Consider the following 230,686-nt stretch of genomic DNA (forward strand, 5'->3'; position numbering starts at 1 on the left):
TTGGTATTGAAATGAATGGTGACGGGCGTATCGTGAGAAACGCCATCCGATTCAGGGAAATCGTCGGTATGCCCGAAAGCAACAATATGGCGCGATTGCAGCTGTGCTTCAATCACTGTGGCCGGAACAAAATCTTCGGTGTTCACTTCAGATTTTTCCATCCGGTTATCATCGTCGCCTGCAGTGTTCTTCGTTTTTTCGACAGGCACCACGGTGTTGAGGAAGAGATGCAGATCTTCTTCCTGCACCATCAGCCGTTCTTTGGTGAAAGCCCAGTCCTGCATCCATATCACTGTATTCTCCGGCAGGAAATCGAAGAGGGAGATCTTCTCTGCCGAATCGAATTGCGTATCTACATTGGGGATGATGGTAACCTGCAGCAATTTCCTTTCGCTGAGCTGTGTTTCGGGATCGAAAATGCGGATGGAATCCACTTCGTTTCCGAAGAGCTCAACACGATAGGGTTTATCGTTCCCGAAAGAATAGATATCGAGGATACCGCCGCGCAATGCGAATTGTCCGGGTTCGTACACGAAATCGGTTCTGTCGAAACCATATCCTACGAGCTGATCCATCAATCCCTGCAGATCGAGGGTATCTCCTGATTTTATATAGATGATGTTTCCGCTGAGTGTTCCCGGCAGCACTACTTTCTCGAACAATGCTTCGGGGTGAGTGATCAGCATGCCGGCCCTGCCCTGAGACTGAGCGGCGAAGCGGGTGAGCGCTTCGGTACGCAGCATCACGTGCGAGGGATTGAGCAACCTGAAGTTCTTGCGGTTCTTGAATGAAGAAGGAAAGAAATACAGATTGAGTGCATTGGTCAGGTTCTCGAGCGAGTTGTGGAGGTAAGCCGCTTTTTCGGCATCCTCACAAACCACGAGGTGATTGAGCTGACTGCATGATGGATTCTGAAAGATGGTGCTGATAACGAAGCTGGCAGCACTGCCACGGAGATTTTCGGCATAGATCCGTTGAGGACGGGCAAAAGAGAGCTTGTCCGCCAATTGAAAAAGGCGGGGGTCATTTTTGAACGAATCTAGCAACGTCTGCAAATTCATAGCGCGGGTGCAAAGGTACGAAAAGGAGCAGGAAGTGCAAAGCGTGGGAAGAACAGCGCCGGGCTGTTTGTTGTCCGGATGCATAAAACGCAGGCTATTCGCGGCATTCAGGCAGGCGGCACCCTGTAAAAGATTTGGAGCAGGCTGCTATCGGCAATGCCCGAACAAATTGGTATATTTAGAAAAACGATTCTATGGTGCAACCCTGGCGAACCGGTAAAGTCATCCGCATTGTTGATGAAACCAATAGTACCAGGCGCTTCTGGATCGAAGTGCCGGAACTGACATCTTTCGATTTTGTACCCGGACAATTTGTAACGCTGGATCTTCCCATTCACGAAAAGCCCAATAAGCGCTGGCGCTCCTACTCCATTGCCAGCTGGCCCGATGGCAGCAATGTATTTGAATTGCTGATCGTGCTGCTCGAAGGCGGCGCAGGTACCACCTGGATCTTCAACGAAGTGGTGGTGGGAACTGAGCTTATATTCCGGGGACCGCAGGGCGTGTTTGTACTGCCCGAACCAATCGACCGGGATGTGTTTTTTATCTGTACCGGAACCGGTATCGCACCTTTCCGCGCGATGAGCCATCACATAAAACTGCACCAGACTGCACATCATAATTTATACCTGCTGTTCGGATGCCGCAAATTCGGCGATACCCTTTACGAACAGGAAATGCGAAGCCTGGAGAGAGATCTTCCCTCCTTCAAATACCTCCCTACTTTTTCGAGGGAAGAACCGGGTAATGGACATTATACCGGGTATGTGCATACGATATACGAAGAGATCTGCAATAAAAACAGAACTCCCAGTACAGAGAACATTGGAGAAATGGCGGTGAAACCAGCTTACTTTTACCTGTGCGGTTGGAAGAATATGATCGATGAAGCTAAACAGAGAATCTTGCAGTTAGGGTACGACAAGAAGTCTATTCACCAGGAATTGTATGGATAGCATACAGCGAATCTCACTGAGGAGGTCGCCAGATCAGTAATTCTTTCTTGTAAAGGTTGAGCCGCTATCTGCTACGGCTGAAAGGCGTTTGGGGGTGTAAGGTCGCCGGACTGTTAACCCTAGCGGGCTACATTCTTATCATCTTTTTGAGATGTCATCGGAATTACCGGAATTGAATCGATTTTCGACTTTTTTTCCAATTGAGCTTTTTCTCTCTGAAGGTTCAGAATTTCAGCATGATTGGATACCATCTCTGACTCAAGTGAAGCGACCTTTCTTTTAGATTTAGCGAGTTCAGCGCTTCTGATCATAAAACCGATCAGAAACGACACAACGAGAGCTCCGCCTAACAGAAATAAGTTCACAGGGATTGTAATTAACATTATCATATGTCAATGCTATTTAGCGAATGAACAATTTGTTCAGACTACTAACCAAATAAAAGTATACGAGCTTAACCAGGAATCCAAATGGTTCCTCAAAGGATGAATTAGGTTAATGTTGCTGTGTCGGTCGGGCAGAGTGAGGACTGTCAGGTGGTGTTATTGCAACGATAGGCGACTCAAATGTAGTTATAATATTTGTTTTTCTACTAATTCTTTGATTTTATTTATGTGGATGCGCTCCTGTTGCATGGTATCTCTGTACCGTATTGTAACAGTTTGATCTTCTTTCGTTTGATGATCAACGGTAACGCAAAACGGTGTTCCGATCGCATCCTGCCTGCGGTAACGCTTACCAATAGCGTCTTTTTCTTCGTAGAAACATTTGAAAGAGGTCTTGCACTCGTCCATGATCTGGCGGGCAATCTCAGGCAAACCGTCTTTTTTGGTCAACGGAAGAATGGCCAGTTTGATGGGGGCCAGTTTGGGGATGAACTTCAGTACCACACGGCTGTCCGGCTTTTCGGGGGTGCTCAGGTCCTGCTCTTCGTAAGCATTGCTGAGTACCATCAATACGGTACGGTCGAGGCCGATGGACGTTTCGATCACGTAAGGGATATAGTTCTGATTGATCTCAGGATCAAAGTATTGCATTTTCTTTTTGCTGAACTCCTGGTGGCGGCTGAGGTCATAATCCGTGCGGGAGTGGATACCTTCCACTTCTTTGAATCCGATAGGGAAATCGAACTCGATATCGCAGGCAGCATCAGCATAGTGAGCCAGTTTCACGTGATCGTGGAAACGGTATTTGTCGGCAGGGATACCGAGCGTCATATGCCATTTCATACGGGCTTCTTTCCAGTATTCGTACCATTCTTTCTGTGAGCCGGGGCGTATGAAGAACTGCATTTCCATCTGCTCGAATTCGCGCATACGGAAAATAAACTGGCGGGCAACGATCTCGTTACGGAAAGCTTTTCCGATCTGAGCGATACCGAAGGGGATCTTCATCCTGCCGGTTTTCTGCACATTCAGGAAGTTCACGAAAATACCCTGCGCCGTTTCCGGGCGCAGATAGATTTCGCTGGCGTCTTCGGCAACGCTTCCGAGCTGGGTGGAGAACATGAGGTTGAACTGACGAACATCTGTCCAGTTAACGGTTCCGCTCACACCGCACTTTATTTTGTTGTCTTCAATGAGTTTTTTAAGACCGTCGAAGTCATTGGCTGCCAGCAGCTGATCCATAGAGGCAATAAGGGCATCGCCTTCAGCTTTTTTGCCGGCTTTTTCCAGCTCATCCACATAACCTTCGATGAGGTGATCAACCCTGTAGCGCTTCTTGCTGTCTTTGTTGTCGATCATGGGATCGGAGAAATTGTCCACGTGACCGGAAGCCTTCCAGGTGGTAGGATGCATAAATATGGCCGCATCGATACCAACAATGTTTTCATGCAACTGGGTCATGCTTTTCCACCAGTAGTCTTTGATATTCTTCTTCAGTTCGCTACCCCACTGGCCGTAGTCGTATACAGCACTTAAACCATCATAGATTTCGCTGGATTGAAAAATAAATCCGTACTCCTTACAATGTGAAATGATTGCCTGAAAACGATTATTGTCTGTTGCCATAGCCGGCAAAGATAATATTTTGCCGCTTTTGTGGTACTTGCATTTTCCATCTTCCGGAACTAAATTTGAAATCAAATCCCGAACCTATGAATAAACCGACGGCTGCGGCCATCCTCACTATTCTTGTTTCCATCTATTTTATTGTAAGCGGATTGCTGAAAATGAGCCGCCATGCGAGCGGGAGCTTCCTGCACAGCTGGGGTATCATATTGCTGCTGGTAGGTGTGGCCGGTACCGTGTGGAAAGTAGCGGAGATCACTAAAAAGTAAAAAACAAATCAGCGGGAAGCCGCATCAGTGCAGCTTCTCATTATTCTTATGACGGTCCGCATCGCGGATATTCTTCTTTTCGAAATTCTTTTCCAATGCTTCTGTAAGATTCACGCCGGTTTGATTGGCCATGCAGATCAGTACCCATAACACATCGGCCATTTCGTCGGCCAGCTCTTTTTGCTTGTCGGATTCCTTGAAACTCTGATCGCCATACTTGCGGGCCATGATGCGCGCCAGCTCTCCCACCTCTTCTGTTAGAATGGCCATATTGGTGAGTTCGCTGAAATATCGAACACCCACCGTTCTGATCCAATGATCCACTTTTTCCTGCGCCTGTTGCAATGTGATCTCCATAGAATTTGATTATTCTTTATTCTTTGAATCGATGATAATGGTAACCGGACCGTCGTTCAGCAATGCCACTTTCATATCGGCTCCGAACTCGCCGGTCTGGATAGGCTTGCCCAGTTCTTTTTCAATCTGTCCAATCAGTTTTTCGTACATCGGAATGGCTACCGGTGGTTTGCTTGCTTTGATATAGGAAGGCCGGTTTCCTTTTTTTGTATTGGCATGAAGCGTGAACTGACTCACCAGCAGCAGGTCGCCGCCATCGTCTTTGAGACTAACATTCATCACACCTGCTTCGTCGTTGAAAATACGGAGTTGCACCATCTTTGTTGCCAGCCATTCTATATCCTCGTCGGTATCTGCATCTTCGATACCAACAAGTACCAGCAAGCCTTTACCAATAGCACTCTTTACCTGATTGTTGATCGTTACAGAAGCTTCTGTAACCCTTTGGATCACTACCCGCATAGCCGTTATAAAATTTTATCTTTATGCAATGAAGATAGAGGTTTCAAAAGAAATGCAATTCAAAACCGCCCGCAGCGGAGGAAAAGGCGGGCAGAACGTGAACAAAGTGGAAACAATGGTTGAAGGATATTTCCACATTGCAAATTCAGCAATACTGAACGGGGAACAAAAAGCGTTATTAGCTGCGAAACTGGCTTCCAAAATAAATTCGGAAGGATTTTTGCAAGTAAAAAGCCAGGTCTACCGGACGCAGCTCGGCAACAAAGCGGAAGTGATCAGAAAAACCAATGCACTGATTGAACAGGCATTGAAGAAAGAGAAAAAACGAGTAGCAACCAAACCTTCTGCAGGTTCCAAAGCCAAAAGACTCGACACCAAGAAAAAGGCGGGGCAGCAGAAGCAGAGCAGACAAAAGATCCGGCGAGACGATCTTTAACCCTAAACCCAATCTATGAACCAGTTGCATTTCTCTGTTCAACGCATTGCATACCTCCTTGTTTGTACCCTCCTGTTTGCAGCCTGCCAGAAAGAAGCAAATAATAAAGTTGAAGGCCTGGAAACCAATATGACACTGCATTTCACACCTGTTGTGAAATACGACTCAGTACGCATGTACTTCGATACGGTCAGTTATGAAAATGCCTTCCAGGAACGATTTACAGTAAAGAATTTCAAGTTCTATATTCGGTCTATCAGATTATCCAATGCAGAAACCGGAGATGCTTTTCAGACATCCGCTGAAAAATATTTTCTGGTTAATTTCAAAGACACGCCAACGGCTGAAGTAAAATTCGGCGTACTACCGTCTAAGTATAACCGACTTTCTTTCATCATCGGTGTAGACAGTGCAACTACAGTAAGTGCTACTAAAGCAGAAGCCCTCGATCCCGGCAAGGGGATGTTCTGGAATGATGATGCGGGCTATATCTTCGCCAAACTCGAAGGCACTTCTCCTTCTTCCACGGCATCGGGCAAAACCTTCGCCTACAATATCGGCGGATTCAAATCTTCAGTTGATGCCAATAAAGAAATACAACTGCTCTTCCCTTATGGCAAGCAGGTGACTATGGATGCCAATAAAAGCACCACCATCGAGATCACGGCAGACGTGTACGACTGGTTCAGGAACCCGCACGACATAAAGATTTCCCAAACCCCAACCTGCAATACACCGGGTGTACTGGCAGCTGCGGTAGCCGAGAACTACTCCAAAATGTTTACGATAATGTCCGTGAAAAATAATTGAAAGGCGTGAGCATTAGCAAGTGAGCAGAGGAACGATAAGTTAGTTTGCTGATCAGTAATTCAGCAGGCTTTTCAGCTGACCTTCTTTGTTGTAGGCGAGTTCGAATTTTTCGTCGCCTGCTTTTGGTTCTACGTAGATATTGATGCGAACCGGATCTTCACCACCGTCGTAGCCCGGTGCATTGATGAGTACTTCTTTTACTTCAAGCCCTGGTCTTCTGATCTCTTTGGCAAGTTTGAAAATGCTCGCTTTGATGAGATCGGGGATCATTTGCAGATCCTGCAGGGTTTTGAGCGAGAAAAGTACCGTGGAATTTCCGCCGGTTTTCAGCGGCGTCACCGCCAATTCCGTCCAGTCGCCTTTTTTTAATTGCCTGACTACCAGGCTGTCAGTTGCTTTCTGTACTACTCCGGTGGCGGTTAGAATAAATCCTGAGCTATCGTCGTAACGCATATGGATAGCGGAGTAGCTGCCTTCATTCCCAAACTGTTCTTCCAGCTGATACACGATAGCCCTGATCCCCTCCTTCGATTCGTAACTGCGGGTTTCGGTGGTACGGCATCCTGAAAATGAAACAAGTAAGAGCAGACAGAGAAAAGACCCTGACGCGAACAATTTAATCATCCCTTCGTTTAAGATTTGCGAATTTTGTTTATTAGAGGCATTGGATCCAGGTGAAATTTCGATTTTTCAGGAAGGATAAAGTTCTGGATGTGGTGTTAAGAATAGTTGCAGATAGCAGAATGAATAGGAAAAATCTGTGCCAAAGTACTTGATATGGACAGTTATCCTGGCCAGCCTGTGAAAAATCTTTCATTCTGTTGATCCTGATCAATTGCCTTCTAAAAAAACGTTCAGAAAAAAGTAAGAAATCTTCTTCTAAAATTACACAAGATCGATATAAATGAAAATCGGAATCATTGGAGCCGGCAGTGTAGGCAAAGTACTTGCGAAAGGATGGATCGACGTCGGCCACTCAGTTAAGATCAGCAGCCGCGACCCTCACAGTGAAAGCCTCTTTGTCTGGAAAGAACAGATGGGATCCGAATGCCATACAGGAAGTTTCGAAGAAGCAGCAGCTTTTGGAGACGTGATTATTCTGGCAGTCAATTGGTCGGGCATCGAAGCTGTGCTGCAAAAAATCGGACAAACAGCTCTCCATAATAAAGTAGTGATAGACCTTTCCAACGCAGTTGAATTCAGCGAAACACCGCAGCTTGCACTCAAAGGCATATCGGCCGGAGAGCTGATACAGCAATGGTTACCGGAGAGCCGTGTAGTGAAAACACTCAATATGGTTGGCTCTTCTTCCATGGTTCATCCACACTACGACGAAGGCATTCCCGCCATGTTCCTTTGCGGAAATGATGAAGAAGCCAAACAGATCGTGGAAGGGCTATTGCAACAGATCGGCTGGAAAACCATTCTCGATATTGGTGATATTACCCGAAGCGGGTTGTTAGAATCACTCATGCTTACCTGCCTCATCAGCGAAATAAAACAGCAATGTTTCGGTGCTGCGTTTGCGTTACTTCGCAAATGACCGTTGCAAGGCCTTTGTAACCGGGTAGCTCAGTGTAATCTGGCATCAGGAGCAGTCTTGTATTTACGGCTGAAGTACAATAATGAAAACAAAGTACCGGCAATGCCTATCACCGAAAATATCATCACACTGTTAGGATAAAATTGAGACCAGGTTAGTTTTATCTGGAATATTTCTTTGCTCAGCATTACGAACGAGCTTCCGAGATAACCCCACGCATCTGCGAGGTAGATGAGAAAACCTACATTGCCGGCGATCCGGAAAGTAGCAATCAGCCTTTCGAAAAAGATGCAGTTGAAAGGAATATAGCCCATGTACAGCCCAAGGCCTGCGAGCTGCATCCATAGCGCTCCGCTGATCTTTCCGCTGAGGAATAGAAATGATGAAATGCCCGCCAGCACAAAACCTGCAATAATTACAAAGTGAATCAACCGGAAAGCGCGCATATTGTTGCGCACCAGCATCAGCAATCCGAGTATAGCCAGTACGCATACAGATGTGATGGTCTCCGTTTGTGTGAAGATGGCCGGTTTGCTTCCATACCCCAGTTCGGACCATAGATTGGCCATAAAGTTGTCGCGCAGATCGCGCATGATGGTGAGAAAAAGATAAGTGATCACAATGGCAAATACACCCCACCCGAACTGATGCAGGAATTTTCTTCTGGCTTCTTTCGACATGGGAAGGCGAACCGTTCTTTCCTGAATATCCTGTGCATCGGGAGCGGGTATGCGTTCGAGCAGATACATGAATGCAACGAGTGGAATTAAGAAAACCAATCCGGTTGCAAAAGCGATCCACTGCTCTGGTACCTGCCAGCTATCGCGCAACCAGATTGCCACAGAGCGGGTGAATCCTCCCGCAAAAACAAAACTCACGGCCATGCTTGCACCAATTAGATCGGTGGCTCTTCTTCCTTCCACATAACTGAATACGATGCCCCACATGAAGCCCAGCATAAATCCGTTTACGAAGAGGCAGAGCATTCCCCATGGAGCAGGGATTATTCCAAAGATGAGCAGTGAAAACCAGGAGATGCCAATCAGCAGTGCACTGGTTTTCCATCTGGATTTTCTTTTCAGCTCTGAGATGAATCGGATGCCATAGAACTTGCTGAGCATGTATCCGATAACCTGACTGATGATGAGCAGTACCTGATACCGGATACCCCAGAAACTCAAACCTTCAAAACTGGCTACAGTAAAGGGTTTCCGGTAAGCGAACACAGATGTATAAGCAAGGAAGGCCACGATGGCGGCATAGATAGCGGTGAGCAGCTGCTTCCGTGTAAAAGCAGTGTTTGTTTCGGTTAAGGTTGACAAGCTATTCAGATTAGTGATTGCAATTCCTGCAGGTTATGAATGATGTAGTCCGCGCCGTATTGCTGCAATTGTTCCTTGGTGCATGCTCCTGTGGTGATGCCCACTACGAGTCCGCATCCTGCATTCTTTCCTTCCTGTACATCGGCAGCTGTATCGCCTATTTTGATTACGTCTCTGCTGTTTTGAATGCCGAGTGTAGACATCAGGGAGTGGATCATATGAGGAGCAGGTCTTCCTTCGGCTACTTCATCGCTGCTGATCACAGCATGAATATGCGGGTGATTGATCCAATCTAGCCGGAAGAGAATTGTGTCGGCGATCCTCCTGGTGAAACCCGTGTTGAGCGCCACTTTCATGCCCTGCTCGTGCAGCCGCAGAAAAAGGTTTTCAGCATCGGTGAGTGGTTCGAGCAGATCGTTGTGCTCATAGAAGCGGATCATCAGTTCGGTGAAATGTTCGTGGATATCCGATACCAGCTGTTCATCAACGGGCGTTCCACCTGCTTTGAGCAGGGAACGTATGGCGTCGATCTTTCTGTATCCCATCACACGGTTGAGGGCATCGTTGTCTGGTTTGGGAATACCATAGTCGATAAAGGCTTCGATAAAGGCATCGGCCACATTCCCCTGATCACGGATAGTAGTGCCTGCCATATCGAAAACTACAAGTTTTGTTGAGGGCATACACAGCAATTAACGGTGAACGTTCAGTAAGATAAGATTTTGCCCTGATATGTGAATCAATCACCAGGCGCCGGAGGGAATAAAAAAGGGCGAAACCTGGAAAAGCTTCGCCGTCAACATTAAGAAACTGCTACGATTGCTCTTGATTTGCCTATAAAAATTTTTACGTTGTTCGTGTGATTGGGCCTGCAATATCCGCACAGATCGGCAAATAAAAGCTGTCCGAAAGTTTGTTATCAATTAATTAATAGACCCCAAAACCTGTTGCGACATTAAATGAACAGATGTAGAAAATTCACCACATCAAAACATACGGTTGTTCTTTACCGATAGTTCGCAGCAGTTAATATTCCCTTCACAATAACTACACAATTACTTAACCATTCGTTTACCATTAGATCAGGCAGCAGTTGGAATTTTGCAAAACCGCTCTCGCATGGATAAACGATCTGTTGATGTAGTAGTGATTTCAGATGTGCATCTCGGCACATACGGGTGCAGGGCCAAAGAATTGGTGGCCTATCTGAAAAGCATCACACCAAACATCCTTATTCTCAATGGGGATATTATCGATTGCTGGCAATTCTCCAAACGTTACTTCCCTTCTTCGCATATGGCCGTGATAAAAGAAGTGCTGAACATGATGATGCAGGGCACGAGGGTTTTTTACATCACCGGCAATCACGATGAGCAAATGCGCCGCTATACCGACTTTCAGCTCAGCAACTTTACACTCACAGATAAACTGGTACTGGAGATCGACAATAAGATGACCTGGATCTTCCACGGTGATGTATTCGATAATACCACCAAAGGCGGAGCAAAGATCATCGCCAAACTCGGCAGCAATGGTTACGCCATGCTGATTCTCTTCAACCGCTTTGTGAACAAATTGCTCAAAGCAATAGGCCGAGAGAAACTATCCATCTCCAAAAAAGTGATGGAAGAAGTGAACAAGGCCGTTACCAAGATCAACGATTTTGAAACCATCGCAGCAGAGCTGGCCATCGATAAAAAATATGATTATGTGATTTGCGGACATATCCACCAGCCACAGAAGCGTGTAGTGAAAACCGAAAAAGGCGAAGTGGTGTATCTGAATTCCGGCGATTGGGTGGAACATCTCACCGCACTGGAATATCAGCAGGGAGAATGGAAAATCTTCGAGTACGACGAAGGCAAGTTCCAGCACATGCCTGCACAGGAGACCAAAATGCCGCTGAACGTACTCACAGACGAAATAAGTTTTTACATCAACTCACTGGCCATATAGCCACACATATAAAAACACAGCATGAAAATATTGTATTCAATACAGGCTACGGGAAACGGACATATCAGCCGGGCCATGGAACTGCTGCCATATCTCGAAAAATTCGGAACAGTAGATATTTTTCTGAGCGGAGCCAACAGCACACTCCCGCTCGATGCTCCCATCAAATACCGCAGTGAAGGGCTCAGCCTCTTCTACACCTGCAAGGGAAGCCTGAATTACAGAAAGATCATGAGCAACGTTTCGCCCTTCCGCATCATGAAAGAAGTGCGCGACCTGCCTGTTGAAAAATACGATCTGGTGCTGAACGATTTTGAATGCATCACCTCACTCGCCTGCGCAAAGAAAAAAGTTCCTTCCGTGAACTTCGGTCACCAGGCAAGTTTTATGAGCGATAAAACACCCCGCCCCGATAAGCCGAACAAGATCGGCGAATGGATTTTGCAGAACTATGCGAAAGCATCCCAGTATATCGGCCTGCACTTCGAGTGCTACGACGATTTCATTTTCTCACCCGTGATCAAAGAAGAGATACTGAAAGCAGAGGTGGTGAATAAGGGACATATCACCGTTTATCTTCCTTCGTACTGCGACAATCAGCTGAGGGGTTACCTCACTCCGCTGAAAGACCATCGTTTTGAAGTGTTCTCCAAAGAAGTGAAGGAAGTAAAAACCGAAGGCCATATCACTTTCATACCGGTAGGCAAGCAGGCCTTCAATGAGAGCCTCATCAGCTGCCACGGCATTGTATGCGGAGCGGGATTTGAAACGCCGGCAGAAGCTATCCACCTGAAAAAGAAGATGATTGCCATTCCGATCAAGGGGCAATACGAGCAGCTCTGCAATGCGGCGGCGCTGAAGAAGATCGGCATCCGTACACCGGATAAGCTCGACGACGACTTTACAGATACCTTCAACAACTGGGTGAACGACGAAAATACACCTGGCGTGAATTACAAATATTCAACGGAAGCGATAGTGAATATGCTGATGTATCGCTGCACAAATCTCCGATACGAACTCGATGTTCTTTATCCGGACCTGATTTTTAATTAACGGTAATTGATTTCTTTTCCTGCGATTTTTTTTGGATTGAGTGGGTCTTCGGCAACGGAGGCCCTTTCTCTTTTTAGTACGTATGCTTAAAACTGCTTTTCATCTGCTGATAATCCCATTTCGTCTGTAGACTATTCAACTGGCATAAAAAAAAGAGCCGTCACGATAGAAATCGAACGGCGTTAGTCACATGAGAGGAAACCTCTCACTTAAGAAAAATGTATAATGATTTGTAGAAATTTGAGTTCGCTTACAACACAGCAGCCTTGATAAGGTTCAATAGATGCAAGAAATCCAAAAAGTTCATAATAGCAGCAACAGAAATTACCTGCACCAAAAGTACATCCTAAATTTTCAAATAGCTTCACTACCTCTGAGATAATGATAAATGGCAAAATCGCCATGTTGTACGCTACCATACATGGATCAACTGAAATCTTTAATCGCTGCACGCCTTCACATTAAAATTTGATAAAAACCAGCCCCAGCAAGGGTTTCAAAAATACCCAACTACCTTGATTCCACGACGAAATGCACCTAATTGCTCATGAACAACCTGTTTTTTGCTAAATACACAGAATAAAATATTTTTTATGAAAAGCAAAAGGGAGGCTGTCTTTTCAGATAGCCTCCCTCTGCGGATAAGGAGTTGTGTTATTGCTGTAGTTGTGTGTTATTTGAAAGAAGTCCAACCCTGATACCAGGTAGACTCAGCACCTGTAGGAGCAACTGCACCTCTGTAGGTTACTACATCGAAACCTGTTGCAATTTTAGCATCAGTGAAATCAGCAGCACCGGCAGCGATCAATGGAGATCCTGTCTGAGGAGTGAAGTTGGGAGCGAGATAGTTGAAAGGTGCACCCAGCTGCAGCTCTTCGTTGGTAGCGAGGATAGCGTTGCCCTTGGCAGCTTCGTTGAACCAGGTGGTCATTGCAGCGAGTCCCCAGTCAACACCTGTTGCATTCTTGGCATAAGCCAGCGGAAGTGCGCAACCGGAAATAGTTACGTTTTTGATCACCAGTTTATTGGCAGTGATGTTTGCACTGGTAGGGTTACCCTTTGAGTCGTCGATCAACAGACCTGTAGGCCATCCGGCGATTACAGAGTTGAAGATAGAGATAGAAGAGTTACGGCGGATCTGTGCACCAGCCAGGAAGAGGCTGTTACCAACGTTGTTGGTTTTAGCACGGGGTCCGAGAACGGTCATGTTGCTGTAAGTAGCTCCGGTTTGCGGAGTGAGCAGTGTACCGTTAGCGTCGTTATCGCTTTCGAAACCTTCTACTTTAGAAACGTCGGCGCGGGTAGAGTCTCTCAGTACGATACCGAACTGAACTTTTCCGCTGTATCCGTTATCTGTATCGAAATCATCATCGAGTGTTTTGTAAGCAACGATGTGTTTCAGGTTTACATTTCCACCGAAGCACTCGATAGCGTCGTCGAGCGCATAAGAGATCTGTACGTATTCGATGGTAGTTCCTTTACCTACTGCACCGAGGGTAAGGCTGTTCAGCTCCTTATCGGGAAGGAAGGCGAAACCAGCGTACTCGATACGTACATATTTAATGATACCGGAGTTGTCGTTATCGTTAGGAGTGTCTTCACCACCGTAGAGGCCATACCCCTGAGCGTTGTTCACGTTACCTTCAATTTCACCGATACCTTGTTTACCGTTGAAAGATGAGTTGGTAGAAGCTTTACCCAACACTACGATACCACCCCAGTCACCAGCTCTTCTGTTTGCTTCTACTGCCTGAGAAGTAAATACAATAGGCTTGTCTGCAGTTCCTTCAGCATTGATCTTGGCGCCTCTGGTAATAACGAGTGTTCCTTTAGTTGCCAGTTCGCCATAAACAGTGATACCTGGCTTAACAGTGAAGGTAGCTCCGTTGGTTACATACACCACGTTGCGGAGGATGTATTTCTTGGAAGGATCGTCCAGTGTTTTGTCTGCAGTGATGGTACCTTCAATGATCACTTCATTGCCATTGTTGTTACCGCCACCATTGTTGTTGTTTCCGTTGCCATCTCCGTCCACTTCAATCTTGCGGCAGCTGGTTGCTACCATCGCAGTAAGAACGGCCAGCATTAATAAAGACTTTTTCATTATCGCGTCATTTAGAATTTTAGTATGTATTAAACCGGTTGAGAGAGTTTAGAAATTGTATCCGAAGGTTACGCTCACGTTTGTTCCGTAGTTACGTTTGATCGCCAGCGCATCCAGTTTTGAATTGGCTTTGTATCCATCTGTTTTTCCATCGAGGTTGTGATAGTAGATGGCACGCTGGTTAATGATATCGGTAACGTTGAGTCTAACTTCACCTTTCTTGTGCAGCACTTTCTTGGCAATCTGCAGATCGAGCAGTGGTCTTGGAGCTTCCCAGATTTCTGGTGTTTGCTCGTTACCCACATAAAGAATACGGCGGCCGATCTGGTTGAAGAGAAGTGTTGTGCTGAAGCCGGATTTTTCGATATCGTACTGAAGAGAAAAGTTCAGTACATATGGAGACTGGCCTTGCAGCGGACGGTCCAGCTGAGAACCTGCTTCGCCAATCACACGGCTGTGGATGTAGGCCAGGTTACTCTGAATGGTGAAGTTTTCAAAACCGCGGATGAAATCGAGTTTCTTTCTGAACTCCAGCTCAGCTCCGTAGTTGGTAGCTCTCTGTGCATTGATGAAGTTGAAAGAGCTGCTGCTTCCCGCACCTGTCTGATTGTACATCTGTTCGATCGGATCTTCGAATCTCTTATAGAAAGCGCCCAGTGTGAATACTTCTCCGGAACGTGGATAGATTTCGTAACGCAGATCGAGGTTGGTTACCTTGGTACGTTTCAGAGCAGGGTTACCTACAACGCTTGCACCCAGTTCAAAATCATAGAATGCAAAGTTGCTCAACTCACGAAACTCTGGTCTCACCACTGTCTGAGAAGCAGAAACACGGAGGTTGGTTTTGCTGTTCAGTTTCGCAGTTGCGTTGAACGCAGGCAGGAAGTCTGTAACTCTTGAGTGTACGTGACGTCTGTCGCTCTTTTTGAGACTTCCTACTACCTGATCGAAATCTTCTACTCTCGCACCCCATACGATACGCAGCCAGTCGTTGAACTGATTGTCGAACTGCAGATATCCGGCATTGAGAATAGAGTTGGCGATATAACGGAAGTTAGATTCGCTGTACTCGTCGAAATAGAAACCTTTTCCTCCGAAATTCTCAGAGTTGAAAATTTTGTCGGCAGGCAGGTATTTCAGGTCTTCATTTGAGTTGGCGGGAAGTGTGATGGAGAATGGTCTGGCATTATACAGACGATCTTTCACCTGGAAGAGATAACCACCTTTGATGGTCTGATTATTCCCGAACATTTTGAAAGCTGTGCTCCAGTCGCCACCGGCACTGTATAAATAGTCGCTCAGGTTAGAGTAGAAGATACTTCCTGATTTCTGTGATTTAGGCTCAGAGATTACAGCTTTATATCTTCCGTCGAGCTTTTCGTCGTTGTACTGAAGTCTGCGTTGTTTGGGAATATACTGATCAAGAATAGTGAAGCTTCCGTACCATTTCAGCCTTGAAGAAATCGAGCTGAAGATATGGTCGCCGGCCAGCTGTGTATTGAACAGGCTGTTCGATTTGAAGCTGAGCTCTGTTGCTCTGATTGGAGTACCATGGGGATTGAGTGGATTCACTTCATAATCATATCCCGTTCTGTTGGTAGTGTAATCAGTAGCATTGATGTTGAAGATATTCTTAACAGAGATCTTGTGATTGCTGTTGAGCTGCACTGCGAAATTCGCCATTGCACCCCACAGTACTTCTCTGCTGTATTTAACGTTGTTATACTGGTAGCTGCTGTCTACTTTCTTCAGTGAACTGTTCTCGTTCTCTTTGAAGATAGCATAGAGGTTGTTGTCGTATGCCAGACGTTTGGCGTTGTTGGCATAAGTAAGAGCGAAAATACCACCCACTTTTTTGTTGAAGAGTGTAGTATTGAAACCACCACTTGCCTGAAGCGACATATTCAAAGGAGCAGAACCTTTGGTGTTGAACCAGTCACCACCAAACTTCTTTCCCCATTCCATCTGCTGTTCGGGATTGAGAACAGGATATTTGAAAGCATTCTTTCCGGGGATACCGGCAGGCAGCGCTCTTGCACCATCGTCGATTCCGAGGAAATCGAGACCACCACCTTTATAAGTGTAGAAGTCTTTTCCGATAGTTTGAGAGTTGAAGCCGGTACCTACCTGAATGTTGAAGAAATTCTGTGCAGGGATATCGCGGGTGTTGATCTGAATGAGACCACCAGCCCACTCACCGCTCATCTCAGGAACGAAGGCTTTATTGATAACGATGTTATCAATCATAGAAGAAGGGAAGATATCGAAAGAGAAAGTCTTTCTGTCTGGCTCGGTACTGGAGAGCTGAACACCGTTCAGCATCGCCATATTGTAACGGTCGCTCAGACCACGAACCACCAGGTACTTGCCTTCGATGATGCTGGTACCGGGAATACGTTTCAGCACCTCACCGGTATTCTTATCTGGTGAACGGCGGATAGATTCCGCAGAGATCACCGAAGCAACCGTATTGGTGTTCTTCTGAAACTGGATGATGGATGCTGTGGTTTCACGACGCGCAGAATTGCGGTTAGCCGTTACAGTTACAGCACCGAGATCTTTACCGGCTTTCTCCAATGTAAAACTCAGCTCGGCCACCTGACCTGCTGTTACTTCTACATCATCGATAGTTTTTGGGGCGTAACCAATTGCAGAAAGCGTCAATTGGTATTTCTTTCCTGCAGAAAGAGAGAGAGTGAAAAGGCCATCCACATCTGTAGTGGTACCTCCCTGTGCTCCGGTGATCTTTACCGATACTCCGGCCAGGGGCTCATTCTTGTTGTTCAGTACTTTGCCGGTAACTTTTCCGGTTTGGGCATAGGTAACAAAAGCGAGGCTAATCAAAGCAATTAAAAGAAGGAACTTTTTGCTCACAACAGTCTTTTTAATGTGCGGCAAAAGTATCTGCGACCTATTATCCGTATGTTACCAACACATTACCGAATTGTTAACTGCATAACTAAATGGCCTGTATGTTACGGGAATGTTACGCCAGTGTTTCGGCAACGTTACCAGATAATAAAAAATCTTTATCAGAAGCGGAATTGGAGGCGACAGGTGAATACATCGTCCGGGAGATCTTCGGTGTACCCTTTTAGTGATGTGCTTTCGTTGGTAACACGATCGTACCACAAAAACAGTTTCAGATTCTGATTAATGTATCGCACATATCCGAAACCGAGCGTACTGTATTTGATGTCGGCGGGTGTGAATTGCGTTCCTTCTTTACCAATATTTTTTCCGCTCACCGAAGTGTTGGGATCATACCAATCGTATTTTACTACCAGCTGATTGGAGGTATTTACTATATGTTGAAGAAAGCAGATGAATGCTCCGCTGAACTTGCGGATATAGAATGGTTCATTCGGAAGTGTACCCGGTGTTTCAGTGCTGTTCTTTGTGCCGGTTTGTTTTCCGAACCAGTATTCGCCGCGGAGTTCGGTATTTCCCCATCCTGTTTTGTATTTCCATTGCATGTCGGCGCCGCCATATTCACGCGGTGTGCGGCTGTCGACGTTATCTTCTGAAGAATCCACGAGGAATTGTTTCCCCGCCGCGCCGTCTCCCATCTTATATATGTATTTGGTGGGATTGGCCAATCCACCCCGCAACATGCTCACTCCTCCGGAGAGGGTAAGTTTTTTGGTAAGCGGATAAGGCTTCAGTCCGATATGTGCAATGATATCTTTATAACTGTCATATTCTGCAGGTCCGGTCAGCCCTTGTCCGTTAAAGGCGCCGATATCTATTTTAAGGTATCGCAGCGGATGATTCTTTTCGCGTGGCTCAAACGAAACCATGGCGCCGAGATCGCGTTCCGTTCTCATGAGTATTTGGCTCATTCTTCCACGTTCGGGCGCTTCGCGGTCCGATGATGATAAGTTGATCTCATATCCGAATGGTCTGGCGAACATCCCACCGGTGACCATGAACATTTGCCATTTGTTCTCGAATACGCGTCCCCAGAGATCACGGATATTAACGCCGCGTTCCGTTCCGTCGAACTGAATGGCGAACTGAACGGTGGGCTGATCCATTTCATTGAAGTGCATATAATCGAAACGAACGCGGCCGCGGCGGAGCATGAACCGGTTATTCGATTTAGGGGAAAAATCCCCCCCGCTATACCCTTTTGCGCCTTTTTCACTGGCAAACTGGTATTGCGGCTGCATGTAACCGCCAATGCGGATATGGTCGAAACGTTTGAACATGGAAAGCATGCCGCGCCCCATATCCTTTGTAGTGTCAATCATATCCATAAGAAATTGAGCCTCAGACTTTTGAGCCAGAAACAGGATCACTATAAAAACAGCTGTTTTGGGGGTGCATAACAATTTCTTCATAAAACGATAACATTGGTCGCAAAGGTAAGTACCCTGAATAAGCGCTTTGTTAAGAAATTATTACCAATTAATGGCTACTTAATACGCGAGGTAATAGTTCTATTTTTGCCGCAAATAATAGACTCAATGGGCCTGAATTCCATCATGAAGATCTTTATGCCAAAGGATAAGATTTTCTATTCTTTGTTTGAGCAGGTAGCACATACCGTAGCCAAAATGGGTAAGCTGATGAAGGAAGTGGTTACCGAACCCGACTTCGACAAGCGCGCCGCCATCATTGCACAGATAGAAGATCTGGAACACGTGAACGACGATTTCACTCACAAGATCTTTACCGAACTCGGCCGTAACTTCATCACTCCATTCGACCGTGAGGATATCCACTATCTCGCTACTGCACTGGATGATATCGCCGATTATATCTTCTCTTCTGCGAAGAAGATCAATTTCTACAAAGTGAACCCCAACGATCAGGGCATCCAGAAAATGGCTGATCTTATCGAGCAGGGATCCGAGCAGATCAAGAATGCTGTGATAGAGCTGCGCAACATGAAAAATATGCGCCGCATCACCGATGCACTGGTAAAGGTGAACAGCATCGAAAACCAGGCTGATGATATTTTTGATATGAGTATCGACCGTTTGTTTGAAACAGAACCTGATGCAAAGGAAGTGATCAAGAAGAGAGAGATCTATCAGGTACTGGAGATTGTAACTGATAAATGTGAAGATGCAGCTAACGTGATCGAATCTATTATCATTAAATACGCATAACCTGAGCCAATATGACTTTTCTGGTTATAATTATCGTACTGGCTCTGGCATTTGACTACATCAATGGTTTCCATGATGCGGCCAACTCCATTGCTACCATTGTATCTACCAAGGTACTCACCCCATTTCAGGCTGTGATCTGGGCGGCGGTCTTCAACTTCGCTGCCTTTTTTATTGCCAAATACTGGATCGGTGAATTCAAGATCGGCAACTCGTTTGCCAAGAGTATCAATGAACAGTTCATTACACTTCCCGTAATTTTCTCGGCGCTGGTGGCCGCCATCAGCTGGAACCTCCTTACCTGGTGGTTCGGTATCCCCTCTTCTTCTTCCCACACTTTGCTGGGAGGCTTTATGGGAGCGGCTTTGGCGCACGTTGGTCATTTCAGGGCCGAAGGTGTGAGTGTGATCAACTATGGTGTGGTGGTTCCTATCTTTCTGTTCATCTTCGGAGCGCCGCTGATTGGTATGATCATATCGCTGATCATTACGCTGATTATTGTCAATATCTGCCGGCGGGCAAATCCTTATAAAGCAGACAGCTGGTTCAGAAGATTGCAGCTGGTATCTTCTGCCCTTTTCTCCCTCGGTCACGGAAGCAACGACGCTCAGAAAGTACTGGGTCTGATTGCTGCTGCCATGATCGCAACAGGTCAGATCAAAAGCGTCAGTGAGGTGCCCGACTGGGTGCCGCTAGCCTGCTTTTCGGCCATTGCCCTCGGTACCATGAGTGGTGGCTGGAAGATCGTAAAAACCATGGGAAGCCGCATCACCAAAGTAACGCCGCTCGAAGGGGTTGCTGCTGAAACAGCCGGTGCCATCACCTTGTTTTTGACAGAGCACCTCCGCATTCCGGTAAGTACCACGCATACCATTACCGGTGCCATCATTGGTGTGGGCGCTACCAAACGTCTGTCTGCAGTACGTTGGGGTGTTACCATCAACCTGCTCTGGGCATGGATTCTCACCATTCCGGTGAGCGCTGTGCTGGCTGCTGTAGTATATTATATCGTTCGACTTTTCGTATAAGATTTCAGGGCGGCCGGCAGGCCGATTCTGCGAGTGAGGACTTTTTCACATCCAATATAGAAGTGAAGAAGTCCTCACTTTTTATTTTCTCCCTCGAACTCTGGCGCTTTCTTATTATTTTGAGCACTCAATCAGTCAATTGAATATTCATATAAACTGAATTATCAGATGAAAGGAATCATACTGGCTGGTGGATCGGGAACAAGACTTCACCCTATCACCTACGCCATCAGCAAGCAGATCATGCCTATTTACGATAAGCCCATGATCTACTATCCGCTGTCTACCCTTATGCTTGCAGGCATCAGGGAAATACTGATCATTTCCACGCCATACGATCTCCCTCAGTTCAGAAGATTACTGGGTGATGGAAAGCAATGGGGATTGCAATTCTCTTATGCAGAACAGGCAGTTCCGAACGGACTGGCACAGGCATTTGTAATTGGCGCAGATTTCATCGGAAACGATGATGTGGCGCTGGTTCTGGGCGATAATATCTTCTACGGCGCAGGCCTTGGAGAGCAACTTTCCAAAAACACCAAACCAGATGGCGGCATCGTGTACGCTTACCATGTAAGCGATCCCGAACGCTATGGAGTGGTGGAATTCGATAAAGACAAGAAAGCCATCTCCATCGAAGAAAAGCCGCTGAATCCAAAAAGTTCCTACGCGGTACCCGGCCTCTATTTCTACGATAATGAAGTGGTTGCCATTTCCAAAGCACTGGAACCCAGCCCGCGCGGAGAATATGAAATTACAGATGTAAATAAGGAATACCTTCGCAGAGGAAAGCTGAAAGTATCGATACTCGACAGAGGCACAGCCTGGCTCGATACCGGCACTTTCGATTCGCTGATGCAGGCCTCCCAGTTTGTTCAGGTAATCGAACAACGCCAGGGCATCAAAATTGCGTGTCTCGAAGAGATCGCTTTCAGAAAAGGGTTCATCAGCAAAGAACAGCTCGAAGCAATGGCACAGCCCTTGCTGAAAAGCGGATACGGCCAGTATCTCATGAACGTATTAAAAGAACAATAACACCATTACTATTCACTACCAATGAGCAAGATACTCGTAACAGGCGGTTGTGGTTATATCGGCTCTCACACAATCGTAGACCTGGTTGAAAATGGCTTTGATGTAATTTCAGTAGACAACAACTCAAGATCTACTCCCCGCATTCTCGAAGGCATTGAAAAAATAACCGGTAAAAAGATAAAGAATTACAAAGTTGATCTCTGCAACTTTGACGACACATTCGCCATTTTTCAGGAGAACAGCGATATCACCGGCATCATCCATTTTGCTGCCTACAAAGCTGTTGGCGAATCGGTGGAACAACCATTGATGTACTTCGAGAACAACCTCGTATCGCTGATCAATCTGCTGAAATGCGTGCAGGAGTTCAACATCCCATATTTCGTATTCTCTTCATCCTGTACGGTGTACGGAAACCCGGACACCATCCCGGTTACAGAGCTTACGCCTCCCAAACCTGCAGAGTCTCCATACGGATATACCAAGCAGATGGGAGAGCAGATCATCAACGAATTCAGCAAGGCTGCGCAAGCGCAGTGTGTGCTTCTCCGTTATTTCAATCCGGTTGGAGCACATCCTTCGATCCTCATCGGAGAACTGCCCATCGGAAAGCCGGCCAATCTGGTGCCTGCCATTACGCAGACAGCCATCGGCAAACTGCCGCAGATGACTGTTCACGGAACGGATTATGATACCCGCGATGGAAGTTGCGTTCGCGACTTCATTCACGTGAGTGATATTGCACATGCACATACCCTCAGCATCAAATACCTGATGGAAGGCAATAACCAAAAGCGTTGCGAAGTATTCAACCTCGGAACCGGCAATGGAGTAACCGTTCTGGAAGCCATCAAAACTTTCGAGAAAGTGAGCGGAGTGAAGCTGAACTATAGTATCGGTCCACGCCGCCCCGGTGACGTAATTGCCATCTATGCCAACAACGATTTCGCCCGCAACTCACTCGGCTGGGAAATCAAATACGGCCTGGAAGACATGATGTCTACCGCCTGGAAGTGGGAACAGCGGCTGAAGCTCGACGAAAAATTCTATCAGAGCAAGCCCGTTGACCTGAATTAGACATAGTTTCCTTTACTTTGCAACATCCAAATTCACATCATGCTTAAAGATATTCAGTCCACAGGTAAAAAAGATACGCGCAGCGGTTTTGGCGATGGCATTGTTGAAGCAGCACGTAAAAATTCAAATGTAGTAGCACTCACAGCTGATCTGGCCGGTTCACTGAAACTGAACCAGTTCATGAAAGAGTTTCCTGAGCGTTTTGTTCAGGTAGGTATTGCAGAAGCCAATATGATGGGCATCGCAGCCGGTCTCACCATCGGTGGCAAGATCCCTTTCACCACTACATTTGCCAACTTTTCTACCGGCCGTGTGTACGACCAGATCCGTCAGAGCATCGCCTATTCCGGCAAGAACGTAAAGATCTGCGCATCCCACGCAGGCCTTACACTCGGAGAGGATGGCGCTACGCACCAGATTCTGGAAGATATCGGCATGATGAAAATGCTGCCCGGCATGACCGTGATTGTTCCCTGCGACTACAACCAGACCAAGCTCGCCACTATGGCCGTAGCTGAATATCAAGGTCCGGTTTACCTCCGCTTCGGACGTCCGTCGTGGCCTATCTTCACCGATCCCAATCAACCATTCGTGATCGGAAAAGCACAGCAGTTCTCCGAAGGAACCGATGTTTCTATTTTCGCCTGCGGCCACATGGTGTGGAAAGCAATCGAAGCAGGAAAGATCCTCGAAGAAAAAGGCATCAGTGTTGAACTGATCAATATCCACACCATCAAACCACTCGATACAGAAGCAGTGCTCAACTCCATCCGCAAAACCAAATGCGCAGTTACAGTGGAAGAGCACAATATTCTCGGTGGTCTGGGCGACAGCATTGCACAGGTTGCAGGCCGTAACTTCCCTGTTCCTATCGAATACGTTGGCACCAACGATACTTTCGGCGAAAGCGGAACACCAGATGAACTGCTGGTGAAATATGGTCTCGACACGCCAAACATCGTGGCGGCAGTTGAGAAAGTGATCAAGAGAAAGTAAGCGTAAACATCTTTACACCATATTAAGAAGCTATCCCCTCAACCGGGATAGCTTTTTTGTTTTGGGGACCATCCATACAACAGCATGTATGCCAATCTGTTCCGATTTCAGCCACTCATTAAACCAATCACCGTATCTTTAATCTAAGTGCAATTAGTAACGCCCATAAATAGCTAACCTATGGCGGCAACCACTCAGGATAGTGAGCTGCTTACCCTGTTCCGTAACCCAACAACCAGGGAAAGCGCCTTCACTGCCATCATCAAAAAATACCAGGAGCGGCTGTACTGGCATATCAGGCGCATGGTAGTTGATCATGAAGATGCCAACGATGTATTGCAGAACGTATTCATCAAAGTATGGAACGGCCTCGACAATTTCCGGGAAGATGCGCAGCTCTTCACCTGGCTCTATCGCATTGCCACCAATGAATGCCTTACTTTTCTCGAACAACAGAAAAAAAGGCAATCAGTATCTTTCAACGATGTGGAAGCAAGTCTCGAAAACAAAATCAGAGCAGATAAACATTTCGACGCCAATAAACTGGAGTGGAAACTGCAGGTTGCCATTCAGCAACTTCCGGAAAAACAGAAACTGGTTTTCTCGCTCCGTTACTACGATGAAATGCCTTACGAAGAAATGAGCCGCGTGCTCGAAACATCAGAGGGCGCATTGAAAGCCTCCTATCATCACGCAGTGAAGAAAGTGGAGGATTACATACTCAACCATTAAACTTATCTTAACAAATAAGGTCTATTGAGTGATCATGGAAAGCAGCAACAACATATTGAAGGAATTGCAGGAACTGAGTCCGGTACTGGCTTCCAGCTATCCCGTGCCACTGCCTTACACCATCCCCGAAGGATATTTTGAGCAGCTCGCATCTGCCATTCTGTTCATCGCAAAAGACAATGATCTGTCTGCTGATGAAGAACTGGATCAGCTGTCGCCACTCCTCAAAAGCATTTCAAAAACACCTCCTTACCATTTACCTGAAGGATATTTTTCCGAACTCCCCGAAAACACTGTAGCAGAAACAAAAGCAGTAGCATTCGTACAGGAAGAACTCGACGATTTTTCGCCGCTGCTCAATCCGTTGAAAAACGCTGCCGTTTACGAAGTGCCCGCAGGATATTTTGAACAACTCCCTGCCACCATTTTGCATAAAGTAAGAGCAGAAGCATCCACTGCCAAAGTAGTTCAACTGCCTTTGCTGAAAAGAATCCGCAAATATGCTGCAGCCGCAGCAGTAGCGCTGGTGCTGCTTTCGGGCGGATGGTGGTTTCTGAGTTCCGATTCCGGTTCATCTACCGTATCATCCACAGGCATTGAAAAAGTATCTGATGATGAACTGGTACATTTTCTGGAAGATCAGGTGATCGCTCCTGAAAGCAACAACAACAGCGTGGCAGCAACCAGCATCGATGCATCATCGGTACAGGATCTGTTCTCTGAAGTAAGCGATGAAGAACTGCAACAGTACTACGACAAAAACAGCAGTCTCATCAAAGTGATTTCCAACTAAGCAACAAAGATCATGAAGCAAATATTATCGATACTCACTTTATTATTGTTCCTCTCTGCCGCTGCCTTTGCGCAGGACAGTGCCAAAAAGAAAACCGATAAAATGCGCGAGCCCGGCCAACGGGTAGAAGCGTTGAAGATCGCATTCATCACACGCAAACTCGATCTCAGCACTGAAGAGGCACAGAAGTTCTGGCCCATCTACAACAAGTACTCGGCAGAATTGCGCAAAGTGCGCCAGGATGCACGCCTGAATAAAGAAGCAGAAATCGAAACAGAAGAGAAAGTATTGAACATCCGGAAAAGATACAATATCGAATTCACTAAAGCATTGCCTGCAGATAAAGTGAATGCCTTCTTCAAAGCAGAAAAAGAATTCGGAACCATGCTCCAGAAAGAACTGATGGAAAGGAAACAAAGAAAGATGGAGAAGTTTCAGGAGGCAAACTGATCAGCAAATTAATTCGTGTTTACATAGATTAGCTATCAAGGCTGCACCAGGGTTACGGTGCGGCCTTTTTGCTTATTGCCCTGCTGAAAGTTTAAAGTTGTTTGGAATGTTGTGTAACGACTGCCCGAAAGAAGAAAGATGAGAAAAACTTCGGGGGTGCCCAGTCGCTCGCGAACTAAAATCTATAAACTGGATTTGATACATCGTGATAGAACAGAAAGGTCCACTTCGCGGCCTCTCCTTCTTCCCACCATTTCTTACGCAGCTCCATCGCTTTCTTGCCATCATAATCGTACTTCGCCACAAACTTGCTCTTCATCTGATTGAGCTGCGGTGCATCATCTGCTCCGTAGAAAACTGTTTCGCCTCCATCTACAATTCGGAATACCTGATGCACTGGACTATGCGCCCCTGTGATCTCATATTTTATGTATCCGTCCAGCACGCCATCTCCATCGAGCCAATGCACATTAGGAGCATCGCGCAAACATTCGAGTTCTTCTGTGAGATAAGAAGGAAAGCCTTTCTCGAATGCGAATTCAAATTCTTTGCGCTGAATATAATATTTCGCTTGCGGGAAGCTGAGTGTTTTGTTTCCGGATGCATCGGTGTAACTAACGCCACCTGCATGGTCTTTGTGCAAATGAGACATCAGCACTTTAGTGATCTCAGAAGGATTAATGCCGTTATCCATAAGCAGGCGATGCAGTTGCAGTGTGCCATCAGGTTCGCGGAAACCGAGGCCGGTATCGAGCAGCAGCACATCTTCAGAAGTGATCACCACAAAGGGTTGCACTTCTACCAGCAGGCTGCCTGTGGGCCTCGACTGCAGGTCGTCTTTATTGAGATCGAAAGGAACGAATAATTTGGAGCTATCTATTGTAAATGCGCCTTCACTGAGCGGAATAACTTTCATACACACAAAATTTATATTACCTCAATACCATCTGCCGGTCTGCGTCCAGTCTGATGAGAATGAACAGCATAATCGAGAACGAAAGTAAGGAAGTACCACCATAACTGATCAATGGCAGCGGGATACCAATCACCGGCGCCAGACCGATGGTCATGCACAGGTTGATAGCGATATGGAAAAAGAATACTGATGCTACCCCATACGCATAACAGCGGCTGAATACACTTCGTTGCCGCTCGGCAATATTCACAATCCTGAGCAATAAGAATAGATAGATGCCCAGTACCAATGCAGAACCGGCAAAGCCGAAGCCTTCGCCGATGGTACAGAAGATAAAGTCCGTTCGTTGTTCGGGCACAAAATCGAAACGTGTTTGCGTTCCTTTGAGGAAGCCCTTACCGATAACCCCACCGCTACCGATGGCGATCTTGCTCTGACGAACGTTATAGTCTGTATCTTTTTTCTTTACGGGTGTTGGATCTTCATCACCCTCTACTGTATTCAATGCAGCATACGGGTTCTCTTTACCGATGAGTGAGAAGATACGTTCTACCTGGTGTTTCGCCAGCACTTTGGTGAAGAGGAAAGGAACCACAAATCGCTGCACACCCACACATCCTACCCAGATCAGCACTATGCCGATGAGCACACCTCTGCGTCTGCGGATCTGTTTGCGCAACAGATAGATGGCACCTGCTGCAATGGCCGTGAGTATGATGGCGAGAATATCTTTATCGAGTACCAGCGTGGCTACCACCAGCACTGCGAGCGAGAAACCAACGATCAGATAAATGGGAGGAAGACCTTCCCGGAACATCACCAGAAAGAAGGAGAAGAACACCAATGCCAGACCGGTTTCTTTCTGTGCAATGGAGATCAATGCAGGCACTACCACCAGCGCTGCTGCAATGAGCTGAGAACGCGGCTTGCTGAAATCTGTTTCCACGCGCGACAAATACTTCGCCAGCGCCATGTTCACAAACACTTTCATCAATTCGGCCGGTTGCAGGTTGAAGCCTCCGATACGTATAATCGATTCCGTTCCTTTTACTGCCGTGTGCAAAGGGAATACCAGCAACAATAGCAACATCCCCACCGCATACCATATATTGGCCGTTGCAGTAAAGAATTTGCTGTCTGTAAGCAGGATGAACAATCCCAGCACCAGCGACACTATGAAGAAATAGAATTGTTTGCTGTAGTCTGTTTTGAATGCAAGAAAGGTTTGCACCACATTGTCGCCGTCGCGATAGGTTACGGAGAAAATACTCAGCAGCCCGATGGCTACCAGCAGCAGGTACAACCAGATCATCACCCAGTCCACACCTTTCGATATTGCAGGATTTCGTTGACTCATCTCCGTTATGCGTTGAAAGGTTTGTTGAATAATCTGGGGTCAGGAAGTACAAATGCTACGCGGCGTGCCGGCGCTTTTTCTTTCGATCTGGGGAATGACGGCTTAATCGGATTCATCTTCTGGAACTTGCGGATCATGGAACTATCCTTATATCTTTCATACCAGCCGGTAGCACGTGCTGAATCTTCGATGTATTGCAGGTACTTCAGATAGGAAGGCATCAGGCTCGAATTGCCGATCCTGTCTGCTTCTTTCCTGCGGTCTGCAGAAAGGCTGTCTTTCAGGTAACGTTCCATCATCAGACCGGCGATCGGAGCCGCCCAGGTATTACCAAAACCAGAATTCTCAACCACTACTGCCAGTGCGATCGTTGGATTTTCACGGGGAGCGAAACAAACGAATACCGAGTTGTTCTCCAGTTTGATTCTTCTCCCCTGAATGATGCGGTATTTTTCGGCAGTACCGGTTTTACCACAAATATCGATGCCGGGAATTTTTGCTTTTGAAGCAGATCCGTCTACCACCTGCTGCATGCCAGTCATAATAGCTTCATACGCTTCGCTGGAAATATTGGTGAGCACTTCGTGCTTCTTTTTGTATTTGGTGAGTATCGTGTCTGCACTGGTTTCGCCATCGATCTTCTCTACAAAGTGTGGTTCGTAGTAGTAACCTTTGTTGGCGATGATGCACATGGCGTTGGCCATTTGCAGAGGAGTGGTCTGCATCATATCCTGACCGATACCGAGTGTGAGATTGGTACAGCTGTTCCAGGCTCCGCGATACACCTGATTGTAACGGGAAGAATCGGGGATCAGCCCGGGTACCTCGCTCACCAGATCAACGCCGGTGCGTGCACCAAGACCGAAGGCATTCATGTATCCCTTCCATTTTTCATATCCTTTCTTTACACTGCCATATCGGTTATTGTCTACTGTTAGTCGATAGATGTGTACGAAGTAAGAGTTACAGGAGTTGGCAATGGCCAGTCGCAGGTTTGCTGCGTGACCAGGGTTGCTGTGCGTACAGGCAGGTTTGCCGTGACCACAACCGAAATATCTTCCCCCGCATGGATAACCGAAACTGGGGGTGATCACGCCTTCGTTGAGCGCCACCAGTCCACCCAATGGTTTGAAAGTAGAGCCCGGCTCATAGTTACCCTGAATAGCGCGGTTCAGCAACGGGCCTGCCACATCGAGCACCAGCTGACCATAGTTCTTTTGTTTGTTGGAACCGGTAAGACTGTTGGGATCGTAGGTTGGTCCGGATGCCATGGCCAGGATACCACCATTCTTTGGATTGATGGCCACAATGGCGCCCACTTTGTTGTTGATGAGTTTTTCCGCCAGCTGTTGCAGATCGATATCGATATGTGTGCGAAGGTTTCTTCCTGCAACGGCAGCTGTATCGAATGATCCGTTCTCATAGCTTCCTACGAGCCGGTTCTTATTGTCTTTAATAAGGTACTCCACACCACGTTGTCCCATCAGCACTTTTTCGTAGAACGCTTCCATACCGCTTCTTCCCACATAATCGCCCATGCGGTAGTAACCGCCGGAACGTTTGATGATATTGGAATCGGCTTCGCCGATATAGCCCATGATATGAGCCGCGGCATTGTAAGGATATACGCGAACCGGTCTTTCGATGAGTGCAAAGCCGGGGAATTTCCAGATGTTTTCGTCGAGACGTGCATGCAGTTCGGGCGTAAGCAGATCCTGAAAGATAGACGGACGATAAGGTCCGTTCTTCATTCTTGCTTCCACCATGCGTTTGCGGAATTCAACGGTATCGATGCCGAGGATATCGCAGAGGCCGAAAGTATCTGTCTTGCGGCTTTCATTGGGCGTTACCACCAGATCGAACATGATGGTATTGTTGAGGATGGCCCTTCCCTTTCGATCGTAGATGATTCCACGATCAGGATACTTCACTTTAGGGAATACGGCATTGCTCATAGCCAATTGCTTGTATTGCCTTGACAATATCTGCAGGTTGAATAACTGTACGATAATGATGAGGAATACACCAACGAAGATGAGCCGGATAATATTACTGCGCGACTGGTTAAATAGAGCCATAGGATTGGCAAATCAATATTCAAAATTAAGAAGCAACCTGAATGTATCCAGACAATTAACAATTCTATGTTATACAGAATTGGTTCTGAATTTTTCTTTTCTGAAAAACAGCAGTTCGGTGATCATGATCAGCAACAGGCTCACGCCGGTTGTTGCCACAACTTTACCGAGCAGGAACACGAACGATTTTACATCGAGCCATTCCAGCAATACCAGGTAAAAGTTATGAATAAAAGTGAGGATCAGTACATAGGTAGCGTAAGGCGCCCATCCCATGCTGGTTCCTGAAGGTGACTTGTAACTTTTGTCGGCACCTTCCTGAGGAATAAGAATATTGATGAGGAAGGGACGAAGGTATCCGATAAGGGTACATGCAGCAGCATGCAGCCCCGGTGTTTTAGTGAAGAAGTCGAGCGTAAGGCCCAGCAGGAACGAAACGAAAGTAACCCCTACTCTCGGCATATTGAATGGCAGCCAGAGAATGTAGAGGAAGTAGAGGTAAGGCACCACAAAGCGATGCAATGGCGGTATCTGAAACAGTACGTATACCTGTATCAGGATAAACAGCACAAAGCGGATGATATTTCTGACGAGATCACTCATTGGTTCTTTTTTACTGCCTCTTCTAATTTCTTTTGTTCCTCGGCCTGCAGATTTTCTACCACCATGGAATGCTCAACACTGCTGAAGTTGGTGGCAGTTTTGAGTTTGAGCACGTAGAAGTTGCTGGATTTATCGTCCACAATTTCGGTGACCGTGCCGATGAGGATGCCCGGCGGGAAGTAAGTTCCGTACTGGCTTGTAACGATGCTGTCTCCCTTGGTGATGGGTACACTCTTGGGGAGATTTTTCATGATAACGGCGTCGGAGCTTTTGCCATCCCAGTACACTTGTCCGGTTTCGCCACTCTTTTTCACCCGGCCGCTTACGCTGCTCTGCAGGTGAAGGAGGCTCATGACTACGGAGTAGTTTTCGCTGGCATTTACAACCACACCCATTACGCCATCGGGACTGATCACCCCCATATCTTTCCGCACACCCTGGTTGGTACCACGGTGAATGCTGAAGTAGTTGTTGGGGAATACCAGAAAGCGGTTTACCACTTTGGCATCGCGGTACAGGTATTTGCGACGGATGCCGGTAGTATCGTAAGGGATGGAGTCGGTTTTGAGAACAGCGGATGTATCGGCCACTTCAAAATCTTCTTTGAGCATGTTGCGGAGTCTTTCGTTCTCCTTAGCCAGGCTCTCATTGGTTTTTTTGAGGTGGAAGTAGTATTCGATGTTATTGTAACGCTTGCTTACTTTACCTGTTATTTCATTGGCTACCCCCATAAAGGCTGCTTCATGGAACTGATTGTAATGAAACAGCATGTAGAGCGCAGCGATCTGCATCACCAGGAAGAAAAAGAAATTGAAGAATTTTCTGATGAAGACAAAAATGTTACGCAATGGAGGTAAGTTTTAAATTCTATCGCATTACAAATGGATAATGCTCGTAATTTTTCAGAGCAAGTCCGGTACCACGCACAACGCTTTTCAGCGGATCGTCTGCCACATGAACGGGCAGTTTGATCTTTTGGCTGAGGCGTTTATCGAGACCACGGAGCAGGGCACCACCGCCGGTGAGGTACAGACCTCTGCGGTAAATGTCGGCCGCGAGCTCAGGCGGAGTCATCTCCAGCGCTTTGAGAATGGCTTCTTCGATCTTGAAGATGCTTTTATCGAGCGCTTCGGCAATTTCCTGATAGCTCACCATGATCTGTTTGGGAATACCGGTAACGAGGTCGCGCCCGTTTACGGGGATATCATCTGGTGGGTTGTCGAGGTCTTTCATGGCAGCGCCGATATTGATCTTGATCTGCTCGGCTGTACGCTCACCAATGAGAAGGCTATGGTAGCGGCGAAGGGCTTCCATGATATCAGCAGTGAATTCGTCGCCAGCGATACGGATGCTCTGATCGCATACGATACCTGCCAGTGCAATTACTGTGATACCGGTGGTACCGCCACCTATGTCGATGATCATGTTACCTACTGGTTCTTCTACATCAATCCCGATACCGAGTGCTGCAGCCATGGGCTCGTGCAGCAGGTATACTTCTTTGGCTCCCGCCTGCTCCGCACTGTCGCGAACAGCGCGTTTTTCTACTTCCGTGATGCTGCTTGGAATGCAGATCATCATTCTCCAGCTTGGAGGGAAGAGAGGCTTTTTAGGATAGACCATCTTGATCATTTCACGGAGCATCAGCTCGGCCGCGTTGAAGTCCGCGATCACACCGTCTTTTAACGGACGGATGGTACGGATGCTTTCGTGCGTTTTTTCGTGCATCATCAGGGCTCTTTTCCCTACCGCCAACACATTCTTCGGATTATTCCGGTCAAGCGCCACAATACTTGGTTCATTCACCACTACCTCGTCGTTATGTATAATCAGGGTATTAGCGGTACCCAGGTCAATCGCGATCTCTTGGGTGAAAAAGTTAAATAAGCCCATTGTAGAAGGTCAGATTTTTGGATTGATAGTAATGCCTGCAAAATTGATGCAAATAATCGATAATAACAAAGTGTAATCACTGTGAAACAGTGATCCTGACAGTATTTTTTTCACAAGTGTGGATACATCTTCAACCTTATTCAACCTTTTGTTCGGTTTGTTGATCCGGATGATCTTCCTGTACCGGTTTTTCAGTATCCCTACGCTTGCACTAACGCCGCCAAATACTGTAAATTGTATTTTGAAAAGTATTTCATTTTTCTGACAAATGCGATACTATTTCGGGCGAAAAACAAACAATCATGAAAAAACTATTTCCTGTTCTTTTCGTATCTGCTTTTTCTTTCCTGACGGCATTTTCCCAGGAAAAAAAAGTTCCCTACGGCAACAATCCTGCCAACGGCAAATTTTATGAAATCCGTGGCGTAAAAATGTATGCCGAAACCTACGGCAGCGGTGCGCCGTTGCTCATCATTCACGGCAACGGTGGTTCTATTAAAGATTTCAGCAATCAGATCCCTTATTTCGCAAAAAAGTATAAAGTGATCCTCGCCGATGGCCGCTCTCACGGCAAAACCAAAGATGCCGGCGATTCTCTCACCTATGAGATGATGACAGACGATCTCGCCGCCCTGCTTTCGGCCATGGGCGTGGATTCTGCCAATGTGATCGGCTGGAGCGACGGTGGCATCAACGGCCTCCTGCTCGCCATCAGGCATCCCGAAAAAGTTAAGAAACTTGCTATCACCGGAGCCAATCTATGGCCCGACTCCACCGCAGTGGTTCCGGGAGTGGTGAACATGGTACAATCCATGTACGCTCAAATCATTCCTGAGAAGAACAAAAATGAAGCGAATAAGGTTGGCTTCAAACTGGTACGACTGATGGTAGAACAACCTCATATCTCATTGGAACAACTCAAAACCATTCAGGCCCCTACACTCGTGATCGGTGGCGATCACGATGTGATTCTCGAAGAACATACCATGCAGATCTATAAAGCCCTTCCGAAGGCATATCTGTGGATTCTGCCGAACTCAGGCCATGCTACACCAATGGTGTATAAAGATGAGTTCAATGCGGTAGTAGGAAGATTTCTGAAAGAGCCGTACAAAACGTATACTATAGAGCAGCGGTTTTATTAAAGACTGCTCTTTTCATCCAGCAAAAGTTGCATCAATTCATGAAGGGGAATGGCAGTAATGTCGTTCCCCATTGAAAACCTGTCCTGGCCTGAATACACCACAAATTTTCTGTCTGCTTTGATATCTTCACAACCGATATGAAACCCTTTGGAAACTACTGGGACCGTTTTCCGTTTCACTTCAATAGCCCACTTTTCTTTACCTCCAAATTCAAGTATCAGATCGATTTCAGCGCCACCAGGCGAACGGTAAAAAAATGGATGACACCAGACCGGTAATACTGAAAATATGTTTTCAATTACAAAGGTTTCCCAACTTGTACCTACTACAGGGTGTCCGAGCAACTCATTGTAATTTTTGATATTGAGTAAGGCATGCGTTATTCCGCTATCCCGGATATAAATTTTAGGAGCTCTCACCAAACGTTTGCCAATATTGGAAAACCAGGGTTCAAGCCTTCTTATCAGCAGGAGATCTACCATCAGATCGAGGTAACGATGAACAGTTGGGCTCGAAACTTCAAGGTTTCTGGCAAGCTGTGAAGAGTTTAGAATTCCGCCCTGATTATGTGCAAGCATTGTCCATAATCTTTCAAGTGTTCTTGCAGGAATGCGAGGCCCTAATTGGGGAATGTCTCTTTCGAGATAGGTTTTGATAAAATCGAGGCGCCATGCAAGACTGTTTTCATCTGAATCTGCCAAAAGACTTTCAGGAAATCCACCCCGTACCCAAAGTGAATTCAGTTTTTCTTCACTGTTATTTGCGTACTCCAGCACATCGATAGGAAATAACTCCGAATAAGCTATTCGTCCTGCTAAAGATTCTCCAGATTGTCTTAACAACACCATCGATGCTGAACCAAGAAATAAGAAATGCCCCGATTTATTGCCCTTCCTTCTTTCCTTATCGATGATGCCGCGTAAAGGAGCAAATATTTCAGGAGTTCGCTGAACTTCATCAAGAATAATCAGCTTGTCGCGGTTCTCTTCGTGAAATGCTTCAATGTTACTGACTTTTTGCAGATCCAGTCTGTTTTCCAGATCGAGATAAATAGCGGGAATTTTCTCTCCGATGTCGAGTGCAAGTGTAGTTTTTCCAACCTGGCGGGGGCCAGTTAGTGCCATGGCAGGTGAACGCCTTAATACGCTTAATATTCTGGCTTCTAATCTTCGCCTTATCATCTCGACAAATTTAACACAAGATATTAAATCTGTCGAGATGATACGTATTTTAGTCGACAATTTTAACATGAAATATTAAATTTGTCGACCTCTTTCTTACTTCTGCACAAACCCCAGTCTCTCTTCCATCTCGGTGCTCAGCACCGGCAATCTTCTTCTTTCGATCAGGAAACTGGTAAGCTTTGCGATCTCTGCAAACACATAATGTTTATCGAGCGCGCCTTTCAGGTATTCTTTACCTGTGCTTCCTCCGGTGCCGATGCGGGTTCCGATGATCCGGTGCACCATGCTCATGTGGCGGTAGCGCCAGATGCTCATCTGTTCGTCCACTTCGAGCAGGTTGTTCAGCAACTGGAATGGCAGCTGCATGATAGGATATCCGCGATACAACATCATGAACAATGCAGCACGGCTCGCACGCGGGCTAAGCTGACGTTCACCTCCCGCTGCTGCATCGAGAAACACCGTATCGAAGTAAGTACGGTTGGCATTCTCTGCTTCAGCAAGGCTGCCCGAATAGATCTGGCGATAGTCTGCCCAGAACTGATGCAGGCCTGTATCTCCGGCCGGTGCGCCGAGTGAGTGATAATTCTTCCAAAGTGATTCCTCTTCAAAGAATGGCATTCTTTCGAGCCATCCGTTGAGCAGTTGAAGCAGGCTTTTTTTCGCCTCTGCTCTTTTGATGATGTCGATCTGCTCCTGACGGAGTTGGGAAATATAATACTGTTGACCGAAGCGATGCTCATAACGCAGTCCCAGTCTGGCTTCCAGCTCTTTGAACTGCCAGCTCTGGAAACCCGATGCAGGGCGAAGCATATCGCGGAAATCGAGGAAATCCATCGGCGTCATCGTTTCCATGATATCGATCTGCTGCACCAGCACTTTGAGAATGCTCACCACCCTGTTCAGGCGGTGCACTACGGTTTGCAGCGCAGGTGAATTGTCGTTCACCGGCTTCTCCATGATGGTTGCCACAGAATCCACTTCAAACAACAGTTGTTTGAACCAGAGTTCGTAGGTCTGGTGGATGATGATGAACAGCATTTCATCGTGTGCAGGCTGACTGAGCTTTTCGCTTTCGGGGAACTGGGCATTGAGAATTTTGTCCAGCTCCAGATAATCGTTGTAGTGTACTTCTTTCATATAGCAATGCGTTTATCAGAACTCGTAACCAATATCTTTCCGGTAGTAGATGCCTTCGTAACTGATATTTTCCAGTGCCTTTCTGGATTTGCTCACTGCATCCTGAACAGAAGTTCCGTAGGAGGTAACGCAGAGTACGCGTCCGCCGGCAGTTACTACCTGTCCGTTTTTGATGCCGGTGCCGGCATGGAAAAGCAGGCTGTCCGAAGGCAATTGTGTATCGAGACCGGAAATGGGAATGTCTTTGTTGTAAGAGCCGGGATATCCTCCGCTTACTGCCATAACGGTGCAGGCTACGCGTGGATCCTGATCAACCTGCAGTTGCAGCAGGGTGCCGTTATCGGCCGCCAGCAACAGTTCTACGAGGTCGGCATCGAGGCGGGGCATCACTACTTCTGTTTCGGGATCGCCCATGCGGCAGTTGTATTCGATCACAAAAGGATCGTTGCCCACTTTGATGAGACCGAAGAATACGAAACCTGTATAATCGAATTTCTCCTGCTCCAGTCCTTTGATGGTTGGGCGGATAATCTGTTCTTCCACTTTCTGCATGAAGCTGGCATCTGCAAACGGCACGGGGCTTACAGCGCCCATCCCGCCTGTGTTGAGGCCGGTATCGCCTTCGCCGATGCGCTTGTAATCTTTCGCTTCGGGGAGTATCACGTAGCTCTTGCCATCGGTGAGAGCAAACACGCTAAGCTCGATGCCGCTGAGGAAGGCTTCCACCACTACTTTTTTGCTGGCATCGCCGAACTTGCTTTGCTTGATCATCTGCTCAAACTCTGCAATCGCTTCTGCAGTATTGTCGAGGATCAGTACGCCTTTGCCGGCAGCCAGTCCGTCTGCTTTGAGAACAACAGGCAGTGCATGCTGCTTCAGGTACTCCACTCCTTCTTCATAATTCGATGCATCGAACTCACGATAAGCTGCTGTTGGAATATTGTGACGCTCCATGAACTGCTTGGCGAAGGCCTTGCTGCCTTCGAGCTGAGCAGCATATTGTGAAGGTCCGATGACCACTACCTGCTGAAGGTTTTCATCCTTTCTGAAAAAGTCGGTGATGCCTTTCACAAGTGGTTCTTCGGGACCTACCACTACCAGCCCTACGGCATTAGTGAGCACGAAATCTTTAATAGCCGGAAAATCAGTGGGGGACAGGGCCACATTGGTGCCAACACTGGCAGTACCCGCATTACCGGGAGCAATAAATAACTGATCACAATGTGTACTCTGAACCAATTTCCAGGCGAGAGCATGTTCACGGCCGCCAGAACCAAGTAGTAGAATATTCATAATATTTAAGCGCGCTTTTAAGCCGCTGCGAAATTCGGAATTTCACCTTGATTAGGCGAATTTTAATTGAGGAATGCGGGCCCGGTGGTGATTTTTTCACTATTTTACGCCGCTAAATACAGATCGGACATAGTCGGAGGGCGGATTGCAGCGGGATCGTGTATCCCAAAACACGTATGGCCTTATTCATTTTTTACCCCCTCCAGATTGATGAACCGGTCTATAACGATTGCAGAACCCAAAAACCATTATATGAGTCAACCCGCTGCGGGAAAACATCCCAAAGGGCTGTTCGTCCTTTTTTTTACGGAGATGTGGGAACGTTTTAGTTATTATGGAATGCGCGCCTTGCTTGTACTCTATGTAGTAAATGCATTGGGGCAAAGTGACAAATACGCTAATGACGATGTTTACGGAAGTTATACAGGCCTTGCTTTCTTAACTCCTTTATTGGGTGGATATTTTGCCGACAGACTCTGGGGCAACCGTCGCTCCATTATAGTAGGTGGCTTTATGATAGCCGCAGGGCAGATGCTGATGTTCTTCAGTGCATCGGTGTATAGCCAGGTTGCTTTTTCTACCACCATTATGTGGGCAGGTCTGCTCGTAATTGCATTGGGTACCGGCTTCTTAAAACCCAATGTTTCCAGTCTGGTAGGTGCTTTATATACAAAGGATGATAAAAGACTCGACTCTGCCTATACCATATTCTATATGGGCATCAACCTCGGCGCCTTCATTGGACCGTTGATCTGTGGCGGATTTGGCGAGTTGTACGACTCCAAAAAACAAGCCATTCCTGAAGCATTCAAATGGGGCTACTTCGCAGCGGCCGTAGCAATGGTGTTGGGCACGTTCGGATTTATCTGGCTCAAGAATAAATATGTAGTGGATCCTCAAGGTAACAGTATCGGTATCCTGCCCAATAAAAATGTTATCAAGGAAGAAGGACAGAAAACTGAATCGACCAAATCCTCGCTCACCGCAGTAGGTATTTGGGGTGCTATCGGTCTGGCCATGTTCTTCGTATTCCGATACGTGGGTGGTCTCGATTTTATCGGCTGCTTCATTTTCAGTGTGGCGATCGCAGTATCAGGAATCATCCTTTTCGATCAGTCGCTAACTCCATCTGAAAGAGGAAGAGTGATCGTTATCTTCATTTCTGCCTTCTTTGTAATCTTCTTCTGGGCTGCATTTGAGCAGGCGGGATCATCGCTCACACTCTTTGCTCAAAGAAACACCGACCGTGCATATCAGGTGCACACTTCGCTGGGTACAGCAATCCTGTTCATTCTGGCTATTTCAGTTGTTCTTTATTACTTCCTGCAAAGGATGATGGAAATTCCTTCAGAACTGAAAAAACTCTTCGCTGGTTTGGCTATCGGTGCAGTGATCATAGCTATATATTATTATGTAAAGGGAACTCCTTATGATCTTGAAGAGATCCCTGCCAGCTGGTTCAACAGCGTGAACTCCATGTGGCTGATCCTCTGCGCACCATTCCTCAGTTATTTATGGCAGTTCCTTGGAAAGAAAGGGCTTGAACCTTCTTCTCCCAAGAAACAGGCTATCGGTCTTTTGTTGCTGGCAGCCGGTTACCTGCTGATCGCTTATGGCGTGAAAGATGTTATCGGAACTGTAAGCATGATGTGGCTGCTTGGTTTATATTTCCTGCACACCGTAGGTGAGCTTTGCTTGTCGCCAATTGGATTATCATTGGTGAACAAACTGGCCCCTGCCCGTTTCACTTCCATTCTCATGGGAGTATGGTTCCTCAGCAATGCCGTTGCCAACAAGTTCGGTGGCAAACTCGGTGGACTGATCCCCAGTCAGGGACCAACTCAATTCCTCGGCTATCAAATCAACAATCTATACGATTTCTTTATGCTGTTCGTAGTGATCAGTGCTATCGCTGCGGCGCTTCTCTTCTCCATTTCTTACTGGATGGAAAAGAGAATGGGTACAGTGAAATAGGGAAATAAAACCAATTGTCTAATTTATGTCAGAACAAAAGTTTCAACCTTTCGTACCGGCCGACATGAAGATGAAGGAGTTCACCGTAAAGTCGGTGCTCACCGGCGCCATCTTCGGTATCATTTTCGGCGCGGCTACGGTGTACCTGGCGCTGAAAGCGGGTTTGACCGTATCGGCGTCTATTCCCATCTCAGTAATGGCTATCACACTGAGCCGCTTGTTTCTCAAGACTACCATTTTGGAGAACAATATTATCCAAACTACCGGCAGTGCCGGTGAGAGCATCGCAGCAGGTGTGGTATTTACGCTGCCCGGATTCCTCTTTCTGAGTGATCCAAGCAGTGCGGATTATTTCAACTATTTCACTATCCTCACGCTCGCAATTCTTGGTGGATTCCTCGGAACAATGATGATGATTCCATTGAGAAGACCACTGATCGTTAAAGAGCATGGCAACCTCCCTTATCCGGAAGGAACAGCCTGTGCCTCTGTATTGAAAGCCGGTGAGAAAGGTGGAGACTTTGCAAAGACAGCTTTCCTTGGTCTGGGTGTTGCGATCGTGTATGCATTCTTCCAGAAGATTCTGCACCTGATTGCAGAAACGCCTTATTTCATGACCAAACAGGCGAACAAATATTTCCCTTCTGCCAAATTGAGCGGAGAGATCACTCCGGAATACCTTGGTGTTGGTTATATTGTAGGTCCTAAAATTGGTGGCGTACTCGTAGCCGGCTCTGTACTTTGCTGGTTCGTGTTCATTCCGCTGCTGGCATCGTTGGTTGATCCAACTGCTATCGCAATGCAATTGAATAAGATCGGTTACCTGAAAGATATTGCAGTAGCAGGTGGTGCAGGTAACTGGGATCCTGTAAATAAAACTTTCGGAGACTTCTCTCAGGCTATCTATCTCGCATATGTTCGTCAGATCGGTGCGGGCGCTGTGGCTGCAGGTGGTTTCATCATGCTGATCAAAACTATCCCAACTATCATCTCTTCTTTCAAAGGCAGCCTCGGTTCTTTGAAAGGCGGACAATCCACTGAAGCAGTTGAGCGTACCGATAAAGACCTTTCCATGAAAGTGGTAGGCTTTGGTGTGCTTGGACTGATTGCACTGATCACAATACTGAATGTTATTCCGGGCGACGGCTTCCTGAGCAAACTCATGATCGGCATTCTTGTGGTGATCTTTGGTGCATTCTTCGTAACCGTTTCGAGCCGTATCGTAGGTTTGATCGGGTCTTCGAATAACCCGATCAGTGGTATGACCATCGCAACTATCATGGGTACCTGTCTGGTATTCATTGCAGTTGGCTGGACTGGTAAAGTGTATGAGCCAATGGCACTGGTGGTAGGTGGATTGATCTGTATTGCAGCAGCAAATGCAGGTAACACATCACAGGATCTGAAGACCGGTTATATCGTGGGAGCTACGCCCAAGTATCAGCAGTTATCGCTGTTCGTGGGAGCTATCGTTTCTTCCATTGTGATTGGTCTTACCGTTAAAGTACTCGATACGCCTACTCCTGAAATGATTGCAGAAGGTATTCCTCACGCAATCGGCAGCGCTACTCTTCCTGCTCCGCAGGGAACGCTGATGGCTACGCTGATCAAAGGTATCCTTGGTGGTAAACTCGATTGGCAGTTTGTACTCGTAGGTGTATTCATTGCCATCTTCATTGAGCTTTGCGGAATCAAAGCCCTGTCTTTCGCAATCGGAATTTATCTTCCACTGGCTACCACGCTGCCTATCTTCATCGGAGGTGTTATCCGTGGTATCGTAGACAGACAGAAGAAGAAAAAAGGTGATCTCATCGAAGGAGCTGAAGAAGATCTCCAGAAAGGAAATCTCTTTGCTACAGGTCTGGTGGCAGGTGGCGCCATTGCGGGCGTTATCGTAGCCTTCCTTTCTGCGAATACAGGTATACGTGATGGCCTTAAACGCGTGAGTGTTGAACATGGCCTCACAGAAGCCATGGGCGAAACAGGATATTACCTGTTAGGCGCTGGTTTCTTTGCGTTGATGGGATATATCCTCTACAGAGTAGGCATGAAGAAAACAGTAACGCTGTAATCATCGTTACAGTTGAGCGATATAAAAAAAGAGTGCCGAAATTCCGGCACTCTTTTTTTTACATACAGCGATCATTCGGTTAGAGAATATCCCAGCCAGTCCAGCCCAGTGCATCTCTGAAATAGATGTGCACCAGATTGGAAGTAGCGCCTTTGGCTACAATATTGAACTGATCGATGCCTCTTGGAGCGATGTATGGAGCAGAAGTGATCACTCCTCCTCTGTCTTCCCAGGTTCCCCAATATGAAGAGGCGTTGAATCCTCTATGCGCCATTGTATTGGACGGCGTTTTAGCAACAACATGCATATTGCCGCCATTGGTGCCTTTTGCAATAGCATAAGGTCTTGAATCGATAGTGCCGCCAAGATCTTCCCAGCCATTGCTCCATCCGTTCGCATCGGTATACCATTTGTGAATGAGATTGTTGCTGGTTCCTTTTGCGAAGATGTTCATCTGGCTGTCATTTACACCTCTTACAATTACGCTTGGAGCAGAGGTGAGGTTTCCGCCGAGATCATCCCATGCAGTAACCCATCCTGTAGCATCGGTATACCATTTATGTACCAGGTTGTTGCTGGCGCCTACAGCGTATACATGTATTTTGCTCCAGTTAGGACCTCTTGTTACAGCAAATGGCTCAGAGGTGATATTGCCACCGAGGTTATCCCATGAAGCTGACCAGCCATTGGCATCGGAATACCATTTGTGTACCAGATTGCCGTTAGGGCCTTTGGCAAAAATGTTCATCACGCTGTTGTTGGTGCCTCTTCTTACTGCGTGTGGAGCAGACGTGATATTTCCGCCATGGTCTTCCCATGCACTCCAGCCAATGCCGTCTTTGAAGTGAATATGCACCAGGTTGTTGCTGGTTCCTTTTGCGAAAACACTGATCGATTCTCCAGAGCCGCCTCTGTAGATGGCATGCGGATCAGATGTGAGATTGCCACCAAGATCTTCCCATGCGCCCCATCCATTGTTGGTAATGTAGGCACGGTGCATCAGATGGTTGTTGGCTCCGCGGGCAAAAACATCGAGATTGTTCAGATTACGAACAAGCAGCATTGGATTACCGATAATAGAATCAGCTGTAAAAGTTCCGGCCAATGAAGCAGCTACTGCATTGTTTTCTGTGACTTCGGGAAGGGCCGTTTTTTTACAGGCAAAAAGCACACTGCTGAGCACAAGTGACGCGATGATTTTCAGATGCGTTTTTCGTTTCATAAAGAAAGGGTTTTAAAAAATGGAAATAGAATACCTGATAGCCAGATGATGATCTGGCCCACTGATTGGTTCTTATGCCTGTTGCAATAACACAGCCTATCCATTGCTGGAAGCAACAGGAAAAAAGTTGACTATAATTTTAATGTAAACAACAATTTGCCGGCACGGCAAATGATCATTAGTTCAGATGAGTTGCATAGCAATTTACAAAAGTTCTTTATTGAAAATTATCCGACACAATTTTTTAATGAAGGAATTAATTGAATAATCAATATTTGAAAAAAAATGAATAGAGGGTATTTATTTCGAATGTATTTATTATTCGTATGTCTCTAATAGTTAGCTTGAATATTGCGCAGTTCAATGGTTTCCTGTGTACAGATAATTTACTTTATAATTCAATACTGCCAACGAAGCACATATCTGCCATCCTCCTTCAAAACTCAATCCAGTGAATAGTTTAATGTCCACTGCTACGTATTTCATGAGCTGAAGCACTTCCATTTCATGAAAAGATAAATACACAGACCGCATGCATAATTGATCTGACAGATATGAAGCGATAACTGATTTTTTTCGGAAAACCGAAACTCAAAAGGAGGATATTACCAATTGAATTTTCATTTCGCATTAAAAGCAGTTGCACTTATGAAATATATGAACTTTAGTTGTTGCCCATAAAGGTGATAGCCAATGCCAGAATCTCGCAGGTTTCGTAGTCTGCAATAGCGCTTTTGTAGAGTTGTTGTTTTGTTTAACAGTGCCTTGAACAATCGTATAACGCTGTTGCTTTATTTTGCTGCGGCTACTCTATGACGAACACCAAAGTATAGGCACGAAAACTTTTACGCCTGATCGCAAACCCGCTCCTTGAAAAAAAATAAGCAGAACTGCTAAAAGCAGTTCTGCTTTACTGTTATACACATGATGAAGTTTCATATACACCAACGAAGCGCTCCATTTGCAGCCAGAAAAAAATTTATGTAATTTGCATATGAAAGTCATCCTGCCGATACAGCCCACTCAAGCAGAGCATGTCGCCCATATCTATTCATCATTTTTCTACTTTTAAACATTGATATGAAACCAGTAAACTATCTGGCTTTTCTTGTTACCTGTATCGTAACATTTACATCCTGCAGCAAAAGCAGCAGAGACCCCGATAATAATCTCCGCGTAACCGAATACCTCAACGACAATGTGAGGTTTAGGTTCGAATATAACAGCGCAGGACAACCGCAAGCTGTTCGATCAGGAAGCCTATGGCAGGATTGGCCCAGTACTACTTTCGTTGACGGTAAAACTGAGTATCAGTACATTGACCGCAGAATTGCAGCATTCAACTTTACAGCGAAAATTGAATCCGGTCCCCAATTAAAAAGCGAGACTATACTTAAATGGAGCGGTAATAAATTGATGCAATCGATTATTAACAATCGAGATTTCGTTTCCTGGAGAACCGATAATAGTGGAAGAATCACAGGGTTTACCTCCCAAAAGTATAATTCAACTCCCAACCCAACAATAACTTCTTCCGATTGGCAATACGACAGCAATGGCAATGTGGTCTATCCCAAAACAGAGAACAGTACTATAGATATTACCTATACCAACAAAAGAAATCCATTCGTCTACGGTAATACAGGGCAGTTGTTTTTTATTCAATCAGAAGGCAACAGTCAGGATCACTACTTTCTGCTTTCAGCTAATCTGCCGGAAAAATATGTGAGCTATCGGAAGATCGTTAACACATACGATGGGCAAACCTTTGTTCTCGAAGACAAAAAATTGTACGAATATAAATACCAGTATAATTCAGACGGAACGATAATAGGTTATGAACTGCATACTAAACTGGAAGGATACAGAAATGGCGAAACTGTTTATCTGTCCGAAAGCACTAACAACCTTCCACTGAAGTGTACCAAACTGTAAGCTGTCTGTCTCCAATTATCTAACACTACCTATTAAACCCTTCGACATGAATTTTCTTCGAATTACCTTGCTCAGCAATTGCCTGCTGGTATTGTTATTTTGCGCATCCTGCTCATAAAGCAGTGATAAGAATGAAACCCCTGAACCCAAAAACACCATCCCGCGTATACAATCCATTCAGATGTCTACCAGAAGCATAAAATTATTCTATGCAAACAATGGTTTGGTTTCAAAATCTGAATTATGGGAGTATGATATGGATGCAAAAAAAGAATTGCTAAGCGCAGTGATCCAGCATAAATATGCCAATAACACCGTCTCAGGTTACGACTACTTCAAGGTAGAAAAAAATAATCCTACACCTGTGTTGTCTCAGGAAGTTTCCGTTGTAAGAGACAATAAAGGTTTTATCACACAGTGTGTTATCAAGAACAGCCCTGATACTGTATTCTGGCTTACAAATGCTGAAGGAGCCATCACCGGCTATTATCAGAAGAATGTGCCCGGTGGAGATGAATGGCTGTATTCGCCGGATGGCAATGTAGCGTACAAACCATGGTCATCTAACTTTCCTCCGGAATACATTGCAGGAAAAGCAGCAATCAAGTACAACGACAAACCAAACGTATTGCAACAGCAGGGCATTGCTCAGGTACTCTTCATTTCGTACAGAAACAAGATGCACGGCCCAGCAATCGCTTTCTCTAAGAATCAGATAACAGAAGGTGTTTATGATCAAACAGTCACAACCCCTTCCGGAGATCCTGTAAGAGCAAATAAATCCACCTACAAATACACTTATGAATATGAAGCCGGCAATTTGCTGAAAGCTATGAACCTCGATCTGACAACCGAAACCTGGACCAAAGGTGTACTCACCAATACTACTAAAAACAACTATACATTCAAATACACCTGGGGAACCGATTAATCAAACTCATATATAAACAAAAGCCGGGAGCCATCAGTTTCCGGCTTTTGCATTAACGGCAATGCATATCCGTAAATGATAAAAATCATTCAACTGAATTGTGGTAAAAAATGTAAAGTAGAAAATTGAAGAAAGAAGGCGAAGGAGGAAGAATACATCGAGGCAGATCATGCATCAGAAAAACCGATGCAGTATTTCCGGTTTACGGAGCAATCAATTCATCTTAAAAGGAACGATCATTTCAAACACAGGAATATTCACCTGAAACTGTGTTTTGTTATGCAGGTTTTCCATCTGATAAGTTCCATACATCTTACCCATTTCACTGCGCAGATTACATCCGCTTACATACTGATAACGTTCACCCGGCTGCAGAGTAGGCTGAACTCCTACCACACCCTCACCTTCCACTTCGCGGTTACTGCCATTGCTGTCTGCAATGTACCAGTGACGGCGGTTAAGTTTAACAGGAAAGCGGTTGTGATTCTCGATGGTGATGCGGTACGCAAACATATATTCACCGGATATGGGGTTGGAATAATCCGGCTGGTAAAAGGTTTCTACGCTTATTTCTATGCCCTCGGAAATTTTAGATACCATGACTACAGTTCACTTTACTTTAAAGGTAATCAAAAAACCAGGCAGCTTGTAGCAAATACACAAGATTTTAACGGGAATTATTAGCGGAGCAGTATACCTTTGCCTACCGTAAAGCCGAATCATACAATCAATTAATTATATATGAAAATAGCTATAGCTAAAGGTGATGGCATCGGCCCAGAGATCATGGATGCAGTGCTCAGGATCTTCGAAGCCAACAAAGTACCCCTCGAATATGAATTGGTTGAAATGGGTAAATGGGTATTCGATAAAGGTTTCTCCAATGGAATGACCCCCGAAGCTCAACACACCATCGAAAACCTCGGTATCCTTTTCAAAGGACCGATGGAAACTCCCAAAGGAAAAGGTGTGAAAAGCGTAAACGTTACTGCCCGTAAAACATGGAATACCTACGCCAACAAACGCGTATTCCAGACCCTCCACGGTGTTGATACGGTTTTCTCCAAAGCGGGAATTCCCATAGACATTACGGTTGTTCGCGAAAACATCGAAGACACATATGGTGGTATCGAGCACATGCTCACTCACGATGTGGCACTCAGCCGCCGCTTCATCACCCGCCCCGGTTCTCTGCAGGTGATCAAGTATGCCTTCGAAATGGCCAAGAAAAAAGGTACCCGCCGCATTACCTGCGGTCACAAGGCCAACATCATGAAAATCACTGACGGCCTCTTCCTCGAATGCTTCTACGAAGTAGCCAAAGAATATCCCGAACTCAAAGCCGACGATGTTATCGTTGACGACCTCTGTATGAAACTGGTTACCCGCCCCGATTCTTTCGATGTGGTGGTGCTTACCAACCTGCAGGGTGATATCGTTTCTGATCTCTGCGCAGGCCTCGTTGGTGGACTCGGTTTTGCACCTTCTGCCAATATCGGAGACCATATCTGCATCTTCGAAGCCGTTCACGGAACTGCTCCGGATATCGCGGGAAAAAACATCGCCAACCCAACAGCGCTGCTGCTTTCAGGTATCGCTATGCTGCGTCACCTCGGACTGATGGAGAATGCTGCCATCATCGAGAACGCATTGCTCTACACCCTCGAACAGGGCGACCGTACAGGCGATTTCGGCGACAAGAACAAAACAGCCCTCAACACCACTCAGTTTGCTGAAGCCATCATCAACAACTTTGGCAAGAAGCCTGAACAGGGTGCAAAAGAGTTGCTTCCCAATATGCCTGTAACACAAACCGTGTTCAAGCTGGAGAAGAACCCGATGCTCGTTTCCAAAGAAATGGAAGTAGAGAAGATCGTTGGTGTGGATCTCTTTATCGAAAGCGACGAACAACCTGATACCATCGCAAAGAAATGCCAGCGTCACGCCGGTGTGAAATTCAATCTGATCAATATCAGCAATCGCGGTACGCAGGTATGGCCTACCGGTTCCATCTATACGAACCTGGTGAACCAGTACAACGTTCGCTTTGAAAGCCTCGATGGATCACCATTGCATCAGCAGGATGTACTCGGTCTCTACGTGAGCCTCAGCGGAGATTTCAAAATCTGTTCTTCAGAGTTGCTCAATATGTGGGGAGAGAAAAGAGCATACAGCCTTGCTCAGGGTCAATAAGGATTTAGCATTTATACATACAGAAATGGTTGCACCACTTTGGTTGCAACCATTTTTATTTGATGGATGAAATACAGCCGGAATATCACTTAAAAATACCAGCAAGTAGAACTATCCTCCCGACTTCTTCGATTTTGAGTATCCCTGTTTGATGAGGAACTGCATTACCTTCTCTCTCTGATCTCCCTGAATGATAATCTCCCCGTCTTTCACCGAACCACCGGTACCGCAATAATTCTTCAGTTGCTTGCCGAGTGCTTCGAGATCATCGCTGGTTCCGGTAAAACCGAATACGATAGTCACCACTTTTCCTGCGCGTTGCTTGCCATCGAGCTGCACACGCAATTGCTGTTGCGCCGGAGGCAATGTAGCTGCGGCTTCATTGCTTTCTTCTTCGTATTTGAAGTTGGGATCGGTACTGTACACAAATCCCCTGTTATCGCCTTTATTTTTCTTAGACATGATGTAAGGGTTTACTTACTCAATTTACGGTGTTAAACAAATTTCGCTTTCAGGCTCAGATCGAGACTCTTTGCCTGATGGATCAATGCACCCACACTTACAAAATCAACGCCTGTTTTAGCAAACGATTCGATGGTATCGAGATTGATGCCGCCGCTTGCTTCGGTTTCGTATTTCTTACCGATGATGGTCAATGCCTCACCGAGTTGCTCCGGTGTGAAATTATCCAGCATAATGCGATCGACTTTTCCGTAGTTCACCACACGTTGCACTTCTTCGAGCGATCGTGTTTCCACTTCAATTTTCAATCCGGGTTTCACTTCGGTTACGTAACGATGCGCACGTTCGATGGCCTGTTCGAGACCGCCGCTGAAATCAACATGATTGTCTTTCAGCATGATCATATCGTAGAGGCCCATGCGATGATTTACCCCACCGCCGATCCGCACGGCTTCTTTCTCCAACAGTCTGAAGTTGGGTGTTGTTTTGCGCGTATCGAGCACACGCGTATGGTAACCTTTGATCTTATCTGTGTATTGCCTTGTAAGGGTTGCAATGCCACTCATGCGCTGCATGCAGTTCAGCACCAGTCTTTCGCACTGAAGGATGGTGTAAACGGATGCGCTTACTTCGAAAGCCGTTTCGCCTGCTTTCATTTCGTCGCCATCTTTTTTGAATGCCGTGAATGTTACATCGGGTTCGCGGTAGCGGAAGATCTTTTCAGCTACTTCCATTCCGGCGAGAATCCCATCCTGTTTGATCTTCAATACAGCCATCCCTTTTGTTTCGGGAGGAATGCTGGAAAGGGTAGAATGATCTCCATCGCCGATATCTTCCTGCAGCGCAGCTTTGATGAGTATATCCAGTTGTTCGTCAAATGAATGCATAGCAGCAAAGGTAGGGAACAAAAAGCCCCACAGCAAACTGTGGGGCTTCAAGTGTTTTCAGGGATAATTCAGTGAATGCGCTTATTCGGTTAAGAGTTCAAAGCCCATTTCCTGCACCACCTGCTGATCGCCTTTCTGCTTCATATAGAATTTGGTGCGATAGTTTCCGTTTTTGGTTTGCAGTGTTCCGATACAGAACTGTGCTCCATTCTGTTCGCCTTTGTGCTTTACCTGGAAGTTCTTTACTCCATTGCTCGCAAAAAAATCTTTCAGAATGATCTCTGCCTGACTTTTGCTGTAGTTATCGCTTTTGCCGGGAAGGGAAATGTCTACCCTGCTATCGAAATATTTCGACAGTTGGGAGGCATTGCCGCTCTTCATGGCCGATACTACATCTTCAATCGAATAGAAATACGTAGTAAAGGATACCAGGAACAGCGAAAACAGTATCGTCGCGATTCCCAGAGTCTTTTTCATAATCAATGATTTATTTTTCAGAGTAAAAATTGCGAATTCCATGCCAAAGTAACAATACGTTGAAAAATTACCATCTACGGCGGTTTACATTACCTTTGCCGAACAAATCTAACACAATCATTCCGTTATATGAATACCAGCAAAGCAATACTGATCATTATGGATGGATGGGGCATCGGAAAAGTCAATTCTTCAGACGCCATTCAGCATGCCAATGTGCCATTTGTTAGCTCCCTGTACAGCAAATATCCGCATACAACATTGGTTACCTGCGGAGAACAGGTGGGTTTGCCGGACGGACAAATGGGCAACAGTGAAGTAGGCCACCTCAATCTCGGAGCGGGAAGAATTGTTTATCAGGAGCTGCAACGCATCAATGTAGCCATCCGCGACGGAGAACTGCAGCAGCATCCTCACCTGCTCGATTCTATCCGCTATGCGCTGGACAATAAAAAATCCCTGCACCTGCTAGGCCTCGTGAGCGATGGCGGTGTGCACTCTCATATCGATCACCTGAAAGCTATCGTAAGCGTTTGCGCAGCACAGGGATTGAAAGATGTTTTCATCCACGCATTCACAGATGGCCGCGATACAGATCCGAAGAGCGGTCTCGGTTTTCTCACCGAACTGCAGAATCATCTCGATGTAACTGTAGGAAAGATCGCAACGGTGGATGGCCGCTACTACGCCATGGACCGCGATAAGCGCTGGGAACGCGTAAAACTCGCCTACGACGCCATGGTCAATGGCATCGGCGAAAAAGCAACCGACGCGCTGGAAGCTGTTCGTGCATCGTACGCACACAATGTAACGGATGAGTTCATCAAACCTACTGTGATCACAGATGCCGGCGGAAATCCCGTTGCACAGATCAAAGACGGAGATGCAGCCATCTGCTTCAATTTCCGTACAGACCGTTGCCGCGAAATCACTACCGTACTCACTCAGACCGATATGCCCGATCATGGCATGACCAAGCTCAACCTCCACTACACTACCATGACGGAGTATGATGCTACCTACCAGAACGTGCACGTGATCTTCGACAACGACAACCTCAACAACACACTCGGCGAGATTCTCGAAGCCAACGGAAAACAACAGATACGCATAGCCGAAACGGAGAAATATCCGCACGTAACTTTCTTCTTCAGCGGAGGAAGGGAAAAGCCGTTTGAAGGTGAGCGCCGCATCATGGCAGCTTCTCCGAAAGTAGCAACCTACGATCTGCAACCTGAGATGAGCGCTTACGAACTCACCGATCTCATTGTTCCGGAGATCGAAAAACAATCTGCCGACTTTATTTGTCTCAACTACGCAAACGCCGATATGGTGGGCCATACAGGTGTTTTTGAAGCAGCCATCAAAGCAGTGGAAACTGTAGACAAATGTGTTGAGCGTGTAGTAACTGCCGCATTGAATAACGGGTACACCGTATTTCTCACGGCAGACCATGGCAATGCGGATTACATGATCAATGAAGACGGTACTCCCAACACAGCACACACCCTTAATCTGGTACCGCTGTTTGTGATCGACAAGAACTGGCATGGCAAACTGAAACCCGGCAAGCTGGGTGATATTGCGCCAACCATTCTTACAATGATGCACCTGCCCATTCCGAAAGAAATGACAGGCGAAGTGCTGATCAGCGAATAACTGTACAGATCAACTTTTTATTAAGCTGCTTCATGCGAAGCAGCTTTTTTTGTGACTTCCCTTCGCAGGTATGACGCTACTACTTTGCGTGTGGCCAGAGGCCACCAACATATAAGTCACTCGCGAGACGCGAGCGCCTGGGCACCCGCGACACAGATAGCCTCTCCGACATCTGGCAATTCTTCTGATTTAAATCAATTACCCAGCCCCCTTCCTGACCGGAATTTCAAAAAGCGGGCTCCGGGGTTCAAACTTCATGCTTCAGTGCATTTTTGCAGGCTTTTTTTAGCCGCAGTGCAGCAATTACTGCGGGAAATTGTCTAAATTAGAGGGCAACCAAACGGCTCATATGACCGAAGACGCCATAATTCAAGGCTGTTTACGTAATAACACGACTGCCCAGCGGGAACTCTACCAAAGATTCAGCGCCCGCATGCTGTCGGTGTGTTACAGGTTTGCCCACAACAGGGAAGATGCAGAAGATATGTTGCAGGAAGGTTTCATTAAAGTGTTCTCCCAGATACACACCTTCCAGAACAAAGGAGCGTTTGAGGGATGGATCCGAAGGATCATGGTTCATACCTGCATCAACCATCTTAAGAAAAATAAGAAGTTCAACGAAAGCGTAGATATCATTCACGCCACCAGTGTGCAGGTAAGGGAAGAATCGGTTCCTTCCATTGTGCAGGCAAAGCAGGTGGTAGAATGTATCAGACTTTTACCGATTGGATACAGAACTGTGCTGAACCTTTATGCCATTGAAGGATACTCGCATAAAGAGATTGCAGAAATGTTAGACATTGAAGAAAGCACCAGCCGGTCTCAATACACGCGCGCTAAACAAATGCTGGAGGACATTCTTGTCAGGAAAAAGATCATCCAAAAGCCAAAAGAAAAGAGTCCCTGGCTGGGGATCGCCAGCGGTCAATAATTGAATCACCAATAAATGCTTCATCCAGACCTTTGAAAAATTCAGAACCCGTACAAACACAAAAAGCATTATGGAGCGCGGTTTTTATAATGATGACATTGAGCAGTTGATCAGGCAGAAGGCTGATCAATACAAAATGTTTCCTTCCGAGAACGTGTGGAAAGGAATTTACCGCTCATTGCATACGCGCAGAAAATGGTACGGTTTAGGTTTGCTGCTCTTTCTTGCAGGCATCAGTTATCTCGCTTCTCTTCAGTTGATCGCTCCCGCAACTCCCGCTAAAAAAATCAACAATCATGCTCCGGCTTCCAAATCCGGTAGCTTGTCGAATAATACTTCTTCCATCAACAACGCTGTTTCTGGTCCGGTTGCAGTAGCAGGCCATCATGCAGGCGCAGCAGGCAATACAGCGTTCTCGGCATTCTCGCCCAGACAGATGGCTACTCCGCCTATCGGGCAGGATGAGCTGCTGGCATTTGCAGAAACCGATCTTCCGCATGCGATCGTAATTACAAGGCTTCCGAACGAAACCATTGTAGACGAGCTCTATCTCGATGCGCCGAAAAAACCGATCCGTTCGGGAAAGATCTCCGAAACAGCATTCCCAGTATTCCCAGGCCAGCCTGTACAACCACCGATCGATGCATTGTCCGAAGAACTGGCTACCGAAGCAGGTGCACATGAGCTGAAACTGCCCGATGCTGCTGCTCCAGGCAATAACCGGACAGCACAGGCAGACGACGAAAAGAAAGTGAACTGGCTGCAGGAGTACGCAGTGTACGAACTAACGCCTCCGCGCATGCGCAGACTTGGCTGGCAGCTGAGTATCTCTCCCACTATGAATTACAGAAAACTGAGCAGCAGCAACAGCGTGTATGATCAGTTGAACATAAAAGGATTGCCGGCAGGCGCTATCGAAGGCAAGCCAGAAACCCTGGTGAATCACCGCCCGGCACTGGGCTTCGAAATAGGCTCACATCTGGTATATGCCGTGAACCGGAATATCAAACTCAGGTTCGGTCTTCAATTCAATTACTCACGTTACGATATTCAGGCATATGCATCGCCGGTACCTGAGAAAGGAAAAATCCAGCTGGATGCATCATCGGGCCCCAGAGATTCGCTCGTGAGTTATACACGCATCCGCAATTTCAGTGGCGAGAAAGCTGAAGCCCTGCAGAATCAGTACTTCCAGCTCTCTGCACCTATCGGTATCGAAGTGAATGTGCTGGGTAACGAAAAGCTGCAACTGAATGTAGCCGGAAGCCTGCAACCCACTTACCTGCTCAACAGAAACTCGTACCTCATAACTACCGACTTCAAAAATTATATGCGCGCACCAAGCCTCGTTCGCCGCTGGAACATCAATGCAGGCGCCGAGATTTTTGTGGCTTACAAAACCGGAAGCCTCAAATGGCAGGTGGGACCGCAGTTCCGTTACCAGCTGCTCAGCAGCTACGTAAAAGAATATCCCATCCGCGAATACCTGATGGAATACGGTGTTAAGATCGGGGTTACCAAAACCCTTCGCTAAGCGCTTGCTTCACCAAAGTCAATACCTTATTTTTACGGGATGAAAAACACTCTGATGATCCTGATGGCTGCATGCTGCATGGCCATTTTTTCCTGCAAAGAAAAACCAGCTAAAACAACTGCTCCTGAACAACCATCCTTCCCGGTACCCGATCAGGTGATTTCTTATCTCCCCATCGGAGACCTGATCAGAGAAGATATCAGAAGAGTGGACTCCTTCTCCGCAGGCATCCTGTACAAAAAAGAGGGTGGCAGGAAAGATTCAGCCTATATCGATACTGCTAAATTCAATCAGCTGGCTGCGAAATATTTTCTGGTGGCCGACCTTTCCGATACTGCAAAATTTCAACAGAATTTCCGTCAGACTTCCCTGATGGATGAGACAACCGAACTGCTCAATTTCATTTACGAACCGAAAAATGCAGAGACCACGCTTCGCAAAGCGGTGGTGTACATCAAGCCATCACTCAATGTAGACAAGGTAAACCGGGTATATCTCGAAACCGAATCCATGGAGGGCGATACACTGGTACAACAAAAGCTCACCTGGGTGATGGAGCATTATTTTATCATCCTCACCATCAAACATCCTCCTAAGGGTGAAGCGGTTAGCAGCATAGAAAAAGTGATCTGGGATGCTCAATCCTACGCCGACTGAGAATCAGCCGCATTCCGTAATTTTGTGCAGCAAACATGACAGCACAGGAATTTCAGCAGCAAAGCCATAAGATCCCCGTCGATCCGGGCATTTACAAGTATTATGACAAGCAGGATACACTCCTGTATGTAGGAAAGGCCAAGAGCCTCCGCAAACGCGTGAGCTCTTACTTCAGCAAAACCTTTACTTCTTACAAAACACATGAGCTTGTTCAGCGGATCCATCGCATCGAATTCACCATCGTGGATTCGGAGCAGGATGCTTTTTTGCTGGAGAATTCACTCATCAAGCAGTTCCAGCCCAAGTACAATATCAATCTGAAGGATGATAAGACCTATCCGTATATCGTTCTGAAGAAAGAGCCGTTCCCCCGCGTATTTCTCACGCGCCGGAAGATCAACGACGGATCTGAGTATCTCGGTCCGTTTACTTCGGTTGCCCGTGTACGTGAGTTACTCGATTTCATCAGATCGAATATACCGCTTCGCACCTGCAAACTCAATCTCACCGACAGCAATATTCAGAAAGGGAAGTTCAAAGTTTGCCTGGAGTATCATCTGGGCAACTGCAAAGGGCCCTGTGAAGGATTTCAGACAGCGGAGGACTATCAGGATTCTCTGAACCAGATCAAGAACGTGCTGAAAGGCAATCTGAATCCGGTGATACAGCATTTCAGACAGGAGATGCGTGCCGCAGCGGAACAGATGCAGTTTGAGAAGGCCGCAGTGATCCATAAAAAGATCGAACACCTCGAAAACTATCAGGCGAAGAGCATCGTGGTTTCCAACAGAATGATGACGGCCGATATCTTCTCCATTCTCCGCGATAACGATCTCGCCTATGTGAACTATCTGATGATGGAAAACGGCAGTATCGTGCAAACGCATACGGTGCAGCTCGAACCTCATCTCGATGAGCAGGACGAAGAGATACTTGCATTTGCGATAGCGCAGCTGCGTACTACGTTCAACAGTCTTGCTGCAGAGATCATCGTGCCCTTCCCCATCAATTACGATGAAGCAGGCGTAGTGATCACCATCCCCAAAGGAGGCGACAAAAAGAAACTGCTGGAGCTCTCCGAAAAGAACGTGAACTACTTCAAAGAAGAGCTATTCAAGAAAAAGATACTGCAACTCGAAGGCAAAGACGATATGGAGCGGAAGAAAGTACTGTATCAGTTGCAGGATGATCTGCAATTGCCCGAAGTGCCCGTACATATCGAATGTTTCGATAACTCCAACTTTCACGGAAGCTATCCTGTATCGGCGATGGTCTGTTTCAAAGATGGCGTGCCCAGCAAAAAAGATTACCGACACTTCAATGTGAAAACGGTGCAGGGCATCAACGATTTCGCCACCATGAAAGAAGCCGTTTACAGACGTTATAAACGCCTGTTCGAAGAAAAAGCATCTTTTCCTCAGCTGGTTATTATCGACGGTGGAAAAGGGCAGCTTGGCGCCGCGCTGGATGCCATCGAAGAACTGGGATTGCAGGGCCGCATGACTTTAGTAGGACTGGCCAAAAACGAAGAGGAACTTTTCTTTGCCGGCGACCAGCAAAGTCTCAAACTTCCATACAACAGTGAGAGCCTCAAACTGATCAGAAGAATCCGAGACGAAGTGCATCGTTTCGGTATCACTTTCCACCGCAATAAACGCAGCCAGGGTACATTCAAAAATGAGCTGGAGCAGATCAAAGGAATCGGCAAGAATACAGCTGATCAGCTGCTGAAAGAATTCAGAAGCGTTAAGCGTGTGAAAGAAGCGCCTGAAACCGAAGTGGCCAAACTGATCGGAGCAGCAAAAGCAAAGCTCATTACTGCGCATTTCAAATCACCGGAGACTACAGAGCCTACTGCTGCCGAAGGTGACAATTCAGCTTCCTGATCAAATCCCATAACATCTTCTCTCAATCGGAGCAGGCACATGATGATGCTCCCTGAATAACTATTGCATTCTTCTGTAATGTGGATGATAAACCTGGCAGTACATCAAAGGGTGAACTTGCAAACTTGATTTTGGGTGATACCGGTAAGCCGGTAGGCGGCTATGGTAAAAATACTGTAGGAGAGATACAGGTGGTATAAAATAAAAAGGGGCCCGGATAGACATCCAGCCCCGTTTTTAAAATCCAATATCCTATGAAAAACCAGTGTAAAAATAATGAATAGGCATCACAAAACAATAACGGTATATGGGTATTTTCGAAAAAACTTAATACAGGCTTTACCAAATATGCCCTCAGTCTGAATCATTTATAAAGTTTTGTACATAAAAAACGGCATCGTAAAAATACGATGCCGTCTATCAGTAAAATTATTAAGCTGTTTAGTAACTCCAGAGATCCTGTTCGTAGTTGAAGATCTTTTCTTTTACGTTCTCACCTTCGAGGAGGGCGAGGATCGGATCTTTCACGAATGATTTAATGAACAGGTCGTTGGGGTTGTTGATGGTGCTCTTGATAATTCTGCTGGAGAACATGCGGCTCTCGAACAGTTCTTCCCAGCTTACCTTTCCACCGAAGTTGCGTCCGTTGTAAACTTCGTACTTGGCGAAAGTTGGGCGAAGGTCTGGATAGTACACCCAGAATACCGGAGTAACGTCGCGGAAAGAGCCATCATCGTTGTAGATGGTTTTCAGCGGAGCGATACCGAGGATGCGGGTGAACAGACGGGAAGATTCTTTATCGAAGATCACGTCTTCTTTGATCCAGTAACGTTCTACAGATTTATCAGCATCGAACTCTTCAACGATGGTAGTATCACGCATCAGTCCTTTGGAACCATCCGGATCACTTGCGAGGTCTGGCACCTGAATTACTTTAGGTGTACCTACAAATTTTTCGGAGATCTCTTTGAAAGACATTGGTGTGGTGAATCTGTCGTCGATCGGAGAGAAAGCAGTGATGCTGTCGTTCTTGATTGCGTTGAGCAGAATCATGATGAAGCGCTGGTTACCCAGATCACCATCAGCTTTGTAAACGAAGGGAAGGTTCATTTTCTCGTGTACATCGAGTTCTCTCCATACACGCTGAACGTATACCGCATCATCTTCACGGATATGTTCATACGCCAGTGGCAGACGCTCTTTTACGAGGTTACGCTCGATGGCGTTATCGTTACGCAGCGACTTTTTAGGTGGTTCGATCTTCAGATCGGCTTCAACCTTTGCCACAGCTTTGGGTACAGTATCCACTACCGGAGTGATGGCTGCATTGTTAGCTGAATTGTTAGTTCTGTTGCTGTTTGTTTTTTTCGCAGTTGTTTTACGCACTGCTTTCTTGCGGTTAGGCTTCGTCTGTGCGTCTACTGCGGTGCTAACAAACGCAACCAGTGCTACCAGCATTCCGAGTTTGATAAGACGGTTTCTCATTGTTCCCTTGTTTAAAAGAATTTGTGTTATTTCAGCTTAAAGGTCATTGAGCCGATATCGCGTTGTTTGCCATCAGGGCCAACTACCTGGATGTTATCGAAGAAGATAACTGCACCGGGAGCTGCGCGGCTAACGATTGCGGCTGCCTGTCCGTTCCAGCGGTTTCCGCTGTTTACGGCTTCAGCGTACACCTGGAATGGTCCACCCTGAGCGCCGAGTTTATAGCTGACAACTTTATAAGCTGCTTCAAAATCAGAGTCTTCAAGTTTAGCGATGATACCACCGATTGCCTTGAACTCTGCTGCACTGATAGATCCTGTTTTCTTGCTTCCGAGGAAGGCTGCAGGATTCGGCAGGTATTTCACACGCATAGCGAAATTGTAAGCTTTACCGTCAGCATTTACAGTGATGTTGGCATTACCCGGAGTTTTAGGACGAGCAACGTAGTTGTCGCCACCGGTTTTGCTGATCTCACCATTGCTGAAGCTTACTCTTACTTTTTCAGCTCCTACGCTACCACCAGAGATGGTCATCGGGTTGTCTACACCGATGTAGAGAACGTTCATTTTCTGAAGGAATACAGAGGCTCCTGAAGGAGTACCTACGGTATATTCAACAGGTTCATTCTTTTCCAGTTTCTCTCCTGAAGGAGTAGTGTAGATTATTTTTACCATCACTTTTTTGGTACCGGTACCACTTGCTGTAGTTTTGTACAGCGCCATACCGTTAGTGAGTGACTGCTTTTGTCCATCAATATAGATTTCTGGAGCAGCAGCTTCGCTGAATGCACCGATACCTGCTTTGATTTCGATAGGCTCACCAGGCATTGCATAAGTTCTGCTGGCCTGAGTGATCGCCTGGAATTTGTCGTATACAACTTTTACAGAACCGATCTGCTGATGCAGGTAATCTACTACCTGCGCTTCAGAGTTCTTTACGTCGTTCTGAAGTTTGTTCAGAATGGTCATTGCAGCAATGGCAGGAGTCATATGGAAGTTGCTGAGTGCCCAACCATCTTTATCATTGCCATATTTGTTTCCACTCTTTGAATCAGGAACGGTAAGATTTACAGGAAGATTCTTCTGAAATTCTACTTCTTTCGCCTTCACAGCTTCAGCTGTTTTAGGTTGTGTTGCAGCGAACTCCTGAGAGTTCAGAACACCGATCAGATTCTTTCTGTATTCGATCAGTTTGTTGTAGAGTTCTGCGCCTTTGCCTTCTTTTTCCATGAGGCGGGTAGATGCGTCGAGTTTATCGGCGTTCATCTTCTTTTCACCATGTTCATCATGGCTGCCTGCATATTCAGAAAGCTGGGCTTTCAGTTTCTCAATTTCATTATACATATCAGCAGACAACTTCTGAGCAGCAGTTGCACGTGGCGCCCAAACGGCAGCCTGTGCAGCAGTTTGCTGATCTTTCAGCTTATCCTGAAAAGACTGATACGTAAGATCATTCTTTTCAGCAATGCTTTTATTAGAAGTAGTGATGCTGTTATTTACGGTTTCGAAGGCGTTGATGATCTCCGATGATACGTTCAGTGCCAGCAGGGCTGTCAGAACGAGATACATCATGTTGATCATCTTTTGCCGGGGCTCTTTAGGTAAAGCCATGGATCTGGGTTTTTCAGTTTAGTAAACAATTCATTGACTAATGCGCGAACGGATTGGGTATCGGATTATTGGATTACCCGTTTTCCTTAGCGGCCCTGCATTGCGCTGAGCATGTTACCGTAAACGGTATTCAGGTTGCTCAGGTTAGAAGCCAGTTTCGCGATTTGCTCATGAGCTTTCTTGGCATCATCAACGCTGTTCTGCATAGTTTGAGAAGCGTTGGCGAGGTTGCCATAGAAATTCTTCATGGCTTTCAGGTGATTGTTCGTATCCTGCAATTCCAGTTCATAGATCGCATTCAGTGAACCGAGGTTTTTGGTGAGTACACCAACCTGCTCGTGGAATTGTTTAGTACTGTCAGCAGCAGAGTTGAAAGTAGTGATGGTAGCAGTAGCACCCTGATAAGCGGATGTCATCTGACCTAATGCTGCTGTTGCTTCTTTGGTCTTAGCAGAGTAGTCATTGGTAGATTTTACTACATCAGATACTTCAGCAATATTGCTTACTGATGTGCCCAGTTTTTTGAATCCATCGCTGAGCGATTTCAGGCTGGCTGGTGTGATGTCTGCATCCTGCATCATTTTGTTCATGTTGTCGAGTGCAGGGTTACCGGAAGGTGCACCGCCGGCCAGTTTAGGTAATGCTTCAGCAATAGCGTGCATCTCAGATCCCGGAGGGGGCAAGAAGGCGTATACAACAAAAATGATTGCTTCAGTGATCAAACCGGCTGTAAGGAAGAAGTCGGCCAAAGCCTGGTGAGTGATCTTCTGCCAGGCACCAAAGATTACGATCGCGGCGCCCATACATACGATTATGTTTACAATTCTTTCTGTTGATTTAGAAACTCCAGCCATAGATTAATTTTTAAATGGTTAGAAAACGGGTTTTCAGGGTTTGGAAAATCAGATTTTAATGTAGTTACAATAAGATACCGGCTTGCTCCTCATTATCAAGCAATCAACGAATTTGCGCGGTGTTTCATTTTCTCCTCTTTGCTAATTATTTCTTCTTCATATTAGCCGGCAAATCAATTACGCAACGGAATCCTATGTAAGCCTTTGCAGTATCCATATACTCATAGCTCCGCGTGCTGGTCTGCAGATAATAACCTACGTCTTTCCAGCTACCGCCACGGATCACCTTACGCTTCATTCTTGGAGGATCAGAATCCTGTGCATTGAAACGGATATCAGGATTCATATCATGTTGGAAGTTATAAGCACCCTCGTAGTACAGTGATGAAGTCCACTCACTAACGTTACCCGCCATGCAATACAGACCGAAATCGTTTGGCCAGTAAGCATCTGCGCGTGCAGTGTAGAAAGCTCCATCTTCAGGATAGTTACCGCGGCCAGGTTTGAAGTTGGCAAGCAGGCAACCCTGTTTGTTACGGAGATAGTAGTTACCCCATGGGAACATGGATTGTGAACGGCCGCCACGTGCTGCGTATTCCCACTCTGCTTCTGTTGGCAGACGGAAATCAGACTCGGTTGCCTTTTTCTTAGACTCCAGATAGGAGTTCAGATAATGCGTTCTCCATTCGCAGAATGCTGTGGCCTGTTTCCAGTTCACACCAACTACAGGGTAGTTGCCAAAGGCAGGATGTGAAAAGTAACGTTTGGTCATCGGCTCATTGTAGGAGTAGCTGAAATCACGGATCCAGATCAATGTATCGGGATAAACAGGAACATCTACTTTGCGGATGAAATTCTTACGGGGAACATCTTTGTTCTCGCGTTTAGCCGCCTCTTTCAGATCGAAAGTCTCTGAATGGTATATGATCTTGGTAGGATCGAGGTCTTTTTTACCAAACACCCTGTTCTCGGGAGAAAGGATCATCTGGTCGATCTTCTCGATTGTAGCCTTATCGTTATACTTGATGGTAGAAGCTTTTTTCCAGTCGATTACAAATACGCCATCGACCTCCTTTCCGTACTGAAGTCTTACTGCAGCCGTGGAATCACGAACCCAGTTTACGAACTGACGGTATTCATTGTTGGTGATCTCTGTTGCATCCATCCAGAATCCGCTGATGGAGATCTGCTTATTCCTTGATGTGTAGTTGTAATTGATGTCCTCATCCGAAGGCCCCATATGGAAGGTGCCAGGTGGGATATAAACCATACCCGTAGGCTTGGTCAGATTGTATCCGGAAGCCGGTGCTACGCCATGGAGCTGGCCATCATTTGGAAGGCCTTTTGACTTTCCTCCGAGCTTGCCGCAACCGGTGGCAAACACCACCATTCCAAGAGCAGTCAGAACGGATAGGTTTTTCATTTTCATCATATTAAAGGGTATTGGGCAAAAATAATGTTTTACCGACTTCATCGCAAGTTTAGAATTTATTTTTTAAAACTGCAAACACCATCAGAGCTTAGGTTTAAACGGCTCTGGACAAGATATTATTGTATCAACAGCAGATTTAAGTTTTACACAGATTGAAGCTGTTGCAACAATGCATCCACCTGTGTTACAGGCGTTCTGCAGGTATAATCTTTACATAGGAATATCATGGTTTCTGGGTACCCGGACTTTCCGGACAACAGGGGGAATTGTTCATCGGCCTTGGGTGAGGACTGAAAGATACGGAAGGGCAGGTAGGTTTTCAAAAAATCCTCTCGAACGGTAGCAAATTCCCCGCCAACAATAGCTATTTCAGGAATACCATACGATAAAGCCTGGATCATCGTTGCCCAAACACCGAATGATGTTGGGTACCGTACCACTGCCTGCATCAATGCTGCACACATGGTGGCAGCCCGCTCTTTCCACGCTCCCTCATCGAATATCATCCCCAGATAATAGAGGTTGATGGCCATCACGGCATTGCCCGAAGGCACCGCTCCATCGTACACCTCCTTCTTCCTTACGATAATATCGGCCTGACCGCTGGGTGTATAGAAGAAAAATCCTGTTTCATCTTCGCTGAACTTGTCCAGAACGGTTTGCGTCAGTTGTTTTGCCTCCGTAAGCCAGCGCTTCTCCCCTGTTATCTCCTGCAATTGGATCAAGGCTTCGATGAGGCAGGCATAGTCGTCGAGAAAGGCCGGATAACGGGCAACCCCTGCTTTATAGGTATGATGCAGATTGTCGTTTTCCGCCCTGAACGATTGCAACAGAAACTCCATATTCTTAACGGCCACCTGGCGGTAATGCTCCATTCCCAGTGCGGCATAGGCTTTGCTGTAAGCCGTGTTCATGAGCGCATTCCAGCCCAGCAGCTGCTTATCGTCCAACGCAGGTCTTATGCGGGTTTCACGATGCTGGAGTAAGGTTTGCGAACAGGCATCCAGCTTCGCCCACAATGCTTCGGTGGAAATCCCTTTCGATGCTGCAAAGTCTGCGGGATGCTGAATCACTCTCAGAATATTGGTGTGCTCCCAATTGCCCTCTTCAGTTACGTCGTAGAACTCGCAGTAGATTTCCGCATCGGCTCCGAGCAACGCTTTTATTTCTTCCTTACTCCATACATAATACTTTCCTTCCACTCCTTCGCTGTCGGCATCCAGGGCGGCGTAGAATCCTTCCTGTGGTGCTGTGAGCTCGCGTTCAACAAAGGCAAGTGTTTGTTCGATGGTGCGTTTGTAGAGCAGATTGCCCGTGAGTTGCCAGGCATCGCAGAGTGCAATAACCAGCAGGGCGTTATCGTACAGCATCTTTTCGAAGTGGGGGGCCAGCCATTCTGCGTCGGTTGAATAACGTGCGAAGCCCCCTCCTATCTGGTCGTAGATGCCTCCGTAGATCATTTTATCGAGACTGAGGCAGGCCTGTTTCAGCGCTGCTTCATTGCCGGTATGTTTGTGATACTGCAACAGAAACCGGATGGTGAAGGTCTGCGGAAATTTCGGAGCCTGACCAAATCCACCCTCTTCCATGTCTGCCTGTTTCATGATGTTCGCAAACATCTCATCGGACTTCTCTTTTGTGAAGAGCGATTCGGAAATGATACCCACGGCCGGCTTCGTTAATCCGAAACCATTGGAAGAAATGAGGTGCGTAGTGAGCTGTTCTGCCTGCGCTTCGATATCTGCCCGCTTGTTCACAAAGGCATTGGCTACTCCATGCAATACATCGTGCCAGGAAGGCCGGTTGTGCACGGGTTTGGGAGGATAATACGTACCGCCGTAAAACGGTTTGGTATCTGGAGTGAGAAAAACATTCAACGGCCAGCCGCCGCTGCCGGTCATCGCCTGTACGGCATCCATGTAAATATGATCGAGATCGGGGCGCTCCTCGCGATCGATCTTGATATTCACGAAGTGCTCATTCATGATCGCTGCCGTAGCTTCATCTTCAAAACTTTCGTGCTCCATCACATGGCACCAGTGGCAGGCCGCATAACCGATACTCACCAGTATGGGCTTGTTTTCAGCTTTCGCTTTCTCCAATGCTTCGGGCCCCCATGGATACCAGTCTACAGGATTATGCGCATGCTGCAACAGGTAAGGACTGGTTTCATTCGCCAGGCGGTTAGTGTATTTGGCCATTGTAAGCTGATTGATTTAAAGCTACAAAAAAATGAGCATTGGACATTCGGAGGAATGCGCAATGCTCATGCAATATTGTTGCCAGTAAACGGATCTATTTTTTCTTCAGGGTAACGCTCAGATAAGCTTCCAGTGCTGCTACCATCGAAGGTGTCTGCGGTTGCGGAGCTTTGATCTCAACGCCCAGTCCGGCATCTTCAGCAGCACGGGAAGTATTGCTTCCGAATGCGCCGATACGTGTACCGTTCTGTTCAAATTTAGGGAAGTTATCAAACAGGCTCTTTACACCGCTTGGTGTGAAGAAACAGATGATATCGTAATTGTTTTTGCTGAACAACTCCTTCACATCATTGCTGATGGTACGGTACATGAAAGGAGTAGCATACTCGCAGCGATTGTTCTTCATCCAGTTCACTATCTCATTGTCCTGTTGATTCTCCGAGCAGGGATAGAGAAACTTCTCATTTTCCTTGTGCTTGTTAACCACATCGAACATGGTTTTATTAGTGCCATCTGCACCATAAAACACTTTACGTTTTCTGTAAAGGATAAATTTCTGGAGGTAGAGTGCCACCGCTTCGGTGATACAGAAGTATTTGGTATCCTGCGAAACTGCCACTTTCATTTCTTCGCAGATGCGGAAAAAGTGATCGATCGCATTCCGGCTGGTGAAAATCACAGCAGTGAAATTGGATATCTCAATTTTCTGCTTGCGGAATTCTTTTGCAGGTATACCTTCCAGCCTGATAAAAGGATGAAAGTCCAACAAAACACTGTATTTCCGAGCTAATTCGAAATACGGTGATTTATCGGTTTCAGGTCTGGGTTGTGTGATTAGTATCTTTCTAATCGTGTTGTCTCCAACGTTTTTCGCCCCGTTCTTTACCATATGTGTTACGTATGGATTTGCAAAATTAATAACTTCTTTCCACTAGTACCAATAACACCTTGTAAATCAGCAAAAGGGGTGCTATTTCGAAGGCGCAAAGGTAAAGGAAAAAATGGAAACGCGTTACTTTAATTTCATTCCGTATTGGCTTGTAGGAGATGATAAAGCGGTATCCGAAGAACAAGGCGAGCATTATGTAGCTGAGTGTCAATACAACAGCAAACAAACCAGGATAAGGAAACGCCATCATCACCAGTACCGGTAACAATAAAATACCGATGATTTTATTTACAAGAAACACGATAAATATGTAAGTATCGGTGGCTGCGGAGATATTGAAGATCCATCCTGCCAGTTTCAGCAGTATGAATTTTCCGAGGTAGACGGTCAGCAACAAGGCCGATCCGTACCCCATCAGAATCCAGTTATTGTCTGTTATCTTCACCCCGTAATACCGGGCAACGAACATCAGGTACATGCCTCCGCTCAACAGGTAGAGTATGTTCAGCAGAAGTGAAGCAAACGGCGTCTGCAACATCTGATCCCGCATCTGCTGCTGCCGCATGGTTACCCTGAAGAAGAGGGTCATGATATTGTCTACATACTTTCTGAAAAACACTTTCACCAGCGCATAGAACATCAGCAGACCGGCAACAAAATAGAACAACCCATCCCTGTCGTCTACCTTCTTTTCGATCTCCGGCAATACCAGCGCTTTACCGAATACATTGAAATAAGGATGCGCCCGCAGTGCGTCCATAAAACGGCTGATGCGGTCCAGCTGCGCCTGTGTGGCTTTTACAACCACTTTTGGAACGGTATCCTGCACCACAGCAGCCGCTCGATTGGTGTCGCGCGCAATACGTGGCCTGCTCGAATCGGCAACGGCCTGCACCGCTCTTCGCGTGGTATCTTTTGGTTTGGGAATTACATTCTTTGCAGATTCGGCAACGGTTCTTATGGCAGAGTCATTTACCCGCTTTACCTGCACGGCGGGTTTGGCCGAATCTTTCGGCTTCACCGTTTTATTTACGTCAGTGTCTTTTTTTGGAGGAATAACCGTATCGCCTTTGGACTGGCCAAAGCTCAGTAAGGCGATCAATAAAATTCCGGATAGAAGTGCTAAACTTTTTTTCACTGATGGTTGTTGCGTGTGCAAAAATAAAAGAATCGGGCCACTAAAAATAATTCACGTATCCCAAATGTATCTTGGCCTGCCGCAGATTGAATTTGGTATCATCCCGCTTCCCTACTGCATAGGAAATATTGAAGATGCCCGCTTTTGTTTCGAATGCCATACCAATGCCCGTACCCAAAAAGGTATTGTTCACTTTGATATTCCTTGCCTCCGATTTGGCATATCCGAAATCTACGAATCCGAAGAGAAATGAATTCATGCCCAGCAGATACCGGTATTCTCCCGTGCCTACTGCATACTGTGAGGCATAGATGCTTTCTTCATCGAAGCCGCGCAGCAGCTTGTATCCACCGATCATGAAGAGCTCGTTGCGGAAGATGTTCGGACTCTGGAACCAGCCGCCATTCAGCCCCAGCTTGAAGGTGCTCACGCGCGTGAGCCTGAGGTACTGCGATGCCACCACCCTCACACGAAACTGATAGCTTTTCAGTTTGAATGTATCGTACAGCGAACTGAAATCGAATGAAGGGTCGTCTTTGTCCTTCAGCTTTACGATCACATTGTTCTTCCGGATATTTTTGGTACCAGCCGATACACTGAGAAATAGATCCGTTCCCTTTCTCGGATTGAAGCGGTAATCTGTATTGTACCACTCGTAATTGATGCCCACATTCACTGCGGTAACATCTGCTTCGTTCGGCAGCTTCCGCTGATTCTTCACTGCAATGGTATCTACCGTGAGCAGGTTGCTGCGGGTATTCTGAATGAACACACTTCCTGTTTTGCCGGTAGACAGTGCATATTGCGCACCCAACAGAAAACTGATGTTCACAAATGAAGAGTCTTTTTTGAACAGGTCGAAGGCAAGATTCATCCCAAAGGGAGAATTGAAAAGATAGGGATGCTGATACAACAGGTTCAGTCTTGGAGATTTCGGTTGTATCTGCTGCCAGTTGAGACCGATGGTTTCGCCGCCGCCCAGCGCATTCTTCAGATTGATGGTGGCTTCGCCCGTGATCATCAGCTTGCTGCTTTGCGTTACGCCGCCCTGCGTGTTATCGGGCAACAACCCGATCAGCACATTCATCTGACTGCTTTTTTTCGGCGCGAGGTATACATTCAATATGGAGCCCTCTCCCATCAGCGTGAGATCCCAGGGACGTTCTTCCTGCACAAACGGCAATTCACGCAATCGCTGACTGATCGCCTGCAACTGTTTTTTCCGATAGAAACTTCCATTGAGTATGCCGAGATAATGTTGCAGGTAACCTGCCGAAAGATTGGCCCTGCCCAGATTCACGATGCTGTCGATACGATACAGCGGGCCTTTGTCGATGCGAAGTACGGCAGAGAATTCTTCGCGTTGTACACCGATACTGTCCAGCAACACCTTGGCGAAGGGATAACCATTGTTCTCGAGATGATCGAGTATTTTCTCCTGCAATTGCTGCATCTGCAGCATATCGAGGCGCTTGTGATCGAAGTCTTTTCTGTTCCAGTTCACAGCATCGAGAATGCGTTTGTCCATGCTGTCTGTTTTGAGGGTAGCCCATCGCAGTGCAGCGCCAATGTAGAGTTCCATGGTAGCGTCTGCCGAATCATAACGGACACTATCAACCGAAACAACGGGGTATCCTTTCAGTTTGAGAATGTCGGGCAGTTTGGCCACATATTCCTCGCATTGCAGGCGTGCTTTGAAGTGGGTCTGAAGCCGGAGCGAATCCCGGATAAACGTACTGTCTCTATCCACCGGAATAATATGCAGCACGTACTGCGCTCCGGCGGCCAGGGGCCCCGTAAACAGTATCAGCCATAGTATTCGTATGAGGATGTTTTTCACTTAATGCTTTGTCAGCTACCTTTGGAGCTGTAATATTCGATAAAATATCCGTAACAACATGGCAGGCATTTACATACATATCCCTTTTTGCAGGCAGGCCTGTCATTATTGCAATTTCCATTTCTCCACTTCCCGCGGACTGGAAAACGCTTTTCTGGAAAGTTTATTGAAAGAAATACCGCTACAGCAGGGATTTCTGGCCGGCGAAACCGTCGAAACCATTTACTTCGGTGGTGGCACCCCTTCCCTGCTCAGTCAGGAAAACCTGAATAAAATACTTGCTGCCCTCCGGGAAAATTTTTCCATTTCTCCCGAAGCGGAATACACGCTCGAAGCCAACCCCGATGATATCGACGAGTCAAAGCTGCAAAGCTGGAAGGCATCGGGCATCAACCGGCTCAGTATCGGCATCCAGAGTTTCTACGAAGAAGATCTCCAATGGATGAACCGCGCCCATACTGCTTCGCAGGCTATCGAAAACCTTCAGCTGGCGCTGAAATATTTTCCGAATATCACCATCGATCTTATCTACGGAAGTCCCGGCCTCACCGACGAAAAATGGCTTTCGAATGTACAAAGAGTTATCGGCCTCGGCGTTCCTCATATCTCCTGCTACGCGCTTACAGTAGAACCCAAAACTGCGCTCGACAGCATGATCCGCACGCACAAGCGCGAACCAGTGAACCCCGAAGACCAGGCAAGGCAGTTTCTGCTGCTGATGGACTGGCTTGGCGAAGCCGGCTATGAACACTACGAGATCTCCAACTTCGCTCTCCCCGGCAAACGCAGCAAACACAACAGTGCATACTGGGAAGGAAAGAAATACCTCGGCCTCGGCCCATCAGCACACAGCTACGATGGCGCCAATCGTCAATGGAATATCGCCAATAACGCACTGTATATTCAATCACTCAAAGCCGGCACCGTTCCTTTCGAGCAGGAAATTCTCACACCCGTTCAGCAGGTGAACGAATACATCATGACCTCCCTCCGAACCATCGAAGGAATGAACCTGAAAATCATCGAAGCCAAAACAGATCCGGCCACTGCTGCGCAGATCTTACAGGAATGCGCACAGTACCTGAAAGATGGATTGATGAAAAACGAAGACGGCAAACTGATACTCACTCCGCAAGGGAAGTTATTCGCAGATGGAATTGCAGCAGAATTATTCAGGGAAGAGCCTGAGTAGATTCGATGGCTTAGCCAGACAGTAAAATTCAGGAAGATTTATGAGTGATGCTGATGCCTCCTTGCCTTCAGGTGTTTCACCAGTTCAGCAACTGACAGTATCCCGATCATTATCAGGATACCCGCAACTCCGAAAGATTGAAATGAAAAAGGCATATTGATTCTTTTAGCGGAACCACCGCATGATTATTCTATCATTGGTCGGTGATTCTGATAATAAGTTACAACATTTACACCAGTTCCTGCTCAATTAGCCTGAAACCCTCTGCAGGTTTAACATTTTCCCAGAGAATTCTGTAAATATGGTCTGCAATTGGCAGCTCGGCTCCTACTGTTTTATTGATGATGTGAATGCTCTTGCTCACGTTGTATCCTTCGGCTACCATGTTCATTTCCAGCTGTGCAGAACGAACCGAGTAACCTTTGCCGATCATGTTTCCGAATGTTCGGTTACGGCTGTGGGGAGAATAGCAGGTTACGAGCAGATCGCCGAGATACACGGAGGCTGCGTAGTTGGGCGTTTTGCGGTGCGTTACAGGATCCTGTCCTTCGTGCACGCCCACTTCGATCCGCTGGATACCAACTTTTTTAAGGAATACCGCCATCTCATCTGCATAATTGGCGATGAGTACACTGAGGAAATTGTCTCCATACTCAAGCCCGTGAGCAATGCCCGCGCCGAGTGCGTAGATATTTTTGAGCACGGCTGCATACTGAACACCAATTACATCCGTATTCACAATTGTATTGATGTATTCGGTATTGAAGCGCGCCGCTATTTTTTCGGTGATGCCGGCGTCGAGGCCGGAGAAAGTGAGATAGCTCAGTTTTTCTGCCGATACTTCTTCTGCATGGCAGGGCCCCATGAGGGTGTAATAGTTCTCCAGCTTTACACTGAATTCCTGTTGCAGGTAATCGTTCAGCAAGAGGTTCTGTTCGGGGATGATGCCTTTCACGGCAGAGATCACTTTCTTTCCTTCGAAAGCATCCTTCGCTAATGGAGCAAGCGTATCCTTGATATATGCAGAGGGAACAGCAATTACAACATACTCGTTATCGGCAACTACTTTCACCACATCGGTGCTCAGATCGATGAGATTTGCATCGAAGTAGGCACTTCTGAGGTAAGAAGGGTTGTGACGGCGAACTTTGATATGATTTACAATCTGCTCAGATCTCACCCACCATCCAATAGGATTCTTATTGTCTGTAAGTATTTTGGCAAGTGCTGTTGCCCAGCTTCCGCTACCAATGATTCCCAATCGCATGAATCAGTTATTTGCGGCAAATGTAAGTAAATGAGCTTACTTCTTAGCTTCAAACAACTTATCTGCCGGTACCACTTTCACTTTGGTGCCATCTTTGAGGATCTTGCTCACCACATTGTAAGGGGCGGTTACAACAGAATCACCCGCTTTAAGCCCTTCGAGGATCTCGATATGGTTCATGTCCTGAATGCCGGTACGCACTTTCACTTTCTTTACAGAATTGTCTTTTTGCAATACATACACCACTTCGTCCATATCGCTGGTGAGACCTGCTTTGGTGTTTTCCTGAAGACCTTCTTCCTGTTTGTCGTCTTTCTTTTCACCAGCCACTTCATCAGATCCTTTTTTGCGGGTGGTTACGGCATTGATGGCAGCAGCGATCACACCTACTTTGGTAGTGGTTTGAATATCTGCGCTGGCATTCATTCCGGGGCGGAAAGGAAAACGGTTTCCTTTGGAAGCAATGTCTTTGTATGAATCGGCGAGCAGCCTGATATGTACTTTGTAATTGGTAACATCGCTGGTACCGGTTCCGGTAGTGGCGGTTGCTGCAGTGGTATTGCTGCTGGCAATCTTGGTAACGATGCCTTTGAATTTACGATTGTTGTAAGCATCTACTTCAACGAGTGCAGAGTCTCCGAGTTTTACCTTGGGGATGTCGTTCTCACTTACATCAACCTGTACTTCGATAACGCCCATGTCTGCTATGCGCATCATTTCTGTACCAGCCATCATGTTGGCACCTACTACACGTTCGCCTTTCTTTACACTCATGAGAGAGATCACACCATCGCGCGGAGCGATGATGGCTGTACGGCCCAGGTCTTTATCTGCTTTCACGAGGATAGCCTTGGCACTGTTGATGCTGGCTTCTCCGCGTTTTACATTCTGAATGGCTGCGTTGTATTCTGCCTGCGCTCTGCGCAAATCATTATCGGCTTTTTCAAATTCTGAAGAAGAGATTACCTTTTCTGCCAGCAGTTGTTTCTGACGGTCGTACGATTTCTGAGCCAGTTCTATGGCTGATTTCAGGCCGGGCATCTGTGCGCGGGAGTTCTCTACATTAGCGCGTTCCACTTCTACGGAAGCTGCTGCCTGATTACGTTGTGTAGAAAGGATATCTGCGTAGATGCGTGCCAGTACTGCGCCCTTGCGCACACTGTCGCCTTCTGCATAGTTCAGTTCAACGATCTCACCGGATACATCCGGGCTCACTTTCACTTCTGTTTCGGGATATACTTTTCCGCTTGCATTCACCGATTCGATGATAGTTCTGGAGCTTACTTTTTCAACGGCCACTTTCAATCCTTCATCTTTACCCAATACACCAGCGGCTTTCAACCCGAACAGTGCAACGATCAGGATGACTAAAGCGATTAATATCCACCAGATTTTCTTCTTCATATAATAACTGTTTGGTTGGGGGGCCGGCGTCTATGCTGTGTTCCGGCAGTTGCGAAAATTATAATTTGATGCCTTGTCCTTTGTAGAACTCCAGCACTTTGAGTTTGAAAACATAATCGTACTGAGCGAGCAATACATCGATTCTTGCTTTGAACAGATTGTTCTGATTATTCAGCAGATCGATGGTATTGAGCAGGCCGATATTGTATCGCTTGGTAGCGAAGTCGAATGCCTTCTGTGATGTTTCTACAGATTTTCTTCCTGCAACAAATTTTTGCAGTGAAGCAGTGGCTTCGGTATAGGCTTTATAGATATCCTGCTTCAGCGTTTGGTTATCCAGCGACTGCTGCAGTTTGATATTTTCCATGTCGAGTTTGGCGCGGTTGTATTGGGTACGAAGCTGTCCTCCACGGAAGATGGGCACACTCACGCCGAGACCTACCGACTGACCAAAAGTCTGATCGAGCTGCTTGAAGAATCCTACATTTTTAGAAGGATAGATCACATAATTATTGAACACATCGTAACTGGTTCCTCCCACCACTACTTTCCCAACTGGTGCGGCAATAACTGTTGGCGTAGCTTTCAGGTCACTTGCAGTAGATTTATTATTGTATGTTGATCCGAGTGAACCGAATGCATCGATGGAAGGCATCATGGCTCCTTTGGCGGCGGCGATGGTTTTGTCGGCAGCTTTCAGTTTCAGCTGATTCACTTTCTGCAATGGCATATTTTCAATGGCCATATTGAAAACAAATTCGGGTTGCAGTTCTGCAAGGCTTTCAACCGGTATCTGATCTACCGGCGGCGCATACACTTCGAATGCCTGACCAGCATCAACCGTAAGCAATGCTTTAAGCTGCAATATCGAAGTGGCGGCTGTTGCCTGCGCTGTTACCAGTGTGGAGCTGTCTCTGGCCAGCTGTGCTTCGAGTTCCAGTGCATTGAGTTCGGGAACCGAACCGGCAGCTACGAGTTTGCGGGTATTTTCGAGTTGAGCGCTTGTAAGTTTCACCTGCAATTCGCTGGTTCCTACCTGCTCTTTGTTCAGCAGTGCCTGGAGGTAAGCGGCGGCTACATTGAGTGAAATATCGTTCTTTATTTTTTCAACATTGGTATGTGCAGCTTCAGCTTCGTACCGGTTGGCAGCAATGGTGTTCTTGATGCGGAACCAGTTGAAAAGTGTAACCCCACTCGAAACGGTGAAGTTGCTGGAGAAATAAGTGTTGGTACTTACAGAGTAGTCGGCGGGGTTCTGGGTACGGCCAGAGTTGATGCCGGTTCTGTTACTGAGATCGAGGGTTGGGTATTGCGAAAGCCTTGCCTGATTGAGGGTCAACGCAGAAATGCGCGACTGAACATCGGCTTGTTTTACTGAAATATTGTTTGCCAGCGCATATTCCACACATCTTCTGAGATCCCACTTATCCTGGCTGAAAGAAACTGATACGAGGCTAAATTGTAACCCTACAGTCAGAAATAGTTTCCATTTCTTCATAGAACAAATGTAATTGTAATGAGAGGCCGGGGGCCTGTTATTTGATAAGCGGTCCGGGGGAGTTGGCTAACCACCAATATACATGGTACTTAGCAAAGTGCGAAAAAAATTACTGTTAAACCATCGCTTCAAATGCCTGTTCCAGATCACTCTTCAGATAGTCGGCATCTTCCAGTCCGAAATAAAACCGCAACATCCTGTGTTCCGGGTTGGCAGCATCGAAATCCTGCGGATTCAATGATGCGCAACGGGGTATCACCAGGCTTTCGTGTCCTCCCCAGCTTACAGCCATGAGAATATGTCGCAGCGATTCCGAGAAGATTACAATCTCTTCCATTTTTTTTGCGCGGATAATTATCGTCACCAGTCCGCAGGCACCGGTCATCTGGCGTTGCGCCAGTTCATATTGAGGAAATGAGGGGTCGAAAGGAAAGATCACCTGCTCCACCGCAGGGTGTTGTTTCAGCCAGTTCACCAGGGTGGTGGTAGTGGCTGAAATCCGCTCCAGGCGCGCCGGAAGCGTGCGAAGACCACGCAGCAGCAGCCAGGCGTGGAAGGGAGGAATACCTATTCCGGTGGACAACTGAGACTGATTGAATACCTTTTTCATCATCTCTTTGGTGCCGGTAAGTACACCCGCAACCACATCGCTGTGTCCACCAATATATTTGGTGGCCGACTGCAGACTCATATCTATTCCCAGCTCTATGGGACGCTGAAATAACGGTGTGCAGTAGCTGTTATCGCAAATTGTTATAATACCTTCTGCCCTGGCCAGCTCGGCGATAGCCCTCAGATCCTGTATGGCATAATCCCAACTGTTGGGGCTTTCGAGGTAAATGATTTTGGTAGAAGGAAGGATGGCCCGCTCAAACGCTTCGATATCCCTGCCATCCACATACGTTGTGGCCACGCCATATTTCGGCAGCACATTATCGAACAGCCGCTGCGCCCATGAGTACGGACGATTCACCGAAACAATGTGGTCGCCCGATTTCACATTCGCGAAAACCGAAGCGAAGATGGCCGATGTACCACTGTTCAGTACAAGGCAATCCTCCGCCTTATCCAGTGCCGCCAGCTTTTTTCTTAATATATCGATCGTTGGGTTACGCCCCTTCGTGTAGATAAAATTTTCGTATTCGTCGTCGAAAGCCCGCTTCATGTCGGCCACTGTTCTGAAAACGAAATTGCTGGTTTGCACAATCGGCGGCGCCACTGCGTCGAAATATTCACCGCGTTCTTCTCCCAGTTCATTGATAATATAAGACAGCTCAGATGGAGACATGAAATATGTTTTGAATTAGTCAGCCTGCGTTGCGCCTGGCTTTGCGGGCCTGCGCATCAGAAAATACAGAACAATAAAAGTAAGCAATACCCCTATGGCCACCAAAGCGGTGCGGGGCTTATCGATGGCAATGCTTACACCAACAAAAGTGTAGGCCAGTATAAAGATCACAGGCATCAGCGGGTAGAGCTTCATGGTGTAGATGCCCGTTCCATCGAGATGTTTTGTTCTTTTTCTCAGTACGAAAATGGCTCCGGCAGACATGGCCATTCCGAAGCAGTCGAGGAAAATGGTGAAACTCAGTATCTCTTCAAATTTCTTTGCAAAGAATAACACCACAATGCAGGTGGCGGCAAATACTGTGAGAGAAGTCACCAGCACTTCTCTTTTGGCTGATTGTTTTTTGAAGATAGCCGGCAGCACACCATCGTCGCTCATCGCATACATTACGCGGGGGTTGCTCATCAGCAATACATTCACGTATGCGAGCACAGAAAGGAAAAGCAGTCCGGAGAAAACGATCGAACCTGTTTGTCCGAACATCTTCCCTGCTATTACCGATGCTATTTCTTTGGTGGTTTTCAGTTGCTCGAAACCGATGAGTTTATAGTAGCTGTAATTCACCAGCAGATACAAAACAATGATGCAGGTGATGCCGATGAAAATTCCTTTGGGTATGCTTCGCGAAGCGTTCTTCACTTCATTGCCGAAATTGATGGTCTGCTGATAACCGCCATAGGTAAAGCTTATAGCCACCAGACTCAGTCCGAAGGCCTTCATGGTCTGGCTGATGCTGCCATCGCCTGTTGTTACCACCGGCGCCTGTTCTACGTACAGCGAAGGGAAGCAAAGTCCGGCGATCAGCATAACTATCATGCTTATCTTGATCAGCATGAGCACGTTTTGCGTGCGCGAGCTCATCTTCAGTCCCATCAGGTTCACACCATAAAATACAATGATGGCGATGATGGCAATGATCACGCGTACGGCATCGCTGGCGCCATCGTGAAACAATACCTGCCCGATGTATCCGCTACCAATCAATGCCACGGCCGACAGGCTCGATGCATTGCTCACCAATATGATACAGTTGATAGAAAAAGCCAATGAAGGATGATAAGCATAGGAGAAGATCTTGTAGTAACCACCCGTTACCGGATGTCTCGATCCGATCTCAGCATAGGTAAGCGCTCCGCAAAGCGCCACCAATCCACCAACGATCCATGCGGCAAAAAAGATGGTGGGTGTTAATGCATCTTTCGCAGAATCTGATGCTGTACGAAAGATGCCCATGCCGATCACGAGGCCGATCACGATCATGGTGAGATCGAAAAGAGTTAGTTTGGCAGACTTCATGTTTGGAAGATAGAAAAAATTGCGAATCAATTAATGTAAATTGGGGCTATTCTACTCGGTATGAAATCATTATTCACAGCTCTGATACTCATCGGTTGCATCGCTCCAATTGCAGCACAGACCGGTATTCCACAAGATTCGTCCAAAACATTGCAGCTCGTTGAAGTGAAGGCTTATGGCCAGAACAGGCAGCTGAAAGAAGCCGGTATGGCGGTCAGCCTCATCACGCCGACTCAATTGGAAAGATATAATAATATGAATCTGCTGCCTGCCGTGAATGCCACGCCCGGCGTGCGTATGGAAGAAAGATCGCCGGGAAGTTACCGCCTGAATATCCGCGGAAGCAGCCTCCGCTCACCATTCGGGGTAAGAAACGTGAAAGTATACTGGAATGGCATTCCATTCACCGATCCTGGCGGCAGCACCTACCTCAATCAATTCAGTTTTTACAATATCCGCTCAATTGAAATTGTACGTGGACCAGCCAGCAGTTTGTACGGAGCAGGAACCGGTGGAGCCTTGCTGCTTAGCAGCCGGCCCGAAGACTTCAAAGCCGGAGCCGACGTTCAATACACGGGAGGAAGCTACGGCCTTTTCAATCTCAACGCACAGGTTCGTCTGGGCAATGCAGAACGCAATAATATTATCAGTTATACCAGACAATCGGGAGATGGCTATCGCGATCACACCGAATTCAGAAGAGATATCGCCAGCTGGGAATCGAACATTGGCATCAGTGAAAAGCAATCACTGCAAACTTCCGTGATCTACGGTGATCTGTATTATCAGACACCCGGAGGACTTACGCAAAAAGAGTTCCTCGCAAACCCGCGCGCAGCAAGGCCTGCAGCCGGAGCCTTTCCCAGTGCCGATGGAGCACAGGCTGCTATCAGGCAACAAACTTTTCTTGCAGGCATCACTCACAACTATGCATTCAGCGATGCATTCCGCAACACCACAACAATTTATGGTGCATTCAGCCAGATAAAGAATCCCACATTCCGAAACTATGAAAAGAGGTCCGAGCCTCATTTCGGGGGCAGATCTGTTTTCACCTACAACAAACAACTGAACAATGCTGCGCTCAATGTGCTCTTTGGAGGCGAAGCGCAACGCGGCTTTTTCAATACAAAAACATTCCGAAACAAAGGTGGGCGTCCGGACTCTGTTCAGACAGATGATGATATTAACAACTGGCTCTACTCAGCCTTCCTTCAGGCCGAACTGCAACTGAAACACAATTGGGTGATACAAGCAGGAGTGAGTGTTAATCAGTCTTCCATCAGCATACAAAGATTATCCAGTCCCAATCTTCCTGAGCAGAAAAGAACCTACAGCAGCGAGTGGGCGCCACGCATTGCCATCTCCAAAAAACTCATTCCGCAACTGCTGATCTACGCCAGTGTATCGAAAGGTTTCTCTCCTCCTACATCACAGGAAGTGCTTCCTTCTACAACGGAGATCAATACACGATTATCTGCCGAGCACGGTGTAAACTACGAAGCAGGTGTAAAAAGCAATTGGCTCAACAATAGTTTGTATGTGGAAGTAAATGCCTTCCATTACCAGTTGCAGAACGCCATCGTGCAAAGGCGCGATGCCAGCGGAGCAGACTATTTTGAGAACGCAGGCTCTACAAAGCAGGAGGGCATTGAATCGCAGGTGAGGTATAACTTCCTCCCCCGCTCTGCCGGATTTATTTCCAATCTGCAAGCCTGGGGAAGCCATACCTGGTACTTCTTCAAATACAAGAACTTTAAACAGGTGAATACCGATCTCAGCGGCAAACAGCTGCCGGGAGTGGCGCCGCATACCATTGCTGCCGGCATCGATCTCAACACCAAACCGGGGCTCTACGCCAATATCACCTGGTTCTACAGCGACCGTACCGCACTCAACGATGCTAATTCCGAATACGCCGCCAGCTACCAGCTGACTGGTTTCAGAGCAGGATGGCGCAAGGCCTTTACTTCAAAAATCAGTACCGATCTCTACACCGGATTCGACAACCTGTTCAATGCGGAATACAGTCTGGGTAACGATATCAATGCCGCCGGAGGCCGCTACTACAATACCGCTCCAGGCCGTAATTTCTTTGCCGGACTGGCCATAAAATACAGTTGGTAAATAGTTTTTGACTATATGTTCGCCGGATTTACTTTTGCCCCGTAATTGGTTCCCGGATCTAACCAGTCCAAGGGATTAAAAGGGAAACCGGTGCAAATCCGGTGCTATCCCCGTAGCTGTAAGTTGTGATGCAGTTTTATCCGCTGCAATCTTTGTTCAATCTTCATACCACTGTCACTTTACGATGGGAAGGTGTTGAACAGGCAACGAGCCAGAAGACCTGCCAGTTGCATGTAACAACATCAGCGAGCTTTCGGGTGAAAAGCCGGGATGAAATGAGTGCCTTACCGGCGCTGCCTCACATTTCATTTCAGTAATTATTTCTATGTCCGAAGGTTCATAGCTCTCTTAAAAACAATCATGAGCATGAACAAAAAACTACTCTCACTTGCTGCATTGATGGCGACTCTCCATGCCACTGCACAAGACAGTACCACCGTCAGAAAACAAATGGACGAAGTGGTAGTAACTGCTACAAAGTACGCGCGCAAAGCATCAGAGACAGGAAAAGTGATTACAGTGATCGACAGAACCGTGCTCGACCGCAGCGTTGGTAAGGATCTGTCACAACTCCTCACCGAGCAAACCGGCATGGTAGTGAACGGAGCCACCAGCAATCCCGGAAAAGACAAATCGATCTTCTTCCGTGGCGCTACTTCCAATTACACTGTGATCCTCATCAATGGTATTCCTCTTGCCGATCCTTCAGGAACCGGCGGTGCCTTTGATCTCCGCCTGATTCCCATCGACCAGATCGAAAGGATCGAAATCCTCAAAGGAGCACAATCCACCCTCTATGGTTCCAACGCTGTTGCCGGAGTGATCAACATCATCACCCGTAATGGCAGCAAAAACAAACCTGCTGAATTGTACGGCAATTATGCAATGGGCAGTTACAACACCATCAAAGCCAATGCAGGCATGGGTGGAGGAAATGATAAACTCCGTTACAATATCGGATTCACTCATTTTGAAACCAAAGGCATTTCCGAAGCCCTGGATACTGCTGCTGTGAAGTCTTTCGACAAAGATGGTTACATGCAGAAATCCGTGAACGTGAATCTCGACGGGGAGATCATCGATAACCTGCGTGTAAAACCTTTCTTCCGCTATGCCGCCATCAGCGGAAACTTCGACGCAGGTTCTTTCTTCGATTCTAAAACCAATAGCTACGACAGCAAGCTTATCACTGCTGGTACACAGGTCAATTATAAATTCAACAAAGGACAGGTAACTGCCCAATACCAATTCGATGATGTAGACAGAATCTCCGGCGGTTACACATTCAGAGGCAAGGCACAAATAGCTGAAGCGTTCGCACAATACGATGTACATGATAAAGTACAGGTGCTGCTCGGTTTCGATACACGCATACAGCAACTGCTCGATACCACTGCCGCAAAGAAAAATCCGGAGATAACCATCTATAGCCCATATCTCTCCTTCTTCCTCAAAGACCTCAACGGTTTTTACCTGGAGGCAGGTGCGCGCCTCAACAACCACAGTCAGTTCGGCAATCACTTCACCTATAGCTTTAACCCATCTTATCTTATCAATAAGAACGTGAAAGTATTTGCGAACCTCGCTTCAGCATTCAGAGCGCCAAGCCTGTACGAACTTTACGGGTTTTATGGCAGCAATCCTGAGCTGAAACCGGAAAAATCCTATACATGGGAGATCGGTACGCAGGCATCACTCATAAACAATGTACTGGAAACACGCGTGGTGTATTTCAACAGACGCATCAAGGATGTAATTACCTATATCAACAACCGAAATGTGAACCTGAACGAACAAAAAGATCAGGGACTGGAAATTGAGCCATCGATCAATGTTACCAAAGACCTCAACATCAAATTGTATTACAGTTATGTTGACGGTAAAGTAACCACAACCCAGAATGGAAAAGACAGCAGTTACTATAACCTGGTCCGCAGACCCAAACATGCTTTCGGCGCCACCATTGGTTATCAGGTAACAAAGAACCTGTTTGTAAGCACCAATGTTTACACATATGGTACGCGCTACGACCTTACCTTCGGCCCTGCACCTGACTATGCACAAGTTATGGTGCCACTCAAGGCTTACACCATTTGGAATGCCTATGCTGAATACAAGCTCGTAAACAATCGTATCCGTATATTTGCTGACCTGAAGAATATCACCGATGCCAAATACCAGGAAGTACTTGGTTATGGCACCATGGGTACCAATATCACAGCAGGTGTAGCCGTAAGGTTATAAAAACTTAAAACAGAAACGAAAATGTCATTGAAACAATTCAATCCACGCAATGCAGTACTGCTGGTGTTTATCGTACTGGTTGCACTGCTGAGGATCTTCCTCACTTCTGAAGCCCCGATGAGCGCACTCTCTACCTTCACTCCGCTTGGCGCAATGGCGCTGTTTGGAGGCGCTTATTTCAATAACCGCATCAAGAGCGTGCTGTTTCCGGTGCTGACACTCTGGGTGAGCGATATTATCCTCAACCGGTTTGTTTACTACAATGAATGGCGTTTCTTCTACGAAGGTTTTTACTGGACCTATGGTTCTTATGCACTGATGGCCATCGCCAGCAAATACATCATTCGCAGAGCTACTGTCGGCAATATCATTATCGCGTCCGTAGCGGCTACACTGATCCACTGGATCGGAACAAGCCCCGGTTGCTTTATGATAGAAAACTCCATGTACCCTAAAACATGGGCGGGATATTTCACCAGCCTCGTAGCAGCCATCCCTTACGAAAGAAATTTCCTCGTAGGTACACTGGCTTATGGCGGACTGATGTTCACCACTTTTGAATGGCTGCAACGCAGATACCATTCATTGAAACTGGCACATTAATTCAACACATTTCAATAACAGCATCATGACAGCATGCTCCTTTCTTCCCGCTGCCACGCAGATGATCTATGATATGCAGCTGCAGCATTTGCTGCACGGCATCACATTCGAATGTCCGCCGCAGGCATTGCAGGAAAAACAAAAGGTGGTGCGTTGTGTGCTGGAAGGCAAGCAATACAGCAGTATCGAAATCGACAGAATATTCTCAGCATCCAAAGCGCAGGGCAAGAGCCTCTACTACGTAGATGAAGCTGTACTCGGAGAAATAGCGCCGGACGTGATCTTCACGCAGGATGTTTGTGAAGTCTGCCAGATCGATACTGCCTGTACCGCTGCCGCAGTGGCCAATCTTCCCAAACAACCGCAGCTGATTGCATTAACACCCAACAACCTGCAGGATGTTTTTCAAACCGCCATCACCATCGCCACTGCATTAGGCGCTGAAGAAGCTGCCTATCCCTACCTCTCTGCATTGCAGCAACGCATCGACAACATCATCGACACACTCCGCCTTCATCGCGCCGCACCCAAAAGGGTTATGATCATGGAATGGATCGAACCCGTGTACAACTGCGGCCACTGGATTCCCTTCCAGGTAGCATACGCAGGAGGCATCGACATGCTCTCCAACCCGGCAGGCGACAGCATTGTAACAAGCTGGGAAAAAATATTGAAGTACGATCCCGAAGTACTGATCATCGCACCCTGCGGCTTCGACGTAAAAAGAAGCAGGGAAGAATTGCACCTGCTCACTCAGAAGCCCGGATGGGAAAACCTTACCGCCGTGAAAGATCGCGCTGTGCATATCGCAGATTACGATCTCTTCACACAACCCAGCGCCGGCACATTGGTGGATGGCATCGAGATACTCGCAGCATGCTTCCATCCTCAACTGTTTTCCGTTCCCGATCATCTTCAACATAAAACCGCTTCTCTCTTCCAAACGAAGGAGTATGTGTAAGCACGAAACAAAGAAATGTCCACGCTGTGAAAGCCCATTCGAATGTAAAGTGGGCGATGTAACACATTGCCAGTGTTACGGCGTTGCCATGTCTGCAGAAGAAAGAGCTTTCCTCGAAGAACGCTATGGAGACTGCCTTTGCCGCAACTGCCTGCTGGAGCTGAAACAGAAAGACGTCTTCTTCAAAGAAAAACATGCCTGGCATGACAACCGATAACAAAGTCATTTTCATCACCGGAGGAGTTCGCAGTGGAAAGAGCCGTTATGCTCAGGAAACAGCGCTCGCACTCAGCAACAATCCCATCTACCTTGCTACCGCCCGCAGATGGGACGACGATTTCAACGAACGCATCCGCCATCATCAGAACGATCGCGATGAACGGTGGACGAGCATCGAAGAAGAAAAACATTTCGCATCACTGCCGCTCGATAACCGCGTAGTAGTGATCGATTGCGTTACACTCTGGCTCACCAATTTCTTTGTTGACACGAAGAATGATATTCAACAATGTCTCTCTGCTATTGAGCAAGAGATAGCTGCACTGAAAAAACGCCCCGGCACTTTCATCATCATCTCCAACGAAATCGGAATGGGCATGCATGCCGATACTGAGATCGGCAGAAAATTCGCCGACCTGCAGGGCTGGACAAACCAGCTGATTGCCAGACAAGCCGACGAAGCGATTTTCATGGTGAGCGGAAGACCACTAAAACTCTGACACCAGCATATGTTCAGGAACGTATCCAATCTGGTAAAAAATAAAACAAAGCAAAGCTTCATGAACTGGAGCGGGGGCAAAGATTCTGCACTCTGCCTCAACCGCATAAAGCAAGATCCCGCATACAATGTAAGCGCCCTGCTCACCAGCGTGAATACAGCGCACGATCGGGTGAGCATGCACGGCGTTCGCAGATCGATGCTGCATAAGCAAGCCAAAGCATTGGGCATTCCGCTGCATACACTCGAACTGCCGGAGCAACCCGGCATGGCCGAATACGAGGCCATCATGACAGAGCAACTGAATGCTTTCAAAGCCATAGGCTACACCCACTCTGTGTTTGGTGATATCTATCTCGAAGACCTTCGCGCGTATCGCGAAATAAAACTCGATATGCTCGGATTGAAAGGAGTATTTCCGCTGTGGAATATTCCCACACACGAACTGATGGATGAATTTCTTTCGCTCGGATTCAAAGCCATCATTGTTTGTGTAAATGAACGTTATCTCGACAAAAGTTTTTGCGGACGACTGCTCGATGGCTCGTTCGTCCGCGATCTGCCACCTGGTGTGGATATATGCGGAGAGAATGGCGAATACCATTCTTTCGTTTTCGACGGCCCCGTTTTTAAAAATCCTGTAACCTTTACCAAAGGCAGTATAGTTCGAAGAACTTATGAAGCACCACGCACTGCCAACCCAAACCCCGATCTTATGGATAAGCCATCACAGTATGGCTTCTATTTCTGTGACCTGCTGGATGATGCATCCGGCCAACAATAACGAGTATGAATAACCAGCACGCACTCAAACAGCAATTGCAATGGGCAATCGATAACAAAACAAAACCACCGGGTTCACTCGGCCAGCTCGAAGAAATTGCGTTGCAGGCAGGATTGATTCAGCAATCACTGAAACCCGCTGTAAACAATCCGCATATCGTTGTATTTGCGGGTGATCATGGTATCGCCAAAACCGGATTGGTGAATCCCTTTCCACAGGAAGTGACTGCTCAAATGGTGCTGAACTTTCTCCGTGGAGGCGCCGCCATCAATGTATTCTGCAAACAAAACAATATCAACCTCACGGTAGTGGATGCAGGAGTGAATATTCCGGGTTGGGATGATGCGCTTGCATCGGATCACTTCGTACGCGCAAGCATTGGCCATGGAACAGCCAACTATCTCGAAACAGCTGCCATGTCTGAATCCAGCGCTGCCGCTGCAATTGAAGCCGGGAGATCCATCGTTGCACAACTTGCATTGCAGGGTTGCAATACTATCGGATTTGGAGAGATGGGCATCGGCAATACCTCCTCTGCTGCACTCATCATGAGCGCCATCACAGGTATCGCCGTAGAGGATTGCGTTGGCCGTGGCACAGGCGTGAATGATCAGCAACTGCAAACAAAGATCGCCACACTTCAAAAAGCATTTCAGCTGCATGAGCTGAACAAATATTCAACACAACCCATTACATTGCTCAGCAGGATCGGAGGATACGAAATCGCCATGATGACGGGCGCTTACCTCGCCGCTGCTGAACACCATATGATCATCGTAGTAGATGGATTCATCGCCACTGCAGCATTGTTGCTTGCACAGCAAATAGAACCATCTGTTCGCGATTACTGCATCTTTGCACATACCAGCAATGAGCAGGCGCACAAAGCCATGCTCGATGCGCTGCATGCCAAACCATTGCTGCAGCTGGGCATGCGCCTTGGAGAAGGAACAGGCGCTGCACTCGCCATTCCATTGATCCGCGCCGCAGTTGCTTTTCTCGAAGAGATGGCCAGCTTCGATACAGCCGGTGTTTCAAATGCAACCGAGCCATCGGATTCCACTAAAGCTTAATCATGAAAAAAGAACTGCGCATTTTCTTTACTGCGATGATGTTTCTCACGCGACTCCCTGTGCCAAAATTCACAGATCATTCGCAGGAGTATCTCGAAAAATCTGCCCGCTACTTTCCCGTAATCGGATGGATGGTGGCAGGCATCAGCTGGCTCACCTTCGTGGTGTTCAATAAATACATCGGAGAAGATATCGCCATCATCGCAAGCATCATCGCCGGAGTGCTCACTACCGGTGCATTTCATGAAGATGGATTTGCAGATTGCTGCGACGCCTTCGGCGGCGGCTGGACCAAAGAGAAGATCCTCACCATCATGAAAGACAGCAGACTCGGCACTTTCGGCGTAATCGGACTGATTAGCATCCTCGCCGTAAAATTTCTGCTGCTGAAAGAAATGCCCAAATTCACTCCGAGCCTGAGTGAGCCTTCCATCAATATTTTTTCCAACTACGGACAGTTCTTACTGATACTGCTTGCTGCCCACGGCGTAAGCAGGCTCATGGGCGTGTACACCATTCGCTTCTACGATTACGTTACCGATATCGATGCGAGCAAATCGAAACCCATCACCAGCAACAAACCCTCCATCGGGCTGCTGATTACCGCCACCATCTTTGCACTGGCTCCTTTTGCATTGCTCGATCCACGATTGCTTGTTGCTGTTATACTTCCCATTATCGCCACCCGGCAAGCCGGAGAGTATTTCAAAAAATGGATCGGCGGATACACAGGCGACTGCCTCGGCGCCATTCAGCAGATTGCAGAAATTCTGTTCTATCTTAGTGTGATCATCATCTGGCGTTATTGGTTATGAGCATCTACCTGATCAGACATACAGCCCCACTGATAGAAAAAGGAACCTGCTACGGGCAGGCGGATATCGATGTAAAAGACAGCTTCCACGAAGAAGCTGCCATCATCGAAACCGTTATCCCTGCTAACTTACAGCATATCTACAGCAGTCCGCTTCAACGATGCCGCAAACTTGCAGAACATCTCTTCCCGAATGCCGATATCAGTTTCGAACATGCGCTCAAAGAGATCAATTGCGGCGAATGGGAATTACAGAAATGGGATGATATTCCTGCCGAAGCAATCGATCCCTGGATGAAAGATTACGTGAATGTGCGCATACCCGGAGGCGAAAACTACATCGATCTCTATGATCGGGTGGTAACCAGTTTTCTTCGCATCGCAGCAACAGAACAACCTACAGCGATCATTGCGCACGGCGGTGTGCTCAGAAGCATACTCTCTCATATTACCGGTACTTCCCTGCTCGATTCGTTCAATGCATTTTCACTTCATTATGGCTGCGTGATCAAGATAGACAGGCATGAAAATGGCTTCCGCCACTCGGTACTTTCCAATATCCCCACACCCAAAGAGCAACACAAGCCCAGCCCGAAATAGCCGGTTTCTGATTATTTTCCACCTGCACTGATTATCCGCCGAATCATGTAACTTGTAGTAAACGGACTGCTATGAACTTTTCGCTGGATCAACTCATCACCACTACTTTCACGTTGTTTGCAGTGATAGATATTTTCGGATCCATTCCACTGCTGATTTCCCTGAAGCAAAAGATGGGCGGCATTCATGAAGCCCGTGCAACACTTATTTCCGGAGGTTTGATGATCATTTTCCTGTTCGGAGGAGAGAAGTTTCTGGGAGTACTGGGCCTCGATGTAGGATCTTTTGCGGTGGGTGGCTCGATAGTGATCTTCATCCTTGGCCTGGAAATGGTGCTTGGAATAGAGTTTTTCAAGGCGGAAGGCGATTCCAAATCCGGCGCATTGGTTCCGATAGCATTCCCGCTGATAGCGGGTTCCGGCACACTCACCACTATCATTTCACTCAATGCCAACTACGATAAATGGACCATTCTGGCCGGTATTCTGGTGAATCTTGTGATAGTTTACCTTGTTTTAAGATCATTGAACTATATTGCGAAGCTTTTAGGACAGGCCGGATTGTTAGCAGTCAGAAAGTTTTTTGGCGTAATTTTGCTGGCCATCGCCGTAAAGATATTCGCAACGAATGTCGGCGGACTGATAAAGTAAACATTGGTCTCGTAGTACAATGGATAGTATGAGAGTTTCCGAAGCTCCAGATCCAGGTTCGATTCCTGGCGAGACCACCAATTTTTTGAAGATGCCTGCACAACCGGCATCTTTTTCTTTTTACAGCAATTGACGAAGATCTTCAACCTTCCCCTTCATTAAATACCGATCTCTATCATTACAGAAGTGCCATTATTGGAAGAAGATTGAATGTCGGATTTCCCATTCAGAAACTCCACCCTGTTTTGAATGCTGCGCCAACCCATGCCAGTAGCAGCCTTTAGACTATTAACATCAAACCCTACGCCATCATCTTCCACAGTGATCGCCAGTAGGTTTTCCTGTTTGGAATGATGCAATTGCACTAATACATTTTTTGCCTGTGCATGTTTGATAACATTGTTTAGCAACTCCTGCACAATGCGATAGATTGTAACACTGGAGGTTTGATCAATATTTACTGCATCCATGCCTGCGGACTGATAACTGACATTTATTGCACCACTTCGGTCGATTTCATTGCAAAACTCCTTCAAAGCTATATCCAATCCATATTTCACCAGCATTTCGGGCATCATGTTGTGGGCCACTCTTCGCATCTCCCTGATAGAGCTGTCCAGCATGTCTATGCTGCGTTCGAATGCTTGTGCATTGTCTGGTGTCATGAATAAATTTTCTTTCATATTGCTTAATGAAAATTTTATTCCGCTTAACATCCCGCCCAGCCCATCGTGCAAATCCTTTGCAAGTCTGGTTCGTTCCTGCTCTTCACCTTTCAGTACCGCTTCAGTGGCAGATAATTTATTTTCCGTTTCCAATTCGTCGATACGCTGTTGCTGCAGTTTTTTCCGATGCGTATAGTTTCTATAGGCTAAAAGCAGAATGATGAGTAAAGATGCAAAACCAGCGGTCAGCAAATAATTGAGCGTTGTTTTTTGCGCCAGCTGGGATTGCTGGAGTTGTATCCGGGACTCTTTTTTTTGAGTCTCATATCTCTTTTCAAGGGTCAGTATTTTTTGTTGCACCTCTTCCCCTCGCAGTTTGTCTTCAATTACCTGCATGCTGTCAAGCAGTTTTTCAGCTCCGACAATATCTTTTTGTGCATATAAAATTGAGGACAACACACGTAAACTTTCCCAATGCTCTTTAACCAAACCAAGACTATCTGCCAATTTCAAAGAAGTTAAAATGTAACTTTTAGCCAATGGTAAATTATTCTTTAACAGATAGTGTAATGCCAAAGCCCTCTCCGCTATTACTTCTCCTTCGGCATTATCTGTTTCTTTGCTTAACGCCAATGCCCTTTCTGCATAAGGCTTTTGCCTGTCTGCATCATAACGGTGAAAATAAATATTGGCTGCACCTAACAATGAAGAAATCTCAAGATTACTGAACTGAATGCGGCTGGCAATTTGTAAAGCTTCCTGATAACAGGCCAATGCAGAATCTTCAAAACGATTGCTTTGATAACTGTTGGCCACATTCAATAAAGCACGTCCAATATCTGTGCTGTCCCCTGATTTCCTCAACTCCTTCAACGCAGCCTTACCATATAGCAATGCATAATCATTACGGCCTGTTCTTTGATAAATAAGTTGTATCATTTCACTTACACGGGCAAGCAGGTAATTATCTGGTATGGCTTCAAATTTCTTTTCGGCTTCCTGATAATAATAAACTGCACTATCATAATCGCCCATATAATTAAAACTGTTGCCAACGTTTCCATAACATTTCCCAACTAGTTTCAGGTCATTGGTAGTGAACGACAGTTTTAATGCCTGTTTATTCAGCAGCAAAGCACTGTCAAATTCCTCTTTCTGATTCAGTATCCCGGTATAGTTTGAGTAAAACTTTATCAGCCCCAATGTGTAGTGCAGCTTTTCGCTAAGGCTTTTTGCCTGAAGGTAATATTGGGAAGCAGTTTGAATGTCCTGCATTTGCACTTCATACTCATTTCCAATTTGCATTAACAACAGCACTTTCCCTGTATCCTCCTTTGCTTTTTGCATCAACTTCAGCAGACTGTCCTTTATTGTTGCATCCTGCGCTGTACACAACAAACTAAAGAGTGTGGCAAATATTATCAGCAAAAATTTCTTCATACCCTAAAATACACTTTTTTACTTCTGCAAAGAAAGACGGTAATATACCGGTAGCCGCTCCTCTTTTTTAATGATTTTCTGGCTGCATTGAAAAAATCATCCTTTTTAATGATTGACTGCCCTTGCCTGCATTTCTAATTTTGTATAGCATCCAAGCTCCTTTCTAACCCGAAATAGCACAATTGCATTTCTGCAATATCATCACACAGACAACCTAAGATCATAATTTATCTAAGATGAAAAAGACAATCAATACTGTAAGAACCAGCATCATGCTTTTTTTGTCGGCAGCCTTTGCCATTGGATCCTGCAAAAAAGAAAATGGTCCGGTAAGCCCTGAAATACCGACGGACACTACACTTAAGGTCAGCAGCCTTTCTTCAACCTCATTGCATTATGGAGATACAATTGTAATCAATGGCAGTAATTTTTCTACAACACCGGCCAATAATACCGTTACTATTAACGGCGTAACGGCTACTGTTGTATCGGCTGCTTCAACGCAACTAAAAGTAGTTGTACCCGCTGTAGGAAACACTACGGGAGAAGTGAAAGTAATTGCCGGAAGTAAAACTGCCAGTGGTGGAAATATCAATTATGCGCCCGACGTGTTTGTCGCCGGAGGACAATACAACGCGGCCCATAATACCGGTACCCTTTGGAAAAATGGCACTGCTGTTACCATCAGCTCAGAAGAATCTGCTTTGTCTTCCATTTGCATAAGTGGCAACGACATCTACGTTGCAGGCGTGGAAAGAATCAACAATCTTTCCTTAGCCAATTACTGGAAAAATGGAAACAAGGTTACACTGGGCACTGGAGAATCTATCGCAAATTGCATTGCTGTTAACGGCAATGATGTATATGCAGGCGGCGCGGAAATTGTAAATGGATTCGATCTTCCCCGTTACTGGAAAAACGGCACCGGCACAACAGTATCCGTTATGGATCCGATTATTTCACAGACCGTTACCGGAAACGGATCCTGCACAGGCATTCAAATTAATTCGGGCAGTGTTATAACAGTTGGCAGCTATCGGAACTCTCAGGGAAGATTTTCTCCCTGGGAATGCAGAAACGGGAATATACCCGCCAATACAATACCTAATAACGACAAACACTGTTTTGCCAATGCAGTATTTGTTTCAGGAAATGATGTATACGTAGCCGGCTCCCAAAATAATCCAACCTCAGGATTGCCAATGGCCACAATCTGGGAAAACGGAAATGCAGCAACACTCACCGCCGGTACAGCTTCTGTAGGCGTGGCGACCGCTGTATTTGCAGCAGGTAACGATGTATATGTAGCGGGCTATGAGCAGGAAGACTATTACGGAGGTGGAAGTCAGTTTGCCAAATACTGGAAAAACGGAGTAGTAGTAAAATTATCCAACGTGTCTTCTGCGGCTACAGGCATCACGGTATTTGGCAATGATGTATACGTATCGGGATGGGAAAACAATGGAACACACCTCGTAGCTAAATACTGGAAAAACGGCGTACCTGTCAACGTAGGAAATGCCACATTTAATTCTACAGGTAGCGCTATATCAGTTCGGTAAATGATATACGGGAATAAAACAATTACAATGAACAGACTTGCTTTTGCTTCCTTGTTTCTTTTATCGATATCCGCATCATTTGCCCAAACAAACGATTTCGGCATTGTCCGCTATGCTTCACCCAAAGGATACGAATTAATAAAGAACAACAAAGTGCTTACTTATTTCAAAGAAGATAAGAGCACCGGCGCTTATTGCAACTTCTTTATTTATGATCTGATGGCCGGAAAAGGGGAAGTGCAGAAAGATTTTGATTACGCCTGGGATAACCTGGTGCAAAAGCCTTTTAAATTTACAGGTGCCGCAAACCTGCAACCGTTGGCAACGCTAAAGGGATGGCAGTTTTTAATGGGCTCCGCAAAATATGCAGACAACGGAATAACCACTCTCGCCATTCTCTTCACTTTTAGTGGTGAAAATAACATGCAGAGCATTTGCATCCTTTCCAATTCTGACAAGTATAAAGCCGATATAGAAAATTTTATCGCCTCGGCAGATCTCATCAGGGAAGCGGTTAACACAAAGCCAAGCATGCCTTCAGTGAAATCAACGGACATCGCTGCAAATAAAACACACCCACCAATTAATACCAGTCTATTAAACGACAAAAGCCCGAAACCCGAAGTATGGATGAAAAGCAGATTCGAATACGACATGATGAAACGGCGATCGGAAACAAAATATGAGTGGATAGCCATTTATCCTGATGAGAAGTTCAATCCTTACATGCCTACGGAAGGATATGCCGGATTTTATACCAAGAACAAGAGTTGGGGTAGTGCAAAATGGAATAATAATAGGTTAGATGTAATATCTCAAAACACCAGCTACTACTTCGACAAAAAAACTGCGTCCACTATGCAAAGCAAGTTCGACAGTAAACCCAACTATTATAAATGCAAATCGGTAGATGGCTTACGCATCGAAGGTGCATACACACAATATTCCAGCCTTGTACCTTCTTCAAAAAATAAACCGCAATACCTGATATGGTTTTATAAAGATGGCAGCTTTGATGACAGAGGAATAAGTGTGTCTGATCTCAAAAACCCCTACGCATTTGCGGATGATGCTCCAGGTAAAGGGAAGTACACCATTGAATCGTTCAGTATTTTTTTGCGTTACGCTGATGGTCGTATTAAACAGCTGGGCTTTTCCGGCTTTCTGGATAAAGACCCCGCTACCGTTACCGACGCCTATTTCATTGGCCGCCTTATCTACTACCGAAAAGATGCAGGGCATAACAGCAACCTCAATAAAATAAACAACTAATGAAAGCTTTGAAATTACTTTTCATACTGCTTTGCTTCTTCCACTTTATGCCTTGTCAGGCGCAAAGCGATCAGGAACTGAACCGGGATTCCGTGATAGGCTGGCAGTATGTTTCCAATCAACCCAAAGCCAATGCCGTGTATAAGCCTGTTAAAAGCCAGCAACCCAACGGTGCCACTTACTCTGTATGGCAACAGAAGGCATCCGATATGCTGATCAACTGGATTCAGCAATCATATCTTCCCCGTGGGCTGGTAATGCGTACTATCGCAAAAAATGATGATCGATGGTCGTTGTATAACAATGGTCCATTGCATGGTTATGGCGTTGATTTCCTGGGGTACTCCGCTCATTTTGTCAATGGGAAAATTGATCTGAGATGTTGCGAACAAGGACAAAGACTAGTGGCCGGGTTTAACGATTTTCCCGGCAGATACATCGAAGGTTTTAATCCCGACGGATTATTCTTTTTTGCAGAACAGGCACAGTTCAGTACCGGAGATGATGAACAGCAGCTCATCAAAGAAGGCATCGATAAAAAAATTCAATCGACTCTCTATAACTATCGAACCTACTTCGATCATTTTCATAACAATGGCCAGCAGGTTTTCAAAATTGGTGTGGTGGTTCCTAAAAACGGAGAATGGCCTTTTAAGCCGGTACTGGTAAAAGACGCAGTAGCCTATATTCAACAGCAAATGGCAGCCTATCCGGGCATCATGAAAAACAACCCATACTCGGAAGAACCTGTAAGGAAAGCTTTAGAAAGATTGAAACCATTCTACAATGAGGTTGTAAAATTAAATGCGAACTACAACTATCATACTGCAATTAATGATGGCAACAACCATTATCTGCTCAACCCCGAAGCAATCATAAATGGGAAACCACTTAACAAATCATTTCCCGAATACAATACACTTGTAACAACTACCCGGACGACCATTGATCAGACAAAAACAGATAAAGCGCTATGGGCCTATTTTAATATAACACCTTCAGATATTTATCAGGAAGGCAATCTTTCAAAGTATGATACAAAGCTGAGCACAAGTGTTTCGCATATGGTGTATAGCATGCTCAATAATTTCAATTACGACTATGTTGCCCAATGGCTGTCACGGCCCGATGCAGGAAAAACAATGGTTTACACGCCTGTACACAAGCCAGCCAGATCCTCAGGCAATATCATTTCAAAACAATAACCGGCAGATTCCTGCTACTAAGAATCATCTTTTTTAACGATTGACACGGCTCCTGTGTTCAGCTACTTTTACCTCACAAATTCTTATGAGATGAAAAAAATATCTTCCCTTGTTCTCTTCAGCTTAATAGCCATAACTGCTTTTTCTCAAAAGCCCTCCAAAGAGCAAATGGAAGCTGATAGAAAAAAGTTTACTGAAGCGCAAAAACAACTGGAAGCCCAAAAAGCTTCCATGAGCCCCGAAGCCAGAAAAGCTTTGGAAGATATGATGGAAAAAATGGGCGCTAACAAAGCCATGCAGAATGCTCAGCAGGGGCTTGGCACCAATAATGGAAGAATGTTGCGAGGCGAAGATCCCAACATCATCCCCGATAATATTTCAGCATTAAAAGTTGCAGTTACACCCCAAAACAAATCTCAGCTTACAACCTACCTGTCTTCAATGTTTGCAGAAGCCGATAAACTGATAAAACCGGAGAATAAATCATCTGTAAAAGGCCTGATGAACCATGCTGAAAAAACAGGCAAGTATGCAATGATATTTTGGGCAAACAATGAATTAGACAAAGCGCTTTATCTGTTATTGAATACCTGTATTTCCAATGCAGACGATATGGTGTCGCTCAACAATCTTGCAAGCCTGCTCACTATTTCAGGGTACGCACACAAGTCGTTGCCTCTTTTATTGTATGCGCAAAAACTGCTGCCCAATAGTGGAACATTGGCAAATAATACAGGGCAGGCCTGGCTTAGCCTGGGCAATGTAGAAAAAGCAAAACCTCTGTTAATTGCTGCAACCGAAAAAGATACCGCCAACTCAGAGGCATACCGGTCATTAGCGCTTATCGCACAAAAACAGGGCAATAGCACCCTTTGTGCGTCTTATCTCGCAAAAGCTATTGCACATGGCGGCGCCACAAGCCAAAACATAAACCTCCTGCAGAAATTAACACCCGATGCAGATATATCCTCTATCTATTTTGCAATACGAAACACTTTTAAGAAATACTACAAAGACCATAGCATTACAAAACGCTTTATTATTCCTGAAATTCCTGACAGTTATGAAGCAGCAGTAGCCGCTTATTCCGATATCAATAATTTCTTTTTGAACCTGGATGCTACCATTCAGGCTGCCGGGAAAACAAGTAAAGAATTAAACAAACAATATGAGAAGTCACTGATGGATAATATGAATAAACGAATGGCGAAGATGCAACAAATAACAGCCAATGTTGGTAAACCAGGTGCCGCCAAAATGGTGCAGGATATGAAATCCGGATTATCCAGCCCTTTTATTGCCCAGGCTGCTCTGATGCTCAATGCCATTGACAATCCGCGATTCAGTGTTTCTTACATAAGCCGGATGAAAAAAGAATCAGAGAACAGATTGAAAAGTGAAAACGAGTTGAAAGAGGCATTGAAAACAGATTTTGACAACAAGATAAATGCCTTAACAAAAGAACAAGGCAAAATTGAGGGAGGCGAAGGTAGGGCTGCCGAGAACAGCAGGTTGATGGAAATAGAAAGGGAGCTTTGTCAGTTAAGGACTGAAAGGCAAACTAAATGGTTGAAAAAGTCAGCAGAAATCAACAACAAATATATCCGTGCAATGGAAGATTTGATGAATCAGCGATTGCAGGAGTACCTTTTCTGGAACACAATCGTAATGCAATCCCTGCAGGATCCTACATCAGTCAATTTTGCAGCATATACCGGTTACCTCAACAACTTAAATGGTTTTCGCTCTTTCTTTCCTTTTTATAAAGATGGAACATTCGGGAAGCCATGCGGTGATTATCTTAAAAAAGGCATCAACAGCAAAGGTCAGATACAAGTATGGGAAAGAGAACATTGCGAAGTGGATTTTGGATTTGATGCCAAAGTAGTGGGTGGAAAATTTAACTGCGAAGGATTGAAAATGTATGTTGATGCAAAAGCCGGAGAATTTACCTATAGTCAAAACTACGATCCAGTAACCTGGGAAACTACCGGACACAGCCTCTCTGCCAAAGCTGGAAAAGACAAAGAATTTGAAATCACAAAGAACATAGGTGGAAAAATCGGCGCCTCTGTTGAAACCACCATAAAATTTGATGGCAATATGAATCCGGTAGATTTGATTGTAACAGGTTCCGCCGGTGCAGAAATAAATGATGGAGCTCTTGGGAGGGCTTCTGCTGACCTGGGCTCTGTAACTATCTCTGTAAATGGCGGTTTCAATTCCGCGGGCCCAGGTTTTACAAGTTTTGGCAGCAGTTTTCTGAAAAACTAAACGATGCTGCTTATGTGTCCTTTACACTGACAATCAACAGGTTTCTGTATTCCCCGAATCATCTGAAACATAAATAACAGCCTGGAGGGGTAACAATTTCATCGCTTCGCTGATATATAACTGTATCACATCATTTGCCCATAAAACCGAGTATATGAAAATACAGTTATCCATATGCACCCTGCTCATCGCCACACAGGCAGGGCTTGCACAAACCAATAACGTGCAGCTTTCATTAAGCTCCGGAATTGCCCACTCTTCTTCCAAAGGAAAAGATAACCTCATTGGAAATGGACAGCACCTGCAAGCGGATGTTTACTTTCCTTTGCTTAATAAAAGCAGCAACTTCTCACTCGGCATTACCCTCACAGGAAATTATGCCCGCAACAAAAACATCCATCCCAATAATAACGATGTATCATCAAAATACAACTTATACAGCACTGCACTTTCTGTAGATTCAAAATCAGGAAGCGCCTACTCCAACAGTTTTTCTGGTCTCGCCGGAATTCAGGCGCAGTTTGGCTTTGGCCGGTTTCATCTTTCTCCCTCACTCAATGCAGGATACCTGAACTTTCAACAGGAAGGGTTTACCCAAACAGGTAGTGTTTCGATCAATGGTGAGCAACATCAAAAAGATCTGGTGAAAAAAGAGCAGCAACAATTTAACGGACTGATCATAAAACCTCAGCTGAGAGCCGGTTACAGCTTCACTGAAAGCATTGCTGCTTTTGCTGGTGCGGCGTTCGTTGCAGGTCCGGAAATGAAACACACTACTGCTGTTTTGTTACCGGAGGGCGGTTTCAAAGAAAACAACACCTACGAGATGAGCCAATTGGCAAAAGGCACCTATACCACAACAGAGAATACTTCCAGATACCAGTTGATGGAGTTCAATATTGGCCTCACCTTCTCATTAGGAAAATCGAGAAGAACGAAACGCCCGTCCGGAGCAGCCTCTGCATCTTATGCGGCAGGCAGGGCAATTCCTACCAGCACCGAAAAAAGCATCAGCTCAAAAGGCGTCAAACGCAGTGAAGCAAACGAACTTGCCAGACCTGGCAGCCCTATTGGCGGAATTGTTGTGAAAGGAGGAAAGAATCCCGGAGGAAATATGCTCAACCTCATCAGCGACGAAAATGGACAAGTAATTTTTGAAGCACAGGAATCGGGTGATTACCTTTTCCAATTGAGCGCCCCTGAACAACCTGCCGGCAAAAGCATCAGTGAAAAAGGAGTTAAACGCAGTGACGCATCAGCAATGGCTAAACCCGGCAATCCAATTGGTGGTATCATTGTGAAAGGAGGGAAAAATCCGGGAGGGAATGCCTTCAACATCATCAGTAATGCAAACGGAGAAGTGTTATTGCCTCAACTTGAACCCGGCAGTTATCAATTGATATTGCATTCTCCCTCAACAAACAGCAATGATCCAAAGGCCAGAAAGAAGAAAAAGAAAGAAACCTACGAGCCAACTCCAAGGCCTGGCTTGAAAGATGTAATCAAAACTAACGTATAACTTTTTCAAGAACGTTCGGGATACAAATAGCATCAGAGCAAAAACAAGAAGTCGAACCCTGCAGGTTCGACTTTCTTATTCATGTTATTATGTTTTCAAATTATCAGAACTCGGAGATCAGCGAGAACCATCTTGCCGCGGGACCAATCCACAACTCCTTATACGTAGCAGTATTCCATTGCGGCCAGTAAGGCACATCCCCATTGAATCTCGATTGCATGCCTACAGGAATTCCTCCAACCGTTTCACCCGGCAATGCAGTATACAACTGCGGATAGTTGCTTCCTTCTCCCCAGATGATTGACTGACCAAAAGGATTTTTACCTACAATCCAGAATAGTTGCTGCTCAGCGATGTCCATCAGTTTCTTATCTTTCAAGAGACGCCCCGCTAACGCTGCAGCTTTTCCTGTAGACAATTGTACCGCTGCATTACCTCTGAACGAAAACCACACAGGGAATACGCGGAGATAATGTTCATCATCGAGCTTAAAGCCATTTTCGAGTTGCTCTTTGTAATCCGCAGAAGCCCCTTTGTAAATGCCTACCTGCACTTTATAAAAATTCACGGAGTCTTTTACTTCATTCACATTGTACACGCCACTCGGCACGAGGCCGTAAGGCTGAACATACTGCATGATGTTCTTTAGATAGTCACCATACAATCTCACAGCACCTTCCCATTTTTTGTAATCAGCGTTATTCGGCTGTGTTTCGCATAGTGCGGTCAGCGCCTGCATATACGCCTGATCTCTCGACTGATGCGTGTAATGCACAATGGATTGTTTATTCAGATCACGATAAAAGAATCCGCGCGTTTTGTTCTTATCGTTCAGCGGTTCTGTACGCTGACATTGCAGTGTATATTCAATGGCTTTCGCAGCCACATCCGCATAATATTTATCACGTGTTAATTTATACAACTGGCTTGCAGCAAAAGAGATATTCGCAGAATACTGACTGTTGGATGCCATTGCCGCGTGATCACCTCCACCACCGATACTGCTCAGATCATTAAATCCAAGGCTGTCGAATCTCTTCTTTGCAAAGGCAAAATCTTCGATGGCTACTTTACGCAGAAATTCTTTCAGCATCGGATCATTGTCGATACTCATTGCTGCATATGCTTCAACACCAGCGAACACAAAATTTTCAAATGCTCTGTTGTGTACGTGCACTTGTCTGCGCCTGGATGAATCGTCTTTGGTGCCGATAAAACCATCCGTCCATAAATTGGTGCCCCATGTTTGTGCCCGGTAACCATTACCCAGTCTGGCTTTCAGAATGCAGTCGATTCCCCATCCTGCTTCTTCCTGCAATCTGAGGAATAATTGCTTATTGCCTTTCGCTTTTGCGTTGTTAGCCATTTCGAGCAATCCGAAAATAATTTCTCCTGACTGCAATACCTGCTGCGACATATCAGCAGCATCGTGCCATCCTCCGTTGAAAGGGAAAATCTTTCCTTCAAAGTTCGCATTCAGATCGTGGTGACAGGCACCGTGCTTACCCGGAATCGGATAACCACACCGCTCACAGAAAATAAAATTCAGCATTCGCCAGGCGGAGTTGCTCCAGATATCTTTATTGATGTGAAAAGGACTGGATACAACGTCTCCAATACGAATAAAATACTCTCCTTCTTTTTTGTAACTGCTGAAATCGATCGATTCAAAATTCCCGATAGCAGTTTTCTGTGTGTTTATTTTTCCTTCATACACTACAGCTTTTCCGGCAGCGCTTACCAGCTGAAATTTCCCTTTGTGATTTTTCACATTCACAACAGCAGTCTTTTCACTTTCAACACCATAACCGGTGGTGGAATGTACAATGCGGTTATTCGCGGGCATCCATCCCGTAACTACTTCAGGGTTTTCGATGGTTTGCAGTGATACATCATCGATATCGAATTTCAGTGAATCGCCCATGGTGCGCTCTTTACCGAAGATCTCGATGGCGAACGACAACTTAGAAACTTTATCGCGAGGCAGCTCGGGCATCTCCACATAAATTTCATTCCATTGCCCGTTGATCAGGTTGATCTCATGGATTCCTTCCCGCTCATATTTATCCGGCACTTTTATTTTTCCATCATTCTCCACTATCAGATTGAGGTAAATGCTGCGTGCACCTTCGCAATGCGGATAGATGTACAAATGAATGCGATTATACTTTTCCCAATTGGCTCCACCCACTTCATAAGTAGCCATGGAGGTACCAAGTCCTATTCCCCAGTTCAGAAAAGTAGGATTGGTTGTTTGACCTACCAAACGCAAACTGTTCTTACCGGATTTGCTTCGCTCGTTGGTGAGCTGCATATTTCCGAAGCCTTTGTGCGACCACTTATCGAGTGTTTCCATATCACACAATGTTTCGGATGCCAGCACTTTTTTTCTAAGTCCCGCTGTTTCCAGCGATTTACTGTAATCCAGCGGCAACGGGCTGTGTACATATCCCGTATTCTGGATATCCCGTTTCAGTTGTTCATCGAACTGAGCAACCAGCAAACCCGGACAAACAACCAATAATACCAGTGCAAAAAGTTCCTTTACTGCTTTTGAATTCATATACAGGTAGTTTAGGATTTTTGAAAACATCTATTTGTACCCAAGCTCTTTGTTGAGCACAGATAGTAAGTACAATTTCCGGTCGCTGAAATATTCCCAGAACATGGCGCCGGCCAATTTGTGTTTTTTGATGTAATTGCATTTCTCCTTCACTGATTCTTCATCATCATAAGCGATAAAAGCTTTCTTTTCGGCATTGAAGAGGAAGGGAGCTTTGGATTGATCATCCCAATATCTCACATACCCTTTTTGATTTATCAGACTGTCTTTCATAAACGTGAAACCTCCGCCGTATGCAGGTTTTACAGGCATCTGATATAAACCGTTGTTGTCTGCCGATGCCACCACTCTGCCTTTGCCATAGAAAGGAATGCCTATCACCACTTTTTTCAAATCTACACCCACACTCTTCAGATTCTGAATGCAAAGATCAGCGGAGTAGATGTACGGCCTGTTTGCGGGTGTCATAAGATTGGAGTGATGGGACGACATATTATCGTATGTTCCATCGAAGTCGTAACTCATCAGATTGATATAGTCGAGATAATTTTGTGCAACCTCCATTTGAGTGTGCTGCAGAAATTCCCTCGACCCGCCGATGGCAGTGGTTACCTGATATTTCTTGCCTGTTTGTTTGCCAAGCACATCGAGTTTTTCACGAAGTGCTTTGAAGAGATTGGTATAACCTTGTCTGTCTTCGGGACGGTATTTGTTTTTGTCGCCGATCATTCCCGGATATTCCCAGTCGATGTCTACTCCATCCAGACTGTACGCAGCTACGATATCCACAGCGCTTTGCGCGAAGTTCTGTGTGGAACTGTCTGTGAGTACGGCGTCTGAGAAGTTTTTGCTCCAGGTCCAGCCACCAACGGAGATGAGGATTTTCAGATCGGGATTCGTTTTCTTCAATGCAACCAGATTTCTGAAATTGACCGTATCCGTTTTTTCGTTGTGCAGCCATGCTCTGTTGTCTTTGATATCAACAAAAGCATAATTGATATGCGACAAACGGCTGGCGTCTATCTGATCGGTTTGTACAACCTGTCCGTTGTACCCACCAACATATCCGATAATAACGGGTTTTGAATTTTTTTGAGCTGTAGCGGGATTAATACCGGCTAACATCATTACGGCGATTGCCGGAACGAGATACCTGATCGGTTTATATTTCATATTTCGAATTTGTTTTCTGTCTTTGTGGGGGCAAGATTGAAAACTTACGAACGGCAAGCATAGCAAGATCGCAGATCCTCTGAGAAGAAAATCAGGCGCCTTAACTATTTTCCTATTGGCTAATCATTTATACATTGCGAACGAACACCATATCTGATCGCTGTTCCAGCGCATTCACACAGTTTCTAAAAATAAACTAAAACGACGGCAATGTTATAATAAACAGTGTATGAATTCCAGGGTTTTGTAACATATGATTTTGAAAACAGTTCAGCGATCAGTAATATTCAGATTGATCAGCATTCGCCGATAAGGCCAAACTAGTGTTCGTTATTTTGCATGATGCGAAGTATCTTTAATCCTACTCAACAACCATGAAGCTCACCACCACAGTTTACAAATACAAGCGTTCTGCGCCCTGGCTGATTCTGCTGTTGGTAACAGCTACGGCGCTGCTCTTTATCTTTTCTTCAAGACTTAATTTATGGGTCAGTGTTCTCGGTGTTGTGTTACTCTTTTCTCTGGCAGTGTATGCAGCTCTGCGGCCCAAATCGTTGTTCTCGATTCGTTCGGCCGATGAGCGGCTACTGACATTTACACCCGACGAATTGATTTGGGGAACGGTGCAAATGCCTATTCAGGAAGTGGAAAAACTGAAAGTGTACATTCACGCCTTCAACACATTTAAACATTCCGCTTCTGGAAACCCTAAAAAACATCTGTACAACACAGAATACGGAGACCGTAACAGCATTTCATTTGTTTACAGAGGAACTAGTCATAGTTTGATATTTTATCTGGATACTTTTGAGCACTACGATATACTCATAAAGATCCTGCAAAGCTGGCGGGGAAAAGGTATTGAGCTTACAGCCAGGAGCGCCTTCTCCGACAGCTATATCCGAAAGAATGTACAATGGTTCGGATAGAAAAAATATAGATAGCAGTAACTCCGGTTCTGGACGGAGCTTTTTATTCGGTTTTCCGAAACGCATAGCCCCTTCAAAAAATTGACTTTCCTCATGTCTAATTCAGCCAGTCACAAAGTCCATATCTCACCCCTTCAGGGCTGATTTAGCGCAATAAATTTGCTGATGAATCTTTCTAAAAACTAAAATCCTTCGCCATGGCAGATATCCGCCATAAGTTAACAATCAAAGCTGCGCCGGCAGAAGTATATCATGCGATAACCACACAGGAAGGGCTTTCTCACTGGTGGTGCAGAAACACCGTAGCAAAGACTGAAACCGGATTCGTGAACCGTTTCAGTTTCGGAAAGTTTGTAATTGAAATGAAAATAATGCAACTGGCACCCACTCAGAAAGTAGTATGGGAGTGTCTTGCAGCCACTGAAGAATGGATTGGTACAAAAGTCACATTCGATCTGGAAGATAAAGACGGGAACACCGTTCTTCGTTTCGGTCATACCGGATGGGAAACACAAACCGATCTTTTTGCAGTATGCTCCTTCGACTGGGCCATGTTTCTGCGCAGCCTGAAACTACTCTGCGAAACAGGAGAAGGGGAACCACAATAATCATTCACATCTAAAACTAAAAACAATGACTGAAATAGCTAAAAAACCGCTGACCACCCAGGAGGTTGCCGCTCGTTTTCATGAGCTGGCTCAACAGGAAAAATGGTTCGACATTCAGCAGGAATTCTTTTCAGACGACGTTGAGAGCATCGACCCTGTTGGATCTCCTTTCCTCGGTTATGCCAAAGGAAAAGAAGCCGTTCGCAAAAAAGGGGAAGAATTTGTCAGCCGCATCGAAGCGGTTCACAGAGTATACACTTCGGAACCGCTTGTAACCGGCAATCACTTTGCAGTAGTGAGAGAAAAGGATCTCACCGTTAGACCACACGGCAGAATTCAACTCAATGAAATTATGTTGTACGAGGTAAAGAACGGTCAGATCATTTCAGAGAAATTCTTTTATTAGATAGCATCTCCACGGAAATTATTCAAGGAAAGAAACCTTGCTTATTTTTCCGTTTTTCACTTCGTAAATGGCAGTGCCACCAAATGAACCACGATCGTCGATTACGTGCTCTTCATCCACAACGAAATTCTTATCTACGATCCTCTTTACAATCCGGCAATGGAGCAATTTGGCAAGGTCGAAAAAGAAGTATTTCTTCTTAAATGCTTCTTTTCCCTTGCATATCAGTGTACCTGATTGTTTGCGCATCTCCACATCATCGGCATAGGTATCGAGAAATGCTTCCATGTTTCTGGTGTTGTATGCGTTGAGCTGTCGCTGCACCAGCACTTCAGGCGTTTCATGAATTAAGGTATCGGGGTTAACCACCTGTCCGTTCTGAATAACACGATAGATCTTTTGCAGGTTGCTCAGATCCGCTACCGGGTCGGCATCCAGCAATATCATTCTGGCAGGTTGCCCTACGGCTATGTTACCGCTAAAACCCGGCAGCTGCAAAATTCCTGCAGCATTGATTGTTGCCGATTGAATCAATTGCCAGTTGTTCATTCCCGCGAGCTGCATCTGCTGCAACTCATTGTACAAACTGGTTGCATGAAGCGTTCCGATATTGCCCGCATCTGATCCGCTCACAATGGTTACGCCTGCATCTACCAGCTTTTTGAGATTTTGCGCACTCACTCTGTTGATCCTGTCCGACTTGGCCACATGGTTTGCTGCCAGCATTTTGTATTTGTTTGCAATCGCCGTATCCGGAAACTGCTTCAGATCGTACAAGCTGCTCAACGCAAACGGGCTCGCATGTATCAGCTCATGCGTGGTGAACATGCGTGAGCGATCGAATGTATGCAGATATCCGTTCTCCACATTCAATGTAGGACAAACCAATACTTTATTCTTTTTGATCAGCGCAATAGTTGCATCATCCAGATCTTCTTCCTGCACACTGTGCACCAGGTAATCGATTCCTGCTTCAACGGCGAGCTGTACTGCCAGCCTTTCAGTAGCATGAACAGCTACGCGCAATTTATTTTTATGTGCTTCATCGATGGCAGCTCTGATCACTGGCAGAAATTTTTCTGCAGGTTCTCCATCGATGGCATAATACAATTTGATGAGATCTGCTTTCATTGCTACCTGATCTCTCACCAACTTTCTTGCAGTGATTGAATCAGCGGCCCACACGAAAGGCGCATCATCTTTGAGAGTATCGTAAAATGATTGCTTCATTACCGAAATGATCGGCCCCGACATATACACCTGAGGAGCATAAGACTGATTATTGACGCTTTCTCTTCTCGCCAGAAACCTGTTGCTCGTTCCTACATCAATTACAGTGGTGATCCCATTTCTTAGGTATCTGCGCAGTTGATCTTCAAACTGATCGTGCACCCATTTTATTTCTTTCTCATAGGGATATACATGCCGGAGATCGATGATATCCGGGCGCGTATACAATCCTCCACTCTGAAAAAAATGCACATGCGCATCAGTAAGTCCGGGCATCAGGTACTTGCCCGTTGCGTCGATTACGGTTGCCTCAGGCGGTGCTTTCTTTTTATGGATAGCGGTAATGGTGTTGCCTTTGATTACTACAGTCATACCCGACTGCACAGTTTTTTTTACCGGATCGAGCAGATTGGCATTAGTGATCCAGGTCTCCTGCTGAGCCATCAGGCTGTTCATCAAAGTGAGCAGCATAGCTGAAATGATCAGATGTTTCATTGATGCTAATCTAGCAAAGACCATGCTATCTGCTTTTGCATAAATGATCAAATTGGGCGATAAAACCTGCATAATTACAGGTCGTTGAATTTTATCAATTTATACTCCGGAGAACTTTCGAATAGCTGTTTCAATAACTGAATATGGCCGGCGCCGAACAGCACCAGTATCCTGTCATCCGGCGAAGTGGTGATCTGTTGGATATGACGGAATATGCGGAGATTTCTGCTATACCAGTGCAATGCAAGCGCATCGGCACCTCTGGTGTTTCCCAGTTTGAAGTCGCCAACAAGATAGGCGCCGTATCCGCGCGTCAATGCTTTATCAGAATTCAGGTATTTGAAATAGCTGAGGAGAGGAAGCTCTTTTGCCAACCGGTCGTCGTAGCTATACCAGGCTTTGTAACGATTGCTGAGTGTATCGTTGCTTTGGAAATCCCAGTCTTTGAAAATGCTGTCGATGATTGGATGTAAAACAGCTGAATCTTTCAATTCAGACAATGAACTTACCAGCTCCTGATCATCTACTCCGTAGAGGGTATCGAGATTGAATCTTTCAAGTAAGCGGAAACCGATTTGCTCACGCTCATCTTTCTTCAGTTCGTAGCTTCCGTTTTTGTAGTTGCGATATCTCTTCATCAGATAGCCGGTATTGCTGCCATTTTCAATAGCAATCTTTGTTGGCTTGAATGCGGCGATGTAATCGATCAACTGTTTTAGCTCCGCCTGCTTCTTTGGAGATTTGATATCAACCTGCAGATCTTTATCGGTTACATGCGCATCGAGATTGTAGTATTCAAAATGAAACGACCCAACCATAAATACGGAGGGCAGTTTTTGTTTGCCAACCAGAAAAGCATCCGGATCAATCGGTTTCTGAGCAATTGCATTAGCCGAAACAATCAGCAGCAGGCAAGAAAAAATGTTGCAGAAGAGTTTTTTCATACACTAAAAATATTCAGATAAACACCACATCATTGAACCAATCTCCATACAGGCAGTAACTACCGACAGAAACCCTGAAATCGGGATTTGCAGATCGAAATGGGCGTTTTGCAGATCGGCCATAACAGTAAAAATGCAGGATGCAGGCAGTTCAGTACATTTGATTATGAAGATCCGCTTCTGGCAACTACTTCTTTACTTTCTGGCTTTCGACCTGATATGGCAAGCCACCATTGATTATTTCAATGAAACTTCGCTTTTCAGATCCTACGATTTCTCTTTGAAGAAAACGGTGCTTTGGCTCACTTCCTTCGCTTCGTTTTTTCTTTATCCATTATCGGTCTGTTATTGGTTTGGCAGATTGCTGCCCCGACGCACCGTACTCGCATTGACACTCACACTGGCTTGCATGCCGCTGATCATTCTCTTTCGTTATGGATTGCAGGAGGTGGCAGGGCCCGCACTTTGGGGCTACAGCAACTATATCGGAGAGTACACGCTCAAATATTACATGCTCGACAATGTATATTACGCGGTGCTCTTTTCTGGTTTCGGTTTCGCCTATTTCTTTATTCAGTATGCACGATACACAGATAAGAAACAGGCCGACCTCATCATGGCTGTTAAAGAATCAGAGCTTTCTTTTTTGAAATCGCAGATCAATCCGCATTTCCTTTTCAACAATCTTCATTGCATTTATACATTGATCTATCAGAAAAATGAAAATGCATTATCGGCCGTGGAAAAACTATCATCGTTACTGAGATATGCATTGTACGAAAAACGGGAAATGGTTGATCTCGAAACTGAAGTGCTGCATCTCAAAGATTTCATTCAATTGCAGCGGCTGCGTGTTACACCAGATGCAGCTATTCAGATTGATCTGGAAAACATAGATGGCACACTGTCTGTAAGTCCGCAACTAATGATTGGTTTTGCAGAGAATGCCTTCAAGCACGGCGATCTTTCAGACGCCGAAACACCTCTGATCATTACTGCATTTACCGAAGCCAATACGCTCACATACGAAGTATCGAACAAGAAGAGCAAATACAATAAACCGGCGGATGGAGGAATCGGACTGCAGAACATCAAACGAAGGCTCGATCTTTTGTATGCTTCCCGATACAGCTGCACGATAACCGACACAGAACATCAGTTCACCATCACTTTGAAAATCGAACTATGATGCAAACAGACAATCCGATCAATTGCGCCATTCTCGATGATGAACCATTACCCATTGAGCTGCTGCAGGATTACATCAACAAAACACCGGGACTTCAACTCGCCTATGCGTTCCGCGATCAGCTCCAGCTTCTGCAGGCAATAGAGAAACAGCCTGTGCAAATTCTATTCCTCGATGTTCAGATGCCCGAACTTACCGGCTTTCAGGTAGCGCGTCTGCTGAATGGAAAATGTGAGATCATTATCACTACTGCTTTTCCGCAGTATGCATTGGATGGATACGAGTACGATGTTGCCGACTATCTGCTGAAACCATTCGGCTTTGAACGGTTTCTTGTGGCCATCAACAAATGCAAAAAAAGATTATCCGGCCATCCGCGGACCAGTGATTCCGAACCAACGCACTTTTTTGTGAAAACCGGATCCCGCCTGATGAAAATTCTGCACAACGATGTGTTCTATCTCGAAGCAATGCGGGATTACATCGGTATCCATCTTGCCAATGAGAAGATACTTACACTGCAAAGTCTTCGCAGCTTCGAAGAGCAGCTACCTGAAAAATTCATCAGAATACACCGCTCCTACATCATCAATTCAGATAAGGTAAGTTATATCGAAGGAAACAATATCAGCCTGGGTTCCACCACTCTTTCGGTGGGAGAAAAATACCAGCAAAGCCTTTCTAAAATCACTTTACTGAGAGGATAAAAAACGGCATTTCGAGGAAAGCGCTTAATTTTCCGGCGAATAATCAATGCATGACAAACTCCGGAATCACCATAGAACGACTGTTGAATATCAGTTCTGCGCCGATGGAATTACTTCAATTGGCCGATCCGTCCATAGAACAGATCAACCAGTATCTTCAAAACGGTTACTGCTTCGTTGCCAGGGCTGGTTCCGGAATAATTGGTGTAATGATTCTGTTCGATCAGATTGCATCAAGCATCGAGATTAAAAATATTGCAGTGGATGAGAACTGGCAGGGCAAAGGAATCGGCAAACAGTTATTGCAGTTTGCAGAATCATTTGCCCTGCAACATTCTTATAGCAGATTGCTGATTGGAACAGGCAATTCGAGTATCGGACAACTTGCGCTATATCAGAAGATGGGGTTCGAGATCTCCGGAATCAAAAAGAATTTCTTTCTGATACACTATAGCGAACCCATTTTTGAAAACGGCATTCAGTGCAAACACATGATCATGCTGGAAAAAGATCTTTCCAGATAATGCTTTCTCAGAAATAACTCAGCCATTTTTTGTTCTGGTAGTTTGCCGCTTTGTATTTGCTGAAACGCAGGCAGAGCGGATACAGCAGCACAATGGTTATGATCCATATAACATATACCACGATCAGCGAAAAGCCGTATCCCACCAGTTGTGCGTTGGCTGTTACCCATGTGGTGAAATTCACCATGTCCGATGCAGATCTTCCTGAAACGATCGCAGCCACTACTCCCATTCCATGGATCACCGGAATATGGATCAGGTAAAAGAACATCGGCACTTTACCGAACACAATCACTTTGGAAGTGAATTTGTTCAATGGTTTTTCACTGTAAGCAAGAAATAACAAAGCGGGTCCGATGGTCATCAGCATGAAAAGCAGTGAGGGCGGATACTTGGTCACATTTACAAAAGACAAAATGGTGAAGATGAAATTCTTTTGAACAGACCAATGTGCAGGATCACCATACATATTGATTGCACGGATCACAATAAAAAGCAGTACCGCGCTCAGACCGAGATTACGCAGCATCTTTTTCCGGTAATCAGACGCTACATCCGGATTGTACAAACTGCCCAAACAATAACCAAGGCAGATAATTCCGATGAAAGGAATCAAAGGATAACCGATGATCAGAGTGAATGGACCGATATGGAAGCTTCCGAAATTTTGTTCGTGCAGCAAAGTCCAGAACAATGCACCGGCACTTTGTCCGGGTACATGCACACCATCCAGCAGATTATGTCCGAACACAAGCACCAAACCCAATACCAGCAATACTTTGCGAGGGAGATGAATGAGCAGCGCCAATGCCATCATACTGATACCCAATGCCCAGATCACCTGAAGAATGAAGGCAGGATAATGCGGGTTGAATGTCCACATCAAAGTAACGTAAGCCAGTTCGAGCAACACGAGCCATAGCCCTCGTGTAAAAAGGAAAACGGACAATGACTTCCGCCCATTCTTCAATCCATAAAGGGAGGCAGATACACCAGCAAGCAATGTGAATATCGGTGCACAATAGTGAGTGATCCATCTTGTAATGAAGATCGGAACACTTGTGTGCTGCAAATCGGTTGGATCGTGAACATAGGAATAGGCGTGAAAATAATCACGCACGTGATCCAGAGCCATAATGATGATGATAAATCCGCGCAGCAGATCAATTGATTCTATCCGCCGGCTCTTGGCAGGCACTGTGGCGCTGCCGGTAAGAAGAGTGGTCATAGCAGTGGGATGGTTAAAGGTTATATGCAAATTACATCCGGCGTTTTATTTGGTTCACAAAAAATTACCGGATTTAGAATTTTGACGCAAAACCACCCGTGTGCAGCAAAAGGCATTCCATAATAAGCACGGCTCACCGAATAATATTCGGTGCTGCATCAACACTTGTTAATTACTGCTTTCGCCGTCCGAAAGTTCAATTGCAACCTTTAGAACTGCGATTCCTGCCGCGAAAAAATAAAAAAACCGGAAGCATTGCCTCCGGTTCGCGAATAATATTCTCCCTGTATTAATTTTCTGCAAATGCAGTAGCTGCTGCAAGTGCTTCATGTTTGTTCAGATCGGTTTGAATGATTCCGATCTTTTGACGCGCTACATCATGCGCATCCTGGCCAAGGAAGAGATGCACCGGAGGCGCCTGCATTTCGCTCACTTCGATCATTACATCAGCAGCTTTATCAGGGTCACCCGATTGCTTGCCATTGATCTCGTTCAGATGCAGTTCTTCTCCCGCACGTGTAGACTTGTATGCATCAATCGGATTGGCTGGCACTTTAATGGAACCGCCCGATAAGAACTCGGTTCTGAAATATCCGGGATACACCACAGTGGCGTGTACGCCAAAGTCTTTCATCTCTTCAGCAAGCGCTTCAGTAAATCCGGCTACTGCAAATTTTGTAGCACAGTAAATGCCGAAGCCCGGAAAGCCTCCTGTGTATCCGCCGATGGATGCGATGTTGAAGAAATGCCCTGATTGCTGCGCTCTCAGATATGGAGCAGCATTGCGGATCACGTTCAGCGAACCGAATACGTTTACATCGAACTGTTCTTTTACTTCTGCATCGCTCAGTTCTTCCAGCGATCCGATGAGGCCATATCCTGCATTGTTCACCACTACATCGAGTTGACCGAAATGGGCAACAGTTTTCGCTATAACTTTTTTCACATCTTCGTTGTCTGTGATATTCATTTCGAGGGGAAGAAATTCGTTTGAAGCTTTACCGATCTTTTCCTCCAGTCCTGCTACTGTTCTTGAAGTAGCTGCTACTCTATAACCTGCAGCCAGCAGCTTCTGAACCAGAGAAAGTCCCAGTCCTTTTGATGCGCCGGTTACAAACCATACTTTTTTCGTCTTCATAATTCAAAGTTTAATTGATGGAGCAAAATTACTGGCTGGCTGTTCCCGCAAATAACGCTAAACAAACAATACCTTACGAAATTCAAACATTTCTGAATTTGGTGGGACTGAGATCCATATGTTTCTTAAAGAAGTTGTTGAAGTGAGTGGGTTCCGTAAATCCGAGCGAATAGGCAATTTCCGATACATTCCAGGAGCTGTGTTTCAGCAGCACTTTCGATTCCTGCAAAAGCCTTTCTGCGATGATCTCCGAAGTTGTTTTCTGGGTGATTTCTTTCAATGCCCTGTTGAGGTGATTCACATGAACACCCAGCTGGTTTGAAAAATCGGAAGCCGACCGCAATACCACCCGTTGACGGGCATCTTCGATGGGAAATTGTCTTTCGAGCAGTTCGAGAAAAAGTTCCGACATGCGCTCATTTGCATTTTTTTCATGCTTTTCTACACTGGTTGCAGGCGCCGATTTCATTACATAGTGCAACAACTCCCAGGTGAGGTTTCTGAGCAGGTCGTATTTATGTGCATAATCGGAATTGAGCTCCTGCAGCATGCGTTCGTAGATCCCACAGACAACATCGCACTGCTCATCGTTGAGTTCAAAAACAGGTGTTCCCTTTGGTTTAAAAACCTCATACTGATTCAGGCTTCCGAAATGATGAAAAAACTCAGCCGTAAAAACGCAGAAGTATCCTGTCTGCTTTTCATCTGTAAGATCACACCTGTAAGGTACCATTGGATTCCCGAAGAAGATCCCCTGTTTCTTTATCTCCAGCACTTTATCTGCATAAGCAATTTGCGCAGCTCCACGTCCAAAACCTATTTTGAAATAATCTTTTCTGCTATAAGGCACAGGTTGGGCGCCATGCCCGGTATATGGCTCCAGTCTGAATACGTTGAAATGACCAACTCCTTTGCGGAGCGAATCAGGTACCCAGTTGAGTTTGTTCCTGTAAAACTGTTCGATGGTTTCCGGCTTGTTCATAAACCGAAGTTACGAAATTCAAATAGGTAAGAAAAGGAAGGGACAGATCTCCTATAACAGGGGCAGCACCGAGGCCCGGTAATTTCTGCCGATTGGGATGCGATGGCCGCCGATCTCGATGGCAATGGCAGTGAAGGCATCGATCTTTTTTCTGGCTACGATGAATGATCGTTGCACTCTTATGAACCGTTGTTTCGGGATCTCCAGCTCCATTTGCGAAAGCGTGATCTTAACCAGGTAGGTTTGTTTGGCGGTTACAATGGCAACATACTCTCTCCTGCTCTCGAAAAAGAGAATATCGTCGAACAATATCTTGATCCGCTTTTTATTGATGTTCACCTGCAGGTGCTGCAATTCTTCCGATGTTTCTATCTGCGGAGTTGAATCGTTTCTTTTCAATTTATTCACTGCACTTAAAAACCGGTTGAAACCGATTGGCTTCAGCAGGTAATCCACCACATTCAGCTCATAACTATCCACCGCATAATCTCGATAGGCAGTTGTAACTATCACCTGTGGCGGGTTTTGAAGGGTCCGCAGAAAATCCAGCCCTTTTATTTTGGGGAGATGGATGTCCAGAAAAATCACATCTATCTTTTCCTGCTGCAATAGCTGCATGGCGTAGATGCCATCTCTGCAAACGGCTTTGCATTCCAGAAAATCAACCTGCCTGATATAATCCTGCAGCACTTCAGCAGCAAGCGGTTCGTCTTCGAGGATCAGGCAACTAAATTTTTCCATAACTGTTTAGATTCACGGTGAGCAGTACTTTGAACGCCTGTTTGCTTTTTTCGATATCGAGCGATTGTTCACCATACAGCAACTCAAGTTGCCTGGTGGTGCTTTGCAATCCGAGCTTCTGCGGCTGTTTCAACGCTTCTTCTGTTTCGGTACTGTTTTCAATATTGAATTGCAAAATGCCTTGCTGTAACTTCAGGTCGATATGAATATAAGAATCAAAATGATTTTCGCTCGCACCATGCTTGAAGGCATTTTCTACCAATGGCAACAGCAGCAAAGGAGCAATGCTTTGATCGGGATCATCGATCTCCTTTTTGAATTCAAGGCTCAGGTTATCATGGAACCGGATCTTCTGCAATGCGATGTAATCTTCTAAAAACTTTACTTCTTTGCCGATGGTGATGGTTTCCCCCGAAGTTTCGTACAACATAAAACTGAGCAGTTCAGATAATTTCAGCACAGTTTCCGGCGCTTCGTCGCTTTTCTTTCTGGTGAGTGCGTAAATATTATTGAGCGTATTGAAAAGAAAATGCGGATTGAGCTGTCCCTTCAGCAGTTTGATCTCAGCAGCGAGCTTTTCTTTTACCAGATTGTTTTCCCGTTCCTTTGTTGCAATCCGGTTATCGATGAATCGTACTGCCAGCATAAACGCAGCAGGAAATGCGGCTTCGATCATTATGCTCAGAAACCGCCGGGGATCGATAAAAACATCACCGGGTATTTTATCGAAACTGTAGATGTAAGGGAATACGATCAGTCGCATTACAGCGATCACCACCAGCACTGTAAGCAGATAAGGAACCAGAATTGCGATATACTTCAACACAATACTCTTTGCCGGATCGAGAATAAACTCCAGTCCAAACCTTGTAATGTAATAGGCGAGTGCAGCAAGTGGCGTAATGTACAGCAGTGTGCCGCACATGGCCTTCAGCAAGAGGTAATGCGTATTGATCAGTCCGGCCTGATGATCCAACAGCCAGAAATAATCAAGGTACACCATAATTGCCCAGTAGATGGCCCAGAATGCCAGATGGTGAACGCGTTTATTCATTGGTTCAAAAATCGGTAAAATCAGGAGGTGCAGAAACCGCAATCACAGAATACCTGCAATCGTCTACAAAATACCGAAAAAGCGCAGCAGTAAACCCAATACAGCATACGTGAATAAGAAATCGATTACTGACAACATACATCCATCATCAAAAATGAGCAGAATTGCACAGTAACATAACCAGAATCACCCTATCTTTCGTACAGGAGCGCAGCCGGAGCAGTCAGTTCATTTTTGACCATAAACTACAGCTATGAACAGGTTTCCATTTCTTTCTTTGCGCCAGTATCTCATTGTATTAAGAGTTAGTGTGGCTATCGTTTTTCTGGCACACGCCATTGTACGCATTGCGCTGGAAGGTTCAATTGCCCAGTTTTCACTTTTCATGCAGAACAAAGGTTTTCCATTTCCTACAGCTGTCGTATGGATGATCACAGTATTTGAGATTGCCGGCGGCATCGCACTGGCACTGGGTTATTGGGTAAGATTATTATCGGCAGGATTTATCATTCTGCTTACTGTTGGCATTATCATTATCCATTTATCTTTGGGATGGTTTGTTGGCGAGCATGGCGATGGAGGATGCGAGTACAGTTTCATTCTCATCGTTGCACTACTTGTAATAGCAGCAGACGATAAAAAACCTCGGTGACTGCAAAAACGCGATCACTGATATGTAATTTCAAACACTACAGCATCTGGCCTATTATGAAAAAAATCAGCTCCCTCACTACAATACTGGGTCTGAGTCTGATGGCATCAGCTCAGGTTTCGAATCAACAGCAATTTGACGCGAAACGTGCAAAGCAGGGGCAATTCGAAATGGCCTGCTTTATTTTGAATGGCGGCAAATTCACTGAATTCGGCACTTTCAACATGGAAGTGAATACAGACAACAACCGATTTTCTATTTTCACTGTATTCACCACCAACTACTCGGATGAAGTTGTAACAGATACCAGTATTTCAGATGGCCAATCATTCCTTCCCATTTATCGTTCTTCCTACAGCAAGAAGCGTGAGTTGAAACTGAAGTTTGGAAACGAAGTAACAGGCTATCATCTCGACAAGCAAACAGGCAAGCGCACTGCCATAAAAGAATCTGTAAAGGATGCATACATCGACAACTATGCGTACCCTTACCTCCTTGGCACACTCCCGCTCACAACCGGATTCAAAAAACAGCTTGCTGTTTACGAATACAAACCAGAGAACAAAAGCAGCCTGAAACGTGTAATGGTGGAAGAAACCAAAAACAACATCTTCGACACCAAAAACACAGGACAGCACAAGGTTTGGGCTGTTTCCATATTTGAAGAATTAACCGGAGACCGTTACATCTATCATGTCGACAAAGAAACAGGCAGGATCTGGAAAGTAGAAATCACCGACTCGAAAGGCAACAAGATGTTGATGATCGATAAAGAAACAGACTACAATCCTTTCACTACCGCCTTCACAAAACAGGACAAGGAAAACGCGCTGAACATGATCAAAAACGGAAACTCGGTCATTATCGGCGAAGCGTTTGCACGCGACAATCAGAATGCAGGAACTCCACTGGGAAACATTGCTGTTTTCAACATCAACAAGAAGCAGCATGCAGCAGCAGGAACTCAGGTTGTACTTATACCATATACCGACTTTTACAAAGAATGGGTGAAACTGAATAAAGCTGCCAGAAAAAAAGGCAAAGGTATTCCACTTCCAAATGATGCAGCGGATTGCATTAAGGTAGCAACCGTGTACGACGATAAAGGACATTTTGAATTCACCAATCTGATGCCCGGAGAATATCTCGTATTCACTGAGTTTGGTTACACACACACCTTCTCCAGATCGGAAGTGGTGGGCTATACCGATCATTATGTAAATGGATTATTCCAGGGATCTACCACCAATTCTGTTAGCCGGGGCTACGCCAGCAATGCAACAGCCGCTCCTCAAAAAGTAGTCACCATCAAGAAAGACGGAGACAAAGAAGAAATCAAGCTGAAGAAAACACTTTAGTAAATCAATACAGCATCAACCCTGAATTGACAGCCGCCAGGCTATCGATTCAGGGTTTTTCATTTGTGGCAAAAAACAACTCCATCAGGCCATCTCGTTTGAAATGTGTAATTTATGGTTTGAATTTCGTAAGCAGGCAGTTGCATCCTCTGATACATTTGCATATTATTTCAGCAGCTATGGCAAAAAGAAAAGTCTACGAGAATCTTTCGCATACTCCTCAGTTTGCTGAAGGATATAATATTTTCAGTGCACTAGGATCGTTGTGGTCCAGATCCAAAGAGGCAATTCCGCGCGTAGAACTTCCTTCCCTAAAACAGAACCTTCAACAGTTCCATTCTGAGGAGCCTGCCATCATCTGGTTCGGACATTCTTCTTACCTCATTCATGCCAACGGAGTGAATATACTCGTAGATCCGGTGCTGAGCGGCTATGCGTCTTTTCTCAGTTTTCAGTTCCGGGCATTCAAAGGCGCGGACATTTACAAAGTGGCCGATATGCCAAAGCTGGATTGGATCATTCTCACACACAATCATTACGATCACCTCGATTACAATGCCATCAAACATCTCGCAGCCAAAACAAATGCATTTGTAACTCCGCTCGATGTAAGCAAAACAATTAAACATCTGGCAAAAAAAGAGTCGTCCATCACAGAGCTCAATTGGTGGCAGTCGTTGCAACTAGCAGACAATATCAAGATCACAGCTACGCCTGCCAGACATTTCTCCGGAAGGTCTCTTCGACGTAATGGTTCACTCTGGACTTCCTATGTACTCGAAATAGATCACTACAAAATATTCATCGGAGGAGACAGCGGATACGATAGTCACTTCAAATCGATCGGTGATAAATTCGGTCCATTTGATATTGCCTTGCTTGAATGTGGACAATACAACAAGATGTGGCCTTACATCCATTCAATGCCCGAAGAGCTGATCGATGAAGCACGTGATCTGCAGGCAAAAGTGATCATGCCTGTTCACTGGGCAAAGTTCGCGCTGGCGCTGCATCCATGGTATGAGCCCATTCAAAAATTTGTAGCTGCTGCGGACAATGCAGGCCTGAGATACACTACACCTATGATCGGAGAGGCAGTAATACTCGATCAACAATACCCTCAAAGCAAATGGTGGGAGAAACTGATATATAAAAGCCGGCAAAGAATTGCCGGCTCATGACTGCACTTTAACTAACTGTATGTACGTGTAAATCTATTTCCAGCCACCGCCTAAACTCCTGTATACATCTACAACAGCACCTAATTGCTGTTTCTTCGTTTCAATCAATTCGAGTTTGGCTTCAAGCGCATCGCGCTGTGTCATCAGCACTTCGAGATAATCGGCTCTTGCATTTCTGAACAGGTCAGTTGAAATGTCAATTGAGCTGGTCAGTGCATTTACCTGCTTTGATTTCAGATCGTAGCTCTTTTCGAGATTGCTGATATTCGATAACTGATTGCTTACTTCGAGATAAGCATTCAGAATGGTACGTTCATAATTGTACATCGCCTGCAATTGCTTTGCATTGGCCGTAGCGAATTCTGCTTTGAGTGCATTGCGGTTGATCAGTGGCGCTGCCAGATCTCCTGCAAGCGAATACAGAATCGATTCAGGCATCTTCACCAGATAAGAAGGCTTGAAGGCCTGCAATCCAAATGCAGCCGATATTTCAAAGCTTGGATAAAATTCGGCACGCGCCACTTTCACATCGAGCTTTGCAGCTGTGAGATCCAGCTCTGCCTGTTTGATATCCGGCCGGTTTGCCAGCAACTGCGAAGGGATGCCCGCGTTCACCGAAGGAGGAAGAGCCAGCATAAAACTGCTCTGATCTCTTACGATTGTCTGCGGATAACGGCCCAGCAGAAAATTGATCTTATTCTCCGCTTCACGTATCTTCTGAAGAATATCGAATTCGAGACTCTGCGATTTCAGCACTTCTGCTTCGAATTTCTTCACCGCCAGTTCTGTTGCTCTTGCCGCATCTTTCTGCGCCTTCACAATGTCGAGAGCATTCTTTTGCAGACTGATGTTTTGCTTTACAATCGCCAGCTGATTATCCAGCGCTATCAATTCGTAATAGGAGTTGGCTACTTCTGCAATCAGGTTGGTGATCACAAAATTCTTTCCTTCCATGGTAGAAAGATATCTTGTAACGGCCGCCTTCGTTGCGTTGCGGAGCTTCTTCCAGATATCCACTTCCCAGTTGGCGCGGGCGGCGATAGTGAAATCTCCGAGCGGATCGGGCATTTCTTTGCCAGGCTCAATTTCAGTGGTGGCATCACCAGCACCCTGGCTGGTATATCGCCCTACTTTTTCAACACCTGCTCCGGCAGTAACTCCTACCGATGGCAACAGCGCTCCCTTCCTCACACGAATATCATTTCTCGCGATCTCGATCTCCTGCAGGGTGATCAGCAGCTCCTGATTGTTTTTGATGGCTGTATCTATCAGCTTTACAAGATTAGCATCCGTGAAAAAATTCTTCCAGGGGATGTATCCTGTATTGGTGGTATCCACGCTGTTTTCGTAGGATACAGGCACAGACTTGTTTTCGGTCTGCTGCACTGCTGCGGGCAGTTTGCAACCGGCAGCTGCCAGACAGATTCCCAGAACTATGCCGCTTCGTTGCTTCAGTATTTTATACAAGAACATTATCTTCAATTTCTTCGGTTAAAGGAGTCTCTTCTTCTTCTTTGTTGAATTTGCGTTTCTCAGCGATTTTTCCAAACACGTAATACAATCCCGGTATCAGTACCACACCGAAGATGGTTCCGAACAACATACCACCCGCAGCTGCTGTACCGATGGTTCTGTTTCCGATCTTACCCGGACCAGTTGCCAGCACCAGCGGAATCAAACCTGCGATGAATGCGAAGCTCGTCATCAGAATCGGACGGAACCTCACTTTCGAGCCTTCCATCGCGGCCTGATAAACGGTTGCTCCATCACGATGTTTTTGCACTGCAAACTCAACGATCAACACAGCATTCTTTCCGAGCAAACCGATCAGCATCACCATCGCTACCTGTGCGTAGATATTGTTTTCAAGCCCCAGTATTTTCAAGAAGAGCAGTGCCCCGAAAATACCGGCGGGTAAAGAAAGTATCACTGCCAGCGGAAGTATGAAGCTTTCGTATTGCGCAGCAAGAATCAGGTACACAAAACCAAGACAGATAAGGAAGATGTACACAGCCTGATTCCCCTGCATCACTTCATCCTTTGAAATGCCCGCCCAGTCTATACCGTAGCCTCTCGGTAATGTTTTGGCCGCTACATCATTGATAGCTTTGATGGCCTCACCGCTACTGTATCCCGGTGCTGCTGCACCACTGATCTCCGAAGCGTTGTACATATTGTGACGCGTGATCTCACTGAGACCATACACTTTATCCATTCGCATGAATGCAGAGAATGGCACCATCTCATCTTTATTGTTCTTCACGTACAATTTCAGAATGTCTTCGGGCAATGCTCTGTACTGTGGCGATGCCTGCACTATTACTTTGTATTGTCGACCGAACTGGATGTAGCTGATCTCATAGTTACTGCCCACGAGCGTGGAGAGCGTATTCATCGCATTGTCGATGGTAACACCTTTCTGTTGTGCAATATCATTATCCACACTCAGCAGGTATTGAGGGAAGCTCGCACTGTAGAAACTGAACACGGATTGAAGCTCTTTCCGCTTGGTGAGTTCTTTCACAAAATCGTTGCTCACGGTTTCCATTTTCTTGTAGTCGCCGCTCCCTGCTTTATCGAGCAGACGAAGTTCGAAACCACCGGCAGCGCCATATCCAGGAACGGCAGGCGGCTGGAAGAATTCGATATTCGCCCCTGTGATATCTTTTGTTTTTTCTTCGAGTTCATGAATGATCTCAGTTACAGACTCTTTCCGATCACTCCAGTTTTTCAGGTTGATCAGACAGGTTCCGGAGTTGGCGCCGGTTCCTTCGGTAAGAATCTCATAACCCGCCAATGCAGAAACCGACTGCACCCCATCAACATCTTCACAGATCTTCTGCAATCTCTCTGCTATTTCATTGGTTCTTTCGAGTGAAGAACCCGGAGGTGTTTGAATGATGGCATAGAACATACCCTGGTCCTCATTCGGGATAAAGCCCGATGGTACTGTTTTATTCAGGAACCATGCGCCTCCGCAGAAGGCAAACAGCACAATGAAGGTGAGCGATCTTCTCGTAACTGTTCTGCGCAATACAAAGCTGTATTTGCCTGCAACACGCTCGAACCAGTTATTGAATCCTCCGATGATTCTATCTGCAATTGATTTTTTGTGTGTATGTTTTCCGTGATGGCTTTTCAGAATGATGGCACAAAGCGCCGGCGTCAGCGTCAATGCCACAACACCCGAAAGGATAATGGCCGTTGCCATGGTGATGGAGAACTGACGATAGAACACGCCAACCGGTCCACCCATAAATGCCACCGGAATGAATACTGCCGCCATCAGGAACGTAATGGCCACAATGGCTCCGGCAATTTCTTTCATGGCTCTTTTGGTAGCCTTCAGTGGTGAGATCCTTTTATCTTCATCCATCTTCGCATGCACGGCTTCGATCACCACAATGGCATCATCCACTACCACACCGATGGCCATTACCAATGCAAACAGTGTGATAAGGTTTAGCGTGATCCCGAAGAACTGCATAAAGAAGAAAGTTCCTACAAGTGATACGGGTACCGCCATTGCGGGAATGAGCGTAGATCGCCAGTCGCCCAGGAAGAGGAACACCACAATACCTACGAGGATGAATGCTTCCACCAATGTGTGCAATACTTTCTCGATACTTGCATCGAGGAACTTAGACACATCGTAGCTGATCTCATACTTCATTCCTTTGGGGAAAGAACTGCCTTCGATCTCCTTCATCTTCTTCTTCACATTCTCGATCACCTGGCTGGCGTTGCTTCCGTAAGATTGTTTCAATACAATCGCAGCAGAAGGTTTTCCGTTAAGGTTCGAATAGATATCGTACATGGAGCTTCCGAACTCCACGTCTGCAACATCTTTCAGACGAAGCAGCTCTCCGTTCGGGCTCGAACGAAGGATCACGTTTTCGTATTGCTCTTTCGAATTGAATCGTCCGGAATACTTCAATACATACTCGAAAGATTGGGAGCGTTTACCGGAGCTCTCCCCTGTTTTGCCGGGAGAAGCTTCGAGGCTCTGATCGCTCAATGCCTTCATCACTTCTTCGGCGGAGATCTTGTAGGCAAGCATGCGGTCTGGCTTCAGCCATACACGCATGGCGTATTCCCGGTTACCGAGGATATCTGCATAACCCACGCCATCCACACGTTTCAGCTCGGAGAGCACGTTGATATCGGCGAAGTTGAAAAGAAATTTCTGGTCTGTTTTATCGTCCTCACTGTACAGGTTGATGTACATGAGCATGTTCGATTCTTCACGAGTGATCTTTACACCTTCGCGCACTACCAGTGGCGGCAGTTTGTTCACAACCGATGCCACACGGTTCTGTACGTTCAGTGATGCCTGGTTGGGATCGGTGCCTAAGTTGAAGATCACCTGTATGGTTGCTTCACCATCGTTACCGGCATCCGATGCCATGTATTTCATTCCGGGAACACCATTGATGGCGCGTTCCAAAGGAATGATAACGCTTTTGATCATCAGCTCACCATTCGCTCCGGGATAGGCAGCCGTAACATTCACCTTGGGGGGAGAGATAGACGGGAACTGCGTTACCGGCAATTGTGTGATGGCCAGCACACCAAGGAACACGATGATCAGCGATATTACGATCGAGAGTACGGGCCTCTGTATAAATTTATTGAACATTGCCTTCGCTATTTGAGTTGAACTATTCCGCTTTTAACCTGAGATGGCTGATCACTTCCTGCGGAGCTACAAACTGGCAGGCGATCTTGTCTGCATCTTTCACTTTCTGAATTCCTTCGAGCAGTATCCGGTCAGATTCCGCGATACCACCACTCACCACATAGAGATCGGGCATTTCGCCTGCAACTGTGATGTCTCTTGACTTCACCACATTGTCTTTATCAACTACAAAAACATATTTCTTATCCTGTATTTCGTAGGTAGCTTTTTGTGGAATCACCAATGCATTCTTCATGGGGAGGCTCATCATCACTTTTCCCGTTTGCCCGTTCTTCAGCAATCTGTCAGGGTTCGGGAAGCGCGCGCGGAAAGCGATATTGCCGGTTTCGTTGTCGAACTCACCTTCGATCAGTTCCACAAATCCTTTGTAGGGAAGGATGCTGTTGTTGGCGAGCAGCAGATTCACTTTGGTATTGGCTCTGCCTTTTACATTGGTCTGGTATTCGAGGTATTCGGGCTCAGACACATTGAAGTAAGCGAACATCTCGCTGTTGTCTGAGAGACTGGTGAGCAGCTCTCCTTCATCGATGAGGCTTCCCAGTTTTTTTGGAATACGGTCGATCACTCCATCGAAAGGAGCCCTGATCTCGGTGAAAGACAAATGCAGTTTTGCCAGCGCTGTTTCAGCTTTTGCCTGATCCAGCTTGGCTTGTGCCACTGCCTGCTCATTTTTTGAAACGATGTTTTTGTCTACCAGTGCCTTGGTATTCTGCAATTCCACTTCTGCCGCTTTGGCTTCCGCCTCTGCTTTCAGCAATTCTGCTTCATAGATCTTGGGCATGATGCGGAACAGTACTTGTCCGGCTTTCACAAACTGTCCTTCATCTACATAAATGTTTTGCAGAAATCCTTTTTCCTGAGCCCTGATCTCGATGTTCCTTACAGACCTGATCTGCGAAACATACTCTTTGGTGAATGATGTATCCACTCTGATGGGGCTGGTAACTGCGAATTTGCTGGCTTCTTCTTTTTGTTCTTTTTCTGATTTACAGCTTGATTGGGACAGCAATGCCAACAAGCACATGAACACAATGATCCTCTTCATGACGATAACTAAATGTTGAGCGGTTAAATGTTTGGAGCAGGCGGCTCCTCTTTAGGGAAAGGCAAGAACAACCGGTAGTGGTGGATGCGGATTATTGCAGCATCTGTAACGTTAACGAACAACCGTTAATTAGCAACCATACCTCTCCAGAGAGAGGCCGTGCCGGATGATCAGATTCTTAAAGTTCTTTGCAAGATGTATCTGTACGACGAATAGTGGTCGGTAGGCTGATGCTCCCAGTAAGAACCGGGATCATCGTCTGGTATAGTGTACCGGGAAAGTAAATGGCTGTAATTCGCCAGCAGTCTCGATTTTCGGGCAAAGGCATTGACACTGTCTTCATCTTCCAGATCTTCTATGATCAGAAAATCAGCAGCGCCCGATGTATTTCCTTTGTTCAGCGAAGCTTCCTGCTTTGCTGCAACTGCCAGCTGTTTCTTTTCATTACCCTGTGCAGAAACGTAACAAATGGGGTGATGATGGATACCTATATAAACGAGATCGTCCCCGCGGAAAAGCAGGGAAAACAGGATCACGATAAAAAGGATTCTCCTCATCATTGAATAAAAATACACACTGAAAAAAAAAACGATTAGTAATACTCAGTTCATGAGTTACCAAATACCATGCAAAATTGGGGACTTTCTTTTGTAAATAGATAAAGCCATATTTATCTTATGGTTAATCACGTGTTAACGAATGCGAACACAGGCCGCATCTGTATTGCATTGCAGCCGAATTGGGTATTCACAAATTATTAACGAAGATGAAATAGGGGAACAAACGTTTATTCTGCTTTCAAACTTTTTGCAGGATTCATCAAAGCAGTTCTTGCAGTGTACAGTACAATTAATAATAGCGTAACACCACCTAGAGCCATCATGGAAACTATAAATGGATTGAGGGTGATGCTCACTCTCGCGGCATAATTGTTCAGCCATTGGTTCATGATGAACCATGCAAGCGGACAAGCTACCAGCGCCGTTATTGTTATGATCAGCAGAAACTCTTTCACAAAGAGCATAATGATTCCGGGAACCGAAGCGCCCAGCACTTTTCTGATGCCAATCTCCCTGATCCTTTTCTGCACATTCATGGCAACCAGACCAAGTACGCCCAGCAGCACAATCAGCAGGCACAAAGCCGTAGCTGTATAAGCCGCTTTCTTCATACGGATTTCGTTGGCATAGATCCGCTGAAGCGCTTCATCCATAAAACTGAATTCAAAGGAACTGCCGGGGAGCAACTCTGCCCATTTGTTTTCAATAGACCGGATGGTTTCTTTGGTATTTCCGGGTTGAAGTTTCAGGGAAAAGAATCTGTATATCGGTACGGCATCTACATTGAGGTAGACCACCGGTTGCATTTTCTGTTGCATGGAACCAATATAGAAATCCGCAGTTACTCCTTTTACAGAGAACACCGTAGGGTCGCCGGCCATTCGCAATTGTTGCCCAATAGCCTCTTCCGCATTTTTCCAGCCAAGCATTTTTGCAGCTGTTTCGTTCAGCACTACTTTTCCGGAATCTGCAGAATTGAAGTATTGTCCGGCCTTTACCGGTATCTGATAAGTGGTGAGATAATGTTCATCTGTAATCAAATTCTGTAAAGCGATGGCTTGTGTTGAATCAGCACCCAGTCTGAAAACAGCCGACGAACCGCCGTTATTGCCATTGGGAATTTCATAAGAAAGGCTCACCTCTTTCACTCCGGGCAGGTTCGCCAATTCATTTCGCACCGTGGCCATTCTTTCTACGCCCTGTGGAGTCCAGTCACGCGGCACTTGCGAACTCACCACAAATTCTTTGTTGTATCCCAGCTCACGACCGAAGAAATAAGCAACCTGTTGTGTGATGATGCCTGCCGCCACCAACACTATCAATGCAATGCCAAACTGAAACCCAACCAACGATCTCCTGAGCAGGATATTCTCCTTTACCGATTTCAGCTTCCCTTTCAGCGACTCGATTGTTTTCATAGAACTCAGCACCAATGCGGGATACACACCCGCCATAAAACCAACCGCCACTGAAATGATCAATGGAATAAGAACAAACCAGGAAGGGAATGCCATCAGCTCCGGCAATTCTTTTCCCACAATGCTGCTGAATAAGGGCCGCATCATCGCATATCCTGCAATGGCCATCAGGGTTGACACCAGCACCAGAATAAATGCTTCGGACAAGAACTGCATTACCAGTTGCTTCTTCATTCCGCCCAGCACTTTTCTTACGCCGATCTCCTTCATACGGGTTCCCGACCTGCTGATGGAAATGTTTACAAAGTTTACAATGGCCATCAGAAGAATGAAAAGTCCTGCAATGGATAATGTATACAGCATTCTGCTGACCAGTCCGTTATTTTTTCCGAGATAGTATTTGCTTAACTGTATGGGGGTAACTGAAAGATTCTGTTGCAGCACAGCCGGAGCATTGCTGCGGATCAGCTGATCCAGCGGCCCTTGCAGCGATTTTGGATCAACGCCCTCCTGCAGTTCAACGAAAGAAGGAACATAGATATTCTGCCAGGACTCAACATCCATTCTGCCGAACCAGGCAACTGAACTAAATCCTGTAAGAAAATTCAACTGATCGTCGGTAAGGTTTGTCACTGAGTTTTCCGAAGGTTCTTTCATTACAGCAGTAATCTGGAACTCCCGTTTATCCCCCGAAAAATTCCTGACGGTGATGCTTTCGCCCACCACATCTGTTCTGCCGAAATACTTGATCGCTTTTTCTTCGGGTATTACAATGGAGAAAGGATTGTTCAATGCAGTGGCAGCATCGCCATGAAGCATCTTAAATCCATACATGGTAAGAATGGTACTGTCGCCCACCTGTATGGATTCTCTGAAATGTTTATCGCCTTTTGACAGCTGAGAAGAAATGCCATCGAACCGATAGAAGTTCTTCACCAGGTGAGGATATTCTTCTTTCAGTCTTTTGGCTATCGGGCCGAAGCTGGTGAGATCATTACCGAGATTCGGATCTTTCGAATGCGTTTGCAAAATGTACTGACGATCTGCATTGCTGAGTTGTTTGTTCACCTGCAACTCCTGCCACACATACGCAGTGATCAGTAACGCAAACGTAATGCCCGCGAACAGTCCTGCGATATTCACCAGTGAATGAAAGCGATGTTTGATGATATTCCTCCAGGCGATTCTCAAATTGGTTTTGAACATAGCGACAACAATTTTTCAGTCAGTGGCCTTAGGTTTACAAAGAGTATTCCTTTTTTGCACTCTATTGGTTATCAAATATATACCCACTAACATTATTCTTAATTGTTCGCTTTCGATACAACTTATTGTACGAATCTGCTGAAGTGCATATACCAGTTCCATTCCCAGCTTTGTCCGTTATCCGTAGAAATGGCCTGGCTCCAAACCGGGTGTTCGGGATCACTTGCATCCCATTTGAATCTCCAGAGCACATCGAGTTCTCCGTGTTTTCCTTTGGAATAGAAATGTCCGACGCCATCGGTGAACGAACCCACCACAGGATTATCGAGTGTACCGGTATTGCTGTCCGCCCAATAGATGCTCCAGAGTTTTGTTTGCGGATTGAAGAGCCGAAGTGTCATGCCTTCAAAATCATCCATCAGAAAGTCGTCGATATTGCCGGTATTTTTCAGAATAGGATAACATTCCTGTGTTGAAGCAAATTCTATCCACTCATTGCTGTTCACCAATCGCTCTTTCAGCTTTCGGTTCTTAAGTTGCCATTTGCCGAAGAAGAAATCGAAATCATGTTTGGATGAGGAAGGAGAAGCGGGAATGATGAGTGCTCCTTTTTCGTCGAATTCAAATTTTCTCAGTTCCATCTGGTTGATATTTAAAACGGAAATAAAGCTGTTTGATGATGCCGTCCGATCGATATCCGACCAGATCGGGAAAACGCCGGACCAGCAATGACATTATCAGTACAGGAAAACCAGCCCTGCCGGCATTTGATCGTACCTTCACACTCCTTTTCAACAAGGCTGTACAATCTCCCCTTTCGCCACCCACTCACTTAATCATAACAATTAAATCATTCGCTATGATCTTCGTTCACGACATCTTCGTTTGCAAGCCAGGCAATGCATCAAAACTGGCAAAAAAATTCAAGGAAGCCATGACAGGGCAGGAAGAATTGGTTCACGTTATGACAGACCTCACCGGACAATACAACCGTGTGATAATGGTTACAAAATATGCCAATCTTACGGCATATGAAAAAAGCTGGGAGAAATACAAAGAGAATCCTGAGCTGGCAAAAAAAATGGAAGAGACCATGCAAGGCTATCAGGAAATGTACCTCACCGGATCACGAGAAATTTATCAAACCTCTTAGAATAACAAAGCCCCTCACGGGGCTTTGTTATTTATGGCTATTCTTACTTATTGCTTCGACAACCATTGAATCAGGTCTGCGCCGGTTTTGTCTGCTGCAATGGCACTGTTCACCAGCACCACCACCGCTATTTTCTTTTCCAGATTTACAGCAAGATATGATCGATAACCACCTGTTGCACCATTGTGAAACAGAACGGGCACATCTCCGGCAAACACATGCATCCACGCGATACCGATGGCTGATTTCTCCATAGTAAAAGTTGTATCGTGCGTGAGTGCAATATCTTTTGTCAACGATCTGGAAGGCGCATCCCACTGGGCTTTCGCATATTTCAGCAAATCGGTTGCCGTTGAGCGCAGGCCACCCGCACCCTGATATACCGGAGGCAGATTTCTGGGAAAATAATATTCTCCTGAAGCATCATACCCGGTTGCAAACCTGGCAGAATCTTCTTTTCTGATATGAATTCTTGTGTCCTTCATTCCCAACGGATCGCAGATATATTTCCAGATCAGCTGCTCATATGTTTTGTTGTACAATCTTTGCAGGATGGTGCTCACCAGTGAAACTCCGGCATTGGAATATTCAGATTTTACACCCGGTTCATTTAAGAGTTTAAGGTTCTTCAGAAAGCCAAAGAACTGCTCAACCGGATAAATGATGATACCATTCTGATCGATCTTCTTTTCATCGAACTTCTCCGGCATTCTCGGAAAACCGGCAGTGTGATTCATCAGATGCCTGAAAGTAACTGCCTTGCCATTGAGTTGCAGCAAAGGAATTGAATCAGGAAGATATTTGTTCACCGGATCATCCAGTTTCAGTTTTCCTTCATGAATGGCATGTGCAAGTATGGTAGCAGTAAATGTTTTGCTGATGGAACCTATTTCAGAAATGGTGCTGGCATCCGGAATTGCATGCGTCTTTTTATTGGTTTCGCCATAACCATAAAAGTATTGTTGATTTCGATCGAGAATGCCGATGATCATACCCGATGTATTGGCCTGTGTCATATAATTCAAGGCAAGCTCATTCACCTTTTTATCGAGATCTGTCTTCAATGGATTGGAGGTTGCAATATCCTTTGGATCGCGCTTTACTGAAGGTTGGTATGGGCCAAGCAATAAGTAAAATATCCTGTCATTTTTATCGATGCCCACACTGAGCAGGGATGGTCCGGATGCAAAATCAACTTTATAAAAAAAGATACCGTTTGTGGTTTTCTCGAAACTGCTTGCGACAATCTTTCCCATCGGGTAAATGCCTTTCTCCGTGACAGTTTTGAACTGATCGGCATTCAACTGTTCCCGAAAGGAAGGAGCCGTTAGTTCATAGAGTTTCTCCGATTGTTTTTCGTTCAGGAACTGTTGCACCAGTGCAGTTATCGAGTCGGTTCTTTGCCGAAGGGTTCGCTGTGCAAAGGATACGGCGCTGATGCTCAGTGTGCAGGCAAGCAGCAGGATGCGGTTTAGATGAATGGTTATCATATAAGGCAGTTTGATGCAGCGATAAATTAATTCAAAAAAGCTTCATATCAAAAGTAGCAAGTCTGGTATCATTGGCCGGCTTCATCTTTACAGGCGGCCATTCAATGCATCCAATAATTTTCTATATTTGATCTCCGGCCAATATGGTGTTAATCTTACCAGCTCCTGAAACAGACCTCCCGGACAATCGGTTTATTTCTCTGAAACATCTCGAAATACCCCTTCAAAGATCAGCTGCAACGATTTCTATACAAGCTTTTACACAGCCTGACAGTATCATTATTCATGTAATCTAAAATCTGAATTATGGCAAACAAGACAAACATCGTACTTGTTCATGGCGCCTGGGGTGATGGAAGTCACTGGCGTAAGGTACTTCCCATTCTGAAGAATGCGGGGCACACAGTAGTGGCAACACAGAATCCGCTGACTTCATTGGCAGATGATGCAGAGATCACACGGAGATTGGCAGAATCCATGGACGGTTCAACTATCCTTGTAGGTCATTCTTATGGCGGTGCCATTATTACGGAAGCTGCCGGTAAATGTCCAAATGTAACCGGCCTTGTTTACATCGCAGCATTCGCGCCTGATACATCCGAAAACCTTGGCGGGCTGCTGGGCAGAACCGATCCTCCTCCGGGAGCAGCTGCATTGCGGCCAGACAAATATGGTTTTCTCTGGATCGACCGCCCACAATTCCATGAAAACTTCTGTCAGGATCTCGATCCCGAAGAAGCATATGTGATGCAGGCTGCAGAGAAACCGACCTCCGGAAAATGTTTTGAAGACAAACCCACAGATGCCGGCTGGAAAAATCTCCCCACCTGGTATCAGGTGTCTGATAAAGACCGGATGATTCCACCAGCAACACAGCAGTGGTTTGCAGAAAGAATGAAGGCAACCACTATACACCTGCCAGCCAGCCATGCATCGATGGCTTCGCATCCAAAAGAAGTTGCAGAGTTGATCCTGAAAGCTGCGGCGGCTTCTTACAAGTAACAGCAGCATGCGATCAGTTTATTAAGAAGACTGATTCAGAAAAAATCCGGATCAGTCTTTTTTCATACAATCGGTTTACAAATGTCATCCTCCATTACAAAATCAAATTTCATCGTCATCACGGGTGGTCCGGGTATGGGCAAAACTTCCCTTATTCGTCACCTCATACAATTGGGGTATTCCTGTGTGGAAGAGTCCGGCCGTTCCATTATCCAGCAACAGGTAGCCGAAGGCAAAGATGCGCTGCCATGGAAGAACAGAATGGCTTTTGCACAATTGATGTTCAATAGATCGCTCGAAGATTTTTTTCAGCGGATCACGCAATCAGCGCCTGTTTTTTTCGACAGAGGAATACCGGATATCATCGGATATCTTGAGCTCTGCGAACTTCCCGTGCCTGCCGATATAATGGAAACAGCGTTGCGGAATCGTTATCACAAAGACGTTTTTGTAACACCGCCATGGCAGCAGATCTATGTGCAGGATGAAGAAAGAAAGCAGGATGCCGAAGAAGCCATTCGTACCTACGAAAAAATGATGGAAGTCTACAGCAGGCTTGGATATAAACTCATCGAGATTCCGAAACTTCCGGTAAGCGACCGCGTATGCTTTATGCTCGACCACCTGCACGATGTGCTTTAAAGCCGCATTCCACCTCAATTTTGTCGCTTTTACACTCATTGGTTTTGACATCGATTCAGTAAGTTGCAGTGAATTCTAAATTACTGCATATGGCTACTGTTAAATCAGATTTCAATCAGATTGATGAATACATCACTGCATATCCACCCGATTTTCAGGCGCGCCTGCAGGAGCTGAGAAAGATCATCCGCGCAGCTGCTCCAAAGGCAGAGGAACTCATCAGCTATGGTATGCCGGCATATAAACAGCAAGGCATGCTGGTATATTTCGGAGCAAATAAAGCGCATATAGGATTTTATCCGGGCGGGAAATTGTCTGGTCTCGATGAATCGCTGCAACAGGAGATTTCAAAATACAAAGGCACACCCGCTTCCATTCACCTGCCATATGACAAGGCGATTCCGAAAACATTGGTTACAAAGATTGTGAAGTATCGTGTGAGTGAGAATGCGGCGAATGCGATAATCAAAGCGGAGAAGAAGGCAGCTGGAAAGAAGAAATAAAGAAACGCTTTAGTCTGATAATTCAACAGATCACTACCGGAAAACCAGTATTCGCCTGAAACACCTGCTGGCATTGGCTCTCCGCCATCGCCATCCGCTCATCCATTATTGCAACATTCTCCCGCAAAACTTGTCTATCTTCAGTAGAGTTACTTTCTCATTTCCAATTTCATTTCTTCCATAAGCCGACAAGGCCATCCATAACCAATTGCATAACCAACGCTAAACAACCCCAGTATGTTTAAAAACTACCTGAAGACTGCCTGGAGAAACCTGAGCAAAAACAAATCAGCCACACTTATCAACATCACGGGACTGATGATCGGCATGACCTGCTGTCTGCTGATCGGGCTATACATCCATCACGAACTCAGCTTCGACAAATTCCAGAAAAAAGGAGACCGCATTGCACGCGTGATCATGAGCTACCGGTTTCCAGGTAGCACCGAAAGCCAGAAAGGAAATTTCACCAGCACCAAAGTGCTTCCGGCATTTCAGCAGAATTTCCCTGAGGTTGAATCCGGTGTAAGAATGATGGACGCAGTCCGCGTTATTTCTATCGGCGATAAACAATTTGAAGAATCCAGAATCTTGTTCGCCGACTCAACAATATTCAATGTATTCTCTTTCCGGTTGCTGAAAGGAAATCCCGAACACGCTCTTTCAGGATTGGATAAAATTGTACTCTCGGCTTCTACAGCCAAACGATATTTCGGTAATGAAGATCCAATAGGCAAAGTGGTGAAGATCGGATCTGACGCTGTTCCGATTGAAGTGACGGGTGTAATTGAGGACTGTCCTTCCAACTCACAGATCGGTTACGACATGATCCTCTCCTTTTCTACAGCGAGAGCGAATCAGGAGAAAACTTATTTCAACGCAAACTATACCACTTACCTCCTTTTCAAAAATCCGGAAGGGATCGCAAGCATGCAGGCCAAACTTCCTGCCTTTATGCAAAACGAAACGAAGGGGATGAATGCCACTATCAATTTTGATCTGGAGCCATTCCGGTCCATCCATCTTCATTCTCCATACGAAGGATTCGTTCCTAACGTAAGCATCAAATACATCTATATTATTGGAGCAGTAGCATTGCTGATACTTGCCATTGCCTGTTTTACTTACATCAATCTCAGCACCGCCAGATCGATGGAGCGTGCGCGTGAAGTGGGAGTGAGAAAAGTGGTTGGCGCAGAAAAGTCGCAGATATTCAAACAATTTCTCAGCGAATCTGTGTTGCTGTCGCTGGTTGCGCTCATACTTAGCTTTGGAATTGTGTTGCTGGTACTGCCCTCATTCAATCAGTTATCGGACAGAACGCTGAGCGGATGGGCATTGCTTTCACCAACAGTAATTGGCATTTCATTGTTTGCGATCGTTTGCATCGGATTGCTTGCAGGCAGTTATCCCGCTGTTGTGCTGTCGGCATTTCAGCCGGTGAAAGTATTGAAGGGTGCATTCAAATCAACCAGTTCAGGAACCATTCTGCGAAAAACACTGATCGTATTTCAGTTCAGTATTTCTGCCTTCCTCATCATCGCCACTTTCATTATACAAAAACAACTGAACTATATCCAGAACAGAAAGCTCGGATATGAACGTGAACACGTAGTGGTACTGCCTTACGACAGGAATGTGCTGAAGAACATCAAAGCCATCAAATCGGAATTTACTGCAAACAAAGATATTCTGAGCGTATCACGTGCAGGTGATGCTCCCACCTCCATCAGGGGTGGCTACAACATGCGTTCGCAAAGCATGGCAGCCGGTCAGGATATTTCAGTAACTGCAGGGATATTGGATGAAGACTATATCAAAACTGTTGGGTTGCAGGTTGTAGCAGGAGAAGACATCACTGAGCAGGATATCAAAGATGTGGATGTTCCCGAAGGTGTTACTCCAAATTATCATTTTGTGTTGAATGAATCGGCTGCACGCACCCTCGGATGGGAGCCGCAGGAAGCCATCGGGAAAAATATGTTCCTCGACGACTCAAGACCCGGTACAGTGAAAGCTGTGGTGAAAGATTTCAATTTTCAATCGATGCATACTGCCATCAAACCACTGGTGCTCTTCCCTGGGAAATATGGCAGAACATTGCTCGCGAAAATTTCCGGCAAGAATATCCCACAAACAATTGCATACATGGAATCAAAATGGAAAACACTGGTTCCGCAACGTCCGTTCAACTATCATTTTCTCGATGAAGATTTCAACGAACTCTACAAAAGCGAGATACGACTCGGACAGATCATCAATGTTTTTGCAGCGATTGCCATTTCACTCGCCTGCCTTGGTTTGTTCGGCCTCTCTTCGTACACAACTCAGCAACGTATCAAAGAAATTGGCGTTCGCAGAATTGTTGGCGCTTCAGTGGTCAATATTGTGATGTTGCTGAGCAAAGACTTCATGAAATTCGTACTGGTATCCTTTGCTGTTGCTGCACCACTTGCCTGGTGGGCCATGCACCACTGGCTGCAGGATTATGCCTATGCCATCAAAATGCCGTTGTGGATCTTTGGCATCGCAGCCCTGATAGTGATGCTGATCACATTGCTTACCATCAGCATACAATCTGTTCGGGCAGCACTGGCCAATCCTGTGAAGAGCCTGCGTTCTGAGTAATCTTTCCCGCATATGTTCATTGCAATGCCCAGAGATGTTTTCCTGGGCATTGTTATTTCTTTCCATCATGGGTTAGTTTCTGTAATTTTATGAAGTGCCGGCAGGAATGAACCTATACAAATTTTCACCTTCCATTTCACTCTCTCCTTACGTGAGGGAGTACATGATCATTGAAAGTGAAAACGGGATGAACAATACCCTCATTCCCGACACTTATCTTGTGCTGGCAATCAGGCTTAACGGTTCTATTGTTTTTTATGAAGGAGCACATACCACTACTCCATCGCTTCAGATCATTTCTGGATTGCAGAACGCGGCCCGGCAACTTTCCTACACCAAAGGGACTTCCAATTTTCTGATTGTTTTCCGCGAAGGCGGATTAGCCGCATTCAGCAAAATGCCGGCGCATGAGCTCTACAATCAAACTGTAGATGCCGGTAATGTGTTTTCTTCCGAATTGTTGGAAGCATTTACAGAAAAGATACAGGAAGCAGCCACACATGCTGAGCGTGCAAAAATTGCTGATGATTTCTTACAGCAACAATTGATCAGAACAGACAACGATCCATTGATCCAGCGTGCTGTTCAGCTGATTCAGCAGCAGCATGGAATAATCAAAGTAAAAGAGCTGGCTGCGTCATTGCATATAAGTCAGGATCCGTTTGAGAAGAAGTTCAGAACTTATATCGGCACTTCTCCCAAGAAGTATGCATCGATCATCCGCATCAGAAACATCATAGAGAAGATCCCTTCGTATACTTCACTCACCGATGCCGGCTATGAAGCTGGTTATTACGACCAGTCGCATTTCATCAAAGAATTCCGCGCTTTCACTGGCCAGACCCCAAAAGAATTCCTCCGCAGTCCCCGTCGCTGGTAAACCAAGTGATTTTTTACAATTTCCGGCCTCCCGCTACTTGTAGTTTTGTAAAAAGATCGAGCATGAAACTGATACAATCCGCATCAGCACTGATTCTTCTTGTCTATTTATTCGCCGGAGAACTCATTGCACAAACTACATCTACCCATCAAATCAAACCAAAAAAGGAGACCGTTATGATCAGCAATGCAGAAAAGAATAAAGAAATAGTTCGCCAGCTTTTTGAAGATGCACTCAATAAAAGAAATTTCGAACTGGCCAAAGACCTGATTTCACCGGAATTCACCGGTATTGGAGGAAATAAAGGTTACGCAGCATTTCTGGCCGGACCGAAAGACCTGGTTCATTCATTTGCTGACGCACACTGGAATTTAACCGACCTCGTTGCTGAGAACGACAAAGTTACTGTGAGATGGATCTTCTCCGGAACTCATCAGAACAGCTTTACCGGAATTCCTGTACTGGGGCAAAAAGTATCTTCTCCGGGTTATGCTATCTTTCGCTTAAGCAATCAGCAGGTAGCTTCTGTGGATTTGCTTACAGACCGTTTCACTTTTCTTCAGCAAATGCAGGTACTGCCTCAAAACATTCACAGCCTCCAACAAAAACTCAATCCTAAAAAGATTATCTTCATCGACCGGTTTACAGTTCCGGCAGCTTCTGTAAATGAATTTAAACAACGTGTAGCAGCTAACCGGCATCTCATAGAAACAATGCCCGGTTTCATAGAAGACGCAGCCTATGAGCAAAAAGACGAGAAAGGAAACCTTCAATTTGTAACCATTGCTCAATGGGCATCACAGGCAGATCTGCAACATGCGAAAGAAGCTGTTCAGGAAAACTACCGCAAAGAAGGGTTCGACATGCCCGCCATGTTGCGCAGACTGAACATTACAATGGAGAGAAGCCAATTTGAACCAGCCCAGGATTCAAAAACAGTTTTAACACCATAACCAGATTTCAATGAAACGCATCGAAAAGAAATTGCATCGCACATTGTTGAATAGTGTAGCCATCCTTTCTCGTCCGATACGTTTCATACTTCTTTCAGTGATTTCCTTATCAGCATCTGCTCAACAAAAAATACTCAATTTTACTGACGCATATACTGGCAATGATCAATTGCTGACAGCTCCCCTACCCGTATTGGTGGAATGGAAGGGCAGTCAGCAATTGGTTTTTAAAAAAGCCAATCCGGTTTCTCAATCGGAAGAATTCTTTACTGCCAATCTGCAAAACAAGCAGATCGATGCAATCACAAAGCCAGCACCCGCACCAGGACTGCTTTTCAGCTTTCCTCCTAAAATATCACTCCCTACAGCTTCTCCGGACAGGCAATGCGGCGCATACGTTCGCAACAACAATATTTTTCTGGTTGAACAGAAGCGTCCAACTGTATTTGCTGTAACATCAGATGGCAATGATTCTACGCTGAATGGAGCAGCATCGTATGTGTATCAGGAAGAGATCACCGGCAGCAACACCATGCGATGGAGCCACAACAGCCAGTATCTGGCCTTCATGCGTTTCGACGAATCGAATGTGCCGGTGTTTTCATTGTACGTTACGGATACAGACGAACAAAACGGCAGACTGGAAAAATATCGTTATCCAAAAGCAGGACAAAAAAACCCGACGGTGCGTATTGGGATTTTCAATCGCACCACCCGGAAGACGGTCTGGGCAGATTTCAATGAAAAGGAAGATCAGTACTTCGGAGTGTTGAGATTTAGTCCGGATAACAAACTGATAGTAAAATGGGTGAACCGCCGGCAGAATCAAATCAAAGTATTTGAAGTAGATCCCGACAATGGCAGCAAGAAACTGCTGTATGAAGAAACACAAGCCACCTGGGTAAACATCAACAATGCAGCATCCATCACCTGGCTCGACAGCGGACGAAATGTTATCATAGGTTCAGACAAAACGGGCCGCACACATTTTTATCTCTACAAAAGAGATGGAAGCCTTATCAATGCCATTACCAGTGGCGATTACGACACAGAAGACCTGCTCGCTATCGATGAAGCGAAACGCATTCTCTATTTCAGTGCACGAAAAGAAAACTCTGCCCGCCTCGATATCTACAGCATTCGTCTCGACGGAACCAATATGCAACGAATCACCAAAGGCAATTATCATTTTACCAATGTGTGGTTCTCTCCGGACTTCAAATATTTCGTAGCCAATTATTCCAATACTACCACCATTACCAGCAGCGCAGTTTTCAATACGAAAGGAGAAAAACTGATGGAGCTGGGAACTGCGCGGGGAGCAGATTTCAACAACTATGCCATTCCACGGAAACAATTCATCCGGGTAAAAAGCACAGATGGATTATTCGATCTGCCTGTAACCATCACCTATCCGCTGAACTTCGACAGCACAAAAAAATACCCGGTACTGATGACGGTGTATGGTGGGCCATATTCAAGCAGGGTATTCGATACCTGGAATATTTCGTTATCCGAGATCTACTGGGCGCAGCAGGGCGTGATACAGGTATCGGCTGATAACCGCAGCAGTGGCCACTTTGGGAAAACGGGCATGAATTACATTTATCGCCAGGCCGGTATTTATGAAACCGAAGATTATATGGCCGTAGGAAGATGGCTGAAGCAGCAACCCTGGGTGCATCCTTCCAAACTCTGCATGACGGGCTTCAGTGCCGGTGGCCGCATGACACTCCTCGCACTCACCTACGGCGCCGATGTTTTCGATTACGGCGTTGCCTATTATGGCCCTCCTGACTGGCGCTTCTACGATACGCAATACACCGAAATGTACATGAGCACTCCGGCCGATAACCCGGAAGGTTACCAGAAAACTTCCGTGCTCAACTGGATACACAAATACAAAGGCATGCTCCGCATCATTCATGGCAACAGCGATCAGAATGTGCATCCGCAGAACAGCCTCGAAGTGGTGAATGCTTTACAGGAACAAGGAAAGCATTTTGAATTTATCCTGTATCCCGGAGTACGACACGGTTTCAGAGGAAAGAAATGGCTGCACAGTAAACAGGAACTGGCTGTGTTCATCAACAAATATTTACTGAACTAAATATCTTTTCATGCACTTTCACAACGTGATACCAATCCTGTACTCATCCGACATTGTACGCAGTCTCACTTACTACACAGAAGTACTGGGGTTCGACTGCAAATGGGAATGGGAAACGCCGCCCACATTCGGGGGAGCCAGCAAAGATGGAGTCGAGATATTTTTCTGTCTCGGAGAACAGGGGCAGAAAGGCACATGGCTCAGCATCTTTCTGGATGATGTGGATGAATACTACGAACAGATCAAAGCGAAAGGCGCCATCATTCATAAAGTGCCTGAAACTTTTGAATGGGGTGTGCGCGAAATGCTGGTAGGTGATCCGGACGGGCACTGCATCCGGTTCGGTCATGCTGCACACAATGTAGGCTTTACGGAACCGCTTCCACCCAATATCCGGATTGTTGAACGCTGCCCTACTCCCGAAGAATATACAAAACTGATCGACGCTGTTGGCTGGACGAAGACTCAACCCGCTACCGATCCAGCACTCATTGTAAAAGCACCCTTGTACGCTGTAGTTGCGGAAGACAGCAACACCAATACAGCACTGGGTTGTGCATTGCTGCTTGGAGACAATGCCAGTTTTTATTATCTGAAGGATGTGATGGTTCTTCCCGACTGGCAGAAAAAACATATAGGTTCCACAATGATGAATGCCATCAAAGATTGGCTATTGAAGAACGCTCCCGAAAATTCACTCGTAGGGTTGTACACCGGTACTGCCCTCACTAATTTTTACAAACAGTTCGGATTCAGGCATGCCTATGGAATGAGCATGCGCGTGAAACCCAACAACAAATGATAAACATTTTCGCCCCCAACATTACAAAACGGCAGCCGCCCATACTGTATTGAAACAGCCCTTCCTATGCGCAGAAAAAACTTACCCTCCGGCATATCATCCTTATCGTTCGGTTTGCTGATTGCAGTGATAGCACTGGCATCCAGCCATTGCAGTCAACTCTCCGGCAATACGGCGATCGGTATCGACAGAAATGTTTCTGAAGTGAAATCGATCGATCCTGCAGACACAAGCTTTGCGGATCTTGCCGGACTGCAGCGTGCCATCGGCAATGCCAGAGTTGTATTGCTGGGCGAACAAACGCATGGGGAAGGAGGCACTTTCTTAGCCAAAACGAGATTGATCAAATTTCTGCATCAGCAAATGGGCTTCGATGTACTGGCATTCGAAAGCGGGTTCTACGATTGTACCAAAATCTGGGAGAACACCCGCAATGGCGGAGAGTTTGCCAATGAAATAAAAGGGAGTCTGTTCTTCATGTACGCCAACAGCAAACAGATGCAACCGCTATTCAGTTACATTCAATCTGAAGCAAATTCCGGCAATCCGCTTACAGTAACCGGTTTTGAAAGCCAGCATTCGGGTGCAAAAGCAATCGCTCAACTCTTCACTGATTTTGAAAAATTTCTGAAAACCTTTCATGCAGCATCGGTGGATGCTTCATGGGAATCTTTCACAAAGACTGCTGTGGCTACATTCAGGTCACGCGAGTATCGTCCATCTGCCGATGAGCAGCAACAGTTTTTCACTAAGCTCGTTGCATTGAAGAAACTGCTTGCTCCGCACGAAAAGGAAACAGCCACCGATCTGTTGCAATCAGCAGGCTTCTGGTACAGAGTTATTGCCAGCATTGAATCGCAGACTACGCGCTATTGGCAGCTTGTGAAAGGAAACGAATTGTCTGTTCGTGATAAGCAAATGGCAGAGAATCTTATCTGGCTGGCAGAGCGAGTGTATGCTGGAAAGAAGATCATCGTGTGGGCGCACAATGTGCACATCGCAAAGCAAACATCAACCTTATCATTTCCTGTTGCGGTTCCTGAAGAGGCAGGTCTTTTCTTCAAAACGCTTGAGCCGATGGGACAAACGGTGCGCAACTACTTTAAAGATCAGGCCTACGCAATCGGCTTCACATCTTCCGAAGGACAATTTCAGGATTATACCAATGGCAAAACCATGGATGTTCCGCAACTCATTCCCGGCAGCATGGAAGAGCGACTCCACAATACGCAATATCCGGTTGCATTTGCCGACCTGCGCCATGCCGGTGCTCAATGGAAGAAACCCCAGCTGGCTTACTTTCTGGATTTCCAAACCATGAAAGGCAACTGGAGTGAAGTGTTCGACGGCATGTTCTTCATCAGAAAAAACTTCCCGGTAGATCGTTGATATTTTTCAAACACAGCAGGCAAATAAAAAACCGGAGCTGGTAGTTGACCAGTCCGGTTATGTGTATGTTGAATCAGGAGAATTACGCTGCCTGATAAGCTGCTTCGAGATCAGCGATCACAATTTTCTTCATCTTCAGCATAGCCTGCATTACGTTGCCTGCTTTAACACGGTCTTTGTCTGTAAGAAGTTTGGTGAGTACCGGAGGAACAATCTGCCAGCTTAGTCCGAATTTATCTTTACACCATCCACATTGACCTTCAGCGCCACCATCGGCAATGAGTTGATTCCAGTAGTTGTCGATCCCTTCCTGTGTATCTGCGCTTACCACAAATGACACTGCTTCGGAGAACTTGAATTGCGGACCTCCATTCAGGGCTATGAAATCCTGTCCCAGAATATTGAATGCAGCCGTGATAAGGCCATCTCCCGAACGAAGTTCATTGGAGGATGATGTACCCGGAAATACTTTTTTGTAGAAAGCAATGGCTTCTTCGGCATTGCCGTTGAACCAGAGCATGGGGGTGATTTTTTGCATATTGATTGTGTTTATGGTTATAGAACTGGTGTATACAAACTTACTCCGCAGAACTTAAATGCAACGGGTGCATCTGCGACTATTTAGAGGTATATTGCGCCTATGAATGCATTCAGCTCTGCAGCCATAGAAATACTTCAGGAGTTCCTTCAGAAACTAACCGGACTGGGGCCGGAGGAGACTGCTCCGCTTTTTGAAGCATCCAGCACTGTTACCCTTCAAGCCAATCAGGTGTACATTCCGCAAGGCGATAAAAGCAAGAAACTGGCATTCATTGAAAAAGGCGTGATGCGTGCCTATGCCATCAAAGAGAATGGAGATGAAGCCACTTTGTACATCCGGTGGGAAGGGCAGCTGATTGCGTCTCACGACACCATCATCAACCTACGTCCTTCGCGGTTCATCTACCGTGCACTGGAAGATTGCAAACTGCTGGAAGTGGACTACGATGTACTGGACAATATCATGCGTGCCAAGCCCGAATTCGAACCCCTGCGCAATTTCTTTCTCATGCGCATGCTCTCCGAGTCCCTCGATATGATTGAATCTTTCGTGTTTCTCTCCCCTGAAGAAAGATACCAGAAACTGATCTCCGACAAGTTCAATATCGTGAACCGTGTACCAGACAAGCATCTCGCGTCCATGCTGGGCGTAACACCTGTTTCGCTGAGCCGGATCAGAAAAAGAATTCAGCAGAAACATTAATTATCCTTTGTTAACGGCCCACAGGCAGGTGTACGGATAAATTTGTTCCATCAAAACTTTTCAGCAGTATGGAACAAATGTGGAAAATCTTCGTTGAAGTATTCAGCATATCCGTAATCAGGTATTTTGTACTGGCGGGTATCCCCTTCCTCCTTTTTTATATTTTCTTCAGCAACAGGATCAGGAAGCTGAAGATCCAGCAAAGAAAAGCTGCCAGAAAGGATTTCTGGAGAGAGATCTGGCATTCCATGCAGTCCACAGCTGTGTTCACGGTAATTGTGGTGCTGATAGTAGCCACTCCATTCAAGCAATACACTTTGTTGTACGATGATATTGCAGCATATCCGGTATGGTGGCTGCCTTTGAGTGTTGCGCTCAGTCTGGTGGTGCACGATACTTATTTCTACTGGTTCCATCGCATCATGCATCATCCAAAGATCTTCAAGGCTACACACCTGGTGCATCATAAATCCACCAATCCTTCTCCCTGGACCTCTTATTCATTCCACGTGCTCGAAGCAATTGCCGAAGGCGGCGTACTGGTAGTGATTGTGATGGTAATGCCGATGCATGCAATGGGTGTGCTCTGGTTCACCATCTCTGCATTCATGATCAATGTGTATGGTCACCTGGGATACGAACTGATGCCAAAAGGATTCAGAAAGTCGGTATTGTTCGAAGTGCTGAATTCATCGGTGTACCACAATCTGCATCACAGCAAATTCAAAGGGAATTACGGCTTGTACTTCCGTGTGTGGGATCGATTGATGGGAACCGAACATCCCGATTACGTGAAAGAGTACGATAAGATCCAGGCCCAACGATTCGGCAATGCAGCAACAGCAAGCGTTGCAGAGCCTGTGGCACAGCGTGCATAATCATCTTTCCACTTTGTAATGCAGTAATACCACGCCCGACGGGAAGGTGGTTGTGGTGAGTAAACTGAGATCCTGCTGATCGAAATATTTTCCGAAAAAAGCTTTTCCTTTTCCGATGAGTACCGGATGTACCCACAACTGGTACTCATCGATCATATCGAGTTGTATCAGTGCAGATACAAGTCTTCCGCTTCCGTATACCATTATGTTTTTATGGTGCCCGTTCGATTCGGCACGCAGTTGATTCATTCCGTCTTCAATATCTTCTTTGATAATAGTTGTATTGTTCCAATCTGCTTTTTCGAGTCTGCGGCTGAACACTACCTTCTGATGGTGATTCATCATTACAGCATAGGCGTATTCGTCTCTGGGGCATAAAGCATCGGCAGTTTTGAATGGCCAGAAAGCGGCCATGGTCAGGTAGGTTACCCGTCCCAACAGAATGGTATCGGCCTGGCTCAGTTCTTTCGCGAGCCGTTCTCCCATGTTAGCGTCCCAATAGGCGAAGTGCCAGTCGAGCTCTCCTTTGGGGCCAGCCATATAGCCATCCAGTGTTAGATTCATTGATACAATCACTTTACGCATTCAACTGTTTTTTCGGTCAGGGGCATAGGGATTATTTTACAGATCATTCCCGGATACAAAATTATCAGTGCCGGCGCGGTTAATTCGGGTGTGAAACTGACAAATCACAGTCATTTTGCGGCAGAAACGGTTGCCGGTTCGGCAACATCAGGGAGATGGTTTGGACAAGCCCTGAAACAATACAATTACGCTATTCCTAAAAAAATGGCTGACCGCAATGCGATCAGCCAATCATTTTATTGCAAACCTGTTATGAGTACTAGGCGACAGGATTATTGTTATTCTCTATCATTATCTCCGCCACATCTCTCGGATTCAACTCCACCTGCTCGATATCAGGCACTTCGTTTTTGGTGTAAGCGCCACCCAGCGCATGCAGTTTCTTCGCCTGCGGAATAAACCTGCTTTCGAGTGAAGACACTGCAGAGTTGTAATGATTTACAGCAGACTTTAAACTGCTTCCCATGTTGTTGAAATGTTTCAGCAACACCGTAGTTCGGTTGTAAAGTTCAACACCCGCAGCGCGCATCTCTTCGATATTCTCTGTGATCTTCACCTGCTGCCAAACGAAACCAACGGTTTTCAGCAGGGTGATCAGTGTAGTTGGAGTAGCAAAGATCACTTTGTTGCGGATACCATCTTCAATTAAAGTGGGATCAGCAGCCAGCGCAGCGCCGAATGATGATTCTATCTGCATGTACAGCACAACGTAATCAGGCGATTCGTCGAACTCATTCCAGTAGGATTTGGCGCTGAGATTTTTCAGGTGATCGCGCACTGCCTGCGCGTGTTGTGCGAAGTATTGCTTGCGCTCCTCTTCGTTATCAGTTTCGAATGCGCGCATGTATGAAGAGAGCGGCACTTTGGAATCCACTACAATGATCTTTTTTTCCGGAAGACGAATGATCATATCCGGCCGAAGCGTTTTTGCTTCAGCGCTGGTTACAGACACCTGCTCCTCGAAATCACAATGTTCCGTCATGCCTGCAAACTCCACCAGACGTTTCAAAGCTATCTCTCCATAACGACCACGCGTATGCGATGTTTTCAATGCAGATACCAGATTATGCGTTTCGCGCTGCAATGCTTCTGTCATTTGCTGAACGCCCTGCATATACTGATTGATCTGCCCATGCTGCTGCATGCGCGCTTTCTCCATCTCCTGGATCTTTCCATCGAATTTGCCGAGACTCTCGGCAAGCGGCTTCACCAGTGCATCGATGGCCTGCTGCTTTTTTTCGAGATCTCCTTTGGCTTCCGTCACCTGTGTTTCAAGCGTGGATTTGGCAAGTGTTACAAAACTCTCATTGTTATGTTTGAGGGCTTCGGCAGACAGCGCATGGAAGGAGGCTTTCATGGTTTCACCTGCCTTTTCGAGAAAGGATTGCTGTTGATTCAGGCGATTTTCCATTTCTCTGAAACTGGCCGAGAGATGGATCTTCTCTTCCTTCACTTGATTGAAACTATCAGTTAACTCATTGATTTTGATGGTGGCATCCTGCAACTTGCGGGTACTCAAACTCAACTGTTCCTGCTCGGATGCAAGGCGGGTAGACAAGGTCGCAATCTTGGATGCGGCGCTGCCCCTGCTGATCAACCATGCCACCAGGCCGCCGATAACGAAGGTTATGAGCGGCAGTAAGGTTAGTAAGCTCATAGTAGACTGGTTGGTAATGAATAACCAAATGTCACCCTTTTTTTTAAGAAATGTACAATACCCCGTAAATTGCCCGTGAAACCCTTTTAAACAGACCTGTTCCACTATTATGGCAACCAAAGCAATTGGAGCAAATCAGCAATTGATTGACTTCCTCAAGTCATTACATCCCATCAATGATGAGATAGTAGATTATTTCAACAAACACAGCATCGAGAAAAAAGTCGGGCGTGGAAAATTAGTGCTGCAGTCTAATGAAAGATGCGAGCACTACTATTTCATAAAAAGAGGATTGATGCGCGGATACATCGTCGATGATGAGAAGGAGATCACAACATGGATCTGCCGGGAAGGTGAAGTGATAACAAGCATCCAGAATTTGCTCGAACCCGGAGCAATGGGCGAGAATATCAAAACGCTCGAAAACTGCGAACTGAACATCATGCCCATTTCGGCTATACAATACCTTTATGATCAGTTTCCGGAAATGAATGCTGTTGGCAGGAAGCTGCTTGAAAGATACTACTACGATGCTCAGCAACGTGCCATCATCTGCCGCATTCCCAACGCTACCAAACGATACGAACACTTTATCCAAACCAGACCTGAACTGGTGAACCGCGTTCCCGGAAAATACATCGCCAGCTTCCTCAACATGACCGAAGAAACGCTCAGCCGCGTACGCAGTGCACGAACCAGACCCCGCACAAAAGCCAGTGCAGGGAATCAGTCGGAGAGCTGATCTTCGTCAACTTTTTGGCGTTTCGATTGTACCATATTTGTAATAAGTTACACCTATGGATGCAACGCAACTGAAACAGGTTTTTCCCGGTCTCGAAGAAGAGCTTTACCAGCAGATGTCTGCACATGCCACGGTGAAATCCGTAAAGGCAGGTGATACGCTTTTGCGTGTAGGGCAAACAATCAGAAGTACCATGCTGATTGCAAGCGGCATCATCAAGCTGTATCGTGAAGATGAGGATGGCAATGAATTCTTCATTTATCATCTCACACCCGGCCAGGCATGCTCGCTCTCCTTCGTCTGCTCTGCCAGATCCGAAAAAAGCGAAGTACTGGCCAGAGCCCTCACAGACGCCGAAGTGATCAGCCTTCCCCCCGAACTGATGGACAAATGGATGACCACCTACAAAAGCTGGTACCAGTTTGTGCTGAGCTCGTACAGAAACCGGTTCGAAAGCCTGCTGCAAACCATCGATGCCATTGCATTCTCCACCATGGACGAACGGCTGGAGTTCTATCTCAAAAGGCAGGTGAAACAATTTGGCTCGACACTGAACATTACGCATCAGGAGATAGCGCACGATCTCAATTCGTCGCGCGAAGTGATCTCACGTTTGTTAAAAAAGATGGAAGCCAGAAATATGCTCGTGCTGCATCGCAACAGCATCGAATGGCTGCTACCCTGATCGCTGCAATGTGATGTAAGTCACCAACCAACCAGAAAACAGTATCTAATTTTACGCTACAATTGAAGAATATGAAAATAGAACAGATTTATACAGGATGCCTTGCACAAGGTGCTTACTATATCGAAAGCGAAGGAGAAGCAGTAGTGATCGATCCGCTTCGCGAAGTGGCTCCATACATCAGCAAAGCAACTGCAGGCAATGCACAGATCAAATACGTGTTCGAAACGCACTTCCATGCAGACTTCGTTTCAGGGCATCTGGACCTAGCAGAAAAAACAGGCGCAAAGATTGTGTACGGCCCTAATGCTGCTCCGAAATTTGATGCCATCATTGCAAAAGATGGCGATCATTTTCAGGTAGGAAAAATCAGTTTCGAATTGCTGCATACACCAGGCCACACTATGGAAAGCAGCAGTTTTTTACTGAAAGATGAAACAGGAAAACCGGTAGCGCTTTTCTCCGGAGATACACTCTTCATCGGAGATGTGGGCCGCCCGGACCTTGCACAGAAATTCGCCAACAAAACAAAAGAAGAACTCGCTTCGATATTGTATCATTCGCTGCGCAACAAGATAATGCCGCTGCCCGATGATGTGATCATCTATCCCGCACACGGTGCCGGAAGCGCCTGCGGAAAGAATATCAGTCGCGAAACAACCGATACACTCGGCAATCAAAAGGCTACCAACTATGCACTCCGTGCAGATATGACGGAAGCAGAGTTTGTGAAAGAACTCACAGAAGGATTGCCCACACCTCCCGGCTACTTCCCCTTCAATGTGCTGATGAACAAAGAAGGATACGACAGCCTCGAAACAGTGATCGAAAGAGGCAGCCAGGCCCTTACGCCGGATGCATTCGAAGCAGCAGCCAACGAAACCAATGCACTGATGCTGGATACCCGCGATCCGCAGATCTTTGCGCAGGGCTTCATTCCCAACTCCATCAATATCGGCATCGATGGAAATTTCGCTCCATGGGTAGGTGCGCTGATCCCCGATATTCAGCAACCCATTCTGGTGATTTCAGATGAAGGAAGAGAAGAAGAAGTGATCACTAGATTGGCAAGGGTTGGATACGATAACACCATCGGATTTCTGAAAGGTGGATTTGCGTCGTGGCAAACAGCCGGAAAAGAAACAGACCATATCGATTCCATCGCAGCAGCAACTGCCGCAACACAGCTGGAACAAAAAGATATAACTGTGCTGGATGTGCGCAGACCGGGAGAATACAAACTCGGCCATATCACAGAAGCACTGAATACGCCACTCGACGATATCAATCAGGAGATCGCATCGCTCGACAAACAGAAAGAATACTATGTGCATTGTGCAGGCGGTTATCGTTCTATGATCTTCCTCTCCATCCTCAGATCACGGGGATTCGAGCATGTAACCGATATTCAGGGAGGATTCAAATCGATCCGTGAAGCAGGCAAGTTTTCTCTCACAACAGGAGAACCAGCCGAAAATCAATAAGCAAGCGCAGTTGCAGATTCACAGGCCGAACTGTAACTTAGAGTTCCTTGCACTTAATGGCTAACCATAAGATAATTTGCTACCCCGCACAGCATGAGTTGTGGGGTAGCTTTTCTTTTTCCACCTGTACCGGTGTGTTTCTTCAGAATCCTGAAACATTCAGTTATGGCACCATCGTGGCACAATTGCTGCATTCAAAAATGAATGTATCTTCACAAAACCTTAGTGCAGAAAATCTGATGAAGCCCACAAAATCACCGGTAAGTTTTCACACGGCTGCGCCGCCGCCACACCTGCAACAATACGTGCAGGCGTTCTGGTCTGCATCCGGACCGGCAGCTCACACACTCGGTGCTATTGCCGATGGCTGTCCCGGACTGGTTTTTCATCAGACAGAAAAAGGACTACTCTGGGGTGATGATACCAAGCAGCTGAGCTCCTTATTTCTCTATGGTCAAACAACGAAATTAGGAAGATTGCAAACCGGCGGGGCTTTCCGTATGTGTGGCGTGATGTTCTATCCGCATGTGATGAAACTCCTTTTCGGATTCAATGCCAGCGAGATCACCGATGATTGCATCGATCTGCTGCTGCTTTCCGGCCCCGAAGGAAAACAGCTCGTTGCACAACTAGAAGAAACATTCGATCTGCAGGAGCAATACAATCTCATTGGCGCACATCTCAGCAATATCATCTATAAGAAAAAGGTTTCACAGGATACCGTTATCCAAAACGCAGTGATCCAGCTCATGCAATCCAATGGCGATCTGCCTTTGAAGCAATTGCAGAAATCGATGTACATCACAGAAAGAACCTTCGAACGCAGGTTTGAACAATACGTTGGCATCTCCGCTAAGATGTTTTCGCGCGTATGCCGCTTTCAGGCTGCATTGCAGCAATTGAAGAGCGGGCACTTCACCAAGCTCTCCGATATTGCGTTCACGCACGGCTATTCAGATCAATCGCACTTCATACGATCCTTCAAACAATTCACTGGCATTTCGCCAGTTGAGTTTTACAGGAAGGAGACCCCGGAGAATGTATCTCTACTTACCATGATGTAGCAAGCAACCGTTCCGATTGTCGGATTTGTTCAATGCCACCACCACGCTGGTGTATAGTTTTGTGTCATAAACAAATCAAACAATGGACATGCAAAATATTTCAAACCTCATTTTAGCAGCCGGCACAATTGCCACCGGATTACTGGCCGGATTATTCTTCAGTTTTTCCGTAGCCGTGATACCCGGACTCACCCGCCTGCCCGATGCCGGTTACCTGCAGGCATTTCAGCAGATCAATGTAGCCATCCTGAACCCTGTATTTCTGCTCTGCTTCATGGCACCGGTGATCTTGCTGCCTGGCGCCACCTGGCTTCAATACAAGCAAGGCGGTCCATGGATCTGGATGCTTGCAGCAGCGCTCGTTTACATCATTGCAGTATTTGGCGTAACAGCCGGTGGGAATGTGCCGCTGAATGATGTACTCGCCAAAACAGATCTTACCAATGCCACATCAACAGCACTGAGCGGATACCGTGCGGCATTCGAACCAGCATGGAACAAATTCCATAACATCCGCACAATTGCCAATATCGTTTCACTGGCGCTTTGCATCTATGTATGTATCAACACCGTAAAAAATAACCCATGACCAGAATTATTATCCTCTCCCTCCTTACCGTATTTTTCATTTCAGCCATCATACCCGAACAACACAAGCCAGTAACCAAAATTGTAAAAATGCGTGGCATGCGTTTCGATCCATCTAGCATTCAGGTGAGTATAGGCGACACCGTTATATGGATCAACGAAAGCAATGGTGAGCACAATGTAGTAGCCAATGACGGAACCTTCAAAAGCACCATGCTCGAAAATGGACAGCTTTACGCCCTTGTATTTGAAAAGAAGGGAGTTTACAAATATTACTGCCAGCCTCATCGCATTATGGGAATGAAGGGAGTGGTGGAAGTAAAGGATTAAGCGCCTCAAACCCAGTGCAGACCGGGAGTTGGTAAAAAAAATTCCCGGCTGCGCTTGTATAAGTCCCGCATTAACACCTACTTTTGCAGGCATCCGGCGCGATGGATCATGTTCAGAAAACTATTCGCCATATTAATTCTATTTGCCATTACGGTGCAAACCTTTCACAAGGCCATCATTGTGATGGAGTTCTACGCCAATCAGGACTACATTGCGAAGAACCTCTGCGAAAACCGGTACAGGCCGATGCTGAACTGTAACGGTCACTGCTTACTGGCTAAAAAGCTGCAGCAGGCAGAAAAGAAAGAGCAGCGCAACCCGGAATCGAAGCTGGCCTCCAAACAGGAAGTAGTTTCTTCGAGATCTTATTACCAGCTGACGATCGCTTCAAACCCTGTACAGACAAGCACTCCCGCTTATACCTTCAACAACGGCAAACCCGTTGATTTTGCATCCGACTTCTTTCATCCTCCCGGCGCATAAGTTTCATACTCATTTTCAGTTCAAGTTATTTGTTGATTTCCAACTTCAACCTGTGCATGCATGTATGGTACTGCATTGCAGACGCCGATAATGTGCATGCGCACAATTCACTGATCGATGAAAATAATGTTATGCCTGTTGCTTACAGCATTGTTCGCAACAGCAGCAGCCCCTGTATGCGCACAGGAAACAGTACAGATAAAAATTGCAGATAAAATTACAGGAGAGGCCATTCCAGGCGCAACGCTCACCACAACAGAAGGCCAAAGTTTTGTAGCGAATGATAAAGGAGAGATACAGCTCAGTTCCGCCATCGCCGCATTCAAAGTGAGTGGCATAGGTTATGCAGCAAAATCATTTCAGCAATGGCCGGCGCAAACGCTGATACTGCTTGAGCCGCAGGCCGCCAATATGCAGCAGGTGATTGTAACAGCCAATCGTCAGATGCAGCAACGCATTGCTGCACCCATTGCCATCAGTACCATCAGCGCTGCCACCATCAGCGAAACCAAGGCCACCACCATAGATCAGCTGGTGAACAAAACACCAGGCGTGTTTATGGTGAACCTCGGCAATGAGCTGCACATGATGAGCATCCGGCAGCCGATGGGCACCAAAGGGTTGTATCTCTATCTCGAAGACGGTATTCCCATCCGTACCACCGGCATATTCAATCACAATGCCCTGCTGGAGATCAATATGACGGCAGTGAAGAATATCGAGATCATCCGGGGGCCCAGCTCCAGCATGTACGGAGCAGAAGCCATCGGAGGAGCCATCAACTTCATCACCAGATCAGCGCCCGCTACACCATCGGCCAGGATTTCATTACAGGGCAACAACACCGGCTATCGACGCGCAGAACTTAGCACAGGCGCGAGTTTCGGCAAACTGAACCTCAGTTTCAACGGCTACTTCGCACAAAACAAAAATGGGGTGCTGGAAAGAAGTGATTTCCATAAATGGACAGGCACCCTTCGTGCAGACTACAGAATTTCTGAGAACACCAAACTCATCACCAGCATCACAGCGCTGGATTATTACAGCGATATGCGCGGGGGTCTAGACAGTGCAACTTTCTGGAACAAAGACTACAGCACTCCCCAAACCTTCACCTGGCGCAAAGTGAATGCACTCCGGTTCAAAACACAACTGAATCATCAATGGAAAAACGGCAGCAGCTCCAGCATTGCACTGATCTACAGAGACAATACCGTAGCACAGAATCCCTCCTATCGCATCAAGGATGATTACAAAAGAATAAGTGGCAAATGGAAAGGCGATAAATCACTCGCGCATGGAGAGATCAACGACAATTCATTTAACAGTTATGCATTTGTTGCTACACATCAGCAACAATTCTTCGGAGGCAAACTGAATACTACCAGCGGCATCAGTGCAGACCTGAGTCCATCTACTTATGATGCCTACTACATCCGCATCAATCAGGACAGCATCAGCAGAAGATATCTTTCTTTCACCGAAAGAAAAGACAGCCTCCTCAGCAACTACTTCACAGGAATCAATAATGGTGCGGCTTTCACGCAGCTCGAATACAGGATAACTGAAAACCTTCGTCTGATCGGCGGGCTCCGTTTCGATGTATTCAGACTTGCATTCAGAAATCATTTGCCTGCTGAAGCATTCAGCGGATCGCCGAACACCACTGAAACATACAAAAGATTCACACCGAAAGCCGGCATTACCTGGCAACCATTCAAAGGAATTGGTTTCTATGCCAACTACAGCGAAGGGTTTATTGCACCACAGGTAACGGAACTCTTCACCGGAGTGAAGGTACCAGACCTCAAGCCACAGACTTTCTTCAACTATGAGGCCGGCGGCTGGATCAGTCTCTGGCACGATAAGATCTATGCAGACTGGAGCATCTATCATCTCCGTGGCACCAACGAGATCATCAGTGTTCGTTTCGACGACGGCAGCTCCGGCAATGTAAATGCAGGAAAAACCAAACATCAGGGAATTGAATACGGCATCAGTTTCCGACCAACCCGCGAATGGATGTTCCGATTCAGTGGAGCGAGCTCCAAACATCAGTTCGTTGAATATGCCGAACGCAAAGATCTCATCTACGACGGCAAAACCATGAACGGTGCGCCGGCATTCGTCGGAAATGCAGAGCTGCAATACAAACCCAACTGGTTGCCGGGGTTCCGCATCGGAGCAGAGTGGCAGCACAACGATGGATATTGGATGGACCCTCAGAATACCGTTCGCGATCACGGTTTCAATCTGGTGAATCTTCGTGCCGGTTACGAATGGAAAGGAGCTGAGATCTGGTGCAATGTGATCAACATCTTCGACAATTACTATTCAGTGTACAGCAACAAATCTTCTTTCGGATATGCCTATACGGTGGGCGATCCTCAGAACATCAATATCGGCATTGCCTATACCCTCACGCGGAAAAAGAAGTAATATGATCAGAAAGAATATTTACAAGTGGCACCGCATCAGCAGCCTGATCATTGCAATTCCGGTACTGCTCTGGGCAGTGAGTGGATTTATGCATCCGCTGATGACCACCATTAAACCGAAGGTTGCCACACAAGTGCTGACGCCGGCTTCGGTTGACAGCAACTCGCTGGAATACCCGCTGCATCAGGCTTTGCAGCTGAACAAGATCAGCGCCATACACAATGTACGCCTGGTGCATATCGACACCAACTGGTTCTATCAGGTACAATTGCAGAAGGCAGAACCGCCGGTTTATCTCAGCGCCAAAACCGGAAAGCAATTGCGAAATGGCGATCAGCTGTATGCCCAATACATCGCCAAACAATTTCTGCAAGGTCAGCCGAAAGATGTTGCTGCAAAAAAACAAATAGCTGCCGACGCATCACAACCCATGCAGGTAATTGCAGCATCCAGCATTCCACCACCAGCAGCAGCATCCCACGATTGCTGCGATGCAGCCACCAACAGCGTGCTGGCCGACACAACCGGTAGTCTGGTTGAAAGTGTTCAACTGATCCGAAACTTCGACAAAGAATACAAATACATCAACCGGCTGCTGCCTGTTTACAAAGTACAGTTCGATCGTGCAGATGGCATCAGAGTGTACGTTGAAACAACACAGGATCGCTTTGCATTTGTGATGGACAACAAACGCGCAACTTTCGATCTCTTCTTCGGAATTTTTCACACATGGGATTGGATGAATGCCGCAGGCAGTTTCAAATACGTGCTGATGGTACTGCTCACTGCACTGGGATTTCTCACCACCTGCATGGGGCTGTACATTTTCTTCATCACCAAAACCAAAAGGGGAACCAGCTCTGTAGCAAAGTCTCGAAGAACCCATCGTATCGTTTCGTTGACAGCCTGCCTCTTCACGCTCATGTTCACATTCAGCGGAGGATTGCATGCATGGGAGAAATTATTTCCGGAAACACAGATTGCAGATAACACCAGCTACTCCATCGCATCAGGCGATATGCAGCCCGATATCTCCAAAATGAAGCAGGCACTGAAGCAAGCCGAAATCTATAATTTTTCCATTGCTCAGATCGACCAAGAATTCTACTGGCGTGTGATCACAGGAACCGCACAAAAGCAATCGCCTGTATATCTTCATCATGCATCTTACACACCGCTGGAGAATGGAGAGATCAAGCATGCGTTATTTCTCGCAGCACAGATGAGCGGGCATTCGCAACGCGATGTACTCAAGATTGAACCCATCACAAAATTCGCCGGAGAATATGGATTCGTGAACAAACGACTGCCCGTTTGGAAAGTGAGTTATGCCCAAAACGACAATGAGCGGTATTACGTAGAAACCAGCACAGAACGCTGTGCTGCGCGTTTTTCAGATAGTGATCTGATGGAAGGATACAGCTTCGCTCTCCTGCATAAACATCATTTTATGGACTGGGCAGGAAAGTCTGCAAGAGATATCAGCACCATGATCGCCGCTGGTTTGCAGATCCTCATGGTGCTGATAGGTTTGATATTATTTTATCGCTGGATGCGCAGATAGATCAGAGTTTCAGTTTCACTCCGGCTTTGCCGAGCAGTCCGCCAATGCCTACGATCAGCAGCGCAAAAGCCAATGATTTTACAAGGCCAATGCCTCCTGTGAGCAACACATCCGGCAATGAAACACCGATTGACTTCACAATAGCATACACGAAATAAGGAATGAGATAACAAAGCAAAGTATTGGTACCGGCTGGTTTGATGAAATCGAACCAGCTGGCCTTTCCTTTCTGATCTGCAATAAAATTCACCAGTACAAATACTGCGATGGTGATGCCGCTGCAAATCAGCACCCAACTTGGAGTTACCAGTATTTTGGAAATGCCCCAGTAAGGACGCAGTAAGAAGCCTCCGGCCAGCAATGCTGCTGCAATGGCAAGCAACACGCCCACCATCTTCCCCGTTTGTTGCTGTTTATGGTAGTGAAAGAAAATAGTGGTAGTGATTGCTCCACCCAGCACCAGGGCCACATGCCCACCAACTCCGAGCGGACCAATGATGGTCTGTACAATTTCATTATTCAGCTTTCCTGCATGCGAAGCAATGCAGATGAGGAGGAACACTGCCCATGCCACTCCGATCCACCATTTCTTATTTCCTGCAAGCATCACAATGATGGCGCTTACCATGTAGGCCCATCCGATCAATCCGAGTATACCCCACCAATACGTAGCAAATCTTTGCGGTTCTTCAACAGATCCGCTGCGGCAGATGAAGGCCAGTACCAGCAAAATGCCTACAGCAGTGGTTTTCAGAATTCGTTTCAACCAGGGGTTGGTATCTTTTGGCCATGCATTCCAGAGAGCAATGAAACTGAGACAGCTCAGCACATTCCATAAACTTCTGTCGATGCCGGTAGTTTTTGCATTGAGGTATTCGCCATTCACCAGAAAGAGTCCCATTATCAGCAAGGCCGCACCCCGCTCCAGTATGTGAAGGAATATTTTGCCGTTATCATCTCCTTTGTTTCGCCTCGCAGCTACAGCAAGCGGAGCAGACATCCCTACAATAAATAAGAAGGCCGGAAATACAACGTCTGCGAGCCCCATCCCATCTTCATTGGCACTTGTATGTTCGAGCCATCCCGGAATATCTTTGAGACTCCAGAGATCGTTTACAAAGATCATCAGCACCATGGTGAGTGCGCGGAGAATATCGATCGACGATACTCTCAATGAATTGGACGGAGTGTTAGACATTTTATATGCTGGGTTTGTTGGTTGACTATTTCACCGCCTGAATGGCATCGAACAGCGCGCGGAAGCAAGCTGGTTGCGTTTTGGTTCCCGCCGCTTCATTCTTCACTTTTCCGTAGAATTCGTCCATGAATTGTTCAGCACCTGACCATACAGTTTGTATCATTCCCTGAAAGTATTGTTTCATTTCAGGGGTAGATCCTTTTCTGAAACTGATCATATCATTCAGTTGCGCAACTGCATTGGCCGGTGTTCGCCACGGACAGGTTGCTACACGCAATCCTTTGGCGGCGAAGAGTACAGGCGTTTTATCAGGGCGCTCATAATGCCAGTCGCAGATGAATACATCTTTGGGAATGAGGTCGATGGCGCGATGCGTATTGTTGAAGCTTCCTTCCCACATGCCGATGCCGGTGGTTTTTCCATCGATCAGTCTGTCGCCCCAGATCCAGAGCTCTCTTTTATTCTGTCTGAGGTGATCACTGATCTTTCTAACTTCTCCGGCATAGAGTTCGGCTTTGTCTCTGCCGCTGCAACGTTTGCAGCTATCATCGCCGAGATAAAATACTTCATCCATGCCTGCATGGAATGCATCGGCTTCAAACACATCACACACTTCGTCTACGAGATCAAAAACAATTTTATGAAGATCGGGATGCAGCGGACAATAGCTTTTGCAGTAGAGCCCATCTGCATTTGGCCATACATATTTTTCAGGCATTTTCACATGCGGCGTTTCATCGAACTGAGGATACACGCGCAGCAGGTTATCGATTCTTCCGGCCCAGGATTGATGCCCCAGCAGATTGATCTGTGGTATCACGCGGATCTTGCCCTGCCTGCAGGCAGCTACCAGTTTTTTTACATCGGCTTTTGAAAGGGCAATCGTGTCGCGCAATTCGGGATGCGACTGAAATTCGTAATTGTAATCAACGCGAAGGATCAGCGTATTAACGCCGCGCGGAGCAAGTTCTTTTGTAATGAAGTTGGCGAATGCGTCAACACCTGATTTCTTGGGAGCTACAATGCAGAATCCGCGAACGGGGAGCAAAGTATCGAGGTGTTGTTGTGCAGATGCAGCAAGATTGCATACGATCGTTAGTAAGATAAGCAGGGGGATAAGTGTAAATTTTCTCATACGAATCGACATAAAATTTGAATTTAATAAAAAAATCTCAGACCATATACTTTCTATGTACAGGATCTGAGACTTCTGTAATATGTTATGACGATTAAAATCTGATGAACGCAGCAGCTATTTTTTTCGCTCAAACAGAAAGGGGATCGACCTTCCATCTCCTGAAATAGCGGCGTGGAGCTGGTTTCCTTTTAGATGATATTCTATCTTCTTCGGAAAATCGTGCTGAGGGTTTTCACAAACGAAGTCAACATCAGTTAATGATGTGATAAGAAAAGACACTGGTACATTATCGCCTCTGATTACAGTTGCAACATAGTATAGTTTGTTGTCTTTTTCTATGATGGTGAATTTTTCGGAGAAGGTGGTATCCTTTCCATTTAGTGTTACGAACCAACCCGACAGTTCCTGAGCAGATTTTTTCTCCCACACTTCCTGTCCTGTAGTGCCGGGCTTTGGATTGGTTCTGTTCCATACCCCTGGAAGCCATTCGAGTTTTTTGAAATTCTCAGGCGTGGCTTGCGGAATTTCCTGCGCCATGGAATATGCAACAGAAAAGAGGAATGCAGCAACGAGAATGGAAGCTTTCATGCTATGTGTTTTTGAGTTGCTTAAATATACGAAGAGTTGATGAACGCTTCCATGCTACTTAGATAAACGATAGATCGGGATTGCTTTGAGACTAACCGGCTAGCGCAAGATGCGAATTGCTTCGCAACTGGGTACTCCCGAAGTAAACTCAGCCAGCAACAACAGGGAAATCGAAGCCGAATCTGCTTCCTTCTCCTATCCTGCTTTCCACCCAGATATTTCCGCCCTGCGCTTCGATGAACTCACGTGAGATGGCAAGGCCAAGTCCGGTGCCACTCTTCTCATAATTGCCGGGCACTTTGTAATAGCGATCGAAGATCTTTGTGAGGTATTTTTCGTCGATGCCGATTCCGTGATCGCGCACAGAGAACGAAACTTTATCATTTTTGAGAACAGCTTCTACTTCGATCGAAGAAGACTCAGGCGCATAGCGAATCGCATTGGTGAGAAAGTTGATCATCACCCAGGATGTTTTTTCAATATCAGCCATCACATGCGGCAACGATGATTGTATGCTCGTTTTAAGATGCAATTGTTTTTGTTGTGCCTGAAACAATACGGCCTGAACGGCCTGCGTAACTATTTCATCAGGAGGCGACGATTGCAGCTTCAGCTGAATATTGCCAGTCTCTACCTGACTCATGTTCAGCAGTTCACTGGTTATCTTCAGCAGACGGTCTGCATCATCTTTGATACTGTGCAGCAATTCCTGCTGCTCTTTGTTCATATTGCCTACCCGCGGATCATCGAGTAGTCTTGCACTCATTTTGATACTCGATATCGGCGTTTTCAATTCATGAGAAACTGTGGCGATGAAATTTGTTTTAGCCTCATCCAGTTCATGGAAGGGTGTGATATTCCGGAGTACGATCACTTCGCCGATACGCGCATCTTCATTCCGCACTTCGATGCGTTCATTTACGAAGTAACTTTTTTTGCCGTCGGCAAATATTTCGAGTTCGGGGCGAACTTCATCCTGAAGCAGTGTGCGCATGAGATCGTTGCGGATGGCGATATCAGGCCCATATTTTCCTACTACATCACGTTCTCTGATTCCGATCAACGATTCTGCCACGGAATTCATAAACAGAATCTGTTTCTTTTCGTCGAAGCCGATAATGGCATCGCGCATATTGTTGATCACGGCTTCGATACGGCTCTTCTCAAATTTGATGCGCGCGAGATTGCTATGCTCGTACTCATCTAATTTTTCTGCCATTACGTTGAAGGCATTCGCGAGATCTCCGAACTCATCTTTCTGCGACAAATGAATTCTTCTTGAATAATTCTTATTGGCAATTGCGCTGATCCCAGCAGCGAGTTGACGGATTGGATTGCTGATCACACCGGGAAAATTCACTACCAGCGTAAATGCAAGCAAGGCAAGGATGGTGAAGATAATGGTCATCCAGGTGGCGGCGCTTCCGGTTCTTTCGCGCGCGAGCTGGTTCTTTCGGAGAATGGCTTCCTGATTGAGATCATTGATCAGCTGAATGCTTTGCCGGATGCCGGCTTTCGCCAGATCGTCATTTTTGTTGAGACGCAGTTTCTCGAAAGATTGCCTGAGCTGAAGCGTACCTTCTTTTTCTCCGGGCTCTGTAACATTCTTTTCCTGCTGCTCCAGGTTGTTCTCGAATAAACGCATTGCCAGCGAATCTGTACGAAGCTGCTCCAGCGCCTTCAGCATATTGTTGTTGTACACCAGGGTCTCATAGTTATTTCTCAGCACTTTGTCTGAGTCCTCTTTCAGCCGGTGAATGGATATGAGGCCGAATGCGCCGAATATCACTATCACCAGAAAAAGGAAACCTATGCCCAGGGTAAGTTTTGTTTTAAGTCGCATCTTATGATAAAATTACAACATCAATGTCAGCAGCGGCCAGTTTAGTGAGCAGTTGGTTGAAAACGGCTGTACTCAGAATCACATTCCAGATCCGCAAATGGGGTTTGCCGATGCAGATGGTGGTGATCTTTTTCTGCTCGGCAGTTTCGATGATCCCTTTGGCGATATTGGTATGCTCTACTTTGATCACCTCTCCGCCCAGTTCGGTAGCGAGTTTGAAATTGTTGATCAGGTGACGTTGCGCTGCGAGTCCGATGCGGTCTCCCGATTCTTTGGGCGTTTGCACATACAGCACATACCAGCGCGAATTGTAGTAAGCGGCGAGCCTGGCTGTTTTACGGATCACCATTTTTGCGATGCTGTGGTTGCTGCTGATGCAGGCCATGAACCGCTCCGATCGCGCATTCAGCATGCCTGGCAATTCGCGTTCGATCTTTCCTTCTACCTGTGATGCCACTTCTTTCAGCGCCAGTTCGCGCAGCTGGAGTATCTTATCCGATTGAAAAAAATTGGTGAGCGCAGTCTCGATCTTATCCTTTGTATAGATCTTTCCTTCGCGTAAGCGGGTGATCAGTTCATCGGCGGTAAGATCGATATTCACTACTTCGTCGGCCATCTGCAAAACACTGTCCGGTACGCGCTCCAATACTTCCACGCCCGTGATCTCTTTTACAGCTTCGTTAAGGCTTTCGATATGCTGAATATTTACGGCGCTCACCACGTTGATGCCGGCATTGAGAATTTCCAGTACATCCTGCCATCGCTTTTCATTTTTGCTTCCTTCGATATTGGTATGCGCCAGTTCGTCTACGATCACCACTTCGGGGCGGAGATTCAGAATGGCCTGAACATCCATCTCATCCAGTTCCTTGCCCTTGTAGAACAGCCGGCTTCGGGGTATTACGGGTAAGCCTTCGAGCAGGTTGTGGGTTTCTTTTCTGTTGTGGGTTTCGATGTAGCCGATCTTTACATCCACTCCATTGCGGAGCAGGGTATGCGCTTCCTGAAGCATCCGGTAGGTTTTGCCCACTCCGGCGCTCATGCCAATATAGATCTTGAACTTGCCTCTTCGGCTTTGTTTGATCAGATCTAAAAAGTGCTGAGGACCATCAGTGGAAGATTCTTCAGGCATATGACTGGATTGTACTGTTATCAAATCTACTTGTTTAGAAACTCAATGCAATGGCTGTTGCAACGATAGGACTGGCTTTAGTTGTACTGTTGTTTCTTTTTACGAAGTATTCTTCCTTTCCGTGGAAACTGCGCAGTTCGAGCCTCCATACACAATTGGAGAAGAGCTGACGATCGTAGTTTACGCTCCATCCGATAGTCTTGAATCCTTCAGGAGAATTTGTCGCGATGATCACACCATTCTTATCTTCGAAATATTCTCCGCGAACAGATACGCTGTTGGTTTTATCCGGACTGTATTTCACAATCACCGTACCGGCATACCAGTTGTTCAGTTTGCTTTTTCCTTTTTCTTTCTGTTCCATGCCATAATCAAACCCTGCTGTGATGCCGAATTTTTCCGTGACTTGAAATATGCCGTACACATTGTGGTAGTAGCGCATCAGACGAACAGTGTCTGGTTTATCGTTACCCGCAAAATTGCTGTAGTTGAGCGTGATGGTAGAGTTAGGCTTGTACGTTACCTGCAAACCGAAAGCAGGTGTGGAATTGCCATCGATGCGCTGAATGCGTTGCCATCCGTTGAGATACATGGCAGCGAGGTACCATTTTTCGTTTTTGCTGGTGTAACCGAGTTTGGTCCCTGCTTCGTAGTAAGGCGAGTTGTCTGCAACGATGCTTCTTGTGAGTGTCCAGTTATCTTTTCCGACGGCACTTTCAAAACCAATGTGTGAAGGCATGATACCTGCATCTAACCAGAGATTGGCGTTCTTAGAAAGTTTCACTCCTGCATTTGCTTCATAAATATTTTTCAGCACACCCGGCTCAGCAGCCATGTTTGCATTCAGGTAAGTTCCTGCTCCGATAGCAATATTCGCACGAACACGATCACCACTGTAAGTTCCTTTGAGGAATGCAAGGTTCACATTCACTTCATTCGCGCGATTGTGACTGTACACAAAACCCGGACGCGTATTGTTCAACGGACGGTTAGCGTCGTAAAGGTAATACGCTTCTGCATATCCGCTGATGCTGAAATTATTCTTCTTTGGTTCTTCCTGGGCAATGGCCTGCATGCCAATGCTGCATGCAAAGGCGCCAGCCAACATAAACTTTTTCATTGATGTACCTGGGGTTTTGTTTCTCTATTTTAATTTGTCTAATGCAATGTTTAATTGTAACACATTTACGGTAGAAGTTCCCAACATTCCGAGCAATGGTTTCTTAGTGTGCTGATCTACAAGTGCATTCAAGGTTGCTTCATCAAGGTTACGGATAGCTGCAATGCGTTTCACCTGAATTTTTGCAGCAACAGGAGAAAGATGCGGATCGAGGCCGCTGCCAGATGCAGTTACCAGTTCAGCAGGTATCGATGCTTTTGCGATACCGGGATTGTGCACGAGGAAAGTATCGATACGATCCTGCACAGTTTTCAGGTAATCAGCATTGGTTGCTCCTTTGTTTGAACCGCCCGACCCTGCCGGGTTGTAGCCGACTGCAGAAGGTCGTCCCTGAAAGTATTTATCGTCGGAGAACTGCTGTCCGATGTTTGCATATCCGACAACTTTTCCATTCACAGAGATTGTTTCGCCCTTGCCACCACCCTTGCTCATTTTGGCAATCATCGCAATAGCTGCGGGGTAAACAACAGCCAGCAATACGATCATCACCAATGTCATTTTTAATCCGGGGAGCAAATATTTTTTCATTGTACTTATTTTATTCGTTTACATAAAGAAGGCCAGTACCAGATCGATCAGTTTGATGCCGATGAAAGGCACTATGATTCCACCAAGGCCATAGATCAGCAGGTTCCTGCGCAGCAGTGCATTTGCGCCAATGGGTTTGTATTTCACTCCACGCAGCGCCAATGGAATCAGCATCGGAATAATGATGGCATTGAAGATCACGGCAGACAGTATCGCACTCTGAGGACTGGCCAGGTGCATGATATTCAGGGATTGTAAAGCGGGTATGGATGTGATGAACAATGCCGGAACAATGGCGAAGTATTTCGCAACATCATTAGCGATGGAGAAAGTAGTGAGCGTGCCACGGGTCATCAGCAACTGCTTTCCGATCTCAACGATCTCGATGAGTTTGGTAGGATCGTTATCCAGATCCACCATATTGCCTGCTTCTTTTGCAGCCTGTGTTCCGCTGTTCATGGCAACACCAACATCGGCTTGCGCGAGTGCAGGTGCGTCGTTGGTTCCATCGCCCATCATTGCAACGAGCTTGCCGCTCTGTTGCTCCTGTTTGATGTAATTCATTTTGTCTTCGGGACGTGCCTCGGCAATGAAATCATCCACGCCCGCTTTGTGTGCGATGTATTTTGCAGTGAGCGGGTTATCGCCGGTGACCATTACAGTTTTCACTCCCATTTTGCGAAGGCGCTCAAACCTTTCCTGGATGCCGGGTTTGATGATGTCCTGCAATTCGATGGTACCGGTGATAGATCCATTCAGACTTACTACGAGCGGAGTACCGCCATTCATTGCAATTTCCTTCACTTTGTTTTCGATGGCAGCAGGAACCGGCGTTCCATTCACATGCGTGATCTTTTTGATGGCATCGAATGCACCTTTGCGGATCTTCGTTCCATCTGCTTTATCGATACCACTGGTGCGTGTTTCGGCAGTGAAAGGAATGAATCTGATATCATTGTTCGACTGAGGAACTTTCACACCTTTTGTCTGTGCCAGTTCGATGATCGATTTCCCTTCGGGTGTTTCATCGGCAATGGAACTCCACACACATGATTCAATGAAAGCGTTTGCTTCCACTCCATCAGCAGGCCAGAAGTTAGTAGCCTTGCGGTTTCCGATGGTGATGGTACCTGTTTTATCGAGCAGCAGGGTATCGAGGTCACCCGCTGTTTCTACTGCTTTACCACTCTTGGTGATCACATTCGCGCGAAGCGCACGGTCCATACCTGCGATGCCGATGGCAGATAATAATCCGCCGATGGTAGTTGGTATCAGACAAACGAAGAGCGAAATAAATGCTGCGATAGTGATGGTGGTATTCGCGTAATCTGCAAAAGGTTTCAGCGTTACGCACACAATCACGAAGATCAGTGTGAAGCTGGCCAGCAGAATGGTCAACGCAATTTCGTTTGGCGTTTTCTGACGTGATGCTCCTTCTACGAGTGCGATCATTTTATCGAGGAAACTTTCTCCCGGCTCGGTAGTTACTTTCACTACGATCCTGTCTGAGAGCACTTTTGTTCCACCGGTTACAGACGATTTATCGCCACCCGATTCGCGGATCACGGGAGCAGATTCACCCGTGATAGCACTCTCATCAACAGTTGCAATGCCCTCGATTATTTCACCATCCATTGGAATGGTATCGCCTGCTTCGCACACAAAAAGATCGCCTTTGCGCAGTTGGGAAGAACGGATCATTTTGATTTCGTTCAGATGGATCTCTCCCACTACTTCGATCTTTTTGGCCATCGTGTCTTCGCGTGTTTTACGAAGACTGTCGGCCTGCGCCTTGCCTCTGGCTTCCGCGATGGCTTCTGCGAAGTTGGCAAAGAGCAGTGTGAGCAGCAGTATAAGGGTTACTGTGATATTGTATGCAAGGCTTCCCTGGCCAGCTTCGCCGGCAGCAATCCAGCAGCATACTGCAATCATGATGGCTGTTCCGATCTCGACCGTGAACATCACCGGATTACGGAACATCAGCACAGGATTGAGTTTCACGAAGGCCTGCTTCAATGCAGTGCCTACCAGTTCGCGGGGGAATAATTTATTTTGATCGATGCGTTTCATTGTTACTTATTTGATCTTTCGGAGATAGCTTTAGGAATGCATGCTGAAATATTCTGCCAATGGTCCGAGTGCCAGTGCAGGGAAGAAACTCAGTGCATTGATGATGATGATCACCGTGAATGTAACAGCGCCGAATGTAACGGAGTCTGTTCTCAGCGTACCACCAGATGCAGGAATGAATTTCTTGTTGGCCAGCAATCCGACAATCGCAACCGGGCCGATAATTGGAATGAACCTTGCCAGCAGCAGCACTATACCCGTTGAGACATTCCAGAAAATATTGTTGTCTCCCAATCCCTCAAAACCACTGCCGTTATTGGCGTTGGAAGAAGTGAACTCGTACAGCATTTCAGAGAATCCGTGATAGCCGGGGTTGTTGAGCCAGCTCTCCGGTTTCACCGCCCACTCGGCTCCGGCATGTGTGGCAAAGAGATATGCAGCAACCGCAGTTCCTGCTTTTACAAGGAATGCTGAAAGAAGTGTTACGAATGCTGCGATCTTTACTTCGCGTGCTTCCACTTTATGGCCCATGAATTCCGGGGTTCGTCCAACCATCAATCCTGATATGAAAACAGCGATGATGATATAGATGAGGTAGTTGAGAATACCCACGCCACATCCTCCATAAAACGCGTTGATCATCATAGCGAGCAGCTGCATCATGCCGGAGAGCGGCATGGAACTGTCGTGCATGGAGTTGATGGAGCCGGTTGAAATGATAGTAGTGACAATGCTCCAGTACGCAGATGCAGCCGGACCGAACCTCACTTCTTTTCCTTCCATTGCCCCGGTTGCCTGGGCAATGCCCATCTTTGCAATTTCAGGGTTGCCATTCATTTCCCAGTTCATCGTAGGAATGAGCAGCAGCAAGAGGCCAACGGTCATTACACCGAAGATCACATACGCAAAACGTTTGCGGTTGATATAGAAACCCAGCGCGAAGATGAGTGCAACAGGAATTACAACCTGCGCAATCACTTCAGTCATATTGGTGAGGTAGTTGGGATTCTCCAGCGGGTGTGTTGAATTGGCGCCGAAGTATCCTCCACCATTCGTTCCGAGATGTTTGATAGCAATGAAACCCGCTGCTGGTCCGCGTGATACCTGCACTGAATCTCCCTGCATAGTAACGATGCTGTCCTTCGCATCATAGCTGGCAGGTGTTCCGTTGAATGCAAGAATCAATGCCATGATAAAACAGAGCGGCAGCAATATTCTTGTAATGGTCTTTGTGAAGATGCTCCAGAAGTTGCCGAGGTTGGTGGTGGTCTTTTCTTTCAATCCGTTGAACACACCGATCAGTGCGGCAATACCTGTTGCTGCACTTACAAACTGCAGAAACATCAGCACAAATGTCTGTGTGAGGTAAGTAGCCCCTGATTCGCCGGAGTAGTGTTGCAGATTGCAGTTCACCAGAAAACTGATGGCGGTGTTGAAAGCGAGATCCGGCGATTGATCCGGATTGCCATCAGGATTCATCGGCAGATGTCCCTGAAAGAGCAGCAGAAAAAATGCATACACCAGCCAGATCATGTTGATGGTGAGCATCGCTTTCAGAAATTCTTTCCAGTTCATTTTCCGTGAAGGATCGATTCCGCAAAAGCGGTAGATGATTCTTTCTAGCGGATTCATAAAATCGGTGATAGTGCGCTCTCCTTTGAATATGCGGGCGATGTATTTCCCCAGTGGGAATGCCAGCAATATGGTAATCAGAAAAGTAACTATCACTCCGAATAATTCTGTGTTCATGTTCCGATGCGTTTAGGATTAAAATTTTTCGGGTTTCATTAGTACGTATACGAGGTAGATGAATACAACTGCGGATACGACGAGCAAGGCTGTCATCATGTTGAGTTCAGTTTTTGTTGTTACACTTTTTCAAAAAAATCGATCGATTTGAAGAACAGCCAGAAGCATAACAGAAAGGCTGCGATCAGCAGAATTGTTAACATAATTTGTTGGGTTTACATCAGAGACCGGAGCAGCACCCCTAATACCAGAATCGCTACATAGATCGCGGGGATCAGAATATGCAACCGGATGCGGAGGAACTGTCTTTTCATGATTATTTGTTTAGCAGAGATTGGCAAAGGGCAGGCCATCAGATCGTGCCAGTTCAACATTTTGCTGTAACCCTTATCAGACGGGCATTTGCTGGCATATAATATTTCCGGCACAGATCAGCACTATTCCCAAACCCTATCATTCTGAAAAGGTGATTTTCAAAATGGAAGGGGTCAGAATGTCCAAATCACCCTGTATCGAAGTCTGATTCTGCCAGTGCCGCCCGCAATCACGGCACTTACCTTTACACTTCAAACCTTTGCAATATGAAAGCAGTACAGTTGAGACAGTTCGGCATTGAACATTTGCATTTGACCAAACTGGATACGCCTGAATTCGGAGACAATGAAGTATTGGTACGCACAACTGCAGTAGCGTTAGAGTATCATGATCTGCTCGTAGTGGAAAACCTTATTCCTTTCGGCATTTCGCTTCCGCATGTTCCGGCAACGGAAGCAGTGGGAATTGTAGAGGAAGCAGGATGCAAGGTTACGCGCTGGAAAAAAGGAGATCGCGTGATCATTCCATTCATTCCGAGATGGGAAGCAGGGCACAACACACCCCATCACGATGAACTAAGAACCGGATTCTCCGCTCCCGGTGTTCTCGCAGAATTCACTGTGCAGCCGGAAAACACACTCGTGCGCACGCCCTCAAACTTAACAGATGCAGAAGCTGCCCCCCTTTCTGTTGGCGGATTGACCGTCTGGGCGGTACTCGCAGAACAGGCGAATATCCGTGCAGGGCAAACTATTCTCGTACAGGGAACCGGAGGTGTTTCACTGATTGCATTGCAGATAGCCAAAATGTTCGGACTGAAAGTGATTGCCACTACCAGCAGCAAAGAGAAGGAACAAAAGCTGCGCACACTCGGCGCCGATGAAGTAATCAATTATACGGAGCATCCGGAGTGGAGCAAAGAAGTGAAACGATTAACCGGAGGAATTGGAGTTGATGTAACACTCGATGTGGCAGGCACAGCCACCATTGCGCAAAGCATCCTTTCGGTGAAGAAACATGGCTTTGTCGGATTGATCGGTTTACTCACAGGTACCCAGCTCAACATCGATATCATTCCACTTATCACCAATTACCTGAGACTGCAATCTTACTCTGTTGGCAATGCCGCGCAGCTGACGGATTTTGTTCAGGCCATCGAAAAAAACAATCTGAAACCTGTGATAGATAGCGTGTACCCGCTCGATAAAGTGCAGAACGCATTCTATCGTTTCAAAGCAGGAGATGTATTCGGCAAAATTGTGATCCAGTTCTGAGGATCAGCTGAGATGGTATTCTTCGATCTTGCGATAGAGTGTAGTGAGACCGATGTTCAGCAATTTAGCCGCTTCGGTTTTGTTGCCTTTTGTATGATTGAGCACCCGCTGAATATGCAGCTTCTCCACGCTTGCCAGTGAGAAGGCAGAGAGTGTATGCCCCTCTTCTGAAACAGAGACTGCCTGCTGGAGATCGAGCGGGAGATTGTCTACGGTAAGTTCGGTTCCATCAGCGAGAATTACAGATCGTTCCATTACGTTCTTCAGTTCGCGGATATTTCCTTTCCATGAATGACGCTTCAGGTGTTCGACAAAATCTTTACTCATGCCAGTGATACGGGCATTTGTTTTGGCTGCAAATAGAGATAGATAATGTGATGCCAGTGCAGGGATATCTTCTTTTCTGTTGTTCAAAGAAGGGAGCTGTATAGTGAAAACGTTGAGACGATAATAGAGGTCTTCGCGGAAGCGGCCTGCATCTGCTTCTTCCTGCAATCCGCGGTTAGTGGCTGCGATGATGCGCACATTTACGCGGGTAGGTTTTGTATCACCCACTTTAATGAATTCGTTCGTTTCGAGAACACGAAGCAGTTTGCTTTGGAGATCGATATGCATTTCGCCGATCTCGTCGAGAAAGAGCGTGCCGTTGTGCGCTTCTTCGATCAGTCCTTTTTTATCTTTCATTGCACCGGTGAAGGCTCCGGCTTTATGGCCGAACAATTCGCTCTCCAGCAGGTCTTTGGTGAAAGCGCTGCAATTCAGTGGCATAAAGGGTTGTGTAGCACGCTTGCTGCCATTGTGAATAGCCTGGGCAAATACCTCTTTGCCTGTTCCGGTTTCGCCGAGCAGCAACACAGTAGCATCCGTAGGTGCCACTTTCTTTGCTAAAGCAATCGCTTCTTTGATGCTGGCAGATGAGCCGATGATATTTTCAAATCCGTATCTCTTGCCAACCTGTTGCTCCAGTTGTGCAACACGTTGTCTCAGTTTCACCTGCTCCATGGCGCGGTTGAGGAGCGGAATTATTTTGTCGTTATCATCTCCTTTGGTGATGTAGTCGAAGGCGCCATTTTTCATGGCCTGAACGCCATCAGGGATATTGCCGTAGGCAGTGAGCAGTATAATTTCTGTACCGGGATATTTCGCATGAACAGTGGCTGCGTATGCAACACCGCTGCCGTCGGGAAGTTTTACATCGCTCAGAACAACATCGATCGATTCGCGCTCCAGCAGTTTGCCTGCAGATTTCAGGTCAGCTGCTTCGAACACCTGGAAGCCTTCCAGACTGATGATGCGTTTAAGAAGACTGCGGAGTTTTTCCTCGTCGTCGATCAAAAGAATATTTCCTGACATGAGAACAAAACTACAGGTTTCGTATCATCTCCCAATCACCAGTTTTTCGGTGATGATGAAGAAATCGGCTTCGAACCTGCAGATGTAAGTTCCGGAAGCTAGTCTCTGCGTGAGTTCCAGCGGAACGGTATATGTACCTCTGGTGTAAGCTTTGCTGCCGATTGGCATGCCTATGTATTTACCATCCGCTGCGTAAATGGTTACCTTAACAGTTGCAGGTTCACTGAGGGTAAAACGCATCTTGGTTATATCACGGGTGGGATTGGGGAAAAGTCGGAAGCCGACCTCATGCGCGGGATCTGGCCTGTTACCCGGTTGTTCAGGAATTGGCAGCACCTGAAAAGAACCCGACAAAAAGATAGGAGTACCTGTCAGTGCAATGCCGGCGGAACTGGTGGTGGTTGTAACATTCGATTCGGTGAAGTTCCATTCGCGTTTATTGAACTTCGGTCCAACGTTCATTGCAGATGGAAAAGAATACGTTGCATTTGCCGATTCAGAATTGTCTGCGCTGGTTTTGGCCCAAAGCACATAGGTGTATTCTCCTTTGCTGTCTTTGAATGCAGCCCCGTCCACATTTGCAGGGAGATTCATTGCAGTGGTTTTTGTGGCATCATAAACAGCACCGCGAAGCAGGTCTGATGTGGTTTTGAAAGCAATGCCTTCAGGGTTGTATTGTTGTTTGTAAACGCCGCCATTGGTACGGGGCCCGGCACCTTCGAGTTTCTGATAGAGTCCCATCGTTTGAAATCCATCGGTAGCTTCTGCCAGTGTTTTGGAATCGCCGAGTACGAAAGTGTAGTATTGCCTGATGTCGTTTTTCTGGCTGAGCACGAGGGCTTTGATCATATAGTTGCGTTGAGCATCAGGGGAGCCAATCATATTACTGAAGCTCTTCTTCGGAATATTGTTCTCTGTGCAGATAAATAGCTTTTTCGGATATGTAGTTCCGTTATATCCATACGTAGCCAGTACTGCTTCGAAGTTTTTCTTCAGTTGCACATATTCAGATACTGCAGCATCGGAGTGACGTTTGTACACCCATCCTCCCCCATTGGCATCGCTCCAGGTGGCGAGGTTGAACATGGGATAGCTGTGATAACTGAGCACATCGAAATAAGCACCTCCCTTCAATGGATAATCTGTGGAAACCGCGCCATTAGCGGGATTGTCGGTATTCCGGAGGATTGCGTCGAGGAAGCTGATATAACCCAGACCGCCTGTAGTTACATAGGCTGTGGGATCTACTGATTTGATCACTTCATAACTGATGCGCAGCATACGGATGTAATGAAAGATCGGCGCCTTCATGTTAGGCAGGTCGCAGGGAGGCGGATTGTTTTCCCACCAGTTGCCCGCTTCTCCTTTCTTCTTCCATCCATTGCCTGCATTATCGTAGTCGGGTTCGTTTACGATCTCCCAGAACTTTACATAGTTTTTGTAAAGCATCACTGTTTTGTAAACGTAGAGAGCATAGTAGTTGTTGTCGTTTACAGGTGTGCCATTGGCGCCTCCGTCCCAGATGGGTTCGTACATATTTTTGAAGAGCTTCGATTCATCGGCGCATCCGGCATATTTGTTATTGTCTTTATGAGCCGCGGAAGGTTCGCCGAGAAAAACGGTATTGTCGAGCACTCCAAGAGATGCATAGTGTTTAAATTCTGCTACGCGAATGTCGTAGCTCCAGGATTCGAGAAAGTTTTCGGGAAGTGGCGGTCTGAAGGTTTTGGATCCCACCCCTTTCACTTTTTGAGCGGGGTTGCCAGCCGCAATGTCTGCGATGGTCTTATCATCCCATGATGATCCGTAGTATCCGCCATTGGTGCCGTACATGAACTTACCGTTGTATGCGGGAACCGTGTTATTGGCAGTAGTTTTAACCTGAGCGGAAAGCCGGCCACAGATCAGGAGAACTGCCGCCAGGCAAAAGAGTAATTGGTGTTTCATAAGACTTTACTTCACTGTTCGTGTACAGGATTACCGCAGGGTGGATCAATTACTCTGCCAAAAGGATATAACATATGTCAAAAAAATGAAGGAAAACGCTCATATGAGCAAATTGAAGACGCTGCCGTCAGAAGATGGTGGTGAAGCGGGTATCAGACGGTAGTTCCGCGCGCTTCGGCCCAGGCTTTCACTTTGGGGAAGGCGATTCGAAACCAGGAAGTGTATTTGCGGGGATGGGTTTCGAGCGACTGACTGATATCCTCCAGGGTTTTGTAACAAAAATCCTGTACTTCATCGGGGTTGGGCTTTATGGCCTGTTCATATACGCCCGTGAATACATGATCGAATTCGTGCTCAGTTAGCCCGTTGTCGAATTCCGTGATGTAGGTGAAATGGAAGATCTTTTCCAGTGGTGCAGTGAAACCAAGTTCTTCGTTCAGCCTGCGGATTGCAGCTGCCTCGGTAGCTTCTCCGGGAAAAGGATGGCTGCAGCAGGCATTGGTCCATAATCCGGCACTGTGGTATTTGCTGAGAGCGCGCTGCTGCAGGAGCATTTCTCCTTTGCTGTTGAAGATAAATACGCTGAAAGCGCGATGCAGCAGGGCTTTGCGGTGAGCTTCCATTTTTTCCATCGTTCCGATGGGCTCATCCTGTTCGTTCACCAGTATTACTTCCTGCGTGCTGATCATGCTGCAATTTAAGGTAAAAGAGGCAAAGGCCGCGGGTACTGCTGCGGTTCAGACAGGTTATGAAAAACAAAAAGGCGCGATGTAGCCGGGTACTCCGGCTGTATCGCGCCTGCAATATGATTGCTGCGTAAAACGCTTACACGTAGAAATTAGAATCTATTGATCTGTGTTTTCAACAGTTTGCGTGCAAAGTGAATACGGCTTTTGATAGTTCCCAACGGTTCATCGAGCATCTCTGCTATCTCGTGATATTTGAACCCATCGAAATAAAGAAGAAATGGGTTTCTGAAAATTTCAGGAAGATTGTGAATAGCTCCCTGAATATCTTTTAGCTGGAGATTTCCTTCTGCTCCATTGAGAGTAACTGCCTGACTCTGATTGATCAGAAAATCATTGGGTGTTGCATCAAAGATTACATTCTGCTTTACCTTCCTGCGATAATTATTGATGAAAATATTTCGCATGATGGTGTACAGCCAGGCCTTAATGTTCGTTCCTACGTTGTACTTATCCTTATTGGCCAAAGCCCTGTATAAAGTCTCCTGAAACAAGTCTTTAGCCGCTTCTGAATCCCTGGTGAGAGTAATTGCAAATGGCTTGAGAAAGTCTGCATTCTTCACCAGCATTTGGTTAAATTCTATCGTCGACATGGCTCAAGGTGTTTAAATAATTACGATACAAATTTAAACATAGATTGGCAGACTTAACGTTAACTGTTCAGGGGAATATGTTAAAATGTCCAACAGACGCATTATCAGATTGTTACAGAGCAGAAACAAACTCCATAACTTCCTGTAAACTACGCTTGTACTGAACGTTTGAAAAGGCTTTCCGGGGGCAGCAGGCAGACAGTTGTCCGGAGATGATCAGCTTTGAGTGGGGGATGGTCTGATTGAACTGAGAAAGGAACTTATCGATGTTGAAATTGGGCGGCACGCTGGTGAGGTGCGTAAGCAGGTAATCCGGCTTTTTGGCAGCTACCAGAAACTCCATATCACGTACAGGCACATCCGAACCCAGATACAGCACCTGCACACCTTTGCTCTTCAGCAAATAGTAGAGATATAGCAATCCCAGTTCGTGATACTCTCCTTCGGGAAGAAAGAGCACCACCATTTTATCGGAGTGCACACTTGAATGCACATTTTCAATTCCGACAATCAGTTTCTGGCGAATGATATTGGCAACAAGATGTTCCTGTGCAGGGTGGATAAAGTTGGTCATCCAAAGTATCCCTATCTTATCGAGGAACGGAAACATCAGCTGGGTAATGGTACGTTCAATTCCGCGCAGCCGGATATAATGATTCAGCACTTCTTCAAACTGCACAATATCGAGGTCTACCATGTATTGCACCAGATCGTTCACAAGCCGCTCCTGCTGCGCTTCTGCATGAGAAAGGTCGATGATCTTCTGCCTCATTTCTTCGGCGCTCATTTTGTCGATATGCGAAATCTTATAGCCGTATTTATTGAGCAATGCGATGTTCAGAACGGCTTTGAGCTCATCGGTAGTGTAATAGCGTATATTGGTCTCCGTTCGTTTAGGTTTGAGGAACGAATACCGCTGCTCCCAGATCCGGATGGTGTGAGCCTTTATCCCAGACAGATTCTCAAGGTCTTTGATGGTAAATACGTTCACAGGCAAACTGTTTTGTGTACAGAGATACTACAGGTAAGATATGTTAATTGTTTAAGATCTGAGCTGAGTTAACTCAACCGAAAAGTTGAGCAGCCTCAGCTATAAATACAATAACTAACAGATTTACAATGCAGTGAGTAAATCCATCGCTGATACTATGTGATTGAAGTTTATCTAAAACTGAATAGTGGGATTGAGCAGTCTGCCAGCGTCGAGCAGCTGTTTGGCAATGTCTGTAAGTTGTGGTGAGGAACGAAGCGCTTCCAGATGCCGGTGATGATGAAGATCGGTACCCAGCAGGTCTACGAACTGCTTTTTGAGTAGATATTGTGCGAGCTCGTTGGCTACTTTGCCATAGTAGTTGGTAAGAGAAAGCAGGTTCAACTGAAAATAACATCCTGCGCTTTTCAGCTCATCGTACATTCCCTTGTTGCCAGACAAATAAGTATATCGCTCAGGATGAGCCAGCACTGGCTGGTATCCTTTTATCTGAAGAGCAAACAGTTTTTCTTTGAGATCCATCGGAGGTACGAGGAAACTGAATTCTACAAGTACCCAATTGTCGCGGATGGTGAGAAGTGGACTATCGTTTCTGAGCAGTTCGTCCATGTGATCGTCCAGATAATATTCTGCCGCCGCTTTGAGTGGCGGATGGCTCGTATCGGTCATGGATATCCGAAGTTCTTCTTTTGCCGTAGCTATCGTCTCATTGGTATTCTTGTACATATCCCAGAGGATATGCGGAGTTGTAACCAGGCGGCTGAAACCGAGATCCTGCAAACCTGCAATCAATTCGGCTGAAACAGTGGTATCGGGTGATCCGTCATCGATACCAGGCAACAGATGCGAGTGCATGTCTGTTGCTATTTCGCTGAGGTCAACTACACCTTTTTGTTTCTTTTTGAATATCGAGAACATGGTGGAATAGGAATCTGGTTTAAAACTAAACTAAGGCTTCGGAATGCTGTATGAAATCACTGTAAACTTTTTGAATGCCTTCTCTGAGTTCGATCGTATGTTTCCATCCAAGCTGATGCAGTTTGCTTACATCCATCAGTTTGCGTGGTGTTCCATCTGGTTTGGAGAGGTCGTGTTCAATTGTTCCTTCATACCCTACAATGTCTTTGATCATCAGGGCAAGCTCTTTGATGGAGAGATCCTCGCCGGTACCGATGTTCACAAAGCCTTCCTCATTATAGTTTTCCATGAGAAAGCAGCAGGCTTCAGCCAGATCATCGGCATGCAGGAACTCCCGCTTTGGTTCGCCGGTTCCCCACATGATTACTGAAGCTGCACCATTGATCTTCGCCTCGTGGAATTTTCTGATGAGCGCAGGCAATACATGCGAGTTATTCAAATCGTAATTATCGTTCCGGCCATACAGGTTGGTAGGCATTACGGATATGAAATTACATCCATACTGCGAGCGGTAAGCATCGCACATTTTGATACCTGCAATCTTTGCTATTGCATATGGCTCATTTGTTGGCTCCAGCAATCCTGAGAGCAGGTATTCTTCTTTCAGCGGCTGCGGGGCCATTTTGGGATATATGCAGGATGAACCGAGGAACATCAGTTTTTTTACGCCATTCACATACGCTGCATGTATCACATTGTTCTGGATCATGATATTGTCGTAGATGAATTCTGCACGATAAGTATTGTTGGCAACAATGCCACCAACTTTCGCAGCTGCAAGAAAAACATAATCGGGTTTTTCCGCAGCAAAGAAATCATTTACTGCCTGCTGATTGCGGAGATCAACTTCGGAAGAAGTTCGCTGCACCAGATTCTGATATCCCTTCTCTTTCAATCTGGCGGTAATCGCCGATCCCACCATTCCACGGTGACCAGCTACATATATTTTTGCTGATTGTTCCATATTCATTTATTACAGCTCGGTGTACAAATTGTTTATTCAAACTGATTGCGAACGTAGTAGCCGGCTTCCTGCAACATGCGGTCTTTGCGGAAGAGGTCTACATCGTTTTCCATCATTTCCTTAACCAGTGCCGCAAGATCATATTTGGGTTTCCAGTCCAGTTGAGTTTGTGCTTTTGTAGGATCGCCGATCAAAAGGTCAACCTCTGTTGGCCTGTAATAACGGGGATCAACGGCTACCACTTCTTTTCCGGTTTCGAGTTGAAAATCCGGATGGCTGCAGGATGCTACAACACCTACTTCTTTTTCGCCGCTTCCTTTGAATTCAAGTTCAATGCCAACCTCTCCGAAAGCCATCCGAACAAAGTCGCGCACGGGCGTAGTGATACCAGTAGCGATCACATAATCTTCAGGTTTCTCCTGCTGCAGTATGCGCCACATGGCTTCCACATAATCTTTTGCATGCCCCCAGTCGCGCTGTGCATCGAGGTTGCCGAGGAAGATCTTATCCTGCAATCCCAAAGCGATGCGTGCCGTTCCTCTGGTGATTTTTCTGGTAACGAAAGTTTCGCCGCGAAGCGGAGATTCGTGGTTGAACAATATGCCGTTCACCGCATACATGCCATAGGCTTCCCGATAGTTAACGGTGATCCAGTAGGCATAGAGTTTCGCCACTGCATATGGAGAACGTGGATAGAAAGGTGTTTTTTCGGATTGCGGTACTTCCTGCACCAGTCCGTACAGTTCGGAAGTGGAAGCCTGATATACTTTTGTTTTTTTAGTCAACCCAAGTAATCTAACGGCTTCGAGTATGCGCAAAGTACCAATACCGTCGGCATTGGCCGTATATTCTGGTGTTTCAAAACTCACGTGCACATGGCTCATGGCAGCGAGGTTGTATATCTCATCGGGTTGTGTTTCCTGAATGATGCGGATCAGATTGGTTGAATCTGTGAGATCACCGTAATGCAGCTTCAGCTGAATATTTTTTTCGTGAGGATCCTGGTAAAGGTGATCGATACGCTCGGTATTGAAGAGCGAACTTCTTCTCTTCACGCCATGCACCATATATCCTTTTTTCAGCAACAGGTCTGTAAGATAGGCACCATCCTGCCCTGTAATACCTGTAATGAGCGCAACTTTTGACATACGTTATCGAATTATGAATTGAAATATTTTCCTTACCGGCTTTAGCCAGATAGTAAAAAAATAAGGTTTCAGGTTATTGAGTTCCCAGGCTTTTCGGTCTTCTTTATTGGCCCGAAGCCTGTTAGCGAGTGTAGCATTGCTCATTCCTCCTGCACGCATTTTCACCAGCACTTCGGGTACATAGGCAGCTTTCATTCTATGTTTTACCAGCACTCTGAGCATCAACTCGTAATCGGCTGCAGAACGAAGTGATGTATTGAAAAGCCCAGCCTCTTCATATACTTTTTTTCTTACGAAGAATGCAGGATGAGGGGGCATCCAACCGAAGTAGAAATTACCCGGACGAAAGTTTCCGGCCTTCCACTTTCGGGTGATCTTGTCTGTGTCGAATTGCTGCACATAATGCAAATCTCCATACACTGCATATACCGATGGATCTTCAAAAGCTGCCATCACCTTGCTGATTACCTGGGGATGGCTGTAGAAGTCATCAGAATTGAGAATGCCGATCACATCTCCGGTGGCCAGCTTCACTCCTTTGTTCATGGCATCATAAATGCCATTGTCTTTTTCCGAGTTTACGCGGGATACATGCGGAAATTGTTTTACGATATCGAGCGTATTGTCTTTGGACAAACCATCAACAATGATATGTTCGATATGCTGATAGTCCTGCGAAGCGATGCTCTTAAGCGTATCGCCTACTGTTGCTGAACTATTGTAGGTTGCAGTGATTATTGAAATGGTCATGTATTATTTTTCCCTGGAAACAACACAGTTTTCGAGTACAAGCATATCCATGTTGGTACGCAGATAACATTCCAGCGCATCTTCTGGAGAGTTCACGATCGGTTCATTCTCATTGAACGAAGTATTGAGCAAAATAGGCACGCCTGTTTTCTTTCTGAATGCCTCGATGAGATTGTAGTAACGTGGCGTAACATTCTTATCTACGGTCTGTAGTCTTCCTGTTCCGTCTGCATGTGTTACAGCAGGAATTACTGCATGTTTGTCTTTTTTGATCGGGAATACCTTCTCCATAAACGGCACTTCATCATTCACTTCAAAATATTCTTCTACATAATCTTTCAGAATGGAAGGTGCAAATGGCCTGAAGCTTTCGCGACGTTTGATCTTCGCATTGAGCAGATCTTTCGCATCATTCCTGCGCGGATCTGCAAGTATGGAGCGACCTCCGAGTGCACGTGGGCCGAATTCGGCTCTTCCGTTGAACCAGCCTACCACGCCGGCGTTTACCAGTCTGTCTGCTACGCGCTCATAGAGTTCATCATCTGAATAGCGCACATAACTGATATTGCGCGAGCGCAGGTATTCTTCGATCAGTTCATTGGAAAATCTGCTGCCTGTGTAAGCAGACCAGATAGGTTCCGCACGTTTCTGCTGAAGAATGTGATTGTACGTATACAATGCAGCTCCCATCGAAATGCCGGCATCATGGCCTGCTGATGGAATGTACACATTTGTAAATGGTGTATTTCGTGTGATCTTACCATTGGCTACAGAGTTCTGTGCCACACCACCTGCTATGCATACATTCTTCAGTCCTGTTCTCTTTTGCAGATGAGTAAGTATATGGAAGATCAGTTGCTCTGTAACACGTTGTACAGATGCAGCCATGTCCTTATGGTATTGTGAAAGTGGCTCCTCCTTCTTTCTGGCAGGGCCGAATTTCTTCACCACTTCGTCCGAGAAAAGCGTGGCCACTACAGGGATATGATCATCACCATAAGACACGATGCCTTTGGTAGCGGAGCGGAAATATTTCAGGTTGAGCCGGAACAGGCCATCATCGCCAAAAAGCAACACATCCTTCAGCTGGTCTACATATTTGGCTTCGCCGTATGGTGCAAGGCCCATCACTTTGTATTCATCACCGTAGTGAGGGAAACCGAGCCATTGTGTGAAAGCAGAATAGAAGATCCCAACAGAGTGCGGAAAGTCAACTGAGTCCAGTACTTCAATCTGATTGCCTCTGCCAATGCCGATCATGGTTGTGGTGAAATCGCCGGAGCCATCGATGGACAGCAGGGCAGCTTCTTCAAACGGAGAGGCAAAGAAAGCAGATCCAAGATGACTTCTATGGTGTTCTACCTGATGGATCTTCTCTTTGATGGACTGTTTGGACACGGATGGATCGAGCAGTGCGAACTCATCTTCCAGTGAAGATACTTTTCGTGAGTTCTTCAGGCGGTCGAGCACTGCGCTCCAGCCATTCCCCGGATTTTTTGCCAGGAAGAGAAGTTTCTTATGCAGTTTGGCGCCAGGATCACGGCCAATAGCGATATGATCTACTTCACTCAAAGTGATACCTGCTTCTTTGAGGCAGAACTCGATGGCCATGGAAGGAAAGCCGGCCCAGTGTTTTACTCTTCTGAATCGTTCTTCTTCTGTGGCGGCGATCATTACGCCGTCTTTAAAAATGGCTGCAGATGAATCTGCATGGTAAGCGTTGAGTCCTAATATGAACATCTTATTTTTAATTTACCTGGTTCAAAAATTGATGAGAATGGATAAAGCCGCAGGAACTTCTGATCAAGCCACAACAGGGTCAATCAATTTCTGGCTTTTATGCTCTCTGTCTGCAACAGAGCTCCGGTGGTTTTCTCTCCGTCGGTTTTTATCTTGATTCTGTCCCGCAGATTCATAATTGGCTTTTCAAAATAATGATACATAAGTGCAGCTATTGCAAAAGAGAGCGCCATGCCGATCAGAGACTGTACATACCATCCGGAAGAGAACACGGGTGCTTTGATCACAAACCGATAGATCTCTGCATGAATCAGATAAGCCGAGTAAGAAACAATGCTGATGAATGTTACTGATCTCCTCAAATAATTTGGTTTGCTGTTTCCCGGAAAATTCGTTTCGAGATAAGGCAACATCAAAGCGATAAGAAAGCTATTCAAAGTGAACCATACCGATCTTGTCCAAACCAGGGAGTTAATAGCTCCGGGCGTGAGATTTGTTTTACCGAAATACCACAATGAGAGTATGAACAATATTGCAGCGGTAATGAAGACCTTTGAATTTGAAATGCCGACATAGATCTTATTGAAACTTATTTTGATCAAAGCCAGCAACACACCCCACATAAGGGCATCCAGGCGAAATACTATATTGCCGTTGAACGAGTCAAATGGTCGGTTAGTCTTCATTGCCACGATCAACCGAAGCAGATTCACAAAAGTGATGAAGCAGACAATGAATATCAGGAATTTTCTGGTATCTATTCTCTTCTTATAAAACAACAATAAGCAGAATACAGGCAGGGTAAGGTAGAACCATTCTTCGATAACCAGACTCCAGCTTACTTCCAGAAAATTAATGCCTACAAAATTATTCTGCAGGAAGAAGAAATACACCAATACTTTATAACCAAGGGAATGGTCGAGGAAAATAAATTTCACAAGCAGAACCAGATAATATACCGGCAGCGTGCGGAACCATCTTCTGATCCAGAAATTCAATGTAACAGGGAAACTTACGTCTGATTTGGTGAAGTCTTTGATGAGAATGCCACCAATGAGAAAACCACTAAGAACAAAGAAGATATCAACCCCCAACTGTCCGAGTTTTATTCCTCCGATATCAGAGGGTATAATCCCCAGATGTGAGATCATCACCATTAAGATCGCTGTAGTTCTGATTATATCAAGGCCATAATTTCTTGAAGCGCTCATCCGAATAATGTTAGTTAACTGGTAAGTAGAAAATTTTTGCTGACGATCTGGTATTGAGTCTTGATCAACTAAAGAGTTTATTATAGGCTGCTTTCAGATCGGTTTGTGTCACAAAATCATGAACATGCTTCCATGCAGCATAACTCCACTCTCCGAATCCTTCCTGATCGAGGTCTGCAGCCTGCTGTATCGCTTCAATAAAAGCTTGCGGGTTTCCAAGGGGGAGGTCCCATCCAACCTTCAGAGATTGTAATCCTTTCCACGGTGTCTGATCACTGATCAAAACCGGACGCCCGGCCTTCAATGCTTCAAAGATAGCATGCCCAAAATTCTCACCCCTTGTCGGAGATACAAAAATGTGGTGCTGAGCCAATCTTGCCGGTAACTGCTGATTGGGTATTTCCCCTTCAAATACAACCTGTATATTGGGTGGATATGCAGCTATGATCTTCTTACAGTCTTCCACATACGCTGCATACTCTTCGTTGCCGATAATGGTAAGCGAAATATTTCTCCTGGCTTCCGGCAATAATTTCAACAGGAAATCCAGGTTCTTGATCGGATGCAGGCGACCGATGAAAATCATCTTCAGTTCGCCTTTGCTCTTTTCAATTGATCCCGGATAGTTGCCTACATAAGCAGGGAAGTTCGGGATCATGGAACTGGAAACGGCTGTACCGAATCGCCGTGCAATATCTTCCTGTTCAGTATCGTCTGTTGCATGGAAGTGCACTTTCTTATGCAATCCCAATGTTTTGAATAGCGAAAGGAAAACTTTCTTTTTGGGAGATTTGAACTGAAGTGCGCTCTGTTTGAGCATCCCTCTTGGTGAAAGCACTACTTTCCCTTTGTAATTGTTGAACTTATTCATCAATAAAGGGTAGATAGTGAAGAAGCGGGAGAACATGCTGTTGAGATAAATGAAATCGGCCTCCACCTCATTTATCCTGCTATGCAGGTCTTTCCAGTTCAGTTTGGCCGGAGAGCAATAATAGATCTTTACGCCGTTCTCCTGTTCAATCCATGTGTCGGCTGCGATTCCTGAATAAGGTTCGTTATCATTCAGGTCGCGGTCTGTAGTAAGCACATAGATCTGGTATGCCTCTTTCATCTGGTTCACGAAATTGGAACAGGAGCGGATCGGTCCACCTGCTTTGAATCCCGGCTCATACCAGTCGGTAAATAAGAGAATCGATTTTTGCACAATACTAATTTATACTTCCGTGTTTTTTTCCAGCCAGTACTCCATCACAACAAACAACCATAATTCCATCCAACGAACAGAAGGGTCCCCCTGCTGGAACTTGTTCCAGTAGGAAAGCAATTCCTTTCCATTCAGGAAATCCCTTTCTGCCATGCGTTTCAACCGCTGGTCGCAGAAGTTGAAAAGGTCTTTTTTCATCCAGACTGCCCATGGGAAGAGAAAACCCTGTTTGCGCCTGTGCACTATCTCAGGAGGCAGTAACCCTTTCAATGATCGTACCAATAAACTTTTGGGTATATCGGGAAATTTGTAAGAATCGGGAATTGCCAGTACATATTCGATCAGTTCATGATCGAAAAAAGGTTCGCGTACTTCCAGTGAAACGGCCATGCTCATCTGATCTGTATCTTTCAGCAACGTATGCTGTGTGTATCCAAGATATTCAGCGATGGACACCTGGCTGAGCAGCGGGAAAGAATGCAATGATCCGTTCAATCCTGCAAGGTTTTTCTCCACAGCGGTAATGTTGCTGCCTTCGAGATCAGTGAGCTTATTGATGAGAGAAGGTGAAATGATCCTTCTGAACTCAGGATAGAAGCCGGCAATAGAGCAGGAAGGTGCGGTAAGAAGTCCGCGGAGCCGTTCTGCTTTATTGGAGCCTTTGATTCCGTAAATGGCTGCCATGGCATGTCTTGGCACACTGCCAAGCTTCCAGAGCTTATCGAATTTTTTCAGTTGCAGGTATTGTTTGAAAAACGGATAACCTGCAAAAAGTTCATCGCCTCCTACACCAGACAGCGCTACTGTAAGGCCATGCTGCTTGATAGCTTTACTAACCACATAGGTGTTCACGCCATCTCCACTGGGAGTGTCCATGGCATCGAGGGCATTGGTAAGTTCGTCCAGAAATACCGATGGCCTGAGCAATACCCTGCTATGATCGGTGTTGAATTTCTTTGCTATCTGCGCTGCATATTCCGACTCGTCGTAATCCTTTTCATCGAAGCCGATGGTAAAAGTATTGATGGGTGCTGCACTGCTTTCGGCCATCAGCCCTACCACAGCGCTGGAGTCGATACCTCCCGACAGGAAGGCGCCAATGGGAACATCACTGATCATTCTTTGTTCCACTGCCTGATGCAGCAGTTCTCTTACTCTCTGTTCAACACGGGTTGAGTCCCCGAAGTCGAACTGCTTCTTACGATCCGAAACAGACCAGTATTTTGTTGTTTCTATAGATTGTCGGGAAACGGTCATGTAGCTGCCGGCCTCCAGCTGGTGCACATCTTCTATGATCGCCAGTGGAAATCCTACAGATTGATACGACAGGAATTCCCGGATAGCCTGCTGATTTACTTTTCGGGGCACCAGTCCACTGCCCATGAGACCGCGGATCTCCGAGGCAAACAGCAATACATCCCCATTGGTGTAATAATACAGAGGCTTCACTCCCATTCTGTCTCTTGCAAGGAACATCTTTTTCTCAAGTGTGTCCCAGATAGCAAAAGCGAACATACCTTTCAGGTATTGCAGACACGATGCACCCCATTTTATATAAGCAGCCAGCAGTACTTCCGTATCACCCGATGTATGGAAATCGTATCCTGTAAGCTGTTTTTTTACTTCTCTGAAATTATAGATCTCTCCGTTGAATACGATCCTGTATCTGCCTGAAGCATCCTCGAAAGGCTGATTGGCTGCATCAGAAAGGTCGACTATAGATAGACGAAGATGACCGAATGCAATATCATCATCTGTGTAGAAACCTGTAGCATCCGGACCTCTGTGTTGCATTGGCCTGATCATTGCCTGTATACATCCCTGTTGCAAGGGAGTATTATTCAGACGCATTATACCTGCGATCCCACACATTCATTTTATCTTTAAATAAACAAATAATATTACTTTGCAATAGTAAGAAATCCTTAAATGAAAAAAAGAACTTCGGTACTTGAGTTTTGGGCCATGCTTTGCATCTTCTCCGTATTCCTTGATAAAGCGATACGGGGTGCATTCGTTTTCGATTTCTACTATTATTATCCCATCTTTCTCATCTTCCTTATAGTGATGCTGATAAAGAAGGGACATATCGTAATGCCTCCAAGGTGGTTCAACTGGGGCATCTTCACTATTTTCATCACCGGGTTTGGTGTATTGATGTACCGCGACATGCTGGGCTTCGAATATATAAAACAGGTTTTCGGTATCCTGTTCACATCTTTCGTATCCTATAATGTTCTGTACGTTTTCCGGTTCGATATTGTCCGCATATTCAATTACTATCTGCGATTCGCCTATTGGGTAGCGTTATTCGGGGTATTTGACAATATCCTTCACATTGCAGGTATTCACATAACTACCAATCTCGCTTCCGGTGGTCTCCTGCACCGCGAATTCTCTATAATGGGTGAGCCCTTCTATCTGGCGGTAGCGCTCGCCCCTGCAGTTGTGTACAACCTGATCTATTTTCAGGAAGCATGGACCAAAAACAGGAATCGATTTCTGGTAATCATGATCTGTTACCTGATCACCTATTCTTCCATTGCAGTAACGGGGCTGGTTGCAGGTTTCATTCTGGCGCTGCATATCAATAATTTCTTCAGCCTCAAGAAGAACCGGCTGGCATTAGTGCCCATCATTATTATCCCTGCTTTTCTGCTGATCAATCAGCTTATCGAGAATGTAAGCCTGTTGAATGTAAGATTCAACGATACCTATGAGTTATTCTTCAGTTCCGAAATGCAACCAGATAAAGCAGGCGAGTCCAATGCGAGTACCTTTGCACTCTATTCAAATTTTATCGTATCAAGGGATTCATTTATCAAGAACCCATTGTTCGGTTCGGGATTGGGTGCGCATCCGCTGATCTACCGTGAAACCTTTCTCGAGTATTTTCCAAGCGTATATCTTAAACGGTACGGGGCTCAGAATCAGCAGGACGCCAACTCAAAATTCCTGCGGCTACTCTCAGAAACCGGCCTCACGGGATTGCTGCTCTTCCTGTTCGCCTTTTTCAAATTCTTTGCCAGCAAACGAAAAATGATAACACCTGGATTGAAACGCCTGGGGGCTATCAATTATTCCATTGCAGTCTACATACTACTTTGTCTGATCAGAAACGGCAACTACGTAAATATCGGGTTCTTCCTTTTCTTCTTTATTTACTATGTAACCTGGAAACAGATCCAGACCCGCTACCAGCAGCAGCTTTCAGCAGCGCGTCAGCCCATGTATATGGAGTGATGCGTTGTGCATGATTGTGGCTGTTATTCCCCATCAGGTTCAGTTCTGCATCTGTCATGCCGGCAACTTTTCTGAATAATTCCACCAGCTCTTCTTCCTTTTCCGGATGAAAGGAAAATCCGTTATCAGCATTCAGAAAGCCCGATGCTGCCCCAACTTCGCTACTCAGCAATAAAGGATAACCTGCTGCCGCAAACTCCTGCACCACCACTCCCCATGGCTCTGAAAGGCTGGCCAGTACAAATACTCCGGTATTGGCAATCACTTTCTCCCACTCCTCCTTTTGTACAAAGCCCAGGTGCTTAATGGCCGGGTGCTCTATTCTTTCATCGAACTGTTCTCCGGTTCCAGCACACCAAAGCTCCCAATCACTTCCATATTGTTCTCTGAAACGAATGAAGGCACTCCAGAGAAATGGATAATTCTTCACAGGAATATACCGGGCAACACAGAGGATCCTCTTAGGGAATTGCTGCGCTTTGGCAGCTCTGTTCTTATCAAACAATTGGTTGAAACGATCTGTATCGCAGCAATAAAAACCTTCGATTATCTGATCCCTTCTGAAGGAGAGTTTTTCTGCATACTGAATCTGATGCTCGCCCGGCACCCATAGTTTCCTGAACAGGAACTTAAGGGTGAAGGGCGATAATATCCTTAATATCTTTTGCTGCAGGCTATTGTTCCAGTGATTGTCGAGCGTGAGAATATTCAACCTGTCTCTGAATCTGAAACAGGCACGCAGATACCATTTATTTTGCCATCCGCCACAAACAATAACGGCAGGATCAAATTTTCTGATAGCCTGAATGAAATCCTTGTAGGTAGAGAAATCATTCACGCATTTGAAATGCCCTATCTCCGTAAAATCGAACCTGAAAGGCGCTTCCGGATTTACAGGGAAGTGAAGCACCATAATTTCGACATCGCGTTTCTTCAATGCTTTCAGGCAGGCTATGGTATAATCTGCCAGCTCTGCATACAGGAACAAAATCTTCATAACTCCTTATCGCAACAATTTATGGTTTTACAGCCTCTATACAAATGGCCCTGTTGAACCTTTCAGGTATATCTATTTCACTGATGTTCGGAATGGCGCTCTCACCCCATGCCTTAAATGAAATATTCCTGAAACCTGCATTTTCCAACTGGTGTTGCAAACCCGGTTTATCGTACAGGAAATAGTGATTATTTTTTCTTTTGAAATAGAACTTGAACAGTCCGGAAAATGTATTGGGAATAGGGATCTCGAAATAAAAAGTATCCGTCAGAAATTTCTTTGCAGCCAATGCGGGATCCTTCTTTTGCTCCTCGAGATAGGTTTGAACTATCTCCCCAAAATCCGGAACAATAATGCGGATCACGCCACCGGGCCTGAGAACCCTCATGCTTTCATTGAAAACGAACTTAGCTTCTTCATAGGTCAGGTGCTCAATTGTGTGAGAAGAGTACACTACATCCACAGAATTATCAGCATATGAGAATGGTCTGGTGATATTCATCCATTTCACATTGGAAGACCATTCCTTATTGGGTAACCATTTTGAAGAAGTTGGAATGAGCGACAACATGCTGCGGAGCACGGGCATCTTAGCCAGTCTTACTCCCATTGAGCTATCGATATTCACCCATCCCTGCGGAACTTGCAGTCCGCAGCCCAGGTTCAATTTTACCGGGTTAGAAGCATTCATTTTAGTAGTTGTTTATAAGGGAATCTGAGAATTATTTGTGATCATGATCTTGTCGACCTCTATGCTGGCAGCAGTTCTTCTGATCTCCAGTGTTTGTTGCTGTCCTTCTTGCACCTGCCATTTGTAATTACCACCCAGATCCACACGATACCATTTCCACTGTTTGCCGGATACCGCAACTGATGCCCGCATATTATTTCCTCCACTGATCTGAATAGGCAATGTTGAACTGCCATTAGCTCTTGCTCTCACATAGCAGTACAAACTTCCCGGTTTACGTGGAATAAAACGGTAGGATACCCTGTCGGGAATTGAACTGGTTTTTATATACGATGTGAAACTGGTGAAATCATAGTTGCTCTTTCCCGTTTCCGTACCTATCAGATTGTTTCCGGGCGTATTGATATTATCCGGGTTCTCTGCTTCAATCTCAAAATCCTGCTTCCAGAAATAAGGATGCTCATACTGATGCCAGCTATCCAGCTGGTAAAATACCGGTGATGCTCCCGACAGATCGAGCACGTATACACTGCCCTGTCTGCGGATATTGAAACGAATGGTTTGGTTACCAATTCTGATACTGGTACTTTCTTCTACCTGTCCATTACCCATCAGATTGGAATTTGGCTGTACACTTCCATAGATGAGATAACGTTTGCCAAGCTGCCTGGCCATGATCAGCTGATTTTCTTTTTGTCCATCTAACCTGAAAGTATAAGCGCGATCTTTCCCTTTCTGCGGATCGAGCAAAGTGCCCTTCGAAATAAACTCGAAGGCTCTTGCAGCAGTCTCCTGCGCATAAACAGGCATTGCTACCTGGTACACATATCCTCTCGGATCATTGGGACCAGCACCATCAGGCCAGCCATTGGGACCTGTTACATTGAAATAGCCCACATAATAAAAATCTGCACCCAGCATCATCATCGACTTCAGCAGTCCCAGCCATTGGGCTGGTCTCACATTGTCTGTTTCTTTGCCCCAGCCGGCGCTTATGAATGGAGAGAAGAGTGTTACTCCCATGGCCATCTCCTTCTGCCTTCCCTCTGCAAGCGCACCATACCCGTTGTTAGAGCCTGCAGCCAGTCTCCAGTTGCGGGGTGTGCCCGGATAGAAATCCGGCGTGGAGTAATTGATATTATTGAAAGCGCTGTTCACATTTTTTCTTATTGCATAGTCAGGCCAGTACATACTGTTCACAGCTGTTACATTGTAGAAAGAAAAGCTGGATCTTCTGAGAGGCGGGTAACCCTGTATTGTTGCGCGATAGGTTGAATCGAGTTTGTTGAGGAACCAGCCACTGTATCGTGAAGCAGAATATCCGGTGCGCAGCATGTGCGCTTTCACTGCCGGATCTGATTGCAGCAGGGATTCCGGCCTTGTGTGCCCGAATACCTCACCATTTTCATTGATGATATCGATAGGCCTTTTCAATACATGGGTCAGCTGGCGGAGATAGAACTGAGCAGTAAGCGCATCTTTTTGGATCACATCCATCGGCATCAACGGACTCAGCCATTTTCTGTTCTGTTCCTTTACAGGCTTGCCATTACTGCCACGCAGGTAATAGTTATCAGGAAGATCCTGTGCACTTACATATGGCAAATTCCGATCGAAGCCTGCATGTACAGGCCTGTTCTGCGCCTGCAGTATGATAGTGGACAGTGGCAATTCCGGATGTGCATTGGCATAACGTACCAGCGAACCTGCCAGTGATGATGGATCACGGTATGTAGCTGCTGCACTGGCTGAATCCTGACGGAGACAAGGAACTTCAATATAGTAATTCCAGTTGCTGGCCATTTCGTCTACCATTTCCACTGCTTTTTGCGGATTCAGTTTTCCAAATCCTTTTCCACCGTTTCCGGGAAGTTCTCTATGCAGATAACTGATATCAAGCCAGGGGAAATTCCTGTTCATTGGATTCTTTTCAGGGAATCTTGGCAAAGCAAAAGCTTTCAGTTGGTCGGTAGCCTGCACAGAATAATTGGGATAACCCGGCGCGAATTCTTTGACGTCTACCGACTGCGGTGTGTTGATAGTTTTATTCGCTGTCTCACTTTCTACAGCAACCCTGTCTGGTACTTTAGTATTTCTGATGAAAGTGTAATGCCCACCTGCTTTTATTTCATTTGCATGCTGACGGATCATATCGTCGGAAAGTGCAGCGTTGTAGAAAGCTACCTCGTCCAGCCCTTTCACCCATTTGAAGCCATCACTCCTGTCGAATACAAAATTGGAGCGGGGCAATTTATCTTTTTTGAATGCCGGAATTGTTTGACCGTCGATCCAGATCTCTTTTGTACCGGCGGCTGCATCCGCTTTGAATACGGCATGATGCCAGTTCCCATCGGCCCAGTAATCGTAACTGCCTATCCCGGATCCATTCAGCGGGATGCGCCATTCGTCTTTGGCCGAAGCACTTACTGTATTGAAATCACAGAAAGCATATTGAAAGCCAATCTTGAGGTTGAATACCGGAAAACTGAGGTAGAGAAATTGTTTCCCGCGAAAAAGGAACTCTATGGTAAAGGCTCTCGCTCCTGTTCCGTTCCTGAAAAAATTAGATACCAGAATACAGTTGTCATTGTCGGAACTCACGCCTTTTCCCGAAACGGAACCCGTAGTTTGAAGACTGCAGGAATACATATCCTGATTTAACGAATTTCCCCCTATCACATCTTTCAGTAAAGTAGTTTCATCGAAAGTGTAATATGCCGCAGGCTTCTGAGCCGGCAGCAGCAAAGGTGAGATCAGCAGAACGAAAAATATTGTATAGGCGGATTTCATCATAATTCAATCGGTGTACGGAGAGACCATTTCTATTTTGACCTTTTGGCAAAAATCTCGAAATAACGTTTTTGATTTTCATTCACAAACCAGTTCCTGAACTGATCGTAAGTGATGAAATCATTGAACACCCATGTCTTTTCGTCAAAAGCGTTGAAAAGATATGAGTTGTCCAGCGAATGCAGGTGGTCGACGCACCAAAGAGATTCGCTGTAGAACTCCGGCAGGTTGCATTCGAAGCTGATCAGTGGAACAGGTGTATCGATGCCGCTTATTACATTCTTCTCAAAACCTTCCACATCTACTTTGATAAAATCAGGAGTTCCGAATGCTCTAATCAGGTCGCCCATGGTTATGGTGTTTACCGTAACCTTTTTGTTGTATTCGATAGCATGCTCCCACCTGCTTTCTTCTGTATTGCTCAGCGCATCTTTCCATTTATTGCTCATGGTATTGAGACCACTTCCTTCCTCGGTAATGTAAAGAACGGATTCGCCATTGCTGGCATCTACGGCCTTTTTGATGATAGTGATATCCGGGTTCTTTTTGAACCTGATATTGAGGATGGCGAAGTTGGTATCATCAGGGTCTACCGAAACCACTTTTTTGCTCAGTTTGCGGAAGATATGCGTTTTGTGTCCCTGATTTGCGCCGATATCGAATATGAGTTGATTATTGGTACCCAACAGTTCTGAAAAGAACTGCCTGTCGAACGCTCTTTGTTTTTTGAGCGATGGATTCCGTTGTTCGAGGTACCATTGAGTAAAAGGAGAGAATTTCACTTCATAAAAGATATCAAGTCTCTTGAGGATGTTCTTGATTGTTTTTTTCATGAAAAGTATTAAGTTCCTTTATCAGATTTTGAATTACTTTATCCCAGATAAAATGATCCCGTACTGTTTCAAAAGCTCTTAATTTCTTCTCTTTAAGCCCCGATGCCGGAAGATCGAGGGCTTCATCTAATGTCCTTTCAAGTTGTACAATATTTCCAGGTTCTATCAACCATCCGTTTTTCTGATTAACGCTCATGGCAATTGCCCCCACATTGCTGGCAATAATGCTCATGCCCGAGGCCATTGCTTCAAGGTTTACATAACTCATCCCTTCAGCAAAGCTTGGGTTCACCAGTACGTCGCAGGTGGTCATCAGGTGCATCAGTTCTTCATCTGATACCCTGCCATGATAAATAATATTATTGTTGTTTAGTATTCTGATCTGTTCGGGTACCGGACAAACGAAATGGAATTCGAAATCGTTCCGTTTGGTCAGCAGGGAAGCCAGCGCCTTATGCAACTCTTCGATACCCCGCCTTCTTTCATATCTTCCTACGAAGAGGAATTTTCGTATAGTATTCTCCGGTAGTGGACTTTGGCGGAGCCAGTTCTTTTCAATGGCAATGGGTGCAACAATGAGTTGCTCTTCTCTTATGCCGATCTTACGGAGGATCTCGGTTTGTATGCCGCCATTGGTGATTACAAAATCAGCCCTTCTCAAATTGCCTTTTACGAAAGGACGCAACAGGTATTGCTCCAGTTTGGAGCGAAAGGTGGCTGCCTGCTGAAACATTTCCAGCCCGTGAAAATTCAATATCAGTTTTGTTCCCGGAGGAAGGGAATTCTTTCTGTTGAGCAGGTACCAGGCAGAGAATCCCTGTGCATAAAGGATCTCCGGCACCTTTCTTTTCTCAAACTCCTGATACAGTTTTTTGGAATAGAGATATTGCTCATAGACATAATGCCCGGGGAACTTGTACGCCGCAGGTTGCTTTATCTCTACAAATTCGATATTGGTAAGCTGGTCTGCTGAAAGCCCCAGCTCGGATACGCGTTTCGCATATGGATTAACGTGATACACGGTTGTTGAAACACCTTCTAAAGACAGGTATTTAAGAAGATGGGTGGAATGCCTTTGCATCCCTCCTACAACCAGCGGGAAAAGGCCATCAGTAAGCAGGGCTAGTTTCACCGGGGCAAGTATTTTTTGATATCCTCTGCAATTTCTGTGTAGATCTTTTGCCAGGTGTATTTATCACTTACTTTATCATATATCCTTTCGGAGTATTGTTGAAGCAAGGCCGGCTGTTCTACAACCTGGTCTATTCTGGCGGCCATTTGTTTGGTATCGTACTGATCAAAATAGAGAATCTCCTCTTCATTGAAAACCTTTCCGATATTTTCTACTTTGGGAGCAATGATAAGTTGTCTGGAAGCTCCATACAGAAAGAGCTTCAGGTTGCTTCCGAACTCAAGGATAAATGGAACGATACCAACATGCATTTTCTCCAGCACGGGAGGCAACTCTTCGTGAAGAATTGGCCCGAGGTAATGCGTTTTAATGTTGGCCGGAACAGCGTCACTCAGGTATTCCTGCACTCTTTCGCCGATGAAGTATACTTCGATCTTTTCAGGGTGGCGCAACTGTTTCAGTGCGTCAACGAAAAGATCGAGGCGGTGGTGCACCATGGCCTTTCCTACCCAAACCAGTTTGATAACACCATTCACAGATTTCTGTGTACCCGTAAATTGCTCTATGAACTCTGTTTCGATACCATTCTGAATAGCCTTGTGATTGTTTGTTCTCATCCGAAGGTGCTTGCCCAGATCGCCTACGCAGAAACAAAACGTAGATCTTTGCAGGGTCTGTCTTTGCACATACCGGGCAAGAGGCAGCATCCATGATCTGTAGAAGCTCTTCATTTCTTCTGCCATTAATCCATTCACTTCATAAAAGTGAGGGATCTTCAGCATTTTGCTGATCAGAAGACCGTTATAATTGAGGTAAGCCGCCCTTTCAAAAATGAAATCGGGCTTTTCCGCTTTTATCTTTTTATAGTATTTGAAGAACCTGTAATGGTTTTTCAGAAAGAACTTGATATCTCTGAGCGAACCGAATAAACCCCATTTAAGCAGCTTTGATTTCAGTGACTGGCTCTTTGCAGGTTTGGGCTGTGCTGTATCGGCAACTTCGGGTGCAGCGTCTTCAAAAATATGGACAGGCTTTACTTCGAAATGCCTTTGCAGTTCTTTCAATCCTTCTACATAATGCCTGTTGGGCCCGCTGGCGGGCTTGAGGCAATCATTCTCAGGTAACAGATAAATCCCTTTGATCATACACTAGTTTGCAATAGATAAAACCTTGCTGGCCACAAATTGCATCTGCTCTTGAGTGAGCTCCGGGAACATGGGAAGCGACAGCAGTTTGTCTTTATACCCTTCATTTACATCATAGGATCCGCTGCCATTGAGGTATTCCCTGAATGCCGGCATTGCAGGCATCGGAACGGGATAATGAACAGCAGTCTCAATGCCTGCTTCTTTGAGGACTTCCTGCACCTGGCTACGGTTGTTCACCTGTACAACATAGAGATGGAATACATGCCTGCTATGTTCAGGGATCACGGGCGTAATCACCACAGAATCCTTGAAAAGTTCATTGTAATAAGCCGCATTGGCGATGCGTGCTTCTGTCCATTTATCGAGATATTTCAATTTGGCAGTGAGGATGGCAGCCTGAAGTCCATCGAGGCGGCTATTCCTTCCTGCAATCTGATGATCATGTTTTTTAAGCTGACCATGATTGGCGATCATGCGGCAGGTCTTTGCTATATTCTCATCGTTGGTAACAATGCATCCTGCATCACCGTATGCGCCGAGATTTTTTCCGGGGTAGAAACTGAAGCTGGCTGCATTACCAAAAGTGCCGGTTCTTTTTCCTTTGTATTCTGCACCATGGCACTGGGCGCAATCTTCGATCACAATCAGATTGTGTTTGTTGGCGATCTCCATGATTCTGTCCATTTCAGCGGGAAGGCCAAAAAGATGAACAGGGATGATGGCTTTGGTACGGGGAGTGATCTTCTTTTCGATCTGATCAACATCCAGGGTGTACAATCTTGCATCGGTATCAACGAATACCGGTATACCACCTACATTCACCACTGTTTCTGCAGTGGATACCCACGAATGGGAAGGGATGATCACTTCATCACCAGCTCCTATTCCATATGCTTTCAGCAATATTTCCAATGTATCTGTACCGTTTCCGGCTGCAATGCAATATTTGGCTCCGACCCATGCAGCGAACTTCTCTTCAAAATCCGTTACCACACGGCCACCGATATAGCTGCTGTTCTTGATGGTTGTTTCAATAGCGGCGTCAATATCGGGCTTGATGGAAAGATATTGCGCATACAGATCAACGAAAGGAATAGTCATTGTATAAGTATTATTTTATAAGGCTGCTATCAGTTTGGCGGGATTTCCCGCATATTTTCCTGGTTTGCTGATATTCTTTGTAACTACTGCACCGGCTCCGATCACCACATTATCGCAGATCTCCACCGGGAGGATAGTGGCATTGGAACCGATCGATACATTATTGCCGATCTTTGTTTCTTTCCAGAGATTCTTATCACCGCCCGCAGGACCGCCTTTCGCAAACAGGTCGTTGATGAACATCACACCATGGCCGATGAAGCAATGGCTGCCGATAGTTACCAGTTCGCAGATGAATGTATGCGACTGCACTTTGCAATGTTCTCCGATGGTAACGCTTTTCTGAATTTCAACGAAGGGGCCGATAAACGTATGCTGCCCGATTTCGCAACCATATAAGTTTACGGGCTCTACTACGGTTACATTTTCTCCGAACTTAACATCCCTGATACCGATCTGCTTTTTGTTCGGCTCAAATGTTCCTGGCATTGGAATAGATTTTATCGATGATCTCAACCGTTTTCATGCCTTCATAACCATTGGTGGCAATGATGCCATTGTTATTCAGTACTTCGTGTATGTTCTGATAAACCTGGTCGTGATTCGACATGGACCCCACATACTGACCATAGTTGTTGGGTGGGTTACCGGGAGGCAGGTTCTCGATCTTATGGCCTTCGATATTCTGGTACTCAAGCTCATTGAGATACTGGCCACCGATCTTTACAGTTCCTTTTTCTCCAAAGATGGTAAGAGAACCTTCCATATTCTTTCCGAAACTGTTTACGGTATAATTGATGGTACCGATCACGCCGTTATGGAATTCAACAGTTGCCACACCACAATCTTCAAATTCGATTACATTGTCGTGTGCTTTATTGGAGATGAAGGAATGTGCATTTTTTACATCACCGATCAACCAGTAGAGCAGATCTATGAAATGGCTGAACTGAGTGAAGAGTGTGCCTCCATCCAGCTTTTTGGTGCCTTTCCATGCAGAAGTGGAATAGTATTGATCGTTACGGTTCCAGAAGCAATTCAGCTGAACGCTGAAGATCTTACCGAGTTTACCTTCATCAATGATCTTCTTCACTTCCATAACAGGAGGGTTGAACCTGTTCTGCTTTACAATGAATAATCTGCGATTGGCCTTTTCAGCCGCATCGATCATTCTGCCTGCATCCGATACGGAGAGTGCCATTGGCTTTTCGCAGAGTACGTGGGTGCCGGCCTTGAGTGCCAGCAGTGTATGTTCGGTATGAAGACCGTTGGGAGAGCAGATGGAAACTACATCGATACTTTTCTCTTTCGCCAGCATTTCTCCTGCATCTGTATAAGCCGTAACACCATATTTAGCGGCCAGTGCATCAGCTGCTGCTTTATCTACATCGCAAACAGCCACCAGTTTACCCGTATTGTTGATATGTTCGGCATGCCGTTGTGCGATTCGGCCGCAACCGATAATTGCGAAATTCAACTTTTTCATTAAGGATTGAGTTGTGGTTTTACCTTACTAAAATATTTTCTCCTGAAGGATCTTGTAGAATCCAGTAATTTAAAATAGTATTTCCAGTGCCTTCCGTTGTAATTGGCATAGGACTGATGTGGAACAGGCTTGTCGTTCATCAGTTGATCGAACTCCTGTTCGGAAAAGCCGAGCTTTTTAAGCACAAACTCTTTATCCTCTTTAAGTTTAGAAGGCTCGTAAAGCGGCTCTTTCAATTCCTCTTCTGCCTGCGCCTTTGTTATCTGACCAGAACAGATCAGCGTAGACAAATGCGCCTTTCTTTTATCGATGCCAAATTTTACTGGCAGTACGTATGCCTGGTAGAATCGGGTGAAGATCGACTCATAATGTTTGCCGCCATAATCGCGCCATCCGAGTTCCTTCTTGATCACTTCCTTCACTTCCTGTTTGTTGTAAGGGAAATAATCGAGTATATGAATGCTTTCCAGTTTGAAGAAGTAAGTATTGATGAGGTTCCTCCAAAAGCTCATATGGGGGAAGGTCTTCAGTTTCGTATTGCCATACTGGTTATGTATGGTTTTAATATTCAGCCAGTCCGATTTATCCCAGATCCATGCTTTAGGCAGAATATTCTCTGTAACGATATTGTTACCAGCAAGGATATAGTGGATCTTGTATTGACGTGCAAGTTTGTACAGGGTGGAAATGATGGCATGATCTGTAAGCAGTTCGATATCTACCACACCTGCCTTGAAGAAGGCGCGCTGCAGGTCTCTGAACTCATCCCAGTTGATCACATAGGTATACAGTTCGTAACCAAGCGTAGTAATGATGTTCTCGATATTTTTTACAGCCAGTTCAGAATTCCAGCCATTATCGAAATGCACCACCAGCGGCCTGAGGTTATATTGTTTGGCGAGATATGCAACATAAGTACTGTCCACTCCACCACTTACTCCAACGATGCAATCATATTGTTTTCCCTCTCCATCCTTTTTGATCTCTTTGATCTTTTTCTCGATCAGTTTCTTTCCCTGCTCTCCCTGGAATACCCTTTTCCTGAAGGCCTGGTTGAACTCATGAACATAATTGCTTACACCATTCTCATCGAAGTGGATACCGGGATCGGCAATATTGTCCATAACAGTCAGGGAGCACTGCTTATATCGGGGATCTTTCTCTGACAAAACCATCGGTCTGTTTATTATTTGAATTCTGAAAAAGTAGGGTTATCGGTTTCTTCCGGCCAGTGGTTCAAATACTTCCTTCTTCAGTTCTTTCTGCGAAGGGTAAGTGATCAGCACAGCCCTGTGGGGTTGCTGAAAAACGAACATGCTGCCGGCAGCCAGTGCGGATGCCCCGCCCAGTTCAACTGCCTTTCTGAAATCATGCACGGAGGCTGCTCCGCCGCATGCGATCACCGGAACATCCACTGCAGCAGTTACCTGCTTCAATAAGTCTGTATCATATCCTTCAAAAGTGCCATCCCGATCAATAGAGTTGAGGAATATCTCACCTGCTCCGGCATTGACCATGGATTGCACAAAAGAAACCGGGTCCACTCCTGCATTCTTCGTGCCATTAAGTGTATAAACCCGATATTTTCCCAACCAGTTTTTACTTACATCCACAGATACCACCACACTGGAGCTTCCGAATTGCCTGGCAGCTTCCGTTATCAGTGCAGGTTGGGTGATGGCACTGTGATTGAACACAACTTTCTCCACTCCTTCGTACAGGATGGCTTTCACCTGTTCGATGGTAGTGATGCCACCGCCATATGCAACGGGCATGAATGCTTCACTCACAATTTCGCTGATCTGTCTGATATTGGGTGCACGTTTTTCCTGAGAAGCCGTGATATCGAGCAGCACCAGCTCATCAACTTCTTTTTCGTTGAAGATCTTAACGGCGTTGATGGGGTCGCCTACATACTTGTGTTGGTGAAAGCGGACGGACTTAACCAATCCGCCATTTTTCAATAACAAAGTTGGGATCACTCTTACGCGGCGCATCAATAATATTTTAAGAAATTCTCATAAATCTTCAATCCGAATTTGTGGCTTTTCTCCGGATGGAATTGTGTACCAACAATGTTATCCTTTTCCACTCCTGCTGCAAAATCATATCCGTAATCTGCATTTACCAGTACATCGGAAGGATCATCGCAGAGCAGGTGGTATGAATGAACAAAGTAGAATCTGGGATCTTCGTGCATATCCCTGAACAACCTGGAATCTTTCTGCACGGTAACATCAGTCCAGCCCATATGCGGAACCTTGAGCGCACTATCGGTCATTTTCTCCTGACGGAACTTCACCACTTTCCCTTTTATCCAACCGAGGCCCGGCAGCACTCCTTCTTCACTGCTTTCCGTGAAGAGTTGTACACCCAGGCAAACGCCGAGCACCGGTACTTTCTCATCAAGTACCCGCTTATTGAGGATATCGAAATACGGGGCGCTGCGCAAATGCTGCATGCCATGATCAAAGGCGCCAATACCTGGCAATATGAACTTGGAAGCTTTTTCGATCACCGCGGGATCGCCGGAAATCACAGCTTCAGCCCCTGCCTTCTTGATCATATTTTTGATGGATGTGAGATTACCCACCCCATAGTCAATGATAACGATCATTTATTAAGATTTATCAGGCTCCTGTATTTAATGAGTGCAATAACCATCGCTGCCAGAATGCTACCTGTTATCATCAACCTGTAAGATACAGGAAGGTCTTTGCAAAGGAAAACGATGCAGGTAGAAACAGAGATGATCAATATCCAGGCAAGCGGGCGATAATTCACCGAACTGATCTTTTTGAATTCAGGCAGGTAATAACCTGAGAAACCAAGAAATATCAGCGATACAAATGTAATGTATACCGAAGCCGTGTACCCATATATCGGGATGAATATCAGATTGAGTACAATATTCAACAGGCCTGCTATGAAAGAGATCCTCCACAATTTTCCGGTGAGCTTGTAAAATATCAGTCTGTTGATGCTTCCCCAGTACATGGGCCTGTAGCAATATCCCATTATAACAATGATGGCGAGGGAGTAACCTGCCTGAAGTTCAGTATTCCTGATGAGAAAGTGGAATACTTCTTTCAGCCAGAGGCAGACCAGTATTGAGCCCAGCAGAAATACTGCCTGGAACAAATAGATCAGTTTCCGAAGGCGGAGCTCTGCTTCCATTTTCTTTTCTGCCAGCAGATCATTGATGAACGGGCTTACGGCAAATCCCATAGAGCTTCCGATCACTTCAAAATAATTACCGAAGGTGGATGCCAGGTTGTATACCCCGATATTATTGATATCAAGATTATACCAGCGCATCACCAATCTGTCTGATGAATTGAGCAGATACGTGGAATAATTATGAGGGATCATCGGCAGCGACACCCGCATTTGTCTCCGGAAGAATTCTTTACTCTTATAAAAAACCGGTTTAAGCTTCAGGTCTGCGAAAACAGGTTTGCAATAGAACAAAAAGGAAACGGCGGTTCCGATGAAGGTAGACCAGAACCATCCCATGTATCCCATTTTCATATGCACAATGGTGATGTAATTGCAGACAACGATTGTTAATCCCGAAGCAACGGATGCAATCCCCAGATAGGCCACGTTCCTTTTGATCACATGCAGGTAGCGGAATCCTATCAGAATGGTATGATCAAACAAAAGTATCTGTAAACTGGTAAGCAAACCGATCCCGATCACATGAGACTGCACCTCTTTAGGACAAACGAACAGTATGAAAATAAATTGCACCAGAAACAGCAGAGGCGCCCAGGCCAACAGATAGCCATAGAATATCCTCCATCTCAGTTTCCAGGTTTGGGGGTGGTGGTAGAAGGCATTGACAAGCAGAACAGTAATACCCAGGTCTTTAATACCTGAGAACAGCCCGGTATACACCAGGATGGATGCAGAAACACCATAGTCGAGAGGCGTCAGATGTTTGGTGAGCAAAGGCAGGATAAAAATGGATACGATCCGGGATACCTGTGGTGCTACAGCGTAAACAAATGAATGGGAGATGATTTTCTTCAGCATATCTCTATTTCATCGCCAGAACAGAATCCCATTTGCTCAGATCTTTATTGTAGATCACATCGGAAGCATCGGCGCCTTCAGACAGTTGGTCATCTGATAATTTATGAATGGCTGCAGAAAACTCTGCAGCATTGGAAACATTGAAAAGAACGGTAGAGTTTACACCCATCGTATCGGGGAACATAAATGGTGTAAAGATCCTCACAGTTGGCACATCAAGATTGATACAGTCGAGATACACGGAACTATGTGCGCTGCAAACTACCAGACTTGAATTGGTTACCTGTAAGGCAAGTCCATCGGTATTATTCCAGGAAAAAGCCGGCAGCAGTTCAGTATCCAGCATTTGTTCCATTTCCTGCCTGATGTTCAGATGTGGGTGCATCCGTACAACTATTTTCCACCGGGGATTCCTGCGCAATTCATCTACTATGATCGAATATTCAAACTTTGCCAGTGTTGCCGAAGTGGTGCACCAAAGCAAAGTAAAATCTTTTGAGGTCTCGGCAGTTTTACTGCCCAACCATTTTGATCTGCTGATGATATGCTGCAAACTGCCAGTAACAATCAGTTTTTCCTGATCGAGGCCACCGGGCTTCAGCAACTGCTTTCTGAAATGATCGCCCCATATGAGGAAATAGTGGGGAAAAGGAAGTTCATCTTTCCCGGATGAAGACAAGGACCTGAGTTCAGATTTTCCCACCCAGTAAACCGTGTGATTCAGTGCTATATTCCCATGCTGATATCCGAAACTCTTCACCGGCGATGCGCTCTGCCCGAGGGCATGGGAGATCACCCGACCGGTCTTATACAGCTCATCTTCGTAAAAAACCCTGGTTGAAGAAACAACACCGGCGAATACATTCACCAGCCATTGATGATAGAAGAAAAGCTCTATCTGTTGCAGGCCTGTTACCATTTCTCTCATAGCGGCAGCCTGCAGAAAATGATCGGTTTGCTTACTATCCTTCTTCAGTAAGAAAATAAACTGATACCATATGCTCATACATATCCCCAGGGCAGAAAAGGGACCAGGCATATAATGAAGCACATTCTTTGCATGATTATCATTTCCGTGTTCACCCCAAAATGCATCAGCAGGATTTATGTAGGCAAGTGTTCCTTTAGAACTCAGGTAATTGTTGAGGAACGGCATCAGCGGGCTGCGTTTCATTCCATTTCTGTTGATGCTGACCTGGATCAGCTCAGATGCCTCCAGTTTGCCGGACCCGCTCTTCCATTTTCTCAACAAGGCAGCGCCATAGTTTCTGAGAAAGAGCAGTGTTTGTTTTGCCAGACCAGGAAATCCTGAACCTGACTTCTCTTTCAGCGCACGAATTTTCAGGTCTTTATCCTGAAAGAGTCGCAGGCTGCTGATTATTTTCTGTATCCCCTGGCTATCCAGTGTGGATATGATGGTGATCTGATCAAACTCCCTGAAGAATTCTTCTTTTTTCTCTGCGAGTTGCAGTAAGAAGAAAAGAGACAGACCCCAGTGATGGAAAGGGTGCTTTTGTGCAATATCGGTTACCCAGAAAACGGGTAGAGAGCCAATGGCATATTCCCTGATACTTTTACCCCTGATCCGGCTGGTACTTAACTCACCGATAGACTGCACATAGTTTTCTATTGCTTCTTTCTCTATCTGATGATCTTCATCGAGCTCCCTTGCAAATACCCGTTGGTAATTAACTTCGGGAGGCGTAACACCAGCAATATCAAGAAGCAGGAAAGAGGCATCCTTCTGTTCTTTCACTACACGATCTATGAATGCAGCATCTCCTGAAATATTTATCAGCAGAGATCTATTTGGCATGCTTCCCCTCTTGAGTAAGATTGTTCACCAGTTCCTCGATGGAGTATTCCTGTGCAAGGATGTATTCAACAAACTCTCTGAAGGCGCCATCTCCACCAGCTTTTGAAGTCACATAATGAACATGATCTTTGATATATTGAGGAGCATTGGATGGTGCGCTGCTGAATCCTACCTTCTTCAGTAACAACAGATCACCAAGATCATCACCAATATATGCGATATCATCCATGGTGATATTCAGTTCTTCACAAAGTTTACTGGCAACAGCAACCTTATCTGAGATTCCCTGAAACAGGTAATCGATCTTAAGTTTGGCAGCCCTTCTTTCAACGATAGCGGTATTTTCTCCGGTGATTATGCCTACAGGTATGTTCAGTTTATGAAGAAACAGAACTCCTGCACTATCGGAGGTATTGAATTTTTTCCATTCGTTACCTGTTTGGTCGTAGAACATGCCACCGTCTGTCCAAACGCCATCGATATCTGTAAGTACCAGTTTAGGTAGTTTGCTGCTCATGCTTTAGGATTTTTCCCGGTATACCAACCACCACACTATGTGGGGGGGCATCGGTCATACAAACACAATTGGCTCCGATAATGGAATGGTCTCCGATATGGATACCTCCCAGTATTTTGGCGCCTGCATATACGGTAACGGAATCTCCCAATACCGGCCTTTGTCCTTTCCTGTCACCCAGCGTAATTCCCTGATGCAGGAGGGCATTGTTGCCTATTCGACAACGGGCACCAATAACCGAACCAAGTCCATGATTGATCTTCAGTCCTTCTCCGATACTGGCTGAATAGTATATCTCGAAACCAGCAATGAACCTGCCGAGGTTGGAATATCGCTCTGCATTCTGTTCGTCGCCATGTTCAAGAAACAATCTGTTGGCAACCCGATACATCAGTATACCACAGAGCTCAAGCCTTCTGAGGATATTTTCGATCAGGATCTCTTCGGTTTGAAAATATCTTTTGTAGTCAGTGCTGAAAACATCCATCACCTGTCCGAAATCCTTTTTATCCAGGTCCGTCGACGGAGCAGGGATAATTGATTTACCGAACCAGCTGGAAACTTCTTTGTTGAAGTTGTTCAGGCTAAGCTCAGGCATCTGCGATGATATTGTTGTACACCAGTTCGTCTTTTTCAATATCAGCAGAAAGCTTCTTACCGAGAACCAAATGTCTGTCTCTCCATTTGAAACCATCTCCCGGCGACAGCAGATGAATATCAGTTTCGGTGATCACTTCGCCTTTTTTCATTGCACGTTTTGTAGCGATGGATCTTTCCAGTTTTGTTCTGGCCTGTTCAACAGAAGGTTCGATATAGAGGTCTTCTTTTCCGAAAGACATTTCCAGAACCCTGATATCACGAACCATTCTGTTTACACCATCGGGGCCGAGTGAACCGGCCTGATCGGTGCCTTTCATTCTTCTGTCGAGTGTAATATGTTTTTCGATCATTTCTGCTCCCATGGCCACGGCGGCCAACGGAGTAGCAATGCCGATGGTATGATCGGAGAATCCAATTGTGTATTGCGGGTAATGTTTCTTCAGGTAATTGATGGTATTCAGGTTCACATTCTGCGGCTTGGTGGGGTATTCCGAAACACAGTGCAGGATGGAAATATTGCTATGATACCTGGAGATCACTTCCAGTGCATCTTCCAGCTCCTGTTTACCAGCCATGCCGGTAGAAAGGATAATAGGTACTTTGGTTTCTGCCATTGCTGCCAGCAAGGGCAGATTGGTAAGATCGCGGCTGGCAACTTTCAGCCTGTCGGGAGTAAACAGCTTCAGCATGGAAAGACAACCTATTGCGCAGAGGGTCTCTACGAAGTCGAACCCATGGCCTTTTGCATATTTGTATAGCTCGAAATGTTCTTCATCATTCAGTTCGAGTTTTTCACGGTGTTCTCCATAGGTTCTGCCGAATGAGTGCGGACTATCATAAATCCTGTTCATCTGCGAAGCAGACAATTCTTCATTAAGATCTCTTTTGGTGAGCTTGATGGCATCCATAGGAGCCAGTTTCAATCCGAAAAGGTCTTCCTGAATGGGCCTTGCTACCATATCGATGATCAGTTTGGCAATATCAACTGAACCATTGTGGTTCTGCCCTATCTCTCCAATAATGTAGGTGCTGCTCATTTATTTTTGATTTATTAGCTGCTGGGTTTTCATTTCCTGCAACAAGTGAGGATATTGTTGTGCTATTTTCAAAAGGCCATTTACTGAAAGCTCATTGTTTTCTGCGAGCTCTTTGTATATGAAGCCGGCTATCTCAAAATCCTTGCCGGTATCGATGGTCAATCTGAAATTTCTGAAGGGATCCAGTTCACGCGACTTATCGATCAGATGAATCCGGAATGATCCGGGATTCGTATAAAGATAATTGGTGACATGCTCCTGATATAGCTGCTCACTGGTCATTGTACGGACTTTCTCCAGGGCAGTAAGTTTAACCATTTCGGTAAAGAACCCAAAATGGCATTTGATCACGGGAGTTTGCTCAAATGAGAAACTCGTATAGTCATTTCCGTTATCAGTTTCTTTCAGCAAATCCCGAATGAACTCGGGCAATATGAATGGATTGTCTGCACAAACCCTGATAATATTCTCTACACCAAATTCTTTTCCGGCATCGGTGAACCGCTTGAGCACATTTTGCTCGTCGCCCCGGAAAGTATGCAGATTGGGATAGTCTTTAACGGAGTCTATCAGTACATCGTCGCCCGGATTGGTGGTAGTAAGCAGGTAAAGCGGAATATTACCGAAGTTTTCCTGCAGCCGTTCAATCAGAAGCTGAACGATGGTCTTTCCCCCGAAAAAGGGAAGCAACATTTTTTTGGGTAGCCTGGTTGAACCTGTACGGGCCTGCATAAAAAATGCAGTATTACCCCCTTCTACAATATTATTTGCCAAAAACCTTACGCTTTAATTTTTTCCAGAGACCGGCATTGGAATCATCATAGTATCCATCAGTAATTCCATATCCGTAACCATAGCCATATTTCTCCGCACCATATCCATAATACCCTTTCACACCAGACACTTTCACATCATTCACCAGCAGACCCATGCGTGGTAATTTACGTTGACGGTACAGTTCGTCAATGAAATTAAGCTGACGCTTGAAAGTATAACGTTGGCGAAGCACATATAGTGTAGAATCCACGTACTGGCTCAGCGTTACGGCATCACTCACCAGTCCGATCGGCGCCGTATCGATGATTACTGCATCAAAGTTTTCTTTCAACCATTTGAATAATTCAGCCACGCGTGGATCCAGCAAAATTTCGGACGGGTTTGGAGGTACAGGTCCGCAGGAGATCACAAAAAGGTTCTCTACCTGAGGAACACGTTGAACCAGCTGATCGAGACTGGCGCCTCCGATTATATAATTCGTAAGACCTTGTCCATGACCTTTGGCAAGGCCCAGACCTTCTACGATCTTGGGTTTACGCAAGTCGAATTCGAGGATCACTGTACGTTTTCCTGAAAGTGCCAGCGTAGCTCCAAGGTTTGTAGAGATGAACGACTTGCCCTCTCCACTAAATGAAGAGGTGACAAGAATCGCAGGCTTCGCGAATCTGTCGCCCAGTACAAAATTCAGGTTACTTCGCAGTATTCTCAGCTGCTCTGCCACAACGCTTCGCGATTTCTGGGGAAAGAGCAGCACTTTATCATTTTCGCTATGGCCTATCTCGGCCAGAACCGGTGCATTGGTTACAGAAGTGATATCAGATCTTACAGTTACCTTATCGTTCAGAAGATCGACAAGATAAATGATAAGGATCGGTATCAACAGACCTGCCAGCAATGCGATGGTATAGATCTGGATCCTTTTGGGACTGATCTTACTTCCGATACTCAACGCATTGTCTACTACTCTTGCACTGGAAATGGTAGACGCCAGGGCTATGGAAGATTCCTCTTTCTTTTGGAGCAGATAGAGATAGAGCGTCTGTTTGATCTCCTGCTGACGTGTTTTTTCACGGGCTTGTTTTTCCTTTTCAGGAATGGAGGAGAGCTTGGTTTGAAGACCCTTATTCTGTTCGCTGAGTGCGGCAATAGTACCGAGATACGATTTCTTGATATTATCCAGATTGCGGATGATCTTGAGTCTTGCATCCTCGATATTGGCATCGAGATTCTGCACTACAGGGTTACCAGCTGTGGCGCCGGTTTGCAGCTGTGCCTTTTTGTCCATCACCAGCTTATTATACCCTCCAACGAGGTCAAGCAAGGTGGGGTCTTCGAGGCCAAGTGTCGAAGGCACCAGGTCGTTACGGTTTGCTGGATTCTGTACATAATTTTCCAGCAACTGAGCTACACGCAGACTGATCTCCTGCTCTTGCAGGGACTTGCGCATATCCCCGAGATTTTCCATATAGAAAGCAGACTGTGCAGGCAGGTCTATCACCTCCTGTGAGGTTTTGAACTGCTGCAGGTCTTTCTCCACATTACCCAACTGTGTTTCAACCAATCTTAAGCGATCGTCCAGGAAAGCGATGATCTTTTTGTTGGTCTCATTCTTATCCTCGATGGCAGCGCGATTGTACTCAAGCATCAGGGCATTGAGAATGTCTGCGCCCATTCTCGGATTGTCTGTAACATAGGTGAGCTCCAGAACATTCGATTGATCATTTGCCGGTTTCACCTGCAATCCTCCCTCGAAGCTGATGGCAGCGAGGTATTCCGGAACATAAGAAACTACATAAGTTTGGTATGTAAGACTGGAGTATCTCGAATTATTTAGCTGTATCACGAATTTCCCTTCGGGCATGGAAAGCACTTCTCCAAAATACCGCTCCTTCGGATCTGTTCCTACCTTGAAAGTATTCTTGCTCGAAAGATGGATCTCATAGGAAAATCCTCTTGAACTGTCCGTCATTTCACGAACATCAATTTCGAAAGGTGCTTCCTTATAGATGTTGGTGGTTTTTACATTCCCCAGCACATAATATTGCACATTCAAATTGAGCACACGTACAACGCGGGCCATCATGGCTCTCGACTTCAATATCTCGATCTCATTCTGCTTATTGCTGCTCTGCATTTGCATCATACCCATCAACATGGCATCCTGCTGACCACCTGGACGAACATTGTTGTCGTTCCTGATCAAAAGAGTGGAAGCAACTTTGTACATGGGTGTGGTATAGCGCAAATGAAGCCATGCGGCTAAGACTGCAACTGCCAGAAAAAGGATAAAAAGCCACCAATAATGGAAGTATTTAAATGCAATCTCTTTAACACTGATTACCTGTGCAGACTTTTCCAGGTTACTGTCCTCGAAAATTTCCGGATTTTTTTCTGATTTCATGCTGGCTGAAACTTTTACACCTTCAATTAGAACCTGGTTATTGTAGTAATTATCAGAGACACTGCAGAGATGATACCTAGTCCCAATGAAAGGTTTCTTACATTGGTCTGGTCTGCATTCTGCATCTTACGGCTGTTCATTTCAACATACACTATATCGTTCTGACGAAGAAAATAATAAGGAGATGAGAAAATATCACCATTGTTCAGATCAAGTGTACCCATTTCTCTTTTACCATCCGTCTCCCTCATTATTTTAATATTATTCCGTTTTCCAAAAACAGTGAGATCTCCTGCAAGGCCGATCGCATCGAGAATGGTGACCCTTTCACTGGGGATTGAATAAGTGCCGGGTTTGGCCACTTCCCCGAGCACAGTTACCCGGTAATTCAGCAGTCTCACGGAAACGATCGCATCGACAGCAATCTGCTTTACCTTGTTGGTGATAGTATCAGTAAGTGCCGCTTTGGTCATTCCGGCTACATTCAGTTTGCCTATGAGCGGAAAAATGATAGTACCGTTATCATCTACCAGATAACCTGTAATTGTATTTCCGGAAGAAGAGCTGGAAGCACCGGCAGAGCTGGATGCGCCGTAAAAGTTGGGCTGATTCAGCAAAAGAGCAGAAGACTCGTTGGCCGTATTCACCACTATGTAAAGTATATCTCCCTTCTGAATACGTGGTTCATATTGAACCACAGTTTTCCTCAGAACACTATCATTCACATTCCTGAAGTATATGGATTGTTCGGTAAGTTTCTTATTGGAAACACATGATGTCATTAAAAAGCTAAAAACAATACAAGCTCCTGTTAAGCTTTTGAAAAATGATGCTATCATATTGGCTTTATAAAATGAATTTTTGGGAGTATCAATAACTTCAGTCTGAACCTATGCTTCCTTTATAAGTAACAACAAGGTTAACGCCAAGATCCGTAAGACATACTACTACTTTATTATTACGGACATCAGCCACTTTACCCAGTTTATTCATAAATGGTCCGGATTGGATCACTATCTGTTGTCCTACTTTTACCTGAGCAGGTTCGATCAGAACATTCTCGTGTTCATTGAGAAAACGCTTGATAGCCTCAATTTCTTTGTTCCTGATAACGGCGGGTTTACCCAACCAATATACAAAATTCGTTACACCTGGCGTCAATCTTACATTTGATTGCTGAGCAGAAGAGATCCTTACAAATACGTAGGACTTGAATAAAGGCTCTTCCACTGTTTTATACCTGTCGCTCCATTTCCTTCTTACCTTATTCAATGGACAATAACTCTCAATACCCTTCTCAGTCAATATCTGATGAACTTTCTTCTCCCATCGGGCTTTCGTGTAAACCGCATACCATTTTCCACTGGTTGCACTATTCATCTGGGATATCGATTTGAATAATATTGTTCCCGGAACACATAGGATCCATTCAGGCACAGCTTCGCCACCTCAGTCACATTCCGAAATTACAACTGATTGATTATTATTAAATTACAGCTCACCTTTTCAGGCCGGATACAAACGCCAAAAGGGCATACCAGTATTGCATACCAATATACCCTTTCAATAATTTATAAGAATGCAGTAAATCTACAGCGTTTCTTCAAAGGATTGTATTCCATGGTTAATGATACTTGTGAGAAGCTCTTTGTTCTACCAAAACATCACTGTTCCATTCCTCCCTGCCAAAGCACTACCCTTAAATTGCACCAGGCAAAAAAGGCGCTTCATGCAAATATAGGGGATTTTTAATGTGTTTGATCTGCGAACAAAAATGCTAAATCGTTATTTTTCAACTGAGAAAATCAAGGTCTCAGTCACAGATTCACCGATACTGCAAATGACCTGCCAGAAACCTGATATTAGGTCGGCCGAAATGTTTTATTATCTTTAAGATCCTGAAAATCTACCGTATTGAACCAACGTTTCTATTCCCTCGACGTATTTCGTGGCGCTACTGTAGCCCTCATGATACTTGTTAACAACCCCGGCAGCTGGAGTTATTTGTATCCACCATTGGCCCATGCTTCCTGGCATGGCTGCACTCCCACTGACCTGGTATTTCCATTCTTCCTGTTTGCCGTGGGCAATGCCATGGCCTTTGTGATGCCACGGCTCGAAGCTGCCGGCACCAATGTTTTTCTGAAGAAAGTTTTCAAGCGAAGCATCCTCATCTTCGCAATAGGGCTCTTCCTCAACTGGTGCCCCTTTGTGAAATGGAGTGATAGCGGCCTTGTGTTCAGACACTGGACAGACCCCAATAACCCCGAATCAGGAGTACGCATCCTTGGTGTGCTGCAAAGGATTGCCCTCTGTTATCTTTTTGCATCACTCATCATTTACTTCTTCAAGATCCGTGGCGCATACGTTATCAGCGTGATCATTCTGCTCGGTTACTGGATGCTCACCATGCTGCTCGGAACTCCAGGAGACCCATACAGCCTGAGCGGTTATTTCGGAACAAACATAGATAAAGCCATACTCGGGGCTGCTCATATGTACAAAGGAGAAGGTGTTGCATTCGATCCTGAAGGACTTACCAGTACGCTTCCTGCAATTGTGCAGGTGATCTTCGGATACATGGTTGGCCACTACATTCAGCAGAAAGGCAAAACCCACGAAATGCTTTCGGGCCTCTTCGTAATCGGCAGTGTACTTGTGTTTACAGGTTTCGTTTGGGATATGGCTTTCCCCATCAACAAAAAAATCTGGACGAGTTCTTATGTGCTCTATACAACCGGACTGGGCACTATGGTGCTTTCCGTACTCATCTATCTGATCGAATTCAAAGAAGCCAAAGGCGCCTGGAGCCGCTTCTTCGATGTATTCGGAAAAAATGCACTCTTCGTATTTGCCCTCAGCGGATTTCTGGTGAAAGTGCTTCCATTGTTCCGTTGGATAGATCATGTGAATGAACAGGGAAAACCTGTTTACACCAGCCCGCTCAACTGGTTCTATGAGCATGTATGCAGTCCATTGCTTGCATTCACCAATAATCCAAAGAACGGATCATTCCTGTACGCCGTCTGCCTGCTGGCCGTGTACTGGCTCATTGCAAGATGGATGGATAAAAAGAAGATCTACATCAAGGTATAGGCGGGCTCAGAAAATCTCCATTGCCGATGAAGAAATTATTGCGGTGGCTTTTCAGGAAACCAATGATCTGGCTGGCAGAAAAGCTGTCTTCTTCTGCCAATGAAAAAGATGTATTTGTTTCTCTCACAAAACTGAAAGATGATATCGGAGAAGGAAAAACTTCCAAAGGCATCACTCTTTCTTTTGATCTGGCAACCGCGCGTTATATCATTTTTTCCGATCAGCATAAAGGAGCCAAAGATCCTGCAGACGATTTCAGGCTCGCTGAAGAGAATTACATGACGGCCCTTCAGTATTACGACCAGCAGGGTTTTACACTCATCAGTCTGGGCGACAGTGAGGAACTCTGGGAGAACACACCAAAGACCGTTATCGATAAAAACAGATTAAGCCTGCTGGAGGAAGCTAAATTTCTGCAGCAGGACAGATACTTCCGCGTATTCGGAAACCACGATCTGGAATGGAGCTACGCCATCCAGCAAAATCTTTTTCTGAAACCTATCTTCGGAGACAAGCTGAAGATCTATGAAGGCATTCTGCTTAATACAAAATATAACAGTAAGGATTATTCGATTTTTCTTACCCATGGTCATCAGGGCGACAAACGCAGCGACGGCAATGCCTTCAGCAAATGGGTAGTGGCTGCCATCTGGACGCCCCTGCAACGTTTTCTCGATATCTCCATCAATACCACCGCAGATTCTTTCGATCTCGTAGACAAACACAACGTTATCATGTACGAATGGAGCGCCACACAACGCAATCTGGTATTCATTTCCGGCCATACGCATAAGCCCGTGTTCGCATCACTCGACCATATCGACCGGCTCACCAAACAACTCGAAAATGCTACCCTGTCGGGAGACGCAGAACTGATTCAGACAATCAAAGACGCACTGGAAAAAAGAAAACTGGAATATGCCGGTAAACAGTTTGTGAAAACCATGGCACATCCCAGTTATTTCAACAGCGGTTGTTGCTGCTTCAGCGACGGAGACATTACGGGGATCGAAATTGCAGATGGATTGATCCGGCTCATCAAATGGGATGTTACCAACGAAGGATACAAACGCATTGTGCTGGAAGAATCACCGCTGACTTACATTTTCGATCAGCTGTAACAATCATTTATTCTCCATCCTGTATTCCATCTTTCTTCATCCACGGCTTGGGTGGCGTACCATCCATCTTCACAATTTTCGGATAGAAAGCACCAACGGTATCCACCAGATTCTTCTGCGCCTTCATCACATTCTCAATGTCTTTGTATGCATGCGGCGCTTCATCGAGTCCACCACCGAGCAATTTCACGCCGTGCTTCGCCAGCATTTCGTTCAACGCATTTTGCGTGATGGAGTTCATTGCGGCAGTACGGCTCATCTTCCTTCCTGCACCGTGTGATGCAGATGCCAGAGAGCTTACCTCACCTTTTCCTTTTACGATGAAACCCGGAGCTGTCATGGATCCCGGAATTATTCCGAGTACGTCTTTCCCTGCAGGCGTTGCGCCTTTCCGGTGAACGATCAGTTCCTGCGGACCACCTTCCAATCCATGTACGATTTCTTTCCATGCAAAGTTGTGGTGGTTCTCCACTATTCTGATGGGTGAACGTCCGAGTTCTTTTGCAATCTTGGCATGTATCACATGGTGGCAGGCAGCTGCGTAGTCACCTGCGAGATTCATCGCCAGCCAGTATTCAATTCCTTCCTCTTCATTCATATCGAGCCATGCGAGATTGGCTGCTTCTTTCGGAAGCAATCTCTTCTCTTTCGCTATTTTGGTAAAGTGCCCCGCAACTGTAGCGCCAAGGCCACGTGATCCGGAGTGCGACAGCAATCCGAGATAGTTACCGGCTTCGAGATTCAGCACTTCATCGCGTTCTTTGATCTCTACGATTCCGAATTCCACGAAGTGGTTTCCCGAACCTGAAGAGCCGAGTTGTTTCGATGCTTTATGCTGAAGCTGTTTCAATACGCCGATCTCATCGAATAGTTTGCTATCGAGCACTTCGTGTGAGCCAGGCTTTAAGAACTGCTGTCCGCTTCCGAACAAGGTGTTATCGTTCAGCACAGACGTGAAGTAATGTTCACGCTGCACCAGTTTTTTCGGATCGATGTCGAAAACAGACAGACACATTCTGCAACCGATATCCACACCTACACCGTAAGGGATCACGGCATTGGAGGTAGCAAGTACGCCACCTATCGGCAATCCATAACCGGAGTGAGCATCCGGCATCAAAGCTCCGCTCACCGCTATCGGCAGGCGTGATGCCTGGCTCATCTGATCCATAGCGCCTTTCTCGATAAACTGAGATCCGAATGTATTGAAGGAAACACCTGTTTTATTCAGTTCAATCACAGTCCCTTCTGTTTCTTCTTTCGGAATCAGCTGCTGGGCGATAAGTCCCAGTACAGCGTCGTTCTCGTATTCAACAGGTGCTTTCAATATATTTTGTAAGATGTCCATTGCTTCTTCGTTTGTGGAATGTTTGTATTCCCTTTGCATGATGTTCATTGCGATGCTGATAACCGGGCCTTCCGGGTATCCGATGTTTCTGAGGTCTTTTCCTCTCAGTTTCAACTTTGCCATTGTTCTTGTTTTTAATGCCGGTATGAATTCTCCTTCCCATTCATCTTCATCATCTTCTTCATCCGCATCGTCAAAATTCTCAATTGATTCAATTTCTCTGCAGGTTATCGCAGGCTGAATGCAGCTGGGTGCATTGGCTCGCGATGATCTGCCGCAGCAGATTTTTGTCGTTTCATTTTCCTGATCTCCAGCACCGCGGAAATTCCGGTGATGATCAGGATGATTTCAAGCACTTTCATGTTGGCCTCCTTTCTTTTTCGTCTTTGTTTTGGTTGTTGGATGGCCCATTTTCAGGGGGATCCAGGTTTAATGTTGCTTCTTCCGTTACCGGCGGGAACTAAAAAAGCCCGGCGGTTTTATCCGGCCGGGCTTCTGGTATGTTGTTCAGCGAAGTGCTGATAACTATATCTCAGTTAATCCCGACCGTATTCGTTTGTAAAACAATTCATTGCCTTCAAAGTGCCATGCAGAAAACGAACAGCCCATACGCTGCATACTCATTCGCTGGCGGCTGCATGCCACTTGCGGAGTATCCGTTACTGCCTGAATATTTACACTTTTTAGCATATATATCACTGTTATATTGAATGCTGAAAAACAAAAAACCCCGCAGTTGCTGCGGGGCTTGTATTTTGAAGGATCTTTTTTCTGATCCCTGTTATGCTGCAGCACAACAAGCCCCGCGGATGGCATCACTCTCATTGAGTGCAAACCACTTCACTGTTTCGATATGTTGCATCTTTCGGGACATGTTTTAAATTGTTTGTCGATGCAAAATTGAAACTATTTTTTCATTCCTGCCAATTTTTTCTCCGGATTTTTTAAAAAATATTTTTTACTCCGCTCCCGCTGAAGTAGCAGAACCCCTATAGGAATTGGGCTTCAAAATGATTAGATTTAGTAAAACACACACGTATGCTGGCCAAATCCTTTTTAACAACACTGGGATTGCTGTTGCTATCCCATATTCCCATGTATGCACAAAAGCATACCGTAACCGGAAAGATAACAGACGCCCAAACAGGAGAAGCCCTGAACGGTGTTTCTGTCAGAATCAAAGGAAGCGGTATCGGAACTTTCACCAATCAGAACGGACAATATAACCTACAGGTACAACCGAATAACGAGATCGAGATCACCATGATCACTTACAAGACAATTACAATTCCTGTTGGAGATCAGTCTGTGATCGATATCAAACTGGAAAGACTCAGCTCCGAGCTGGAGCAGGTAATCCTCATCGGTTCCCGCCGGTCGGGGCGTGTGAAAATGGAAACGCCCGTTCCTGTGGATATCGTGAATGTAGGGCAGGTAGCGCTTCCTACGGCGCGCATGGATCTCACTGCACTCATGAATTACTCCGCGCCTTCTCTCAATTACAACAAACAAAGTGGAAGTGATGGTGCAGATCATATCGATCTCGCAACACTTCGCGGACTGGGGCCCGATCAAACGCTGGTGCTTATCAATGGCAAGCGCCGTCACCAGACCGCCTTCGTGGCTGTATTCGGAACCAGAGGCCGCGGCAACTCAGGCACAGACCTCAGCGCTATTCCCATTGGAGCCATCGATCGGGTGGAGATCCTTCGCGATGGCGCATCTGCACAATACGGATCGGATGCCATCGCGGGCGTAATCAATATCATTCTCAAAAAGAATGTGAATCAGTTCACGGGCAATATCGGATGGTCCGGGTACTACGATAAGAAATACAATCCGCAATCCAAACCCGATCTCGGCATGTACGAATACGGAAGCGCTATCGATGGCAATTCCGTTTCGTTCAACGGAAACTATGGAGTGCCGCTCGGCAAGAATGGCGGCTTCATCAATCTCACAGCTAATTTTCTCAGCAGCGGAAAAACTTTCCGCCAGGCAATGGACACCAATTCCAACAGCAAGAATTTTATGATTGAAAACACGGTGCGTCGTGCACATGGCGATGGCTCTGTTGTTGCAGGCGGCGGCTTCTTCAATGCCGAGATACCAGTTAAGAATTCAAGAACTACCTTCTACTCATTCGGTGGATTCAATTACAAATCAACCGATGCATTCGCTTTCTCGCGAAACTTCTCCGCGAAGCCGGAGCGTTTTGTAACCACTCCCGACTTTCAGCTGATCGATATTCCCGGACTGATCAAAACAGACAGAACGGGTGATCGGTATTTCGATCCGCATATTCAGTCGAAGATCCGCGACTACTCTTTTGCAGCAGGAGTAAGAGGCAGCACCAACAATCACTGGAACTGGGATGTGAGCAACGTTACCGGCGATAACAACTTCCATTTCTACGGAGACAAAACCGTCAACGCATCATCGAGCAATCCAAATAAAACGCATTTTGACGACGGAGGTTTCAGCTTCCTCCAAAACACGTTAAACGTAAACTTCAGTAAAGAGTTTCCAAAAGTATTGCAGGGCTTCAACCTCGCCTTCGGCGCTGAGTATCGCTATGAACGATACAAGTTATTCGCAGGCGAAGAAGCATCCTATAAAAATTTCGATCCGAATAAATTCTATACCGACGGAAGTGACAAGATCTATGTAGCTGCCGGTGCGCAAGGCTTTCCAGGCTTTCAGCCCGGAGACGAAGTGAATGCAAACCGATCTACTATCGGCGGATATGTTGATGCAGAATTGGACATCACCAAAAAATTTCTCACGGGCCTCGCATTCCGTTATGAGAATTACAGTGATTTCGGATCGACCTTCAATTTCAAATTTGCTACGCGATATAAAGTCACGGATAATTTCAATCTCCGTGGATCTTTCAGCACCGGATTCAGAGCGCCTTCGCTGCAGCAGATAAATTTCAGCAGCAGCTTCACAACCGTTCAGGGTGGAACTATCGCAGAAGTGAAGATTGCACCGAACTATAGTCCCATTACACGCGCAGCGGGAATTCCGGAACTGAAGCAGGAGAAATCGATCAATGCCAGTGTAGGCTTTACCTGGAAACCAAGCTCTGCGCTGAGTGTAACCATCGATGGATATTGGGTTCGCATCAAAGACAGGGTAGTTATTTCCGGGCAATTCGATGCAGGCGATCCCGACCTCGATCCGCAACTCATTGCAGCGATGAAGCAACTGAATGTTAGCCTTGCGCAATTCTTTGCGAATGCAGTGAACACTACCAACCGTGGCATCGATATCGTTATAGAGTACAACAAAAAGATCGGAGCAGGCAATTTCAAAACATTGCTTACCGGCAATATTCAATCGATGGATATCGACAAGATCAATGTACCTGCCAAACTCAACAACACGCCGGATCTGGCCGCAACTTTTCTCACGGAGCGCGAGCAGCAGTTCATCCTTTCATCAGCACCGAAAACGAAGTTTGGCCTCAACCTCGAATACAATATCCGCAAATTCACTGCAGGACTGCGTCTCACCTATTTCGGCAAGATCCGCATTTTAGGATATGGTGATGGTACGTCCGATGATTTTGAAGGAGGCTTCCATCGCGGTGATCTCTTTGCATATGTTCCTGCGGATGCAGACAACAGGCCTGTGAAAGATGAATACATCTACAATGGGAAAGTGGTACCTGATATTTATTTCGGTTACAAGCTCTCAAAGAACCTGCACTTGTTTGTTGGTGCTGATAATATCTTCAATGTTCATCCGGATCTCGGTGTAGCGAAAGGCGCTAAATTCTGGGCATTCAACAACGAAACCGGTGGTCCATGGGATGCAGTGCAGATGGGTGTAAATGGATTGAGAATGTTTGCAAGACTCGGCATTACATTTTAGAAAGAACAGATTGATTACATATTGAATTCACAAGCGGACAGGAATTTTTTCTTGTCCGTTTTTTTTTGCAAAGAATGTCTCATCCGCAAAAAGAATTGCGAAGGTTTACTAAACACCGCAGCAAAATAATTCAATGAAACCTAAGCGCCTTCAGGTGTGTAGAGATTATTCCGAATGGCGTAGATGATAATGCCAGCAGAATTCTTCACTTCCATTTTTTCGAGAATCTTCATGCGGATGCCTTCCACAGTGCGAACACTCAGAAAGATTCGTTCACCGATCTGCTTGCTGGTAAGCCCATCGCAGATGTACCGGATGATCTCCTGCTCGCGCTCATTGAACTCAGGTTTCTGTTGTTGCCTGTATGGATTGAATTTGCTTTTCGCAACGAGCTCGGCTAATTTATTGGAAGTATGCCGGCAGTAATATGGCTGCTGATCGTACACAGATTTAATGGCGTCTACGATTTCGTTCTTGTCGGCATTCTTGAGAAGGTATCCTTTCGCTCCTGCTTCGAGCATGTCGATGATGAGGTCTTCTTCGTCGAACATGGTGAGTGCAATGATACCAATATGCGGGTAATGTTCTGTAAGATGCCTTGTAGCAGCGGCTCCATCCATGCGGGGCATCTTCACATCACTGATCACAATATGAGGCTGGAGTTTCTTTACCTGTTCAATCAACTCACGACCATCGCAGGCTTCGCCTACGAGTTGTATGTCTGGTTGTTTTTGCAGCATGATGCGCATGCCATCGCGGAAGATCTCGTGGTCGTCAGCGATCACTACATCGATAGTGCCGTGGATAGTACTCATAAAACAGCATTTGGTCAGATGGGGATCTCGATGGTGTACATGGTCCCTTTGCCGGATTCGGACAGGCAACTTAATTCAGCGCCCATCACTTCTGCCCTGCTCTGCAAGTTACGAAGTCCGAGACCCGGATTGTCTTTTATTTTTGAGAAATAGTCGAACCCTTTTCCGTTGTCTGCCGTCATCAGCAGCAACCTGTTTCCTTCGGTTACCATCTTGATGATCAGGCATCCTGCATTGGCATGTTTGATGGTGTTGTGCACTATTTCCTGAATAATGCGGTAGATGTTTATTTCCTGTTGCTGCGTAAGCGTCAGCGGTTGTTCGCAGATGTATTTGATCTGTAATCCGCTGGCCTGCTTTGCATGCTCACCAAACTCAACGATGGCCTTCTGCAGGCCTTTCCGCACGAGGGTATTCGGCATCAGGTTGTTGGAAATTTCACGGAGCTTGGAGATGATGGTATCGATATGGATGCTCGATTTGAGAATGGTTTCTTCGTCCGTTTTGCTGATGGCATCGAGACTGTTGATCTGCAGTTTCACTGCAGACAGCAGCGGGCCCAGCTCATCATGCAGATCGGAGGCAATGCGTGTACGTTCTTTCTCAAGCGTATCAATTTCTGCCTGAATCTTCTCTTTATGTAAACGAAGGCTCCTTCGCTGATAGCGAATGATGGTGATGATAAAGTAGATGAGTATGGTACCCACCACGCCAACCACAATCAAAAGGGCATCAAAAAGTTTTTCTTCCGGGGTATCCATAATATCGCGACTGCATAGAACAGATTAGCCAATATGTTTGAATATACATTTATTTCCTGAAGGTTCTGGCGGAATAGGGTGCTGATCTGTTTGAAGAGCTGAAGATTCACCAGACATACCAGTATGAAGAAGGTATAAAAGATGATGATGCCCAAACAGATCCAGAATTTGGGATTGCGGAAAATATTCCGCCTGTCGTTCACCACTGCACGGTTGAAAGTGTTTACACTGAATGCAACCAGCACAATGGAGTAGAGCATTCTGAAAAGGAAGTTAGGCACATGCAGATCGGAGACCACCAGCGTAATAGTTACCCATGCAATGAAACCCGCGCCCAGTATAGATAAAAAGGCCGTTCGGTTTCCATTGAAGAGTCGCCAGTTATGGAACATCCAGGTGAAGAGGCAGAAATCGAGAATGGAAAAGGTATTCAGCACCACGGTAAAGTTCCGTGGTTCGCCGGAATGAAAGAGAATCCGCGCAGTGATCTCAACGATCAATACGAGAAAGGTGCGATAAAGAAAGGGATAGTAAGACCGGTCCACTTTGGAAAACCTTACTATCCCGATCAATACGGCAAACACAATACTCAGGCTCAAAACAAAACGAACAGTATCATTCATCATCAAAGGTGGAGAGAAGATTATTGGATTGGTTTGCAGTAAAGCTATATTTTAGTCAGACATTATTTCAGGCATGGGGGATCGCATTGGCCATATTCACCGCCACCAAAACCACCGTCTCCTGCCTGGGTTGCCAACTCGCTCTTTCTGTTGATGTAAAGATCTTTGCCTTGTTCATCAACCCCAACGAGCATGAGTCTGAATTCATCTCTGTTTCCTGTGTTAAGCACACCATAATAAACACGGATGCCTACGCATTTGGGATCTTTCAGAATTTCAACCAGAATTTTCTTATTGAAGGCTTCGCTGTTGGGGATGAAAGTTCCCGGAGATTTTATGTTGATGGAATCGCGGTCAGCCGTGAAGCTGCTCCTGAATTTCTTGATCTGATCGAGAGGAATGAAGTGATTGATGCGGCCCAGCGCAGATGTGTCTTTAGGCAAGGGTATCCATACCCCATCTTCTTTGGGAGCAGAAGTACAACTGTTCAGGATGAACATTGTACAAGTGATGCCGAGCAGGGAGAGCAAACTGGCTTTTTTCGGGTTAATTGCCATGATAATCTATTTTAAAAGGTTAAAAACGTGGCTAAAGATATTTTGAAATGCCAGCCCTCCTATAAGTATAACTACCTAATCTGATTACATGGGGTACGTGTAAGAAAGGGTATTTTAACGGTTGTTCTACAGAAAGTATTATGGGAAATTTGAGATGCAACACCACCGAAAAAATCATTAAAAAGTCAGTTATGCGCCATCATTCTCCGGTTATGAGCAGCGATCAACGCCCTCACCGGAAGCCAGCCGGAAAACAACAGATTTCGCCCATCCTGGGCGATTCATTGGAAGTGATTGAAATGTATCATCGTGAAAAAGCAGCTGTGCTGGAGAAGAGTTTACAGCAGCTGAATCTGTTGGAGAATGCGCGCGAGATCGCATTTATTTGCCGCGAAGTGATGATTATCCGCGAAAAGATATCTGAGATCCTTAAAAGAAAGTTTCACGCGTAGGATCGCTCCCTTAAAACAACTTCATCTGTTCGCCGGGGCGGCGGAACTGAGAGCAGTCGAGCTCATATCTGTTGCTGTTAAGATTGAATTTATTGCACCAGGTTTTGAATTGCCTGTTGATCAGTTCCGCCAGTGGCCCCTCTCCTCTCATTCTTGTTCCGAAGCGGCTGTCGTTCACCTGGCCTCCATGGCCCTGCTCGATGAAATGCCATACTTTATCTGCTCTGTCGGGATAGTTCTTATACAGCCAATCATGAAACAATAATTTCACTGAGCCATTGAGCCGCACGAATGTGTAGGCTGCGAAAACAGCTCCTTCCTCTGAAGATGCTTTCAGGATATTGTGCATTTCGTGATCGTTCAAACCGGGTATCATCGGGCCAAGCATAACGCCCATATGTATGCCGGCATCGGAGAGTTCCCGGATCACCCGCAGCCGCTGCCTTGCTGTGGTGGTACGGGGTTCCATCTTTCGCCGCAGCTCCTCATCGAACGTGGTCACTGAAACCAGTGCGGACACCAGGTTTCTGGCAGCGAGCTCCTGCAGCACATCTTTATCACGCAGAATTCCGGCATTCTTGGTAATGAGGCCTACAGGCTGATTAAACTCAAGGCATATTTCAAGAATGCGCCGGGTTAGCCGGTACTTCTTTTCGGCGGGTTGGTAACAATCGGTGTTTCCGCTGAGCGAAACCGGAACACATTGCCAGCGTGGATTCATCAGAAATTTCCGGAACAACTCAGGTGCATTCTTCTTCACCATGATATTTCTTTCAAAATCCACCCCGGCACTGTATCCGTTGTACTCAAAGGAGTTGCGGGCATAACAGTAGATGCAGCCATGCTCACATCCCTGGTAGGGGTTGATACTGTACCACATGCCAACGTCGGGGCTATCTACTTTGTTGACCACTCCTTTTGCTTTGTCTTCGAGATAGCGGGTTGCTATATCGGACTCCACCCAATCGTCGATCCCTTCGATATGTTCTTTAACGCGCTCCTGCTGCAAAAAGCGGTTGCGCGTATTGAATTGCGCACCTCTTCCTTTCAGGTAAGCATCGTGTTGTTGTGATTCCTGGTTTTCCATGGTTCATTCCTTCTCAGAAGAACAGTTCTCCCTGGCGTGTATTTACAGGCATGTTTTTGAATTCAAAACGCTCTGCAATCTGCCAGGCTCTGTCACCTGTTCTTCTCTTTAACAATAACATGCTTTCTGCAAGAAAACGGCCGGTGAACTGGCGGTGTGAATATTCCAGCCATCCCTGCTCGTATTGCCAGGGCTGAAGCCTGCTGGCGATGGTGATCACTGGCTCGTCCATGAAGAACGGACGACGGTTATTATCGTACTTCATCAGTCGCTGAAACTGCTTCACTTCTTTCACCAGCGTTTGTATCGGTTGGCGGGAGAGTACATTGATGAAAATGGAATGGGTGGGATAACTGCCGTAGTTCTTCAGATCTACACGGAACGGATGGTAACCGTTCCCTACCAGCCGCAGCCGGTGAGTGATCTTTTCTTCGAGCATATCCAGCTGTGTGAATTTTGCCAGCAACAAATGCGGACGAACAAAGTTCGCATGACCGCCGGGGTAAGTTTCATGGAAGGCCTTCTTCACCGCCAGGATCTTATTTCTCAGTTCCTCATGCGGCGTGAGTACCAGCTGGTATTCGTTGGTACGCAATCCGCTTTTGTACAAAGCCCCGTAATCAGGTAAGGTGTCAGTAAGCTGTTTCATTGCACTTGATTTAAAGAAGTTGAAATAAGGATAAGGCTCAGGATACTTCCTGATAGAGTTCATAAGTTCCCGGAAGGAACCTGAACACGTTAATGGTTTTATTGGCAGGCTCATATGGTGAGCTTCTGATCAGTAAGAGATCATTGGCCAGGAAGGAACTGTGAAAGCTCCTGCGGGCATAATCGGTAATGGCTTTTTCGTAAACGGCTTCGGGCAGCAGTCCGGAGATATCGAGGTAAGGGCGAAGGTTCATCAATGGTGGTGGACAGGCAGAAGAACGGATATAATCTTCTACCGGTTTCAGCTGACGGATGAGTTGCTGAAAAGGCCATTGATCCTGCACGCGCAGATAAATGGTATTCGGAGGAAATCCGCTGTAATTATTCAGTGTAACCATAAAACTGCGGTGGTTGCTGCAGATCTTTTGCATCCAGCGCATAAGCGTGTCTTCCATGCCTTCGCGAACTGCAAAACGGGCTACTGTAATCTGATTGCCGGAGCGGATGGGGCCTTTGAGACCATACTTGATTATAAGGTCCTGCTGCTCAAGCCAAACCTGCTGACGTACAATCGCATCTGTCTGAATTACAAGGCGATACTCCTGCAATCCTTCGCTGTTCCAGCCTTTCGATCCTGTATGATTAAGCGCTCCTGTGTGCATAAAATAATATTTGCCTGATCATATATTTAGCATAAATTTACTAAATAATTTAGCACAACCAAATTTATTATATGGAACAGGAACAATTTTATGACGCTGCCTACAAAGGTTCCAAAGGTTTTGATCAGTGGAATATCAAAACTGCCGATGCAACAGGCTTCGGTGCGGCAGCCGATGATTATATGGAGCGCGGTGTCGATCTGAACGAGCAACTGATCCATAACAAGCCGGCCACCTTCTTTTTGCGTATGCGGGGCGATGCCATGACCGGAGCGGGTATCCATGACGGTGATGTAGTGATCGTGGACAGAAGCCTCAAAGCGCAGAGCGGCAAAGTTGTGATAGCAGTGCTTAACGGAGAGATGCTGATCCGCAGACTGGAAAGAACCTTCAACAAAGTTCGCCTGCTGCCTGAGAACAGGCAGTTCGCCAACTCGGAGATCGATCCATCCTGCGATACACTGGAAATATGGGGCGTGGTCACTTATGTGATCCATCAGCTGTAAAGCACGCCTCTCAAGATACACTGCCATGGGGCAGCCATTACCATTAAACCTCCTATGAGAGAAGTGAGCAGCTCTTTGTTTGGGTTGCTCATTATCTCTCACATTCATCACCCCATCAATGCTACTACTATGGCTACCGCCACTGCATCATCAACATCTTTCACCGCCGCTCCCGCCATGCAGGGAATGAAAGCGATCGTTGACTGCAACAGTTTCTATTGTTCCTGCGAAAGGCTGTTCAGGCCCGATCTGAGAACAAAGCCGGTAGTTGTTCTGAGCAATAATGATGGATGCATCATTTCGAGAAGTGATGAAGCCCGCCAATTCGGAGTGGAGATGACGGGGCCCTATTTCGAAGCGAGGCCGCTGATACAGAAACACAATATTGCGGTATTCTCTTCCAATTACAGCCTCTATGGCGATCTCAGCTGGCGCGTAATGGAAACACTGCGTGCCATCGTTCCCCAGGTAGAAGTGTATTCGGTAGATGAGGCATTCATCGACCTCAGCCATGTACCATATGATCAATTGATGTCCACAGCAATGCATATACGTAAAACAGTAGAACAATGGACAGGAATTTCGGTTTCGATAGGGGTTGCGCCCACCAAAACGCTGGCCAAGCTGGCCAATTACATAGCCAAGAAAGACAAAGCAGCATCACAATGCGTAACAGTAATAGCTACAAAGGAGGAACAATTGAAAGCGCTCAAAACCACCAGAGTGAACAATGTCTGGGGTATCGGGTGGTCTTACGCGGAAAAACTCATCAACCAGGGGATTACCAGTGCATGGGACCTGAGCAATATGCCAGAAGAGTGGGCTCACCGGCACCTGGGTGGAGTGAATGGCGTGCGACTGATCCGGGAACTGAATGGCACTTCAGGGAAAGAAATGGCAGCACCCCTGACTACCAAGAAGATGATCGCCACTACCCGTATGTTTGGGCATCCCGTTACAGAACTGAACGATATTCGTGAAGCTATCGCCACTTACACTTCCCGCGCAGCAGAGAAACTGCGCAGACAACACGGAGCCGCTAAGACCATCAGTGTTTTTCTCGTAACAAGAGAAGAAAACCATATGACCACTTTCCGTCGCGGAGCCACACAGCATTCACATATCCATCTTCCCATCGCCACCGCTGTTACGCAGGAGCTGATCAAAGCAGCCGTGCAACAGGCAGAACAATTGTTCAGTAAGGGAAAGATCTATAAGAAAGCAGGTGTGATGCTCAGCGATATTGTTCCGGATGATTCCGTTCAGGGAAATCTGTTTGCACCTCCTTCGGAGAACGATCATCGTTTTCTGATGTCGGTGATCGATAACGTGAACTTCAGCATGCGGGACGATATGCTGAAATTCGCTTCCAGCGGCACCACGCGCGACTGGAAGATGCGGCAGGAACTGCGCAGCAAAAGATTCACTACACGCTGGGAAGAATTATTCGAAGTAAAATAAATTCAATCATCAAAACATACTCATCTGAGTACCGCCTGCGTTGGGGGCTGGCTGTATGAAATTTGGTCTGGGAATTTTGAGACCACATACAGCCTCCATCCGGGCGGCAAAATGATCCACCATCTCCGGCGCCATGATCTCTTCAGGCGTGTGCATGAAAAACCACACCTCCTCCAAACCCTCATCCAGCCAACGCTTCAGCCTGTCTGCCCAAACATCCAATCTCACCGGATCAGTAGGCCCCATACCATGCCCCACATATCGGATGAATGCTTTCGGAAGGCTCAGCTCCATATGTGCACAATCCCTTCTGCCCGATGTATCGGTGATCACCGCTCCGATCTTCAGTTCGCGCAATGTATCGAAGAGGTGCTTTTTTGCGGCTCCGACAAACCAATCAGGATGGCGCACTTCGAGAAAGAAAGTAAGATCTGTTGGAAGTGATTGCAAATATTTGAACAGCCGTTGCTGATTCGCAGGCGAATGCTTTTCGCTCAGCTGTAAAAAGATGGGGCCCAGGTGTTCTCCAAATGCCATGATACCCCGCAGGAAAGAATCTGTGGGTTCGTCCACATTATTGAATCCGCTGTAATGACTGATCAGTTGCGGCACTTTAGGACAAAACATAAAATCCCTGCCTTCGGCTTTCGCTGCCCATTTTGCGATGGTATCTTCGCCATAGATCTGGTAATGGGTGGCATTGAACTCGATGCAGTTGAAATGTTTTACATATTCATCGAGAAAATCCACTTCCTTCGTGCCCCTGGGATAGATCTTATTGATCCATTGCTTAGGCCCGCGGGTAGCGCATCCTACATACAGCAATGGTGTATCCGCCGGTTTGCCCGGCAGCACCAGCTGATTGCCCGGAGGATCTGGCGGAAGACTAAAATCGATGCTACTCACCTCATTTTCAGGAACTTTGCCAAAATGCATAGGATTACTGTTGGTCTGCAAATCTAGCAAAACACCGGTTTCCAGATTTTTTTTCTGAATTTTAAAATATTGCCTCGCGCTGCCCGTCTACCTATTTATACAAAGCATGGAAGAGCGCCTGACGATATCTACACTTATGCCAGCGGAACGTAAAAGAAATATTACGCAGGTTATTAATGAGTACAGCAAAAGACTGTTCGGGTTTATCCGTAAAAGGGTGAACAATGAAGCAGATGCTGAAGATATTATGCAGGATGTTTTCTACCAGTTCGTAGGCAATTCGCAACCGATCGATCAATTATCTGCATGGCTTTTCACTGTTGCACGCAACAAGATCACCGACAGACAGCGCAAACACAAACCGGTACTGCTCAGTGATCTGCTTACAGACGATGAACAGGAAGATATCAGCAGCTTCTCAGAATTTCTGCTGGAGCCGGGCGACGACCCCGAAAAAGAATATCTCCGTCAACTCTTCTGGGAAGAACTCAACAATGCCTTACAGGAATTGCCCGCCGAACAACGCGATGTATTTATTCAACACGAACTCGAAGGTGTCTCCTTCAAAGAGCTGTCCGAAATTTCCGGAGATCCGGTGAACACACTGATCAGCCGCAAACGCTATGCAGTACTGCATTTGCGCGACAGACTGAGAGACCTCAAGAACGAACTTTTAAATTATTAATACAACACTTTGTTATGAATCGCAGATCAAGAATAGGAATTAAAGTCGGAAAAATTATTGCCTGTGTTGTGGTATTTGGTGGCCTCTTCACTTATGCAGTGATGTGGTTATGGAACGCAATTCTACCCGATGTAATTCATGTAAGCCCCATCAATTTCTGGCAGGCGCTGGGCATTCTCGTACTCTCTAAAATACTGTTCAGTGGAATGGGCGGTGGTGGAGGTGGAGGCGGATGGAAAGGCAGAGGCCGCAACCGCTGGAAAGAAAAGATGATGGACAAATGGGAAAATATGTCTGAAGAAGAAAGAGAAAGATTCAAAGGCAGGTTCAGAGACCGCTGTGGCAACTGGGGCCGTGGGCCATTCGGCCGATTCGACGAGCAACGCAAAGCTCCCGAAGAAAAAGGCGAAGCCGGAGCAGAATAATCAATCATTCGATCATTTCCCCAAAACCATATTTATGGAAGTGCTGGTGTTCAAGACAAATGTTCGCAACAGAACAAATATCAAATCGGTAGGCGAAGCCCTGAACAGTCTTACCGGTGTTGTTAAATGGAACTTTGATCTGCAGGATGTGGACCGCATACTCAGGATAGAAGCAAACGATGTGTCGCCCCGAAACGTGGAGCTGGCACTGCATTACGCGGGTTTCGCATGCGAGGAGCTACCGGACTGACCGGAAGGAAAAGCACTTACCTTACTGCGGGCTGGCCAATATGGCCGGCCCTTTTTTTATCGCAGCTGCGGCATGCTGATGCCGGTTATCTTCCGGTAAATATCCACTGCATAGAGATCGGTCATGCCCGAAATAAAATCAACCACACTCTGAATATCGTTGTACAGTTTCTCCGGCTCGCCCGAAATAACAAACTGCGGAGAGATGAGCTGCAATACTTTCTTCGACTTGGACGAACGCTGCTCGATGATCGCTGCAAAGAATTCTTTCAGCAATCCCCCGATCACATTGTAGCCCGCAATCTCGATCTCCACCACTGAGCGATGATTGTAGATATGTTTTACGGAGTAATCGTCGATATGTTTCATCAGCGCCAGTTCATCATCTCCCAGATAATCGATCAAACTCTTGCTCAGCGTGCCTTCCAGCAATTCCGTTTCTTTCTCCATGAACACCTGGCAGATGCGGTTGATCAGCAGATTGATCAGCCTCGCGCGCAGAAAACTAACTTTCTGGTTATCGTCTTTGATCTTGTTGAGACTACTCTCCACTTTCTCTTTCGACTCATACCCTTCTTTCTGATCGAAGAACGAAAGGAACAACTCCTTGATGGTATCGATGGAAATGATATTGAGACGATGCGCATCTTCAAAATCGATGATGCGGTAACAAATATCATCTGCTGCTTCTACAAGATAGACAAACGGATGCCTCGCATATACATTGGCGTTATCATCCATTTTAGGGATCTGAAATTCCTCCGCAATCTTTTTGTAAGTGCCGATCTCGGAATCGAAAAACCCGGATTTCTTAGTGATGAGTTGCTTCTTGTTGAATCCGCTCACAGAATCTGCCGGATACTTGATGATGGAAGCCAGCGTAGCATATGTAAGCCTGAAGCCACCCGGCGCATCTTCATTGAAATGATGCGTAAGTGTGCGGAACGCATTTGCATTGCCTTCAAAATACAGAAAGTCCCGTTGCTGATTGGGCGTCAGCAAAGTTTCGAACCGCTCCTTTGAATCGCCTTCGAGATCGCGGAAAAAAGTGCGTATGGCATCTTCACCTGAATGCCCGAAAGGCGGATTGCCGATATCGTGCGCAAGACATCCTGCAGCAATCACTGCTGCAAGCTCGTACTTGTAGAATTCGGTAAAGTCTTCTCCTTTGTGAGGATATCTGGCAACAAGCGCATCGCCCACTGCCTTTCCGAGAGAACGCCCTACAGACGCCACTTCCAGACTATGCGTGAGACGATTGTGCACAAACACAGGTCCGGGTAAAGGAAATACCTGCGTTTTGTTTTGCAGTCTTCTGAATGCCGAAGAAAATATGATGCGGTCATAATCGCGCAGAAAAGAAGTTCGAACTGCATCGTTATTGCCGCTCGATTTTGATTCTGATCCCGTGCGCTTATTGCTGTAAAGTTGCTCCCATTTCATGTAGCCAGAAAAATCAGGTGAATGCTGTTCTGTTATTGCTTCGGTTGCTGTGGCTGTTGCGGTTTGTGCGGCTTCTGTGATTTGCCTTTGTGATGATGGTATCCTCCCTGGCGTTTGCCATTTTTGAACTTACCTCCCCCACCACCGCGTCTGGCGCGTGGCTTGTAATCGGGAACAGGCCCCAGTTCTGTGGGCACCATCGCCTTTCTTACCGGCGATCCGAGCAGTTGCTCTATCACGGCAAAACGGTTCTGGTCTTTTTCATTCACAAAAGTGATGGCTACGCCATCCGACTCGGCTCTTGCTGTACGGCCGATGCGATGGATATAGTCTTCGCCGTCGTGCGGCACATCGTAGTTGATCACCAGATCGATATTGTCGATGTCGATACCACGGCTCAGGATATCTGTTGCCACGAGTATCGGCGTTCTTCCACTTTTGAATTGCATCAGCACTTCTTCGCGGTTGTTCTGCTCAAGATCGGAATGGATCTCTGCAATTTTGAACTTCGCGCGTTTCAGATCGCGGGCGAGATGTTTCACGTTCTGTTTGCTCGAACAGAAGATGAGGATCATTTTGCACTGCGTGTTGGTGAGGATATGCTCCAGCATGGGTTGCTTCTGCGAGTCGTACACCACATAAGCTTCCTGTACAATCTTATCGGGTGGCTTGGAGATAGCGATGTTCACTTCTTCCGGCTGATGCAGAATTTTTCTCGACAACTGACGGATCTTCTCCGGCATGGTAGCAGAGAAAAGCAGGGTCTGCCTCTTGGCAGGCAGCTTGCCGATGATGCGCATGATATCGTCGTGAAAACCCATATCGAGCATGCGGTCTGCTTCGTCGAGTACGAGAAACTGCAGTCCGTCGAGCTTTGCATAACCCATGTTGAGGTGGGCGATCATTCTTCCGGGCGTGCAGATCACCAGATCTACCCCGCGCGACAATGCCTGTTTTTCAGTAGAGAAGTTCATTCCATCGTTACCGCCATAGATGGCTATGGAACTGATGGAGGTGAAGTAACTCATGCCTTCGAGGTTCTGTGAAATCTGAATGGCAAGCTCCCGCGTAGGAACAATCACCATTCCATTCACTTGTCCGTCGTTACTATGTTGCAGCAATCTTTGTATGATGGGCAGCAAAAAAGCAGCAGTCTTCCCTGTGCCTGTCTGAGCAGAGGCGATCAGGTCGTGACCTTTCAATATGATGGGAATTACTTTCTCCTGGATGGGAGTTGCTTCTTCATAGCCGGTGGCGGCAATACTTTCGATCAGACTATCATCTAAACCAAACTCTGTAAACTTCAAATTATAAGCGTTAGGTGAATAAAGTCAATTCGGCATAAAGATACATCTTTGGAGCATAGCGGGTGTGGATACGCCACTACGGGGGTCACAAGCCCCTGGATTGACGGGAAAAACCACTCCGCCAGCCTCAAACAGAAAGGCCGTCCCCAGTGCGGGAACGGCCTGCTGCATTAGAAAAGTATCTTGAAAGTCTTATCTGTGTTGAATTTCAGCGGATTATTGACCTCCACCGATACCAGCACCCTGGGTAGTTACACGCTTATTCTCTTCTTCCAGGCCTTCTTTACGCTGACGGGCAGCTTTTACAGTATTGCTTCCGAAGCGGTATGTGAAGTTCAGTTTCAGCTGACGGCTTTCCCATGATCCCCAGGCCAGTACGGTTTGTCCGGCATAGTTGGGGCTGGTTCCTCTCCACTTCATGGTTTTGAAGATATCGCTTACTGAAGCCTTGAGGGTTGCTTTACCTTTCATGAGGGTTTTCAGAATGCCCGCATCGATGCTCCACATTTCACTGCTTTTGAAAACACCCTGCCATACGGAAGGAGAAATGTACAGGCCGGTCAGTTCGGTAGTCCATCCTTTTCCGAGACGGAACGAGTTCTGAGCGAACGCTGTTACAGAGAATGCATCGAGATCGATTTTCTTTCCTGCACCGAAATCAGCTTTGTATTTGGAATAGTTGCTGTTTACGTTCGCAAATACTGAATACCATTTGTAAGAGAAAGGATAACTGATGTTCAGGCTGATCACATCCTGTGTTGCCAGGTTCTTCTTGGTGATGAAAGATTTTGATTTCTCCAGTGTATCAACGGGTGATCCGAATACATCACTGATATGGCTATAGTTCAGTGTTGTAGAGAGTGTATACTTATAGATATAGGTAAGGCCGATGCTGTTGGTATACTGAGGGCGAAGCTCGGTATTACCTTTCTGGAACGAATACTCATCGAGTTTGAATTCGAATGGGTTGAGATCCTGATAAGCAGGGCGGTCGATACGTCTGCTATAGCTCAGTGTCCACTGACTCATTGGATTCTTGTTGAAAGTTACAGCTGCACTTGGGAAGAAGTCGGTGTAATCGCGTTTGAAGGATGAATCATATCCAACATAAGAACCTTTTCCTCCATCCCATTTCTGCCCTTTGCTTCTTCCTTCAGAGTGGGTATTCTCACCACGCACACCGAGTTGAATCATAAAGCCGCCTTTGAACTGTCTGTTGTAGTTCACATAGAGGGCATTTACGTTCTCCTTGTAGTTGAAATTGTTGCTGCGCGCGAGGTCAAGCTGTTTGCCTGAGCCACTGCCATCGTAGCGTTGGAAATCGTTCTTGCTGTCTACATATGAGAACTTACCACCTAATCCCAGTCTGCCTTTCTTCAGATTCTGTTCGTAATCTGTTTTGAAAGTATAGATGTCGATATCTGTTGGCGCTATCATGGTATAGGTTGTATTAGCGGTAGAGCCATCAGGGAAGGTATAATTATTCGGCTGAAGCTGGTTGCTGGTGATACGATAAAGACCGTAGTCCGCATCCATATTCAGTTCGCGGCCAGAAGAATCGGAATAACGATAGTTCAGGTTGAAATTGGCATTGTCTCTTTTACCATCGGTAGCGTTATCTGCCACCAGTGTTTTTGCATGCTCATTTTTCGGAACGCTGCTGATATTGGTTACAGCACGGTTGCTGAGCTCATTGTCGGTAAGGTTTCCGTTCACCATTACACCGATAGTGCTTCTGCGGCTGAGTGAATAATCGGCACCTACTTTAAAGGTATGCGTATTGTTGTGCGTAACAATTCTTGAATGCTGATCGAAAAGGGTATCAGTCATTTTTCTGTACAGGTTGAAGGGACTTTCGTTCTTTGCCTTGCTGTAGTTATAGTTACCGAAGAAGTTCACGTTTTTGTTACGGTGGTTCAGCGAAAGGCCTCCATTGTATTTAGGATATACACCCTGGTTGAAACCTGCAGTTACCGATCCGTTTGTACCGTATGCTTTGTTCTTTTTCAGTCTGATGTTGATGATACCTGCATTACCCGCTGCTTCATATTTAGCTGAAGGGTTGGTAATGATCTCGATAGATTCAACGGTAGATGACTGAACGGTTTTGAGATAATCGCTCAGGTCTTTTCCGCTGAGCGGAGTCTGACGACCATCGACATACACCTGCACACCATTCTTTCCGCTGAGGCTCAGGTTGTCGTCTTTATCGATCATTACACCGGGCGCTTTGCGGAGCAGTTCCATCGCATCCTGACCAACAGCGTTGATGCTGCTCTCAACGTTCATGATGGTTTTATCCGCTCTTACTTCGATTATAGGCTTGCGGGTAGAAACTACTACAGCCTTCAGATCGTCGCCACCTTTTGTCAGTGTGATGGCAGGAGCGTTTACTTCACCTGAACCGCTCACTTCAAAACTATTTGTGTTGGTTGATATGTGGCCTACGAATGTGGCGTTTACGAAATAGGTTCCTGCAGCGATTCCTTCGAATTTGTATTCACCGGCTGCATCGGTTACACTTAGTTTGGCAACTGAAGAGTCTTTGATTTTCTTCAGCTGAATGGTTGCTCCGGAGAGGCTTTTTCCTTGCTCGTCCTTCACACTACCCCTGACCTGCTGGGCCTGCACAGCTGCTGCTGACGCAATTACAGCGATCATCATCAATAATAACTTTCTCATGAATGTGGATGTTTTTTGAATTAGTCGACAAAGCTACCCGGATGTTACAGGCTGGTTTCCTGTGCTACACCAACGGCAATAGATTGTTACCAGTGGCGTCCTATAGATAATAATTGTCGCAAAAAAAATAATTTGACAGATTAGTTCCGTTTTTGTTTACCGTGAAAACATCGATCTGGCGGATGTTTGGCGCAATCAGCCCATCTAACGTTAAAGACTATCCGAAATAATATTCAAATAACAACTGTTAGTATTTCGAATGGAATATTCCTGATCAACCTTTCACAGAGTGCTGACTCTTACAGAATCCGGATGCAACTCTTCCGGATTGGGTGCAAGCTACATTCAGTAATTCAATGGTTAAATTGTTACTGATACTGTATCGGTAAAAACTCGGCGGGTGGAGGAAGGTCACCGGCGAATGGCGGTTTGTGTCAGAAAAGCTTACGCTTTATTCTCAGGTCAGATATTTTGTAAGCTTTATTTTCCGGGCGACATAAAAGCAAATGCATAGTATGAAGAAAACCAGCGTGGCAAGAAAATAAGCGCCTACCTGATTATTCATGGTGAAGCCAATATCCTTTCCACCCAGGTGCAAAGTAAAATTGCTGGTGGTAAGAGTATAGAATCTGGATTTGCTGAACAATAATATGTTTATTATCAGGGGATGCGCCAGAAAAAAACCATAGCTGTTGCTGGAAATAAACAGAATGAGTTTACGGAATTTTCCATCAGGTTTCTCTTCAATACCAGTGCTGAATAACTGGTGAATCAGAACATATACTGCCGAAGAAAATACAAACACAAAGATTCCGTGCGTTTTATAAAATGTATCGTCATGCGCCATTCCAACATATTCCTTTCTGTAAGTGAGCCATACTGAAAGAATAGCCAATACAATTGCCGATATATACAGGGTCCATCTAAATTTTGGAGTGGGTGGATAGGTATGCAGGTAATAGCCGAGTACAAAAAATATAAGATTCCCACCCAGTTGAAAATTATCTACCAGAAATAAATTCTGATAAAATACCCTCACCGATAATAAGGTAATTCCAATAAGCAAAAATAATTCCAGCTGGCTCTTTGAAAGCCCTCTCACCATTCTTGATATGAAAGGACAAAGGAGATAAAGTCCCAAAATCAGCGATACAAAATAAAAATGATAGGAAAGCTGATTAGTGAAGAACAACCCGAAGCTCTCGAGAATCACTTTTTTAAAGATGTTTGGGACAGAAGGATAAGGCAGAATAAAGTGTAAGTATTTGATACTCCCGTAAATCAGTATCCAGATAGCCGCCGGAATAAGTATTCGTGTGAATCGCTTTTTATAAAAGGTCATTGGATCTTCCTCCTTACCCAGCAGCAATGCTCCACTTATCATTATAAAGACAGGAACACTCCAACGTACCAACGGGCCAAACGTTATACTGGCAGGCATCCATTCTTCAATTGGCCCAAACTGATAATATATATTGGAAGTACAATGCCAGACAATAACTGCAAAAGTGGCAATTACCCGAAGGTAATCAACGTAGATCTGCTTTTTCATTATTATTACAGGAGAAATATATGAAACAATGGAAGTGCAAGATAAATTCTTCAGTTCTATCATAAAAAAGAGATTGTACCAATAAAGTACAATCTCTCCTTAGGTAATTGTTCTGTATGTAAATCCTTTTCTTACATATTTCTGCGGTATTGCCCTCCTACCTCGTACAACGCATGTGTGATCTGCCCTAATGAACAGAATTTCACCGTCTCCATCAGCTCTTCAAAGAGGTTGCCATTGTTCACGGCTACCTTCTTCAGTTTGTTGAGCATGTCTTCGGATTGTTTTTCGTTGCGCTTCCAGAATGCAGACAGGTTGGAGATCTGCTGCTCTTTTTCTTCGGTAGTACTGCGGATAACTTCCTGCGGCACAACGGTTGGACTTCCTTTTTTATTCAGGAAAGTATTCACGCCGATGATCGGCAGTTCGCCGCTGTGTTTCAGGCTTTCGTAGTAGAGGCTTTCTTCCTGGATCTTATTGCGCTGGTACATGCGTTCCATGGCACCGAGCACTCCGCCACGTTCTGTAATGCGGTCGAACTCAGCAAGAACGGCTTCTTCCACAATATCGGTGAGCTCTTCAATCGCAAATGATCCCTGTGTAAAGTTCTCAGTTTTGGCAGATCCCAGCTCGCGGTTGATGATCAACTGGATGGCCATTGCGCGGCGCACACTTTCTTCTGTTGGCGTAGTGATGGCTTCATCATACGCATTAGTGTGAAGACTATTACAGTTATCGTAGATGGCGTACAACGCCTGCAAAGTAGTGCGGATATCATTGAAGTCGATCTCCTGCGCATGCAATGAACGCCCGGAAGTTTGGATATGATACTTGAGCTTCTGGCTTCTGTCGTTTCCTTTGTACTTGCTCTTCATGGCTTTGGCCCAGATTCTTCTGGCAACACGGCCGATCACACTGTACTCAGGGTCCATTCCATTGCTGAAGAAGAATGAAAGGTTTGGAGCGAAGTCGTCGATATGCATGCCACGGCTCAGATAGTATTCTACATAAGTGAAGCCATTGGCCAATGTAAACGCCAGCTGTGTGATAGGATTGGCGCCTGCTTCAGCAATATGGTATCCGCTGATACTCACGCTGTAGAAATTGCGCACTTTCTGATCGATGAAGAATTCCTGTACATCACCCATGAGTTTTAGTGCAAACTCGGTGCTGAAAATACAGGTGTTCTGCGCCTGATCTTCTTTGAGGATATCTGCCTGAACAGTGCCACGCACCTGCGCGAGCGCTTCTGCCCTTATCTTGTCGTAGATGTCTTTCGGCAATACTTCATCACCACTCATGCCCAGCAGTTTCAGACCGAGACCGTTGTTTCCTTCGGGCAGTCTTTCCGGTGCTGAAGGATTGTAGTAACCCGGCTTTGGCGCATGCCTGAACTTCATCGCCATTTTCTTTTCCACTTCGGGCCAGAGATTATTGGCAGTGATATATTTCTCACATTCCTGATCCACTGCGGCATTCATGAAGAAGGCCAGCAATATCGGAGCAGGACCGTTGATGGTCATACTTACAGAGGTCTTCGGATCGCAGAGATCGAAACCGCTGTACAATTTCTTTGCATCATCCACAGTAGCGATGCTCACACCGGAGTTACCTACTTTTCCGTAGATATCCGGGCGGTGCGCAGGATCTTCGCCGTACAACGTAACGCTGTCAAACGCAGTGCTGAGGCGCTTTGCAGGCTGATCAACCGATACGTAGTGGAACCGTTTGTTGGTTCTTTCGGGTCCACCTTCACCGGCGAACATACGCGTAGGATCTTCACCCTGACGTTTCAGTTCGAACACCCCGGCCGTGTAAGGGAATTCTCCGGGCAGGTTCTCTACCAGCTGCCAGCGAAGGATATCACCCCAGTCTTTGTAGCGGGGCAGCACCACTTTCGGGATGCGTGTTCCGC

The 230,686-nt window shown here is 46.0% G+C and carries 197 protein-coding genes, 1 tRNA gene, 1 pseudogene and 1 riboswitch (2 of these 200 only partly in view); of the genes and pseudogenes, 85 read left to right on the forward strand and 114 right to left on the reverse strand.

Annotated features, from left to right (window positions below; genetic code table 11):
* On the reverse strand, nt 1-1,007 hold the 5' portion of the coding sequence (mfd, locus tag HHL16_RS01100) for a transcription-repair coupling factor (protein ID WP_240965708.1). It extends 2,383 nt beyond the left edge of the window; only the first 1,007 of its 3,390 coding nucleotides appear in the window; its start codon is at nt 1,005-1,007; the stop codon falls past the left edge of the window.
* A gap of 248 nt (nt 1,008-1,255) precedes the next feature.
* Between mfd and HHL16_RS01105 the strand changes: the two genes are divergently transcribed.
* Entirely contained in the window at nt 1,256-2,017 is a 762-nt protein-coding gene (locus HHL16_RS01105; protein ID WP_169423298.1) for an FAD-dependent oxidoreductase, read from the forward strand.
* 572 nt (nt 2,018-2,589) lie between these two features.
* Here HHL16_RS01105 and HHL16_RS01110 read toward each other — a convergent pair.
* A complete protein-coding gene (locus HHL16_RS01110) occupies nt 2,590-4,029 on the reverse strand; it encodes a glycine--tRNA ligase (RefSeq protein WP_169423299.1) in 1,440 nt (479 codons plus the stop codon).
* An 86-nt stretch (nt 4,030-4,115) separates the two neighbouring features.
* On the opposite strand from HHL16_RS01110, the gene HHL16_RS01115 reads away from it, so the two are divergent.
* Complete coding sequence (locus HHL16_RS01115) at nt 4,116-4,298, forward strand: hypothetical protein (RefSeq protein WP_169423300.1); 183 nt, start codon at nt 4,116-4,118, stop codon at nt 4,296-4,298.
* 24 nt (nt 4,299-4,322) lie between these two features.
* Here the strand turns inward: HHL16_RS01115 and HHL16_RS01120 are convergent, their stop codons facing one another.
* Nucleotides 4,323-4,655 carry a nucleotide pyrophosphohydrolase gene (locus HHL16_RS01120; protein ID WP_206022208.1) on the reverse strand — a complete coding sequence of 111 codons (333 nt, stop codon included), beginning with the start codon at nt 4,653-4,655 and terminating at the stop codon, nt 4,323-4,325.
* Between the two features lie 9 nt (nt 4,656-4,664).
* Nucleotides 4,665-5,117, reverse strand: a complete 453-nt coding sequence (gene dtd / locus HHL16_RS01125) for a D-aminoacyl-tRNA deacylase (protein ID WP_169423301.1) — start codon at nt 5,115-5,117, stop codon at nt 4,665-4,667.
* A 28-nt stretch (nt 5,118-5,145) separates the two neighbouring features.
* Between dtd and arfB the strand changes: the two are divergent.
* Both arfB and HHL16_RS01135 read left to right on the forward strand, forming a co-directional pair.
* A pseudogene (gene arfB, locus HHL16_RS01130) lies at nt 5,146-5,553 on the forward strand (alternative ribosome rescue aminoacyl-tRNA hydrolase ArfB); the annotation flags it as partial.
* A 15-nt stretch (nt 5,554-5,568) separates the two neighbouring features.
* The gene (locus tag HHL16_RS01135; protein WP_169423303.1) at nt 5,569-6,363 is read left to right on the forward strand and encodes an MbnP family protein; all 795 of its coding nucleotides are present in this window, start codon (nt 5,569-5,571) and stop codon (nt 6,361-6,363) included.
* A 51-nt stretch (nt 6,364-6,414) separates the two neighbouring features.
* On the opposite strand, the gene HHL16_RS01140 is transcribed toward HHL16_RS01135, so the two are convergent.
* Entirely contained in the window at nt 6,415-6,987 is a 573-nt protein-coding gene (locus HHL16_RS01140; RefSeq protein WP_169423304.1) for a hypothetical protein, read from the reverse strand.
* 280 nt (nt 6,988-7,267) lie between these two features.
* Here HHL16_RS01140 and HHL16_RS01145 point away from each other — a divergent pair, with 280 nt between their 5' ends.
* On the forward strand, nt 7,268-7,906 hold the full coding sequence (locus HHL16_RS01145) for an NAD(P)-binding domain-containing protein (protein WP_169423305.1): 639 nt from the start codon (nt 7,268-7,270) through the stop codon (nt 7,904-7,906).
* A 29-nt stretch (nt 7,907-7,935) separates the two neighbouring features.
* Here the strand turns inward: HHL16_RS01145 and HHL16_RS01150 are convergent, their stop codons facing one another.
* Complete coding sequence (locus tag HHL16_RS01150; RefSeq protein WP_240965709.1) at nt 7,936-9,228, reverse strand: DUF5690 family protein; 1,293 nt, start codon at nt 9,226-9,228, stop codon at nt 7,936-7,938.
* 5 nt (nt 9,229-9,233) lie between these two features.
* On the reverse strand, nt 9,234-9,911 hold the full coding sequence (locus tag HHL16_RS01155; RefSeq protein WP_169423306.1) for an HAD hydrolase-like protein: 678 nt from the start codon (nt 9,909-9,911) through the stop codon (nt 9,234-9,236).
* A gap of 436 nt (nt 9,912-10,347) precedes the next feature.
* Between HHL16_RS01155 and HHL16_RS01160 the strand changes: the two genes are divergently transcribed.
* Both HHL16_RS01160 and HHL16_RS01165 read left to right on the forward strand, forming a co-directional pair.
* The gene (locus tag HHL16_RS01160) at nt 10,348-11,184 is read left to right on the forward strand and encodes a UDP-2,3-diacylglucosamine diphosphatase (RefSeq protein ID WP_169423307.1); all 837 of its coding nucleotides are present in this window, start codon (nt 10,348-10,350) and stop codon (nt 11,182-11,184) included.
* Between the two features lie 21 nt (nt 11,185-11,205).
* Nucleotides 11,206-12,240, forward strand: coding sequence for a glycosyltransferase family protein (locus HHL16_RS01165; RefSeq protein WP_169423308.1), 1,035 nt, complete (start codon nt 11,206-11,208; stop codon nt 12,238-12,240).
* Nucleotides 12,241-12,913: 673 nt separating this feature from the next.
* Here HHL16_RS01165 and HHL16_RS01170 read toward each other — a convergent pair.
* The 3 genes from HHL16_RS01170 to HHL16_RS01180 all read right to left on the reverse strand — a co-directional run bounded on the left by HHL16_RS01170 (nt 12,914) and on the right by HHL16_RS01180 (nt 18,597).
* Nucleotides 12,914-14,344: a hypothetical protein gene (locus HHL16_RS01170; protein WP_169423309.1), complete on the reverse strand. Its 1,431-nt coding sequence runs from the start codon at nt 14,342-14,344 to the stop codon at nt 12,914-12,916.
* A gap of 48 nt (nt 14,345-14,392) precedes the next feature.
* Nucleotides 14,393-17,218, reverse strand: a complete 2,826-nt coding sequence (locus HHL16_RS01175) for a TonB-dependent receptor (protein ID WP_169423310.1) — start codon at nt 17,216-17,218, stop codon at nt 14,393-14,395.
* Nucleotides 17,219-17,376: 158 nt separating this feature from the next.
* Nucleotides 17,377-18,597 (reverse strand): porin, encoded by a 1,221-nt coding sequence (locus tag HHL16_RS01180; protein ID WP_240965711.1) that lies wholly within the window; start codon nt 18,595-18,597, stop codon nt 17,377-17,379.
* A gap of 216 nt (nt 18,598-18,813) precedes the next feature.
* Between HHL16_RS01180 and HHL16_RS01185 the strand changes: the two genes are divergently transcribed.
* The 8 genes from HHL16_RS01185 (at nt 18,814) to HHL16_RS01220 (ending at nt 25,572) form a co-directional block, all read left to right on the forward strand.
* Complete coding sequence (locus HHL16_RS01185) at nt 18,814-19,461, forward strand: DUF47 family protein (protein WP_164735392.1); 648 nt, start codon at nt 18,814-18,816, stop codon at nt 19,459-19,461.
* Between the two features lie 11 nt (nt 19,462-19,472).
* Complete coding sequence (locus tag HHL16_RS01190; RefSeq protein ID WP_169423311.1) at nt 19,473-20,489, forward strand: inorganic phosphate transporter; 1,017 nt, start codon at nt 19,473-19,475, stop codon at nt 20,487-20,489.
* A gap of 168 nt (nt 20,490-20,657) precedes the next feature.
* Nucleotides 20,658-21,524, forward strand: a complete 867-nt coding sequence (gene rfbA / locus HHL16_RS01195) for a glucose-1-phosphate thymidylyltransferase RfbA (RefSeq protein ID WP_169423312.1) — start codon at nt 20,658-20,660, stop codon at nt 21,522-21,524.
* Between the two features lie 21 nt (nt 21,525-21,545).
* Nucleotides 21,546-22,601: a UDP-glucose 4-epimerase GalE gene (galE, locus tag HHL16_RS01200; RefSeq protein WP_169423313.1), complete on the forward strand. Its 1,056-nt coding sequence runs from the start codon at nt 21,546-21,548 to the stop codon at nt 22,599-22,601.
* 39 nt (nt 22,602-22,640) lie between these two features.
* Nucleotides 22,641-23,597, forward strand: a complete 957-nt coding sequence (locus HHL16_RS01205) for a transketolase C-terminal domain-containing protein (protein ID WP_206022210.1) — start codon at nt 22,641-22,643, stop codon at nt 23,595-23,597.
* A 180-nt stretch (nt 23,598-23,777) separates the two neighbouring features.
* Nucleotides 23,778-24,329: a sigma-70 family RNA polymerase sigma factor gene (locus HHL16_RS01210; protein WP_169423314.1), complete on the forward strand. Its 552-nt coding sequence runs from the start codon at nt 23,778-23,780 to the stop codon at nt 24,327-24,329.
* 34 nt (nt 24,330-24,363) lie between these two features.
* Nucleotides 24,364-25,122 (forward strand): hypothetical protein, encoded by a 759-nt coding sequence (locus HHL16_RS01215; protein ID WP_169423315.1) that lies wholly within the window; start codon nt 24,364-24,366, stop codon nt 25,120-25,122.
* Nucleotides 25,123-25,134: 12 nt separating this feature from the next.
* The gene (locus tag HHL16_RS01220; RefSeq protein ID WP_169423316.1) at nt 25,135-25,572 is read left to right on the forward strand and encodes a hypothetical protein; all 438 of its coding nucleotides are present in this window, start codon (nt 25,135-25,137) and stop codon (nt 25,570-25,572) included.
* A 175-nt stretch (nt 25,573-25,747) separates the two neighbouring features.
* Here HHL16_RS01220 and HHL16_RS01225 read toward each other — a convergent pair whose 3' ends face one another.
* The 6 genes from HHL16_RS01225 to HHL16_RS01250 form a co-directional block, all read right to left on the reverse strand.
* On the reverse strand, nt 25,748-26,488 hold the full coding sequence (locus HHL16_RS01225; RefSeq protein ID WP_169423317.1) for an MBL fold metallo-hydrolase: 741 nt from the start codon (nt 26,486-26,488) through the stop codon (nt 25,748-25,750).
* Between the two features lie 16 nt (nt 26,489-26,504).
* Nucleotides 26,505-27,845 (reverse strand): rod shape-determining protein RodA, encoded by a 1,341-nt coding sequence (rodA, locus tag HHL16_RS01230; RefSeq protein WP_169423318.1) that lies wholly within the window; start codon nt 27,843-27,845, stop codon nt 26,505-26,507.
* A 5-nt stretch (nt 27,846-27,850) separates the two neighbouring features.
* Nucleotides 27,851-29,923 (reverse strand): penicillin-binding protein 2, encoded by a 2,073-nt coding sequence (gene mrdA, locus HHL16_RS01235; protein ID WP_169423319.1) that lies wholly within the window; start codon nt 29,921-29,923, stop codon nt 27,851-27,853.
* Nucleotides 29,924-29,992: 69 nt separating this feature from the next.
* The gene (locus tag HHL16_RS01240; protein ID WP_169423320.1) at nt 29,993-30,526 is read right to left on the reverse strand and encodes a rod shape-determining protein MreD; all 534 of its coding nucleotides are present in this window, start codon (nt 30,524-30,526) and stop codon (nt 29,993-29,995) included.
* The gene (gene mreC, locus HHL16_RS01245) at nt 30,523-31,374 is read right to left on the reverse strand and encodes a rod shape-determining protein MreC (protein ID WP_169423321.1); all 852 of its coding nucleotides are present in this window, start codon (nt 31,372-31,374) and stop codon (nt 30,523-30,525) included. The genes HHL16_RS01240 and mreC overlap by 4 nt, the downstream gene beginning before the upstream one ends.
* Before the next feature lie 19 nt (nt 31,375-31,393).
* Entirely contained in the window at nt 31,394-32,419 is a 1,026-nt protein-coding gene (locus tag HHL16_RS01250) for a rod shape-determining protein (protein WP_169423322.1), read from the reverse strand.
* A 302-nt stretch (nt 32,420-32,721) separates the two neighbouring features.
* On the opposite strand from HHL16_RS01250, the gene HHL16_RS01255 reads away from it, so the two are divergent.
* Entirely contained in the window at nt 32,722-33,564 is an 843-nt protein-coding gene (locus tag HHL16_RS01255; RefSeq protein WP_169423323.1) for an alpha/beta hydrolase, read from the forward strand.
* On the opposite strand, the gene HHL16_RS01260 is transcribed toward HHL16_RS01255, so the two are convergent.
* The 3 genes from HHL16_RS01260 to purD all read right to left on the reverse strand — a co-directional run bounded on the left by HHL16_RS01260 (nt 33,561) and on the right by purD (nt 37,181).
* Nucleotides 33,561-34,745 (reverse strand): ATP-binding protein, encoded by a 1,185-nt coding sequence (locus tag HHL16_RS01260; RefSeq protein WP_169423324.1) that lies wholly within the window; start codon nt 34,743-34,745, stop codon nt 33,561-33,563. The two genes, HHL16_RS01255 and HHL16_RS01260, sit on opposite strands and share 4 nt — an antisense overlap.
* A gap of 96 nt (nt 34,746-34,841) precedes the next feature.
* On the reverse strand, nt 34,842-35,888 hold the full coding sequence (locus HHL16_RS01265; protein ID WP_169423325.1) for a tryptophan 2,3-dioxygenase family protein: 1,047 nt from the start codon (nt 35,886-35,888) through the stop codon (nt 34,842-34,844).
* Between the two features lie 15 nt (nt 35,889-35,903).
* Nucleotides 35,904-37,181: a phosphoribosylamine--glycine ligase gene (gene purD / locus HHL16_RS01270; protein WP_169423326.1), complete on the reverse strand. Its 1,278-nt coding sequence runs from the start codon at nt 37,179-37,181 to the stop codon at nt 35,904-35,906.
* Between the two features lie 252 nt (nt 37,182-37,433).
* On the opposite strand from purD, the gene HHL16_RS01275 reads away from it, so the two are divergent.
* Nucleotides 37,434-39,155: a peptide MFS transporter gene (locus HHL16_RS01275; RefSeq protein WP_206022212.1), complete on the forward strand. Its 1,722-nt coding sequence runs from the start codon at nt 37,434-37,436 to the stop codon at nt 39,153-39,155.
* A gap of 25 nt (nt 39,156-39,180) precedes the next feature.
* Nucleotides 39,181-41,226 (forward strand): oligopeptide transporter, OPT family, encoded by a 2,046-nt coding sequence (locus HHL16_RS01280; RefSeq protein WP_169423328.1) that lies wholly within the window; start codon nt 39,181-39,183, stop codon nt 41,224-41,226.
* A gap of 79 nt (nt 41,227-41,305) precedes the next feature.
* Here HHL16_RS01280 and HHL16_RS01285 read toward each other — a convergent pair whose 3' ends face one another.
* Nucleotides 41,306-42,448 carry a hypothetical protein gene (locus HHL16_RS01285; RefSeq protein WP_169423329.1) on the reverse strand — a complete coding sequence of 381 codons (1,143 nt, stop codon included), beginning with the start codon at nt 42,446-42,448 and terminating at the stop codon, nt 41,306-41,308.
* A gap of 1,080 nt (nt 42,449-43,528) precedes the next feature.
* Between HHL16_RS01285 and HHL16_RS01290 the strand changes: the two genes are divergently transcribed.
* Together HHL16_RS01290 and HHL16_RS01295 are read left to right on the forward strand one after the other, a co-directional pair.
* A complete protein-coding gene (locus tag HHL16_RS01290) occupies nt 43,529-44,383 on the forward strand; it encodes a hypothetical protein (protein WP_169423330.1) in 855 nt (284 codons plus the stop codon).
* Nucleotides 44,384-44,564: 181 nt separating this feature from the next.
* A complete protein-coding gene (locus tag HHL16_RS01295) occupies nt 44,565-45,314 on the forward strand; it encodes a hypothetical protein (protein WP_169423331.1) in 750 nt (249 codons plus the stop codon).
* Between the two features lie 213 nt (nt 45,315-45,527).
* Here HHL16_RS01295 and apaG read toward each other — a convergent pair whose 3' ends face one another.
* Complete coding sequence (apaG, locus tag HHL16_RS01300; protein ID WP_169423332.1) at nt 45,528-45,914, reverse strand: Co2+/Mg2+ efflux protein ApaG; 387 nt, start codon at nt 45,912-45,914, stop codon at nt 45,528-45,530.
* Nucleotides 45,915-46,055: 141 nt separating this feature from the next.
* Between apaG and HHL16_RS01305 the strand changes: the two genes are divergently transcribed.
* Entirely contained in the window at nt 46,056-47,507 is a 1,452-nt protein-coding gene (locus HHL16_RS01305) for an isocitrate/isopropylmalate family dehydrogenase (RefSeq protein WP_169423333.1), read from the forward strand.
* Nucleotides 47,508-47,618: 111 nt separating this feature from the next.
* Here HHL16_RS01305 and HHL16_RS01310 read toward each other — a convergent pair whose 3' ends face one another.
* The 3 genes from HHL16_RS01310 to HHL16_RS01320 form a co-directional block, all read right to left on the reverse strand.
* Nucleotides 47,619-47,969 carry a translation initiation factor gene (locus HHL16_RS01310; RefSeq protein ID WP_169423334.1) on the reverse strand — a complete coding sequence of 117 codons (351 nt, stop codon included), beginning with the start codon at nt 47,967-47,969 and terminating at the stop codon, nt 47,619-47,621.
* 32 nt (nt 47,970-48,001) lie between these two features.
* Nucleotides 48,002-48,856 (reverse strand): carboxylating nicotinate-nucleotide diphosphorylase, encoded by an 855-nt coding sequence (nadC, locus tag HHL16_RS01315; RefSeq protein ID WP_169423335.1) that lies wholly within the window; start codon nt 48,854-48,856, stop codon nt 48,002-48,004.
* A gap of 81 nt (nt 48,857-48,937) precedes the next feature.
* Nucleotides 48,938-49,333 (reverse strand): DUF4783 domain-containing protein, encoded by a 396-nt coding sequence (locus HHL16_RS01320; protein ID WP_169423336.1) that lies wholly within the window; start codon nt 49,331-49,333, stop codon nt 48,938-48,940.
* Nucleotides 49,334-49,462: 129 nt separating this feature from the next.
* Between HHL16_RS01320 and gpmI the strand changes: the two genes are divergently transcribed.
* From gpmI to uvrC, 5 genes are all read left to right on the forward strand, one after another.
* The gene (gpmI, locus tag HHL16_RS01325) at nt 49,463-50,992 is read left to right on the forward strand and encodes a 2,3-bisphosphoglycerate-independent phosphoglycerate mutase (RefSeq protein WP_169423337.1); all 1,530 of its coding nucleotides are present in this window, start codon (nt 49,463-49,465) and stop codon (nt 50,990-50,992) included.
* A 349-nt stretch (nt 50,993-51,341) separates the two neighbouring features.
* Nucleotides 51,342-51,923 carry a sigma-70 family RNA polymerase sigma factor gene (locus HHL16_RS01330; RefSeq protein WP_169423338.1) on the forward strand — a complete coding sequence of 194 codons (582 nt, stop codon included), beginning with the start codon at nt 51,342-51,344 and terminating at the stop codon, nt 51,921-51,923.
* Nucleotides 51,924-51,993: 70 nt separating this feature from the next.
* Nucleotides 51,994-53,457 (forward strand): hypothetical protein, encoded by a 1,464-nt coding sequence (locus HHL16_RS01335; RefSeq protein WP_169423339.1) that lies wholly within the window; start codon nt 51,994-51,996, stop codon nt 53,455-53,457.
* Nucleotides 53,458-53,496: 39 nt separating this feature from the next.
* Nucleotides 53,497-54,114, forward strand: coding sequence for a hypothetical protein (locus HHL16_RS01340; RefSeq protein ID WP_169423340.1), 618 nt, complete (start codon nt 53,497-53,499; stop codon nt 54,112-54,114).
* Nucleotides 54,115-54,149: 35 nt separating this feature from the next.
* Entirely contained in the window at nt 54,150-56,000 is a 1,851-nt protein-coding gene (gene uvrC / locus HHL16_RS01345; RefSeq protein ID WP_169423341.1) for an excinuclease ABC subunit UvrC, read from the forward strand.
* A gap of 441 nt (nt 56,001-56,441) precedes the next feature.
* Here the strand turns inward: uvrC and gldN are convergent, their stop codons facing one another.
* From gldN to HHL16_RS25265, 8 genes are all read right to left on the reverse strand, one after another.
* On the reverse strand, nt 56,442-57,485 hold the full coding sequence (gene gldN, locus HHL16_RS01350; RefSeq protein ID WP_169423342.1) for a gliding motility protein GldN: 1,044 nt from the start codon (nt 57,483-57,485) through the stop codon (nt 56,442-56,444).
* Between the two features lie 26 nt (nt 57,486-57,511).
* Nucleotides 57,512-59,095, reverse strand: coding sequence for a gliding motility protein GldM (gldM, locus tag HHL16_RS01355; protein ID WP_169423343.1), 1,584 nt, complete (start codon nt 59,093-59,095; stop codon nt 57,512-57,514).
* An 86-nt stretch (nt 59,096-59,181) separates the two neighbouring features.
* On the reverse strand, nt 59,182-59,949 hold the full coding sequence (gene gldL, locus HHL16_RS01360) for a gliding motility protein GldL (RefSeq protein ID WP_169423344.1): 768 nt from the start codon (nt 59,947-59,949) through the stop codon (nt 59,182-59,184).
* Between the two features lie 145 nt (nt 59,950-60,094).
* Entirely contained in the window at nt 60,095-61,372 is a 1,278-nt protein-coding gene (locus tag HHL16_RS01365; RefSeq protein ID WP_240965714.1) for an SUMF1/EgtB/PvdO family nonheme iron enzyme, read from the reverse strand.
* Between the two features lie 152 nt (nt 61,373-61,524).
* Nucleotides 61,525-63,582: a thioredoxin domain-containing protein gene (locus tag HHL16_RS01370; protein ID WP_169423346.1), complete on the reverse strand. Its 2,058-nt coding sequence runs from the start codon at nt 63,580-63,582 to the stop codon at nt 61,525-61,527.
* Nucleotides 63,583-63,676: 94 nt separating this feature from the next.
* Complete coding sequence (locus HHL16_RS01375; RefSeq protein ID WP_240965717.1) at nt 63,677-64,351, reverse strand: uroporphyrinogen-III synthase; 675 nt, start codon at nt 64,349-64,351, stop codon at nt 63,677-63,679.
* A 145-nt stretch (nt 64,352-64,496) separates the two neighbouring features.
* Nucleotides 64,497-65,609: a DUF4271 domain-containing protein gene (locus HHL16_RS24905; protein WP_169423348.1), complete on the reverse strand. Its 1,113-nt coding sequence runs from the start codon at nt 65,607-65,609 to the stop codon at nt 64,497-64,499.
* A gap of 40 nt (nt 65,610-65,649) precedes the next feature.
* Nucleotides 65,650-67,449, reverse strand: coding sequence for a BamA/TamA family outer membrane protein (locus tag HHL16_RS25265; protein ID WP_169423349.1), 1,800 nt, complete (start codon nt 67,447-67,449; stop codon nt 65,650-65,652).
* 58 nt (nt 67,450-67,507) lie between these two features.
* On the opposite strand from HHL16_RS25265, the gene hemW reads away from it, so the two are divergent.
* Entirely contained in the window at nt 67,508-68,641 is a 1,134-nt protein-coding gene (hemW, locus tag HHL16_RS01390; RefSeq protein ID WP_169423350.1) for a radical SAM family heme chaperone HemW, read from the forward strand.
* Between the two features lie 229 nt (nt 68,642-68,870).
* On the opposite strand, the gene HHL16_RS01395 is transcribed toward hemW, so the two are convergent.
* The 5 genes from HHL16_RS01395 to HHL16_RS01415 all read right to left on the reverse strand — a co-directional run bounded on the left by HHL16_RS01395 (nt 68,871) and on the right by HHL16_RS01415 (nt 75,454).
* Nucleotides 68,871-69,908: an NAD(P)H-dependent glycerol-3-phosphate dehydrogenase gene (locus HHL16_RS01395; protein WP_169423351.1), complete on the reverse strand. Its 1,038-nt coding sequence runs from the start codon at nt 69,906-69,908 to the stop codon at nt 68,871-68,873.
* A 36-nt stretch (nt 69,909-69,944) separates the two neighbouring features.
* Nucleotides 69,945-71,312: an efflux RND transporter periplasmic adaptor subunit gene (locus HHL16_RS01400; RefSeq protein WP_169423352.1), complete on the reverse strand. Its 1,368-nt coding sequence runs from the start codon at nt 71,310-71,312 to the stop codon at nt 69,945-69,947.
* Between the two features lie 58 nt (nt 71,313-71,370).
* Nucleotides 71,371-72,810 carry a TolC family protein gene (locus HHL16_RS01405; RefSeq protein WP_169423353.1) on the reverse strand — a complete coding sequence of 480 codons (1,440 nt, stop codon included), beginning with the start codon at nt 72,808-72,810 and terminating at the stop codon, nt 71,371-71,373.
* A gap of 115 nt (nt 72,811-72,925) precedes the next feature.
* Nucleotides 72,926-74,098 carry a PLP-dependent aspartate aminotransferase family protein gene (locus HHL16_RS01410; protein ID WP_169423354.1) on the reverse strand — a complete coding sequence of 391 codons (1,173 nt, stop codon included), beginning with the start codon at nt 74,096-74,098 and terminating at the stop codon, nt 72,926-72,928.
* A 15-nt stretch (nt 74,099-74,113) separates the two neighbouring features.
* On the reverse strand, nt 74,114-75,454 hold the full coding sequence (locus HHL16_RS01415; protein ID WP_169423355.1) for an APC family permease: 1,341 nt from the start codon (nt 75,452-75,454) through the stop codon (nt 74,114-74,116).
* A gap of 60 nt (nt 75,455-75,514) precedes the next feature.
* Between HHL16_RS01415 and HHL16_RS01420 the strand changes: the two genes are divergently transcribed.
* The 12 genes from HHL16_RS01420 to HHL16_RS01475 all read left to right on the forward strand — a co-directional run bounded on the left by HHL16_RS01420 (nt 75,515) and on the right by HHL16_RS01475 (nt 86,108).
* A complete protein-coding gene (locus HHL16_RS01420) occupies nt 75,515-77,581 on the forward strand; it encodes a TonB-dependent receptor (protein WP_169423356.1) in 2,067 nt (688 codons plus the stop codon).
* 29 nt (nt 77,582-77,610) lie between these two features.
* Nucleotides 77,611-77,824, forward strand: a riboswitch (cobalamin riboswitch).
* A gap of 123 nt (nt 77,825-77,947) precedes the next feature.
* A complete protein-coding gene (locus HHL16_RS01425; protein WP_169423357.1) occupies nt 77,948-79,825 on the forward strand; it encodes a TonB-dependent receptor in 1,878 nt (625 codons plus the stop codon).
* A 21-nt stretch (nt 79,826-79,846) separates the two neighbouring features.
* Nucleotides 79,847-80,428, forward strand: coding sequence for a DUF6580 family putative transport protein (locus tag HHL16_RS01430; protein ID WP_169423358.1), 582 nt, complete (start codon nt 79,847-79,849; stop codon nt 80,426-80,428).
* A 25-nt stretch (nt 80,429-80,453) separates the two neighbouring features.
* Nucleotides 80,454-81,389: an ABC transporter substrate-binding protein gene (locus HHL16_RS01435; RefSeq protein ID WP_169423359.1), complete on the forward strand. Its 936-nt coding sequence runs from the start codon at nt 80,454-80,456 to the stop codon at nt 81,387-81,389.
* Complete coding sequence (locus tag HHL16_RS01440; RefSeq protein WP_169423360.1) at nt 81,382-81,606, forward strand: cysteine-rich CWC family protein; 225 nt, start codon at nt 81,382-81,384, stop codon at nt 81,604-81,606. The genes HHL16_RS01435 and HHL16_RS01440 overlap by 8 nt, the downstream gene beginning before the upstream one ends.
* Nucleotides 81,593-82,108: a bifunctional adenosylcobinamide kinase/adenosylcobinamide-phosphate guanylyltransferase gene (locus HHL16_RS01445; RefSeq protein WP_169423361.1), complete on the forward strand. Its 516-nt coding sequence runs from the start codon at nt 81,593-81,595 to the stop codon at nt 82,106-82,108. The genes HHL16_RS01440 and HHL16_RS01445 overlap by 14 nt, the downstream gene beginning before the upstream one ends.
* A gap of 9 nt (nt 82,109-82,117) precedes the next feature.
* Nucleotides 82,118-82,891 carry an adenine nucleotide alpha hydrolase gene (locus tag HHL16_RS01450; protein ID WP_240965719.1) on the forward strand — a complete coding sequence of 258 codons (774 nt, stop codon included), beginning with the start codon at nt 82,118-82,120 and terminating at the stop codon, nt 82,889-82,891.
* 5 nt (nt 82,892-82,896) lie between these two features.
* Nucleotides 82,897-83,964, forward strand: a complete 1,068-nt coding sequence (gene cobT, locus HHL16_RS01455) for a nicotinate-nucleotide--dimethylbenzimidazole phosphoribosyltransferase (protein ID WP_169423362.1) — start codon at nt 82,897-82,899, stop codon at nt 83,962-83,964.
* Between the two features lie 2 nt (nt 83,965-83,966).
* The gene (locus HHL16_RS01460; protein ID WP_169423363.1) at nt 83,967-84,779 is read left to right on the forward strand and encodes an adenosylcobinamide-GDP ribazoletransferase; all 813 of its coding nucleotides are present in this window, start codon (nt 83,967-83,969) and stop codon (nt 84,777-84,779) included.
* On the forward strand, nt 84,776-85,378 hold the full coding sequence (locus tag HHL16_RS01465) for a histidine phosphatase family protein (RefSeq protein WP_169423364.1): 603 nt from the start codon (nt 84,776-84,778) through the stop codon (nt 85,376-85,378). Before HHL16_RS01460 ends, HHL16_RS01465 begins: the two co-directional genes overlap by 4 nt.
* A gap of 71 nt (nt 85,379-85,449) precedes the next feature.
* A complete protein-coding gene (locus HHL16_RS01470; protein ID WP_169423365.1) occupies nt 85,450-86,028 on the forward strand; it encodes a MarC family protein in 579 nt (192 codons plus the stop codon).
* Between the two features lie 5 nt (nt 86,029-86,033).
* A tRNA-Arg gene (locus tag HHL16_RS01475) sits at nt 86,034-86,108 on the forward strand.
* Nucleotides 86,109-86,186: 78 nt separating this feature from the next.
* Here HHL16_RS01475 and HHL16_RS01480 read toward each other — a convergent pair.
* Nucleotides 86,187-88,133 (reverse strand): ATP-binding protein, encoded by a 1,947-nt coding sequence (locus HHL16_RS01480; protein ID WP_169423366.1) that lies wholly within the window; start codon nt 88,131-88,133, stop codon nt 86,187-86,189.
* A 236-nt stretch (nt 88,134-88,369) separates the two neighbouring features.
* On the opposite strand from HHL16_RS01480, the gene HHL16_RS01485 reads away from it, so the two are divergent.
* The 5 genes from HHL16_RS01485 to HHL16_RS01505 all read left to right on the forward strand — a co-directional run bounded on the left by HHL16_RS01485 (nt 88,370) and on the right by HHL16_RS01505 (nt 95,965).
* A complete protein-coding gene (locus HHL16_RS01485; protein WP_169423367.1) occupies nt 88,370-89,695 on the forward strand; it encodes an IPT/TIG domain-containing protein in 1,326 nt (441 codons plus the stop codon).
* A 27-nt stretch (nt 89,696-89,722) separates the two neighbouring features.
* Nucleotides 89,723-90,967 (forward strand): hypothetical protein, encoded by a 1,245-nt coding sequence (locus HHL16_RS01490; protein ID WP_169423368.1) that lies wholly within the window; start codon nt 89,723-89,725, stop codon nt 90,965-90,967.
* On the forward strand, nt 90,967-92,172 hold the full coding sequence (locus HHL16_RS01495) for a hypothetical protein (RefSeq protein WP_169423369.1): 1,206 nt from the start codon (nt 90,967-90,969) through the stop codon (nt 92,170-92,172). Before HHL16_RS01490 ends, HHL16_RS01495 begins: the two co-directional genes overlap by 1 nt.
* A gap of 90 nt (nt 92,173-92,262) precedes the next feature.
* Nucleotides 92,263-94,446 (forward strand): hypothetical protein, encoded by a 2,184-nt coding sequence (locus HHL16_RS01500; protein WP_169423370.1) that lies wholly within the window; start codon nt 92,263-92,265, stop codon nt 94,444-94,446.
* 154 nt (nt 94,447-94,600) lie between these two features.
* Nucleotides 94,601-95,965 (forward strand): autotransporter outer membrane beta-barrel domain-containing protein, encoded by a 1,365-nt coding sequence (locus HHL16_RS01505; protein WP_169423371.1) that lies wholly within the window; start codon nt 94,601-94,603, stop codon nt 95,963-95,965.
* Nucleotides 95,966-96,068: 103 nt separating this feature from the next.
* Here the strand turns inward: HHL16_RS01505 and HHL16_RS01510 are convergent, their stop codons facing one another.
* Entirely contained in the window at nt 96,069-98,528 is a 2,460-nt protein-coding gene (locus tag HHL16_RS01510; RefSeq protein WP_169423372.1) for a glycoside hydrolase family 9 protein, read from the reverse strand.
* A gap of 30 nt (nt 98,529-98,558) precedes the next feature.
* Nucleotides 98,559-99,701 (reverse strand): glycoside hydrolase family 18 protein, encoded by a 1,143-nt coding sequence (locus HHL16_RS01515; RefSeq protein WP_169423373.1) that lies wholly within the window; start codon nt 99,699-99,701, stop codon nt 98,559-98,561.
* Between the two features lie 374 nt (nt 99,702-100,075).
* On the opposite strand from HHL16_RS01515, the gene HHL16_RS01520 reads away from it, so the two are divergent.
* The 3 genes from HHL16_RS01520 (at nt 100,076) to HHL16_RS01530 (ending at nt 101,644) form a co-directional block, all read left to right on the forward strand.
* On the forward strand, nt 100,076-100,630 hold the full coding sequence (locus tag HHL16_RS01520) for a hypothetical protein (RefSeq protein ID WP_169423374.1): 555 nt from the start codon (nt 100,076-100,078) through the stop codon (nt 100,628-100,630).
* Nucleotides 100,631-100,827: 197 nt separating this feature from the next.
* On the forward strand, nt 100,828-101,238 hold the full coding sequence (locus tag HHL16_RS01525; RefSeq protein ID WP_169423375.1) for an SRPBCC domain-containing protein: 411 nt from the start codon (nt 100,828-100,830) through the stop codon (nt 101,236-101,238).
* A gap of 25 nt (nt 101,239-101,263) precedes the next feature.
* Nucleotides 101,264-101,644 (forward strand): nuclear transport factor 2 family protein, encoded by a 381-nt coding sequence (locus HHL16_RS01530; RefSeq protein ID WP_169423376.1) that lies wholly within the window; start codon nt 101,264-101,266, stop codon nt 101,642-101,644.
* Nucleotides 101,645-101,662: 18 nt separating this feature from the next.
* Here HHL16_RS01530 and HHL16_RS01535 read toward each other — a convergent pair whose 3' ends face one another.
* Nucleotides 101,663-103,369, reverse strand: coding sequence for an amidohydrolase family protein (locus HHL16_RS01535; protein WP_169423377.1), 1,707 nt, complete (start codon nt 103,367-103,369; stop codon nt 101,663-101,665).
* Nucleotides 103,370-103,443: 74 nt separating this feature from the next.
* The gene (locus HHL16_RS01540) at nt 103,444-104,313 is read right to left on the reverse strand and encodes a DUF5694 domain-containing protein (protein ID WP_169423378.1); all 870 of its coding nucleotides are present in this window, start codon (nt 104,311-104,313) and stop codon (nt 103,444-103,446) included.
* Nucleotides 104,314-104,479: 166 nt separating this feature from the next.
* Here HHL16_RS01540 and HHL16_RS01545 point away from each other — a divergent pair, with 166 nt between their 5' ends.
* The 3 genes from HHL16_RS01545 to HHL16_RS01555 are packed head-to-tail and all read left to right on the forward strand — an operon-like array spanning nt 104,480 to nt 106,733.
* On the forward strand, nt 104,480-105,502 hold the full coding sequence (locus HHL16_RS01545; protein ID WP_169423379.1) for a sensor histidine kinase: 1,023 nt from the start codon (nt 104,480-104,482) through the stop codon (nt 105,500-105,502).
* Nucleotides 105,499-106,209: a LytTR family DNA-binding domain-containing protein gene (locus tag HHL16_RS01550; protein ID WP_169423380.1), complete on the forward strand. Its 711-nt coding sequence runs from the start codon at nt 105,499-105,501 to the stop codon at nt 106,207-106,209. Before HHL16_RS01545 ends, HHL16_RS01550 begins: the two co-directional genes overlap by 4 nt.
* Nucleotides 106,210-106,259: 50 nt before the next feature.
* The gene (locus HHL16_RS01555; RefSeq protein ID WP_169423381.1) at nt 106,260-106,733 is read left to right on the forward strand and encodes a GNAT family N-acetyltransferase; all 474 of its coding nucleotides are present in this window, start codon (nt 106,260-106,262) and stop codon (nt 106,731-106,733) included.
* A gap of 7 nt (nt 106,734-106,740) precedes the next feature.
* Here HHL16_RS01555 and HHL16_RS01560 read toward each other — a convergent pair whose 3' ends face one another.
* From HHL16_RS01560 to HHL16_RS01580, 5 genes are all read right to left on the reverse strand, one after another.
* The gene (locus tag HHL16_RS01560; RefSeq protein ID WP_169423382.1) at nt 106,741-107,961 is read right to left on the reverse strand and encodes a heparan-alpha-glucosaminide N-acetyltransferase domain-containing protein; all 1,221 of its coding nucleotides are present in this window, start codon (nt 107,959-107,961) and stop codon (nt 106,741-106,743) included.
* Between the two features lie 289 nt (nt 107,962-108,250).
* Nucleotides 108,251-109,099 carry an SDR family oxidoreductase gene (locus HHL16_RS01565; protein ID WP_169423383.1) on the reverse strand — a complete coding sequence of 283 codons (849 nt, stop codon included), beginning with the start codon at nt 109,097-109,099 and terminating at the stop codon, nt 108,251-108,253.
* 82 nt (nt 109,100-109,181) lie between these two features.
* Entirely contained in the window at nt 109,182-110,081 is a 900-nt protein-coding gene (locus HHL16_RS01570) for a helix-turn-helix transcriptional regulator (protein WP_169423384.1), read from the reverse strand.
* 51 nt (nt 110,082-110,132) lie between these two features.
* Nucleotides 110,133-110,822: a LytTR family DNA-binding domain-containing protein gene (locus tag HHL16_RS01575; RefSeq protein ID WP_169423385.1), complete on the reverse strand. Its 690-nt coding sequence runs from the start codon at nt 110,820-110,822 to the stop codon at nt 110,133-110,135.
* Nucleotides 110,809-111,876: a histidine kinase gene (locus tag HHL16_RS01580; RefSeq protein WP_169423386.1), complete on the reverse strand. Its 1,068-nt coding sequence runs from the start codon at nt 111,874-111,876 to the stop codon at nt 110,809-110,811. Before HHL16_RS01580 ends, HHL16_RS01575 begins: the two co-directional genes overlap by 14 nt.
* 253 nt (nt 111,877-112,129) lie before the next feature.
* Here HHL16_RS01580 and HHL16_RS01585 point away from each other — a divergent pair, with 253 nt between their 5' ends.
* The 3 genes from HHL16_RS01585 to HHL16_RS01595 all read left to right on the forward strand — a co-directional run bounded on the left by HHL16_RS01585 (nt 112,130) and on the right by HHL16_RS01595 (nt 115,067).
* Complete coding sequence (locus tag HHL16_RS01585) at nt 112,130-112,528, forward strand: DoxX family protein (RefSeq protein ID WP_169423387.1); 399 nt, start codon at nt 112,130-112,132, stop codon at nt 112,526-112,528.
* A gap of 56 nt (nt 112,529-112,584) precedes the next feature.
* Complete coding sequence (locus HHL16_RS01590) at nt 112,585-113,886, forward strand: hypothetical protein (protein WP_169423388.1); 1,302 nt, start codon at nt 112,585-112,587, stop codon at nt 113,884-113,886.
* A gap of 179 nt (nt 113,887-114,065) precedes the next feature.
* Nucleotides 114,066-115,067, forward strand: a complete 1,002-nt coding sequence (locus HHL16_RS01595) for an MBL fold metallo-hydrolase (RefSeq protein ID WP_169423389.1) — start codon at nt 114,066-114,068, stop codon at nt 115,065-115,067.
* 33 nt (nt 115,068-115,100) lie between these two features.
* Here HHL16_RS01595 and HHL16_RS01600 read toward each other — a convergent pair whose 3' ends face one another.
* The 6 genes from HHL16_RS01600 to HHL16_RS01625 form a co-directional block, all read right to left on the reverse strand.
* Complete coding sequence (locus HHL16_RS01600; protein WP_169423390.1) at nt 115,101-116,540, reverse strand: TolC family protein; 1,440 nt, start codon at nt 116,538-116,540, stop codon at nt 115,101-115,103.
* Entirely contained in the window at nt 116,527-119,706 is a 3,180-nt protein-coding gene (locus tag HHL16_RS01605; RefSeq protein ID WP_169423391.1) for an efflux RND transporter permease subunit, read from the reverse strand. The genes HHL16_RS01600 and HHL16_RS01605 overlap by 14 nt, the downstream gene beginning before the upstream one ends.
* Nucleotides 119,707-119,728: 22 nt before the next feature.
* Nucleotides 119,729-120,811 carry an efflux RND transporter periplasmic adaptor subunit gene (locus HHL16_RS01610; protein ID WP_169423392.1) on the reverse strand — a complete coding sequence of 361 codons (1,083 nt, stop codon included), beginning with the start codon at nt 120,809-120,811 and terminating at the stop codon, nt 119,729-119,731.
* Between the two features lie 170 nt (nt 120,812-120,981).
* Nucleotides 120,982-121,371: a hypothetical protein gene (locus HHL16_RS01615; protein ID WP_169423393.1), complete on the reverse strand. Its 390-nt coding sequence runs from the start codon at nt 121,369-121,371 to the stop codon at nt 120,982-120,984.
* Nucleotides 121,372-121,598: 227 nt separating this feature from the next.
* The gene (locus HHL16_RS01620; protein WP_169423394.1) at nt 121,599-123,995 is read right to left on the reverse strand and encodes an ABC transporter permease; all 2,397 of its coding nucleotides are present in this window, start codon (nt 123,993-123,995) and stop codon (nt 121,599-121,601) included.
* Between the two features lie 122 nt (nt 123,996-124,117).
* Nucleotides 124,118-124,636, reverse strand: coding sequence for a hypothetical protein (locus HHL16_RS01625; RefSeq protein ID WP_206022219.1), 519 nt, complete (start codon nt 124,634-124,636; stop codon nt 124,118-124,120).
* A 218-nt stretch (nt 124,637-124,854) separates the two neighbouring features.
* Between HHL16_RS01625 and HHL16_RS01630 the strand changes: the two genes are divergently transcribed.
* Nucleotides 124,855-125,148 carry an NIPSNAP family protein gene (locus tag HHL16_RS01630; protein ID WP_169423395.1) on the forward strand — a complete coding sequence of 98 codons (294 nt, stop codon included), beginning with the start codon at nt 124,855-124,857 and terminating at the stop codon, nt 125,146-125,148.
* 47 nt (nt 125,149-125,195) lie between these two features.
* On the opposite strand, the gene HHL16_RS01635 is transcribed toward HHL16_RS01630, so the two are convergent.
* Complete coding sequence (locus HHL16_RS01635) at nt 125,196-126,638, reverse strand: serine hydrolase domain-containing protein (RefSeq protein ID WP_169423396.1); 1,443 nt, start codon at nt 126,636-126,638, stop codon at nt 125,196-125,198.
* 306 nt (nt 126,639-126,944) lie between these two features.
* On the opposite strand from HHL16_RS01635, the gene HHL16_RS01640 reads away from it, so the two are divergent.
* From HHL16_RS01640 to HHL16_RS01680, 9 genes are all read left to right on the forward strand, one after another.
* Nucleotides 126,945-127,640, forward strand: a complete 696-nt coding sequence (locus tag HHL16_RS01640) for an alpha/beta hydrolase (RefSeq protein WP_169423397.1) — start codon at nt 126,945-126,947, stop codon at nt 127,638-127,640.
* An 81-nt stretch (nt 127,641-127,721) separates the two neighbouring features.
* Nucleotides 127,722-128,282 carry an AAA family ATPase gene (locus tag HHL16_RS01645; RefSeq protein ID WP_169423398.1) on the forward strand — a complete coding sequence of 187 codons (561 nt, stop codon included), beginning with the start codon at nt 127,722-127,724 and terminating at the stop codon, nt 128,280-128,282.
* Between the two features lie 89 nt (nt 128,283-128,371).
* The gene (locus HHL16_RS01650) at nt 128,372-128,785 is read left to right on the forward strand and encodes a DUF1801 domain-containing protein (RefSeq protein WP_169423399.1); all 414 of its coding nucleotides are present in this window, start codon (nt 128,372-128,374) and stop codon (nt 128,783-128,785) included.
* A 237-nt stretch (nt 128,786-129,022) separates the two neighbouring features.
* Entirely contained in the window at nt 129,023-131,413 is a 2,391-nt protein-coding gene (locus HHL16_RS01655; RefSeq protein WP_169423400.1) for an ABC transporter permease, read from the forward strand.
* Between the two features lie 106 nt (nt 131,414-131,519).
* On the forward strand, nt 131,520-132,293 hold the full coding sequence (locus HHL16_RS01660) for a helix-turn-helix domain-containing protein (protein WP_169423401.1): 774 nt from the start codon (nt 131,520-131,522) through the stop codon (nt 132,291-132,293).
* Nucleotides 132,294-132,355: 62 nt separating this feature from the next.
* Nucleotides 132,356-133,246, forward strand: a complete 891-nt coding sequence (locus HHL16_RS01665) for an ester cyclase (RefSeq protein ID WP_169423402.1) — start codon at nt 132,356-132,358, stop codon at nt 133,244-133,246.
* A gap of 10 nt (nt 133,247-133,256) precedes the next feature.
* Entirely contained in the window at nt 133,257-135,356 is a 2,100-nt protein-coding gene (locus tag HHL16_RS01670) for a DPP IV N-terminal domain-containing protein (protein WP_169423403.1), read from the forward strand.
* 10 nt (nt 135,357-135,366) lie between these two features.
* Nucleotides 135,367-136,158, forward strand: coding sequence for a GNAT family N-acetyltransferase (locus HHL16_RS01675; RefSeq protein WP_169423404.1), 792 nt, complete (start codon nt 135,367-135,369; stop codon nt 136,156-136,158).
* A gap of 66 nt (nt 136,159-136,224) precedes the next feature.
* The gene (locus HHL16_RS01680; RefSeq protein ID WP_169423405.1) at nt 136,225-137,547 is read left to right on the forward strand and encodes an erythromycin esterase family protein; all 1,323 of its coding nucleotides are present in this window, start codon (nt 136,225-136,227) and stop codon (nt 137,545-137,547) included.
* A gap of 82 nt (nt 137,548-137,629) precedes the next feature.
* Here HHL16_RS01680 and HHL16_RS01685 read toward each other — a convergent pair whose 3' ends face one another.
* Nucleotides 137,630-138,085: a VOC family protein gene (locus HHL16_RS01685; RefSeq protein WP_169423406.1), complete on the reverse strand. Its 456-nt coding sequence runs from the start codon at nt 138,083-138,085 to the stop codon at nt 137,630-137,632.
* Nucleotides 138,086-138,187: 102 nt separating this feature from the next.
* Between HHL16_RS01685 and HHL16_RS01690 the strand changes: the two genes are divergently transcribed.
* Together HHL16_RS01690 and HHL16_RS01695 are read left to right on the forward strand one after the other, a co-directional pair.
* Nucleotides 138,188-138,790, forward strand: coding sequence for a Crp/Fnr family transcriptional regulator (locus HHL16_RS01690; RefSeq protein ID WP_169423407.1), 603 nt, complete (start codon nt 138,188-138,190; stop codon nt 138,788-138,790).
* A 68-nt stretch (nt 138,791-138,858) separates the two neighbouring features.
* Nucleotides 138,859-139,668, forward strand: a complete 810-nt coding sequence (locus tag HHL16_RS01695) for a sterol desaturase family protein (RefSeq protein WP_169423408.1) — start codon at nt 138,859-138,861, stop codon at nt 139,666-139,668.
* On the opposite strand, the gene HHL16_RS01700 is transcribed toward HHL16_RS01695, so the two are convergent.
* Nucleotides 139,669-140,253 (reverse strand): dihydrofolate reductase family protein, encoded by a 585-nt coding sequence (locus tag HHL16_RS01700; protein ID WP_169423409.1) that lies wholly within the window; start codon nt 140,251-140,253, stop codon nt 139,669-139,671.
* Nucleotides 140,254-140,512: 259 nt separating this feature from the next.
* Complete coding sequence (rmuC, locus tag HHL16_RS01705; RefSeq protein WP_169423410.1) at nt 140,513-141,910, reverse strand: DNA recombination protein RmuC; 1,398 nt, start codon at nt 141,908-141,910, stop codon at nt 140,513-140,515.
* Nucleotides 141,911-142,019: 109 nt separating this feature from the next.
* Between rmuC and HHL16_RS01710 the strand changes: the two genes are divergently transcribed.
* The 9 genes from HHL16_RS01710 to HHL16_RS01750 all read left to right on the forward strand — a co-directional run bounded on the left by HHL16_RS01710 (nt 142,020) and on the right by HHL16_RS01750 (nt 151,289).
* Nucleotides 142,020-142,652, forward strand: coding sequence for a Crp/Fnr family transcriptional regulator (locus HHL16_RS01710; RefSeq protein ID WP_169423411.1), 633 nt, complete (start codon nt 142,020-142,022; stop codon nt 142,650-142,652).
* Between the two features lie 55 nt (nt 142,653-142,707).
* Nucleotides 142,708-143,337 carry a Crp/Fnr family transcriptional regulator gene (locus tag HHL16_RS01715; protein ID WP_169423412.1) on the forward strand — a complete coding sequence of 210 codons (630 nt, stop codon included), beginning with the start codon at nt 142,708-142,710 and terminating at the stop codon, nt 143,335-143,337.
* Nucleotides 143,338-143,408: 71 nt separating this feature from the next.
* The gene (locus HHL16_RS01720) at nt 143,409-144,821 is read left to right on the forward strand and encodes an MBL fold metallo-hydrolase (RefSeq protein WP_169423413.1); all 1,413 of its coding nucleotides are present in this window, start codon (nt 143,409-143,411) and stop codon (nt 144,819-144,821) included.
* A gap of 134 nt (nt 144,822-144,955) precedes the next feature.
* Nucleotides 144,956-145,885, forward strand: a complete 930-nt coding sequence (locus tag HHL16_RS25270) for a helix-turn-helix transcriptional regulator (RefSeq protein ID WP_169423414.1) — start codon at nt 144,956-144,958, stop codon at nt 145,883-145,885.
* An 88-nt stretch (nt 145,886-145,973) separates the two neighbouring features.
* Complete coding sequence (locus HHL16_RS01730; RefSeq protein WP_169423415.1) at nt 145,974-146,474, forward strand: anthrone oxygenase family protein; 501 nt, start codon at nt 145,974-145,976, stop codon at nt 146,472-146,474.
* Complete coding sequence (locus HHL16_RS01735) at nt 146,471-146,803, forward strand: plastocyanin/azurin family copper-binding protein (protein ID WP_169423416.1); 333 nt, start codon at nt 146,471-146,473, stop codon at nt 146,801-146,803. Before HHL16_RS01730 ends, HHL16_RS01735 begins: the two co-directional genes overlap by 4 nt.
* Before the next feature lie 108 nt (nt 146,804-146,911).
* A complete protein-coding gene (locus tag HHL16_RS01740) occupies nt 146,912-147,286 on the forward strand; it encodes a hypothetical protein (RefSeq protein ID WP_169423417.1) in 375 nt (124 codons plus the stop codon).
* Nucleotides 147,287-147,403: 117 nt separating this feature from the next.
* Nucleotides 147,404-149,725 carry a TonB-dependent receptor gene (locus tag HHL16_RS01745; RefSeq protein ID WP_169423418.1) on the forward strand — a complete coding sequence of 774 codons (2,322 nt, stop codon included), beginning with the start codon at nt 147,404-147,406 and terminating at the stop codon, nt 149,723-149,725.
* A gap of 1 nt (nt 149,726) precedes the next feature.
* A complete protein-coding gene (locus HHL16_RS01750) occupies nt 149,727-151,289 on the forward strand; it encodes a PepSY domain-containing protein (protein WP_169423419.1) in 1,563 nt (520 codons plus the stop codon).
* A gap of 1 nt (nt 151,290) precedes the next feature.
* On the opposite strand, the gene HHL16_RS01755 is transcribed toward HHL16_RS01750, so the two are convergent.
* From HHL16_RS01755 to kdpA, 9 genes are all read right to left on the reverse strand, one after another.
* Entirely contained in the window at nt 151,291-152,487 is a 1,197-nt protein-coding gene (locus tag HHL16_RS01755; RefSeq protein ID WP_169423420.1) for a DUF5009 domain-containing protein, read from the reverse strand.
* Nucleotides 152,488-152,512: 25 nt separating this feature from the next.
* The gene (locus HHL16_RS01760) at nt 152,513-153,622 is read right to left on the reverse strand and encodes a family 20 glycosylhydrolase (protein ID WP_169423421.1); all 1,110 of its coding nucleotides are present in this window, start codon (nt 153,620-153,622) and stop codon (nt 152,513-152,515) included.
* A gap of 117 nt (nt 153,623-153,739) precedes the next feature.
* Nucleotides 153,740-154,213: a DUF6265 family protein gene (locus HHL16_RS01765; RefSeq protein WP_169423422.1), complete on the reverse strand. Its 474-nt coding sequence runs from the start codon at nt 154,211-154,213 to the stop codon at nt 153,740-153,742.
* A 148-nt stretch (nt 154,214-154,361) separates the two neighbouring features.
* Nucleotides 154,362-156,056, reverse strand: coding sequence for an ATP-binding protein (locus tag HHL16_RS01770; RefSeq protein WP_169423423.1), 1,695 nt, complete (start codon nt 156,054-156,056; stop codon nt 154,362-154,364).
* A 1-nt stretch (nt 156,057) separates the two neighbouring features.
* Nucleotides 156,058-157,188, reverse strand: coding sequence for a sensor protein KdpD (locus HHL16_RS01775; RefSeq protein ID WP_169423424.1), 1,131 nt, complete (start codon nt 157,186-157,188; stop codon nt 156,058-156,060).
* Between the two features lie 34 nt (nt 157,189-157,222).
* On the reverse strand, nt 157,223-158,308 hold the full coding sequence (locus tag HHL16_RS01780; RefSeq protein ID WP_169423425.1) for a porin: 1,086 nt from the start codon (nt 158,306-158,308) through the stop codon (nt 157,223-157,225).
* A gap of 24 nt (nt 158,309-158,332) precedes the next feature.
* Entirely contained in the window at nt 158,333-158,896 is a 564-nt protein-coding gene (locus HHL16_RS01785) for a K(+)-transporting ATPase subunit C (RefSeq protein ID WP_169423426.1), read from the reverse strand.
* 18 nt (nt 158,897-158,914) lie between these two features.
* Entirely contained in the window at nt 158,915-160,966 is a 2,052-nt protein-coding gene (kdpB, locus tag HHL16_RS01790) for a potassium-transporting ATPase subunit KdpB (RefSeq protein WP_169423427.1), read from the reverse strand.
* Between the two features lie 30 nt (nt 160,967-160,996).
* Complete coding sequence (gene kdpA, locus HHL16_RS01795; protein WP_169423428.1) at nt 160,997-162,715, reverse strand: potassium-transporting ATPase subunit KdpA; 1,719 nt, start codon at nt 162,713-162,715, stop codon at nt 160,997-160,999.
* Between the two features lie 581 nt (nt 162,716-163,296).
* Here kdpA and HHL16_RS01805 point away from each other — a divergent pair.
* Nucleotides 163,297-164,304 (forward strand): NAD(P)-dependent alcohol dehydrogenase, encoded by a 1,008-nt coding sequence (locus HHL16_RS01805; protein ID WP_169423429.1) that lies wholly within the window; start codon nt 163,297-163,299, stop codon nt 164,302-164,304.
* Nucleotides 164,305-164,307: 3 nt separating this feature from the next.
* Here HHL16_RS01805 and HHL16_RS01810 read toward each other — a convergent pair whose 3' ends face one another.
* From HHL16_RS01810 to asnB, 13 genes are all read right to left on the reverse strand, one after another.
* Nucleotides 164,308-165,657 (reverse strand): sigma-54 dependent transcriptional regulator, encoded by a 1,350-nt coding sequence (locus HHL16_RS01810; protein WP_169423430.1) that lies wholly within the window; start codon nt 165,655-165,657, stop codon nt 164,308-164,310.
* Nucleotides 165,658-165,681: 24 nt separating this feature from the next.
* Nucleotides 165,682-167,604, reverse strand: a complete 1,923-nt coding sequence (locus HHL16_RS01815) for a T9SS type A sorting domain-containing protein (RefSeq protein WP_169423431.1) — start codon at nt 167,602-167,604, stop codon at nt 165,682-165,684.
* 152 nt (nt 167,605-167,756) lie between these two features.
* A complete protein-coding gene (gene idi, locus HHL16_RS01820) occupies nt 167,757-168,293 on the reverse strand; it encodes an isopentenyl-diphosphate Delta-isomerase (RefSeq protein ID WP_169423432.1) in 537 nt (178 codons plus the stop codon).
* Between the two features lie 149 nt (nt 168,294-168,442).
* On the reverse strand, nt 168,443-168,943 hold the full coding sequence (locus tag HHL16_RS01825; RefSeq protein WP_169423433.1) for an RNA polymerase sigma factor: 501 nt from the start codon (nt 168,941-168,943) through the stop codon (nt 168,443-168,445).
* A 112-nt stretch (nt 168,944-169,055) separates the two neighbouring features.
* Nucleotides 169,056-169,934, reverse strand: coding sequence for a MerR family transcriptional regulator (locus HHL16_RS01830; RefSeq protein ID WP_169423434.1), 879 nt, complete (start codon nt 169,932-169,934; stop codon nt 169,056-169,058).
* A gap of 174 nt (nt 169,935-170,108) precedes the next feature.
* Nucleotides 170,109-170,852, reverse strand: coding sequence for a CpsB/CapC family capsule biosynthesis tyrosine phosphatase (locus HHL16_RS01835; protein WP_169423435.1), 744 nt, complete (start codon nt 170,850-170,852; stop codon nt 170,109-170,111).
* A gap of 25 nt (nt 170,853-170,877) precedes the next feature.
* Nucleotides 170,878-171,816 carry a GDP-L-fucose synthase gene (locus tag HHL16_RS01840; RefSeq protein WP_169423436.1) on the reverse strand — a complete coding sequence of 313 codons (939 nt, stop codon included), beginning with the start codon at nt 171,814-171,816 and terminating at the stop codon, nt 170,878-170,880.
* 32 nt (nt 171,817-171,848) lie between these two features.
* Entirely contained in the window at nt 171,849-172,964 is a 1,116-nt protein-coding gene (gene gmd / locus HHL16_RS01845; protein WP_169423437.1) for a GDP-mannose 4,6-dehydratase, read from the reverse strand.
* A 3-nt stretch (nt 172,965-172,967) separates the two neighbouring features.
* Complete coding sequence (locus HHL16_RS01850; RefSeq protein ID WP_169423438.1) at nt 172,968-173,714, reverse strand: glycosyltransferase family 2 protein; 747 nt, start codon at nt 173,712-173,714, stop codon at nt 172,968-172,970.
* A 3-nt stretch (nt 173,715-173,717) separates the two neighbouring features.
* Nucleotides 173,718-175,454 (reverse strand): carbamoyltransferase C-terminal domain-containing protein, encoded by a 1,737-nt coding sequence (locus HHL16_RS01855; protein WP_169423439.1) that lies wholly within the window; start codon nt 175,452-175,454, stop codon nt 173,718-173,720.
* A gap of 83 nt (nt 175,455-175,537) precedes the next feature.
* Nucleotides 175,538-176,665, reverse strand: a complete 1,128-nt coding sequence (locus HHL16_RS01860) for an acyltransferase (protein ID WP_169423440.1) — start codon at nt 176,663-176,665, stop codon at nt 175,538-175,540.
* Nucleotides 176,666-176,729: 64 nt separating this feature from the next.
* Nucleotides 176,730-177,869 (reverse strand): glycosyltransferase, encoded by a 1,140-nt coding sequence (locus HHL16_RS25275; protein ID WP_169423441.1) that lies wholly within the window; start codon nt 177,867-177,869, stop codon nt 176,730-176,732.
* Nucleotides 177,870-177,878: 9 nt separating this feature from the next.
* Nucleotides 177,879-179,741 (reverse strand): asparagine synthase (glutamine-hydrolyzing), encoded by a 1,863-nt coding sequence (gene asnB, locus HHL16_RS01870; RefSeq protein ID WP_277349331.1) that lies wholly within the window; start codon nt 179,739-179,741, stop codon nt 177,879-177,881.
* Between the two features lie 57 nt (nt 179,742-179,798).
* Here asnB and HHL16_RS01875 point away from each other — a divergent pair, with 57 nt between their 5' ends.
* On the forward strand, nt 179,799-181,112 hold the full coding sequence (locus HHL16_RS01875) for an O-antigen ligase family protein (protein WP_169423443.1): 1,314 nt from the start codon (nt 179,799-179,801) through the stop codon (nt 181,110-181,112).
* Here HHL16_RS01875 and HHL16_RS01880 read toward each other — a convergent pair.
* From HHL16_RS01880 to HHL16_RS01980, 21 genes are all read right to left on the reverse strand, one after another.
* Nucleotides 181,027-182,109, reverse strand: a complete 1,083-nt coding sequence (locus tag HHL16_RS01880) for a glycosyltransferase family 4 protein (protein WP_169423444.1) — start codon at nt 182,107-182,109, stop codon at nt 181,027-181,029. The genes HHL16_RS01875 and HHL16_RS01880 overlap by 86 nt on opposite strands.
* A gap of 19 nt (nt 182,110-182,128) precedes the next feature.
* Entirely contained in the window at nt 182,129-182,800 is a 672-nt protein-coding gene (locus HHL16_RS01885; RefSeq protein WP_169423445.1) for a methyltransferase domain-containing protein, read from the reverse strand.
* 12 nt (nt 182,801-182,812) lie between these two features.
* Nucleotides 182,813-185,593: a hypothetical protein gene (locus HHL16_RS01890; RefSeq protein WP_169423446.1), complete on the reverse strand. Its 2,781-nt coding sequence runs from the start codon at nt 185,591-185,593 to the stop codon at nt 182,813-182,815.
* A 29-nt stretch (nt 185,594-185,622) separates the two neighbouring features.
* Nucleotides 185,623-186,423, reverse strand: coding sequence for an FkbM family methyltransferase (locus HHL16_RS01895; RefSeq protein ID WP_169423447.1), 801 nt, complete (start codon nt 186,421-186,423; stop codon nt 185,623-185,625).
* The gene (locus HHL16_RS01900) at nt 186,386-187,555 is read right to left on the reverse strand and encodes a glycosyltransferase family 4 protein (RefSeq protein ID WP_169423448.1); all 1,170 of its coding nucleotides are present in this window, start codon (nt 187,553-187,555) and stop codon (nt 186,386-186,388) included. Before HHL16_RS01900 ends, HHL16_RS01895 begins: the two co-directional genes overlap by 38 nt.
* Nucleotides 187,552-188,700 (reverse strand): glycosyltransferase family 4 protein, encoded by a 1,149-nt coding sequence (locus HHL16_RS01905; RefSeq protein WP_169423449.1) that lies wholly within the window; start codon nt 188,698-188,700, stop codon nt 187,552-187,554. Before HHL16_RS01905 ends, HHL16_RS01900 begins: the two co-directional genes overlap by 4 nt.
* Nucleotides 188,701-188,703: 3 nt before the next feature.
* Entirely contained in the window at nt 188,704-189,804 is a 1,101-nt protein-coding gene (locus HHL16_RS01910) for a DegT/DnrJ/EryC1/StrS family aminotransferase (RefSeq protein ID WP_169423450.1), read from the reverse strand.
* Between the two features lie 15 nt (nt 189,805-189,819).
* On the reverse strand, nt 189,820-190,293 hold the full coding sequence (locus tag HHL16_RS01915) for an acyltransferase (RefSeq protein ID WP_169423451.1): 474 nt from the start codon (nt 190,291-190,293) through the stop codon (nt 189,820-189,822).
* Entirely contained in the window at nt 190,277-191,290 is a 1,014-nt protein-coding gene (locus tag HHL16_RS01920; RefSeq protein ID WP_169423452.1) for a Gfo/Idh/MocA family oxidoreductase, read from the reverse strand. Before HHL16_RS01920 ends, HHL16_RS01915 begins: the two co-directional genes overlap by 17 nt.
* A complete protein-coding gene (locus HHL16_RS01925; RefSeq protein WP_277349332.1) occupies nt 191,290-192,465 on the reverse strand; it encodes an N-acetyl sugar amidotransferase in 1,176 nt (391 codons plus the stop codon). The genes HHL16_RS01920 and HHL16_RS01925 overlap by 1 nt, the downstream gene beginning before the upstream one ends.
* A 36-nt stretch (nt 192,466-192,501) precedes the next feature.
* On the reverse strand, nt 192,502-193,287 hold the full coding sequence (locus HHL16_RS01930; RefSeq protein WP_169423454.1) for an AglZ/HisF2 family acetamidino modification protein: 786 nt from the start codon (nt 193,285-193,287) through the stop codon (nt 192,502-192,504).
* Nucleotides 193,287-193,907: an imidazole glycerol phosphate synthase subunit HisH gene (gene hisH / locus HHL16_RS01935; protein ID WP_169423455.1), complete on the reverse strand. Its 621-nt coding sequence runs from the start codon at nt 193,905-193,907 to the stop codon at nt 193,287-193,289. Before hisH ends, HHL16_RS01930 begins: the two co-directional genes overlap by 1 nt.
* The gene (locus tag HHL16_RS01940; protein ID WP_169423456.1) at nt 193,904-195,328 is read right to left on the reverse strand and encodes an oligosaccharide flippase family protein; all 1,425 of its coding nucleotides are present in this window, start codon (nt 195,326-195,328) and stop codon (nt 193,904-193,906) included. Before HHL16_RS01940 ends, hisH begins: the two co-directional genes overlap by 4 nt.
* A gap of 4 nt (nt 195,329-195,332) precedes the next feature.
* Nucleotides 195,333-197,144: a hypothetical protein gene (locus HHL16_RS01945; RefSeq protein ID WP_169423457.1), complete on the reverse strand. Its 1,812-nt coding sequence runs from the start codon at nt 197,142-197,144 to the stop codon at nt 195,333-195,335.
* Nucleotides 197,134-197,661, reverse strand: a complete 528-nt coding sequence (locus HHL16_RS01950) for an HAD hydrolase family protein (protein WP_169423458.1) — start codon at nt 197,659-197,661, stop codon at nt 197,134-197,136. The genes HHL16_RS01945 and HHL16_RS01950 overlap by 11 nt, the downstream gene beginning before the upstream one ends.
* Entirely contained in the window at nt 197,642-198,259 is a 618-nt protein-coding gene (locus HHL16_RS01955; protein ID WP_169423459.1) for a DapH/DapD/GlmU-related protein, read from the reverse strand. The genes HHL16_RS01950 and HHL16_RS01955 overlap by 20 nt, the downstream gene beginning before the upstream one ends.
* Complete coding sequence (locus HHL16_RS01960) at nt 198,252-199,298, reverse strand: N-acetylneuraminate synthase family protein (protein ID WP_169423460.1); 1,047 nt, start codon at nt 199,296-199,298, stop codon at nt 198,252-198,254. The genes HHL16_RS01955 and HHL16_RS01960 overlap by 8 nt, the downstream gene beginning before the upstream one ends.
* Nucleotides 199,299-200,030: a glycosyl transferase family 2 gene (locus tag HHL16_RS01965; RefSeq protein ID WP_169423461.1), complete on the reverse strand. Its 732-nt coding sequence runs from the start codon at nt 200,028-200,030 to the stop codon at nt 199,299-199,301.
* 31 nt (nt 200,031-200,061) lie between these two features.
* Nucleotides 200,062-202,476 carry a tyrosine-protein kinase gene (locus HHL16_RS01970; protein ID WP_169423462.1) on the reverse strand — a complete coding sequence of 805 codons (2,415 nt, stop codon included), beginning with the start codon at nt 202,474-202,476 and terminating at the stop codon, nt 200,062-200,064.
* Nucleotides 202,477-202,502: 26 nt separating this feature from the next.
* Nucleotides 202,503-203,174, reverse strand: a complete 672-nt coding sequence (locus HHL16_RS01975; RefSeq protein WP_169423463.1) for a polysaccharide biosynthesis/export family protein — start codon at nt 203,172-203,174, stop codon at nt 202,503-202,505.
* A gap of 181 nt (nt 203,175-203,355) precedes the next feature.
* Nucleotides 203,356-203,856, reverse strand: coding sequence for a UpxY family transcription antiterminator (locus tag HHL16_RS01980; protein ID WP_169423464.1), 501 nt, complete (start codon nt 203,854-203,856; stop codon nt 203,356-203,358).
* A 534-nt stretch (nt 203,857-204,390) separates the two neighbouring features.
* Here HHL16_RS01980 and HHL16_RS01985 point away from each other — a divergent pair.
* Complete coding sequence (locus tag HHL16_RS01985; RefSeq protein WP_169423465.1) at nt 204,391-205,572, forward strand: DUF5009 domain-containing protein; 1,182 nt, start codon at nt 204,391-204,393, stop codon at nt 205,570-205,572.
* Between the two features lie 26 nt (nt 205,573-205,598).
* Nucleotides 205,599-206,693, forward strand: coding sequence for a metallophosphoesterase (locus tag HHL16_RS01990; protein ID WP_169423466.1), 1,095 nt, complete (start codon nt 205,599-205,601; stop codon nt 206,691-206,693).
* Between the two features lie 7 nt (nt 206,694-206,700).
* On the opposite strand, the gene HHL16_RS01995 is transcribed toward HHL16_RS01990, so the two are convergent.
* Nucleotides 206,701-208,164, reverse strand: a complete 1,464-nt coding sequence (locus tag HHL16_RS01995) for an RtcB family protein (RefSeq protein WP_169423467.1) — start codon at nt 208,162-208,164, stop codon at nt 206,701-206,703.
* 915 nt (nt 208,165-209,079) lie between these two features.
* On the opposite strand from HHL16_RS01995, the gene HHL16_RS02000 reads away from it, so the two are divergent.
* Complete coding sequence (locus tag HHL16_RS02000; RefSeq protein ID WP_169423468.1) at nt 209,080-211,920, forward strand: TonB-dependent receptor; 2,841 nt, start codon at nt 209,080-209,082, stop codon at nt 211,918-211,920.
* Between the two features lie 140 nt (nt 211,921-212,060).
* On the opposite strand, the gene HHL16_RS02005 is transcribed toward HHL16_RS02000, so the two are convergent.
* Genes HHL16_RS02005 through HHL16_RS02020 form a run of 4 tightly spaced genes read right to left on the reverse strand, consistent with a single transcriptional unit; the run spans nt 212,061 to nt 214,676 of the window.
* On the reverse strand, nt 212,061-212,735 hold the full coding sequence (locus tag HHL16_RS02005) for a response regulator transcription factor (protein WP_169423469.1): 675 nt from the start codon (nt 212,733-212,735) through the stop codon (nt 212,061-212,063).
* 14 nt (nt 212,736-212,749) lie between these two features.
* Entirely contained in the window at nt 212,750-213,496 is a 747-nt protein-coding gene (locus HHL16_RS02010; protein WP_169423470.1) for an ATP-binding protein, read from the reverse strand.
* Nucleotides 213,457-214,122: a hypothetical protein gene (locus HHL16_RS02015; protein WP_169423471.1), complete on the reverse strand. Its 666-nt coding sequence runs from the start codon at nt 214,120-214,122 to the stop codon at nt 213,457-213,459. Before HHL16_RS02015 ends, HHL16_RS02010 begins: the two co-directional genes overlap by 40 nt.
* 59 nt (nt 214,123-214,181) lie before the next feature.
* Nucleotides 214,182-214,676, reverse strand: coding sequence for a hypothetical protein (locus HHL16_RS02020; protein WP_169423472.1), 495 nt, complete (start codon nt 214,674-214,676; stop codon nt 214,182-214,184).
* Between the two features lie 191 nt (nt 214,677-214,867).
* On the opposite strand from HHL16_RS02020, the gene HHL16_RS02025 reads away from it, so the two are divergent.
* Nucleotides 214,868-215,128, forward strand: a complete 261-nt coding sequence (locus tag HHL16_RS02025) for a hypothetical protein (protein ID WP_169423473.1) — start codon at nt 214,868-214,870, stop codon at nt 215,126-215,128.
* A gap of 10 nt (nt 215,129-215,138) precedes the next feature.
* Here HHL16_RS02025 and HHL16_RS02030 read toward each other — a convergent pair whose 3' ends face one another.
* The 3 genes from HHL16_RS02030 to HHL16_RS02040 are packed head-to-tail and all read right to left on the reverse strand — an operon-like array spanning nt 215,139 to nt 217,525.
* A complete protein-coding gene (locus HHL16_RS02030) occupies nt 215,139-216,215 on the reverse strand; it encodes a PA0069 family radical SAM protein (protein WP_169423474.1) in 1,077 nt (358 codons plus the stop codon).
* 13 nt (nt 216,216-216,228) lie between these two features.
* Complete coding sequence (locus HHL16_RS02035) at nt 216,229-216,864, reverse strand: 2'-5' RNA ligase family protein (RefSeq protein WP_169423475.1); 636 nt, start codon at nt 216,862-216,864, stop codon at nt 216,229-216,231.
* Between the two features lie 37 nt (nt 216,865-216,901).
* On the reverse strand, nt 216,902-217,525 hold the full coding sequence (locus tag HHL16_RS02040) for a hypothetical protein (protein WP_169423476.1): 624 nt from the start codon (nt 217,523-217,525) through the stop codon (nt 216,902-216,904).
* A 71-nt stretch (nt 217,526-217,596) separates the two neighbouring features.
* Here HHL16_RS02040 and umuD point away from each other — a divergent pair, with 71 nt between their 5' ends.
* Nucleotides 217,597-218,031 carry a translesion error-prone DNA polymerase V autoproteolytic subunit gene (gene umuD / locus HHL16_RS02045; RefSeq protein WP_169423477.1) on the forward strand — a complete coding sequence of 145 codons (435 nt, stop codon included), beginning with the start codon at nt 217,597-217,599 and terminating at the stop codon, nt 218,029-218,031.
* Nucleotides 218,032-218,085: 54 nt separating this feature from the next.
* The gene (locus HHL16_RS02050; protein WP_169423478.1) at nt 218,086-219,492 is read left to right on the forward strand and encodes a Y-family DNA polymerase; all 1,407 of its coding nucleotides are present in this window, start codon (nt 218,086-218,088) and stop codon (nt 219,490-219,492) included.
* Between the two features lie 9 nt (nt 219,493-219,501).
* Here the strand turns inward: HHL16_RS02050 and HHL16_RS02055 are convergent, their stop codons facing one another.
* On the reverse strand, nt 219,502-220,428 hold the full coding sequence (locus HHL16_RS02055) for a DUF72 domain-containing protein (protein ID WP_169423479.1): 927 nt from the start codon (nt 220,426-220,428) through the stop codon (nt 219,502-219,504).
* Nucleotides 220,429-220,564: 136 nt separating this feature from the next.
* Between HHL16_RS02055 and HHL16_RS02060 the strand changes: the two genes are divergently transcribed.
* Genes HHL16_RS02060 through HHL16_RS02070 form a run of 3 tightly spaced genes read left to right on the forward strand, consistent with a single transcriptional unit; the run spans nt 220,565 to nt 221,788 of the window.
* On the forward strand, nt 220,565-221,113 hold the full coding sequence (locus HHL16_RS02060; RefSeq protein ID WP_240965726.1) for a sigma-70 family RNA polymerase sigma factor: 549 nt from the start codon (nt 220,565-220,567) through the stop codon (nt 221,111-221,113).
* Nucleotides 221,114-221,127: 14 nt separating this feature from the next.
* Nucleotides 221,128-221,538 (forward strand): hypothetical protein, encoded by a 411-nt coding sequence (locus HHL16_RS02065; protein WP_206022223.1) that lies wholly within the window; start codon nt 221,128-221,130, stop codon nt 221,536-221,538.
* A 34-nt stretch (nt 221,539-221,572) separates the two neighbouring features.
* Nucleotides 221,573-221,788 carry a hypothetical protein gene (locus HHL16_RS02070; RefSeq protein ID WP_169423481.1) on the forward strand — a complete coding sequence of 72 codons (216 nt, stop codon included), beginning with the start codon at nt 221,573-221,575 and terminating at the stop codon, nt 221,786-221,788.
* 56 nt (nt 221,789-221,844) lie between these two features.
* On the opposite strand, the gene HHL16_RS02075 is transcribed toward HHL16_RS02070, so the two are convergent.
* The 5 genes from HHL16_RS02075 to HHL16_RS02095 form a co-directional block, all read right to left on the reverse strand.
* Nucleotides 221,845-223,230, reverse strand: coding sequence for a deoxyguanosinetriphosphate triphosphohydrolase (locus HHL16_RS02075; protein WP_169423482.1), 1,386 nt, complete (start codon nt 223,228-223,230; stop codon nt 221,845-221,847).
* A 32-nt stretch (nt 223,231-223,262) separates the two neighbouring features.
* Nucleotides 223,263-224,537 carry a DEAD/DEAH box helicase gene (locus tag HHL16_RS02080; protein WP_169423483.1) on the reverse strand — a complete coding sequence of 425 codons (1,275 nt, stop codon included), beginning with the start codon at nt 224,535-224,537 and terminating at the stop codon, nt 223,263-223,265.
* A gap of 216 nt (nt 224,538-224,753) precedes the next feature.
* On the reverse strand, nt 224,754-227,219 hold the full coding sequence (locus HHL16_RS02085; RefSeq protein WP_240965730.1) for a TonB-dependent receptor: 2,466 nt from the start codon (nt 227,217-227,219) through the stop codon (nt 224,754-224,756).
* A 457-nt stretch (nt 227,220-227,676) separates the two neighbouring features.
* Nucleotides 227,677-228,834 (reverse strand): acyltransferase, encoded by a 1,158-nt coding sequence (locus tag HHL16_RS02090; protein WP_169423484.1) that lies wholly within the window; start codon nt 228,832-228,834, stop codon nt 227,677-227,679.
* 68 nt (nt 228,835-228,902) lie between these two features.
* Nucleotides 228,903-230,686, reverse strand: partial view of a methylmalonyl-CoA mutase family protein gene (locus HHL16_RS02095; RefSeq protein WP_169423485.1) — the 3' portion only. 1,630 nt of this gene lie beyond the right edge of the window; the window shows 1,784 of its 3,414 coding nt (coding positions 1,631-3,414); its start codon lies beyond the right edge, outside the window; the stop codon is at nt 228,903-228,905.

It is taken from the genome of Pseudoflavitalea sp. G-6-1-2 (assembly GCF_012927185.1).
Classification (GTDB): Bacteria; Bacteroidota; Bacteroidia; order Chitinophagales; family Chitinophagaceae; genus Pseudobacter.

Excerpts from the sequence above, each read along its gene's own strand:
- HHL16_RS02090 (WP_169423484.1), bottom strand. The coding sequence starts at position 228,834 with ATGATAGAACTGAAGAATTTATCTTGCACTTCCATTGTTTCATATATT.
- HHL16_RS01330 (WP_169423338.1), top strand. The coding sequence starts at position 51,342 with ATGACCGAAGACGCCATAATTCAAGGCTGTTTACGTAATAACACGACT.
- HHL16_RS01680 (WP_169423405.1), top strand. The coding sequence starts at position 136,225 with ATGCGCAGAAAAAACTTACCCTCCGGCATATCATCCTTATCGTTCGGT.
- HHL16_RS01490 (WP_169423368.1), top strand. The coding sequence starts at position 89,723 with ATGAACAGACTTGCTTTTGCTTCCTTGTTTCTTTTATCGATATCCGCA.
- HHL16_RS01710 (WP_169423411.1), top strand. The coding sequence starts at position 142,020 with ATGGCAACCAAAGCAATTGGAGCAAATCAGCAATTGATTGACTTCCTC.
- HHL16_RS01960 (WP_169423460.1), bottom strand. The coding sequence starts at position 199,298 with ATGAGCAGCACCTACATTATTGGAGAGATAGGGCAGAACCACAATGGT.
- HHL16_RS01750 (WP_169423419.1), top strand. The coding sequence starts at position 149,727 with ATGATCAGAAAGAATATTTACAAGTGGCACCGCATCAGCAGCCTGATC.
- HHL16_RS01915 (WP_169423451.1), bottom strand. The coding sequence starts at position 190,293 with ATGCCAGGAACATTTGAGCCGAACAAAAAGCAGATCGGTATCAGGGAT.
- HHL16_RS01340 (WP_169423340.1), top strand. The coding sequence starts at position 53,497 with ATGAAAAACACTCTGATGATCCTGATGGCTGCATGCTGCATGGCCATT.
- HHL16_RS01450 (WP_240965719.1), top strand. The coding sequence starts at position 82,118 with ATGTTCAGGAACGTATCCAATCTGGTAAAAAATAAAACAAAGCAAAGC.
- HHL16_RS01320 (WP_169423336.1), bottom strand. The coding sequence starts at position 49,333 with ATGAAAAAGACTCTGGGAATCGCGACGATACTGTTTTCGCTGTTCCTG.
- HHL16_RS01110 (WP_169423299.1), bottom strand. The coding sequence starts at position 4,029 with ATGGCAACAGACAATAATCGTTTTCAGGCAATCATTTCACATTGTAAG.
- HHL16_RS01135 (WP_169423303.1), top strand. The coding sequence starts at position 5,569 with ATGAACCAGTTGCATTTCTCTGTTCAACGCATTGCATACCTCCTTGTT.
- HHL16_RS01460 (WP_169423363.1), top strand. The coding sequence starts at position 83,967 with ATGAAAAAAGAACTGCGCATTTTCTTTACTGCGATGATGTTTCTCACG.
- gpmI (WP_169423337.1), top strand. The coding sequence starts at position 49,463 with ATGAATACCAGCAAAGCAATACTGATCATTATGGATGGATGGGGCATC.
- nadC (WP_169423335.1), bottom strand. The coding sequence starts at position 48,856 with ATGCATTCATTTGACGAACAACTGGATATACTCATCAAAGCTGCGCTG.
- HHL16_RS01140 (WP_169423304.1), bottom strand. The coding sequence starts at position 6,987 with ATGATTAAATTGTTCGCGTCAGGGTCTTTTCTCTGTCTGCTCTTACTT.
- HHL16_RS01855 (WP_169423439.1), bottom strand. The coding sequence starts at position 175,454 with ATGTTCATATTAGGACTCAACGCTTACCATGCAGATTCATCTGCAGCC.
- HHL16_RS01145 (WP_169423305.1), top strand. The coding sequence starts at position 7,268 with ATGAAAATCGGAATCATTGGAGCCGGCAGTGTAGGCAAAGTACTTGCG.
- HHL16_RS01630 (WP_169423395.1), top strand. The coding sequence starts at position 124,855 with ATGATCTTCGTTCACGACATCTTCGTTTGCAAGCCAGGCAATGCATCA.
- HHL16_RS01950 (WP_169423458.1), bottom strand. The coding sequence starts at position 197,661 with ATGAGCAGCAAACTACCTAAACTGGTACTTACAGATATCGATGGCGTT.
- HHL16_RS01810 (WP_169423430.1), bottom strand. The coding sequence starts at position 165,657 with ATGTCAGGAAATATTCTTTTGATCGACGACGAGGAAAAACTCCGCAGT.
- HHL16_RS02010 (WP_169423470.1), bottom strand. The coding sequence starts at position 213,496 with ATGGATACCCCGGAAGAAAAACTTTTTGATGCCCTTTTGATTGTGGTT.
- HHL16_RS01920 (WP_169423452.1), bottom strand. The coding sequence starts at position 191,290 with ATGAAAAAGTTGAATTTCGCAATTATCGGTTGCGGCCGAATCGCACAA.
- HHL16_RS01545 (WP_169423379.1), top strand. The coding sequence starts at position 104,480 with ATGAAGATCCGCTTCTGGCAACTACTTCTTTACTTTCTGGCTTTCGAC.
- HHL16_RS01675 (WP_169423404.1), top strand. The coding sequence starts at position 135,367 with ATGCACTTTCACAACGTGATACCAATCCTGTACTCATCCGACATTGTA.
- HHL16_RS01160 (WP_169423307.1), top strand. The coding sequence starts at position 10,348 with ATGGATAAACGATCTGTTGATGTAGTAGTGATTTCAGATGTGCATCTC.
- rmuC (WP_169423410.1), bottom strand. The coding sequence starts at position 141,910 with ATGAGCTTACTAACCTTACTGCCGCTCATAACCTTCGTTATCGGCGGC.
- HHL16_RS01655 (WP_169423400.1), top strand. The coding sequence starts at position 129,023 with ATGTTTAAAAACTACCTGAAGACTGCCTGGAGAAACCTGAGCAAAAAC.
- HHL16_RS01560 (WP_169423382.1), bottom strand. The coding sequence starts at position 107,961 with ATGACCACTCTTCTTACCGGCAGCGCCACAGTGCCTGCCAAGAGCCGG.
- HHL16_RS01610 (WP_169423392.1), bottom strand. The coding sequence starts at position 120,811 with ATGAAGAGGATCATTGTGTTCATGTGCTTGTTGGCATTGCTGTCCCAA.
- HHL16_RS01415 (WP_169423355.1), bottom strand. The coding sequence starts at position 75,454 with ATGAAGTCTGCCAAACTAACTCTTTTCGATCTCACCATGATCGTGATC.
- HHL16_RS01520 (WP_169423374.1), top strand. The coding sequence starts at position 100,076 with ATGAAGCTCACCACCACAGTTTACAAATACAAGCGTTCTGCGCCCTGG.
- HHL16_RS01770 (WP_169423423.1), bottom strand. The coding sequence starts at position 156,056 with ATGCGACTTAAAACAAAACTTACCCTGGGCATAGGTTTCCTTTTTCTG.
- HHL16_RS01170 (WP_169423309.1), bottom strand. The coding sequence starts at position 14,344 with ATGAAAAAGTCTTTATTAATGCTGGCCGTTCTTACTGCGATGGTAGCA.
- HHL16_RS02060 (WP_240965726.1), top strand. The coding sequence starts at position 220,565 with ATGCCAGCGGAACGTAAAAGAAATATTACGCAGGTTATTAATGAGTAC.
- HHL16_RS01955 (WP_169423459.1), bottom strand. The coding sequence starts at position 198,259 with ATGCCTGAGCTTAGCCTGAACAACTTCAACAAAGAAGTTTCCAGCTGG.
- HHL16_RS01990 (WP_169423466.1), top strand. The coding sequence starts at position 205,599 with ATGAAGAAATTATTGCGGTGGCTTTTCAGGAAACCAATGATCTGGCTG.
- HHL16_RS01120 (WP_206022208.1), bottom strand. The coding sequence starts at position 4,655 with ATGGAGATCACATTGCAACAGGCGCAGGAAAAAGTGGATCATTGGATC.
- HHL16_RS01210 (WP_169423314.1), top strand. The coding sequence starts at position 23,778 with ATGGCGGCAACCACTCAGGATAGTGAGCTGCTTACCCTGTTCCGTAAC.
- HHL16_RS01600 (WP_169423390.1), bottom strand. The coding sequence starts at position 116,540 with ATGTTCTTGTATAAAATACTGAAGCAACGAAGCGGCATAGTTCTGGGA.
- HHL16_RS01215 (WP_169423315.1), top strand. The coding sequence starts at position 24,364 with ATGGAAAGCAGCAACAACATATTGAAGGAATTGCAGGAACTGAGTCCG.
- HHL16_RS01305 (WP_169423333.1), top strand. The coding sequence starts at position 46,056 with ATGAAAATAGCTATAGCTAAAGGTGATGGCATCGGCCCAGAGATCATG.
- HHL16_RS01700 (WP_169423409.1), bottom strand. The coding sequence starts at position 140,253 with ATGCGTAAAGTGATTGTATCAATGAATCTAACACTGGATGGCTATATG.
- HHL16_RS01465 (WP_169423364.1), top strand. The coding sequence starts at position 84,776 with ATGAGCATCTACCTGATCAGACATACAGCCCCACTGATAGAAAAAGGA.
- HHL16_RS01405 (WP_169423353.1), bottom strand. The coding sequence starts at position 72,810 with ATGAAGAAATGGAAACTATTTCTGACTGTAGGGTTACAATTTAGCCTC.
- HHL16_RS01180 (WP_240965711.1), bottom strand. The coding sequence starts at position 18,597 with ATGATTGACACTACAAAGGATATGGGGCGCGGCATGCTTTCCATGTTC.
- HHL16_RS01555 (WP_169423381.1), top strand. The coding sequence starts at position 106,260 with ATGACAAACTCCGGAATCACCATAGAACGACTGTTGAATATCAGTTCT.
- HHL16_RS02025 (WP_169423473.1), top strand. The coding sequence starts at position 214,868 with ATGCGCCATCATTCTCCGGTTATGAGCAGCGATCAACGCCCTCACCGG.
- HHL16_RS01965 (WP_169423461.1), bottom strand. The coding sequence starts at position 200,030 with ATGCAGGCCCGTACAGGTTCAACCAGGCTACCCAAAAAAATGTTGCTT.
- HHL16_RS01485 (WP_169423367.1), top strand. The coding sequence starts at position 88,370 with ATGAAAAAGACAATCAATACTGTAAGAACCAGCATCATGCTTTTTTTG.
- HHL16_RS01115 (WP_169423300.1), top strand. The coding sequence starts at position 4,116 with ATGAATAAACCGACGGCTGCGGCCATCCTCACTATTCTTGTTTCCATC.
- HHL16_RS01165 (WP_169423308.1), top strand. The coding sequence starts at position 11,206 with ATGAAAATATTGTATTCAATACAGGCTACGGGAAACGGACATATCAGC.
- HHL16_RS01995 (WP_169423467.1), bottom strand. The coding sequence starts at position 208,164 with ATGGCAAAGTTGAAACTGAGAGGAAAAGACCTCAGAAACATCGGATAC.
- hemW (WP_169423350.1), top strand. The coding sequence starts at position 67,508 with ATGGCAGGCATTTACATACATATCCCTTTTTGCAGGCAGGCCTGTCAT.
- HHL16_RS01785 (WP_169423426.1), bottom strand. The coding sequence starts at position 158,896 with ATGAAAAAATATTTGCTCCCCGGATTAAAAATGACATTGGTGATGATC.
- HHL16_RS01500 (WP_169423370.1), top strand. The coding sequence starts at position 92,263 with ATGAAAAAAATATCTTCCCTTGTTCTCTTCAGCTTAATAGCCATAACT.
- HHL16_RS01155 (WP_169423306.1), bottom strand. The coding sequence starts at position 9,911 with ATGCCCTCAACAAAACTTGTAGTTTTCGATATGGCAGGCACTACTATC.
- HHL16_RS02020 (WP_169423472.1), bottom strand. The coding sequence starts at position 214,676 with ATGGCAATTAACCCGAAAAAAGCCAGTTTGCTCTCCCTGCTCGGCATC.
- HHL16_RS01615 (WP_169423393.1), bottom strand. The coding sequence starts at position 121,371 with ATGATGAGGAGAATCCTTTTTATCGTGATCCTGTTTTCCCTGCTTTTC.
- HHL16_RS02000 (WP_169423468.1), top strand. The coding sequence starts at position 209,080 with ATGCTGGCCAAATCCTTTTTAACAACACTGGGATTGCTGTTGCTATCC.
- HHL16_RS02040 (WP_169423476.1), bottom strand. The coding sequence starts at position 217,525 with ATGCACACAGGAGCGCTTAATCATACAGGATCGAAAGGCTGGAACAGC.
- HHL16_RS01430 (WP_169423358.1), top strand. The coding sequence starts at position 79,847 with ATGTCATTGAAACAATTCAATCCACGCAATGCAGTACTGCTGGTGTTT.
- HHL16_RS01690 (WP_169423407.1), top strand. The coding sequence starts at position 138,188 with ATGAATGCATTCAGCTCTGCAGCCATAGAAATACTTCAGGAGTTCCTT.
- HHL16_RS01745 (WP_169423418.1), top strand. The coding sequence starts at position 147,404 with ATGAAAATAATGTTATGCCTGTTGCTTACAGCATTGTTCGCAACAGCA.
- HHL16_RS01205 (WP_206022210.1), top strand. The coding sequence starts at position 22,641 with ATGCTTAAAGATATTCAGTCCACAGGTAAAAAAGATACGCGCAGCGGT.
- HHL16_RS01540 (WP_169423378.1), bottom strand. The coding sequence starts at position 104,313 with ATGAAAAAACTCTTCTGCAACATTTTTTCTTGCCTGCTGCTGATTGTT.
- dtd (WP_169423301.1), bottom strand. The coding sequence starts at position 5,117 with ATGCGGGTAGTGATCCAAAGGGTTACAGAAGCTTCTGTAACGATCAAC.
- HHL16_RS01895 (WP_169423447.1), bottom strand. The coding sequence starts at position 186,423 with ATGAAAAAAACAATCAAGAACATCCTCAAGAGACTTGATATCTTTTAT.
- HHL16_RS01225 (WP_169423317.1), bottom strand. The coding sequence starts at position 26,488 with ATGAAAGTTATTCCGCTCAGTGAAGGCGCATTTACAATAGATAGCTCC.
- HHL16_RS01815 (WP_169423431.1), bottom strand. The coding sequence starts at position 167,604 with ATGAAACACCAATTACTCTTTTGCCTGGCGGCAGTTCTCCTGATCTGT.
- HHL16_RS01445 (WP_169423361.1), top strand. The coding sequence starts at position 81,593 with ATGACAACCGATAACAAAGTCATTTTCATCACCGGAGGAGTTCGCAGT.
- rfbA (WP_169423312.1), top strand. The coding sequence starts at position 20,658 with ATGAAAGGAATCATACTGGCTGGTGGATCGGGAACAAGACTTCACCCT.
- hisH (WP_169423455.1), bottom strand. The coding sequence starts at position 193,907 with ATGATCGTTATCATTGACTATGGGGTGGGTAATCTCACATCCATCAAA.
- HHL16_RS02055 (WP_169423479.1), bottom strand. The coding sequence starts at position 220,428 with ATGCATTTTGGCAAAGTTCCTGAAAATGAGGTGAGTAGCATCGATTTT.
- HHL16_RS01495 (WP_169423369.1), top strand. The coding sequence starts at position 90,967 with ATGAAAGCTTTGAAATTACTTTTCATACTGCTTTGCTTCTTCCACTTT.
- galE (WP_169423313.1), top strand. The coding sequence starts at position 21,546 with ATGAGCAAGATACTCGTAACAGGCGGTTGTGGTTATATCGGCTCTCAC.
- HHL16_RS02005 (WP_169423469.1), bottom strand. The coding sequence starts at position 212,735 with ATGAGTACTATCCACGGCACTATCGATGTAGTGATCGCTGACGACCAC.
- HHL16_RS01695 (WP_169423408.1), top strand. The coding sequence starts at position 138,859 with ATGGAACAAATGTGGAAAATCTTCGTTGAAGTATTCAGCATATCCGTA.
- HHL16_RS01290 (WP_169423330.1), top strand. The coding sequence starts at position 43,529 with ATGAAACCAGTAAACTATCTGGCTTTTCTTGTTACCTGTATCGTAACA.
- HHL16_RS01580 (WP_169423386.1), bottom strand. The coding sequence starts at position 111,876 with ATGAATAAACGCGTTCACCATCTGGCATTCTGGGCCATCTACTGGGCA.
- HHL16_RS01765 (WP_169423422.1), bottom strand. The coding sequence starts at position 154,213 with ATGAAAGCTTCCATTCTCGTTGCTGCATTCCTCTTTTCTGTTGCATAT.
- HHL16_RS01945 (WP_169423457.1), bottom strand. The coding sequence starts at position 197,144 with ATGCCAAATAGATCTCTGCTGATAAATATTTCAGGAGATGCTGCATTC.
- cobT (WP_169423362.1), top strand. The coding sequence starts at position 82,897 with ATGAATAACCAGCACGCACTCAAACAGCAATTGCAATGGGCAATCGAT.
- HHL16_RS02065 (WP_206022223.1), top strand. The coding sequence starts at position 221,128 with ATGAATCGCAGATCAAGAATAGGAATTAAAGTCGGAAAAATTATTGCC.
- HHL16_RS01530 (WP_169423376.1), top strand. The coding sequence starts at position 101,264 with ATGACTGAAATAGCTAAAAAACCGCTGACCACCCAGGAGGTTGCCGCT.
- purD (WP_169423326.1), bottom strand. The coding sequence starts at position 37,181 with ATGAATATTCTACTACTTGGTTCTGGCGGCCGTGAACATGCTCTCGCC.
- HHL16_RS01470 (WP_169423365.1), top strand. The coding sequence starts at position 85,450 with ATGAACTTTTCGCTGGATCAACTCATCACCACTACTTTCACGTTGTTT.
- HHL16_RS01565 (WP_169423383.1), bottom strand. The coding sequence starts at position 109,099 with ATGAAGACGAAAAAAGTATGGTTTGTAACCGGCGCATCAAAAGGACTG.
- HHL16_RS01585 (WP_169423387.1), top strand. The coding sequence starts at position 112,130 with ATGAACAGGTTTCCATTTCTTTCTTTGCGCCAGTATCTCATTGTATTA.
- HHL16_RS01105 (WP_169423298.1), top strand. The coding sequence starts at position 1,256 with ATGGTGCAACCCTGGCGAACCGGTAAAGTCATCCGCATTGTTGATGAA.
- HHL16_RS01255 (WP_169423323.1), top strand. The coding sequence starts at position 32,722 with ATGAAAAAACTATTTCCTGTTCTTTTCGTATCTGCTTTTTCTTTCCTG.
- HHL16_RS01605 (WP_169423391.1), bottom strand. The coding sequence starts at position 119,706 with ATGTTCAATAAATTTATACAGAGGCCCGTACTCTCGATCGTAATATCG.
- HHL16_RS02070 (WP_169423481.1), top strand. The coding sequence starts at position 221,573 with ATGGAAGTGCTGGTGTTCAAGACAAATGTTCGCAACAGAACAAATATC.
- HHL16_RS01625 (WP_206022219.1), bottom strand. The coding sequence starts at position 124,636 with ATGGAACTGAGAAAATTTGAATTCGACGAAAAAGGAGCACTCATCATT.
- gmd (WP_169423437.1), bottom strand. The coding sequence starts at position 172,964 with ATGTCAAAAGTTGCGCTCATTACAGGTATTACAGGGCAGGATGGTGCC.
- HHL16_RS01260 (WP_169423324.1), bottom strand. The coding sequence starts at position 34,745 with ATGATAAGGCGAAGATTAGAAGCCAGAATATTAAGCGTATTAAGGCGT.
- HHL16_RS01370 (WP_169423346.1), bottom strand. The coding sequence starts at position 63,582 with ATGGCCAAATACACTAACCGCCTGGCGAATGAAACCAGTCCTTACCTG.
- HHL16_RS01980 (WP_169423464.1), bottom strand. The coding sequence starts at position 203,856 with ATGAATAGTGCAACCAGTGGAAAATGGTATGCGGTTTACACGAAAGCC.
- HHL16_RS01440 (WP_169423360.1), top strand. The coding sequence starts at position 81,382 with ATGTGTAAGCACGAAACAAAGAAATGTCCACGCTGTGAAAGCCCATTC.
- HHL16_RS01685 (WP_169423406.1), bottom strand. The coding sequence starts at position 138,085 with ATGCAAAAAATCACCCCCATGCTCTGGTTCAACGGCAATGCCGAAGAA.
- HHL16_RS01905 (WP_169423449.1), bottom strand. The coding sequence starts at position 188,700 with ATGATCAAAGGGATTTATCTGTTACCTGAGAATGATTGCCTCAAGCCC.
- HHL16_RS01850 (WP_169423438.1), bottom strand. The coding sequence starts at position 173,714 with ATGACCATTTCAATAATCACTGCAACCTACAATAGTTCAGCAACAGTA.
- HHL16_RS01295 (WP_169423331.1), top strand. The coding sequence starts at position 44,565 with ATGTCTACCAGAAGCATAAAATTATTCTATGCAAACAATGGTTTGGTT.
- HHL16_RS01480 (WP_169423366.1), bottom strand. The coding sequence starts at position 88,133 with ATGAAGAAATTTTTGCTGATAATATTTGCCACACTCTTTAGTTTGTTG.
- HHL16_RS01740 (WP_169423417.1), top strand. The coding sequence starts at position 146,912 with ATGTTCAGAAAACTATTCGCCATATTAATTCTATTTGCCATTACGGTG.
- HHL16_RS01640 (WP_169423397.1), top strand. The coding sequence starts at position 126,945 with ATGGCAAACAAGACAAACATCGTACTTGTTCATGGCGCCTGGGGTGAT.
- HHL16_RS01365 (WP_240965714.1), bottom strand. The coding sequence starts at position 61,372 with ATGAAAAACCTATCCGTTCTGACTGCTCTTGGAATGGTGGTGTTTGCC.
- HHL16_RS01240 (WP_169423320.1), bottom strand. The coding sequence starts at position 30,526 with ATGAGTGATCTCGTCAGAAATATCATCCGCTTTGTGCTGTTTATCCTG.
- HHL16_RS01275 (WP_206022212.1), top strand. The coding sequence starts at position 37,434 with ATGAGTCAACCCGCTGCGGGAAAACATCCCAAAGGGCTGTTCGTCCTT.
- HHL16_RS01860 (WP_169423440.1), bottom strand. The coding sequence starts at position 176,665 with ATGAGCGCTTCAAGAAATTATGGCCTTGATATAATCAGAACTACAGCG.
- HHL16_RS01825 (WP_169423433.1), bottom strand. The coding sequence starts at position 168,943 with ATGTCGACGATAGAATTTAACCAAATGCTGGTGAAGAATGCAGACTTT.
- HHL16_RS01635 (WP_169423396.1), bottom strand. The coding sequence starts at position 126,638 with ATGATAACCATTCATCTAAACCGCATCCTGCTGCTTGCCTGCACACTG.
- HHL16_RS02015 (WP_169423471.1), bottom strand. The coding sequence starts at position 214,122 with ATGATGAATGATACTGTTCGTTTTGTTTTGAGCCTGAGTATTGTGTTT.
- uvrC (WP_169423341.1), top strand. The coding sequence starts at position 54,150 with ATGACAGCACAGGAATTTCAGCAGCAAAGCCATAAGATCCCCGTCGAT.
- HHL16_RS01660 (WP_169423401.1), top strand. The coding sequence starts at position 131,520 with ATGAACCTATACAAATTTTCACCTTCCATTTCACTCTCTCCTTACGTG.
- HHL16_RS01420 (WP_169423356.1), top strand. The coding sequence starts at position 75,515 with ATGAAATCATTATTCACAGCTCTGATACTCATCGGTTGCATCGCTCCA.
- HHL16_RS01285 (WP_169423329.1), bottom strand. The coding sequence starts at position 42,448 with ATGAAACGAAAAACGCATCTGAAAATCATCGCGTCACTTGTGCTCAGC.
- HHL16_RS01620 (WP_169423394.1), bottom strand. The coding sequence starts at position 123,995 with ATGTTCAAAACCAATTTGAGAATCGCCTGGAGGAATATCATCAAACAT.
- HHL16_RS01910 (WP_169423450.1), bottom strand. The coding sequence starts at position 189,804 with ATGACTATTCCTTTCGTTGATCTGTATGCGCAATATCTTTCCATCAAG.
- HHL16_RS01595 (WP_169423389.1), top strand. The coding sequence starts at position 114,066 with ATGGCAAAAAGAAAAGTCTACGAGAATCTTTCGCATACTCCTCAGTTT.
- HHL16_RS01875 (WP_169423443.1), top strand. The coding sequence starts at position 179,799 with ATGAAAAAAAGAACTTCGGTACTTGAGTTTTGGGCCATGCTTTGCATC.
- HHL16_RS01835 (WP_169423435.1), bottom strand. The coding sequence starts at position 170,852 with ATGTTCTCGATATTCAAAAAGAAACAAAAAGGTGTAGTTGACCTCAGC.
- HHL16_RS01335 (WP_169423339.1), top strand. The coding sequence starts at position 51,994 with ATGGAGCGCGGTTTTTATAATGATGACATTGAGCAGTTGATCAGGCAG.
- HHL16_RS01435 (WP_169423359.1), top strand. The coding sequence starts at position 80,454 with ATGACAGCATGCTCCTTTCTTCCCGCTGCCACGCAGATGATCTATGAT.
- HHL16_RS01190 (WP_169423311.1), top strand. The coding sequence starts at position 19,473 with ATGACTTTTCTGGTTATAATTATCGTACTGGCTCTGGCATTTGACTAC.
- HHL16_RS02075 (WP_169423482.1), bottom strand. The coding sequence starts at position 223,230 with ATGAAATGGGAGCAACTTTACAGCAATAAGCGCACGGGATCAGAATCA.
- HHL16_RS01880 (WP_169423444.1), bottom strand. The coding sequence starts at position 182,109 with ATGAAGATTTTGTTCCTGTATGCAGAGCTGGCAGATTATACCATAGCC.
- asnB (WP_277349331.1), bottom strand. The coding sequence starts at position 179,741 with ATGTGTGGGATCGCAGGTATAATGCGTCTGAATAATACTCCCTTGCAA.
- HHL16_RS01425 (WP_169423357.1), top strand. The coding sequence starts at position 77,948 with ATGAACAAAAAACTACTCTCACTTGCTGCATTGATGGCGACTCTCCAT.
- HHL16_RS02035 (WP_169423475.1), bottom strand. The coding sequence starts at position 216,864 with ATGAAACAGCTTACTGACACCTTACCTGATTACGGGGCTTTGTACAAA.
- HHL16_RS01310 (WP_169423334.1), bottom strand. The coding sequence starts at position 47,969 with ATGTCTAAGAAAAATAAAGGCGATAACAGGGGATTTGTGTACAGTACC.
- apaG (WP_169423332.1), bottom strand. The coding sequence starts at position 45,914 with ATGGTATCTAAAATTTCCGAGGGCATAGAAATAAGCGTAGAAACCTTT.
- HHL16_RS02030 (WP_169423474.1), bottom strand. The coding sequence starts at position 216,215 with ATGGAAAACCAGGAATCACAACAACACGATGCTTACCTGAAAGGAAGA.
- mrdA (WP_169423319.1), bottom strand. The coding sequence starts at position 29,923 with ATGGCTCTATTTAACCAGTCGCGCAGTAATATTATCCGGCTCATCTTC.
- HHL16_RS01400 (WP_169423352.1), bottom strand. The coding sequence starts at position 71,312 with ATGAAGAAGAAAATCTGGTGGATATTAATCGCTTTAGTCATCCTGATC.
- HHL16_RS01410 (WP_169423354.1), bottom strand. The coding sequence starts at position 74,098 with ATGTCTCCATCTGAGCTGTCTTATATTATCAATGAACTGGGAGAAGAA.
- HHL16_RS01930 (WP_169423454.1), bottom strand. The coding sequence starts at position 193,287 with ATGCGCCGCGTAAGAGTGATCCCAACTTTGTTATTGAAAAATGGCGGA.
- HHL16_RS01670 (WP_169423403.1), top strand. The coding sequence starts at position 133,257 with ATGAAACGCATCGAAAAGAAATTGCATCGCACATTGTTGAATAGTGTA.
- kdpA (WP_169423428.1), bottom strand. The coding sequence starts at position 162,715 with ATGAACACAGAATTATTCGGAGTGATAGTTACTTTTCTGATTACCATA.
- HHL16_RS01720 (WP_169423413.1), top strand. The coding sequence starts at position 143,409 with ATGAAAATAGAACAGATTTATACAGGATGCCTTGCACAAGGTGCTTAC.
- HHL16_RS01665 (WP_169423402.1), top strand. The coding sequence starts at position 132,356 with ATGAAACTGATACAATCCGCATCAGCACTGATTCTTCTTGTCTATTTA.
- HHL16_RS01535 (WP_169423377.1), bottom strand. The coding sequence starts at position 103,369 with ATGAAACATCTGATCATTTCAGCTATGCTGCTCACTTTGATGAACAGC.
- HHL16_RS01755 (WP_169423420.1), bottom strand. The coding sequence starts at position 152,487 with ATGTCTAACACTCCGTCCAATTCATTGAGAGTATCGTCGATCGATATT.
- HHL16_RS01280 (WP_169423328.1), top strand. The coding sequence starts at position 39,181 with ATGTCAGAACAAAAGTTTCAACCTTTCGTACCGGCCGACATGAAGATG.
- gldN (WP_169423342.1), bottom strand. The coding sequence starts at position 57,485 with ATGAGAAACCGTCTTATCAAACTCGGAATGCTGGTAGCACTGGTTGCG.
- HHL16_RS01515 (WP_169423373.1), bottom strand. The coding sequence starts at position 99,701 with ATGAAATATAAACCGATCAGGTATCTCGTTCCGGCAATCGCCGTAATG.
- HHL16_RS01735 (WP_169423416.1), top strand. The coding sequence starts at position 146,471 with ATGACCAGAATTATTATCCTCTCCCTCCTTACCGTATTTTTCATTTCA.
- HHL16_RS02050 (WP_169423478.1), top strand. The coding sequence starts at position 218,086 with ATGAGAGAAGTGAGCAGCTCTTTGTTTGGGTTGCTCATTATCTCTCAC.
- gldM (WP_169423343.1), bottom strand. The coding sequence starts at position 59,095 with ATGGCTTTACCTAAAGAGCCCCGGCAAAAGATGATCAACATGATGTAT.
- rodA (WP_169423318.1), bottom strand. The coding sequence starts at position 27,845 with ATGAGTCAACGAAATCCTGCAATATCGAAAGGTGTGGACTGGGTGATG.
- HHL16_RS01775 (WP_169423424.1), bottom strand. The coding sequence starts at position 157,188 with ATGCCTGAAGAATCTTCCACTGATGGTCCTCAGCACTTTTTAGATCTG.
- HHL16_RS01525 (WP_169423375.1), top strand. The coding sequence starts at position 100,828 with ATGGCAGATATCCGCCATAAGTTAACAATCAAAGCTGCGCCGGCAGAA.
- HHL16_RS01510 (WP_169423372.1), bottom strand. The coding sequence starts at position 98,528 with ATGAATTCAAAAGCAGTAAAGGAACTTTTTGCACTGGTATTATTGGTT.
- HHL16_RS01715 (WP_169423412.1), top strand. The coding sequence starts at position 142,708 with ATGGATGCAACGCAACTGAAACAGGTTTTTCCCGGTCTCGAAGAAGAG.
- HHL16_RS01395 (WP_169423351.1), bottom strand. The coding sequence starts at position 69,908 with ATGCGATTGGGAATCATTGGTAGCGGAAGCTGGGCAACAGCACTTGCC.
- HHL16_RS01890 (WP_169423446.1), bottom strand. The coding sequence starts at position 185,593 with ATGATGAAATCCGCCTATACAATATTTTTCGTTCTGCTGATCTCACCT.
- HHL16_RS01780 (WP_169423425.1), bottom strand. The coding sequence starts at position 158,308 with ATGAAAAAGTTTATGTTGGCTGGCGCCTTTGCATGCAGCATTGGCATG.
- HHL16_RS01570 (WP_169423384.1), bottom strand. The coding sequence starts at position 110,081 with ATGAACAAGCCGGAAACCATCGAACAGTTTTACAGGAACAAACTCAAC.
- HHL16_RS02085 (WP_240965730.1), bottom strand. The coding sequence starts at position 227,219 with ATGAGAAAGTTATTATTGATGATGATCGCTGTAATTGCGTCAGCAGCA.
- HHL16_RS01550 (WP_169423380.1), top strand. The coding sequence starts at position 105,499 with ATGATGCAAACAGACAATCCGATCAATTGCGCCATTCTCGATGATGAA.
- HHL16_RS01805 (WP_169423429.1), top strand. The coding sequence starts at position 163,297 with ATGAAAGCAGTACAGTTGAGACAGTTCGGCATTGAACATTTGCATTTG.
- HHL16_RS01575 (WP_169423385.1), bottom strand. The coding sequence starts at position 110,822 with ATGGAAAAATTTAGTTGCCTGATCCTCGAAGACGAACCGCTTGCTGCT.
- HHL16_RS01645 (WP_169423398.1), top strand. The coding sequence starts at position 127,722 with ATGTCATCCTCCATTACAAAATCAAATTTCATCGTCATCACGGGTGGT.
- HHL16_RS01885 (WP_169423445.1), bottom strand. The coding sequence starts at position 182,800 with ATGAATGCTTCTAACCCGGTAAAATTGAACCTGGGCTGCGGACTGCAA.
- umuD (WP_169423477.1), top strand. The coding sequence starts at position 217,597 with ATGGAACAGGAACAATTTTATGACGCTGCCTACAAAGGTTCCAAAGGT.
- kdpB (WP_169423427.1), bottom strand. The coding sequence starts at position 160,966 with ATGAAACGCATCGATCAAAATAAATTATTCCCCCGCGAACTGGTAGGC.
- HHL16_RS01505 (WP_169423371.1), top strand. The coding sequence starts at position 94,601 with ATGAAAATACAGTTATCCATATGCACCCTGCTCATCGCCACACAGGCA.
- idi (WP_169423432.1), bottom strand. The coding sequence starts at position 168,293 with ATGATCAGCACGCAGGAAGTAATACTGGTGAACGAACAGGATGAGCCC.
- HHL16_RS01185 (WP_164735392.1), top strand. The coding sequence starts at position 18,814 with ATGGGCCTGAATTCCATCATGAAGATCTTTATGCCAAAGGATAAGATT.
- HHL16_RS01730 (WP_169423415.1), top strand. The coding sequence starts at position 145,974 with ATGCAAAATATTTCAAACCTCATTTTAGCAGCCGGCACAATTGCCACC.
- gldL (WP_169423344.1), bottom strand. The coding sequence starts at position 59,949 with ATGGCTGGAGTTTCTAAATCAACAGAAAGAATTGTAAACATAATCGTA.
- HHL16_RS01265 (WP_169423325.1), bottom strand. The coding sequence starts at position 35,888 with ATGAAAGAAGTACACTACAACGATTATCTGGAGCTGGACAAAATTCTC.
- HHL16_RS01590 (WP_169423388.1), top strand. The coding sequence starts at position 112,585 with ATGAAAAAAATCAGCTCCCTCACTACAATACTGGGTCTGAGTCTGATG.
- HHL16_RS01250 (WP_169423322.1), bottom strand. The coding sequence starts at position 32,419 with ATGGGCTTATTTAACTTTTTCACCCAAGAGATCGCGATTGACCTGGGT.
- HHL16_RS01220 (WP_169423316.1), top strand. The coding sequence starts at position 25,135 with ATGAAGCAAATATTATCGATACTCACTTTATTATTGTTCCTCTCTGCC.
- HHL16_RS01970 (WP_169423462.1), bottom strand. The coding sequence starts at position 202,476 with ATGAAATCAGAAAAAAATCCGGAAATTTTCGAGGACAGTAACCTGGAA.
- HHL16_RS01840 (WP_169423436.1), bottom strand. The coding sequence starts at position 171,816 with ATGGAACAATCAGCAAAAATATATGTAGCTGGTCACCGTGGAATGGTG.
- HHL16_RS01650 (WP_169423399.1), top strand. The coding sequence starts at position 128,372 with ATGGCTACTGTTAAATCAGATTTCAATCAGATTGATGAATACATCACT.
- HHL16_RS01760 (WP_169423421.1), bottom strand. The coding sequence starts at position 153,622 with ATGAGAAAATTTACACTTATCCCCCTGCTTATCTTACTAACGATCGTA.
- HHL16_RS01925 (WP_277349332.1), bottom strand. The coding sequence starts at position 192,465 with ATGGTTTTGTCAGAGAAAGATCCCCGATATAAGCAGTGCTCCCTGACT.
- HHL16_RS01940 (WP_169423456.1), bottom strand. The coding sequence starts at position 195,328 with ATGCTGAAGAAAATCATCTCCCATTCATTTGTTTACGCTGTAGCACCA.